This is a genomic window from Klebsiella sp. X13, assembly GCF_003323835.1.
Lineage (GTDB): Bacteria > Pseudomonadota > Gammaproteobacteria > Enterobacterales > Enterobacteriaceae > Klebsiella > Klebsiella ornithinolytica.
The window spans coordinates 3,380,638-3,611,323 of the sequence record NZ_CP030874.1; the positions used below are offsets into that span (position 1 = coordinate 3,380,638).

202 protein-coding genes, 2 tRNA genes and 6 pseudogenes (1 of these 210 cut by a window edge) are annotated in these 230,686 nt (G+C 55.6%); 95 read left to right on the top strand and 115 right to left on the bottom strand.

The window, feature by feature from the left end; all coding sequences use genetic code 11:
- Positions 1–374 carry the beginning of a sodium/proline symporter PutP gene (putP, locus tag DSD31_RS16070; RefSeq protein ID WP_015584668.1) on the bottom strand. Its footprint begins 1,135 nt before the window's first position, so 374 of the gene's 1,509 nt are visible here — the first part of the coding sequence; it begins with the start codon at positions 372–374; its stop codon lies beyond the left edge, outside the window.
- Positions 375–799: 425 nt separating this feature from the next.
- On the opposite strand from putP, the gene putA reads away from it, so the two are divergent.
- Positions 800–4,762 carry a trifunctional transcriptional regulator/proline dehydrogenase/L-glutamate gamma-semialdehyde dehydrogenase gene (gene putA / locus DSD31_RS16080; protein WP_113991181.1) on the top strand — a complete coding sequence of 1,321 codons (3,963 nt, stop codon included), beginning with the start codon at positions 800–802 and terminating at the stop codon, positions 4,760–4,762.
- Between the two features lie 101 nt (positions 4,763–4,863).
- Positions 4,864–5,259, top strand: coding sequence for a lysozyme inhibitor LprI family protein (locus tag DSD31_RS16085; RefSeq protein WP_004860430.1), 396 nt, complete (start codon positions 4,864–4,866; stop codon positions 5,257–5,259).
- On the opposite strand, the gene rutR is transcribed toward DSD31_RS16085, so the two are convergent.
- Positions 5,256–5,894 (bottom strand): HTH-type transcriptional regulator RutR, encoded by a 639-nt coding sequence (gene rutR / locus DSD31_RS16090; protein ID WP_004860428.1) that lies wholly within the window; start codon positions 5,892–5,894, stop codon positions 5,256–5,258. The genes DSD31_RS16085 and rutR overlap by 4 nt on opposite strands.
- Before the next feature lie 282 nt (positions 5,895–6,176).
- On the opposite strand from rutR, the gene rutA reads away from it, so the two are divergent.
- The 7 genes from rutA to rutG are packed head-to-tail and all read left to right on the top strand — an operon-like array spanning position 6,177 to position 11,598.
- A complete protein-coding gene (gene rutA, locus DSD31_RS16095; RefSeq protein WP_004860426.1) occupies positions 6,177–7,268 on the top strand; it encodes a pyrimidine utilization protein A in 1,092 nt (363 codons plus the stop codon).
- Positions 7,268–7,978 (top strand): pyrimidine utilization protein B, encoded by a 711-nt coding sequence (gene rutB, locus DSD31_RS16100; protein WP_004860425.1) that lies wholly within the window; start codon positions 7,268–7,270, stop codon positions 7,976–7,978. Before rutA ends, rutB begins: the two co-directional genes overlap by 1 nt.
- Entirely contained in the window at positions 7,971–8,366 is a 396-nt protein-coding gene (rutC, locus tag DSD31_RS16105) for a pyrimidine utilization protein C (RefSeq protein WP_004860423.1), read from the top strand. Before rutB ends, rutC begins: the two co-directional genes overlap by 8 nt.
- Entirely contained in the window at positions 8,360–9,145 is a 786-nt protein-coding gene (rutD, locus tag DSD31_RS16110; protein WP_032717671.1) for a pyrimidine utilization protein D, read from the top strand. Before rutC ends, rutD begins: the two co-directional genes overlap by 7 nt.
- A 14-nt stretch (positions 9,146–9,159) precedes the next feature.
- Positions 9,160–9,750 (top strand): malonic semialdehyde reductase, encoded by a 591-nt coding sequence (locus tag DSD31_RS16115; RefSeq protein WP_004860419.1) that lies wholly within the window; start codon positions 9,160–9,162, stop codon positions 9,748–9,750.
- A 9-nt stretch (positions 9,751–9,759) separates the two neighbouring features.
- The gene (gene rutF, locus DSD31_RS16120) at positions 9,760–10,254 is read left to right on the top strand and encodes an NADH-dependent FMN reductase RutF (RefSeq protein ID WP_004860416.1); all 495 of its coding nucleotides are present in this window, start codon (positions 9,760–9,762) and stop codon (positions 10,252–10,254) included.
- A 21-nt stretch (positions 10,255–10,275) separates the two neighbouring features.
- Entirely contained in the window at positions 10,276–11,598 is a 1,323-nt protein-coding gene (gene rutG / locus DSD31_RS16125) for a pyrimidine utilization transport protein G (RefSeq protein ID WP_032717670.1), read from the top strand.
- A gap of 167 nt (positions 11,599–11,765) precedes the next feature.
- On the opposite strand, the gene DSD31_RS16130 is transcribed toward rutG, so the two are convergent.
- Entirely contained in the window at positions 11,766–11,939 is a 174-nt protein-coding gene (locus DSD31_RS16130) for a con-10 family general stress protein (RefSeq protein WP_004860412.1), read from the bottom strand.
- Positions 11,940–12,321: 382 nt separating this feature from the next.
- Here DSD31_RS16130 and wrbA point away from each other — a divergent pair, with 382 nt between their 5' ends.
- Both wrbA and DSD31_RS16140 read left to right on the top strand, forming a co-directional pair.
- Positions 12,322–12,918 (top strand): NAD(P)H:quinone oxidoreductase, encoded by a 597-nt coding sequence (gene wrbA, locus DSD31_RS16135; protein ID WP_004860410.1) that lies wholly within the window; start codon positions 12,322–12,324, stop codon positions 12,916–12,918.
- A 20-nt stretch (positions 12,919–12,938) separates the two neighbouring features.
- Positions 12,939–13,166 (top strand): YccJ family protein, encoded by a 228-nt coding sequence (locus DSD31_RS16140; RefSeq protein WP_004860407.1) that lies wholly within the window; start codon positions 12,939–12,941, stop codon positions 13,164–13,166.
- Between the two features lie 74 nt (positions 13,167–13,240).
- Here DSD31_RS16140 and agp read toward each other — a convergent pair whose 3' ends face one another.
- Complete coding sequence (gene agp / locus DSD31_RS16145) at positions 13,241–14,488, bottom strand: bifunctional glucose-1-phosphatase/inositol phosphatase (protein WP_065906292.1); 1,248 nt, start codon at positions 14,486–14,488, stop codon at positions 13,241–13,243.
- 156 nt (positions 14,489–14,644) lie between these two features.
- On the opposite strand from agp, the gene DSD31_RS16150 reads away from it, so the two are divergent.
- Together DSD31_RS16150 and DSD31_RS16155 are read left to right on the top strand one after the other, a co-directional pair.
- Positions 14,645–15,094, top strand: coding sequence for a winged helix-turn-helix transcriptional regulator (locus tag DSD31_RS16150; RefSeq protein ID WP_004860404.1), 450 nt, complete (start codon positions 14,645–14,647; stop codon positions 15,092–15,094).
- Positions 15,095–15,224: 130 nt separating this feature from the next.
- Positions 15,225–16,019: an SDR family NAD(P)-dependent oxidoreductase gene (locus DSD31_RS16155; protein ID WP_088884073.1), complete on the top strand. Its 795-nt coding sequence runs from the start codon at positions 15,225–15,227 to the stop codon at positions 16,017–16,019.
- Here the strand turns inward: DSD31_RS16155 and DSD31_RS16160 are convergent.
- Positions 16,016–16,375 carry a winged helix-turn-helix transcriptional regulator gene (locus tag DSD31_RS16160; protein WP_004860400.1) on the bottom strand — a complete coding sequence of 120 codons (360 nt, stop codon included), beginning with the start codon at positions 16,373–16,375 and terminating at the stop codon, positions 16,016–16,018. The two genes, DSD31_RS16155 and DSD31_RS16160, sit on opposite strands and share 4 nt — an antisense overlap.
- A gap of 100 nt (positions 16,376–16,475) precedes the next feature.
- Between DSD31_RS16160 and DSD31_RS16165 the strand changes: the two genes are divergently transcribed.
- A complete protein-coding gene (locus DSD31_RS16165) occupies positions 16,476–17,225 on the top strand; it encodes an SDR family oxidoreductase (RefSeq protein WP_113991182.1) in 750 nt (249 codons plus the stop codon).
- Between the two features lie 17 nt (positions 17,226–17,242).
- Here the strand turns inward: DSD31_RS16165 and DSD31_RS16170 are convergent, their stop codons facing one another.
- On the bottom strand, positions 17,243–17,467 hold the full coding sequence (locus DSD31_RS16170) for a hypothetical protein (RefSeq protein WP_004860396.1): 225 nt from the start codon (positions 17,465–17,467) through the stop codon (positions 17,243–17,245).
- A 247-nt stretch (positions 17,468–17,714) separates the two neighbouring features.
- Here DSD31_RS16170 and DSD31_RS16175 point away from each other — a divergent pair, with 247 nt between their 5' ends.
- Positions 17,715–17,837 (top strand): small membrane protein, encoded by a 123-nt coding sequence (locus DSD31_RS16175; protein ID WP_004860391.1) that lies wholly within the window; start codon positions 17,715–17,717, stop codon positions 17,835–17,837.
- Between the two features lie 100 nt (positions 17,838–17,937).
- On the opposite strand, the gene DSD31_RS16180 is transcribed toward DSD31_RS16175, so the two are convergent.
- Together DSD31_RS16180 and DSD31_RS16190 are read right to left on the bottom strand one after the other, a co-directional pair.
- The gene (locus DSD31_RS16180) at positions 17,938–19,329 is read right to left on the bottom strand and encodes an APC family permease (protein ID WP_113991183.1); all 1,392 of its coding nucleotides are present in this window, start codon (positions 19,327–19,329) and stop codon (positions 17,938–17,940) included.
- A gap of 354 nt (positions 19,330–19,683) precedes the next feature.
- The gene (locus DSD31_RS16190; RefSeq protein ID WP_104897125.1) at positions 19,684–21,102 is read right to left on the bottom strand and encodes a glutamine synthetase family protein; all 1,419 of its coding nucleotides are present in this window, start codon (positions 21,100–21,102) and stop codon (positions 19,684–19,686) included.
- Positions 21,103–21,327: 225 nt separating this feature from the next.
- Between DSD31_RS16190 and puuD the strand changes: the two genes are divergently transcribed.
- The 4 genes from puuD to DSD31_RS16210 all read left to right on the top strand — a co-directional run bounded on the left by puuD (position 21,328) and on the right by DSD31_RS16210 (position 25,672).
- Positions 21,328–22,080 (top strand): gamma-glutamyl-gamma-aminobutyrate hydrolase, encoded by a 753-nt coding sequence (gene puuD, locus DSD31_RS16195; protein ID WP_204111794.1) that lies wholly within the window; start codon positions 21,328–21,330, stop codon positions 22,078–22,080.
- A 25-nt stretch (positions 22,081–22,105) separates the two neighbouring features.
- On the top strand, positions 22,106–22,663 hold the full coding sequence (gene puuR / locus DSD31_RS16200) for an HTH-type transcriptional regulator PuuR (protein ID WP_004860381.1): 558 nt from the start codon (positions 22,106–22,108) through the stop codon (positions 22,661–22,663).
- 238 nt (positions 22,664–22,901) lie between these two features.
- Complete coding sequence (puuC, locus tag DSD31_RS16205) at positions 22,902–24,389, top strand: aldehyde dehydrogenase PuuC (RefSeq protein WP_015584678.1); 1,488 nt, start codon at positions 22,902–22,904, stop codon at positions 24,387–24,389.
- 2 nt (positions 24,390–24,391) lie between these two features.
- On the top strand, positions 24,392–25,672 hold the full coding sequence (locus tag DSD31_RS16210; RefSeq protein WP_004860375.1) for an NAD(P)/FAD-dependent oxidoreductase: 1,281 nt from the start codon (positions 24,392–24,394) through the stop codon (positions 25,670–25,672).
- Between the two features lie 140 nt (positions 25,673–25,812).
- On the opposite strand, the gene DSD31_RS16215 is transcribed toward DSD31_RS16210, so the two are convergent.
- A complete protein-coding gene (locus tag DSD31_RS16215) occupies positions 25,813–26,763 on the bottom strand; it encodes a LysR substrate-binding domain-containing protein (protein ID WP_162786323.1) in 951 nt (316 codons plus the stop codon).
- An 82-nt stretch (positions 26,764–26,845) separates the two neighbouring features.
- Here DSD31_RS16215 and DSD31_RS16220 point away from each other — a divergent pair, with 82 nt between their 5' ends.
- Positions 26,846–27,931, top strand: a complete 1,086-nt coding sequence (locus tag DSD31_RS16220; RefSeq protein ID WP_004860370.1) for a tartrate dehydrogenase — start codon at positions 26,846–26,848, stop codon at positions 27,929–27,931.
- 35 nt (positions 27,932–27,966) lie between these two features.
- Here the strand turns inward: DSD31_RS16220 and ptsP are convergent, their stop codons facing one another.
- Positions 27,967–30,468 carry a phosphoenolpyruvate--protein phosphotransferase gene (ptsP, locus tag DSD31_RS16225; protein WP_064359822.1) on the bottom strand — a complete coding sequence of 834 codons (2,502 nt, stop codon included), beginning with the start codon at positions 30,466–30,468 and terminating at the stop codon, positions 27,967–27,969.
- A 308-nt stretch (positions 30,469–30,776) separates the two neighbouring features.
- Between ptsP and DSD31_RS16230 the strand changes: the two genes are divergently transcribed.
- The 5 genes from DSD31_RS16230 (at position 30,777) to DSD31_RS16250 (ending at position 35,829) form a co-directional block, all read left to right on the top strand.
- A complete protein-coding gene (locus tag DSD31_RS16230; protein WP_004860366.1) occupies positions 30,777–31,853 on the top strand; it encodes a PTS fructose transporter subunit EIIC in 1,077 nt (358 codons plus the stop codon).
- A gap of 20 nt (positions 31,854–31,873) precedes the next feature.
- Positions 31,874–32,194 carry a PTS fructose-like transporter subunit IIB gene (locus DSD31_RS16235; RefSeq protein ID WP_004860362.1) on the top strand — a complete coding sequence of 107 codons (321 nt, stop codon included), beginning with the start codon at positions 31,874–31,876 and terminating at the stop codon, positions 32,192–32,194.
- Between the two features lie 139 nt (positions 32,195–32,333).
- Positions 32,334–34,631 (top strand): formate C-acetyltransferase, encoded by a 2,298-nt coding sequence (locus DSD31_RS16240; RefSeq protein ID WP_113991186.1) that lies wholly within the window; start codon positions 32,334–32,336, stop codon positions 34,629–34,631.
- Positions 34,597–35,472 (top strand): [formate-C-acetyltransferase]-activating enzyme, encoded by an 876-nt coding sequence (locus tag DSD31_RS16245; RefSeq protein WP_004860358.1) that lies wholly within the window; start codon positions 34,597–34,599, stop codon positions 35,470–35,472. The genes DSD31_RS16240 and DSD31_RS16245 overlap by 35 nt, the downstream gene beginning before the upstream one ends.
- Positions 35,473–35,487: 15 nt before the next feature.
- Positions 35,488–35,829 (top strand): PTS fructose-like transporter subunit IIB, encoded by a 342-nt coding sequence (locus tag DSD31_RS16250; RefSeq protein ID WP_004860355.1) that lies wholly within the window; start codon positions 35,488–35,490, stop codon positions 35,827–35,829.
- Between the two features lie 478 nt (positions 35,830–36,307).
- Here the strand turns inward: DSD31_RS16250 and DSD31_RS16255 are convergent, their stop codons facing one another.
- Positions 36,308–37,075 carry a phytanoyl-CoA dioxygenase family protein gene (locus DSD31_RS16255; RefSeq protein WP_015584682.1) on the bottom strand — a complete coding sequence of 256 codons (768 nt, stop codon included), beginning with the start codon at positions 37,073–37,075 and terminating at the stop codon, positions 36,308–36,310.
- Between the two features lie 250 nt (positions 37,076–37,325).
- On the opposite strand from DSD31_RS16255, the gene DSD31_RS16260 reads away from it, so the two are divergent.
- On the top strand, positions 37,326–38,159 hold the full coding sequence (locus tag DSD31_RS16260; RefSeq protein WP_104896692.1) for an AraC family transcriptional regulator: 834 nt from the start codon (positions 37,326–37,328) through the stop codon (positions 38,157–38,159).
- Between the two features lie 5 nt (positions 38,160–38,164).
- Here DSD31_RS16260 and DSD31_RS16265 read toward each other — a convergent pair whose 3' ends face one another.
- The 8 genes from DSD31_RS16265 to hpxU form a co-directional block, all read right to left on the bottom strand.
- Positions 38,165–39,070: a GGDEF domain-containing protein gene (locus DSD31_RS16265; RefSeq protein WP_004860347.1), complete on the bottom strand. Its 906-nt coding sequence runs from the start codon at positions 39,068–39,070 to the stop codon at positions 38,165–38,167.
- Between the two features lie 338 nt (positions 39,071–39,408).
- A complete protein-coding gene (gene hpxK, locus DSD31_RS16270) occupies positions 39,409–40,671 on the bottom strand; it encodes an allantoate amidohydrolase (protein WP_064359823.1) in 1,263 nt (420 codons plus the stop codon).
- The gene (locus DSD31_RS16275) at positions 40,668–41,909 is read right to left on the bottom strand and encodes a pyridoxal-phosphate-dependent aminotransferase family protein (RefSeq protein WP_015584685.1); all 1,242 of its coding nucleotides are present in this window, start codon (positions 41,907–41,909) and stop codon (positions 40,668–40,670) included. The genes hpxK and DSD31_RS16275 overlap by 4 nt, the downstream gene beginning before the upstream one ends.
- Before the next feature lie 15 nt (positions 41,910–41,924).
- Positions 41,925–42,662, bottom strand: coding sequence for an amino acid ABC transporter ATP-binding protein (locus DSD31_RS16280; protein WP_113991187.1), 738 nt, complete (start codon positions 42,660–42,662; stop codon positions 41,925–41,927).
- Positions 42,643–43,299: an amino acid ABC transporter permease gene (locus DSD31_RS16285; protein WP_015584686.1), complete on the bottom strand. Its 657-nt coding sequence runs from the start codon at positions 43,297–43,299 to the stop codon at positions 42,643–42,645. The genes DSD31_RS16280 and DSD31_RS16285 overlap by 20 nt, the downstream gene beginning before the upstream one ends.
- A complete protein-coding gene (locus DSD31_RS16290; protein ID WP_004860336.1) occupies positions 43,299–43,964 on the bottom strand; it encodes an amino acid ABC transporter permease in 666 nt (221 codons plus the stop codon). The genes DSD31_RS16285 and DSD31_RS16290 overlap by 1 nt, the downstream gene beginning before the upstream one ends.
- A gap of 9 nt (positions 43,965–43,973) precedes the next feature.
- The gene (locus tag DSD31_RS16295; protein ID WP_004860334.1) at positions 43,974–44,759 is read right to left on the bottom strand and encodes a transporter substrate-binding domain-containing protein; all 786 of its coding nucleotides are present in this window, start codon (positions 44,757–44,759) and stop codon (positions 43,974–43,976) included.
- 213 nt (positions 44,760–44,972) lie between these two features.
- Positions 44,973–45,812, bottom strand: a complete 840-nt coding sequence (gene hpxU / locus DSD31_RS16300; protein ID WP_004860331.1) for a MurR/RpiR family transcriptional regulator HpxU — start codon at positions 45,810–45,812, stop codon at positions 44,973–44,975.
- Between the two features lie 165 nt (positions 45,813–45,977).
- Between hpxU and hpxW the strand changes: the two genes are divergently transcribed.
- Genes hpxW through hpxZ form a run of 4 tightly spaced genes read left to right on the top strand, consistent with a single transcriptional unit; the run spans position 45,978 to position 49,536 of the window.
- Positions 45,978–47,561 carry an oxamate amidohydrolase gene (gene hpxW / locus DSD31_RS16305; protein ID WP_004860329.1) on the top strand — a complete coding sequence of 528 codons (1,584 nt, stop codon included), beginning with the start codon at positions 45,978–45,980 and terminating at the stop codon, positions 47,559–47,561.
- Between the two features lie 9 nt (positions 47,562–47,570).
- Positions 47,571–47,759: an oxalurate catabolism protein HpxX gene (gene hpxX / locus DSD31_RS16310; RefSeq protein WP_004860327.1), complete on the top strand. Its 189-nt coding sequence runs from the start codon at positions 47,571–47,573 to the stop codon at positions 47,757–47,759.
- The gene (locus DSD31_RS16315) at positions 47,756–49,153 is read left to right on the top strand and encodes an AtzE family amidohydrolase (protein ID WP_032717658.1); all 1,398 of its coding nucleotides are present in this window, start codon (positions 47,756–47,758) and stop codon (positions 49,151–49,153) included. Before hpxX ends, DSD31_RS16315 begins: the two co-directional genes overlap by 4 nt.
- The gene (hpxZ, locus tag DSD31_RS16320; RefSeq protein ID WP_004860324.1) at positions 49,150–49,536 is read left to right on the top strand and encodes an oxalurate catabolism protein HpxZ; all 387 of its coding nucleotides are present in this window, start codon (positions 49,150–49,152) and stop codon (positions 49,534–49,536) included. Before DSD31_RS16315 ends, hpxZ begins: the two co-directional genes overlap by 4 nt.
- Before the next feature lie 34 nt (positions 49,537–49,570).
- On the opposite strand, the gene puuE is transcribed toward hpxZ, so the two are convergent.
- Genes puuE through DSD31_RS16335 form a run of 3 tightly spaced genes read right to left on the bottom strand, consistent with a single transcriptional unit; the run spans position 49,571 to position 51,979 of the window.
- Entirely contained in the window at positions 49,571–50,503 is a 933-nt protein-coding gene (gene puuE / locus DSD31_RS16325; protein WP_004860320.1) for an allantoinase PuuE, read from the bottom strand.
- A gap of 10 nt (positions 50,504–50,513) precedes the next feature.
- Positions 50,514–51,263 carry an allantoin racemase gene (hpxA, locus tag DSD31_RS16330; RefSeq protein WP_004860317.1) on the bottom strand — a complete coding sequence of 250 codons (750 nt, stop codon included), beginning with the start codon at positions 51,261–51,263 and terminating at the stop codon, positions 50,514–50,516.
- Positions 51,263–51,979: a GntR family transcriptional regulator gene (locus DSD31_RS16335; protein WP_015584690.1), complete on the bottom strand. Its 717-nt coding sequence runs from the start codon at positions 51,977–51,979 to the stop codon at positions 51,263–51,265. The genes hpxA and DSD31_RS16335 overlap by 1 nt, the downstream gene beginning before the upstream one ends.
- A gap of 145 nt (positions 51,980–52,124) precedes the next feature.
- Between DSD31_RS16335 and DSD31_RS16340 the strand changes: the two genes are divergently transcribed.
- On the top strand, positions 52,125–53,618 hold the full coding sequence (locus DSD31_RS16340) for an NCS1 family nucleobase:cation symporter-1 (protein WP_015584691.1): 1,494 nt from the start codon (positions 52,125–52,127) through the stop codon (positions 53,616–53,618).
- A gap of 109 nt (positions 53,619–53,727) precedes the next feature.
- The gene (gene guaD, locus DSD31_RS16345; protein ID WP_004860311.1) at positions 53,728–55,044 is read left to right on the top strand and encodes a guanine deaminase; all 1,317 of its coding nucleotides are present in this window, start codon (positions 53,728–53,730) and stop codon (positions 55,042–55,044) included.
- Between the two features lie 33 nt (positions 55,045–55,077).
- On the opposite strand, the gene uraH is transcribed toward guaD, so the two are convergent.
- Both uraH and uraD read right to left on the bottom strand, forming a co-directional pair.
- Complete coding sequence (uraH, locus tag DSD31_RS16350; protein ID WP_004860309.1) at positions 55,078–55,404, bottom strand: hydroxyisourate hydrolase; 327 nt, start codon at positions 55,402–55,404, stop codon at positions 55,078–55,080.
- A complete protein-coding gene (uraD, locus tag DSD31_RS16355) occupies positions 55,401–55,901 on the bottom strand; it encodes a 2-oxo-4-hydroxy-4-carboxy-5-ureidoimidazoline decarboxylase (protein WP_004860307.1) in 501 nt (166 codons plus the stop codon). The genes uraH and uraD overlap by 4 nt, the downstream gene beginning before the upstream one ends.
- Before the next feature lie 498 nt (positions 55,902–56,399).
- On the opposite strand from uraD, the gene hpxO reads away from it, so the two are divergent.
- Positions 56,400–57,554 (top strand): FAD-dependent urate hydroxylase HpxO, encoded by a 1,155-nt coding sequence (gene hpxO, locus DSD31_RS16360; protein ID WP_004860305.1) that lies wholly within the window; start codon positions 56,400–56,402, stop codon positions 57,552–57,554.
- On the opposite strand, the gene hpxR is transcribed toward hpxO, so the two are convergent.
- Positions 57,551–58,468, bottom strand: a complete 918-nt coding sequence (gene hpxR / locus DSD31_RS16365) for a LysR family hpxDE operon transcriptional regulator HpxR (RefSeq protein WP_004860304.1) — start codon at positions 58,466–58,468, stop codon at positions 57,551–57,553. The genes hpxO and hpxR overlap by 4 nt on opposite strands.
- Before the next feature lie 126 nt (positions 58,469–58,594).
- Here hpxR and hpxD point away from each other — a divergent pair, with 126 nt between their 5' ends.
- The 3 genes from hpxD (at position 58,595) to DSD31_RS16380 (ending at position 61,182) form a co-directional block, all read left to right on the top strand.
- On the top strand, positions 58,595–59,632 hold the full coding sequence (gene hpxD / locus DSD31_RS16370; RefSeq protein ID WP_032717653.1) for a molybdenum cofactor-independent xanthine hydroxylase subunit HpxD: 1,038 nt from the start codon (positions 58,595–58,597) through the stop codon (positions 59,630–59,632).
- Between the two features lie 13 nt (positions 59,633–59,645).
- Positions 59,646–60,620, top strand: coding sequence for a PDR/VanB family oxidoreductase (locus DSD31_RS16375; RefSeq protein WP_113991188.1), 975 nt, complete (start codon positions 59,646–59,648; stop codon positions 60,618–60,620).
- A 220-nt stretch (positions 60,621–60,840) separates the two neighbouring features.
- Entirely contained in the window at positions 60,841–61,182 is a 342-nt protein-coding gene (locus DSD31_RS16380) for a hypothetical protein (RefSeq protein ID WP_044023548.1), read from the top strand.
- 177 nt (positions 61,183–61,359) lie between these two features.
- Here the strand turns inward: DSD31_RS16380 and DSD31_RS16385 are convergent, their stop codons facing one another.
- The 7 genes from DSD31_RS16385 to DSD31_RS16415 all read right to left on the bottom strand — a co-directional run bounded on the left by DSD31_RS16385 (position 61,360) and on the right by DSD31_RS16415 (position 67,724).
- A complete protein-coding gene (locus tag DSD31_RS16385; protein WP_015584696.1) occupies positions 61,360–61,680 on the bottom strand; it encodes a hypothetical protein in 321 nt (106 codons plus the stop codon).
- Entirely contained in the window at positions 61,677–61,919 is a 243-nt protein-coding gene (locus DSD31_RS16390; RefSeq protein ID WP_015584697.1) for a hypothetical protein, read from the bottom strand. The genes DSD31_RS16385 and DSD31_RS16390 overlap by 4 nt, the downstream gene beginning before the upstream one ends.
- Positions 61,920–61,935: 16 nt before the next feature.
- Positions 61,936–62,661: a DarT1-associated NADAR antitoxin family protein gene (locus tag DSD31_RS16395; protein WP_004860292.1), complete on the bottom strand. Its 726-nt coding sequence runs from the start codon at positions 62,659–62,661 to the stop codon at positions 61,936–61,938.
- A gap of 4 nt (positions 62,662–62,665) precedes the next feature.
- Positions 62,666–63,721, bottom strand: a complete 1,056-nt coding sequence (locus tag DSD31_RS16400) for a DarT ssDNA thymidine ADP-ribosyltransferase family protein (protein ID WP_004860289.1) — start codon at positions 63,719–63,721, stop codon at positions 62,666–62,668.
- Positions 63,722–64,085: 364 nt separating this feature from the next.
- Positions 64,086–65,108 (bottom strand): ABC transporter ATP-binding protein, encoded by a 1,023-nt coding sequence (locus DSD31_RS16405; protein ID WP_069476100.1) that lies wholly within the window; start codon positions 65,106–65,108, stop codon positions 64,086–64,088.
- Positions 65,109–66,683: an ABC transporter permease gene (locus tag DSD31_RS16410; RefSeq protein ID WP_162786324.1), complete on the bottom strand. Its 1,575-nt coding sequence runs from the start codon at positions 66,681–66,683 to the stop codon at positions 65,109–65,111.
- A gap of 24 nt (positions 66,684–66,707) precedes the next feature.
- Entirely contained in the window at positions 66,708–67,724 is a 1,017-nt protein-coding gene (locus tag DSD31_RS16415; RefSeq protein ID WP_004860282.1) for an iron ABC transporter substrate-binding protein, read from the bottom strand.
- A 471-nt stretch (positions 67,725–68,195) separates the two neighbouring features.
- Here DSD31_RS16415 and DSD31_RS16420 point away from each other — a divergent pair, with 471 nt between their 5' ends.
- A complete protein-coding gene (locus DSD31_RS16420; RefSeq protein WP_032717645.1) occupies positions 68,196–68,642 on the top strand; it encodes a GNAT family N-acetyltransferase in 447 nt (148 codons plus the stop codon).
- Positions 68,643–68,895: 253 nt separating this feature from the next.
- Here the strand turns inward: DSD31_RS16420 and DSD31_RS16425 are convergent, their stop codons facing one another.
- The 8 genes and pseudogenes from DSD31_RS16425 to DSD31_RS16455 form a co-directional block, all read right to left on the bottom strand.
- Entirely contained in the window at positions 68,896–69,963 is a 1,068-nt protein-coding gene (locus DSD31_RS16425) for a hypothetical protein (protein WP_015584701.1), read from the bottom strand.
- A gap of 47 nt (positions 69,964–70,010) precedes the next feature.
- Positions 70,011–70,589 (bottom strand): hypothetical protein, encoded by a 579-nt coding sequence (locus tag DSD31_RS16430; protein ID WP_004860277.1) that lies wholly within the window; start codon positions 70,587–70,589, stop codon positions 70,011–70,013.
- Between the two features lie 414 nt (positions 70,590–71,003).
- Positions 71,004–71,915, bottom strand: coding sequence for a helix-turn-helix transcriptional regulator (locus DSD31_RS26645; RefSeq protein WP_369974016.1), 912 nt, complete (start codon positions 71,913–71,915; stop codon positions 71,004–71,006).
- 48 nt (positions 71,916–71,963) lie between these two features.
- Positions 71,964–72,077 (bottom strand): annotated as a pseudogene (locus DSD31_RS26495) (helix-turn-helix transcriptional regulator); the annotation flags it as partial.
- Between the two features lie 562 nt (positions 72,078–72,639).
- Positions 72,640–75,726: an efflux RND transporter permease subunit gene (locus DSD31_RS16440; RefSeq protein ID WP_032717642.1), complete on the bottom strand. Its 3,087-nt coding sequence runs from the start codon at positions 75,724–75,726 to the stop codon at positions 72,640–72,642.
- Entirely contained in the window at positions 75,723–76,832 is a 1,110-nt protein-coding gene (locus DSD31_RS16445; RefSeq protein ID WP_015584704.1) for an efflux RND transporter periplasmic adaptor subunit, read from the bottom strand. The genes DSD31_RS16440 and DSD31_RS16445 overlap by 4 nt, the downstream gene beginning before the upstream one ends.
- Positions 76,833–76,905: 73 nt before the next feature.
- Positions 76,906–77,520 (bottom strand): TetR/AcrR family transcriptional regulator, encoded by a 615-nt coding sequence (locus DSD31_RS16450; protein WP_004860265.1) that lies wholly within the window; start codon positions 77,518–77,520, stop codon positions 76,906–76,908.
- A gap of 607 nt (positions 77,521–78,127) precedes the next feature.
- A tRNA-Ser gene (locus DSD31_RS16455) sits at positions 78,128–78,215 on the bottom strand.
- A 146-nt stretch (positions 78,216–78,361) separates the two neighbouring features.
- Between DSD31_RS16455 and DSD31_RS16460 the strand changes: the two genes are divergently transcribed.
- The 3 genes and pseudogenes from DSD31_RS16460 to DSD31_RS26345 all read left to right on the top strand — a co-directional run.
- A complete protein-coding gene (locus DSD31_RS16460; protein WP_113991189.1) occupies positions 78,362–79,144 on the top strand; it encodes a hypothetical protein in 783 nt (260 codons plus the stop codon).
- Between the two features lie 263 nt (positions 79,145–79,407).
- Positions 79,408–79,584 (top strand): annotated as a pseudogene (locus DSD31_RS26500) (integrase); the annotation flags it as partial.
- Positions 79,581–79,852 (top strand): annotated as a pseudogene (locus DSD31_RS26345) (IS30 family transposase); the annotation flags it as partial. The pseudogenes DSD31_RS26500 and DSD31_RS26345, both read left to right, overlap by 4 nt.
- A gap of 92 nt (positions 79,853–79,944) precedes the next feature.
- Here DSD31_RS26345 and DSD31_RS16475 read toward each other — a convergent pair.
- On the bottom strand, positions 79,945–80,928 hold the full coding sequence (locus DSD31_RS16475) for an alpha/beta hydrolase (RefSeq protein WP_080694460.1): 984 nt from the start codon (positions 80,926–80,928) through the stop codon (positions 79,945–79,947).
- Between the two features lie 186 nt (positions 80,929–81,114).
- On the opposite strand from DSD31_RS16475, the pseudogene DSD31_RS16480 reads away from it, so the two are divergent.
- Positions 81,115–81,474 (top strand): annotated as a pseudogene (locus DSD31_RS16480) (DDE-type integrase/transposase/recombinase); the annotation flags it as partial.
- 106 nt (positions 81,475–81,580) lie between these two features.
- Here DSD31_RS16480 and DSD31_RS16485 read toward each other — a convergent pair.
- The 10 genes and pseudogenes from DSD31_RS16485 to DSD31_RS16535 all read right to left on the bottom strand — a co-directional run bounded on the left by DSD31_RS16485 (position 81,581) and on the right by DSD31_RS16535 (position 93,332).
- Complete coding sequence (locus DSD31_RS16485; protein ID WP_048023111.1) at positions 81,581–82,987, bottom strand: sodium:solute symporter family protein; 1,407 nt, start codon at positions 82,985–82,987, stop codon at positions 81,581–81,583.
- A gap of 193 nt (positions 82,988–83,180) precedes the next feature.
- Entirely contained in the window at positions 83,181–84,107 is a 927-nt protein-coding gene (gene arcC / locus DSD31_RS16490; RefSeq protein ID WP_032688479.1) for a carbamate kinase, read from the bottom strand.
- A 133-nt stretch (positions 84,108–84,240) separates the two neighbouring features.
- The gene (locus tag DSD31_RS16495) at positions 84,241–85,092 is read right to left on the bottom strand and encodes a dimethylarginine dimethylaminohydrolase family protein (protein WP_048023114.1); all 852 of its coding nucleotides are present in this window, start codon (positions 85,090–85,092) and stop codon (positions 84,241–84,243) included.
- A 33-nt stretch (positions 85,093–85,125) separates the two neighbouring features.
- A complete protein-coding gene (locus DSD31_RS16500) occupies positions 85,126–86,577 on the bottom strand; it encodes an APC family permease (RefSeq protein ID WP_032688480.1) in 1,452 nt (483 codons plus the stop codon).
- Between the two features lie 91 nt (positions 86,578–86,668).
- On the bottom strand, positions 86,669–87,607 hold the full coding sequence (argF, locus tag DSD31_RS16505; protein ID WP_032688622.1) for an ornithine carbamoyltransferase: 939 nt from the start codon (positions 87,605–87,607) through the stop codon (positions 86,669–86,671).
- 293 nt (positions 87,608–87,900) lie between these two features.
- Positions 87,901–88,812: a LysR family transcriptional regulator gene (locus DSD31_RS16510; protein WP_032688481.1), complete on the bottom strand. Its 912-nt coding sequence runs from the start codon at positions 88,810–88,812 to the stop codon at positions 87,901–87,903.
- 153 nt (positions 88,813–88,965) lie between these two features.
- Positions 88,966–89,670: pseudogene (locus tag DSD31_RS16515) on the bottom strand (IS6 family transposase).
- Positions 89,671–89,827: 157 nt separating this feature from the next.
- Positions 89,828–90,319 carry a hypothetical protein gene (locus tag DSD31_RS16520; RefSeq protein ID WP_113991190.1) on the bottom strand — a complete coding sequence of 164 codons (492 nt, stop codon included), beginning with the start codon at positions 90,317–90,319 and terminating at the stop codon, positions 89,828–89,830.
- Positions 90,312–91,085 carry a winged helix-turn-helix domain-containing protein gene (locus DSD31_RS16525; protein ID WP_048023121.1) on the bottom strand — a complete coding sequence of 258 codons (774 nt, stop codon included), beginning with the start codon at positions 91,083–91,085 and terminating at the stop codon, positions 90,312–90,314. The genes DSD31_RS16520 and DSD31_RS16525 overlap by 8 nt, the downstream gene beginning before the upstream one ends.
- Before the next feature lie 1,533 nt (positions 91,086–92,618).
- Positions 92,619–93,332 carry an alpha/beta hydrolase gene (locus DSD31_RS16535; RefSeq protein ID WP_048023123.1) on the bottom strand — a complete coding sequence of 238 codons (714 nt, stop codon included), beginning with the start codon at positions 93,330–93,332 and terminating at the stop codon, positions 92,619–92,621.
- Positions 93,333–93,715: 383 nt separating this feature from the next.
- On the opposite strand from DSD31_RS16535, the pseudogene DSD31_RS16545 reads away from it, so the two are divergent.
- Positions 93,716–94,075, top strand: a pseudogene (locus DSD31_RS16545) (integrase core domain-containing protein); the annotation flags it as partial.
- Between the two features lie 270 nt (positions 94,076–94,345).
- On the opposite strand, the gene DSD31_RS16550 reads toward DSD31_RS16545, so the two are convergent.
- Positions 94,346–94,433, bottom strand: a tRNA-Ser gene (locus tag DSD31_RS16550).
- A 145-nt stretch (positions 94,434–94,578) separates the two neighbouring features.
- A complete protein-coding gene (locus DSD31_RS16555) occupies positions 94,579–96,207 on the bottom strand; it encodes an ABC transporter substrate-binding protein (protein WP_064357204.1) in 1,629 nt (542 codons plus the stop codon).
- Between the two features lie 268 nt (positions 96,208–96,475).
- On the opposite strand from DSD31_RS16555, the gene yccA reads away from it, so the two are divergent.
- The gene (gene yccA, locus DSD31_RS16560) at positions 96,476–97,135 is read left to right on the top strand and encodes an FtsH protease modulator YccA (protein WP_004860189.1); all 660 of its coding nucleotides are present in this window, start codon (positions 96,476–96,478) and stop codon (positions 97,133–97,135) included.
- 88 nt (positions 97,136–97,223) lie between these two features.
- Entirely contained in the window at positions 97,224–97,553 is a 330-nt protein-coding gene (gene tusE / locus DSD31_RS16565) for a sulfurtransferase TusE (protein ID WP_004860187.1), read from the top strand.
- Here tusE and yccX read toward each other — a convergent pair.
- From yccX to DSD31_RS16580, 3 genes are read right to left on the bottom strand one after another with little or no spacing between them, the layout of a single operon-like run.
- Complete coding sequence (gene yccX, locus DSD31_RS16570) at positions 97,550–97,831, bottom strand: acylphosphatase (protein ID WP_015584708.1); 282 nt, start codon at positions 97,829–97,831, stop codon at positions 97,550–97,552. The two genes, tusE and yccX, sit on opposite strands and share 4 nt — an antisense overlap.
- Before the next feature lie 51 nt (positions 97,832–97,882).
- Entirely contained in the window at positions 97,883–98,671 is a 789-nt protein-coding gene (locus DSD31_RS16575) for a helix-turn-helix transcriptional regulator (protein WP_032717635.1), read from the bottom strand.
- Between the two features lie 20 nt (positions 98,672–98,691).
- Positions 98,692–99,246 carry a kinase inhibitor gene (locus DSD31_RS16580; protein ID WP_004860181.1) on the bottom strand — a complete coding sequence of 185 codons (555 nt, stop codon included), beginning with the start codon at positions 99,244–99,246 and terminating at the stop codon, positions 98,692–98,694.
- A 190-nt stretch (positions 99,247–99,436) separates the two neighbouring features.
- Here DSD31_RS16580 and rlmI point away from each other — a divergent pair, with 190 nt between their 5' ends.
- Both rlmI and hspQ read left to right on the top strand, forming a co-directional pair.
- Entirely contained in the window at positions 99,437–100,639 is a 1,203-nt protein-coding gene (gene rlmI / locus DSD31_RS16585) for a 23S rRNA (cytosine(1962)-C(5))-methyltransferase RlmI (protein ID WP_113991191.1), read from the top strand.
- A gap of 59 nt (positions 100,640–100,698) precedes the next feature.
- Positions 100,699–101,016 carry a heat shock protein HspQ gene (hspQ, locus tag DSD31_RS16590; protein WP_004860177.1) on the top strand — a complete coding sequence of 106 codons (318 nt, stop codon included), beginning with the start codon at positions 100,699–100,701 and terminating at the stop codon, positions 101,014–101,016.
- A 34-nt stretch (positions 101,017–101,050) separates the two neighbouring features.
- On the opposite strand, the gene DSD31_RS16595 is transcribed toward hspQ, so the two are convergent.
- Positions 101,051–101,464, bottom strand: coding sequence for a CoA-binding protein (locus DSD31_RS16595; protein WP_004860175.1), 414 nt, complete (start codon positions 101,462–101,464; stop codon positions 101,051–101,053).
- 153 nt (positions 101,465–101,617) lie between these two features.
- Here DSD31_RS16595 and mgsA point away from each other — a divergent pair, with 153 nt between their 5' ends.
- Positions 101,618–102,076: a methylglyoxal synthase gene (mgsA, locus tag DSD31_RS16600; RefSeq protein WP_015584710.1), complete on the top strand. Its 459-nt coding sequence runs from the start codon at positions 101,618–101,620 to the stop codon at positions 102,074–102,076.
- 28 nt (positions 102,077–102,104) lie between these two features.
- Here the strand turns inward: mgsA and helD are convergent, their stop codons facing one another.
- Positions 102,105–104,159 (bottom strand): DNA helicase IV, encoded by a 2,055-nt coding sequence (helD, locus tag DSD31_RS16605; RefSeq protein ID WP_032717632.1) that lies wholly within the window; start codon positions 104,157–104,159, stop codon positions 102,105–102,107.
- Between the two features lie 122 nt (positions 104,160–104,281).
- Here helD and DSD31_RS16610 point away from each other — a divergent pair, with 122 nt between their 5' ends.
- Both DSD31_RS16610 and yccS read left to right on the top strand, forming a co-directional pair.
- Positions 104,282–104,728 (top strand): YccF domain-containing protein, encoded by a 447-nt coding sequence (locus DSD31_RS16610; RefSeq protein ID WP_004860167.1) that lies wholly within the window; start codon positions 104,282–104,284, stop codon positions 104,726–104,728.
- A gap of 17 nt (positions 104,729–104,745) precedes the next feature.
- On the top strand, positions 104,746–106,881 hold the full coding sequence (gene yccS, locus DSD31_RS16615; protein ID WP_004860163.1) for a YccS family putative transporter: 2,136 nt from the start codon (positions 104,746–104,748) through the stop codon (positions 106,879–106,881).
- Here yccS and DSD31_RS16620 read toward each other — a convergent pair.
- Entirely contained in the window at positions 106,869–107,492 is a 624-nt protein-coding gene (locus tag DSD31_RS16620; RefSeq protein WP_004860161.1) for a TfoX/Sxy family DNA transformation protein, read from the bottom strand. The genes yccS and DSD31_RS16620 overlap by 13 nt on opposite strands.
- A gap of 461 nt (positions 107,493–107,953) precedes the next feature.
- Here DSD31_RS16620 and sulA point away from each other — a divergent pair, with 461 nt between their 5' ends.
- Positions 107,954–108,463: an SOS-induced cell division inhibitor SulA gene (gene sulA / locus DSD31_RS16625; RefSeq protein WP_004860159.1), complete on the top strand. Its 510-nt coding sequence runs from the start codon at positions 107,954–107,956 to the stop codon at positions 108,461–108,463.
- Between the two features lie 352 nt (positions 108,464–108,815).
- Positions 108,816–109,886, top strand: coding sequence for a porin OmpA (gene ompA, locus DSD31_RS16630; RefSeq protein WP_004860157.1), 1,071 nt, complete (start codon positions 108,816–108,818; stop codon positions 109,884–109,886).
- 108 nt (positions 109,887–109,994) lie between these two features.
- Here ompA and matP read toward each other — a convergent pair whose 3' ends face one another.
- Positions 109,995–110,447: a macrodomain Ter protein MatP gene (matP, locus tag DSD31_RS16635; protein ID WP_004860155.1), complete on the bottom strand. Its 453-nt coding sequence runs from the start codon at positions 110,445–110,447 to the stop codon at positions 109,995–109,997.
- A gap of 185 nt (positions 110,448–110,632) precedes the next feature.
- On the opposite strand from matP, the gene DSD31_RS16640 reads away from it, so the two are divergent.
- Positions 110,633–112,390, top strand: coding sequence for an AAA family ATPase (locus DSD31_RS16640; protein WP_004860153.1), 1,758 nt, complete (start codon positions 110,633–110,635; stop codon positions 112,388–112,390).
- Between the two features lie 69 nt (positions 112,391–112,459).
- Entirely contained in the window at positions 112,460–112,978 is a 519-nt protein-coding gene (gene fabA / locus DSD31_RS16645) for a bifunctional 3-hydroxydecanoyl-ACP dehydratase/trans-2-decenoyl-ACP isomerase (protein WP_004860150.1), read from the top strand.
- Positions 112,979–113,044: 66 nt separating this feature from the next.
- Here fabA and rmf read toward each other — a convergent pair whose 3' ends face one another.
- The 6 genes from rmf to rlmKL all read right to left on the bottom strand — a co-directional run bounded on the left by rmf (position 113,045) and on the right by rlmKL (position 120,963).
- A complete protein-coding gene (gene rmf, locus DSD31_RS16650; protein ID WP_004871568.1) occupies positions 113,045–113,212 on the bottom strand; it encodes a ribosome modulation factor in 168 nt (55 codons plus the stop codon).
- A 255-nt stretch (positions 113,213–113,467) separates the two neighbouring features.
- Positions 113,468–114,028 (bottom strand): membrane integrity-associated transporter subunit PqiC, encoded by a 561-nt coding sequence (gene pqiC, locus DSD31_RS16660; RefSeq protein WP_004860145.1) that lies wholly within the window; start codon positions 114,026–114,028, stop codon positions 113,468–113,470.
- Positions 114,028–115,665 carry an intermembrane transport protein PqiB gene (gene pqiB / locus DSD31_RS16665; protein ID WP_004860144.1) on the bottom strand — a complete coding sequence of 546 codons (1,638 nt, stop codon included), beginning with the start codon at positions 115,663–115,665 and terminating at the stop codon, positions 114,028–114,030. Before pqiB ends, pqiC begins: the two co-directional genes overlap by 1 nt.
- Complete coding sequence (gene pqiA, locus DSD31_RS16670; protein WP_044346494.1) at positions 115,655–116,923, bottom strand: membrane integrity-associated transporter subunit PqiA; 1,269 nt, start codon at positions 116,921–116,923, stop codon at positions 115,655–115,657. The genes pqiB and pqiA overlap by 11 nt, the downstream gene beginning before the upstream one ends.
- A gap of 14 nt (positions 116,924–116,937) precedes the next feature.
- Positions 116,938–118,845 carry an ABC transporter ATP-binding protein gene (locus DSD31_RS16675; RefSeq protein WP_004860139.1) on the bottom strand — a complete coding sequence of 636 codons (1,908 nt, stop codon included), beginning with the start codon at positions 118,843–118,845 and terminating at the stop codon, positions 116,938–116,940.
- A gap of 12 nt (positions 118,846–118,857) precedes the next feature.
- Positions 118,858–120,963, bottom strand: a complete 2,106-nt coding sequence (gene rlmKL / locus DSD31_RS16680; protein WP_015584713.1) for a bifunctional 23S rRNA (guanine(2069)-N(7))-methyltransferase RlmK/23S rRNA (guanine(2445)-N(2))-methyltransferase RlmL — start codon at positions 120,961–120,963, stop codon at positions 118,858–118,860.
- Between the two features lie 98 nt (positions 120,964–121,061).
- Here rlmKL and DSD31_RS16685 point away from each other — a divergent pair, with 98 nt between their 5' ends.
- Positions 121,062–122,171: a YcbX family protein gene (locus tag DSD31_RS16685; protein ID WP_004860135.1), complete on the top strand. Its 1,110-nt coding sequence runs from the start codon at positions 121,062–121,064 to the stop codon at positions 122,169–122,171.
- Between the two features lie 6 nt (positions 122,172–122,177).
- On the opposite strand, the gene zapC is transcribed toward DSD31_RS16685, so the two are convergent.
- Together zapC and pyrD are read right to left on the bottom strand one after the other, a co-directional pair.
- Positions 122,178–122,720 carry a cell division protein ZapC gene (gene zapC, locus DSD31_RS16690; protein WP_004860132.1) on the bottom strand — a complete coding sequence of 181 codons (543 nt, stop codon included), beginning with the start codon at positions 122,718–122,720 and terminating at the stop codon, positions 122,178–122,180.
- Between the two features lie 167 nt (positions 122,721–122,887).
- Positions 122,888–123,898: a quinone-dependent dihydroorotate dehydrogenase gene (gene pyrD / locus DSD31_RS16695; RefSeq protein ID WP_004860131.1), complete on the bottom strand. Its 1,011-nt coding sequence runs from the start codon at positions 123,896–123,898 to the stop codon at positions 122,888–122,890.
- 250 nt (positions 123,899–124,148) lie between these two features.
- On the opposite strand from pyrD, the gene ssuE reads away from it, so the two are divergent.
- From ssuE to ssuB, 5 genes are read left to right on the top strand one after another with little or no spacing between them, the layout of a single operon-like run.
- On the top strand, positions 124,149–124,724 hold the full coding sequence (gene ssuE / locus DSD31_RS16700) for an NADPH-dependent FMN reductase (protein ID WP_004860128.1): 576 nt from the start codon (positions 124,149–124,151) through the stop codon (positions 124,722–124,724).
- Positions 124,717–125,679 carry a sulfonate ABC transporter substrate-binding protein gene (locus tag DSD31_RS16705; protein WP_075808834.1) on the top strand — a complete coding sequence of 321 codons (963 nt, stop codon included), beginning with the start codon at positions 124,717–124,719 and terminating at the stop codon, positions 125,677–125,679. The genes ssuE and DSD31_RS16705 overlap by 8 nt, the downstream gene beginning before the upstream one ends.
- On the top strand, positions 125,676–126,821 hold the full coding sequence (ssuD, locus tag DSD31_RS16710) for an FMNH2-dependent alkanesulfonate monooxygenase (protein WP_113991192.1): 1,146 nt from the start codon (positions 125,676–125,678) through the stop codon (positions 126,819–126,821). The genes DSD31_RS16705 and ssuD overlap by 4 nt, the downstream gene beginning before the upstream one ends.
- A 10-nt stretch (positions 126,822–126,831) precedes the next feature.
- On the top strand, positions 126,832–127,623 hold the full coding sequence (gene ssuC, locus DSD31_RS16715; RefSeq protein ID WP_004860122.1) for an aliphatic sulfonate ABC transporter permease SsuC: 792 nt from the start codon (positions 126,832–126,834) through the stop codon (positions 127,621–127,623).
- Positions 127,620–128,393, top strand: coding sequence for an aliphatic sulfonates ABC transporter ATP-binding protein (gene ssuB / locus DSD31_RS16720; RefSeq protein WP_004860120.1), 774 nt, complete (start codon positions 127,620–127,622; stop codon positions 128,391–128,393). The genes ssuC and ssuB overlap by 4 nt, the downstream gene beginning before the upstream one ends.
- 110 nt (positions 128,394–128,503) lie before the next feature.
- Here ssuB and pepN read toward each other — a convergent pair whose 3' ends face one another.
- On the bottom strand, positions 128,504–131,119 hold the full coding sequence (gene pepN, locus DSD31_RS16725; protein ID WP_113991193.1) for an aminopeptidase N: 2,616 nt from the start codon (positions 131,117–131,119) through the stop codon (positions 128,504–128,506).
- Positions 131,120–131,449: 330 nt separating this feature from the next.
- Here pepN and pncB point away from each other — a divergent pair, with 330 nt between their 5' ends.
- The 4 genes from pncB to aspC all read left to right on the top strand — a co-directional run bounded on the left by pncB (position 131,450) and on the right by aspC (position 137,278).
- Positions 131,450–132,652, top strand: coding sequence for a nicotinate phosphoribosyltransferase (pncB, locus tag DSD31_RS16730; protein ID WP_004860115.1), 1,203 nt, complete (start codon positions 131,450–131,452; stop codon positions 132,650–132,652).
- A 177-nt stretch (positions 132,653–132,829) separates the two neighbouring features.
- Positions 132,830–134,230, top strand: coding sequence for an asparagine--tRNA ligase (gene asnS / locus DSD31_RS16735; protein WP_004860113.1), 1,401 nt, complete (start codon positions 132,830–132,832; stop codon positions 134,228–134,230).
- A 591-nt stretch (positions 134,231–134,821) separates the two neighbouring features.
- Positions 134,822–135,904, top strand: a complete 1,083-nt coding sequence (locus DSD31_RS16740; protein WP_004860110.1) for a porin — start codon at positions 134,822–134,824, stop codon at positions 135,902–135,904.
- A 183-nt stretch (positions 135,905–136,087) separates the two neighbouring features.
- Positions 136,088–137,278, top strand: a complete 1,191-nt coding sequence (gene aspC, locus DSD31_RS16745) for an aspartate transaminase (RefSeq protein ID WP_004860107.1) — start codon at positions 136,088–136,090, stop codon at positions 137,276–137,278.
- Between the two features lie 65 nt (positions 137,279–137,343).
- On the opposite strand, the gene DSD31_RS16750 is transcribed toward aspC, so the two are convergent.
- The 7 genes from DSD31_RS16750 to cmoM all read right to left on the bottom strand — a co-directional run bounded on the left by DSD31_RS16750 (position 137,344) and on the right by cmoM (position 147,950).
- Entirely contained in the window at positions 137,344–137,991 is a 648-nt protein-coding gene (locus tag DSD31_RS16750; protein WP_015584787.1) for an MBL fold metallo-hydrolase, read from the bottom strand.
- A gap of 13 nt (positions 137,992–138,004) precedes the next feature.
- Positions 138,005–138,556 carry a peptidoglycan L,D-endopeptidase MepK gene (locus DSD31_RS16755; protein ID WP_015584788.1) on the bottom strand — a complete coding sequence of 184 codons (552 nt, stop codon included), beginning with the start codon at positions 138,554–138,556 and terminating at the stop codon, positions 138,005–138,007.
- 180 nt (positions 138,557–138,736) lie between these two features.
- On the bottom strand, positions 138,737–140,527 hold the full coding sequence (gene ldtD, locus DSD31_RS16765) for a L,D-transpeptidase (protein WP_004860102.1): 1,791 nt from the start codon (positions 140,525–140,527) through the stop codon (positions 138,737–138,739).
- A gap of 184 nt (positions 140,528–140,711) precedes the next feature.
- Entirely contained in the window at positions 140,712–145,160 is a 4,449-nt protein-coding gene (mukB, locus tag DSD31_RS16770) for a chromosome partition protein MukB (RefSeq protein WP_113991194.1), read from the bottom strand.
- Positions 145,160–145,864 carry a chromosome partition protein MukE gene (gene mukE, locus DSD31_RS16775; RefSeq protein WP_113991195.1) on the bottom strand — a complete coding sequence of 235 codons (705 nt, stop codon included), beginning with the start codon at positions 145,862–145,864 and terminating at the stop codon, positions 145,160–145,162. The genes mukB and mukE overlap by 1 nt, the downstream gene beginning before the upstream one ends.
- Complete coding sequence (mukF, locus tag DSD31_RS16780; RefSeq protein ID WP_004860096.1) at positions 145,845–147,167, bottom strand: chromosome partition protein MukF; 1,323 nt, start codon at positions 147,165–147,167, stop codon at positions 145,845–145,847. Before mukF ends, mukE begins: the two co-directional genes overlap by 20 nt.
- Before the next feature lie 3 nt (positions 147,168–147,170).
- Positions 147,171–147,950, bottom strand: a complete 780-nt coding sequence (cmoM, locus tag DSD31_RS16785) for a tRNA uridine 5-oxyacetic acid(34) methyltransferase CmoM (RefSeq protein ID WP_015584790.1) — start codon at positions 147,948–147,950, stop codon at positions 147,171–147,173.
- 121 nt (positions 147,951–148,071) lie between these two features.
- Between cmoM and elyC the strand changes: the two genes are divergently transcribed.
- Complete coding sequence (elyC, locus tag DSD31_RS16790) at positions 148,072–148,851, top strand: envelope biogenesis factor ElyC (RefSeq protein WP_004860091.1); 780 nt, start codon at positions 148,072–148,074, stop codon at positions 148,849–148,851.
- Here elyC and DSD31_RS16795 read toward each other — a convergent pair.
- The 13 genes from DSD31_RS16795 to DSD31_RS16855 form a co-directional block, all read right to left on the bottom strand.
- Positions 148,828–149,721, bottom strand: a complete 894-nt coding sequence (locus DSD31_RS16795) for a YcbJ family phosphotransferase (RefSeq protein ID WP_015584791.1) — start codon at positions 149,719–149,721, stop codon at positions 148,828–148,830. The two genes, elyC and DSD31_RS16795, sit on opposite strands and share 24 nt — an antisense overlap.
- Positions 149,722–149,862: 141 nt before the next feature.
- A complete protein-coding gene (gene kdsB, locus DSD31_RS16800; protein ID WP_004860088.1) occupies positions 149,863–150,609 on the bottom strand; it encodes a 3-deoxy-manno-octulosonate cytidylyltransferase in 747 nt (248 codons plus the stop codon).
- A complete protein-coding gene (locus DSD31_RS16805) occupies positions 150,606–150,788 on the bottom strand; it encodes a Trm112 family protein (protein WP_004860086.1) in 183 nt (60 codons plus the stop codon). The genes kdsB and DSD31_RS16805 overlap by 4 nt, the downstream gene beginning before the upstream one ends.
- 101 nt (positions 150,789–150,889) lie before the next feature.
- Positions 150,890–152,119 (bottom strand): winged helix-turn-helix domain-containing protein, encoded by a 1,230-nt coding sequence (locus tag DSD31_RS16810; protein WP_064368002.1) that lies wholly within the window; start codon positions 152,117–152,119, stop codon positions 150,890–150,892.
- Positions 152,120–152,174: 55 nt separating this feature from the next.
- Positions 152,175–153,155 carry a tetraacyldisaccharide 4'-kinase gene (gene lpxK / locus DSD31_RS16815; RefSeq protein ID WP_113991196.1) on the bottom strand — a complete coding sequence of 327 codons (981 nt, stop codon included), beginning with the start codon at positions 153,153–153,155 and terminating at the stop codon, positions 152,175–152,177.
- Positions 153,152–154,900: a lipid A ABC transporter ATP-binding protein/permease MsbA gene (msbA, locus tag DSD31_RS16820; protein ID WP_004860079.1), complete on the bottom strand. Its 1,749-nt coding sequence runs from the start codon at positions 154,898–154,900 to the stop codon at positions 153,152–153,154. The genes lpxK and msbA overlap by 4 nt, the downstream gene beginning before the upstream one ends.
- Before the next feature lie 36 nt (positions 154,901–154,936).
- The gene (locus DSD31_RS16825; RefSeq protein WP_044349100.1) at positions 154,937–157,201 is read right to left on the bottom strand and encodes a ComEC family protein; all 2,265 of its coding nucleotides are present in this window, start codon (positions 157,199–157,201) and stop codon (positions 154,937–154,939) included.
- 209 nt (positions 157,202–157,410) lie between these two features.
- On the bottom strand, positions 157,411–157,698 hold the full coding sequence (ihfB, locus tag DSD31_RS16830) for an integration host factor subunit beta (RefSeq protein ID WP_004100704.1): 288 nt from the start codon (positions 157,696–157,698) through the stop codon (positions 157,411–157,413).
- Between the two features lie 151 nt (positions 157,699–157,849).
- Positions 157,850–159,523 (bottom strand): 30S ribosomal protein S1, encoded by a 1,674-nt coding sequence (gene rpsA / locus DSD31_RS16835; RefSeq protein WP_004860074.1) that lies wholly within the window; start codon positions 159,521–159,523, stop codon positions 157,850–157,852.
- A 136-nt stretch (positions 159,524–159,659) separates the two neighbouring features.
- On the bottom strand, positions 159,660–160,343 hold the full coding sequence (cmk, locus tag DSD31_RS16840) for a (d)CMP kinase (RefSeq protein WP_004860072.1): 684 nt from the start codon (positions 160,341–160,343) through the stop codon (positions 159,660–159,662).
- Positions 160,344–160,547: 204 nt separating this feature from the next.
- Positions 160,548–161,831 (bottom strand): 3-phosphoshikimate 1-carboxyvinyltransferase, encoded by a 1,284-nt coding sequence (gene aroA, locus DSD31_RS16845; protein WP_015584795.1) that lies wholly within the window; start codon positions 161,829–161,831, stop codon positions 160,548–160,550.
- Between the two features lie 72 nt (positions 161,832–161,903).
- The gene (gene serC, locus DSD31_RS16850) at positions 161,904–162,992 is read right to left on the bottom strand and encodes a 3-phosphoserine/phosphohydroxythreonine transaminase (protein ID WP_004860069.1); all 1,089 of its coding nucleotides are present in this window, start codon (positions 162,990–162,992) and stop codon (positions 161,904–161,906) included.
- A 187-nt stretch (positions 162,993–163,179) separates the two neighbouring features.
- Positions 163,180–163,872 (bottom strand): DUF421 domain-containing protein, encoded by a 693-nt coding sequence (locus DSD31_RS16855; protein WP_004860067.1) that lies wholly within the window; start codon positions 163,870–163,872, stop codon positions 163,180–163,182.
- Positions 163,873–163,987: 115 nt separating this feature from the next.
- On the opposite strand from DSD31_RS16855, the gene ycaO reads away from it, so the two are divergent.
- The 4 genes from ycaO to pflA all read left to right on the top strand — a co-directional run bounded on the left by ycaO (position 163,988) and on the right by pflA (position 170,265).
- Positions 163,988–165,748 (top strand): 30S ribosomal protein S12 methylthiotransferase accessory factor YcaO, encoded by a 1,761-nt coding sequence (gene ycaO / locus DSD31_RS16860; protein ID WP_004860065.1) that lies wholly within the window; start codon positions 163,988–163,990, stop codon positions 165,746–165,748.
- Between the two features lie 384 nt (positions 165,749–166,132).
- Positions 166,133–166,990, top strand: coding sequence for a formate transporter FocA (gene focA / locus DSD31_RS16865; protein WP_032716980.1), 858 nt, complete (start codon positions 166,133–166,135; stop codon positions 166,988–166,990).
- Positions 166,991–167,041: 51 nt separating this feature from the next.
- Complete coding sequence (pflB, locus tag DSD31_RS16870) at positions 167,042–169,324, top strand: formate C-acetyltransferase (protein ID WP_004860061.1); 2,283 nt, start codon at positions 167,042–167,044, stop codon at positions 169,322–169,324.
- A 200-nt stretch (positions 169,325–169,524) separates the two neighbouring features.
- Entirely contained in the window at positions 169,525–170,265 is a 741-nt protein-coding gene (pflA, locus tag DSD31_RS16875; protein WP_004860059.1) for a pyruvate formate lyase 1-activating protein, read from the top strand.
- A gap of 89 nt (positions 170,266–170,354) precedes the next feature.
- Here the strand turns inward: pflA and DSD31_RS16880 are convergent, their stop codons facing one another.
- A complete protein-coding gene (locus tag DSD31_RS16880; protein WP_015584797.1) occupies positions 170,355–171,203 on the bottom strand; it encodes a MurR/RpiR family transcriptional regulator in 849 nt (282 codons plus the stop codon).
- Positions 171,204–171,325: 122 nt separating this feature from the next.
- On the opposite strand from DSD31_RS16880, the gene DSD31_RS16885 reads away from it, so the two are divergent.
- Genes DSD31_RS16885 through DSD31_RS16905 form a run of 5 tightly spaced genes read left to right on the top strand, consistent with a single transcriptional unit; the run spans position 171,326 to position 175,098 of the window.
- The gene (locus DSD31_RS16885; RefSeq protein ID WP_015584798.1) at positions 171,326–171,601 is read left to right on the top strand and encodes a PTS sugar transporter subunit IIB; all 276 of its coding nucleotides are present in this window, start codon (positions 171,326–171,328) and stop codon (positions 171,599–171,601) included.
- Positions 171,602–171,618: 17 nt separating this feature from the next.
- Positions 171,619–172,884 (top strand): PTS ascorbate transporter subunit IIC, encoded by a 1,266-nt coding sequence (locus DSD31_RS16890; protein ID WP_015584799.1) that lies wholly within the window; start codon positions 171,619–171,621, stop codon positions 172,882–172,884.
- Between the two features lie 12 nt (positions 172,885–172,896).
- Entirely contained in the window at positions 172,897–173,694 is a 798-nt protein-coding gene (locus tag DSD31_RS16895) for a transketolase (RefSeq protein ID WP_004860052.1), read from the top strand.
- A complete protein-coding gene (locus tag DSD31_RS16900) occupies positions 173,694–174,605 on the top strand; it encodes a transketolase family protein (protein ID WP_032716977.1) in 912 nt (303 codons plus the stop codon). The genes DSD31_RS16895 and DSD31_RS16900 overlap by 1 nt, the downstream gene beginning before the upstream one ends.
- Positions 174,606–174,657: 52 nt before the next feature.
- Positions 174,658–175,098: a PTS sugar transporter subunit IIA gene (locus tag DSD31_RS16905; protein ID WP_032716976.1), complete on the top strand. Its 441-nt coding sequence runs from the start codon at positions 174,658–174,660 to the stop codon at positions 175,096–175,098.
- A 56-nt stretch (positions 175,099–175,154) separates the two neighbouring features.
- On the opposite strand, the gene DSD31_RS16910 is transcribed toward DSD31_RS16905, so the two are convergent.
- The 9 genes from DSD31_RS16910 to lrp all read right to left on the bottom strand — a co-directional run bounded on the left by DSD31_RS16910 (position 175,155) and on the right by lrp (position 188,965).
- Positions 175,155–176,303: an MFS transporter gene (locus DSD31_RS16910; protein ID WP_015584800.1), complete on the bottom strand. Its 1,149-nt coding sequence runs from the start codon at positions 176,301–176,303 to the stop codon at positions 175,155–175,157.
- A 271-nt stretch (positions 176,304–176,574) separates the two neighbouring features.
- Positions 176,575–177,438, bottom strand: a complete 864-nt coding sequence (locus DSD31_RS16915) for a dimethyl sulfoxide reductase anchor subunit family protein (RefSeq protein ID WP_064359839.1) — start codon at positions 177,436–177,438, stop codon at positions 176,575–176,577.
- A 1-nt stretch (position 177,439) separates the two neighbouring features.
- Positions 177,440–178,057 carry a DMSO/selenate family reductase complex B subunit gene (locus tag DSD31_RS16920; RefSeq protein ID WP_015584801.1) on the bottom strand — a complete coding sequence of 206 codons (618 nt, stop codon included), beginning with the start codon at positions 178,055–178,057 and terminating at the stop codon, positions 177,440–177,442.
- Positions 178,058–178,067: 10 nt separating this feature from the next.
- On the bottom strand, positions 178,068–180,506 hold the full coding sequence (gene dmsA / locus DSD31_RS16925) for a dimethylsulfoxide reductase subunit A (RefSeq protein WP_032716974.1): 2,439 nt from the start codon (positions 180,504–180,506) through the stop codon (positions 178,068–178,070).
- Positions 180,507–180,706: 200 nt separating this feature from the next.
- Positions 180,707–181,999 (bottom strand): serine--tRNA ligase, encoded by a 1,293-nt coding sequence (gene serS, locus DSD31_RS16930; RefSeq protein WP_004860040.1) that lies wholly within the window; start codon positions 181,997–181,999, stop codon positions 180,707–180,709.
- 91 nt (positions 182,000–182,090) lie between these two features.
- Positions 182,091–183,434, bottom strand: a complete 1,344-nt coding sequence (gene rarA / locus DSD31_RS16935) for a replication-associated recombination protein RarA (RefSeq protein WP_015584803.1) — start codon at positions 183,432–183,434, stop codon at positions 182,091–182,093.
- An 8-nt stretch (positions 183,435–183,442) separates the two neighbouring features.
- Positions 183,443–184,054, bottom strand: coding sequence for an outer membrane lipoprotein periplasmic chaperone LolA (gene lolA, locus DSD31_RS16940; protein WP_004860037.1), 612 nt, complete (start codon positions 184,052–184,054; stop codon positions 183,443–183,445).
- 123 nt (positions 184,055–184,177) lie between these two features.
- Entirely contained in the window at positions 184,178–188,335 is a 4,158-nt protein-coding gene (gene ftsK / locus DSD31_RS16945) for a DNA translocase FtsK (protein WP_113991197.1), read from the bottom strand.
- A gap of 135 nt (positions 188,336–188,470) precedes the next feature.
- Entirely contained in the window at positions 188,471–188,965 is a 495-nt protein-coding gene (gene lrp / locus DSD31_RS16950; protein WP_000228469.1) for a leucine-responsive transcriptional regulator Lrp, read from the bottom strand.
- A 535-nt stretch (positions 188,966–189,500) separates the two neighbouring features.
- On the opposite strand from lrp, the gene trxB reads away from it, so the two are divergent.
- The 5 genes from trxB to infA all read left to right on the top strand — a co-directional run bounded on the left by trxB (position 189,501) and on the right by infA (position 195,540).
- A complete protein-coding gene (trxB, locus tag DSD31_RS16960; protein ID WP_004860029.1) occupies positions 189,501–190,469 on the top strand; it encodes a thioredoxin-disulfide reductase in 969 nt (322 codons plus the stop codon).
- Between the two features lie 114 nt (positions 190,470–190,583).
- The gene (cydD, locus tag DSD31_RS16965; protein ID WP_004860027.1) at positions 190,584–192,350 is read left to right on the top strand and encodes a heme ABC transporter permease/ATP-binding protein CydD; all 1,767 of its coding nucleotides are present in this window, start codon (positions 190,584–190,586) and stop codon (positions 192,348–192,350) included.
- Positions 192,351–194,072, top strand: a complete 1,722-nt coding sequence (cydC, locus tag DSD31_RS16970) for a heme ABC transporter ATP-binding protein/permease CydC (RefSeq protein WP_113991198.1) — start codon at positions 192,351–192,353, stop codon at positions 194,070–194,072. It abuts the gene before it with no gap.
- A gap of 160 nt (positions 194,073–194,232) precedes the next feature.
- On the top strand, positions 194,233–194,937 hold the full coding sequence (gene aat, locus DSD31_RS16975; RefSeq protein WP_004860021.1) for a leucyl/phenylalanyl-tRNA--protein transferase: 705 nt from the start codon (positions 194,233–194,235) through the stop codon (positions 194,935–194,937).
- Positions 194,938–195,321: 384 nt separating this feature from the next.
- Entirely contained in the window at positions 195,322–195,540 is a 219-nt protein-coding gene (gene infA, locus DSD31_RS16980) for a translation initiation factor IF-1 (RefSeq protein ID WP_002211347.1), read from the top strand.
- 130 nt (positions 195,541–195,670) lie between these two features.
- On the opposite strand, the gene clpA is transcribed toward infA, so the two are convergent.
- Both clpA and clpS read right to left on the bottom strand, forming a co-directional pair.
- A complete protein-coding gene (clpA, locus tag DSD31_RS16985; protein WP_113991199.1) occupies positions 195,671–197,950 on the bottom strand; it encodes an ATP-dependent Clp protease ATP-binding subunit ClpA in 2,280 nt (759 codons plus the stop codon).
- A gap of 30 nt (positions 197,951–197,980) precedes the next feature.
- Positions 197,981–198,298 (bottom strand): ATP-dependent Clp protease adapter ClpS, encoded by a 318-nt coding sequence (clpS, locus tag DSD31_RS16990; RefSeq protein WP_004860017.1) that lies wholly within the window; start codon positions 198,296–198,298, stop codon positions 197,981–197,983.
- Between the two features lie 325 nt (positions 198,299–198,623).
- Here clpS and cspD point away from each other — a divergent pair, with 325 nt between their 5' ends.
- On the top strand, positions 198,624–198,845 hold the full coding sequence (cspD, locus tag DSD31_RS16995) for a cold shock-like protein CspD (protein WP_004860015.1): 222 nt from the start codon (positions 198,624–198,626) through the stop codon (positions 198,843–198,845).
- A 68-nt stretch (positions 198,846–198,913) separates the two neighbouring features.
- Here the strand turns inward: cspD and macB are convergent, their stop codons facing one another.
- The 3 genes from macB to DSD31_RS17010 form a co-directional block, all read right to left on the bottom strand.
- Complete coding sequence (gene macB, locus DSD31_RS17000) at positions 198,914–200,860, bottom strand: macrolide ABC transporter ATP-binding protein/permease MacB (RefSeq protein ID WP_015584805.1); 1,947 nt, start codon at positions 200,858–200,860, stop codon at positions 198,914–198,916.
- Positions 200,857–201,972 carry a macrolide transporter subunit MacA gene (gene macA / locus DSD31_RS17005; RefSeq protein WP_032716971.1) on the bottom strand — a complete coding sequence of 372 codons (1,116 nt, stop codon included), beginning with the start codon at positions 201,970–201,972 and terminating at the stop codon, positions 200,857–200,859. The genes macB and macA overlap by 4 nt, the downstream gene beginning before the upstream one ends.
- 101 nt (positions 201,973–202,073) lie before the next feature.
- The gene (locus DSD31_RS17010) at positions 202,074–203,732 is read right to left on the bottom strand and encodes an ATP-dependent endonuclease (RefSeq protein ID WP_044349967.1); all 1,659 of its coding nucleotides are present in this window, start codon (positions 203,730–203,732) and stop codon (positions 202,074–202,076) included.
- A gap of 395 nt (positions 203,733–204,127) precedes the next feature.
- On the opposite strand from DSD31_RS17010, the gene aqpZ reads away from it, so the two are divergent.
- The 4 genes from aqpZ to hcr all read left to right on the top strand — a co-directional run bounded on the left by aqpZ (position 204,128) and on the right by hcr (position 208,706).
- Complete coding sequence (aqpZ, locus tag DSD31_RS17015) at positions 204,128–204,823, top strand: aquaporin Z (RefSeq protein WP_004860006.1); 696 nt, start codon at positions 204,128–204,130, stop codon at positions 204,821–204,823.
- Between the two features lie 127 nt (positions 204,824–204,950).
- A complete protein-coding gene (locus DSD31_RS17020) occupies positions 204,951–205,850 on the top strand; it encodes a LysO family transporter (RefSeq protein ID WP_004860005.1) in 900 nt (299 codons plus the stop codon).
- Positions 205,851–206,073: 223 nt separating this feature from the next.
- Positions 206,074–207,726 (top strand): hydroxylamine reductase, encoded by a 1,653-nt coding sequence (gene hcp, locus DSD31_RS17025; protein WP_015584806.1) that lies wholly within the window; start codon positions 206,074–206,076, stop codon positions 207,724–207,726.
- An 11-nt stretch (positions 207,727–207,737) separates the two neighbouring features.
- Positions 207,738–208,706: an NADH oxidoreductase gene (gene hcr, locus DSD31_RS17030; RefSeq protein WP_004860001.1), complete on the top strand. Its 969-nt coding sequence runs from the start codon at positions 207,738–207,740 to the stop codon at positions 208,704–208,706.
- A 151-nt stretch (positions 208,707–208,857) separates the two neighbouring features.
- Here hcr and DSD31_RS17035 read toward each other — a convergent pair whose 3' ends face one another.
- On the bottom strand, positions 208,858–209,292 hold the full coding sequence (locus tag DSD31_RS17035; protein WP_004859999.1) for a DoxX family protein: 435 nt from the start codon (positions 209,290–209,292) through the stop codon (positions 208,858–208,860).
- A 151-nt stretch (positions 209,293–209,443) separates the two neighbouring features.
- On the opposite strand from DSD31_RS17035, the gene poxB reads away from it, so the two are divergent.
- The 4 genes from poxB to DSD31_RS17055 all read left to right on the top strand — a co-directional run bounded on the left by poxB (position 209,444) and on the right by DSD31_RS17055 (position 214,870).
- Positions 209,444–211,162, top strand: coding sequence for a ubiquinone-dependent pyruvate dehydrogenase (gene poxB / locus DSD31_RS17040; protein ID WP_004859997.1), 1,719 nt, complete (start codon positions 209,444–209,446; stop codon positions 211,160–211,162).
- A 152-nt stretch (positions 211,163–211,314) separates the two neighbouring features.
- A complete protein-coding gene (gene ltaE / locus DSD31_RS17045; protein ID WP_113991200.1) occupies positions 211,315–212,316 on the top strand; it encodes a low-specificity L-threonine aldolase in 1,002 nt (333 codons plus the stop codon).
- Between the two features lie 10 nt (positions 212,317–212,326).
- Positions 212,327–213,760: an SDR family oxidoreductase gene (locus DSD31_RS17050; RefSeq protein ID WP_015584809.1), complete on the top strand. Its 1,434-nt coding sequence runs from the start codon at positions 212,327–212,329 to the stop codon at positions 213,758–213,760.
- 96 nt (positions 213,761–213,856) lie between these two features.
- Positions 213,857–214,870, top strand: a complete 1,014-nt coding sequence (locus tag DSD31_RS17055) for an NAD-dependent epimerase/dehydratase family protein (protein ID WP_004859991.1) — start codon at positions 213,857–213,859, stop codon at positions 214,868–214,870.
- Positions 214,871–214,877: 7 nt separating this feature from the next.
- Here DSD31_RS17055 and DSD31_RS17060 read toward each other — a convergent pair whose 3' ends face one another.
- Entirely contained in the window at positions 214,878–215,705 is an 828-nt protein-coding gene (locus DSD31_RS17060) for an N-acetylmuramoyl-L-alanine amidase (RefSeq protein ID WP_071359265.1), read from the bottom strand.
- Between the two features lie 404 nt (positions 215,706–216,109).
- Here DSD31_RS17060 and yahO point away from each other — a divergent pair, with 404 nt between their 5' ends.
- Entirely contained in the window at positions 216,110–216,382 is a 273-nt protein-coding gene (yahO, locus tag DSD31_RS17065) for a DUF1471 family periplasmic protein YahO (protein ID WP_004859987.1), read from the top strand.
- A gap of 305 nt (positions 216,383–216,687) precedes the next feature.
- The gene (locus DSD31_RS17070) at positions 216,688–217,875 is read left to right on the top strand and encodes an OmpP1/FadL family transporter (protein WP_113991201.1); all 1,188 of its coding nucleotides are present in this window, start codon (positions 216,688–216,690) and stop codon (positions 217,873–217,875) included.
- Between the two features lie 50 nt (positions 217,876–217,925).
- Here DSD31_RS17070 and DSD31_RS26570 read toward each other — a convergent pair whose 3' ends face one another.
- Positions 217,926–218,060 (bottom strand): hypothetical protein, encoded by a 135-nt coding sequence (locus DSD31_RS26570; protein WP_255415984.1) that lies wholly within the window; start codon positions 218,058–218,060, stop codon positions 217,926–217,928.
- The gene (locus DSD31_RS17075) at positions 218,060–218,791 is read right to left on the bottom strand and encodes a hypothetical protein (RefSeq protein WP_227538644.1); all 732 of its coding nucleotides are present in this window, start codon (positions 218,789–218,791) and stop codon (positions 218,060–218,062) included. The genes DSD31_RS26570 and DSD31_RS17075 overlap by 1 nt, the downstream gene beginning before the upstream one ends.
- A gap of 301 nt (positions 218,792–219,092) precedes the next feature.
- Between DSD31_RS17075 and DSD31_RS17080 the strand changes: the two genes are divergently transcribed.
- From DSD31_RS17080 to artJ, 6 genes are all read left to right on the top strand, one after another.
- The gene (locus tag DSD31_RS17080) at positions 219,093–219,611 is read left to right on the top strand and encodes a lipoprotein (protein ID WP_004859979.1); all 519 of its coding nucleotides are present in this window, start codon (positions 219,093–219,095) and stop codon (positions 219,609–219,611) included.
- A gap of 223 nt (positions 219,612–219,834) precedes the next feature.
- Entirely contained in the window at positions 219,835–220,563 is a 729-nt protein-coding gene (gene artP / locus DSD31_RS17085) for an arginine ABC transporter ATP-binding protein ArtP (protein ID WP_004859977.1), read from the top strand.
- A 19-nt stretch (positions 220,564–220,582) separates the two neighbouring features.
- Positions 220,583–221,314: an arginine ABC transporter substrate-binding protein ArtI gene (artI, locus tag DSD31_RS17090; protein WP_004859975.1), complete on the top strand. Its 732-nt coding sequence runs from the start codon at positions 220,583–220,585 to the stop codon at positions 221,312–221,314.
- Positions 221,315–221,320: 6 nt separating this feature from the next.
- The gene (gene artQ, locus DSD31_RS17095; protein WP_004859972.1) at positions 221,321–222,037 is read left to right on the top strand and encodes an arginine ABC transporter permease ArtQ; all 717 of its coding nucleotides are present in this window, start codon (positions 221,321–221,323) and stop codon (positions 222,035–222,037) included.
- A complete protein-coding gene (artM, locus tag DSD31_RS17100; RefSeq protein WP_004859971.1) occupies positions 222,037–222,705 on the top strand; it encodes an arginine ABC transporter permease ArtM in 669 nt (222 codons plus the stop codon). Before artQ ends, artM begins: the two co-directional genes overlap by 1 nt.
- Positions 222,706–222,924: 219 nt before the next feature.
- Positions 222,925–223,656, top strand: a complete 732-nt coding sequence (gene artJ, locus DSD31_RS17105; protein ID WP_113991202.1) for an arginine ABC transporter substrate-binding protein ArtJ — start codon at positions 222,925–222,927, stop codon at positions 223,654–223,656.
- Between the two features lie 78 nt (positions 223,657–223,734).
- Here the strand turns inward: artJ and DSD31_RS17110 are convergent, their stop codons facing one another.
- From DSD31_RS17110 to potG, 7 genes are all read right to left on the bottom strand, one after another.
- Positions 223,735–225,213 (bottom strand): sensor histidine kinase, encoded by a 1,479-nt coding sequence (locus tag DSD31_RS17110; RefSeq protein ID WP_113991203.1) that lies wholly within the window; start codon positions 225,211–225,213, stop codon positions 223,735–223,737.
- Positions 225,210–225,926, bottom strand: a complete 717-nt coding sequence (locus DSD31_RS17115) for a response regulator transcription factor (RefSeq protein ID WP_004859966.1) — start codon at positions 225,924–225,926, stop codon at positions 225,210–225,212. The genes DSD31_RS17110 and DSD31_RS17115 overlap by 4 nt, the downstream gene beginning before the upstream one ends.
- Positions 225,927–226,004: 78 nt before the next feature.
- Positions 226,005–227,135: a 23S rRNA (uracil(747)-C(5))-methyltransferase RlmC gene (gene rlmC, locus DSD31_RS17120; protein ID WP_048025046.1), complete on the bottom strand. Its 1,131-nt coding sequence runs from the start codon at positions 227,133–227,135 to the stop codon at positions 226,005–226,007.
- A gap of 42 nt (positions 227,136–227,177) precedes the next feature.
- A complete protein-coding gene (locus DSD31_RS17125) occupies positions 227,178–227,651 on the bottom strand; it encodes a YbjO family protein (protein WP_004859962.1) in 474 nt (157 codons plus the stop codon).
- A 75-nt stretch (positions 227,652–227,726) separates the two neighbouring features.
- Complete coding sequence (potI, locus tag DSD31_RS17130; RefSeq protein WP_004859959.1) at positions 227,727–228,572, bottom strand: putrescine ABC transporter permease PotI; 846 nt, start codon at positions 228,570–228,572, stop codon at positions 227,727–227,729.
- Entirely contained in the window at positions 228,569–229,522 is a 954-nt protein-coding gene (potH, locus tag DSD31_RS17135) for a putrescine ABC transporter permease PotH (protein WP_004859957.1), read from the bottom strand. The genes potI and potH overlap by 4 nt, the downstream gene beginning before the upstream one ends.
- Before the next feature lie 10 nt (positions 229,523–229,532).
- Complete coding sequence (gene potG / locus DSD31_RS17140; RefSeq protein WP_004859956.1) at positions 229,533–230,666, bottom strand: putrescine ABC transporter ATP-binding subunit PotG; 1,134 nt, start codon at positions 230,664–230,666, stop codon at positions 229,533–229,535.
- Positions 230,667–230,686 lie beyond the last annotated feature (20 nt).

A 230,686-nucleotide genomic window follows, 5' to 3' on the forward strand; every position in this document is an offset into this window, starting at 1 on the left:
AGCACACGGCTTTTATCTTCAAAGCGGCCGGTAAAATAATCCGGCAAGGTCAGCGCATTATTATTTACCTCGGTATGAACGCGCAGACGACCGGCGACCAGTTTCCAGTTAATCCATGCGCCGAGCGTCAGACCAATGGCAATCCAGCTCTCAGAAATACCGGAGAGAAATATTGCGCCAGGTAATCCCATCAGCAGCCAGCCGCTCATATCGGAGGCGCCGGCGGAGAGCGCCGTCACAAATGGCCCGAGACTGCGGCCGCCGAGAATATAATCATCAAAGTTTTTCGTCGATCGCCAGGCAATAAAACCGATCAGTACCATGCCAAATATATAAATAGTAAAAGTCACCAACATGGGGGTGCTAATAGCCATGTAAAATCTCCAGATTCTTTTGTCGACAACATCCTGCTTTGTCATTTTATTCCACTACCGGAACGGGGTAATGGCACAATGGTTGTATTGGGCGACCGTATCCTGACGGAAGCGTCGGAATTTCACAAACGATTTAACACAGCATTTACACTACTTTTTGTCCGCACCAAACTTCATTTTGTTATAGGTTGCACTCTCTCACGTTTTTATTGGTTGCACCTTGTAAAACTGTTAACTGACGCATAAAAACACCCTGATGGAGAAAGGTTAATTTCCCGTTACATCCACCATCTCAATTAACAACTCACTCATTTCTCAGCTTGCTACACAGGTCACGATTAACAAGGTTGCACAAAGTTGCAACATAGTGGATATTTTCGCGTAACCGCAAAAAAGAACAACGATTCATAACAGGAGTGATAAGCATGGGCACCACTACCATGGGTGTTAAGCTTGACGACGCGACGCGTGAACGCATCAAGTTCGCCGCGAGCCGTATTGACCGCACGCCGCATTGGCTGATTAAACAGGCCATTTTCAACTATCTGGAAAAGCTGGAAAACGACGAGACGCTGCCCGAGCTGCCGGCCCTGCTTGCCGGCGCCGCCAATGAAAGCGATGACGTCAGCAGCCCGGTCGATGAACCGTGGCAGCCTTTCCTCGATTTTGCCGAGCAGATTCTGCCGCAGTCCGTCACCCGGGCCTCGATTACCGCCGCCTACCGCCGGGCAGAAACCGACGCCGTCCCGATGTTGCTGGAGCAGGCGCGCCTGCCGCAGCCGCTGGCAGACCAGGCGCATAAGCTGGCTTATCAGCTGGCGGAAAAACTGCGTAATCAAAAAACCGCCAGCGGTCGCGCCGGCATGGTGCAGAGTCTGCTGCAGGAGTTTTCGCTCTCTTCACAGGAAGGGGTGGCGCTGATGTGTCTGGCGGAGGCGCTGCTGCGTATTCCGGACAAAGCCACCCGCGATGCCCTTATCCGCGACAAAATCAGCAACGGTAACTGGCAGTCGCACATCGGTCGCAGCCCGTCGCTGTTCGTCAATGCGGCAACCTGGGGCCTGCTGTTTACCGGCAAACTGGTCTCAACCCACAACGAAACCAGCCTTTCGCGCTCGTTGAACCGGATTATCGGCAAAAGCGGCGAACCGCTGATTCGCAAAGGCGTCGACATGGCGATGCGTTTGATGGGCGAACAGTTCGTGACCGGCGAAACCATCGCCGAAGCGCTGGCCAACGCCCGCAAGCTGGAAGAGAAAGGGTTCCGTTACTCCTACGATATGCTGGGCGAAGCGGCGCTCACCGCCGCCGATGCTCAGGCCTATATGGTCTCCTACCAGCAGGCGATCCACGCGATCGGCAAAGCCTCTAATGGCCGCGGCATTTATGAAGGCCCGGGGATTTCGATCAAGCTCTCCGCGCTGCACCCGCGCTACAGCCGCGCGCAATACGATCGGGTGATGGATGAACTGTATCCGCGCCTGAAATCATTGACCCTGCTGGCGCGTCAGTACGATATCGGGATTAACATCGATGCCGAAGAGGCCGATCGCCTGGAGATCTCTCTCGACCTGCTGGAGAAGCTGTGCTTTGAACCGGAGCTGGCCGGCTGGAACGGGATCGGCTTCGTCATTCAGGCCTATCAGAAACGCTGCCCGTTCGTCATTGATTCCCTGATCGATCTTGCCACCCGCAGCCGCCGTCGCCTGATGATCCGCCTGGTAAAAGGGGCCTACTGGGATAGTGAAATCAAACGCGCGCAGATGGACGGCCTCGAAGGCTATCCGGTCTATACCCGCAAAGTGTATACCGACGTCTCCTACCTCGCCTGCGCGAAAAAGCTGCTGGCGGTGCCGAGCCTGATCTATCCGCAGTTCGCCACCCACAACGCCCACACCCTGGCAGCCATTTATCAGTTGGCCGGGCAGAACTACTATCCGGGCCAGTATGAATTCCAGTGCCTGCACGGCATGGGTGAACCGCTCTACGAACAGGTAGTCGGCAAGGTTGCCGACGGGAAACTGAACCGTCCATGCCGGATTTATGCGCCGGTCGGGACCCACGAAACGCTGCTGGCATACCTGGTACGCCGCCTGCTGGAAAACGGCGCCAACACCTCCTTTGTTAACCGTATCGCGGATACGACGCTACCGCTGGATGAGCTGGTTGCCGACCCGGTCAGCGCCGTGGAAAAACTGGCTCAGCAGGAGGGTCAGGCCGGTCTGCCCCATCCGAAGATCCCGCTGCCGCGCGATCTGTACGGCAAAGGCCGCAGCAACTCCGCGGGCCTGGATCTGGCCAACGAACATCGTCTGGCCTCCCTCTCCTCCTCTCTGCTGAACAGCGCATTGCACAAATGGCAGGCGCTGCCGGCGCTGGAACATCCGGTCATTGCCGGGGAACTGCAGACGGTAATTAACCCGGCCGAGCCGAAAGATATCGTCGGCCACGTGCGTGAAGCCCGCCCGGAAGAGATTGAACTGGCGCTGACCAGCGCAGTCAATAACGCGCCTATCTGGTTTGCCACCCCGCCGCAGGAGCGAGCGGCGATCCTTGAACGCGCGGCGGTGCTGATGGAAGATCAGATGCAGACGCTGATCGGCATTCTGGTCCGCGAAGCCGGTAAAACCTTCAGCAACGCCATCGCCGAAGTCCGCGAAGCCGTCGATTTCCTCCACTACTATGCCGGTCAGGTGCGCGACGATTTCGATAATGAAACCCACCGTCCGCTGGGACCGGTCGTTTGTATTAGTCCGTGGAACTTCCCGCTGGCGATTTTCACCGGTCAGATTGCCGCCGCGCTGGCCGCCGGTAACAGCGTACTGGCGAAACCCGCCGAACAGACGCCGCTGATTGCCGCTCAGGGCGTGGCAATTCTGCTGGAAGCCGGCGTTCCGCCGGGCGTAATTCAGCTGCTGCCGGGCCGCGGGGAAACCGTCGGCGCCGCGCTGACCACCGACGAACGCGTTCGCGGCGTGATGTTCACAGGCTCAACCGACGTCGCCACGTTGCTGCAACGCAATATCGCCAGCCGCCTGGATGCACAGGGTCGCCCGACGCCGCTTATCGCTGAAACCGGCGGGATGAACGCCATGATCGTCGACTCCTCCGCCCTCACCGAGCAAGTGGTGGTCGACGTGCTGGCCTCGGCGTTTGATAGCGCCGGGCAGCGCTGTTCCGCCCTGCGTATACTCTGCCTGCAGGAAGAGATCGCCGACCATACGCTGACCATGCTGCGCGGCGCGATGGGCGAATGCCGGATGGGCAACCCTGGCCGTCTGACCACCGACATTGGTCCGGTCATCGATGCCGAAGCGAAAGAGAATATTGAACGCCATATTCAGAGCCTGCGCGCCAAGGGCCGCACGGTGTTCCAGGCGGTACGGGAAAACAGCGAGGATGCGCGTGAGTGGCAAAGCGGGACCTTCATTCCGCCGACCCTGATCGAGCTCGAGAGCTTTGATGAGCTGAAAAAAGAGGTCTTTGGCCCGGTGCTGCACGTGGTTCGCTATAACCGTAACGCTCTGGATCAGCTGGTCGAGCAGATTAACGCCTCCGGCTACGGTCTGACCCTCGGCGTCCATACCCGCATCGATGAGACCATCGCTCAGGTCACCGGCAGCGCCAAAGTCGGCAACCTGTACGTTAACCGCAATATGGTTGGCGCCGTGGTCGGCGTGCAGCCGTTTGGCGGCGAAGGTCTGTCGGGGACCGGACCGAAAGCCGGCGGCCCGCTGTATCTGTATCGCCTGCTCTCCAGCCGTCCGCAAAATGCCGTGGGGACCACCCTTGCCCGCCAGGATGCGGAACGTCCGCTGGATGCGCAGCTGAAAACCCTGCTGGAAAAACCGCTGAACGCGCTGCAGCAGTGGGCCGCCGGTCGCCCTGAACTGCAGGCGCTGTGCCAGCAGTACCGTGACCTGGCGCAAGCCGGAACCCAACGTCTGCTGCCGGGCCCGACCGGCGAGCGCAATACCCTGACCTTTATCCCTCGCGACCGCGTACTGTGCGTAGCGGATAACGAGCAGGATGCGCTGATTCAGCTGGCGGCGGTCACCGCGGTCGGCTGTGAAATCCTGTGGCCGGAGAGCGCTCTGCATCGTGAGCTGGCGAAGAAGCTGCCGCGCGAGGTCAGCGAACGTCTCCACTTTGCCAAACCAGAGATGCTGACCGCTCAGGCTTTCGATGCGGTGATCTACCACGGCGACTCCGAGCAGCTGCGTGAATTGTGCGAACAGGTGGCGGCACGCGACGGCGCGATTATTTCGGTCCAGGGCTTCGCCCGCGGTGAAACCAACCTGCTGCTGGAACGCCTCTACATTGAACGCTCGCTGAGCGTCAATACCGCGGCGGCAGGCGGTAACGCCAGCCTGATGACCATCGGCTAAGGGTCTGTTCCGACCGGTATCCATGTCGGCTGATGACACCGGACGCCGGCTGTGGTTAATTAAAGCTCCCCGACGGGAGCTTTTTTTATGGGAGTGGACCAATGAAACGAACTTTAGTTGCCCTCGCAGCTCTGCTGGCAAGCGGACATGCGCTGGCGGACGAATGCGCCAACGCCGGCAATCAGGCTGAGATGAACCAGTGTACGGCCGCGCAATATCAGGCGGCCGATAGCAAGCTGAATCAGACTTATCAGGAAGCGTTGAAGCGCGCGGCGGGTAAACAGCAGGAACAGCTGAAAAAAGCGCAGCTGGCGTGGATAGCGCTGCGCGACGCCGACTGCACCTTCCTCGCTTCCGGCGCCGAAGGCGGCAGCGTCCAGCCGATGCTTATTAACCAGTGTATGGCAGACAAAACCGTTGAGCGCGAATCGTTCCTTGCTTCGCTGCTGCAGTGTGAAGATGGCGACCAGAGCTGCCCGCTTCCCCCCGCCAATTAACGTACCCGGATTCCTTCAATGATCATCCGCTGGACGTTGTCTACGGTTTGTTGAAAAAACGCCTCGTCGCGTAACGTTGCGCCGGTGACCGCCTCAATCTGCGTGGCAAAATCGGCGTAATGTTGAGTGGTGGCCCAGATCATGAAGATCAGATGCTGAGGGTCGACCGGCGCCAGTTTCCCGCTATCGACCCAGCCAGAGACAATCGCCGATTTCTCATCAACCAGCGCTTTCAGATCGCCGGTCAGCTCGCCCATCAGCAGCGGCGCGCCCTGTAGCATCTCCAGACAAAACAGCCGGGAGGCCTGCGGATAATCGCGCGACACCTCCAGCTTAAGGCGAATATATTCGCGGATAGCAACCAGCGGGCTGATATCCTCGCGAAACGCCCTCAGCGGCGCCAGCCAGATGGTGAGGATCTGCTGCAGTACGGCGACATACAGCGCCTCTTTCGACGGGTAGTAATAGAGTAGATTGGTTTTCGATACCCCGGCCAACTCTGCAACCTGCTCAAGCCGCGTACCGTGGATACCAAATTGGGAAAATGCGTCCAGCGCAGCGGCCAGGATAGCCTCTTTCTTTGCGCTCACCGCCTGCGAACGCTTCCCGGTTTTTTTCACAGCGCCCTCTGCCATCATCATCTCCTTCTTTCAACGCCATCAGCATAGCAAAAGCCCACCCCTGGCACGACCTTATGCACTCCAATTGCGCATGACTGCCGTTTTTTCGTGCACTCATTTTGACCATTCAGTCCACTTTTATCACGCTCACTTTCAGCAACCAATACGCAACACATTAATAACATTGGTTTTTGCAAAACTGGCATCGCCTTTGCTTTAGCTTTCTGGCGAGGTGACCCAGGAGATGCAGGATGCAGCACCGCGCGCCTTCTTCTTCACGATTGCAGAGAGGTACGTATGAAAATTGGTGTCTTCGTTCCGATTGGTAATAACGGCTGGCTGATTTCAACCCACGCTCCGCAGTACATGCCGACGTTCGAACTGAATAAAGCGATCGTCCAGAAAGCGGAGCATTACCACTTTGATTTTGCGCTGTCGATGATCAAACTGCGCGGTTTCGGCGGCAAAACCGAGTTCTGGGATCACAACCTCGAATCCTTCACCTTAATGGCCGGCCTGGCGGCGGTCACCTCGCGGATCCAGATCTACGCCACCGCCGCGACGCTCACGCTGCCGCCGGCCATTGTCGCTCGTATGGCCTCCACCATCGACGCTATCTCCGGCGGCCGCTTTGGCGTCAATCTGGTGACCGGCTGGCAAAAACCAGAATATGAGCAGATGGGCATCTGGCCCGGCGACGACTACTTCGCCCGTCGCTACGACTATCTCACCGAATATGTCCAGGTGCTGCGCGACCTGTGGGGCACCGGGCGCAGCGACTTTAAAGGCGACTACTTCACGATGAATGACTGCCGCGTCAGCCCGCAGCCGTCGCAGCCGATGAAAGTTATCTGCGCCGGACAGAGCGATGCGGGGATGGCCTTCTCCGCCCAGTATGCCGACTATAACTTCTGCTTCGGCAAAGGGGTCAATACGCCGACCGCCTTTGCGCCGACCGCCGCGCGCATGATGCAGGCGGCGGAAAAGACCGGTCGCGACGTGGGCTCCTATGTGCTGTTCATGGTTATCGCCGATGAAACCGACGAAGCGGCTCGTGCTAAATGGGAGCACTACAAGGCGGGAGCCGATGACGAAGCGCTGGCCTGGCTCACCGAACAAAGCCAGAAAGACACCCGTTCCGGGAGCGATACCAACGTGCGGCAAATGGCCGATCCGACCTCGGCGGTCAATATCAATATGGGCACGCTGGTTGGATCCTACGCCAGCGTCGCCCGTATGCTCGACGACGTCGCCTCCGTACCCGGCACCGACGGCGTACTGCTCACGTTTGATGATTTTCTTTCCGGCATCGATGCCTTTGGCGAGCGCATTCAGCCGCTGATGCGCTGCCGCGACCATATTGCCACCGTTACCCGCGAGGTTGCCTGATGATTACGCTTTCCGCCCGTCCGGAATCCCTGACCTTCCCGGCGCAAAACAGCGCGCTGATCGTCGTCGATATGCAAAACGCCTATGCCAGCCAGGGAGGGTATCTCGACCTCGCCGGATTTGACGTCTCCACCACCCGGCCGGTTATCGACAACATTAAAACCGCCGTCGCCGCGGCTCGCGCCGCCGGAATGGCGATCGTCTGGTTCCAGAACGGCTGGGACGAGGAGTATATGGAAGCCGGTGGCCCGGGGTCGCCGAACTACCACAAATCTAACGCCCTGAAGACCATGCGCCGTCGTCCTGAGCTGCAGGGCAAGCTGCTGGCTAAAGGCGGCTGGGATTATCAGCTGGTCGATGAGCTGCAGCCCCTGCCCGGTGATGTGGTGCTGCCGAAACCGCGCTACAGCGGCTTTTTCAACACGCAACTGGACAGTATTTTGCGCAGCCGCGGCATCCGTCACCTGATTTTTACCGGTATCGCCACCAACGTTTGCGTGGAGTCCACCCTGCGCGACGGCTTCTTCCTGGAGTATTTCGGCGTCGTGCTGGAAGACGCCACCCACCAGGCGGGCCCGGCCTTCGCCCAGCAGGCTGCGCTATTCAATATTGAGACCTTTTTTGGCTGGGTCAGCGATGTCGCCAGCTTCTGCGATGCGCTGGCCCCGGCCGCCGCGCACTCTCTCCCGGAGGAGAAACGTTATGCCTAAACAGGTCATTATTCCGCCCGGCACCACCACGCCGATCGCCCCTTTTGTCCCCGGTACGCTGGCCGATGGCGTGGTTTACGTCTCCGGTACGCTGCCGTTTGATAAACACAATAACGTGGTCTATCTCGATGACCCAAAGGCGCAAACCCGCCACGTTCTCGAAACGATCAAAACAGTGATCGAAACGGCGGGTGGCCGCATGGAGGATGTGACGTTCAACAGCATCTTTATCACCGACTGGAAAAACTACGCCGCGATTAACGAAGTCTATGCCGAGTTCTTCCCCGGGGATAAACCGGCGCGCTTCTGCATCCAGTGCGGACTGGTCAAGCCAGAGGCGCTGGTTGAGATTGCGACCGTCGCCCATATCGGAAAAACCGCATCATGAAACTGAATATCTCCCCGGCCCCCTTTGAGGGCGCACCGACGGTGGTGCTGAGCGCCGGTTTAGGCGGTGCGGGCAGCTACTGGCTCCCGCAGCGCGCGGCGCTGGAACAACGGTATCAGCTGGTGAGCTATGATCAGAACGGCACCGGTGAAAACGCCGGGCCGCTGCCCGCCGGCTACAGCATGGCGATCATGGCGCAGGAGCTCAATCAGGCGCTGCAGGCGGCGGGAATCTCCCGCTTTGCCCTGGTGGGGCACGCCCTCGGTGCGCTGATCGCCCTGCAGCTGGCGTTGGATTTTCCCGACGCGGTCAGCGGCCTGGTGTTGGTCAACGGCTGGCTAACCCTGTCTCCCCACACCCGTCGCTGTTTTCAGGTACGCGAGCGGCTGCTGCACGCCGGCGGTGCCCAGGCGTGGGTTGAGGCGCAGCCTTTGTTCCTCTACCCCGCGGAGTGGATGGCCGCCCGGATGCCAAGGCTGGAAGCGGAAGATGCGCTTGCGCTCAGCCATTTTCAGGGCAAGGAGAATCTGCTCAAGCGGCTGCAGGCGCTGAAGCAGGCCGACTTCACTCGCCGGGCCGCCGCCGTGGCATGCCCGACCCTGATCGTCAGCGCCCATGACGATCTGCTGGTTCCTGCTTCCTGCTCGCGCACGCTACAAGCGGCGATACCGGGTAGCCAGCGGGTCGAGATGGCCTGGGGCGGCCACGCCTGCAACGTGACCGATGCCGACACCTTCAACCCTATTTTATGCAACGGTCTGGCCGCCATGCTGGCCTGATATCAGGAGAATCTATGAGCGAAAGCATTAGCCAAAGCGCGCGCGACAGTCTGTTTACTCACGCCCGTACCCACAACGGCTGGCTGGATAAACCGGTCAGCGATAGCCTGCTGCACGAAATATACGATCTGATGAAAATGGGTCCGACCTCCGCCAACTGCTCCCCCGCGCGGATCCTTTTTGTCCGCACGCCGGAAGGAAAGGAGAAGCTGCGCCCGACGCTCTCCAGCGGCAACCTCGAAAAAACCCTGCGCGCGCCGGTGACCGCCATCGTGGCCTGGGATCGCGCCTTCTACGATCGTCTGCCGACGCTGTTTCCCCACGGCGATGCCCGCAGCTGGTTCACCTCCAGCCCACAGCTGGCGGAAGAGACCGCCTTTCGCAACAGCTCTCTGCAGGCGGCATATCTGATTTTCGCCTGCCGCGCCCTTGGCCTGGATACCGGCCCGATGTCGGGATTTGACCGCGACAAGGTCGATGCGGCGTTCTTTGCCGAAAACGGCTGGAAGAGCAATCTGTTGATCAATATCGGTTACGGCGACGAGACCCGGCTGTATGGTCGTCTGCCGCGCCTGCCCTTCGATGATGCCTGCCAGCTGGCGTAAGGAGCCACTATGTCCGTAGCGGATAAACAGAGTTTTCGTGACGCCATGGCCCAGGTCGGCGCGGCGGTCAACGTCATTACCACCGATGGCCCGGCGGGTCGGGCCGGATTTACCGCCAGCGCGGTCTGTAGCGTGACCGATACGCCCCCCACGCTGCTGGTCTGTCTCAACCGTTCCGCCTCGGTGTGGCCAACCTTCCGCCAGCACCAGGCGCTGTGCGTCAACACCCTGGCGGCTGGCCAGGAGTCGCTCTCCAACGTCTTTGGCGGTAAAACGCCGATGGCGGAGCGTTTCGCTGCCGCCGAATGGCAAACCGGTCTCACCGGCTGCCCGCGGCTGGTGGATGCGCTGGTCAGCTTCGATTGTCGTATCAACCAGATAGTCAGCGTCGGCACCCACGACATTTTGTTCTGTGAAGTGGCCGCCATCGTCAGACATCCAGAGCCGCGCGGGCTGATGTGGTTCGACCGCGGCTACCATACGCTTATGCGTCCAGCCTGTTAACTTCAAACCCGGGATATCATCATGGCACTTTTCGATTTTCCTCGCTGGCAGTTGACCTCCCCTTCCGCCGCGTCCGGCGTGGTGGCCCCCGATGAACGCCTCTCCGTCGGACAAACGATGGTCATGGGCGTCCAGCACGCGGTCGCCATGTTTGGCGCCACGGTGCTGATGCCCATCCTGATGGGGCTGGATCCTAACCTGGCGATTTTATTGTCCGGTATCGGCACGCTACTGTTTTTCCTCGTGACCGGCGGCCGGGTGCCAAGCTACCTGGGCTCCAGCGCCGCCTTCATCGGCGTGGTTATCGCCGTCACCGGCTTTAATGGGCAGGGACTCAATCCGCACCTTAGCGTTGCCCTCGGGGGGATTATCGCCTGCGGCCTGGTCTACACCCTGATTGGCGTTGTGGTGATGAAAATCGGTACCCGCTGGATTGAACGACTGATGCCGCCGGTAGTGACCGGCGCGGTGGTAATGGCCATTGGGCTCAATCTCGCCCCTATCGCCGTGCACAGCGTCTCCGCCTCCGCCTTCGATGGCTGGATGGCGGTGCTGACCGTACTCTGTATCGGACTGGTGGCGGTTTTTACCCGCGGGATGATCCAGCGGCTGCTGATTCTCGTTGGCCTGATCGTCGCCTGCGGGCTGTACGCGCTGCTGGCGAATATCCTCGGGCTGGGTAAACCGCTCGACTTTACCTTACTCCACCAGGCGGCGTGGTTCGGGCTGCCGCACTTTACCGCCCCGACCTTTGACGGCCAGGCAATGATGCTGATAGCCCCGGTGGCGGTGATTCTGGTGGCGGAAAACCTGGGGCATCTGAAAGCGGTCGCCGGAATGACCGGACGCAATATGGATCCTTATATGGGACGGGCGTTCGTCGGTGACGGGCTGGCGACGATGCTCTCCGGCGCGGTTGGCGGCAGCGGCGTGACCACCTATGCCGAAAATATCGGCGTGATGGCGGTGACCAAAGTCTATTCCACCCTGGTGTTCGTAGCCGCCGCGCTGATTGCCATTTTACTCGGCTTTTCACCGAAGTTTGGCGCGTTAATCCACACCATTCCCGGGCCGGTTATCGGCGGCGCGTCGATCGTGGTGTTTGGCTTAATTGCGGTCGCCGGCGCCCGTATCTGGGTGCAGAATCGGGTTGATCTGAGTCAGAACAGCAATCTGATCATGGTGGCGGTCACGCTGGTGCTCGGTGCCGGCGATTTTGCCCTGTCGCTGGGCGGGTTTACCCTTGGCGGGATCGGAACGGCCACCTTCGGCGCCATTTTACTTCACGCGCTGCTTAACCGCCGCGCACGTGAAGCAGAACAGCCCGGCGTCACCCCCGTTTAAATCGCAGCGCTTACGGGCGGCGAAGAGGGTGTCGCCCCACCCTCTAATGCGCTGCCAGCAGGCTCTCGCGATGGGCAATAAAAACCGCCGGCGAATGCCGGCGGCGAGGAGAATGTGGCTGGCGCCGAGGAGAGGATAGCCACATCGAACACAGTCAGCCGCGCCGATCAGCTATGACGATTGCCGTGACTGTTTTTCCCCCCTTTTTTGCCTGCTTCCGAGGCGCGCTGGGGATCGTTTTTGAAGTTCCCCCCGCTATGCTGGCCACCCTTACGACCTGCTTCTGATGCTCTTTCACGATCCTCAGCAAAATTGCCGGAACCGCCACGATGGTTTGCCATCACTGACCTCCACTTGGTTAGACATCATCTTGCATTGCGTACAATACGAGGCCGCGACTCAGCGGCATATGGCATGGCCATTTTTCGTATTGCGTGCTGTTAAGCGTAGTGAATGAAACTCATTCGCCAGGTAAATAGTAACATTCTGTAATAATTTGACGCCCGCAACGGATTTACCGCCGTCCGCGCCGCGCTAAGCGTCTCTTATGGCTGATGAAAAGCGGGCGGATAAAGATGTTTCTTTTTGCGACAAACGCGTTCTTTGCAATTTTGTTATAAATCAAATAAATGATTGTTAGATTTGCACTCTTAGCCAGAGGCCTTATCTTTAAAGGTAGCCAGTCGTTTGGCTGGTCTCAAACGCAACCGAGGAGTGATGCAAATGGCTAAAATTCTGGTGCTTTATTATTCAATGTATGGACACATCGAAACCATGGCTCATGCCGTCGCCGAAGGGGCGAACAAAGTAGACGGCGTTGAGGTGGTCGTGAAGCGCGTGCCGGAAACTATGCAAGCTGAGGCGTTCGCCAAAGCAGGCGGGAAAACGCAAAATGCGCCCGTCGCCACGCCGCAGGAACTGGCAGAGTATGATGCTATCATCTTTGGTACCCCCACCCGCTTCGGCAATATGTCCGGGCAAATGCGCACCTTCCTCGATCAGACCGGCGGCCTGTGGGCATCGGGCGCACTGTACGGCAAACTGGCCAGCGTCTTTAGCTCTACCGGTACCGGCGGCGGACAAGAGCAGACCATTACCTCTACCTGGACAACGCTTGCCCACCACGGGATGGTGATTGTCCCTATCGGCTACGGTGCCCAGGAGCTTTTTGATGTGTCGGCGGTGCGCGGCGGCACACCGTATGGCGCAACCACTATCGCCGGCGGCGATGGTTCCCGTCAGCCAAGTCAGGAAGAGCTGGCGATCGCCCGCTATCAGGGTGAACATGTCGCAGGACTGGCAGTTAAACTACACGGCTAACCTTCAGCAGGAGGATTTGCATGCCAACTCAAGAAGCGAAAGCCCACCACGTGGGTGAATGGGCAAGTTTACGAAATACCTCTTTAGAGATCGCCGAAGCGATTTTTGAATTAGCCAAATACGATGAGAAGTTAGCAGAAAAAATCTGGGAAGAAGGCAGCGATGAAGTGCTCTCTTTGGCCTTCGCGAAAACGGATAAAGACGCCCTTTTCTGGGGTGAGCAAACCATCGAGCGCAAAAACGTATAACCCGAAGCGCCCGGCGCACGATCGGGCCAACAAAACAAAACCCGGACCGACCAGCCATGGCCGGTCCGTTTTTTCTATTTCGCCGCGTCGTTCATCACCTGCTTAAAGGTCTCCATCGGACAGAAGCCGTTGGCATCCACCGGGCAGCCGTTCAGCGCCAGGGTCACGCGCTGCGGCGGGGATTGCAGGGTTAAGGTTTCGGTATTGCGCAGCTGCGCCGTGCTTTGATACACATACTCAATTTTCATCAGCTCGCGGTTAGCGCCGCTATCATGCCAGCGCTGGAAAACGATCTTCCCGCCGATCGGGGTGCGTTCATACTGGTCATGCAGCTGATAAGGTCTGAAGTCTAATGCCGTCAGCAGTGAGGCAATATTGGAATCGTGCCCCACCAGCAGCGTCACTTTCGCCGCCTGAGCGGGATCGCTGACCAGCGCTTTATCGATATATTTCACCAGCGGTTTAGCCACGTTGCGCGCCACTTCCGCCGAGGTGAACAGGCTATCCTGATAGCCGTTTTTCAGCTTCGATAACACCTGCCACTGTTTGTCGGTTTTTATCTCACCCCACGCCACCTGATCCAGCGGATACCCTTCGTAATACTGCAGCGTGAAGGCATCAACCAGCGAATTACCCACCTTTAACGGCCCGGAAACACCCGGTTCCTGCTGATATTTTGCGCTGAAGGTATCTTTGCCGTCGCTCAGCGAGCACTGCTGCTTCTCTTTACAGGAGGGTGAATTTTGATAGTCCGTCATCACTTCGAGTAGCTTGTAGCTGTCGGCCAGCTGCATTGTCTGCCGCTCTTTTTCCATCGCCTGTACGGCTTTTTCGCTAAAGGCGGCAGAATCGTCGGTAATCACCGGGTTAAACGTCGGGTCCATGGTGCCCATTTGCGGCTGGTGATGAACCGTGACTCCACAGCCGGGGAAGGCGCCGGTTATAAAGAACTGCGCGGTCGCCACGGTACGTTGCAGACTGTTGGCGTAAGCGTAAACGGTATTCTCCGGCGGACACTCACCGCGGGTGACCAGCCCCTGCTGCGCCAGCCATTCACGCATATAGTGCCCCATATAGACCTCAAGCACTCCGCCCTTCGTGGTCAGCTGACCGCCGGGCACATCCCACTCCGGCCATGATTTCGGCGTTGACTGCTCCAGCACGCTGCCGTTGTTGGCCAGCGGCGCGCGCAGGTTGTGGCGACTCATGATCAACACCTGCTGTAGCTGATAGCCCTGCGGTGCCGTCTGTTCCTCAGCCTGGGCAGCCGTCGATAACAATATGGCGCCGGCCACGACGCTGGCGAGTAGACTCTTTTGCATCCCTTAATCCTCAGTCAGTGATTATCATCGCTTACATTGTGACAAATTGATGACATTTTTCCGCACGACGGCTCGCAAACTGACGCAACGGGAGAAACTTTTCTCAGCCCGGGGAAATAGTTTTATAATAAAACAACTGAAGCCACAGGAGCTCTCGTGAAACGTACCCGTCTGGAAAACAGCAGTTGCCCTATTGCCCGCTCACTTGACGTCATTGGCGACTGGTGGTCGCTACTCATTGTCCGCGATGCCCTGGGGGGGACCCGGCGCTTCAGCGAATTTCAAAAGCACCTTGGCATTGCTAAGAACATGCTCGCCGGGCGGCTAAAAATGCTGGTGGATGAAGGTATTCTCACGATGCAGCCCGCTTCAGACGGTAGCGCATGGCAGGAGTACGTGCTTACCGAAAAGGGGCGTGGGCTGCAAACTGTGCTGGTGGCGCTGGCGCAATGGGCCGACGAGTATCTGTTGACGCCCGACGAACCCGCCACCGTATTGATTGATAATCTCACGCGCCAGCCGCTGCGCAAACTGGTGCTGCAGGCCGCCGATGGCCGGACGCTCCGACCCGATGACATCACCACCAGGCTACCTGTAACAGACTGATTTTAATTATTATTCTGTTTTAATCATTTCTCATAATAAAATAATCCTTACATATTGGTTGCATTATTAAACCATTTAACTCATGTTGAATTTGGTTTAATAATGCAACTATATTACTTGAGGTAACGCCATGACGACCCCTTCCCAAACCGCGTTAATTACCGGCGCATCTTCCGGCATCGGCGCCCTGTATGCCGTACGTCTCGCCGCGCGCGGCTATCACCTGATTCTGGTCGCACGCCGTGAAGAACGTTTGCAGGCCCTCGCCGAGGAGCTGCAACGCCAGTATGGCATTCGGGCCGACGTGCTAAAGGCAGACCTGAGCGAAGAAAGCGGTATCCGCGCCGTTGAAGCGCGCCTGCAGTCGGATCCGACGATTGCGCTGGTGATTAACAACGCCGGCACGGCGAAAATGGGAGGATTGCTGAGCGCGGATGTGCGCGAGCATCAGATGATTCATACCCTGAATACCACCGCTCTGCTGCGCCTGAGCTATGCTGCATTGGCCGCCTTCAGCCCCCGAGGTCAGGGGACGCTGATCAATATCGCCTCAATCCTTGCGCTGCATGCGCTACCGGGCAGCGCCGTCTACAGCGCCAGCAAAGCGTGGGTGCTGAGCTTTACCCGCGCGCTTCAGGAAGAGTTTGCCGACAGCGGTGTGCGTATTCAGGCGGTGCTTCCGGCGGCAACCGCGACGGATCTGTGGCCCACCTCCGGCGTCGCTCTTGACGCCCTGCCGGCAGGATCGGTGATGACGACGGAAGATCTGGTGGACGCGGCGCTGAGCGGCCTCGATCAGGGCGAGAATATCACCCTGCCGCCGGTTCACGATCTGGCGCTGTGGACCCATTTCGACCAGGCGAGACTCGCGCTGTTCGGCAGTGCACGCACCGGCCAACCGGCGCCGCGCTATCGCCGGGCTTAACGTTTGAGCAGGTGGCCGTGCTGACTCATCCACTCCGCCAGCGGCTGAAGCGCACTGCGCATCGACAGCCCCAGGGCAGTTATCTGATATTCAACGCGGGGGGGAATTTCGGGATAGACGCAGCGCGACACCAGCCCGCGCTGCTCGAACAGCCGCAGCTGGCGGGTCAGCTCTTTTTGCGTAATCGGCGCCGCCGCGCGCAGCAGCTCGCCGAAGCGCACCGGCGCATTTAGGACAATCAGCCGGTAGAGAATCGGGATCGCCCACTTCCCGGCAATCAGATTCACAAAATCGGTCATCGGGCACGCATGCTGCACAAAATTATTTTCCCCGACGCGCGCCGCTCTCTTCGCCATAGCACACCTTTCGCCTCATTAGTATCCAATTGGTACCTGGTATCCTTTGGATACTAAAGCTTTTATAGTCCCTTTTCCAGAGCACAGTCAGGAGAAGATAATGGGACGTTTAGCAGGAAAATATGCGCTGATCACCGGCGGCACCAGCGGGATTGGTCTCGCGACGGCGCAGACGTTTATCGCCGAAGGGGCGCAGGTGGCGGTGACCGGGCGTAATCCGCTCGCCCTTGAGCAGGCGCAGGCGCTATTGGGTGACAATGGCTGGGTCATCGCCGCCGATTCCGGCGACGCCGCCGGGCAGCGCCAGCTGGCCGCAACCCTCGCCGACCGCTGGCCGCAGCTGGATGTGGTGTTCGTCAACGCCGGTGATGTCACCCACGCCCCCTTCGGCGACTGGCGCGAAGCGGAGTGGGATCGATTGATGAATATCAACCTGAAAGGGCCGTTCTTCTTGCTGCAGGCGCTGCTGCCGCTGCTCGCCAACCCGGCGTCGGTCATTCTTTGCGGATCGGTCAGCGCCCACATCGGCCTGCCCACCAGCAGCGCCTATGCCGCCAGTAAAGCCGGGCTGCTGTCGCTGGCGCGCACCCTGTCGGCGGAGCTGCTGCCGCGCGGGATCCGGGTGAATGGCCTGAGTCCGGGACCGGTGCACACCCCGGCGCTGGATAAGCTGGGCCTCAGCGCCCAGGCCTTGAGCGACCTGCAGGAGGAGATCAAAAACCTGGTGCCGCTGGGACGGATGGGCACGCCGCAGGAACTGGCCAACGCCGCTCTGTATCTGGCATCGGATGAGTCCAGCTACGTCCTCGGCAGCGAACTGCGGGTGGATGGCGGCACGGGAAATCTCTGACCCGGCGGCGGCGTGGGTTACTCCGGTAGCGGTACCGCCGCCAGCGTGCAGATCGCCTGATGTTCGCCGCCGCGGCGATCGACCATCACTACTTTGTCCCCCGCTTTTTTGCCTTCACAGGGTTTTAGCACCTGATCCATGATGCGTTCGCGGGTTTGTTGGCGATCTGACTCCGCTGCGCCGGCAAATGAAGTCAGGATAAGAGTCAGCCCAACCAGGCCGACGATATGTTGATTACGCATGCATTACTCTCAGATAATTCTTACTCAAATGCAGGGTATCAGCCCGCGGGCTGTACGTCTGTAAAATCACTTAACGGAGTGTTACCCGACCGACGAAACGGCGCTTCAGACCGGTCAGCATGATTTTATCATCCTGATTTTTTTCGATTTTAACCGAAAAACGAGTCATATTTCGGACACATCCTGATGCTATCTTACACGTAACTTAATAGAGTTCATGGTTTTCAACTCAAGCCCAGGATCGCTTATGTCCGGTATTATTCTCATTGTTGTCGCGGTCATTTTGCTGGGAGTGGCGATTTACAGTCTGGTGTCATACGTCAAAGAACGCCGCGCCAGCCAGCTCCCGACCCATAAGAAGAAAAAATAGCCCCTCTCGATATACCACGTTGCGCCACGACGCATCATAGAAGAATAAAAGCAGGCGTTATGCCTGCTTTTATTCTTTACTTCCTGTTCAGTCTGAACGGTTACGACTCCCAGGCCTGCTCCGCTTTGCGGCCATCGAACTGCGGCGGAGGCTGACGGAAGCGACGGGTCAACCAGGTCAGATACAGCAGCCCTACCGCCGCCCACACCAGACCGAGGGTCAATGATGTTGCCTCCAGGTTAACCCACAGCACCGCCACCGTCGCCGCGCCAATCAGCGGTAGAATCAGGTAGTGCACACGATCCTTCCACGTTTTGTTATAGCCTTTACGCCGCCAGAAGTGGTTGAACACCGACAGGTTGACGAAGGTAAACGCCACCAGCGCGCCAAAGTTAATCAGCGCCGTCGCGGTCACCAGATCAAAGAACAGCGCCGACATCGCCACCACGCCCACCATCAGCACGTTGAGGGCCGGAGTCCGCCATTTCGGATGCACATAGCCAAAAATACGCTCCGGAAAGACGTTATCGCGCCCCATGACGTACAGCAGGCGGGAGACGCTGGCGTGTGAGGCCAGACCCGAGGCCAGCGTGTTGACGAAGGTGGTGCAGAGGAAAATCGACTGGAACAGTTTTCCGCCAACGTACAGCGCAATTTCCGGCAGCGCCGCATCCGGATCCTTAAAGCGGCTGATATCGGGGAAAAAGAGCTGCATAAAGAAGGAGGCGACGATAAAGATAATCCCGCCATAGACCGCCGTCAGGAAAATGGCTTTCGGAATGGTGCGCGCGGCATCCGGCGTCTCTTCCGATAGCGTGGTGACCGCATCAAAACCGAGGAACGAGAAACAGACAATCGTCGCCCCGGTGATAATCGGAATCAGATGGGCATTCTGGCTGATGAACGGTTGCAGCGACCAGACGGTCCCGACCCCTTCTCCCTTATGCAATCCCTGCACCACCAGGAAGATAAAGACCACCATGATCGCAATCTGCACCAGCACAAACAGCGTATTGAAGTTGGCCACCAGATTGACGCTTTTAAGATTCGCCGCGGTCAGAATCGTGACAAAACCTACCACCCAGATCCACGGCGGCACCTCCGGGAACAGCGCCGACAGATAAATCTTCGCCAGCAGCACGTTGATCATCGGTAAGAAAAGATAATCCAGCAGCGACGACCAGCCCACCATAAAACCCACGTGCGGACTGATCGACTTCTGCGCATAGGTATACGCCGACCCCGCTTCGGGGAACTGACGGACCAGCTTGCCATAGCTAATAGCGGTGAACAGCACCCCAGCCAACGCCAGAATATAGGAGGCCGGCACGTGGCCATTGCTGATACCCGACACAATACCAAACGTATCAAATACCGACATCGGCGTGAGATAGGCCAGCCCCATAACCACCACCTGCCAGAGCTTGAGCGACTTGCGCAGACGAGGTTTTCCCGCCTCGGATGAGATGTCGAGAGAAGCGTTAGCAGCCATAGTCATACCCCCCCATGTAAACGTGGGTTTGTAGGCGCAATGACCGGGTAACAAACCTGCTTAGCAAGGGGGTAAGGCATAAATAATCGGTTAAAACGTATCGACTTACGGCGGTTAATTCTGTGTTATTGCGGCCTTCATGGCCCCCTTCTCCCTGCGGATATTTGAACATCGGCGTCATCTCTTACCTCGTCACACACTGTGTCGTTAACTGAAGCCCCGTTATCGCCTGCGCTCCTTTACGCGACATCCGGGAAATGGCTGGACTCCCAGCAAAAACGTCCGACCAGGCTCCGCTCAGGCCGTATGATGCTACTTGTCGATCAAATCTACAGGCCCCTTGCGGGGCGACAATCAGGCGTTTTTCAACATCCACTCAATTTCTGTTTCTGTGATAAGACGCTCAAATTGCAGTAATTCGTCATGTTTACAGGCGTGGTAAACGTGGCAGAAACGTTCACCCAGGCGCTCGCGCAGGCTATCGTTTTGCATAAACTCCCACAGCGCATCGCTTTGACGGATCGGGAACGGCAGCCCTTCCTGCTCCAGGCCGTTGCCTTCCACCTCTTCCTGCAACGGCAGCGTATTGTCCAGACCGTGCAAAATGCCGGCAAAAATTGCCGCCATCACCAGATACGGGTTGGCGTCGGCCCCCGCCACGCGATACTCCACGCGGTGATTCTGGCGGTCGCCGCAGGGGATCCGCAGCGCCACCGTCCGGTTGTTATGCCCCCAGGAGGCCTGCGTCGGCACATACATACCCGGCTGGAAGCGGCGGTATGAGTTGACGTTTGGCGCCAGCAGCGCCATCGACGCCGGCATCAGGTCAATCATCCCGGCGAGCGCGCGTTTCAACAGCGCAGAATCTTCGCCATTGGCATCCGCGAGGACGTTTTCACCCTTGTTGTTTTGCATGCTGATATGGATATGCATCCCGCTACCGGCATGCTCTTCATAAGGCTTGGCCATAAAAGTGGCATGCATCTTATGCTTCTCGGCCATCAAACGCACGAGGCGTTTTAACGCCAGCGCATCATCGCAGGCATCCAGCACGTTATCGGTATGATGAAGGTTGATTTCGAACTGACCCGGCGACGCTTCCGCCACCGCGCCATCGGCCGGAATCAGCTGCAGCTGGGCCAGCTCATCAATATCGTTGAGCACGTCGGCGAAGTGGTTGAGGTTATCCACGGAATAGACCTGGCTTTGGGTGTTGCGATCGCCGGTACCCGGCGCGCAAGGCGGCTGGAGATAGCCTTCAGCATCGCGTTTACGATCGAGTAAATAGAACTCCAGCTCTACCGCTACCACGGGGAACAACCCACGCTGGCGCAGCTGCTGCCAGAGTCGATTGAGAACGTTCCGCGGCTCAACGTCAAAGGGAGCGCCATCTTCATCAACCATGGTCAGCTGCAGCTGCGCGATAAATGCCGGGTCGGCAGCAGAAGGCGTTAAGGTACCCGGTACCGGTACGCAGGTGCAGTCCGGTTCCCCCATGTCCTGGCCGAGACCGGCCTCTTCTACCACATTTCCCAGAATATCCATGGCAAAAACGGAGGCCGGGAAGTAGCACCCTTTTTCCAGTTTGCTCAGGCTGGAGACCGGGATGCGCTTCCCGCGGAAACAGCCGTTCAGATCGGTCAGCAGCACATCGACATACTGCGTATTCGGATACTGCTCAAGGTAGCGCTTCACTTCCCAGGTGAATGCGCTGCCCCGTCTCTCTTCTGACTGCTGAACAAAATTCTCAACTTCTACAATATTGGTTTCCATCATTCACCGCCGTTGTGTTGGTTTCGGAGCCGGGCTTTCTTGCCGTTAAATATAATGTCCACTCTTCGAATGTGTATGCAAACAAAATGTTTGTCAAATGTTAAATTAAGTTTGCAAACGGCAATTCTCACTGCTAGATTGAGAAAATATTGAACGATATGGCCATTTAAAGCGCTAAATGGTCATAATTTAGTCCACTTTGTGAGGGCGATCATGGAAAATATAATGTACAAGCCAGTTATTGGTGTCGTGATGTGCAGGAACAGGCTGAAGGGTCACCAGACCCAGACCCTGCAAGAAAAATACCTGAATGCAATAATTAACGCCGGTGGATTACCGATTGCCCTGCCGCATGCGCTGGCTGAACCGGAACTGCTTGCCGCGTTGTTACCTCAACTGGACGGAATTTACCTGCCGGGCAGCCCCAGCAATGTGCAGCCGCACCTTTATGGTGAAAACGGCGATGAGCCTGACGCCGATCCCGGGCGTGATCTTCTGAGCATGGCACTGATTAACGCCGCGCTCGAAAGGCGCATCCCCATTTTCGCCATCTGCCGTGGGTTACAGGAACTGGTTGTCGCCACCGGTGGGACTCTGTATCGTCGTCTTTTCGAGCAGCAGGAGCTCCTCGAACATCGCGAAGATCCGGAACTGCCGGTTGAGCAGCAATATGCGCCGTCTCACGAAGTACAGGTTCAGCAAGGAGGATTACTTTCTCAGTTAATACCGGGCTGCAACACGTTTTGGGTAAACTCGCTACATGGGCAGGGAGCAAAGACATTAAGCTCGCGTCTGCGCGTCGAAGCCCGTTCTTCCGATGGGCTGGCAGAAGCGGTCAGCGTTAATGACCACCCCTTTGCGCTGGGGGTACAGTGGCATCCGGAATGGAACAGTAGTGAATACGCCCTGTCGCGTTTGTTGTTTGAAGGTTTTATCACCGCCTGTCAGAAGCGCATGGCTGAAAAGCCGCGACTCTGACCATTACAGTTAAGGAAATGCAAATATGAGCGATGACGGACTGGCGCCAGGAAAACGTCTGTCAGAGATCCGCCAACAGCTGGGTCTCTCACAACGTCGTGCCGCCGAACTGTCTGGGTTAACACATAGTGCCATCAGTACCATAGAACAGGACAAAGTCAGTCCTGCCATCAGTACGCTGCAAAAGCTGCTGAAAGTTTATGGGCTGTCGCTCTCGGAATTCTTTTCTGAACCAGAAAAACCTGATGAACCGCAGGTGGTTATTAATCAGGATGACCTTATCGAAATCGGCAGTCAGGGGGTTTCGATGAAGCTGGTGCATAACGGAAATCCGAACCGTACGCTGGCGATGATTTTTGAAACTTACCAGCCTGGAACCACAACCGGGGAGAGGATCAAACATCAAGGTGAGGAAATTGGCACCATACTGGAAGGTGAAGTCGTACTGGTCATAAATGGTCAGTCGTATCATCTGGTGGCTGGGCAAAGCTATGCCATAAATACCGGCATACCGCACAGTTTCAGCAATACTTCGGCCGGCATTTGCCGAATTATCAGTGCCCATACTCCCACCACATTCTGATTTTTTAGCCTGAGCAGGTTTCAGGCTTTCTTCTGGCCTGCTCCGTCGGATGCCCTGTTTCCGGCGGAGCGAAGAACACGCAAATAATACGCAGCGTAGTGCGGAATCTTATTTCCTGCTGGCCTCAATAATACGCGCAAATAAAACGCGCGAAAGACGGTATCTGACTCCGGGGACGCCCTGCGCCCTGTGCTGTCTGAAATGCCCACTATTCGATTATGTGATTAAGGAGTCTTATATGGATTTCAAACATCTGGCCTGGTGGCAGGATAAAGCGAAAAGCATGGAGATTGAAACGCGGTTATTTATTAATGGCGAATACTGCTCTGCTGTCGATAATACCACGTTTGAAACCATCGACCCTGCCGCCCAGCAAACTCTGGCGCATGTCGCCCGCGGTAAAAAGGCCGACGTCGACCTCGCCGTTCAGGCCGCGCGCCGCGTTTTTGAACGCGGCGACTGGTCGCAGACCTCACCCGCGCAGCGTAAAGCGGTGCTCAATAAGCTGGCGGACCTGATGGAAAGCCACCGTGAAGAGCTGGCGCTGCTGGAGACGCTCGATACCGGAAAGCCGATCCGCCACAGCCTGCGCGACGATATCCCCGGCGCGGCGCGGGCGATCCGCTGGTATGCGGAAGCCATCGACAAAGTGTATGGCGAAGTCGCCCCTACCGGCGTCAATGAACTGGCGATGATCGTCCGTGAGCCGGTAGGCGTGATTGCCGCCGTGGTCCCGTGGAATTTCCCGCTGCTGCTGGCCTGCTGGAAACTCGGCCCGGCGCTGGCCACCGGCAATAGCATCGTGCTTAAACCATCTGAAAAATCACCGCTCACCGCCCTGCGTCTTGCTGGCCTGGCGAAAGAAGCCGGGCTGCCGGACGGCGTGCTGAACGTGATCAGCGGGTTTGGCCACGAGGCGGGCCAGGCCCTGTCGCTGCACCCGGACGTTGAGGTCATCACCTTTACCGGCTCTACCCGCACCGGCAAACAGCTGTTAAAAGATGCCGGCGACAGCAACATGAAGCGCGTCTGGCTGGAAGCGGGGGGGAAAAGCGCCAATATCGTCTTTGCCGACTGCCCGGATCTGCAAAAAGCGGTCAACGCCACCGCCGGCGGCATCTTTTACAACCAGGGCCAGGTGTGTATCGCCGGTACCCGCCTGCTGGTTGAAGAGAGCATTGCCGATGAGTTCCTCAGCCGGCTGCAGGAGCAGGCTCGCCTCTGGCAGCCGGGCAACCCGCTCGACCCCAACACCACCATGGGCATGTTGATTGATAACACCCATGCCGACAGCGTCCACAGTTTTATCCGCGTGGGAGAAAGTCACAGCACCTTACTGCTCGATGGCCGGAAAAATCCGTGGCCGGCCGCCGTCGGCCCGACCATTTTCGTTGATGTCGATCCGGCCTCTCCTCTGAGTCGGGAAGAGATTTTCGGCCCGGTACTGGTGGTCACCCGCTTCACCTCAGAAGCCGAGGCACTGCGGCTTGCCAACGACAGCCATTACGGCCTGGGCGCAGCGGTCTGGACCCGCGATCTTTCCCGCGCCCACCGCATGAGCCGCCGCCTGAAAGCGGGCTCCGTTTTTGTGAACAACTATAACGATGGTGATATGACCGTCCCGTTTGGCGGCTATAAACAAAGCGGCAACGGACGCGATAAATCTCTGCACGCGCTGGAAAAATTCACCGAACTGAAAACGATCTGGATGACTCTGGAGTCTTAATCATGACCGAACATACCACCAGTTATTACGCCGCCAGCGCCAACAAATACGCACCGTTTCCGACGCTGAGCGAATCCATCAGCTGCGACGTCTGCGTCGTCGGCGGCGGCTACACCGGCCTCTCTTCCGCCCTACATCTTGCCGAAATGGGCTACGACGTGGTGCTGCTGGAAAGCGCCCGAATTGGCTTTGGCGCCAGCGGACGCAACGGCGGCCAGTTGGTTAACTCCTATAGCCGCGATATTGACGTCATTGAAAAAACCTACGGACCGGACGCGGCAAGAATGCTCGGCAGCATGATGTTTGAAGGTGGCGAGATCATCCGCGAACGTATCCAGCGCTATCAGATTCAGTGCGACTATCGCCCCGGCGGCCTGTTTGTGGCGATGAACCACAAACAGCTGGAAACTCTGGAAGAGCAGAAAGCCAACTGGCAGCGCTACGGTAACAACCAGCTGGAGCTGCTGGATGCCAATGCCATCCGCCGTGAGGTCAACAGCGATCGTTATACCGGCGCCCTGCTCGATCATAGCGGTGGTCATATTCATCCCCTGAATCTGGCCATCGGCGAAGCGAATGCCATTCGTCTGAACGGCGGTCGGATTTATGAACAATCGCCGGTCATCCGTATCCAGCACACCAGCCCGGCGGTGGTGAGCACCGCCAAAGGCCAGGTGACCGCACGCTACGTGATCGTCGCCGGAAACGCCTACCTTGGCGACAAAGTGGAGCCGGAGCTGGCCAAACGCAGTATGCCGTGCGGTACCCAGGTCGTCACCACCGAGCCGCTGTCCGACGACGTCGCCCGTTCGCTGATCCCGAAAAATTACTGCGTGGAAGACTGCAACTACCTGCTGGACTACTACCGTCTGACCGGCGATAACCGCCTGTTGTACGGCGGCGGCGTCGTCTACGGCGCCCGCGATCCGGACGACGTTGAACGGCTGATCATGCCGAAACTGCTGAAGACTTTCCCGCAGCTGAAAGGGGTGAAAATCGATTATCGCTGGACCGGCAACTTCCTGCTGACGCTTTCGAGGATGCCGCAGTTCGGACGCCTGGACAACAACATCTACTATATGCAGGGTTACAGCGGCCACGGCGTCACCTGTACCCATCTCGCCGGGCGGCTGATCTCCGAGCTGCTGCGCGGGGATGCCGAGCGCTTCGACGCCTTTGCGAACCTGCCCCACTACCCGTTCCCGGGCGGGCGCAGCTTACGCATTCCGTTTACCGCAATGGGCGCGGCGTACTACAGCTTGCGCGACCGCCTCGGCGTGTGAGCCGCTACGCCGCCTGGAACAACAGCCGCCGGGTGCGTTGATCCGGCGCCCGGCGCGCCGCTGTTTGAGCCAACGCCCGGCGGCGTTAACGCCGTCCGCACCACCGGCAGCCAACGCCGGTGGTGTTCTCATCTTGCGCATCAGGTTTCGCGGTTCACAACGCATTGCTGCGGATAGTGCTGCTGAAAGTAGTGGCGTAAAAACTCCACCGTGGCCCGAATTTTCGCCGAAGTCGCCAGCCGCGACACATACACCGCCCAGATGTTAGCCGGCTGAGAGTATTCCGGCAGCAGATGCACCAGGTGACCGCTGGCGATATTGTCACTGACATCCCACCACGAGCGTAGCGAGATCCCCTGCCCGTCAAGACACCACTGATGCACGATCTCCCCGTGGTTAGAGGCGAGCGGGCCGGTCACCTTAATCGCCTGCTCCCCCTCTTTACCGTGGAGCTGCCAGACGCCAAACGGTCGATCGCGCTCTTTAATCACCAGACAGGGCAAGGTCGCCAGATCGCTGAGCTGCCTGGGCTGCGGATAGCGGGCCAGAAACGCCGGTGAAGCGCAGAGAATCCGCTGGTTGGTCGCCAGTTTGCGGGCAATCAGATTGGGGGCAATATCATCACCCACGCGAATATCGAGATCGACGCCTTCATTCACCAGGTCGACCAGCCGGTCTTCAACATCAAACCGCAGCTCCAGCTGCGGATACTGACGCGACAGCGCCGACAGCGCCGGCGCCACCACCCGGCGGCCAAAACCAAAGCTGCTGATAATCCGCAGCGTACCCTGCGGCACCTGACGCACATCGGACAGCTCATCCATCATTTGGTCGACGTCCTGCAAAATGCGCTGCGCCCATTCGTAGATGCGCTCGCCCTCTTCGGTTATCGTGACCCGACGGGTAGTGCGGTGCAGCAGCAGCACATTCAGCGTCTGCTCAAGCAAAGAAATGCGCTTGCTGACAAAGGCGGGCGAAACGCCGAGCTCTTCGGCGGCAGAGGCAAAACCGGCGCGGCGGGCTACCAGCATAAACACGCGTAAATCATTTAGCAGCGGCAGATTATTCATGAACTGTGTTTTATGTTTCACCAGTTAGCGTGATTAATTATGAACCAGTCAATTATAGGATAGAAAGGAAGTCAATTTTCATCGCTGATAAGTGAGAACCGGTATGAAGAAAAGCTGTCGTATTGCCGCCATCCCAGGAGACGGGATAGGTAAAGAAGTGCTGCCTGAAGGTATTCGCGTCTTACAAGCCGCGGCTGAACGCTGGGATTTGTCATTAAGCTTTGAACAGATTGAATGGGCCAGCTGCGACTATTATGTCCGCCACGGTAAAATGATGCCCGACGACTGGCATGAGCAGCTCAAAACCTTTGATGCTCTCTATTTTGGCGCCGTCGGCTGGCCCGACACCGTAGCGGATCACGTCTCACTGTGGGGCTCGCTGCTCAAGTTTCGCCGCGAGTTCGATCAGTACGTCAACCTGCGTCCGGTGCGCCTGTTCCCCGGCGTTCCCTGCCCGCTGGCGGGTAAAAAAGCCGGCGATATTGATTTCTACGTGGTGCGGGAGAATACCGAAGGGGAATACTCCTCGCTCGGCGGACGCGTGAACCCCGGGACCGAGTATGAGATGGTGATTCAGGAGTCGGTCTTCACCCGCCGCGGCGTAGACCGGATCCTGCGCTACGCGTTTGAACTGGCGCAAAGCCGCCCGCGTAAAACCCTGACCTCCGCCACCAAATCCAACGGGCTGGCCATCAGCATGCCTTACTGGGATGAGCGCGTAGAAGCCATGGCCCGGGAGTATCCTGAGATCCGCTGGGACAAACAGCATATCGATATTCTGTGCGCCCGCTTCGTCCTCCAGCCGGAACGCTTCGACGTGGTCGTCGGCTCAAATCTGTTCGGCGATATCCTCTCCGATCTTGGCCCGGCCTGTACCGGTACTATCGGCATCGCCCCGTCGGCGAACCTGAATCCGGAGCGTACCTTCCCGTCTCTGTTCGAGCCGGTCCACGGCTCAGCGCCGGATATTTACGGTCAGAACATCGCCAACCCGATAGCGACTATCTGGGCGGGCGCCATGATGCTGGATTTCCTCGGCGCCGGCGATGCGCGTTATCAGGCCGCCCATGACGGTATTTTACAGGCCATTGAGCAGGTTATCGCCAGCGGGCCGAAAACGCCGGATATGAAGGGGGATGCCTCGACCCGGCAGGTCAGCGAAGCCATCTGCCAGGCGATTTTGCGCTAACCCGCCTCTCCGGCGGCACCGTTCCGCCGGAGAAACTACAGCTCCAGCTCGCGCTGCAATAACCCGGCGATGGCCTCGCTGCTGTCGGCGGTGACCAGCGCGTGACGAAACGCCTCGTGCATAATGCGCCGCGCCAGACGAGAGAAGATGCGCATATGCTGATCCCCGGCGGCATGTTTGTTCAGCGTCAGCATAATCACAAATTGCGCTTCGTCCTCTCCCCACGCCACCGGCCGGGCCAGGCGAGCCACGCTGATGGTGGACTGCTCAATATGTTCCGACTTGCTGTGCGGAATGGCAAAGCTGAAGCCCAGCCCGGTGGAAAATACCGCTTCGCGCGCCCAGAGATCGGCCTCCAGCTTACGCGGGTAGCGGCAACGCCCCGCCAGCAGCAGATTGTCGGTCATGCCTTTCAGCACCTCTTCTTTACTGCGCCAGTCGCTGTTTAAGGTAATGCACTGCGTGGTAATCAGCGGCGCGTCCTGCTGGGCCATGCGGAACTGAGCTAATAAATGTTCTACCTCCAGCGAGGTGCGACACTGCATAGCCTGGTTCAGCAGCTGGCGACAGGCCCGACTATCCAGCCGGGCCAGACGCGCTTTCGTCGCCGGAATCGCCGGCGCGCTCATGCTCAGTTCATCCAGCCCTAGTCCCACCAGCAGCGGCAGCACCGAGCCTTTCGCCCCCAGTTCACCGCACAGACCAATCCATTTCCCCTGGCGATGTACCGCCTGCACGGCGTAGTCCAGCGCGCGCAAAAAAGCCGGGTTGAGGCTGTTGTAGTGGCGCGTGACTTTGCTGTTATCACGATCCACCGCCAGCAGATACTGCGTCAGGTCATTGCTGCCAATACTGAAAAAATCGATCTCTTCACAGCACTGGTCGATGATAAACATCACCGACGGCACTTCCAGCATGATGCCAAACGGGATCTTCTCATCGAACGGAATATGTTCATCGCGCAGGGATTGCCTGGCTTCGGCCAGCCTTTCTTTCACCCACAGAATCTCCTCCATCGAGGAGATCATCGGAATCATAATTTTCAACGAGCCGTGCGCCGAGGCGCGCAGAATCGCCCTGAGCTGCGTGCGGAACAGCGTCTGGTACTCTTCGTAAATTCGCACCGCGCGATAGCCGAGGAAGGGGTTGTTTTCCGCCGGGATATTGAGATAGGCCACCGGCTTATCGCCCCCGATATCCATGGTGCGAATAATAATGCTGCGGCCCTTCGCCGGTTCCAGCGCCTGGCAAAAAATATTATACAGTTCATCTTCGGACGGCGCGCCGGGCCGGTCCATATACAGCATTTCGGTACGGAACAGGCCCACCGCCTGCGCGCCGTTGCCAAACGCCGCGGCGGCTTCAACGGAGTGGGCAATATTGGCCGCCACCTCCAGACGCAGGCCATCTTTTGTGACCCCGTCTTTATCAAACCACGCCTGCTGCTGACGACGTAACTGCGCCGCGGCCCAGGCCTCCTGCTGGTAGTAGCGCGTCACCGCCTCATCCGGGTTAACCGCCACCAGCCCGGCATTGCCGTCGATATATACCGGTTGCCCCACCCACGGCTGCAGCGCCGCCATCTCCACGCCGACCAGAGTCGGAATATTAAACGAACGCGCCAGAATCACGGTATGCGAAGTGGTCCCGCCGCCGCTCAGCAGCAGGCCTTTCAGCAGCGTTTTATCCAGCTCAAGAAACTGGCTGGGCGTTAACTCATCGGCAAGACAAATCGCCGGGACGGTCAGCTTACCCGGAGCCGGGAAGCGGGACTCGCCGTAGATATGCTGCAGAAGCTGGAAGCAGACATCGCGGATGTCCAGCACCCGCTCCTGTAAATAGCGGTTGCCGGAGTCGTGGAACTGAGCGCAGAAGTGCTCGCCGCTGGCGACGATCGCCTGGGCGCAGCTCAGGCCGGTCAGCAGCCCGCCAAGCAGATGCTGGCGTAGAGAAGCATCCGTCGCCAGCGAACGATGCGCCTCCAGAATGGCGCCGGCGGTTCCGTCGTTATCCAGCAGCCGCAGCTCGATATTTTTAACCAGCAGCAGCAAACCTTGATCCAGCAGCGCCTGCTCGTGCTCAACATTCCCGGCAGCGGGCAGCGGGCCCGGGTCGCGCAGATCGAAAGATTTCAGCCGGGTGAGCGTGCCCCCGGCGCTCCCGGCACACACTGGCCGCCCGTGCAACAGGATGGGATTCAGCCGCGACAGCGATTCCGGAACCGGCTGTACCTCTGGACTTTCCGCCGCCGGCAACGGCGTATCGCAGTGCGGAAATTCATCCTGAATAAATGCCGACAGGGCAGCAAGCGCCCGCTGCTCATCCTCGCCGCGGATAATTAACTGGCACTCGTCGCCCTGTATTGTGTTGGTGGCAATAATAGCCAGCGCGCTTTTCGCATTGCCGCGCAGGTCGCTGCGCGTATTCCACCAGTCAACAGAAGACAAAAAGGTATTGCATAGCGTTTCTACCAGACTAGCCGGACGGGCGTGGACGCCATTTGGCAAATCACAACGGAATTTAATAACCTGGGCCATTGGCTTTCTCCTGAGCAAGACATCATTGCCTCAACGGTAAAGAAAGCGCGCCGCAGGAACTACGCGAGAAAAGAGTGAATTACTGGAAAATTGTACACAGAGATCTTTTTTCTGTTCCGGCTCACAATTCTCTCGTTTGCTCGCAACATTCCCCCATAACACCTAAGATTTGAGGTGGATCGCAATTTCACGCGCACCTTACAAATATCCAGTAAATGCACTTTTTCTCTACTGTTTTCTCCCCCGCCATTTTCCTACTGTTGAAGCAACAATACTGTCACGAGCGTTAGCGCGCTCAGGAGCAAGCAATGAACGAACTGGTGCAAATACTAAAAAATACACGCCAGCATCTCATGACCGGCGTCTCACATATGATCCCCTTTGTGGTCTCCGGCGGGATCCTCCTCGCCGTCTCGGTCATGCTATACGGCAAAGGCGCCGTGCCCGATGGCGCGACGGATCCCAACCTGAAAAAACTGTTTGATATTGGCGTCGCCGGACTGACCCTGATGGTGCCTTTTCTGGCGGCCTATATCGGCTACTCCATTTCTGACCGCGCGGCGCTGGCCCCGTGCGCCATTGGCGCGTGGGTCGGCAACAGTTTTGGCGCCGGTTTTTTCGGCGCACTGATCGCCGGGATGATCGGCGGCCTGGTGGTTTACTACCTGAAGAAAATCCCAGTCCACAAAGTGCTGCGCTCCGTGATGCCCATTTTTGTTATCCCCATTATCGGCACTTTTATTACGGCCGGGATCATGATGTGGGGGCTGGGTGAACCTATCGGCGCGCTCACCGCCGGTCTGACAACCTGGCTACAGGGCATGCGCGAGGGCAGCATCGTGCTTCTCGCCATCATCATGGGGCTGATGCTGGCCTTCGACATGGGGGGGCCGGTCAATAAAGTGGCCTACGCCTTCATGCTGATTTGCGTCTCCCAGGGGGTTTATAGCGTGGTGGCTATCGCCGCCGTCGGGATCGCCATTCCGCCGCTGGGCATGGGTCTGGCGACGCTGGTGGGTCGCAAATACTTCACGCCAGAGGAGCGAGAAGCGGGCAAAGCCGCGCTGGTCATGGGCTGCGTTGGCGTGTCGGAAGGCGCCATCCCCTTCGCGGCCGCCGACCCGCTGCGCGTCATCCCGTCGATCATGATTGGCGCCGCCAGCGGCTGCGCGACGACCGCCCTGCTCGGCGTTCAGTGCTACGCCGGCTGGGGCGGACTGATTGTCCTGCCGGTGGTTCAGGGTAAAGGCGGGTTCATCATCGGCCTGCTGGTCGGGGCATTGGTCAGCGCCGCCTGCGTCATCGTGCTTAAAGCCCTCACCAGGAAGAAAGCGTCAGAAGCCAAAGCCGATGACGAACTGGATCTTGATTTCGAAATTAACTGAAACCGCAGAAGGAATAGTTTATGACCAGGATTATCGCCGTTACCGCCTGCCCGTCCGGCGTCGCACACACCTACATGGCAGCGGAGTCGCTGGAGAGCGCCGCCACAGCCAAAGGCTGGCAGGTCAAGGTGGAGACCCAGGGCTCCATCGGTATTGAAAATGAGCTGTCGGCAGACGATGTCGCCAGCGCCGATATCGTGATTCTGACCAAAGATATCGGCATCAAGAGTGAAGAGCGGTTTGCCGGTAAAACCATCGTTCGCGTCAATATCAGCGATGCCGTGAAGCGGGCTGACGCCATTATGAACAAAATCGACAGCCATCTTTCGCAGAAAGCCTGAATACCGTCGCGCGCAGCGACGCTGCGCAAGACTCAGCGCCCCGCTCCACGAGCGTCATAGTGACCGGCAGTCCGTGCGCAACGCGCGTCGCGAATTGCCTCAATCCGCGCGTGGAGAGGGCGTTCACATGGAGTTTGTCATGACCAATCGTACCCAACGCTTAATAGCGGGCCTGTTCGCTCACCCGCGGGAAATCTCGCTCGAACGCGCCCTGCTCTATACCGAAAGCCACAAACGCACCGAGGGGGAGCCGACGATGATTCGTCGGGCGAAGGCCACCGCCTGGATCCTTGACCATGTACAGATTTCGATTCGTGATGATGAACTGATCGCCGGCAACCGGACAATCAAACCGCGCGCCGGCATCGTCTCGCCCGAGATGGACCCCTACTGGTTGCTTAACGAGCTGGATCGGTTCCCGGTTCGCCCGCAGGATCGCTTCGCCATCAGCGATGAAGACAAGCGCGTCTACCGTGAAGCGCTGTTCCCGTACTGGGAAAAACGCTCGATGAAAGATGTTATTAACGCCCAGATGACCGACGAGGTGAAAGCGGCGGTAGGCACGCAGATTTTCAGCATCAACCAGACCGACAAGGGCCAGGGGCACATCATTATCGATTATCCCCGCCTGCTGAATAAAGGACTGGCGGCGCTGGCGACGGAAATGAAAAGTCTGGCCCGACAGCATCCGGAGAACGATTTTTATCAGGCGGTGCTGATTTTACTGGCGGCCTCGCAGCGCCACATTTTGCGTTACGCCACCCTCGCCGCTGACATGGCCCGCCGCTGCGACGATCCGCAGCGACGCCAGGAGCTGGAGACGATTGCCGCTCATTCGCGCCATAACGCCGCGCATCGCCCGGAAGATTTCTGGCAGGCCTGCCAGCTGTTCTGGTACATGAACATCATTCTGCAGTACGAGTCCAACGCCAGTTCGATTTCGCTTGGCCGTTTTGACCAGTATATGCTGCCGTTTTATCAGGCGTCGTTAACCCGTGGCGAGGATCCCGCGTTGCTGAAAACGCTGCTGGAATCGCTGTGGGTCAAGTGCAACGATATTGTCCTGCTGCGCTCATCCAGCAGCGCCCGCTACTTTGCCGGCTTTCCGACGGGCTATACCGCCTTGCTCGGCGGCCTGAGTGAGACCGGACGCAGCGCGGTAAACGTGCTCTCCTTTCTCGCGCTGGATGCCTACCAGAACGTCCGTCTGCCGCAGCCCAATCTCGGCGTGCGCGTCAACGAACTGATCGACCGCCCGTTCCTGCACAAAACGGCGGAAACCATCCGCTTAGGCACCGGGATCCCACAAATTTTCAACGACGAAGTGGTGGTTCCGGCCTTTCTCAACCGCGGCGTCTCGCTGGAGGATGCGCGGGATTATGCCGTCGTCGGCTGCGTCGAACTCTCTATCCCCGGCCGCACCTATGGGCTGCACGATATTGCGATGTTCAACCTGCTGAAGGTCATGGAGATCGTGATGCTGGAGAACGAAGGTAACCCCGATATCAGCTGGGACGGGCTGATTCAGCAGATCCGCGAGAAAATCCGCTACTACATCAGGCTGATGGTCGAAGGCAGCAACATTTGCGACCTCGGCCACCGGGATCAGGCGCCGGTTCCCCTGCTCTCTTCGTTTATTCAGGATTGCGTGTTGCACGGAAAGGACATCACCGAAGGCGGCGCGCGCTACAACTTCTCCGGCGTTCAGGGAATTGGTATCGCCAATCTCAGCGACTCCCTGCATGCGCTCAAGGGGATGGTCTTCGAGCAGCAGCGCATGAGCTACGACGAGCTGATTCAGGTCCTCAAGGCCAATTTCCAGACGCCGGAAGGCGAGAAAATCCGCGCCCGACTGGTTCACCGCTTTGAAAAATATGGCAACGATATCGACGAGGTAGACAATATCAGCGCCGACCTGCTGCGCTTTTACTGTAAAGAGGTTGAGCAGTACCGCAACCCGCGCGGCGGGCACTTCACCCCCGGTTCCTATACCGTCTCGGCGCACGTTCCGCTCGGCTCGGTGGTCGGCGCAACGCCGGATGGCCGCCTGGCCGGCGAGCAGTTAGCCGATGGCGGTCTGTCGCCGATGGTCGGCCAGGATTCTCAGGGGCCAACGGCGGTCCTGAAATCGGTCAGCAAGCTGGATAACTACCTGCTCTCCAACGGCACGCTGCTGAACGTGAAGTTCACCCCGGCGACCCTGAGCGGAGAGAGCGGGCTCAACAAGCTGGCTGATTTCTTACAGGCTTTCACCAGCCTGAAGCTACAGCATATCCAGTTTAACGTGGTCAACGCACAGACGCTGCGCGAAGCGCAGCAGCGCCCTCAGGATTTCGCCGGCCTGGTGGTACGCGTCGCGGGCTACAGCGCCTTCTTTGTGGAGTTATCGAAGGAGATCCAGGATGACATTATCCACCGCACCACGCATCAACTGTGACGTTATCGAGACGCGCGCCGACCGGGCGCGCATTTTCAATCTCCAGCGCTACTCGCTGAACGATGGCCAGGGGATCAGAACCGTCGTCTTTTTTAAAGGTTGCCCGCATACCTGCCCGTGGTGTGCCAACCCGGAATCCCTCTCCCCCCAAATTGAAACCGTGCGCCGGGAAAGCCGGTGTCTCCACTGCGCTCGCTGCCAGCAGGACGTCGAAGAGTGCCCTTCCGGCGCATGGGAGCAGATTGGCCGTGATGTCACTCAGGAAGCGTTGCTCAAAGAGGTTCTGAAAGATGAGATCTTTTTTCGTGCCTCGGGCGGCGGCGTCACGCTATCGGGTGGAGAGGTGTTGATGCAGGCCGGGTTTGCCACCCGTTTCTTACGCGCGTTGCGCCAGTGGGGGATCCACACGGCGATAGAAACGGCGGGCGACGCCGCCTTCAGCCGCGTTTACCCTCTTGCCCAGGCATGCGACGAAGTGCTGTTTGATCTGAAAATGATGGATCCCGGGCAGGCCAGAGAACAGCTCGCCCTGAATCTCCCCCGGGTGCTGGAAAATTTCAGCCGGCTGGTGGAAAATGGCGTTCACGTCATTCCCAGAGTGCCGCTCATTCCCGGCTTTACCCTGTGTGAAAAGAACTTCAGCCAGATTCTCTCCTTCCTGGCGCCGTTTGCGCTGCCTGACATTCACCTGCTGCCGTTTCACCACTATGGCGAACCGAAATACTCGCTGTTGGGCAAGAGATGGGCGATGGCAAAGGTCGGAGCGCCATCGGCAGCAGAGATTAATCGATTCACTCTCATGGCTGAACAAGCTGGTTTTCGCGTAACTGTCGGTGGCTAATGCCCGGAGGATGCTATGGATCTCAAGATCGTTGCGGTCACGGCCTGCGTGAGCGGCGTGGCCCATACCTATATGGCGGCGGAGCGGTTACAAAAAGTCGGCCACCACGAAAAGTGGCAGATCAAAATCGAAACCCAGGGCGCGCTGGGGATTGAGAATAAAATTACCCCCGACGATATTGCCGGGGCCGATGTCGTCCTGCTGGTTACGGATATTGAAATCGACGACGCCAGGCGCTTTTGCGGCCAGCGCACGATTAAAACCAGCATCAAAACGTTTTTACTCCAGCCGCAGCAGATCGCGGAAGCGGTAAAAAGCATCATGAAAAAGCCGGTCGTCTATTTAGAGATCCCCTGAGAGCGGGCTGGCGCATTCCACTGCTTCTCAGGAACGACGAACCGCTATCGTCTGCCGGTTTGTCGCCCGGACAGCAGAGCCGCGCCGCCGGGACGACAAGGGATGCAGGGCCGTAGCCCGGGCAAACAATTTATCCCGCCGCCCGGGAACCTCTCCCCGGTGGCGCTGCGCTTACCGGGGCTACCTGATACCGAACCGACAAGGGATGCCGGGCCGTAGCCCGGGCAAATAATCTATCCCGCCGCCCGGGAACCTCTCCCCGGTGGCGCAGCGCTTACCGGGGCTACCTGATACCGAACCGACAAGGGATGCCGGGCCGTAGCCCGGGCAAATAATTTATCCCGCCGCCCGGGAGTCTCTCCCCGGTGGCGCTACGCTTACCGGGGCTACCTGATACCGAACCGGCAAGGGATGCCGGGCCGTAGCCCGGGCAAATAATCTATCCCGCCGCCATCTGGCAAAAAATGGACGCCCGGGCTTACTCCACATCCAGCAGCCATTTTTGCGCCGGCGTCAGGCGACTGGCGGTTTCCGGCTTTAGCCAGCGCCGCTGGTCCTGCTGCGCGCTGTCCTGGCGGTCAATGTATAAACCGTGCAGCACCCGTCTTCTGCTGCCGGTGGTATTACAGGTTCCGCCGTGCCAGGTATGTGCGTTATAAATCATTACGCTCCCCGCCGGGGCGGCAAACACCACCTCATCCGGGTGCGGCAGTTCAGGGTCGCTCAGGACCTCCTCGGGCAGCTCCGGGCGCAGATGCGTACCGGGAATAATTCGCGGGGCGCCATTCTCAGCACTCAAATCATCGATTGCCCAGATGGTATTCACCAGATGCACTTTGGGAAAATCGGGACGCGGTTTTTTCCAGTCGGCATGTAGCGGCTGGTGGCCGCCGTTAACCAGCGCCTCGCGCGCATTCAGGCTGGACACTTTAAAGTCGCCCTGAAAAATATAGCGGCAGGCCGACAGCACCAGCGGATGGGACCACACCTTCTCCCAAATCACCCCTTTATTCACCAGGTTGGCAATGCGCGTCGCGGTCGCCTCCTGATGGTGTTCCATGGCCAGGTTATCCCCCTCGCTCTCGACAAGCGTATCGATGAGCTCGCGCATCGCCGCCAGCCACGCCGGGTCGGCCAGATGATGCACCACGGTGTAGCCAAGCGTATCCAGCTCCTGTTTCATTTTGTCGGATAAGGCGATGTTGGCGCCGAGGGCATCCAGATAGACAGCAGATTGATGTTCCATATTTCCTTTCCTTAACCTTTCGATAACACGAAATAAACTCTAATCGTCGGCCAGGGGAAATACATGAGGCGATTGCTACGAAAAACTGGACATCCGTACGCGGGGAGGCAAAGTGTGATGATCGTCAAACTCTGAGACTCAGGCGGCCGCAGGCTGGCTCTGCGCGCTCAATCGGGCGAACTAAAAGAGATCTGCGGATATTAAATAGATTATATTCAACAGGATAATAGTTCGCTCTCGGGGTGAAGGGATGATTGAAGATCTGCCGGGTATTTTAAATCGTCTGGTCAATCAGAAGGACAGGCTGCTGGTCAGGTTCCCGGAACCGGATATTTCTGTCCCGGAACTGGCCTATCAGGTCGCGTTTCCGCGTCTGGAGATTGTGCTGGAGGGCGAGCTGCGGGAGAACGGTTTACCCTTGTCCGATATGGTGCTGTCAACATCGCAGGTGCTTTATGTCCAGGCGGGAAAGTGGACCTGCCCGCAGTGGACCGGTCAGGCATCGACCTTAAGTATTTTATTTGGCAGACAAAAGCTGGGGTTTTGCATCCAGCACTGGGACGGTAAACGGCTGCGAACGGAGAAACAAAGCGTCGCCCGCCTGGGGCCGCGCGTGGGCTCTTATCTGCTGCTGGCGCTGAACGAAATCTGTCTGCAGCCAGACCCGGTCACCGCCCGGCTTGTGGTGTCGGCGCTGCTGAGCCACTGCCTTGAACAGCTGGTCGGCCTGGAGATGCGGGTCAGCCGCAGCCGCGATCTGTTTATGGCGGTACAGGATTATCTGGAGGAGAATCTCAGCCAGCCGTTAACCCGCGAATCGGTGGCAAAACGTTTTCATATCACCCCAAACTACCTGTCGCACATTTTTCAGAAATCGGGTTCCGTCGGTTTTAACGAATACCTGACCCGCGTCCGACTGGAGCAGGCCAAAAAGCTGCTGCGGGGTTACGACTTAAAAGTCAAAGAGATTGCCCACAACTGCGGCTTTATCGACAGCAACTATTTTTGCCGGGTGTTTAAACGCTATACCGAACGTTCGCCTTCCGAATATCGCCGCCATTGTCGCAGCGCGCAGCAGGGGTAGCGGCCTCAGGATGCGGCCCACTCGACGCGTCCGCGGCCGTTATGTTTAGCCTGGTAGAGCGCTTCATCCACCTTCTTAATAAACGCATCCTGCGCTTCATCTTTTTCACGCATGCCGACGCCAATGCTGACCGACAGCGGATAATCATGATTAATCAGAATGGAGCGGACATTCTCCAGAATGGACTGCGCCAGGTTGCGCACCTCTTCGGCCGACATTCCGTCAACAATAATGGCAAACTCTTCGCCACCAATCCGGGCCGGCAGAATTTTATCGCTGGTTAATTTTGCCAGCTGTTTACCCAACGCGAATAGCACCTCATCGCCCACCAGATGGCCGTAGGTATCATTTATCTTCTTGAAAAAATCAATATCCAGAATCATCAGCGCCAGCTGATGGCCCTGTTTTTCCCGGATAGTATCAATGAAAAAGCGCCGGTTAGGCAGTTGAGTCAGCTCGTCTTTTAACGATTGAGAACGCGCGTCCACGTACAGCACGTTAATACGCTCGATAATTTTGTAGATGCCGATAGTCGTCAACAGCATGCCGGAAAGACGGAGCAGATCTTCGCAGTAATAGCCCATCCATTTCGGCTGGACAAATATCTCGTCCATTAAATCAAAGGTGCCGCCGGCTATCCAGAGTAACAGCCCGTAGCGCACCCAGTTTACCGCGACATAGCTCATTCTGACTTTTGCCGAAATCCATAACATAAACACCAGGAACAATAAGGCTAACAGATCAATATACAGCCCGGCGTTGGCGAAGATAACCTCCCAGGGACCTAATGGTTTCGATATCACGACACACAATGTGGAAACGGCGATAATCACCAGTAATGCGGGGAAAAGATTCATCCCGGAACGGGAGGACTGCGTCTGTATATTAATACTCTTATCTGAATTCAGCATCGGCATGTCTCTCGTCAGCAGCATATCTTTTCACAAGGTAGCATAACAGTCGGGGAATTTTCAGCGAATAAAAATGATGATTATCTGAGGGTTAAAGGCGTCATCGATGCTTGATAAGAAGAGCAGACTGACCCCGCGGAATTATTCCAACTGACTACCAATCCATGGCGACGAGGTCAGTGCCGCGGATGGTATAGAGTTCATCACCCGCACATTTAGCACTTTGTGCTACTTTCGCGTAAAAATAGCCCTTCACTGCGGTCAATCTGCCGCCGGTCAGCGGCCTCCAGCGCGGCGCCGGCGCAGAAGAAGCCGCGAGTGCGACCGCGCGGGACGACTTATGCGTTTTCGGCCAGCGCCCAGGTCGCGCGGCGAAACGCGGCAATAGCCAACGCCACATCCTGCCGGGTCACGGACTCCGCCGGGTGGTGGCTGACGCCGCCTTTGCAGCGCACAAACAGCATACCTACCGGCCAACGTTCGGCGATGGCGATCGCATCGTGCCCGGCGCCGCTCGGCAGGGACAGCGAGCGCCCCTGAACCTCGTTGACGGCTTGCGTCAACACCGCCTGTAGCCGCCGATCGCAGGCGGTCGCGGCGATGTGGTAGAACGCTTCGGCGGCAAAGTGCAGATGGCGACGAGCGGCTATCGCCTGCGCGGCATCCAGCAACGTGGCGAGCAGCGCGTCGAGCGGACCATCCTGCGGGCCGCGAATATCCAGCGTCAGCGCCACCTCGCCGGGAATGACGTTAACCGCACCCGGGGCGCAGCGCAGCGTCCCCACCGTAGCCACCAGGTTTCCCCCGTGCTGCCGGGTTGTCGTCTCAATGAGGACCATCCATTCGGCGGCGGCGGCCAGCGCATCCCGACGCTGACTCATCGGAACCGTTCCGGCATGGCCCGCTTCGCCGGTAAAACGGCAGTTCAGGCGGCGGGCACCGTTGATCGCCTCCACCACCCCGAGCGCCAGCCCCGCTTGCTCAAGGCACGGCCCCTGCTCAATGTGCAGCTCCAGATAACCAGCGATATCCGCCGTCGGACGCGCGGCCAGACTGACTCGCGCAGGATCAAGCCCGACCTGCACCATCGCCTGCGCCACGCTGATCCCCTGGGCATCGGTCTGCGTCAGCCAGCTCTCTGGCCAGGTTCCCGTCAGGCCGCGGCTGCCCAGCAACGTGATGCCAAAACGGGTCCCTTCTTCATCGCAGAAACCCACAATCTCTATCGCTTTCGCCAGGCGACGCCCCTGCTGATGCAGGTTTTCCACCACGTCAATCGCCGTGAGCACCCCCAGCATGCCGTCGTAGCGCCCGGCATTGCGTACCGTATCCAGATGCGACCCCAGCAGAATTGCCGGCGCCCCCTCCTGCTCGCCTTCATAGCGCCCGCAAATGTTCCCGACGCTATCCTGCCAGACGGTCATCCCCGCCTGCGTCATCCAGCGCGCCACCTGCTGATTGGCCTGCAAATGCTGCGGCGAGAGATACACCCGGGTCAGTCCTTCTGCCGTTTCGCTGATCGCGGCCAGCTCATCGGCGCGGGCCATCACCCGCTCCGCGGCCGCCATCATCTCCGCCTGCTGGCGTGTTGATTGATTCATCGCGCACTCTCGCTGCAATAGTGATCCCACGCCGCCTGCATCGCCGCGCCCTGGGTGGTAGAGAATTTCAGGTAATTCAGTACCGACTCCAGAGCGCTGAGCGTGGTCAGCACGCAATCTTTCCGCGCGTTATAGCCCATAGTGCCGATGCGCCACACTTTGCCATGCAGCGGGCCAAAGGAGGTGCCGATCTCAATGCCGAAATCTTCCAGCATCAGTTTCCGTACCTGGTCACCGTTGATGCCCTGCGGAATCATGACGCCGAGCACGTTGTTCATCTTATGTTGCAGGTCGCCAAAGGTCTCCAGCCCCATCGCCTGAATGCCTTTGAGCAGCGCATCGCCATGCAGCTTATGCCGGGCGATCCCCTGTTCCAGCCCCTCCTGCAGGATCAGGCGCGCGCATTCGCGGGCGCCAAACAGCGCCGATGTAGCTTCGGTGTGGTGATTCAGGCGCTCCGGCCCCCAGTAGTCCATCACCATGCCGAGGTCGAAGTAGTTGGAGTAAACCATCTCATCCACACCATCAAGGTGGGCGTCGGTACGAATGCCCTCCTCCACGCATTTGCGGCGGCGAATCACCTCCTCCATGCGCGCGCTGAGGGTAATCGGCGAGGTTCCGGACGGGCCGCCGAGGCATTTCTGCATGCCTGCCGACACCGCATCCAGCCCCCAGGCATCGGTCTCCAGGGCGTTGCCGGCCAGCGAGGCGGTCGCGTCGGTGTAAAACAGCACCTCGTGACGGCGACAGATATCGCCCAGCTCCGCCAGCGGCTGGAGCATGGTGGTCGAGGTGTCGCCCTGCACGGTCAGCAGCAGGCGCGGACGCACGCGTTTGATGGCGTCTTCAATCCGATCGGGAGTGAAGACTTCGCCCCACGGTACCTCGATGGTGTGAACCTCGGCACGACAGCGGCGGGCGATTTCGCACAGCAGATGGCCGAAGCGGCCAAATACCGGCACCAGCACCTTATCGCCAGGGCGAATAGCCGATACCAGAATCGCTTCGATTCCCGCGCGCGAGGTGCCGTCCACCAGCATCGTCCAACGGTTTTCGGTACGGAACACCCCGCGATACAGCGCCATGACCTCATTCATATAGTGGGTCATCGCCGGATCGTACTGACCAATCAGCTGACTCGACATGGCGCGCAGCACGCGCGGGTCGGCGTTAATCGGCCCCGGTCCCATCAGCAGGCGCGGCGGCGGGTTGAGTTGCGAAAATTGAGCGATATCCATTTTAGAGTCCTTTGATTAATTCAGGCCGCGAACGGAGGAGATAAACTGCTTCAGTTCATTGGTCTGCGGGTTGGCAAACAGCGTTTTACTGTCACCCTGTTCCCAGACCCGTCCCTGATGCATAAACACCACCCGATCGCCCACTTCACGGGCAAAATTCATTTCATGGGTGACGAGAATCAGCGTCATTCCCTCAGCAGCCAGCTGCTCAAGAACCTTGAGCACTTCACCCACCAGTTCAGGATCCAGCGCCGAGGTAATCTCGTCACACAGTAACACCTTTGGCGACATCGCCAGCGCGCGGGCAATCGCCACCCGCTGCTGCTGGCCGCCGGAGAGACTGGAAGGATAATAGTCCAGCCGATCGCCAAGACCGACCTTCTCCAGCATTCGCTGCGCCAGCTCACGACATTCGGCGGCGCTTTTTTGCAGCACCCGTCGCGGCGCCAGCATGACGTTTTCCAGCGCGGTCATGTGCGGAAACAGGTTAAAGTTCTGGAACACCATCCCGACGGAACGGCTGATCTCGCGGGCCTGCGAATCGCGGTCGGTGATGGTCATGCCGCCCAGTTTGATGCTGCCATCCTGATAACCTTCCAGCCCGTTGATGCAGCGCAGCAGCGTGCTTTTCCCCGAGCCGCTACGGCCAATAATGGAAATCACCTCGCCCATCTCGATGTCCAGATCGACACCTTTCAGCACGTGGTTGTCGCCGTAGTACTTCTGCATCTGATTAATGGTGATGAGAGGCATTGAATTTATTCTCCAGATAGCGGCTGTAGCGGGACAGCGGGTAGCACAGAATGAAGTAGCCCAGCGCCACCAGCGCAAAGACTTTAAACGGCTGATAGGTGACGTTGGTCAGCATCGTGCCGGCTTTGGTCAGCTCGACGAAGCCGATAATCGATGCCAGCGCGGTGCCTTTCACCACCTGCACCGCAAACCCCACGGTGGGCGCAATGGCGATACGCAGCGCCTGCGGCGCAATGACGCGAAACAGCGTCTGGGCGAAACTGAGGCCCAGACAGCGCGAAGCTTCCCACTGCCCTTTCGGCAACGCGCGGATGCTGCCAAACCAGATATCAAGTAAAAAGGCGCTGGTGTAGAAGGTCAGCGCCATCGACGCAGCGGTCCACGGCGAAACATCGATGCCGAACAGCGCCACGCCGAAAAAGGCCAGAAACAGCTGCATCAGCAGCGGCGTCCCCTGAAACAGTTCGATATAGCCGCGAATCAGACGTCTGACCTGGCGTCCGCCGGTCAGGCGCAGCAGTAGCAGCGGCAACGTCACCAGCGCGCCGCCGATAAAGGCCACCAGCGACAGCAGCACCGTCCAGCGGCCGGCCAGCAGCAGATTGCGAATAATGTCCCAGTCGGTAAAGGTGACCATCATGCCTGCACCCCCAGCCATTTTCGCCCTGCCGCCATCAGCAGCTGACGCAGCGTTATCGATAACACTAAGTAGATCCCCGTCGTCACCAGATAGACCTCGAAGCTCAGAAACGTCCGCGACTGGATCAGGTTGGCGGCAAAGGTCAGCTCTTCATAAGAGACCTGAGAAACCACCGACGATCCCAACATCACGATAATGCACTGACTGACCAGCGCCGGATAAATCCGCTGTAGCGCCGGCGGTAATACCACCCGGATAAAGGTCTGCGTGCGGCTCAGCCCCAGCACGCGCCCGGCCTCCCACTGCCCTTTTGGCGTCACCTGGATCCCGGCGCGGACAATCTCGGTACTGTAGGCGCCAAGGTTGACCACCATCGCCAGCAGCGCGGCTTCACCCGCCGTCATCTTGAGCCCGAGGTTAGGCAGCCCAAAGACGATAAAAAACAGCTGGACCACGAACGGCGTGTTGCGAATCAGCTCCACATAGCCGCCCCAAATCCGACTCAACCACGATGGCCGCCCGCTGCGAATGGCGGCCCCCAAAATGCCGATAGCCAGGCCGCCGATCGTGGCCATGACCGTCAGTTGAATAGTCACCCACAGCCCGGCCAGCAGCTCCGGCCAGTGCGGCCAGAGCGCAGAAAAATGAAGTTGTTCCGTCATTCACTGACCTTATGCGGAAAAGTCGGCGGGCAACGGCGCTTTCAGCCACTGCTGCGATAACGCGTTGAGGGTACCGTCTTTGATGCCTTGCTCAATCAGCGCATCCACTTTGGCTTTCAGCGCCGGTTCATTCTTTTTCAGACCAATCACGCACGGCGAATCTTTCAGCATAAAACTCGGTACCGGCGCTTTCGCCGGATTCTGGCGGGCGATCGCCGCTACCACCAGGTTCCCGGTCGCCACGTACTGTACCTGGCCGGAGAGATAAGCCGACAGCGTGGTGTTGTTGTCTTCGTAGCGTTTAATCTGCGCCTCTTTTGGCGCGATACCGGTCAGCACCATATCTTCCACCGCACCGCGGGTCACGCCGATAGTTTTCCCGCTCAGCGCCGCCGCCTCTTTGATCTCCGCCCCTTTCGGGCCAAACACGCCGAGGAAGAACGGCGCATAGGCGCGGCTGAAATCAATCACCTTCTCGCGCTCGGCATTCTTACCGAGGCTGGAGATCACCAGGTCAACTTTATCGGTTTGCAGATAAGGTACCCGGTTGGCGCTGGTGACCGGCACCAGCTGCAGCTTGAGCTTCATCTGACTGGCAAGGTAACGCGCCATATCGATGTCATAGCCCTGCGGCTGGAGATCGGTTCCCACCGAACCGAACGGCGGGAAATCCTGCGGTACCGCAATGCGAATCACGCCGCGCTTTTCAATATCCTGCAGCTGGTCGGCTTTTGCCGCTGTGATTTGCGTGAACAGACAAGCGGCCCCGGCCAGTGCGATCAGCAGTTTTTTCATGATGTTTACCCGTTACGTTAGTATGAAACAAAAGATTCTTTAAATAAACTTCTGCAACTAATGTGCCAGATGCAAAAAATGAGAGGGCCACGCCAGAAAGCGCAAAAAAAGAGAGGATAAACAGGATATAGCGGAAAGAAGTGGGAAAACGGAGCTCATTTCCCCACTATTTTATTGCACCACAAAAGAGCAAAGCACCAGCCTGAGGCCCCATTATCGTTGCTCAAGCTCGTCCAGCTGCTGATAGAGGGTGGCTATATCGTGGATGCGCGGACGGCCTTTATCGAGAATTTCATGTAAAAACGCATTCGCCAGCAGGTTGATCAAGCTGTTTACCGAGCTGTAGCTGTCATAGGCCGAGACGCTATCCAGGGGGGCGCACAGCTGCCAGCGGGACAGCGGAAACAGGCTGTATGCCTGCGGTTCGCAAATCAGCAGTACCGGAATACCGCGCAGCTGGAGCTGCTGCAACAGCGGGCGAATAATGCGCGGACGGCGGCGAAAAGCCATAACCACCACCAGATCGTCCGCCGTCAGATCCACCAGCTCTTCGCTTAAACTCTGCCCCGGCTGCGGCAGCACCTGTACCTGCCCGCGCGCCTGCAGCAGCTGCTGGCGCAGGTGCAGCGCCACCGGCCAGGAGTTGCGCATTCCGATGATCGCAATGCGCCGGGCATCGACCATCCCGCTAATCGCATCGGCAAACTGCTGCGCGTCGAGCGCATTGACCCACTGCGTCAGATTCGCCATTTCCTGTTTATAGTGCCGCGCCAGCAGCGTGTTCCCCTGCACCGCATCGCGATGATCGGTCAGCGGCATTCCGCTCTGGCGTAACGTGCGCAGCTCATCGCGCATATCCTTATATTTTTCGTAGCCCAGCCGCTTAAACAGACGGCTCACCGTGGCTTTTGACACCCCGCTCAGCTGCGCCAGCTCGGCGCTGTTATAGCTAATCAGGTCGTCGAAGTGATCGAAAATAAAATCCGCCACCCGCTGTTCCTGAGGCGACAATGAGGCATATTGCCCTTTCAAGCGTTCATCCAGTTGTTCCATACGGCCTCTGTAACTTTTGTTTCATCAAACTATACATGATGTGAGCCCTTTCATAATGCATGCCAGTTTAAGAAAAAGGTCCGTCCCCTGACGAATGAAACTTTACGCTCAAAGTGGAACAGCTTTTGCAGCGTTGGCATCACGTTTGGATCATGAGGACAACCCATGCAGAGTAATGTATCCGCCCACGGGATGGCGGTCGCCCCGCACCATCTGGCCAGCCAAAGCGCGGTTGCCGTGCTGCGCGAAGGCGGCAGCGCGATAGAAGCCATGGTCGCCGCGGCGGCCACCATTGCGGTGGTTTACCCACATATGAACGGCCTGGGCGGCGATGGCTTCTGGCTTATCGTCCCGCCGGAGGGCGAACCGATAGCCATTGACGCCAGCGGCGCGGCGGGGTCGCTGGCCACCCCGGAAGCCTACGCCGGGCTGGCGCAAATTCCGCACCGCGGGCCGCAAGCGGCGCTGACCGTCGCCGGGACCGTCAGCGGCTGGGATGAAGCGCTCAAGATCTCGCAGACGCTGACCGGAAAAGCGCTGCCGCTGGCGCGTCTGCTGGAGGATGCGATTCGCTATGCCGCTGACGGCACGCCGGTGACGGCGTCCCAGTCCAGCGCCAGCGCCGGAAAACTCGCCGAACTCCGCGACCTGCCGGGGTTCGCCGAGACCTTTCTGGTCAACGGCCAACCGCCGGTCGCCGGCAGTCGGTTTCGCCAGCCCGCGCTGGCATCAACGCTTAAGCAGCTGGTCGACGATGGCCTCGACAGTTTTTATCGCGGCCCGCTGGCCCGCCGTCTGGCTGCGGGGATGGCGGCCTGCGGCCTGCCCGTCACCCTTGCAGACCTCCAGCAGCATCGCGCCCGTCGCCCTGCGCCGCTGAAGCTTCAGCACCAGCACGGCGAATTGTGGAATCTGGCGCCGCCCACGCAGGGACTGGTCTCGCTGGCGATCCTCGGGATTACCGACCGGCTGGCGATGCACGATGCCGATGACGCGCAGACCGTGCACCGTATCGTCGAGGCCACCAAGCAGGCTTTTGGCCTGCGCGATGCCCACATTACCGACCCCCGTCATCTCGACGTGGATATTCAAAGCCTGCTCGACCCGCAGGCGCTCCAGCAGCTGGCCGAAAACATCGACGATCGGCAGGCCGCCCCCTGGGGAGCGGGAAAAGGCCCCGGCGACACCGTCTGGATGGGGGTGATAGACAGCAGCGGGCTGGCGGTATCCTTTATTCAAAGTCTTTATCATGAATTTGGCAGCGGTGTCGTCCTGCCGGATAGCGGGATCGTCTGGCAAAACCGCGGCGCCTCGTTCAGTCTCGACCCCGCGCATCTGCTGGCGCTGGCGCCAGGCAAACAGCCGTTTCATACCCTCAACCCCGCCGCCGCGCGCCTTAACGATGGCCGGGTCATGGTATATGGGTCAATGGGTGGGGATGGCCAACCGCAAACTCAGGCGGCCATTTTCACCCGCTACATTCTGCAGGGCATCCCGCTGCAGGAGAGTATTTCGCGCCCGCGCTGGCTGCTGGGCCGGACCTGGGGACAAACCTCAGATTCACTGAAACTGGAAGGTCGCTTCCCGCCGGATAGCATCGCCCGTCTACGGGCGCTGGGTCATGACGTGGAGGTGCTGGCCGATTATAGCGAAGCCATGGGCCACGCCGGCGCCATCGTCCGCCATCCCAACGGCCTGTTTGAAGGGGCCTCCGATCCACGCAGCAACGGCTCCGCCGCCGGTTATTAGGAGACCAACATGACGCATAGCGTAAACGACTGGCGCGCTTATCTGGCGCAAATGGAACACCTGCTGGCGCTGGAACTGGACGACACCCGCCGCGGCGAGCTTCAGCTACAGTTCGCCCGCATTGCCGCCATGGCTGAGCCGCTGATGGCCTTTCCCCTCGATGAACGCCTGGAGATTGCCGGAGTGTACAAAGCATGACGCTGACTGAGATGACGATTGCTGATATTCAGCGCGCGCTGGCCGAGGGTGAGCTGAGCGCCAGAGAAATTGCCCGCCGCACCCTGGACGACATGGCGCAGGTTAACCCGCAGATTAATGCCTGGACGCAGATCACCGAACGCCGGATGCTCGCCGAAGCCGACCAGATTGATGCGCTGCGTCGAACCCGTCAGCCGTTACCGGCGCTGGCGGGGGTCCCCTACGCGGTAAAAAATCTGTTCGACGTTGCCGGGGAAACCACCCTCGCCGGCGCACAGCTGTTCAGCGACCGCCCGCCTGCCGTCAATGACGGCTGGGCGGTACGGCAGATCTGCGCGGCTGGCGGCCTGCTTAGCGGAATGGTCAATATGGATGCCTACGCCTACGGGTTCACCACCGAAAACAGCCACTATGGCGCCACCCATAATCCGCACGATCTGCAGCGAATTGCCGGCGGCTCTTCCGGCGGTTCGGCAGCGGCAGTTGCCGCCGGGCTGGTTCACTTCTCTCTGGGAAGCGATACCAACGGCTCAATCCGCGTCCCGGCCTCCCTGTGCGGCATTTTTGGTCTGAAACCGACGTTTGGCCGCCTGTCGCGTGCGGGCAGCCATCCGTTCGTCGCCAGCCTCGATCACATTGGCCCGTTTGCCCGCTGCGTCGACGATCTGGCGGCGGTGTACGATGCCTTACAGGGGCACGACCCCGATGATGATGCCCAGGCGGACGAAGCCGTTGCCCCCACTCGCCAGCGGCTGGAACGCGGGGCGGAGGATCTGCGCTGCGGAGTGCTGGGCGGCTATTTCAGCGACTGGTGCGATAGCGACGCCCGTGCCGCCGTGGCACGCGTGGCGCAGGCCCTTGAGGCCCGCGAAGAGCATGTTTTCCCCGAGGCGGAGCTTGCCCGTTCGGCGGCGTTTATCATCAGCGCCTCCGAAGGGGGCAATCACTATCTGCCGGCGCTGCGGCGTGAACCGGCTCGCTTTGAACCGAACTCGCGGGAGCGTCTGCTGGCCGGGGCGATGATTCCTTCGGCCTGGTATCTTCAGGCGCAGCGTTTTCGGCGCCATGCCCGGGAGGCGATAAAATCGCTGTTTCACCACGTCGATGTACTCATCGCCCCGGCGACGCCGTGCAGCGCCACCCTTATCGGCCAACCGACGATGACGATCAACGGCGAGATGCTGCCCGTTCGCGCCAGTATGGGCATGCTCACTCAGCCCATCTCGTTCCTTGGCCTGCCGGTGGTGACGGTCCCGTTGCGCACCGCGTCCAACCGCCCCATTGGCGTGCAGCTGATTGCCGCGCCGTTTAATGAACTGGCCTGTCTGCGCGCCGCGCGCGCGCTGGAACACGCGGGCATCAGCGAGGCCCGCCCTGCGGAGAGAGCACGATGATCAATCAGGATAATATTAACCGGCCGCGCGTTCTGGCCGAGGTAACGGCCGCCTTTTACCGCTACGAAGAGGCGCTGGTCAGCAACGACATTGCGGTGCTGGATGAGCTCTTCTGGCACGATAAACGGACGGTGCGCCTGGGCGCCGGCGAGAACCTCTACGGTATCGATGAAATTCGCGCCTTTCGCGCCGCCCGTCCGGCGGCGGGATTACAGCGCGAATTACGCCACACCGAGATCGTCACCTTCGGCGAGGATTACGCGGTGTGCAGCACCGAGTTTACCCGCGCCGGCAGCGATCGCATCGGCCGCCAGCAGCAAACCTGGGTCCGCTTTCCTTTTGGCTGGCGGATTGTTGCCGCGCAGGTCAGCCTGATGAGCTAGCCCGGCGCTGAGCCGGGCTACCCGGGAATGACAGCTATTCCCGGTACGGATGGACTTCGCGCCAGTGCGTGGCGATCTGCTGGCGCGTACAGACCCACACCCGCTCGTGCTGCTGGACATAATCGAGGAAACGCTGCAGGGCGCGGAAGCGCCCCGGCCGGCCAAGCAGGCGACAGTGCATACCGATAGACATCATCTTCGGCGCATCTTCCCCTTCTTCATACAGCACATCAAAACTATCTTTCAGGTAGGTATAAAACTGCTCAGCGGTATTGAACCCCTGCGCGGTGGCAAAGCGCATGTCGTTGGCGTCGAGGGTATAGGGGACGATCAGATGCGGCTTGCGCGAACCGTCGCCGCACGGCACCTCGGTCCAGAAAGGTAAATCATCGCCATAGTAGTCGCTGTCATACTCGAAACCGCCGTGTTCCACCACCAGCCGCCGCGTATTGGGACTGTCCCGCCCGGTGTACCAGCCGGTTGGCGGCTTGCCGAACAGGTCGGTTAAGACGTGCACTGCCTTGTGCAGATGCTCGCGCTCCATGTCGCTATCCATATGCTGATAGTGGATCCAACGCCAGCCGTGGCTAACCACGTCGTAGTCGGCGGCTTTAATCGCCGCGACGATATCGGGGTGACGCGCGAGGGCCATCGCCACGCCGAACACCGTCAGCGGCAGCCCGCGCCGGCTGAACTCCTGATGAATGCGCCAGAACCCGGCGCGGCTGCCGTACTCATACAGCGAGTCCATCGACATGTGCCGGTCCGGGTAGCTGGCGGCGCCGATAATATCGGAGAGAAACTGCTCGGAACCGGCGTCGCCATGCAGAACATGGTTTTCCGCCCCCTCTTCATAATTGAGGACAAACTGCACGGCAATGCGCGCCTGGTTCGGCCACTGCGCGTGCGGCGGTTGACCGGCGTATCCTCGCAGGTCGCGAGGGTAATTCTGTGCTGCTGACGTCATCTCCCACCCCTTAAATTGAAAATGTATTGAATGCCTGAAATTTACCGCTCAGGGTTTTGGCTTCCGGGAACGCCAGGTCCCCGCGTTTGCTGGTCGACAGCCCCAGCGCCACCAGCGACTCCACCATTTTTACCGCTGCGCTGACGCCATCAATGACCGGCGCCTGCAGTTCGCGGGTCAGCTCCTGGGCCAGGGTCGCCATTCCGCCGCAGCCCAGCACGATGGCGCCACAGCCATCCTCTTTTAATGCCTGGATACAGCGCGCGCGCACCTTCTCCTGCGCCACGCCGCTGCCGTCTTCCAGCGCCAGCACCGGCAGATCGATGGCGTGTAGCCCGGAACAGTGGTCGTAAAATCCATACTGGTGCAGCAGATGGCGGGCGATGATCAGCGTACGCGGCAGCGTGGTCACAATGGAAAAGCGCGTGGCTACCAGCGTGGCCATATGCATCGCCGCTTCGGCAATGCCGATCACCGGCCCCTGCGCCAGTTCGCGGGCCGCCAGCAATCCCGGATCGCCGAAACAGGCGATGACGTGGCCCGAAACGCCCTGCTGGCGGCCGGCCTGAATCTGCTCCAGCACGCCGACGGCGGCGATGGCTTCATCAAAATGGCCTTCAATGGACGGCACCCCTTCCCGTGAAGAGACCGCCATAATCTCGGTCCCCGGCGCCGCCGCCATGCGGGCGGCGGTCGCGATGGTGTCGGTCATCCCGGCGTTGGTGTTGGGATTAATCACTTGTATACAAATAGCGGCCATCAGGACTCCTTGTCGCCGGCAAAGAGCCGGGCAAAATCAGGCAGGCATTCACCAGCCCGCTCAAAGCAGAGGCTGGCAACAATATGTTCAAAATGGTGCGTTAACGCCGCGCTGAGGGGCGGCAGCGCTTTTTGCCGCAGCAGCTGGACAAGCTGCTGGTGATCGTCGCAGCGACAGCCCTGACGCCACGGCGCCCCCCATGCCGCAATCACTAATGAAGAGCGCTGACTCAGGCGGGTCACCATTTCGGTGAGGACCTGATTGCCGGAAATGGCCTGCAGCTGAATATGAAATTCGGCGGAAAAGCGAATCGCCGCCGGGCCATCACCGGTTTCATGCGCCTGCTGCTCCTGGCGAATAATCGCCTCCAGCGCCGCCAGGTGCGGTGGCTGGCAGCGGGCGATGACATCGGGCAGGTTCGCCACCTCCAGCAGCGCGCGGGTGCGGAAGATCTCCCGCGCCTCTTCCACCGTCGGGCTGGCGACCTGTGCACCACGTTTGGGCGCTAATGTCACCATTTGCACAGCATTGAGTCGTTGCAGCACCTTGCGGATCCCGGTCCGACTCACGCCGAACACTTCGGCCAGCGCCTCCTCCGGCAACCTGCTGCCCGGCAGGAGCTGATGTTCGACGATGGCGGTCATCAGGGCCTGATAGATGGATTCATCCTTGTCATGCGGCGCTGCCGCGGCCTGCTGACGGTTTTCATTACGCATTCACCCACTCCGGATTTTACTTTTCGATAGCCAATCGTATACATAAAATAAATTTCTTGTATACAAGATTAACGATTCTGGCCTGAATCCTGCAACAGCCTCAACCAGTAACGTAAAAGGGTTTTCATTCAGAGGAGCAGGTTTCATGCCAAACAGACAACATACCCATCAGGTTAAGGCCGCTGACTCCACCGTCGGCTACAGCCCACGGCTGTGTAATGAGGATCTGGCGCCGACGCGCGACCAGAACTGGAGCTGGTACAACATCTTTTCTTTCTGGATGTCCGACGTCCATAGCATGGGAGGCTACGTGGTCGCGGCGAGCTTCTTCACGCTCGGGCTGGCCAGCTGGCAGGTCCTTCTCTGCCTGCTGGTGGGAATTTGTATCGTCCAGCTGTGCGCCAACCTGGTGGCGAAGCCGAGCCAGATGGCGGGGGTACCCTATGCGGTCATCTGTCGTCAGGCATTTGGCGTCTTTGGCGCCAATATCCCGGCGGTGATCCGCGGTCTTATCGCCTTCGCCTGGTACGGCATTCAGACCTATCTGGCGGCCAACGCGCTGATGCTGGTGCTGCTCAAGTTCTGGCCTTCGCTGGCGACATTAACCGCAGCCTCCTTTCTTGGCCTGTCGCACCTCGGATGGCTCTGTTTCGCCACCATGTGGCTGCTGCAGGCGATGGTTTTCTGGCACGGGATGAGCGCCATTAAGCGCTTTATTGATATTGCCGGGCCGGCGGTCTACGTGGTGATGCTGGCGCTGGCGGGCTGGATTGTATACAAAACCGGCTTTGACGGTATTTCCTTTACTCTGGCCAGCAAATCGCTGACCGCCGGCGAGCAGACCTGGCAGATGATCACCGCCACTGCGCTGGTGGTCTCCTACTTCTCCGGCCCGCTGCTGAACTTCGGCGACTTCTCGCGCTACGGCAAAAGCATGGGGGAAATCCGCCGCGGTAATCGCTGGGGTTTGCCGTTTAACTTCCTGCTGTTTTCGATCGTTACCGTGGTGATTGTCTCCGGCACCCAGTCGCTGTTCGGCCGGATGATCACCGACCCGATTGAAACCGTCAGCCGCGTGGGGAACGACCTGGCGGTCGCCATTGGTCTGCTGACGATGATTACGGCCACCATCGGTATCAATATTGTCGCCAACTTTGTCTCACCGGCGTTTGACTTCTCCAACTGCTCACCGCAGAAAATCAGCTTCCGTACCGGCGGCATGATCGCCGCGGTCGGCTCCATTGTGCTCACGCCGTGGAACCTGTTTAACTCACCGGAGCTGATTCACTATACGCTGGATGTTCTGGGCGCCTTTATCGGCCCGCTGTTTGGTATTCTGATTGTCGACTTCTACCTGATTAAGCGTGGCCAGGTGTCCGTCGACGACTTGTTTGATGCCACGCCGCAGGGTCAGTACTGGTATCGCAACGGCTTTAACCCGAAAGCCATTGCGGCGTTGATCCCATCGGTGGCGATCGGTCTGGTGATTAGCTTTATTCCGGCCCTGCATGAAGTGGCGAACTTTAGCTGGTTTATCGGCGTCTTCCTGAGCGGCGCGGCCTATCGCTGGATCGCCCGCGACGATCGCGCCCCCGCCGCATCGCGCTTGACCTCCCGCCCGCTTGCCCAGAAAGAGTAGCCCGCTCCCTTTTGCCGCGGCGCTGCGCCGCGGTATCTCCCGTCCGGCAAACTGGCATTAATTTTGCTCAATACCCCTGCCCCTGTCTGGAACAAAGAAGGTTGTCCTGATGATTGAATACCACACCGCCGTTCGCGGCGCTTTTTTCGATATCGCCCGCATCGCCGACAGCGCCGACGATATCGCTCGCCATGCGCGCTACCTTGATGATGGCGTGCTGTTTATCCAGCAGGGAAAAATTCAGGCGCTGCTGCCGTGGCAGGAGGGCGAACGGTACCTGCATCCGCAAACAGGCTATCTCGATCTGCGCGGGCAGCTGTTGCTCCCCGGTTTTGTCGATGCGCACGTGCATTATCCGCAAACTGAGATGATTGGCGCCTTCGGCGAGCAGCTGCTGGAGTGGCTGACCACCTACACCTTTCCGGTGGAGAGTCAGTTTTGTGATGAAGAGTATGCCGCAGAGATCGCGCAGTTCTTTATCAACCAGCTGCTGAGCCACGGCACCACCACCGCGCTGGTGTTTTGTACCCTGCATCCCGAATCGGTCGATGCGCTGTTTACCGAAGCCCTGCGGCTGAATATGCGCCTGCTCGCCGGTAAAGTGATGATGGACCGCCACACTCCGGACTATCTGAGTGAAACGGCGGAGCAGAGCTACCGGCAGACCCGGGAGCTCATTCAGCGCTGGCACCATCAGGGCCGCCTCGGCTACGCCATCACGCCGCGTTTTGCCCCTACGTCGACGCCAGAGCTGCTGACGGCGGTTCAACGCCTGCGGGAAGAGTTCCCGGATACCTGGCTGCATACCCATTTGAGCGAAAACCTCAATGAGATTGCGTGGGTGAAAAGCCTGTGGCCGGAGCATGAGCACTATCTTGATGTGTATCACCACTACCGCTTAACCGGCGAACGCAGCGTATTTGCCCACGGAATTCATCTCGCCGATGCGGAGTGGCGATGCCTGCACGAAACCGGCTCGGCGCTCGCCTTCTGCCCGACCTCAAACCTGTTTCTCGGCAGCGGTCTGTTCCGCTTGCCCACCAGCTGGCAGCAGAAGGTGCGTATTGGCATCGGCAGCGACGTCGGCGCGGGGACGACCTTCAGTATGCTACGCACTCTGGGTGAAGCCTATAAAGTGGCACAGCTGCAAAGCTATCGTCTGCGTGCCAGCGAAGCGTTTTACCATGCTACGCTGGGAGGAGCCCGCGCGCTGTGTCTCGATGAGAGGATTGGCAACTTCCAGCCGGGAAAAGAGGCCGACTTTGTCGCCATCACGCCAGGGGTGACGCCGCTGCAGCGGCTGCGCCTCTCCCGCTGTCAGGATATTTACGAACAGCTGTTTGTCCTGATGACGCTGGGCGACGAACGCAATATTCACCAGACCTGGGTCAACGGCGAGTGCGTCTGGCAGAGAGAGGCGGAATAAATAAGCCCGGCCAGCCGCCGGGCGTCGGTGCGCTCAGCTTCCGCGATAGGTTGACCAGCCCCCCGGGGCAATCAAGAACGGCAGATGGAAATGCTCATCCGCCTCCTCGGCAATCGCAAAATCAATCTGCGCGCACAGATACAGCGTCTCGAGGCCGCCGCGTGTGAACCAGTCGCCCGTCTCCGCCACCAGCCGGTAGCGACCGGCGGTTAGCTTGCCCGGCGCCAGCGACGCGATACGCCCCTTTTCATCCGTGATGCCGCTGGCGATAGATTGCCCTCCCCGCAGCAGATTGACCGCCACTCCCTGTGCAGGCTTACCGGTGGAAATATCCAGAATATGGGTACTTAACGTATTCATTCGCCAATGACTCCCGTTAGTCGTAATAAGGTAATTTCACGGAGCTGTGCCAGCGCGGACGCAACCTCTTGCGCCGCGTTGTGGGTCAGTCGTTGCCCCAGCGCCTGCAGTATCTCCTCCCCGCTGCGGCCCGTGGCGCGAATCAGGAATACCCGGCCAAAGCGCGCTTCGTAGCGGGCGTTCCCCTCCGTTAACGCCTGGATGAGCGACGCGTCACGATCGTTGACCGCCGCCTGTTCCTGCCGCGACAGCGCGGCATGCCCGTGCCGGGCGGCGGGTTTTTCGCCAATGCGCGGATGCGCGCTCAGCGCCAGATCCAGTTCCGGTTCGCCCCACGCCAGCGACGTCTGCCGCGCCACGGCATGCAGCGTCGCAAGGTCCGGATATGGCCGGGCCTGCACCAGCGCCGTCACCCAGCTATCAATCGCCACGCACGGTTCCAGCAGACGCGCGGCCTCGTCGGGAGGAAGTTGGTTAAAGTGAGTCAGCGGGATCATTGTCGCTCCTTGCCGCCGCCCCGCGTTGTCCGCGTGATATCGCCCGGCGCAGGGTCGTCGCCAGCCGTTGACCGCGCCGACATGATCCAGCGCCATTGCCCATTGTCCCGGCCGTAAACTGACCGCGGTTCTTGTTTTGCAACATTATCATTCCCCTGTTTCACATCAACGTTGTCTGCACAGTGCACAAAGCAGGCCAGAGTGGCACCGCGGATCTCTCATCAGTTGCAGAGTTCAATAACCGATTGTTTATTAATGATAATTATCCTATGACACCGTTGCTTGTCCGCTCATCAGGGGGGCGCCATTCATGAAACTTTCGATTCCGTCATCACCATTAAGAAATTTTTAGTTCATAAAATGGCAGTTGCCACCCTCCAACGCACCAGATGAGTGCGAAACCTTGCCGTGCTGTCGCCGCAAGGCCGATTTTGGTGCTTTGCGCAAGCTGGTACGCAAATTGCTCACCTCCTGATGACGCAATATAAGGAGAACAGCATGAAAGCATTAGTGATTGGTGCCGGCATCGGCGGTCTGAGCGCGGCGGTGGCCTTGAAGAATGCGGGAATCACCTGCGAGGTGTTTGAGGCGGTGAAAGAGATAAAACCGGTCGGCGCGGCGATCTCCATCTGGCCAAACGGCGTGAAGTGCATGAAAAACCTCGGCATGGGCGAGATCATCGAAACCTACGGCGGCCCGATGCACTTTTTAGCCTATAAAGAGTATCAGGGCGGAGAAACCTTGACCCGGTTTAGCCTTGCCCCGCTGGTTGAACGCACCGGCGGCCGCCCCTGCCCCGTGTCACGTAGCGAACTGCAAAGGGAGATGCTCGACTTTTGGGGACGCGAGGCGGTGCAGTTTGGTAAACGGGTGACCCGTGCGGAAGAAAACGCCGACGGCGTGACCGTCTGGTTTAGCGACGGGACCACGGCCCACGGTGATTTTCTGATCGCCGCCGACGGCAGCCACTCGGCGCTGCGCCCCTATGTACTTGGTCATAAGCCCGAGCGCCGCTATGCGGGTTACGTCAACTGGAATGGACTGGTGGATATCGATGAGAGCATTGCGCCGGCGGATCAGTGGACCACCTTCGTTGGTGAAGGCAAGCGCGTCTCGCTGATGCCGGTGGCGCATGGCCGTTTCTATTTCTTCTTTGATGTTCCGCTGCCCGCCGGTCTGGCCGAAGATCGGCACACTTTGCGCGACGATCTCAGCCGCTACTTCAGCGGCTGGGCGCCAGCGGTACAAAAACTGATTGCCGCTCTGGATCCACAGACGACCAACCGCGTTGAAATCCATGACATTGAGCCCTTCGATACCCTGGTGCGCGGCAAGGTCGCGCTGCTCGGCGACGCCGGACACAGCACGACCCCGGACATCGGACAGGGCGGCTGCGCGGCAATGGAGGATGCGGTGGTGCTGGGCAATATTTTCCTGGAAAATCGCGAGATTGTTTCCGCGCTGCGGCAGTACGAAGCGCTGCGCTGCGCGCGCGTGCGCGACCTGATACTCAAGGCGCGCAAGCGCTGCGACATCACGCACGGGAAAGATATGGCTCTGACCCAGGCGTGGTATCAGGAGCTCAAGGAGGAGACCGGGGAGCGAATTATCAATGGCCTGTGTGAAACCATCCAGGGCGGCCCGCTGGGCTAACCTCCGCCAACGGTTTGCATCTCCTCCATCACCGCCGTCAATTTTTGAATCGCCATTTGCGCCGGGCGAGATAGCTGGCGCGATGGCGCCGTACACAGCGCCAGCGTAAGCGGCCGCAGCAGCTTATTGCGCAGCGGAACAAACGCCAGCTGGCCGCTTTTCACGTCATCCAGAACATCCAGCAGGCTCAGAACGGTCACGCCGCTGCCCTTCAGCACCAGCGATTTAATCAGCCGGATATCGTTGCAGCTGATGCTATTGGCCGGGCTAAAATCATAATGGCGATAGAGCATGCCGACACGGTCGTGCACAATCAGCGGAGCGCCAGGGACGATATGGCGCTGCTGGCTGAGCTCCCCCAGCGAGAGCGTAGCCGCATCCGCCAGGGGATTATCCGGACGCATGACCACCCCCATTTCCAGTTCAACAAACGCCAGTACGCTCAGCCCCGCCTGGCCTTCCGGATCAAGAATCAGGCCGAAATCAAGATCGGCCTGACGGACTTTTTCACTGACCGTATGGCTGTCGGCCACCTGCAAAACCAGCTCCAGCCAGTCCCAGGTGCCGATGATATCGGCCAGCGCCGCGGCAAAGCTCCCCTCCGCCAGCGCCTGCACCATCCCCACGCTGACCGTTCCACGCTTCAGCCCCTGCAGCTCATCAAACTTTTGCCGGGTCAGGCGAAACTCTTTTTGCCAGCGCAGCAGATTGTCATACAGCAGCTCGCCGGCGGCCGTCATCCGCAGACCTTCCGGTAGACGTTCGAACAGCGGCGTACCAAATGCCTCTTCGGCCTGCAGGATCTGGCGATTGATCGCCGAAGCCGAAATATGCAGCTTTTCAGCGGCGCGACGCAGGCTGCCGCTGCGGGCGACTTCAGCAAAATAGAGCGCAAAACGCGAAAACGGACTCATGCCTACCCTGTCCTCTTTTTTGCAACGGGTGAGTGAAATAATGCTGATGGATGTCAACACCCTAATATGACAACAATAAACTCACAACAATTAAACAAATGTATTCTGTGAGCAGGAAGGAAAATCATGAACAGAGCCGCGCCAACGCCCCCCGCCCATTGCACTTTCGATCCTGAAGACTGGCTACGCCTGGCCCGCTGCTGGCATCCGGTCGCCCGCGCCGAAGATATTGGCGCCGCGCCGGTGAAAGCAGTGTTGCTGGATGAACAGCTGGTTATCTATCGCGTTAAGGGGCAGGTCGTGGTTGCGCGCGACGTCTGCCCGCACCGCGGCGTGCCGCTGACGCTGGGCTTCCATGATGGAGAAGGGATCGTTTGTCCCTATCACGGCCTGCGCTTCGGGGAGGATGGCCTCTGCAACCGCATTCCCTCAAGCCCCGATCGTCCGGTGCCGGCGAAGCTTAATCTTACCTGCTACGCGGTCGAAGAGCGCTACGGGCTGATCTGGACCTGCCTGGCTTTCGACGCGGAAAACCCAATGCCGTTGCCCACCCTTCCCCACTGGGACGATGAGGGCTTCCAGCAGATTAACTGCCCCGGATTTGAGGTCAATGGCTTTGCCGGCCGCCAGGTCGAGGGATTTCTCGATGTTGCCCACTTCGCCTGGATCCATACCGACACCTTTGCGGATCCCGATAATCAGCTGGTTCCCGACTATATCCCGCAGGAGACCCCCTTTGGCTTCACCGCCGACTACTGGAGTTCGGTCGGCAATTACCCGGCCAGCTCTGAATTTCGGGCCCCGGACGGCTTCCAGTGGCTGCGCCATTTTGAGTTGCACCTGCCCTTCACGGCGACCCTGACCATCCATTTCCCCGGCGAGGCCCGACTGGTGATCATGAATGCCGCCTCACCGGTCTCATCGCGGATGACCCGAATGTTTGCCCCCATTGCGCGCAATTTTGATCTGCATGTGCCGGTCGAAGAGGTACATGCCTTCAACCTGCGCGTGTTCGAGGAAGACCGTCTGATGGTGGAGACCCAGCGTCCGGAACGACTGCCGCTGGACTTAACGCTTGAGGCGCATATTCCCGCCGATCGCAGTTCAATCGCCTATCGTCGTAGCCTGAAGAAAATGGGCTTTGGTGAGTTTTTCCTGGTGTAAAGGGAGAAGAGTGATGAGTGACGTACTGAAGGTGGTTGTTGATGGCCTGTGGCGCGAGGGGGACAAAAGCCTCGCTATCAAATTGTTAGCCCAGGATAGCAGACCGCTTCCCGGCTGGCTGCCGGGGGCGCATATTGATGTTCACCTGCCCTGCGGGATAATTCGCCAGTATTCGCTTACCGGTCCCCACGCCGAAGCGGGTGCCGACGCTTATCTGATCTGCGTTAGCCGGGAGGAGGCCTCCCGCGGCGGGTCACGTTATATTCATGAGACGCTGCGCCCGGGCCAGACGCTGCTTATCTCTCCGCCGCGCAATCTGTTTGCGCTGCAGCCTGCGCGACAGGTAACGCTGCTGGCCGCCGGCATTGGCATCACGCCGCTGTATACCATGGCGCTGTATCTCGACGCGGTGGGCACGCCGTTTGAGCTGCATTATTACGTTAAACGTCGGGAAAATGCGGCTTTTGTCGGCGAAATGGCAAAAATCATCAGCCACGGCACCTGCGTGGTCCATTGTTCAGATGAAGGGCAAAGTCCACGCGCATCGTTGGCTGATACGCTGGGCGATGCGCGCGCCGACCACCATCTGTATCTCTGCGGCCCGTCGGGTTTTATGGCTACCGCCCGGCGGATTGCGGCGGAAAAAAACTGGCCCGAGGCGCAGGTTCACAGCGAAGCCTTCCAGCCGCTGAAGGTCGCCGCGGCGACCAATGGTCAGGATACGTTTACCGTCACCCTGGCGTCGTCGGGCGAGACGTGGCCGGTCCCGGGCGATAAAACCATTGCCCAGGTGCTGCAGGAACATGGCGTTGCCGTGGCGCTCTCCTGCGAAATGGGGATGTGTGGCGCCTGCCTGACCCCGCTGATGGCCGGCGAGGCCGATCATCGTGATACGGTACAGTCAGAGGCCGAGAAAGCCGCCGCCGCGCAGCAGATAGCCCTGTGCTGCTCCCGCAGCCGCTCGGCCAACTTGCTGATTGATTTGTAATTTTTATCTTTCCGGGGTCTGATGATAGCGCACACCAGCCTCTCAGACGCCGGACCTGCCCTCTCCCGCGCATCACAATAAAATTTATTATAATCAGCAAGATATAAAATCATGCCATTCATTCATAATTAAGATAAAAATTATTCATTTTCTTTCTGAATCAATCATCGCCATATTTGTATGACAAATAACCCCACAGCGAACGGGCCGTGCCGATATCATGGTAACAACACTGCAAGAGAAACAGATTCAGGCGCAAAGTCTGCAGGAGCGGGGATTATTGCGGCGCGCCTTAGCGATCTGGAACGAAATAGCGCGACACGACGACAGCGAGCTGGCGCCGATAGCCCGCCAAAAGCAGCAGGAGATCGCCGCCCTGCTGGCGCAGCAAAAAGTAGAGAAAGAGGCAGCGAAATACCACTGCCGCTCCCATGTCGACGCCGATCGGCAATGGATTATGACCCATCTGCGTAACGGCATGAAGCCGAGGGAGATTGAAGGGTTAACCCGGCGTTCCAGCGCGTTTATCTACAGTTGCAAAAAGCTGCTGGCCGGAGAATAACCCCGCGAGGCGACGATAGCTGGCCAGCTTTCTGGGTATTGCAGCGTCTACCGCCGTGTCCAGACAGGTGTTCAGGTTCCCCCGAAACACCAATCATAATATGGAGTTGTATCCGAAACTTTGCCAGCCAGTTCCTGGCTGGCTTTTTTTTCGCCGCCGGAATACAGCGATGGCGGCTTACTTTCCGGGGTGTTTTTCATTCAGCAGCCGGGCGTATCTGGCCCTGTTTTCTTCGTACAGCGCGTTAAACGCCTCCCGATTTTGGGGATCCATTTCCGCCAGCATCGCCTCATGTTTTTCCTGGCGCTTGATACGCTCCTGCACCGATTTCAAGGCCGCTTCCATCGCAATCAGCTCGCCGGAGAGCGCGCTCTCCAGCATTGAGCGATACAAATACTCGCGTGCCAGCGTCCCGAGCGCATTATTGGCCTGGTTGATGGCGTCGTGGGTTTTACTAAGAGATTCAGCAACGGCGGCCAGGATTTTATTCTCATTCATTTTTTCGTCTCCCCGACCGACAGCAATGCCAGCGTCTCCGTCAGACTACGGTGAAACATTTCGCGCTGGGTAATGGTCATCGCATCCACCTCTTTTTTCACAGCCTGGAGGCGCGCGTAATAGTCGTCCATCACCTCTTCCCGAATCGCCTGCTTACGCGCCTGCGGAATATCGTCAAAGGTATCTGCCGCAGAAGCGGTCGGCACAGGGATATCGCCATTGAGTCGTTGCCTTGCCATTATCGCTCCTGATTAGTTAGAAAAGAGACATATTGCGGAGATCGCCATCGCTGGTGTTGTAAATGGTGAAGCGTTCGATCAGTGCGATGAACGCATCTCGCGGGGGAATAGCCGCTGTTAACAATTGCCGCTGGCGTAGCGCGCACCACAGCGCCACGGAGTAGGCCTGGCAGTTGACCGATTTCGCCGGATTAAATTCGATATCGGTAAAGGCCGAATAGTTCAGCACCTGCTCTTTACAAGGCGAGTGGTACAGCGCGTTGAGATACAGCCAGTCATAGAACGCGCTTTTCGGCTCCAGCGGCCAGATAACCGGTTCACGCGCCTCGTTGGGCTGAAAGGAAAAGTGGGTTAAGCGCCCCGAAGTTTTGAGCACCTCCGCGCGCCGGGCCTCTTTTGGCGCCTTTCGCATCAGCTCGCGAAAGGGCCCGCGTACCGTTCCGCTATCGGTAAACACTTTCGAAGACTGGAACAGCGATTCCACGCTGATAAATTGTCCGCCGAGGCTACCGACGCCCATGTTAAAGGCGCTGAGCTGAACGCCCAGTGCATCCGGAGATTTACTGGATACTTCAAGAATCTTTGCTCCCGGCGACATCCGGGCGTAACCGTCATGCAGCGCGGCAATAGACTTTTGTTTCTGGCTGACCGCCAGACCCGGTGACCAGCTGAAATCCACGTTAACGATGTCAACCAGCGCCTCCCCTTCTCGGGTCGGGATAAAGACGGGACGAACGGCCATAAACTCACCTGAAAGAAAAATGTGAAGGGTCAACCACGATGTTCACCGTATAGTCGCGTAACCACGGCGGGATCTTATCCGCGGAATAAAAAATAACGTCACTAATAAACCAGACTGGGATCTCGCCAGAATATAAAATTTCGGCCTGGATATCATACGGGCGATCGCCGGAATCTTGATGATTATCACCGCAAAACATCGCCTGGAAAGCCTGATGTTTTTGCCGCTGCTCCACGCTGATGGCTCTGACAGCGGAAGACGCCGCGTTGTGGTGGCAAAAAATGGCTCGTTTGAGCAAAGCCCGATGATCGAATGAAGGTTGGGTGGGTCCGCTAATTAGCTCTTTTTTAATTTTGAAGATCACCCAGTCACGATCGCGCAGCCCCTGGGAATATTTGTAGAGCATTTTTTTATTCACCTCGCCTAACGACAGGGAAATCGCATCCCTTACCCCCTCCAGCCTCAGTTCATCATTATAGTGAAAACGGTGCCCACCCTCTTCGAGTCGTTGGCGGCTAATAATCCCAGATTTAAATATGCTTCTCAGATTTGACAGGTGGCTAAAGTGATATAACGAAGAAATATTTCTCCGCGGGGTAGAAGAAAAATCAATGACTCGTGCCCAGTTAAATTGCTGAATAGCATAGAAGGGTTTATTCACAATTAAACGCATGAAATTATCATGGACATCGGACATATAAGCCGGTGCCAGGTGAGTTAATCCCGTTATTGCATAGCGCGTTAACATATACTCTTTAAACCCGTCGATATGCATAATAAGATTTAGCGCTTCCGCTATCGTAATACCGGGCGCAGCCTTATTTACATCGACCATTAACGAGCGCGGCGCCTTGTCATCCGTCGCTATATCACCCAAAAGCATCCGCGGCTTCGTCACCGGCTTTACCGGGTCAACCTGCAGGGTATATGCTTTTCGTTTTTCAACGTCAACCAACGGCTCGGCCACCCGACTACCTGTTTTAGTAGGGGGCGTTTCTTTTTTCTTTATTACATTGCCGATAAAAACCAGAACTAAAAAAATGCCAATCACAGTCCACATATGAACTCCAGCACTATCATTATTCTCTTATTGTGCATTACCGCGCACGCCGTTACGCTTCACCGATAGCAAAGAGGAAGTGAGTGTTATCTTATTCGTATTTTTAGTTGTTCAGAGGCCCCACGGAACGTGCAAAGGATGGGTGAACGACGACTCACATTAATCGATTCATTCAGTTAACTCAAGGGCTAACACTAGCCTGTACGCCGGCATGACGGGCGCGAAAATGCGGCGCGATTAGCCGACAGGGATCCGCAATCAGCATTTTTAGCCGCCAGACCGTGCGTGCCGATATTATTCATCCACGTCACGGTCGCCGGTAGAATAAATGACGCCAGAAATACCCTGGCGCGATTTTCATTTATTAAGGAATAAACACCCGCCCTTTACCGCTGACCTCAATATGTACCCGGCGGCCCGGCACCCAGTCCGCCCGGCTGACGGTTTTCAGGGTCAGCGTCTGCTGCGCGATCGCCAGCGTTAAAGTCGACAAATGGCCGGAAAAATCCACGTCGAGGATGGTGACGGCACTCTCCTCATTCTGGCAAGGCGTGATCATCAGCTGTTCCGGACGCAGCATAACCCGCCCCTGCCCGGTGATATCGTCATTATCGGTCAGCAGCGCGCCAATCGCGCACTGCGCCCGTCCGCCTTGAAGCTCGGCAGGAAGCACCAGCGCATCGCCCAGAAACAGCGCCGTGGCTTCATCGGCGGGCCGCGAATAGACCTCAAACGGGGTGCCCACCTGGGTAAAGCGCCCCTGACGCATCACCGCAACCTGGCTGGCAAACGACAGCGCTTCATTCTGATCGTGGGTCACCAGAATCGCGGCGACGCCGGCCTGGGCAAGCAGGTCTGCCGTCGCCTTTCGCGTAGTGGCACGAAGCCCGGTATCGAGGGCGGAAAAAGGTTCATCCAGCAGCATCAGCGATGGCCGCTGCGCCAGCGCCCGGGCGAGGGCCACGCGCTGCTGCTGGCCGCCGGATATTTCATGCGGCCAGTGCGTGGCCAGCTGCCCATCCAGCGACACCATCTCCATCAATGCCGCGACCCGACGGCGCTTCTCCTGCCGGGAGCAATCTAAGCCCCAGGCAATATTGTCGGCGACGTTAAGGTGCGGGAACAAGGCTCCCTCCTGCGGGACGAAACCGATGCCGCGCTGATGGGCGGGAATAAACACCCCCTCATCAAACAGCGTTCTGCCCTGCATCACGATGCGCCCGGCATCCGGCGTTTCAAACCCGGCGAGAATACGCAGCAGCGTTGTTTTTCCGGAGCCAGACGGCCCGACGATGGCCGTGCGGCTGCCGGGGGCCACCGACAGAAAAAGGTTATCCAGCACCTGAACATCGGCAAAAGATTTTGAGATCGAGGTTAATTCCAGCATTTACAGACCTGCAATTTTTTTCGACTGGTGATAGAGCACACCGGTCAACGGTAGAGAAATCGCGATCATCAGCATCGCGTAGGGCGCCGCAGCGACATAATCTATCTCGCTGGTTAGTGCCCAAAAGCCGGTGGCCAGCGTACGGGTTCCCAGCGGTGAAAGCAGCAGCGTCGCGGTCAGTTCGTTGCTGACGCCGAGAAAGACCAGAGCGGCCCCGGCCGTCGCGCCCGGCGCGGCGAGACGCAGCGTGATGCTCCACAGCGCCCGCCCCGGGCTTCTTCCCAGACTCCGCGCGACGTTTTCCAGCTCCACCGGCGCCTGGGCGATTCCCGCGCGAAGATTGATCAGCGCACGAGGCATAAACATCAGCAGGTAGGCCAGAAACAGCGTCACTTCAGTCTGATAGATGGGCCGGGCATAGTGGATGGTCACCGTAACCAGCGCCAGCGCGGTCACAATACCCGGCAGCGAACTGGTCATGTAATTGCACCCTTCAAGCAGGCGAAACAGACGATGCGGGTAGCGAATCCCCAGCCAGGCGATGGGGATACCGCAGGCGGTCGTCAGCAGCGCACCGCTGGCCCCCAGCACCAGCGTCTGGCGAAGAGAGTGCCACAGGTCGGCGTTCATCCAGTTCTCGAGGCCCCCCAACCACAGCCAGCGACACAGCACCAGCAGCGGTACCCCTAGCGCCAGCAGCACCAGCGCACCCAGCAGCGACTGTGCGGCGAGAGTCGCCATCACATTCATGCGTTTGCGTTTCTGCTCCCGCGCGGCCCCGGCGCCAATACGGGCATAGCGCGCTTTCCCCCGGGTGGCGCTCTCCAGCAGCAGGAACGCCAGGCAGCACAGCGCCAGCACGCCGGCCAGCATATTGGCCGCCGGACCGCTGAACGTGGACTGGAACTGGTCATAGATCGCGGTCGTAAAGGTATCGAAACGGATCATCGCATACAGGCCGTATTCCGCCAGCAGGTGCAGCGCCACCAGCAGCGCGCCGCCGCAAATGGCCAGCTTCAGCTGCGGTAACACCACGCGGAAAAAAACCTTCCACGGCGGCGTGCCCAGCGAAGCGGCAACGTCTTCCAGCGTCGGATCCAGGCGGCGAAGCACCGCCGCGACCGGCATATAGATGAAGGGATAGTAGGCAAGCACCGAGAGGAACACGCCGGAGGAGAGGCCGTGCATCGATGGCACCGCGCTGACCCAGGCATAGCTCTGAACAAACGCCGGAATCGCCAGCGGGGCAACCGCCAGCGCCGACCAGACCTGCCGCCCTGCCAGGGTCGTGCGTTCAGTCAGCCACGCGACCGTCACGCCGAGCGCAATGCACGCCGGGACGGTCAGGGCACTGAGCCACAGCGTATTGCTGAGCAACTCCCCGACGCGCGGACGGAACACCAGCGCCTTAATGGTCTCCCATCCGGTATCAATCCCCACGGCAACGACAAAACCCGGCGGGAGGAGTGCTAATAATGAAAACAGTACCGCTAATGCAACCATCGGAAATGCAGGACGCCTGGGCTCAGGCAGGCGTCGTACTTTTTTTCCGAGTGTAATACTCAGACCAGACATAAGGTATTCACTTCACCGGAGGGATCACAGCAGGCCAGCTTGCGTCATCAGTTCGATAACTTTTTTGCTGTTCAGCGAAGAAGGCTCTACTTTCGGCGCATCCAGTTCTTTCAGCGGCGTCAGTTTCGGGTTAGAGGCGGCATCGACACCTACGGCATATTCAAAGGCATTATTGGTTCTCAGCTCATCCTGACCCTGCTTACCGGTGATCCACTTGATGAAGGCCTGCGCCTGCTCTTTATGTTTGCTGGAGGCCAGCACGCCGCCGCCGGAGATACTCACGAAAGCACCCGGATCCTGATGTTTGAAGTAATACAGTTTGGTGTTTTTGCTGTTTTCACCGGTTTTGGCCTGATCGACAAAGCGGTAGTAGTGGTAAATCACCCCGCCATCAATTTGCCCGGCATTGACGGCCTTCATCACGGTGCTGTTGCCTTTATAGGCCACGAAGTTGGTTTTCATCGCTTTGAGCCAGTCCAGCGTCGCTTGCTCGCCCTTCAGTGCCAGCATCGCGCTGACAATGGCCTGGAAATCAGCACCCGATGGCGATGCCGCCCAGCGCCCTTTCCATTCCGGTTTCGCCAGATCCATCAGAGAATGCGGCAGCTGAGCTTCGCTGATTTTTTCCGGGTTATAGACAAAAACGGTGCTACGCGCCGCGATGCCGATCCAGCGGCCGTGCTCAGGGCGAAATTCCGGCGCCACCTGACTTAAGGTGTCGGCGTTCAGCGGCGCGAATAATTTTGCATTGTCGACCAGGACCATTGACGGGGAGTTTTCCGTCAGGAAAACGTCAGCCGGCGAAGCCGCGCCTTCCTGCACCAGCTGATTTCCCAGCTCGCTATCACCGCCGTTACGCAGAGTCACTTTAATACCGGTTTCTTTGGTAAAGCCATCCACCCACGACTTGACCAGATTTTCATGCTGCGCGTTATAGACAACAATGCCTTCACCGCTTTCGGCCGCCAGGACCTGAGGAGCAAGAAACACAGAAGCAGCGACGAGCGCGGCGGAGCAATAAGACGACAGGCGAAAATTCATGTGCTAATCCTTAGTATTAATGGATAAATGGCCGCCGATAGCCTGGCCGGAAAGGATTAAAACACAGAGAAATGGGAATGATAATGAAAACAATTCCCATAAAATAAAAACAGTTAAAAATATTGCCCCGCATCGCTTTCTTATCTGAAAATGCTTTATTTAAAACAAGATAAAATAAAAGATTAAAACAACCTTAAGATGCGATCGTTTTTCGCGGAAAATATTAAAAATATGATCCAGATTGCATTTATGCCGCGAACAAAAATCCTACACCATCAGCTCACCGGACGCCAGCGAGCGCGAATATGCGCCACAATAGCAGCGGGTCTGCCCGCTGACGGCACGTTCAATCCTCCGCACACCCACCGCGCGCTGTGGGTGAAATGGTCAGTATTTTGTTCCCCCACAAGGTTGGTATTTACAGTGGGATAATTCGGCCTACAATAATGGGTCTTTGCCACGAGGTTTAAGATGAATATTTATCAGGCGCAACCCAAGGATGTGGATAAAATCCTGCCGCTGTTTCTTGCATATCGCGAATTTTATGATGTCGGGACCCAGCGTGAGCAGGCGCGTGATTTTATTCTGCAACGCTTACAGCTTAATGAATCGACTATTTTCTTTGCTCAAATTGCCGACAAAGTCGTGGGATTTACGCAACTGTATCCGCTGTTCTGCTCATTAGAAATGAAGCGTATCTGGTTACTGTATGACTTGTTTGTTGATCCTTCGTCCCGTAAACAGGGGGTTGCTGAAGCGCTTATCGCCCGCGCCGGGCAGTTAGCCAAAGAGTCCGACTCGGCTTTTATTATGCTCAGTACCGCAACGGATAATACGCGAGCACAAGCGCTGTATGAGAAAAATGGCTTCGTACGCGACACGGATTTCTACGTCTATAATAAGCTGCTAAATAAATAACCGCTCTCGCCGCCGCGATAATAGATCGGGATTGCGCGCCCTGCACGCTGCCAGCGAGGAATGCAGAGCAGATGCTTTGGAGGCTTAGCGCCGAATGAGCGTAGAGGGCCAGCCGCCAAATATCGCGTGGGTCCTGCGCGGCAACTGCTGAAATAACGCAGTTGCCGACTTGTGCTTCAGCTCGCGTTGACGGTTCCCCGGCCGCAGCGGGAGAGACGCTACGCGCTAACCAGGCCGATCTTTGTTGGTTGCTTCAGACCGGGCGCAAAAAGAATTTCGTCGGTGTTTTACCCTTTCCGCTGGCGAGTCGTTCATGAGGTAGGGGTTGTTGATTATCGACAATCACCATTTTGTCGCTGTCCTGGCGTTCCAGCACCAGATAAATATGATCATAACCATGGTGGGCCGTCGGGCCGCAGGTAGAACCAACATCTCCAGGTTGCTGTTGTCCAACAGGAATTTTTTGCCATTTTCTTTCATCGTGAAGATAGTTGCCCAAAGCTAATGCTTGCGTAATATCGGGAACGGCAATGCCACCTTCCTGCAAGAGATTAGCCAGATTTAACGCACAGCCGTCATGTGGCCAGCTCTCATGGGTTAGCTTAAAGAGCTCACTCGCGGCAATCTCCTGTACTTTTTCATAACGGGCTGGCGTTCTGGCAATATTTATCACCTCAATCATTTTATCTTTGTCGCTGAGCGGCCCGATACCTGCCGCGGAGAGCGTTTGGGACGATATTCGGGGCGAGAGGAATGTCTGAAATTCCTCTACGGCATCGCGCCGCACGTGGGAGATAACCTTAGTCGGGTCTTTTATCGTACCGCACCAGGCGGTGCTGATCCGCAATAATCGGGCACAATATTCCACGGCCAGGCCGTGGTCCGTTTTCATTTTAGTAATGAACGTTTCTGCCGTGTCTATGCCATGCTGTTTCGCAAAACCCAGCAGTGCCGATTGTCTGGTGCCAATACTGTCAAATGATACCTGGAAGGCTCCGGTCTCTTCGCTTTCAATGTGAGTCCGGGAACGATGATTTCCCGAATCGACGCCAGCATCCCAGCGCCAGTCCGATTCAAACCCCGCCTGCACGCGAAGCACTTCACACATCACTGCTTTTCGGTGTTTAAGGCTGGTGTAAGGCCCAAGCACACCTTTCATGACGGCATAGATATCATGAAGCTCATTTTCAGCAAAAACATCATCGGGTAACCCATCCAGAGTCTCCACCAGTTGTTGCAGAAACGCGATGGGCGGGCGACCATGTTGCGCGCTGACGGGATAGCGGGTCGTGATGAATATACGTTTGTTGATCGTCTCCATAATATTCTCCTTCATGGGTTTATTACTGCAGAGACGCGATTTCGTCTCTATTTATTTGAGGACAGGCTCTGAAACAAAGAAGAGAACTTATTCACCAGGTATGGTGCAAATAATGTCATCCCGGCAGACAGGAATTTAATAATCTCGCCAACGGATTCAGGACTTGATATTTTACCAGTCATGCCATAATCAAGTAATATTAAGGACCCAAAACCAATAAACATAAATAAAATGACCAGCATTCCTGTCAGTGCAATGAGTCGACTCGAGCTGGCTTTCATTACGGTTTCCAGAACAGGTTTGCCTGCCGGGTCATAAAGCGGTGTTTTGGTCACTGTATCAATACCATCTTTTGTTTCCTTAACTTCAGTGACGGCAGATAACTCCACATCTTCAGAAAGCGCATCCGCCAAAGACCACGTTTCAGGAAGAGAGCGGCGGATAACTAAAATAGAAACCAGCGTACCGCAGATGACAATAAAAAGTATGACAGGTAAGAAAATACATCTGTAATTTTCCTCACACAGATACTGCCCCTGTGCTGATGGTTCCCCGGCCAGGACTGAAGCAGAAAAAAAGAGCAGGCATATTGCATGTGCTGACCAGTATGTTTTGCGAGAAAACATAAATACACTCCTCATCAATATAACTTTCATTTATTATTGACATGTGAAGATAGCGTCATTCATATAATGACATCCGTTACACAGGATGCGATCTCGCTTCTTTTCGCCATTCCGGGGTTCCGTGCTTCGCGCCTGTTCAGAACCACACGCCGATAGCAGTGATGTCAGAATGATGAACGAAAGACGTTTCAGGTTATTTCTCATCAAATTCCACACACCAAACACAACCCGGCGCGCTAAAAACAGTAAGACGGTCAGATAAAGATAAAACATCATTCCCGCATCCCGTAAACAGACACGGATATACTGCCGGCATGAATGACGGTAGTGAAAATCCGGTCAGCCGTATAAGCATGAGTATAATGGCGGGAATGCAACTCTCACTCATTCATATGAAGGAGTGCGTGAAATAAATCAGCCGTGAATGGCCCGGATAATGAGCAGCAATTCGGACTGATTTCGGGTATGTGTTTTCCGGTACAGCGCACTGAGATGGCTTCTGATGGTGGTGATGGATACGCCCAGATGTAGGGCGCATTCATCCGGGGTCATCCCCCTGACCAGCAGTTCTGCCACCGCATTCTCGGCGGGTTTAACATCAAACACCTCCATTAAGGCGCTGCCGCTGAGGAAAGGCTCGGGGATGATAATGCAGGCGACTCCGGGAATACGGGAGGCCGGAAGCACCAGGATCGGTTTTGCAGGGCGTCTGGTGGTGTAGCACAATCCCGCCCGGGGGGGCGCCCCGGTTCGCGTGGCCTGTTCGATGGCATGTTTCAGTTTTTTGCTGTCAGTATCCAGACTGAGTGTATCCGCGCCGGCAGACCAGACCAACCGGACGCTCGCACGCTGGTAACTTTCGGCATGGGCACTGGCGTAAAGAATTTTCCCGCTACGATCCACCAGCCAGACCGGGTAAATACCGTTATCCATAATCGCAGTTTGATACTCAATCGTGTCACGAAGTTGCTCAAATCTGGCGTGAAGCTGACTGGCGGTAATTAACGCCGGGATGAGCCGCCGAAATACGTCAAATTGTGCAGACTGCGGATAGGCGGCATCGTTGGCTGTCATCAGCGATAAATAGGTGGAATAACCGTTGACGGTACACAGCTTGACACTGGTCAGATAATTCAGGTCATTCGGGTGATGAAATTCATTGTAATAAATGCTGTTAGCAATAAATTTATCGCCTAAAAACTCCCTGTCCCTGTACATCTGCCCGACAGGCAGCCCCGTCAGTATTTTTTCAGCAGGGTCAATGGCCAGAAATACATCCCGGTAGGCCGTAAATACCTTTTCTTCAAAGAGGAAGGAATCGGTCATCAGATGCGCATTACCTTTATCATAAAAAAGTAATGCCGCGTACTGATGACCTGTCAGGAACGACAGCTTCTGCAGCGCGAGTTTCCACAGCTGGGGATCCAGCGTGGCCATCAGGATAGTTTCCAGGATCTCAAGATAAATCAGTTCCGGATCAGTGGCCATAACAACACCTGTTAATCAGTGTTTAACCTGCCTGGACGGCACATGATGCCTGCTCATTCAGCATAGACCCGGAAGATAAATCATGGCAATCCTGACAGGGAAATACAGCAACAACGCCGATCCCGTGAGTTTTACGACGTCAGGCATGGCGCAAGACTCGTGGCGATAGCATTATCTGGCGGGCATCATCTGGAAAAGCGCAAATAGCCTGCGCCAGACAGATGTTCTCGCTCAGCGGCCTATAGCCCAGCGATGGATGAGTGAATCCCTGGCGCAAGGTCAAGAACGCGTTGGCTGGAATGTGTTGGATTCGGTGCTGGTTTCGGCCATTGAATCCGCCTGACGTGCAGCCGATCGCCGGTCAGCACTCGCGGGAAGAAAAAAAAAACCCGCAGAGATAGAGCGGGTCGATTCAAATTCAAATCCATTGCATGCAAGTAACATCACAATAACCGGGGGTTATTTTATGACTTGCATCACAAAAATACCCCTCCCCGTTCGGGGGGGAGCCTGAGGTCTCCTCCCCTCCTGGTCGGTCGCGCGCGATGAGAAGAAATACCGTTTACGCCTGTGGTCGTATCGAATGGAACGGAACCTCAGGACGGATCCGGAACCAGATCGCATACATCGCCGGCAAGAAGACCAGCGTCATGATGGTGCCCCCTAACGTTCCGCCAATCAGCGTATAAGCGAGGGTCCCCCAGAACACCGAATGGGTCAGGGGAATAAACGCCAGCACAGCGGCCATTGCCGTCAGGAGTACGGGTCTTGCCCGCTGTACCGTAGCTTCTATCACCGCATGGTACGGGTCGAGGCCTTGCCTCTCGTTATGATGGATTTGGCCGATAAGAATCAGCGTATTACGCATAAGGATCCCCGAAAGCGCGATCAACCCGACAAGAGCATTGATGCCAAACGGTTGATTGAAAAGCAGCAGCGCAGGAACCACGCCGATCAGCCCCAGCGGAGCGGTAAGAAACACCATCACCATGGCTGACATTGAACGTACCTGCAGAATGATGATCAGCAGCGTCAGGGCAATCATGATGGGGAACAACGGCGCCATCGCCTGAGTGGCTTTGCCCGATTCCTCAATCGAGCCCGCCATGTCGATACGGTATCCGGGCGGGAGCGAATCAATAATTGGCTGTAGCTGCTTCATGAGGGCGGCAGAAACGTCCGGAGGCTGAAGATTATCGGCAATGTCCCCCCGCACGGTAATGGTGGGCGTTCGATCGCGACGACGCAGTAGCGGGTCTTCCATTCTCACCTCCACCTCGCCGATTTGCGCCAGAGGAATGCGCTGTCCCGCCTTGCCCACCAGGGTAAGCCCCTCAATTTTCGCCGGATCCAGACGTATATCACCGGCGGCGCGCCCCGTTACCTGCACCGAGCGAATATCTTCCCGTACCGAGGTAATGGGAATACCCGATAACAGGAACTGGAGCTGTTGGGCCACGGCATTCGACGTTAAACCGGTTGCCTGCAGACGGTCCTGATCGAGGATGAAATGTAAGGCTGGTACCTTTGTCCCCCAGTCGGTATTGACGGTCCTCATCATCGGGCTTGCCTGCAGCACAGCCTTAACCTTATCGGCGATGTCGCGCAATTTATCGCTATCTGGCCCCATCACCCGCCATGCCACCGGGAAAGGTGAATACGGGCCAAACACCAGTTGCGTTACGCGAACGCGCGCTTCTGGCGCCAGTCCGCTGGCGACGGCTTCCCGCAGTCGAAGTTTGAGCGCATCGCGTGATTGCTGGCTGTCCGTCAACACCACTATTTTGGCAAACGACGGGTCGGGTAGCTCGGGGGCCATCGCCAGATAAAAGCGCGGTGAGCCCTGGCCGATGTAGGCGGTAACAATTTTCGCTTCCGGCTGTTTTTGCAACCACGCCTCTATTTTGGCCGCCGCTGCGCTGGTCTGCCCAATCGAGGTGCCATAGGGCATCTGCACTTCGACCAGAACTTCCGGCCGGTCAGAGGTGGGGAAAAATTGTTTTTTCACCAGCCCCATTCCGAGAACGGCCAGAACGAAAATAGCGACGACGGAACCGGCCACTCCCCATTTGCTTGCGATAACGCGGGCCAGCATACGGCGGAAGCGGTTATAGCGCGGCGTGTTATAGATCGCGGCATGGCCGCCTTCCACTTTTACAATATCCGGCAGCATCTTCACGCCCAGATACGGCGTGAAAACAACGGCAACCAGCCACGAGGCGATCAGGGCGAGGCCGACAATCCAGAACATATTGCTGGTGTATTCTCCGGCCGTAGACTGCGCAAAACCATTTGGCATAAAGCCAATGGCTGTCACCAGCGTTCCTGCCAGCATTGGCGCGGCGGTATGGCTCCAGGCGTAGGCCGAAGCTTTAATTCTGTCGTAGCCCTCCTCCATTTTCACCACCATCATTTCGATGGCGATAATGGCATCATCGACCAGCAGGCCGAGAGCAAGAATAAGCGAGCCGAGGGTGACGCGGTCAAAGTTGATACCGGAGGCTTCCATCACCACAAAAACAATCGCCAGCGTCAGGGGGACCGCCGCCGCGACCACAACGCCCACGCGCCACCCCATGCTGACAAAACAGACCATCATAACGACCAGCAGGGCGGCGAAGAATTTGATCATGAACTCGTCGACCGACGCGCCGATATTCACCGACTGATCGGTGACTTTCGTCAGGGTCAGCCCCAGCGGCATAGCCGCATTGATTTTTGCCGCTTCGGCATCCAGCGCTTTACCTAACGCCAGACCATTCCAGCCTTCGCGCATGACAATACCGAGCAGCAGCGCTGGTTCAGACTGGTTACGAATCTGCAGCGTGGGAGGATCTTCATAACCTCGTTCCACCGTTGCCACGTCGGATAGCTTGAGCGTTTTACCCTGAGCGATAAATGGCGTATCGCGGATCTTCTGCAATTCGTCGAAAGCGCCATCGAGGCGAATAAAGATCTGCGCGCCGCGAGTCTCGATGGAGCCCGCCGGGGTTAAGGCGTTCTGGCTGTTAAGCGCATTGAAAATATCCTGCGGAGAGAGTCCCATCGTAGCCAGACGCTCATGCGAGAAAGAGATATAAATCCGTTCAGCCTGCTCGCCGATAATATTGACTTTCTTCACGCCAGGGACGTGCAGGAGCTGCTGGCGTAATGTTTCGGCATCACGAACCAACAGGCGCTGCGGCTCCCCTTTCGCTTTCAGCGCAAAGAGCGCGAAAGTCACGTCGGCGAATTCATCATTGATCATCGGCCCGGTCACGCCAGCGGGGAGATTTTTGGCCTCATCCCCAAGCTTTTTTCGCGCCTGATAGAACTCTTCCTGCACCTGAGATGGCGGCGTGCTGTCCTGCAATGAGAGCGTGATAAATGCCATGCCGGGGCGGGTATAGGTTTCCGTACGGTCATACCATTTGAGCTCCTGCAGACGTTTTTCCAGCGGCTCGGCAACCTGATCCTGAATTTCCTGCGCGGTCGCCCCTGGCCAGACGCTGATAATGGTCATCTGTTTGACCGTAAAGGGCGGATCTTCCGCTCGCCCAAGGCCAAAAAACGAATAAATACCGGCTATCGTAATCAGAATAATCAAAAACAGCGTGATCGAGCGCTCGCGCACCGCAAGCGCTGACAGATTGAAGCGTTTTGCGCTCATGGTTTGCTCCCCGCATGGGCAGCATCGCGTGGTTCAGCAAGTCGGACAGACTCGCCTTCATGCAGAAGATGCGCCCCTAGCGCCACAATCTTCTCGCCCGGCCGCAGATCGCCAGTCACCTGCACCGCTTCCGCACCTACGCTAAGCACCTTCACCGGCTGCCAGACGACCTTTGTCGGCCGCGCGGAAATGCGCCAGATACCGGGCCCTTTGCCCGCATCGTACAGAGCAGCCAGCGGAACCTGCATCACCGGGCGCTCCCCGCTATTTTTTTGGATTTGCAGCGTCACGGTCGACCCCAGCGGGGCGTTCGCCAGCGGCCCTTCCAGCACGTACCGCGCCTCGAATGTGCGGGTCGTCGCATCGGCCGAATCCGAAAGCAGCCGCAGTCTGGCAACGACAGGCTCTGTTTCGTTGCCATAGCGCGTAGCCTGAGCTTCGCTGCCGATGGCGGGACGCAACGTCTCCGGTAGCTGCACCAGCGCCTCGCGCTGCCCCGCTCTCGCCAACCGGATCACCGCCTGTCCGGCGCTGACGACCTGACCGGGTTCGCCGAGGGTCTCCATCACCACGCCGTCGGAATCGGCCAGCAGCACGGCATAGCCCGTCGCGTTTTGCGCCACGTTTGCCTGAGCCTGGGCGGCGCTGAGCTCCGCTTTAGCCGAATCGGCCGCCGCTTTAATCTGGTCATACTCTGACGCGGATACGGCGCCAGAGGCAACGAGGCCACGATAGCGCGCCTCATCACTGATTGCTTTTCTTGCGCGTGCCCTGGCGGCATCAACGGCCTGTTGCTGCGCCAGCGCCTGCAGCTTCAGGTCAACAGGGTCCAGTCGCATCAATGGCTGACCACGTTTAACGCTCTGGCCAGTATCCACAAAACGTTCGAGGATCTTACCCTGCACCCTGAAACCAAGATCGCTTTGCGTTCGTGCTACCACCACGCCGGTAAAGCTCCGGGAAGTGGTGTTCGCGAGTTCAACGGACCCGGCTCTGACGAGCGGCGGCCGCGTGCGCGGATCGTCATTAGCGGAATTGTCGCCGCAGGCCCCCAGGATGAACGGCAGGAGGCAGACGGCAAGGCGGGCTGAATTAAGCCTGAGCATGGGAACCTTATTGCATTAGCAGAATGGTATCCGCATTCTCAGACTAGTGACCAATAAAGTCAATGGTCACAAATCAGGGGGCCAGGCTTCTTAAAATCAGTGAAGAAAGCAGTACCGCTGCTTTGGGAGCCGCTTCGAGATTAAACTGCAGCTGGACGGGGTTAACGAAAGGACACATCACCAGATATACCGCGTGCGTGGCTTCATCCAGCGGCGTTTTTCTTTCAAACTCCCCGTTCTTCCTGCCTTCAAGCAGAATGCCCTCAATCAGCTTCATCAGATGTTCTGTATACTTTTCCGTCGCAGGCCACCGGTCCCTTGCGGCTACGGCGGCAATGTCGTAAAGCTTACGATCGTGGAAAAACAGCTCGCTCCCCGCTTCGGTGAGCGCCCCGAAGAGACGACGGAGTTTCTCGCTGGCTGACGGCGCATCGGCTATTGCCGAATGCACGGCCTCCATGATCAACGACAGACGGTTAGCGCAGATCACCTCGCCGATAGCCTGTTTAGAATCAAAAAATTTATAGATGTAAGATTTTGAAAAACCTATAGATTTAGCAAGCTCTGCCACGGTGGTTTTTTCGTAGCCGTAGTGGCCGAAATGCTCAAAAGCAGCTTCGACAATTTGCTCTCGGACGCTGTGATCAAGTGGACCACGTGATGATGGGACGTTCATATTCTTAGTCATTTTTTCAGCTTAGCGTGATAGCCATTGATTGAAATTTGTGACCACATTGGAATTTAGTCACCTTTCCGGCTAGTTTCAAGGTCGCGCAATGTTATCCTCGCCGGCGACGCTACCTGCGCAGCGCATCTGTTCGCTGCGGGATATGCTGGCGGATCGGTTCGAATGCTCCAGTACCGAAATTGTACCAGACAAATACCTTTGCCAATAAAAGTGCCGAATCCCTATATGAAAGCTTATCTCAATGACAGAAGTGAATGCCCCCGCAGGAATGGTCTCTGCTTTTCATCAATGCGAGCAAGCAGTAAGGCGATGCGTTGCAATCTATCCATAACAGATAAGTTCCCTGGGAGGGGTTATTCCGGGCCAGGCAAGATAGTCACTATCGCTGAGCAGGATGCTCTACTTTTGGCGCCTGATAGCAGACTTGATGAACGGGTGATGCCGGGAAACGGCGAATAGACAACGGCCCGGAACTCAGTTCGCGGCCCCGGCGCAGCAGGGTCAAGAGCGTGGCGTCCTGAGCGCCTCACAATGGAGGCGATGTTACTGATGGGGAAACGACCCCAAAGCAAAAAGGGGTTACCTTTCGGTAACCCCTTTTTTTATTTGGCGGAAGCGTAGAGATTCGAACTCTAGAACCCTTTCGGGTCGCCGGTTTTCAAGACCGGTGCCTTCAACCGCTCGGCCACGCTTCCAGAATGACGCGCACTATAAACACCTCTTAGCGCCATGTAAAGCAGGAATTTATCGAACGCGGAGGTTTCTCTCGCAATGGCGCAAAAAACGAGCAATGCGCTAACATCGTTATTTACAACGGCGCCCATAGAGAAGGTTCGCCGATATGAAAAGGGTCAACGCCTTAGCTATTTTGGCGTTTATTTTATTGCTCCCCTCTGAAGCATCGGCTCAATATCCTGCATTTGCGGCATTCACCCCACCGTCGAAAGAATATGTGGTGCAAAGCGATCTGAGTGAAGTCACTAACTTACCCAACGTGCATGCACAGGGTGGCCGGGGGATCTGTTACGCCGCCTCTGCGGCAGTCATGCTTACTGCAGAAAACGGCCTCAAATTACCTGAGGATTGTACTCGCTATACGCCAGACAAGATTTTTTCACCTTACGGGCTGGTAAAACCTTTTGGTGAAGAGGATTCAGGAAGTCATGAGCCTCTTGCAGATGAAGGCGGGAGTGCAATAAATGCCTTAAATTATGCCGCATATGTCGCGTTCGGTAACCCATCACTGGAGTGCTCGTCAAAAGATAAAACGATGCCTGATTTCGCCGATAACGATGATGGTGGTATTCGGGAATATACAATGTGGAATCAGGTTTATAATATTTACGAAAACCTCACAAACACAGTTCAAAAAATAAACTTTAATTGTCAGGCATGCATTGAGAATTTTTTTCATACTCACAAAACAGCATTCTCAACCTTAAAGAAAATATTTCCCAATATAAAACAGGAGTCGGTCAGTTTTCTCAGGCTCATGCGGGAACCTACTTATCGCGACTTCGTGGTTAAACTTACCGTGCCGATGAAATGCCAGCGGAAATCCGTGCATAGAGGTTCTGAAGGTTATAAACAGCTGGGGAGAATCCTGGCAAAAAGAAGTCAATGATGGCTGGGTGCAAGCAAAGCCTCTGCTGGATAGCACACGTTACGCTGAGTCTATGATGGGCTGGCGCAGTGACAAGACCAGGCCCTGACAGCAAGATTCCGCCATCCTCAAATCCATGGCAATCCAATACAAACTATAACTATATTGATTTATAGATATTTTTTTCAATTCGGTCCAATTCATTCCAACCCAAACCTGGAGTATCTCAGTATAAATGGCACAACGCTTTTGTTGTGCCAGCAGATAATGAAATGAGACTCCACATGGCAATTCTGACCGACACCAAACCCCGGCATATCAAGCCCGGCGACAAAGCCCTGCCTCACGGTGGTGTAATTGGGCTTACACTTAACCCAACAAGGGCAACCAAAGGCCGGGGTTATTGGATCTTTCGTTACGTTAGCCCTGTGACGCAAAAACGGCGCCAGGCCAGCATCGGGGAGCGGAAATGACCAGCCATACCCGGTTACTGTAGCCACAGATATTCAGGTTTACTTCTGTGATCCTCAATCCCCCTGGTAACGTGGCTCAAATGAAAATGACAACAGATTACTCAGGCAGTATTTCCCCAAAGGAACTGACTTATCGGTTCACAGCCAGCAGAAGCTTAACAATGTTGCCAGGCAGCTCAACGAGAGGCCGAGAAAAACGCTAGACTCTGAATCACCTGCAGAACAGTTCAATAAGTATGTTGCATCCATCGGTTGAACTCACAGCGAAAAGCAGACGAATGCTTCAAGGCATGCGAATTTTTAAAAAGTAAATATTTTTTTGGCAGGACACCAGGATCGGAGCAACTGTTATTTTTCGGTGAAATGTGAGCTGTGGTTCAGAAAATGTTCAATCGAGTCGATTAAACCGGGAGCTAAGGGGAGCGCTGGTTCAACGTATGAAGCGATATTCGCCTTGCGATCGTCCGAAGTCACCTCTTTCATAATATGGTTCATATTAGGCAGTATTACCAGGGACGCTTGAGGATTGGCGGCCTTAAGCCGTCTTGCATCAGTTTCTTCCACCTGAAGATCGCGTTGCCCTTGTAGCACTAACACGGGTTTAGAAATGGTCGAAATGAGATGACCTGGATTATATGAAAACGCATTGATCAAAAATCCCTGAACCGCAGGATTAAAGAGATTTTGCAGTGTTGGATGCATATTCGTAATATCGACCCGCCGCCGATGCTCCAGAGCATCAATTATCGGCAGTGCCTGCTTTAATAACATTTCGTTTTCCGGATTAGCGTTAAGTTGCCCCCTCAACACCTCGCCCATCGGCCTCCCGGGCGTTGCGATAAGAACCACGCCGCACACATCCTCTTCATGAGCCGAGGCAAGTGCGACTACGCCTCCTTCGCTGTGTCCTAAAACCCAAACACAGGGAGTGTGCATCTGACGTCTAAGCACTTTTACCCAGGATCGAACGTCGTCAACATAGTCAGCAATCGTCACCGCATTAGCATCCTCGACGGCCATTGCGCTAGCGAACATTCCACGTTTGTCGATACGAAGCGTTGCAAAGCCTTTTGCAGCCAGGCCTTCAGCAAGAAGTCGGTAAGGAGATGCATTCACACCAAGTGGATTGTTTCCATCCCGATCCGTCGGCCCGGAGCCTGGAACGATAAGAACAACGTCGGTTGGTTTTGAATTTGGGGTGAGTAACGTACCTTTCAAAGGACCTTTTGGCCCAGCGGCATCCAGGAGAGTTTCGGAAAAGGTCACCGGCACTGCCGCCAGACTTACAAATGGGCAAGCGCTCAAAAGGGCAATGGAGGCGGTAATATTCATCGGTGATGTTCCTGTAAAACTCAGCGTACCTGTCAATTTATATTATAAATATGGTCTGCTCTCCATTGATTAATACATCAGCGGCGTTAGAAAAGTCCGCTGTTGGTACGGAGTGGACAAATTAGCAGGCCTGGGTCAGGGAACTAACCTTGACCACCCTGTTCAGGTGGCCAAATTCAGCGTGCCGCTACATACCGATTCCTGGGTAAAACCCTCAACAACGTGAAGAGGTGGCAGATCCCGCGATTCATCAACACGGATAAAGCTCCGACATACGGCCGTGCGCTCGCGCTGTTCAAACGCGAAGGCCGGTGTCCGCCTGACGTTAAACACCGTCATATTAAGTACCGGAATAACGTCCCTGAATGCGACCACGGTAAGCTGAAAAGGATAATCACTGTCACACAGGGGTTTATGAAGACGGCCTGCGCCACAATCAAAGGGAGTGAAGTGATGCGTGCACTACGAAAAGGTCAGGCCGAATCATTTTATTTTGGGTATCCCCTGGACGAGATGCGCCTGGTGAGCAGAGTCTTTGAAAGATAAACTTTTCAATACCACCAAAGGCTACCTCATCACGAACTTTGCAACATTGCCCAAAAATTTCGTTTTCCAAACTGACCCCTGGAGTCACGCAACACCCAGTTATCAACTAATGGTCACCACTTCCGCGATGTAATCGCGAAAGTGGTGGTCGGGTTTCAGGATCAGGCCGTATCAGGCTGCCAGTAATAAACGCAATGACATTGATAATCAGCCCATAATATATAGGGGTGTTTGCCGATAAACCATCCTGAATGATAAAGACAATCACCGTTATGCCACCTAAGATAATTGCGGAAATAGCTCCGGCAGAAGATGCTTTCCCCCAGAAGACAGCACCTATTAAGGGGATAAGTAACGCGCCAACCAGAATATTATAAGCCAGGGTTAATGCGGCAATAACACTCCCAATCATACTGGCAACCAGTAACATGATAAAACCAACAATGAATGTGGAGAAACGATCTATACTGATGGTGCACTTTTCATTACCCGCAACAGCAGCGTATAAATCATAAACAGCGATAGTTGATGTTGCCATCATACAAGCACTTGTGGTGGACATGAGTGCGGCCAGTGCTGCTGCGATGACCAGACCTTTAATACCTACAGGAAGTACAATCTGTATTACTTCAACAAATGCTGACTCAGGGTTCTCAAGGGCGGGTAAATAGACACGCGCTGACATTCCAATGACTCCGCCCATCACTCCCCAAACTATGCAGTATATTCCAGCGCACACTCCGCCCCATTTCGCCACTCTCTCATCACGTGCAGTAAATACTCTCTGCCAGATATCCTGACCAATCAGAATACCAAGAGAATAAATAACAAAATACGTTGCAATAGTAGGCCACCCAATTGCTGTCAGGCTGGAGTAACTGTCAGGCAGTACATCTACGATATATCTCCATCCTCCGGCATGCATAATGCTGGCCGGCATCAGGATAAAAAGTAAACCAACAGTTTTCAGTACAAATTGCAAAATATCCGTTCGGGTTAAAGACCACATTCCTCCCAGAACTGCATATGATACGACAACAGAACCACCTGACCATATGCTGCACTTCATTGATATATTGAAAAGAACACTGAGAATACTACCAATAGCAATCATGGACGTCACTGCAACCATAAAATCATAGATCATCATAACAGTACTGCCGACGATTTTTACCGAAGGGCTATAGCGTAGATCGAATACCTGGGTGACTGTGTGCAGCTTCAGACGGATTAATGGTGAAACCATTAACAGGCTGAGACCTATCAGGCCAACGCCTAAACTTGTTGGTAGCCAGAACGCGGAAATACCATAACGATAACCTAAGCCAATAGTTCCAACCGTGGATGCGCCTCCGATGACCATTGCAGCCATAGTACTGGTAAACAATACAGGTCCTAGCCGACGCCCGGCTACCGCATAATCATCCCTGGTTTTTGCCCTGAACCAACCCAACCAGCCGACACCGAGTATAACTAACAGATAGATTGCGATAATAATGATGTCAATTGCCATAATACCTCCCTCTTACGATTCGGGAATGCATCCAGGCCATCAGCAGAAATCAACCTTACTCTTCAGGGGTACTCCATTGCGTTGTCAGCAAACCTGGCTGTTGCTCTAAGGTCATCAATCTCTAATACAGGAGTATCGTTCTATTTATTTACTCCGACAGGAAGACCTGGTAACTCTATGTATTATCAAAAATTCAGTAAAAAATAATCCCGTCAACATCATTGCTGATTGTTGTTCCTGCATACCCTGCGACCATGCGTTCAATATCATCCAAAGCACCAATCATTGCCCTGTTACCCGTTTTCAATGCAAATTCACACGTTGCCTCTATTTTCGGCCCCATTGAACCTGCAGAAAAGCTCAGTGCAGCGAGTGCCTTGGGGTTAGCTGCCTGAATAGCTTTGGCTTCCGGTTTTCCAAAATCGATGAACACGCATTTCACATCAGTAGCAAGAATTAAAAGATCGGCGTCCAGCTCATCAGCCAGCAGGCCACAACAAAGATCTTTATCAATGACGGCTTCAAGCCCTTTTCCCATGCTATCTTTAATCGTTACTGGGATCCCCCCACCGCCACATGCAACAACGACCGTACCTGTATCAACAAGTGCACGAATAGAAGCGATTTCAAGAATAGATTTCGGTCGCGGGCTGGGTACTACCCGTCGGTAATACTGCCCATCGGGCTTTATCGTCCATCCTTTCTCTTGAGCTATAATTTCTGCTACTTCTCTTGTATATACAGGGCCAATGAATTTAGTGGGGTTTTTAAGAGCAGGATCGTTTTCATCCACCTCAACCTGTGTCAGAACAGCAGCTATTTCGCTTGATGGCATCGCGTTTCGTAGCTCTTGTGCGAACAGATAACCAATCATGCCCTGAGTTTCAGCTCCGAGAATATCAAATGGATAAGGGGCCAACTTATCTGCATAGGCATCTGCCTGCAAAGATAGAAGCCCAATCTGAGGGCCATTGCCATGACTCAATATTAGCTGATGCCTTTCTCCTAGACGGGCAATGGCTCTGCAGGCAAGTTCAATATTGCTCCTTTGGTTCTCTGCAGTCATAGATTCATTACGACGTAATAATGCGTTACCGCCTAGAGCAATCGCGATCTTCATTCTTTACTCCATTTAAAAAGTATAGTGATATACAGGTTAACCTCTACTGATTTCAAATATAGTGGTGAGCGAGACAATACGTTCCCAGTGCCGCTCACCAGTTATGTTTATCCAGAGGTTTTATTTAATTCAGCTATTCTCTTTCAAGTGGAAAAGTCATACAATGCGGACCACCACCACCTTTTAGAATCTGTTCAAGGTTGATTTCAATTGTATTTATACCAAGTGAACGCATTTTTTTATTAACTTCCCGGTTATTTTCAAATGTCAGAACTCTGCCATCACCCAGTGCCTGGAGATTACAGTGATGTCTGAAAACACCTTCCTGAGGAACATTAATGAGTGTAAAGCCTCGTCGTTCCAGAAGATTAATAAACTCGTAAGGCAAGGCTTCTTTACATACGACCGCAATTTTTTCAGCGACAATATTAAAGCACATATCCAGATGCAGGTTCTCACGTTTGCAAAACACAGGTAGCATGGTATAACCAAGCTCCCACATCTGACGTTCTATATTTTTATATCCATCAAAGTCAGTTCTTGCGACGACACCCTGCGCGATTGTGTGTTCGTCAATCATCCAGAAATCTCCGCCTTCGAAAGCACCTGCAGTACAACGAGCAATACAGGGTACTCCAAGCTCTTTCATTTTTGCTTCATACTGTTCTGTTTCACCTGTACGACAGGGTTCACGAAATTTCCCCATGATAAAGCCTTCTTTAACACAGGCACCAAAATCACGAGCATAGACTTCGTAAGGCAGGCTTGAATGAGGATTCATCAATTCTACCTCTACCCCATTTTCACGGTAGGCTTGCACAAACTCAGCATGCTCGCGTTTAAATGCTTTAAGATCGGCTTGTTCCCCTTTTTCCAGCCAGTCTTCTGTAATGACATTAATAGGCTGGAAAGAAAAATATTCTGGAGGGCAAAGCAATACTTTTTTTAAACGGTTGGTCGCATTTTTCACATAATTCTTTTTCATTTCTGACTCCTTAGTCGAGGCGATATTACTCTCTCAGCTTTTATCCTTTTTTCTTTCTGAAATATTTTCCAGAATACGCCGGGCCTGTTCTTCATCAGAGATAGACTTATCCCGGAGCATATAAAGGACGATACCGATAATCAGGAAGAAACCCAGTAATAAATATTCATACGGCCACTTCAGCGCAGCAGGGCTGCCTGGAACTAACATTGCACAAGCCATCAATAAGGTCATCACTACGCCAATGGCCATGACAGGCTTCCCGCCAGGCATCGGTAATGGGCGAGGTAAATCAGGACGGGTTTTACGTAATCGAATGATCGAGAAGAGGGTTGATCCCCACAGAACAATGTAGGAAAACGCAGCGACGGTCACAAGTGGAATAAATACGGCTTTGCCCAGAAAACATGCCGCTCCCGCAATAGAAGAGACAAAGATAATCGCCGTCGTTGGTGTTTTATATACAGGATGCAGTCGGGAAAATGCAGCGGGGATCAATCCGACCTGGCTCAAGTACATCAGCAAGCGTGTAGCACCATAGAAACAGGCATTATAAACACCTACGACACCACAGCATGCAGCTGCCGTCAGTAATATACCCCACACAGATGTCCCAGTGACATTTGCTGACGCATGGGCAAAAGGTATATCCATGCTGATCAGAGATTGCCATGGCACGATTGCAGCTGGCATTAACATCGTAATCAGGTACATAAAGGTTGCAAATACCACGGAGATAATCAGAGCCAGTGCCGTTCGTTTGCGACTCAATGTAGCAGAGGCTTCTTCTGCTCCTTTTGCAATGGTTTCCCAACCCGCAATAGAGAAAGGTAGTAATGCCAGTAGTGCGATAACGCCCGTTACTGTAGGCCGACTCTGTACTGGCGCCAGGTTTTTCACATCAATATAGAATGAACAAACCACCAGGGAGACAATAACTAGTGTCAGCACTGTTGCAGTAATACCCGTTTGCAACGTCGAGGACATTTTCACACCACGGTGTTGCATGAGACCGATTACTACAACTAAAGTGAGTCCTATCAGTAAGAATGGGCCGGTAACCACACTTGAACCGACGGTATACAAAGGAAACAGTGTTTTTAATGAAGGGGCCAGATAACCCAACATCGTTGTAATAGCGATTGCTTCCCAGGCACACAGAATAATATTGACCAGCACACCAAACCAGCCGGCAAGCATTGCAGCAAAACTACCAAAAGCAAGATACGAGTAGGCAGCTTCTCCTCCAGCCAAAGGGACTGTAGAAATTGCCTCCAGATAGGCGAGTGCCAGGGGGAGCTCTATAAGCAGACACAGCAAAATCGCGATAGCGACATTTGCTGGCCCCCCAGCTGTTTCTAACCATACACCAGTCAGAACCAGCCATGATGCACCAAATACACACCCGATGCCCATACCGAGGAATCCCCGGAAAGTAATTACTTTATTCAGATTGCTTTTTGCAGGTTCCGCAGATTGACTCATATCAGACTCCTGTCTAAAGACATGCCGTCCCTCCCCACATACCTGCCTGTCGTCATGCAGCAGTTCTACGGGTTTGCAGGGAGGGATTACTTTAATATGAAGTAGCAACCAGTACCGCTTTCACGGTGTGCATCCGGTTTTCACCTTGATCCCAGACAACAGATTGCGCGCCTTCGATGACTTCATCCGTCATGTCTTCTCCGCGATACCCAGGCAGGCAATGCATAAAAATTGCATTCTTATTGGCTTTCGCCATTGCTTGCGCATTGATCTGGTACGGCATAAAGTCCTGAATACGCTTCTCTTTTTGTGCTTCATTCTCTCCCATGCTGTGCCAGGTGTTGCCATAAACCACATCAGCATCCCTCAGCGCATCGTCAAAGTCTTCAGTGACAATTACCCTGGAACCACTGGCAGCCGCGTGTTTTTGTGCGCATTCAAGAATTTCGGCGGCAGGGGCATAGCCTTTTGGTGCTGCGACATAAATGTCCATCCCGAACATTGCAGATCCGATCATGAGAGAGTGGCAGACGTTGTAAACATCGCCTGCATAGCAAACTTTAACCCCTTTCCAGTCCCCTTTTTTCTCCTTGATTGTTAGCAGATCTGCCAGCCCCTGACATGGATGCTCAAGTGCCGTCAGAGCGTTAATAACAGGATTTTTCATATATTTAGAAAACTCTTCAACAATCTCCTGGCCGAAAGTGCGGATATATAAGCCATCAAAATAGCGATCAATAATTCGGGCTGTATCTTTAATGGGTTCTCCTCGGCTTAATTGCATTTCATCAGGGCGTAGATACACAGACTGAGCGCCTAATGCAGTTGCCGCAGCATGAAACGAGTTGCGGGTACGGGTAGATTTTTTTTCAAAAATCATTCCATAGGTTTTCCCACGCAAGTATTCATGTGGCTCGCGCATTGTCCATTTCCGCTTAAGATCCGCTGCGAGGTCTACCAGATATCTGATCTCCTCCGCTGTAAAATCTTTCATTGCCAGATAATGTGTGCCCCGGAATTTATCTCTCATTTTCTGCATCTCCTTACGTGAACGTAACGGTAATCCAGTTATCAAACGTCAAGTCATCTCGCATTGGATTGAGCGTAGAAGATAAAAACTATGGGGTAAATAAATATTCCAGCAACTAAACATTGATTATTACTTATGTATAGCCACCTATGTACTCATTAAACTGATTGTTTACATATAGTGCTGCTATGATAACATGAGGGATAAGGCAGAAGACTGAAATGTAAATTAAACCTGATGAAGGGAGAAATTGCCGCATAAAAATTAAATAATTTATTTAAACAAGAAAAATATTATCTTTTATTTAGCAAGTGTTCATTTAGAACATCAGAAATAAAAGCTTCAAGAGCTTCATTGTGTGGCTTTGTGCGATGAAAAATAAGATAGTGCGGGGCCTCGTAGCTAAGCGTTTTGGCATTAAGTATGCGCATTTCCCCCCTGTCAGTCCATGTCTTCGCATAGTGCTGTGGCAGGTATCCCAAATGTGTTCCAGCCAGGATCATCAATGCCACGCCCTCCATTTGGTGAGCAATGGCAGTCATTTTATCATCGTCTGGAACCAGTGGTACGAGATGCTGAGGCATCAGGTAACCTCGTTTAACCCATTTTGCCTGTCTGATATCGCCAACCATTACATCTGTTTTCGTAAATAAAGGATGCCCTCTTCCACAATAAATTGATATTTTTTCAGAAAATAGTTTAACGTATTGCAGGTTTGTGACCCGGTGACCCGTGTATGAAATAGCGGCATCTATCTGACCATCCAATATTGCTTGCTCAAGTTCTGTGGGCGACTTTATGTAAAGCTGTATGTTTACATCCTGATTTCGACTATAAAAACGTGATATTGCCTGATAAATGTAGGCATCCTTCAATGTTAGTGTACTGTCCAGCAAACCTATTGATAATTGCCCAAATAAGCGCCCGGAAAGTCCCCTGACCCGGCTGACGAAATGCTCAAGTGATGAAAATAAATCCTGAGCAGACTCTAGAATGCGTTTGCCTTCCTCGGTGAGATGAAAACCCCTTCGTCCTCGTTCACACAGACGATAACCCAGACGTGTTTCAAGTGCGGCCATACTTGCGCTAATTGCTGACTGGCTCATATTAAGATGAGCCTGGGCTGCTGAAAAGCCTTTGCATTGTGCAATCGTGACAAAAATATGCAGCAGCCGTAGATCGATTCCCTGGACACTGGTGTACATAATCTTTCTCCTGTAAAGCCCATGTACGTGTTCAGGTATTTTATAGAACTATTGTTCTCTTTTTTTAGTGGGCTGTTAGATTTCGCGATATTATTCCAGAGGGCACTGTTGCAAAGTTCGTGATGAGGTAACCTTTAGTATTATTGAAAGGACTTACATTTCAAAGACTTTTCTCATCAGACGCATCTCGCCCAGAGAATGGCCCAAAATAAAATGCTTCGGCCGGACCTTTTTGGAGCTCACGCATCACTTCACTCCCTTTGATTGTGAGGCAGGCTGTCTTCATCGATTTAAATCCCGGCGTGGCACCGATTATCCTTTTCAGCTTGCCATGGTCGCATTCAATGACGTTTTTCCGGTATTTAATCTGACGGTGTTTAACGTCAGGCGGACACCGGCATTCGCGTTTGAACAGCGCGAACGCACGGCCGTATGTCGGAGCTTTATCCGCGTTGATGAGGTGGGGATTTGCCAGCCTTTCACGTTATTTAAAATCTTCCCGAGAAAACAATATGCCGCTTTGCTGTAACGATGCGGGGAAGAGATAAAAATCTATGGTACACCCTCTGTTGTCAACGGCACGGGACAGGTAAGCCCATCGGCCATTAACTTTGATCTACGTTTCATCAAGATGCCATGAGCAGAAGCCGGAAGGGGTTCGCCAGTACCAGCGCAGCCGTTTTTCCATTTCGGGTACATAACGCTGAACCCAGCGATAAAGGATGGTGTGGTCGACATTCACGCCGCGTTCGGCCAGCATCTCCTGCAGCTCACGATAGCTGATGCCATATTTGCAGTGCCAGCGTACTGCCATAGAATGATCTCTCGCTGAAAATGCCGGCCTTTAAATACGGTCATGGGGAGCGCCTCTGGTGAAAATGGGACAAAGTTTATCACCGTCGACTATTTGCAACAGTGCTACTTATCCTTGAGGGCGCAGCGAAGTCATGTCGTTCCCGGCGGCGTAAGTCGTCGGGCTTTATTTGCGATTCTGGCCTCGATAGATATCTGCCACTCAGCGGTCCAAAGTAAAAACGCAGGTCATAACCGGCGCATTAAGCGTTCCCCAGACTATATAATCCCGATTTTTAGCAAAGATAAAGATGGGTGATTTCCCGGATAATCCCATGATATCATAAATAGGTATTACAAGTTCATCAGGAACATCTCCATATCTATTCTTGCTTTGCCCACCAGGTGATAATTTATATCGACTCTCACCTATCGCCACGTAATCAAAGTTGATATCCTGCGACAGATAGTAAGTCTCATCGCCATCGACTATTTTCCCTGATAAGGAAACATAGCCACTGTTTTTATTCATATCAAACAGAACATGACCATCAAAGGTATATGAATCATTCAAAGACGATATAGTATAGTAAACATTAGCCTCACATGTTTTTATTTTATTTTTCTTACTTAGCAAACACAGCAAGTAAATAACCAAAGCAATGATGGCACAACCTAATAAACCGAAAGAACGGTAGAGCATGTTGTTAGTCATGCTGCCTCCATTGACTTACATATACGTTATCACAATAAATGGTTTTTCTACTTCTACTATCTATTGGGCAAAAAGATGAAAATATACCACCAGATTTACCCTGCAAAAAGTTTCTTTGAGCATATATTATCAACCTGGCCGGACTGCTTTGGCAATGTTCAAGTAAGTCAGGATGGTGCATAAATACAACATTAAGTATTTTTTCCTGCATAATTTCAGGAATCTGAACATAAGATGTTATTTTACACTTACCGATTTGTTCCAAACTATTTGATCCCTTGGCCAGAATCGATGTCGCAACCACTTCATACCTGGCATTGAAAATAATAACCAAACCAGCTATCAAGGCCACAATGCCCCCGTGTTTTAGATAACGAAATCGTTGCTGACGTAATTTCCCTGCCGGTGTTCCTTCTTTACACGAACTATCATACCGTTTAATCTTAATATCTTCCGAGAGATAAAAACCAACACCAGGGCTTGTCAATATAATATTATCTTTTCTTGTCAGGGATGATAACTTTTTCCTGAGAATGCTAATGTATTGGTTTAAAGATGAATTTGACGCCTCGTGCCCCCTTGATTCCCAGACTTGCTCTAATAGGCTTTGTCGCGAAACAACCTTCCCATGCGACGCCATCAGTACAGCCAGAATATGGTTGGCCGTTTTGGTTAACTGGTGTTTTTCCGTTACACCGATATCAATATAAATAAGTTCACCAGACTCAGCGTTATAAAACACTTTGCTTTCAATTAAGTACTTCATAAGTCATCTGCATCCTGAGAATAGCGGGGTATGCTGGTACAGGGCGAGGAGGTATTAAGCCCTGCTGCATCCCGGAAAAAGTGAAGTAGTGTAAACAGATTGTGCCAGCTTTAAATGGGCTTATGGCTCATCAGTGGTGCCTTGATGTTCGCTCTTAGACACCCGCTCCTCCCTGCTAATGGTGCATGCATCACCAAAGTATTCTTTAGCAGCAAACCAATAGTATCAACAAAAAGATAACAAATGTTATCACGATGTTTTCTTTAATTTGATTATGTGTGCCGCCTCAAATTATTTGCACAAAATGATACAAATCTCAATGTATTTGAATCGATTGGATATAACTAATAACAAAAAAGCATATCGCGTATTAATCAATAATATTTTACACTAATTAAATTCTTTTAAAAAAATTTTAAATTTTGCACAAAAAAATCTTTAAAGTTAAAATAATAATTATAAAAGAATGATAATTAATTTATTATACGATATATGTTTATAATTATTGATTGATAAATTCCCCATTGCAACAACCTTTGCCTGCTTATATATTTTAAAAAGTACTCCCCGTCACTCAAAATAGATAATACGTGAATTTTAACTTAATGATTAAACAATAAGTAACAAGAGGTATATCATGTACGGCTATCGATGGGCCAAATTCCTAATTGCTGGTGCAAGATATAATGACAGCCATTTTCTCCTGGTGGAGTTTTATGTTCATCACGAGCTCGATGACGTTATTAAACCAGTGATTTGCAGAAACAGACAATGGGTATTAAGCCATTTAGTTAATGGTTCAACTTTGTTTACTTTAAATCAAAGCAATAATAAGTGGCAAAAGAAGGATAGAATAATACTAAATCATGTTGCTGGTAGATATTATATCAGGACACATCCCTCTCCTTATCCCGGAGATGATATAGGCTATCACTTTACTTAGGGCTGTATGATATAAATGAAAAACTAGTTTTATCAACTACAGGTATAATGACAATGTGGAAAATATGTTCAATTCTGGATATTATTAGCAGTAGTAGTGATAAACCTTTGATAATAATTGTTAACGAAAAAATGCATCTCCGGCTTGTCAGACCATCTCTTTCATGTGAGCAAATTAGAAAAATAAGCATTGAACAACTTGAGGAGATCGTCATCAGAGAATTGTAAAAACTGGTACAGCTGGTGCAGACGCTAAAATATATCGTTAATCATTTTAACTTTTCATTTTCACTATCATTGTGCTTACCCATATACCTGATGTCGGGTATATGGGTACAGCCGCCATAACAAGAAAAGAAGCGGACACGTAATCCAGTTTGTACTAATCCATGTTCAGGGGGGTAAGTTTGGATATATCCAGGTTGTGGAGCATATAGGTTACATACGCGAGGGATTCGACCTTTACACTTCTACGCAATGAACGGTACGATCGTAATTGCCGCCGCCGCGCAGGGATTTACCGAAGCACCGTTTATAAACCTGACTTTCTGGCGAGGAGCCCCTCGTCAGGACTAAACCCATGTGAAAAAGTCAGGTTGAGAGCAGTGAGCTGCGAATCCACAGGCGAAATCTCTGTAACTCATCAGGTTTATGAAAGTAGTGTTCTGCCCCCTCAACCACTTCCAGAATTCCACCTTGCTGACGGGAAAACATCCGTACCGCGGCATAATCGGCCATGCTATCCTCACTACCAATGAGGACACACAGTTCTCCTTCCCATATAGCGGGCGAATGCTGTCTGAGATAATCAAAATAATCAGCACGAAAACTCAGCCCACCGGTAACAGCAATCACCTTTTCCCGGGCCAACTGCTCTTCATCTATACCAGCGCTGGCCATCATTTTCCTGGTCAGATCCAGTAGATCGACCACCGGTGAAAGAAACAAGCCTTGGCTGAAATTGCCAGACTGGAGGGCTATCATGCTAAAACTTGCACCCATACTACAGGCAAAGAGCGCGATTTTACTGAACCGTTCCTGCACATAAGCATCAATGCACTGAATGTCACTCACCGCCTGAATGATATGGCACTCTTTTTCATCGTGGATACGATCACCATGCGCGGGAAGATCGAAACTCAATACCTGATAGCCTTTTTTTATGGCCTCTTCAGCAAGAATCTCAATGCATACATCTTCTTTGTGAGAATAATTACCATGCACAGCGAAGACTACTTTCCCCCCCGATTGCTCTCCCCAGAGAGTGCAAGGAATTCCGTCAACGGCGAAGTGGGTTTTGAACATAAAGTCAGATCCTTATTAATAAATTCACCGCGCTGGTACTAAGAAGCGCCTGGCTTTACCAGAATGACGGCTTGTTACGCTCCCAGTCTCTACTGAGCCCAGTGGGCTTCTCATCTTTCATACAACAACAGCGCCAAAATATCAGTTATGTGCATTCAGCCACGAAATTAGTCGAGCATCGCTACGGGAAAGCCCCTCCTTAAGTTGTTTTTCAATGGCCGTCACCACCTTCTTCTCTGTGATTCCATAAAGGGGGTTTAATTCCCTAAAAACCGACTCAGTTGTGAACTGGCACCTGGTAAACCCTTCCTCGGCAGTACTGACGGTGGGGGGGATCACGACAATATGAAACAACGCGCTAATGGTTGCCCGCAGGTCGTGTGGATGTGGTCAGCATAATGGAAGCATTACGGGTGCTGGACAAGCGCCTGCCGGTACGTATCCAGACGGATAACGGCAGCGAGTTTATCTCGAAAAGTCTGGATAAATGGGCGTATGAGCATGGTATCACGATGGACTTCTCCCTCCCCAGAAAGCCGAGAGATAACCCGTTTATTGAGTCGTTTAACGGTAGTCTGCGGGATGAATGCCTGAACATTCACTGGTACCTGTCGCTGAAAGATGCGCAGGACAAACTCGACAAGTGGCGCAGGGAATATAATCATGAGAGGACGCATTCGTCACTAAATGACATAACTCCGGCTGAATTCATCCGAAGTCTCCGGCAAGACGAAGATCTCTGATTTAGCACTGTACTGAATTTGGGCCAGGGTCACCTGAAAATGCTGAGGATTACATGATCCCGCATAATAACTTCAGTTAATCAGGGTTCGTTGAAAGGATAGACATAATCATCGCCGGAGCCTGCCCGAAGATGCTTCACACGTAGCTAAAAACTCATTCTTCATCCAATACAAGCTAGCCTGGAACACTCCAGGGTAAAGTGAAATGGCACAACAGAAACTGTATAAAACGAAAAACCCCAAGCTATTAAATAGCTTGGGGTTTATATTTGGCGGAAGCGTAGAGATTCGAACTCTAGAACCCTTTCGGGTCGCCGGTTTTCAAGACCGGTGCCTTCAACCACTCGGCCACACTTCCGTAATGAGGCGCACTATAAACAGCTACTTGCGTCGTGTAAAGCCAGCAACCGTTCACTTGCTTCAAAAATAACCAAAATGCTGTTAATCGGTTGAATCAACAACAGATTGACCGTTTTTTCAGCACAAAATCTTACCCCTGAGCGTTAGTGCTTTTTGATGTACATATCTTTGGTGAAGTAGTATCCCAGCTTATCCGGCGTAAATCCCCCCACCCACGGTTTTACCAGGTGGGTACGAACATAGTGATAAACCGGAACCGCCGGCACATCTTTCGCCAGCAGATCCTCTGCCTGCTGGTAGTACTTACCGCGCGTCACCCCATCTGACGCTTTGGCGGCGTTCTTTAAGGCTTCATCATAGGCAGGATTGCTGTACTGGCTGGTATTCTCACTGTCGCCGGTGCGGAAGTTATTCAGGAAAGTGGCGGCATCGTCATAATCGGCAATCCACGCATAGCGCACCGCATCAAAATTGTGCGTGTGCATGGTGTCGAGCATCGTCTTCCACTCCTGGTTTTGCAGCTTCGCCTCCACGCCGAGATTTTTCTTCCACATCGAACTGGCGGCAATCGCCACGCGCTGGTGTGATTCCGATGTGTTGTACAGCAGATTAAACACCAGCGGGTGACTATCTGAGTATCCCGCTTCGCTCAGCAGTTTTTTGGCTTCGGCAATGCGTTTCTCGCGCGGCCAGCTGGCGTATTCCGGATTTTGCAGTTTTACGCCGCCGATATCAGGCTGGCTAATCAGCCAGGCCGGGCGTTGTCCCTGCCCCAGTACTTTTTCCGCAATGATGTCTTTATCCAGCGCCATGTTCAGCGCCAGCCGGACACGCGGATCGTTAAATGGCGGCCTGGTGGTGTTGAACTCGTAATAATAGGTCGCCAGCTGCGGCGACACATTCAGCTGATCGCCCATGGTCTTTTTAAGCTGCGCGAACTGGTTAATCGGTACCGTATAAACAATATCGATTTCACCCGCTTTATAACGGTTAACGTCCGCCGCTTCTGAATGAATCGGCAGCCAGGTCACTTTATTGATTACCGTATGCTCATTGTCCCAATAACGCGGGTTACGTTCGGCCACGATGCGCTCGTTAACGACCCACGCAGACAGCTTATACGGACCGCTGGTCACGATATGCTCCGGTTTGGTCCACTGTTCGCCAAAGCGGTTTACCAGCACTTTATCAATCGGAACCAGCGAAGGGTGCGCCAGCATCGCTAAAAACGCCGCGTTCGGCTGGGTTAATGTAACTTCCAGCGTCGCATCATCCACCGCCTTCACCCCCAGCGTCTCCGGCGCTTTTTTCCCTTCGGCAATCTCCTTCGCGTTCACAATATGCATATTGCCCGGGTAGCTGGAATAAGGTGATGCCGTCAGAGGAGAGACCAGTCGCTGCCAGCTCCAGACAATATCCTGAGCGGTAATGGCGGTCCCGTCCGACCAAGTAATGCCCGGACGTAAATGGAAGGTCCAGACGGTGTTCTCTTTATTTTCCCACTTTTCCGCCAGCCGCGGCTGTATTTCACCAGCCGGTGAGACGCTGACCAGCCCCTCGAAAAGATCGCTGATAATATTAAACTCAACGTCACTCTCGACCTTATGCGGATCCAGTGATGCCGGCTCGCTGCCGTTATTTCTTACCAGTTCCTGCTTCTCTGCCAGCACCGTCCCGGGGGGAACCTGAGCGGCAAATACCGTGGCCGTCGTGCAGAGTAAACCGAGAGCCAGCACTGCTTGCGTGATGTGATTGTATTTTTGTGATTTCATATCCCTTGCCTTTATTACGCTTCGTTTGTACCCTCTCCACACTTAGCCACAGAACGGCAATAACGCAATATTTTTCAGTAACCTATCAGATTCCGATCTGGTTCCTGAAGCCAAACACACAAACTCACCACCTTTCCATTATTTATTAGCATAATATGCTGCGTGATTGCCTCGGGGGTCTAAGTAAAGATGGGTAAAAGCACTATGGCTTCCGTCGTGGTTTTTTTATGCTTCATTATTAATTACATCTGTCATAAGAGAGTGACTCATGGATCGTATTATTACGTCGTCGCGTGACCGTTCATCGCTGCTCAGTACGCATAAAGTTCTGCGGAACACCTATTTCCTCCTCAGTCTGACGCTGGCATTTTCCGCCATTACGGCAACGGCCAGCACGGTGCTGATGCTGCCTTCTCCAGGGCTGATTCTGACGCTGGTGGGTATGTATGGTCTGATGTTCCTGACCTATAAACTGGCCAATAAGCCGACAGGTATTCTGGCGGCCTTCGCTTTCACCGGCTTCCTGGGTTATATCCTTGGGCCAATGCTCAACGCCTATCTGTCTGCGGGCATGGGTGACCTGATTGGTCTGGCGCTGGGCGGTACCGCTCTGGTGTTCTTCTGCTGCTCGGCCTATGTGTTGACCACTCGTAAAGACATGTCCTTCCTCGGCGGAATGCTGATGGCAGGCGTAGTGGTGGTGCTGATCGGTATGGTTGCTAACATCTTCCTGCAGCTGCCGGCTCTGCACTTGGCCATCAGCGCGGTGTTTATCCTGATTTCTTCAGGCGCAATCCTGTTTGAAACCAGCAATATCATCCGCGGCGGTGAGACCAACTATATCCGCGCTACCGTCAGCCTGTACGTGTCGCTGTACAACATCTTCGTCAGCCTGCTGAGCATCCTTGGCTTCGCAAGCCGGGACTAACCTCTGCCGACGCTGTGCTCAGGCCCCGCTTATGCGGGGCCTTATTTTTTGCTACACTGCGGCCAGTCTGAACGGTATGTGAAGAATTATGTTTATCTTTGAAGGCAACGAAATTGAGACCGATAGCGAAGGCTATCTGAAAGAGACGACACAGTGGAACGAAGCCATGGCGGAAGTTATCGCCGGGCAGGAGGGCATTACGCTTTCCGTTGAACACTGGGAAGTGGTGCGTTTTGTGCGCGAATTTTATCTGGAATTCAACACATCGCCCGCCATTCGCATGTTAGTAAAGGCGATGGCGAATAAGTTTGGCGAAGAGAAAGGCAACAGCCGCTATCTCTATCGCCTGTTCCCGAAAGGACCGGCTAAACAGGCCACCAAAATTGCCGGCCTGCCTAAACCGGTGAAATGCATCTAATAGAGGATGGCAAATTTTTGCCACTCTCTGGTGGGTTGATGAGGCTCAGTATTGACCCTGTCAACCCGCGCACTGCGCGGCCCGCCGGCGTTTAGCCAGGCGATAAGTGCCGCAACCTGGTCTTCTTCCCCGCAGGCCAGCACCTCCACGCTGCCATCATCAAGATTACGTGCATAGCCCGTCAGCCCAAGGCGTAGCGCCTCCCGCTGCGTCGAGTAGCGAAACCCCACGCCCTGAACCGAGCCATATACCCATGCCATTGTGCAGATTGTCGCCATCGTTACACTCCTTTTTTGGCCTGCCCTGATGCACAGAATAGCAAATTCTCGTCAGCGCACATGCTTCGGCAACAGGCCATAGTGTTGACGAAAACGCGCGGTAAAGCGTGACCCGGACTGATAGCCGCTGTTGAGTGCGATCTCACCTATAGGCAGCGACGTTGACTGCAGCTGGCCTAAGGCGTACGCCATACGAACCTCTTCAACGATCAGGCGAAAACTTTGCGATTCCTGCTGTAAACGGCGGCGCAGAGTCGACTCCCCCAGAAACAACATCCTGGCCACCCGAGGAACGCTCCACGCTTCCGCCGGCGACAGCATGATAATTTGCCGTACCTGGCCGGTCAGATCCTGCTGTCTTTCGTTTAATAGCGGTCCGGCATATCCCGCCTGCTGCAATGCCAGCAGCAGCCCCATCGCCTGATGATGCTGCAGCTCCGTCGAGAGTCCCCCTCTCACCGCTTGCAACACGTTCTGCCACATAAACGACAGCTCCGGGGTCATCGGCGCGCATAGTGATGTCAGCCGGCCGGGCGGCGACTCGCTCATGTAACGTGCTTTAAAATCCGCGAGCAGGTCTGCGGTCAACGAGAGCAGGTCGGAACAAAATAGCCCATTGTCCGGCTGATTAATGACCTCAAGCTCAAGGTCGGCGGGCAAAATAATCAGCTGCTGCGGGGTGACCTGCATCTGACTGGCCCCCTGCACGATGATTTTACTTCCACGATTGACCCGACACAGCGCAGGCGAAAAAAGCCTGACGCGGTGCAGTTTATATAATCGCCGGGAGGTGATTTCTGCCGCCGATAACGCGTTATGCTGAAAGTGAATATTCCGCATTTGAGCTCTCTGTCTGTCGTTTAGCGTCCTGACATGGCCGTCAGCCGGGCGCTGGCGATAGCATGGCTGCGCAGCATAAAGCCCACCAACGCGCCGCTGGCCTGTGCATCAATCGGTAAAGTCGGCGTATTCAGCGCCCATACCGTAAAGTGGTAATGATGAGGCTTATCCCCGGGCGGAGGACACGCTCCGCCAAAGCCCGCATAGCCGAAGTCATTTCGCCCCTGCACGGCACCTGCAGGCAGTTTAGCGTTGTTTTTATCTCCGGCACCAGTCGCCAGGCTGGAAACCGTCGACGGTATGTTCACAACCGTCCAGTGCCACCACCCGCTTCCGCTGGGGGCATCCGGGTCGTAGGCGGTCACCGCAAAACTGCGGGTGCCCGTCGGCGCATGTTCCCAGACCAGCTGGGGCGAGATATTCCCCCCGCGACAGCCAAAACCATTAAACTGTTGGGATGCCGCCAGGCTATCCCCTTCGCGCATGTCGCTGCTGGTGACGCGAAATGGCGCCGCTGCCGCGCTGGTACTGATAACCGCAATTAAGATTGCCGCTAACCGGGATCCTGTTTTCATCGTATTTTCCTCCGTTGGGTGAGGAATCACTGTAAGATCGCGGGAAGGTTTTTATTGTGCCAAAGCGCCTGCGTTTTGTGCCGAAACGCTCACCTGTCGGCGCGGGTGGAATGATGCTTGCGCCGGTCACTTGTGCTAACCTACGCGCCATTTTTCGGTGCCGACATTCCCGTTGCTTAAAGGTAGCTCCATGACAGATTCCATTTTCCCCCGCTTAGTGTTAACCAAAGGACGCGAGAAATCCCTGCTGCGTCGCCATCCGTGGATTTTCTCCGGCGCCGTCGCCCGGATGGAAGGTAAAGCTCGCTCCGGTGAGACCATCGATATCGTTGATTCGCAAGGGAAATGGCTGGCCCGCGGCGCGTATTCGCCCTCTTCGCAGATCCGCGCTCGCGTCTGGAGCTTCGATCGCAATGAAGCTATCGATAACGCCTTTTTCGAGCGTCGCCTGCAGCAGGCGCAGACCTGGCGCGAATGGCTGGCGGCTCGCGATGGCCTTGACAGCTATCGTCTGATCGCCGGTGAATCCGACGGTCTGCCGGGCGTGACCATCGATCGCTTTGGTCACTTCTTCGTCCTGCAGCTGCTGAGCGCCGGTGCTGAATACCAGCGTGCCGCCATCGTCAGCGCGTTGCAAACGCTGTTCCCGAACTGCTCTATCTACGATCGCAGCGACGTCGCGGTGCGTAAAAAAGAGGGGCTGGAGCTGGCGCAAGGTCCGGTTGTCGGCGAACTGCCGCCGGCCCTGCTGCCGATTATCGAGCACGGTATGCAGCTGCTGGTCGACATTCAGGGCGGCCACAAAACCGGTTACTACCTCGACCAGCGCGATAGCCGTCTGGCGACCCGCCGCTATGTCGCCGACAAGCGCGTTCTTAACTGTTTCTCCTATACCGGTGGTTTCGCTGTTTCCGCCCTGATGGGCGGCTGCCGCCAGGTTATTAGCGTCGATACCTCCCAGGAGGCGCTGGACGTTGCGAAACAAAACGTAGAGCTGAACAAGCTGGATCTTTCCAGAGCGGAATTTGTTCGCGACGACGTCTTTAAACTGCTGCGTAAATATCGCGATCAGGGGGAGACGTTTGACGTTATCGTCATGGATCCGCCGAAGTTCGTCGAGAATAAAAACCAGCTGATGGGCGCCTGCCGTGGTTATAAAGATATCAATATGTTGGCGATTCAGCTCTTGAATCCCGGCGGCATCCTGCTGACCTTCTCCTGCTCGGGTCTGATGGCGACCGATTTATTTCAGAAAATCATTGCCGATGCCGCAATTGATGCCGGACGTGATGTACAATTTATAGAACAGTTCCGTCAGGCTGCCGATCACCCGGTGATTGCAACCTACCCGGAAGGGCTGTATCTGAAAGGGTTTGCCTGTCGCATCATGTAACTTGAAAAGCGGAACATTGCCCGCATATAGCAGGTAATAACGTTTCCCAGGAGGTGCCTATGATTGCCAGCAAATTCGGTATCGGCCAGCAGGTTCGCCATACGCTATTAGGCTACCTCGGCGTGGTTGTTGATATCGATCCGGTATACTCGCTCGCCGAGCCGGAAGAGGATGAAATTGCAGCCAATGACGAACTGCGCGCCTCGCCCTGGTATCATGTGGTCATGGAAGATGAGGACGGCCAGCCGATCCACACTTATCTTGCGGAAGCGCAGCTGAGCGGTGAAGCCAGCGATGAACATCCGGAACAGCCGTCGATGGACGAGCTGGCCAGAACGATTCGCCGACAGCTGCAGGCCCCGCGGCTACGTAACTGATGTAAAAAAACCCCGCTATTGCGGGGTTTTTTATTTACTTCGCCAGCCCTAAGCGCGGTATTTCAATCGCCGGGCAGCGATCCATCACCACATTCAGCCCAGCCTCGCGCGCCAGTACCGCCGCCTGTTCGTTAATCACTCCCAGCTGCAGCCACAGCGTTTTCGCACCAATTGCGATGGCCTCCTGAGCAACGGCCAGCGCCGCATCGGAGTTGCGGAAGACATCGACCATATCCACTTTTTCCGGTACATCGCCAAGGGTGGCGTAACCTTTCTGCCCCATCAGCGTGGTACCAGCAACTTTCGGCGAAACAGGGATAACGTGATAGCCCTGTTCAAGAAGGTATTTCATCACCCGATAACTTGGGCGATCCGGTTTGTCACTCGCCCCCACCAGCGCAATCGTCTGGGTTGAGGTGAGAATGCCTGCGATATCGTTCTCTTTCATTTTATCCTCCACTCTTTAGCCCAAGTGTATGCTAATCCGACTGAACGAGCCATTCATCCTAACTTACGGATGCGTCAAAAATTTTCACCCGGACACTTGCAGCAGCAGTCACTTCCAGTAATCTGTCTGCAGGTCAAAATGTGGAATGAAAATATGGAACTGACGACACGTACGTTACCCGCACGCAAACATATCGCGCTGGTTGCTCACGATCACTGTAAAGATATGCTGATGAAATGGGTTGCGCGCCACCAGCCGCTGCTGGCCCAGCACGAACTCTATGCAACCGGCACCACCGGTAACCTTATCTCCCGCGCAACCGGGCTGGAGGTTAACGCGATGCTGAGCGGACCGATGGGTGGCGATCAGCAGGTCGGCGCGCTGATCTCGGAAGGTAAAATCGATGTGCTGATTTTCTTCTGGGATCCGCTCAACGCCGTGCCGCACGACCCGGACGTCAAGGCACTGCTGCGCCTGGCTACGGTGTGGAACATCCCTGTAGCCACCAATGCCTCAACAGCCGACTTTATTATTCTGTCGCCGAATTTCGCCGAACCTCTCGATATTCTGATCCCGGATTATCAACGTTACCTCGCCGATCGTCTGAAGTAATCCCGGCCGGCGGCCCGCCCGCCGGCACTTACGGTTTTCTCGCCACCGGCACATCCAGATCTTCTAACATTTCGACAAACGGCGAAGGCCGCGCTTTGTTGAACAACAGCCAGACGCGAAGCCGCGCACGCGTAATAGCGACATAGAGCAAGCGCCGCTCTTCCGCATCCGGAAAATCCTCCGGCTGCGGCAGTAGCGCCTGCTCCATAATGGATTCGCGCGCCGGGGCCGGAAACGCATCGTCCCCCTCCTGCAGCCCCAACACAATGACATAATCCGCCTGCTGGCCTTTACTGGCATGAATGGTCATAAAATCGAGCTGCAGATGCGGCCAGCGCGTCGCCGCTTTTTCCAGCGCCTCGGGTTTCAAATGATGATAGCGCGCCAGCAATAAAATCCGCTGGTCCGGTTTCGCATAGCCGCTGAGTTTATCGAGGAGATCGTCGAGCTTATCGTCCGCCAGCAGCGTCACGGCTTTCTTGTCTCCGGTCGTCAGGCTGTTCAATGGTTTACTCAACTGATGCGGGTTTTGTTGTATAAAACCGTTCGCCACCTCCCCAATACGCCCGTTAAACCGGTAGGTGGTATCCAGCGCACAGCAATCGCCTTCGCCAAAATAGTGATTGAATGCGGTGGTCAAAGAGAGTTGAGCCCCGCTGAAGCGATAGATAGCCTGCCAGTCATCGCCAACGGCAAATAACGTCGCCTGCGTGTTCTGCCGACGCAGCGCAGCAAGCAAGGCGGCGCGCTGCGGCGAGATATCCTGAAACTCGTCGACCAGAATATGTTTCCACGGGCTGACGAAGCGCCCTTTATCCAGAATATTAATCGCCTGATGTATCAGCCCGGAAAAATCGACCGCGCCTTCGTCTTTCAGCGCCGTTTTCCACGCTTTTAACAGCGGCGCCATCAGCTTAACGCGCTTGCCGAACAGGTCGCGCACCTCTTCCGGCGCGCCGGCGATCATCTCCGCCTGCGATCCCCCGTGCATGCGCATCAGGCTAACCCAGCGATCGAGGCGACTGGCCATTCGCCGCTGGATTTTTTTATCCTGCCAGAATTCGCCGTCCGGCACCTGCCAGCCCATCTCTTCCTCCAGCCACTGCCGCCACCCCTTGGCCTGCGCTTTTTTCTCCTGGCACTGCTGGCGCCAGTTTTTCAGCAGCAAGGTCTGGCGGGCCGTGCTGTCGCTCTCCAGCTTGCTGATGGTCGGCACTTTTTTGCTGCCCTGCTGAATAATATGTAATGCCAGAGAGTGAAAGGTACGAGCCGCGATCTCTTCTGAACCCAGACGTTCACGAATACGCTCATCCATTTCCTGCGCCGCCTGGCGGCCAAATGCCAGCAGCAGAATCTGATCGGCGGCGGCTTCTCCCCGCGTTAATAACCACCCGGCTCGCGCCACCAGCACGGAGGTTTTGCCGCTTCCGGCCCCGGCAAGCACCAACAAAGCGCGCTCGCCGTTGACCACCGCCCGCGCCTGCGCGGGATTCAGCGGAGAAGTTTCGACGCTGGCAAAAAATCCGTGATACTGCTCGAGCATCGATTCGGTAAAAGCCTGATTATGAGCCAGCCGGGCCTCTTCGGTATCAGCCAGCCAGCTTTGGCACTGCCGCCACAGCTCACGACAGTTCTCGAAAGCGTCAAGACGGCTGGTCGGCATCGGCAGACCGGTCAACGCACGACGAATCTTCACCTGAATATCAGTAACCTGCTGACGGGTTAGCCACTTGCCTTCGGCGCTGGCGCGGGCAACCTCCTCCAGCTGCTGCTGGAGAACACCGGCGGCAATACCGCTCATTTCCGCGCTCCACTGCTGCCAGAGGGTATTCAGATGATGATAAAAACGCTGCGTTTCATTCCACTCGGTGCCGTGTAAACGCACGACTTTGCTGTCCGGTAAAACGAACTCCAGTTCTCCCCAGACCAGGCCGCGCTTACATTGAACTGACAATAACTGATTGAAAGGGATAAGATACTCATGGTTATCACCCGAGACTTTTACTCCCGCGTTAAGCAGTTGCACCCGGTCGTAGGGATGCTGTGCCATACGTTTGCCCAATGTTGTCGCTTTAAGTTCCATATCATGCCGAATTTCAATCAGGTTGGATGTTTTTAAGTTTAACCGCCAGCGACCAGGTGCTCCAGCGTAAAAAACGTTACAATGGTCAGGTCTTATTATCTCCAGGACTGAACTGAGGGTTTATGCGTACCATTCTGAATATTTTGAACTTTATCCTTGGCGGTTTCGCCACCACGCTGGGCTGGCTGCTGGCAACCCTGGTCAGCATCATCCTGATCTTCACCTTGCCATTAACCCGCTCATGCTGGGAAATTACCCGACTCTCCCTGCTGCCTTACGGGAATGAAGCCATTCATGTCGATGAACTTGAACCGCAAGGCAAAAATAGCCTGCTGAATGCCGGTGGTACGATTCTGAATATTTTGTGGTTTATCTTTTTTGGCTGGTGGCTGTGCCTGATGCATATTTTCAGCGGTATCGCCCAATGCCTGACCATCATTGGCATCCCGGTCGGTATTGCTAATTTTAAAATTGCCGCCATTGCATTATGGCCGGTGGGACGTAGAGTGGTTTCCGTCGAAACGGCTCGTGCCGCGCGTGAAGCAAATGCGCGTCGTCGCTTTCAGTAACCGGACGGAACACGACCATGCTTAGCCCCTTGCTACGCCGTTATACATGGAACAGTGCCTGGCTGTATAACGCCAGGATTTTTATCGCACTCTGCGGCACAACCGCCGTTCCATGGTGGCTTGGCGAAGTCAAACTGACCATTCCCCTGACGCTGGGCGTGGTGGCCGCGGCATTGACCGACCTCGACGATCGTCTGGCCGGCCGGTTGCGCAATCTGGCCATCACGCTGGTGTGTTTTTTTATTGCTTCCGCCTCGGTGGAGCTACTGTTCCCCTGGCCCTGGCTGTTTGCGCTTGGGTTAACCGTATCGACCACCGGATTTATTTTGCTCGGCGGTCTGGGACAGCGTTATGCCACTATCGCATTTGGCGCCTTGCTGATCGCCATTTATACCATGCTGGGCGTAACGCTCTACGATCGCTGGTATCTGCAGCCGTGCTTTCTGCTGACCGGTGCGGTCTGGTACAACCTGCTGACCCTCTGCGGACACCTGATTTTCCCGATTCGCCCCCTGCAGGATAATCTTGCGCGCAGCTATGAACAGCTGGCGCATTACCTTGAGCTCAAATCCCGTCTGTTTGACCCGGATATTGAGGATGAGAGCCAGGCGCCGCTGTATGATTTAGCCATTGCCAATGGTCAACTGGTGACGACGCTCAATCAGACCAAGGCCTCTCTGCTGACGCGTCTGCGCGGCGACCGTGGCCAGCGCGGCACCCGCCGCACGTTACAATACTACTTTGTTGCTCAGGATATTCACGAGCGCGCCAGTTCATCACACATTCAGTACCAAACGCTACGCGATCATTTTCGCTATAGCGATGTAATGTTCCGCTTCCAGCGCATGCTGTCGATGCAGGCGCAGGCATGCCAGAAATTATCCCGCGCGATTCTTTTACGCGAACCTTACCAGCACGATGCCCATTTCGAGCGGGCATTTATGCACCTTGATGCCGCCCTCGACCGCGTACACGCCAGCGGCGCTCCGGCTGAACAGATGAAAGCGCTGGGCTTTCTGCTTAACAATCTCCGTGCGATCGATGCTCAGCTGGCAACAATTGAGTCGGCGCAAACCAGTGCCCCGGCAAACAGCGCGACCGAAAACCTGCTCGCGGACGATGGACTTAACAGTTTCAGCGATATTTGGCTGCGGCTGCGCCGCAACATGTCGCCAGAATCGGCGCTGTTCCGTCATGCGGTCAGGATGTCACTGGTCCTCTGTACCGGCTATGCGTTTATCCAGTTCACCGGCTTAGACCACGGATACTGGATACTCCTGACCAGCCTGTTTGTCTGCCAGCCGAACTATAACGCCACCCGTCATCGGCTCGCGCTGAGGATTATCGGTACCCTGGTTGGGGTGGCCATAGGCCTGCCGATATTACTGCTCGTGCCATCTGTTGAAGGCCAGCTGCTGCTCATTGTCCTGACCGGCGTGCTGTTTTTTGCTTTTCGCAACGTACAGTATGCCCACGCGACAATGTTCATCACCCTGCTGGTTCTGCTGTGTTTTAACCTGCTAGGTGAAGGTTTCGAGGTCGCGCTACCGCGTATTTTCGACACGCTGATTGGCTGTGCGATCGCCTGGGCGGCCGTGAGCTTTATCTGGCCAGACTGGAAGTTCCGCAATTTGCCGCGGGTGCTGGACCAGGCTATCAACGCCAACTGCCGATACCTCGATGCCATTCTCGAGCAATATCACCAGGGACGCGATAACCGCCTGGCCTATCGCGTTGCCCGCCGCGATGCCCATAGCCGGGATGGCGAACTGGCATCTGTGGTATCAAACCTGTCGACGGAACCGCGGGCAAACTCAGCCATGCGCGAAACGGCATTCCGTTTACTTTGCCTGAACCATACCTTTACCAGCTATATTTCCGCACTCGGCGCGCACCGGGAAAAACTCACGACGGCGGAAATTCTCGCCCTGCTTGATGATGCCGTCTGCTACGTGGATGATGCGCTGCACCACACGCCTGCCGACGAGCAGCGGGTGCAGCAGGCGCTTAATAGTCTGCAGACCCGGATCCAACATCTTGAGCCCCGGGCTGACAGCAAAGAGCCGCTGGTGCTTCAGCAAATTGGTCTGCTGCTGGCGCTGTTACCGGAAATCTGCAGGTTGCAAAAACAGGTTGCGGTTCAACCCGAGTAAGCATCGATACTCTTGTGCTGGCTGTCGGCCCAAACCTTAAGCTCCTGACGCCGCTGCGTCGGGAGCGCTGCGGAATGCACGCCGGCAATCGCGCCTTCCAGCGCATAGAGAACATTCAGGGTGAGGGCTTTATTTGACTCGCGCAATTTCAGCCAGACTTTCTCTGCACCAAACTGACGAAGCATGTTTTCATCGCTCACGCCCGCGTTAATCAACAGCAGCTCCATGTGAAAACTGATGTTCGGGAGATCTTTTAATCTTCCGGACGCGCGCTGTCGGTGCTTTTCATTACGTGCACTTTGTAATGAGGACGCCGATAGATTGAAAAGCGTTTTGCTATCCCCCCAGAGAGTCTCGTCAACCTGATAATATTTCAGTAATACCGGGCGACCATTTTTCCGCATCGTCAAAAGAGGGGTAGCATGCACAACGCGATATTCCGCGCTCTGCTCACAAATTTTAAGATAGATTTCGCCCTCGGCAACCATGGCAAAAACGGTATCGTCTATGGCAAGGCTATAGCCCCCAAAGAGCGGGCGACAGCTTATTTTGCCGAGTGGAGATAAACATTCCTGGAGTTGATGGAACCGTAAAGATGAAATTTTCTTCATGATTATTCCTTTGTTAATCATGTAAATAGAATATTATTTGTGAACGGATCCGTTAATATAGAAAGTAAGTGACTTCGTATATTGCAGCAAGATGATTTTTACACTGTTCAACATTTAATCATCATTTTGCGAGGTGCTTTCAGAAAACTGTCTGCCGGGAATACCCGATATATAAGGAATAAATACGCAAGCCCCGCGCACTGAAATACAAGTGAATAGTTTGGCGAGCAGGGTGAAAAATTTGAGAGATATGAATATAGCGATGGACCAGACGATCTGGTCTCTGCCATAACCATTGCCGAGAAGTATCGATCTCTCCACTCTCCCCACCAGGAAGGTCTGACGCGGAAGCGACAAAAATCATGTACAATTTTCAACCAATGAAGTGATAAATGAGGTTGATCTTTTCCCCTGCTGGATATACTGTATATTCATACAGTAACCCACAGGCGGGATAGACTATGTTTACTTCAGCTTACGCAAATCGTTCATCACTGACTTCTGCTTCAGTACGTCGCCCTTCACATGACGTCGTCGAACAACCGGCCAGCGGGCTGATCAGTGAAATTGTCTACCGTGAAGATCAACCTATGATGACGCAATTACTCCTGCTACCTTTATTACAGCAGCTTGGCCAGCAGTCTCGCTGGCAGCTCTGGCTCACGCCGAAGCAGAAATTGAGTCGCGAATGGGTTCAGTCTTCCGGATTACCGCTGTCGAAGGTTATGCAGATTAATCAGCTCTCCCCTTTCAACACCGTCGATTCGATGATCCGCGCGCTGCGCACAGGGAATTACAGTGTGGTGATTGGCTGGCTGACAGATGAACTGACGGCAGAAGAGCACGAACGTCTGGTCATCGCCGCACAAGAAGGACATGCAATGGGGTTTATCATGCGGCCGGTTGGAAATACGAACCCGGCTGGGAGACAACTCAGCGGGCTAAAAATTCACTCGAATTTGTACCATTAAGCCAAATTAGGATTAATCCTAGAATTTTTTTTGCTTACAACAATACCATTTTCTGAACAGGGTGATTTGTACCGGAATGCCTGTCTGATGCGGTTTCGCGGCTTTATTTGGCGAACAAAAATTAACCATATTTGTTAAATCTTGTGTACACAACCCTTTTTTTTCATATGCCTGACGGAGTTCACACTTGTAAGTTTCGAACTAAGTTGTAGACTTTACATCGCCAGGGGTGATCGGCTTACGCTGCATGTATCAGCATAGTTAACAACAAGTCACGCCCCGGGTGAAGGATTTAACCGTGAGGTCTTTTGTAACTTCATGGCGAATTTTGGATGATAATGAGGCGCAAAAAATGAAAAAGACAGCTATCGCGATTGCAGTGGCACTGGCTGGCTTCGCTACCGTAGCGCAGGCCGCACCGAAAGATAACACCTGGTATGCAGGTGGTAAACTGGGCTGGTCCCAGTTTCACGATACCGGTTTCTACGGTAACGGTTTCCAGAACAACAATGGCCCAACCCACAACAGCCAGCTCGGTGCTGGTGCGTTCGGTGGTTATCAGGTAAACCCGTACCTGGGTTTTGAAATGGGTTACGATTGGCTGGGTCGCGTTGCATATAAAGGCAGCGTAGACAACGGCGCTTTCAAAGCTCAGGGCGTTCAGCTGACTGCTAAACTGGGTTACCCGATCACTGACGATCTGGATATCTATACCCGTCTGGGTGGTATGGTCTGGCGTGCAGATGCTGACGGCAACTACGGTTCTACCGGCGTTTCCCGCAGCGAACACGACACTGGCGTATCCCCGGTATTTGCTGGTGGTTTAGAGTGGGCTGTTACTCGTGACATCGCTACTCGTCTGGAATACCAGTGGGTTAACAACATCGGTGACGCAGGTACCGTTGGCGCGCGTCCTGACAACGGCATGCTGAGCCTGGGTGTTTCTTACCGTTTCGGTCAGGAAGAAGCAGCTCCGGTTGTTGCTCCGGCACCGGCACCGGCTCCGGAAGTGACTACTAAGCACTTCACTCTGAAGTCTGACGTTCTGTTCAACTTCAACAAATCTACCCTGAAACCGGAAGGTCAGCAGGCACTGGATCAGCTGTACACTCAGCTGAGCAACATGGATCCGAAAGACGGTTCTGCAGTGGTTCTGGGCTACACCGATCGTATCGGTTCTGACGCTTACAACCAGCAGCTGTCTGAGAAACGTGCTCAGTCCGTTGTTGATTACCTGGTGTCTAAAGGTATCCCGGCTGGCAAAATCTCCGCACGTGGCATGGGTGAATCCAACCCGGTTACCGGCAATACCTGTGACAACGTGAAAGCTCGCGCTGCACTGATCGACTGCCTGGGCCCAGATCGTCGCGTAGAGATCGAAGTTAAAGGTTACAAAGACGTAGTAACTCAGCCGCAGGCTTAAGTTTAACTACCGATAAAAAACCCCGCTTTGGCGGGGTTTTTTTTGGGCTAAATTCTGGTATCAACACACAGTCTGCCCGGTACTGTCGTCCTGCCCTGTCCTTTGCAGCTACTCTTTCCCCAACAGCACCTGTAGATCGTGCTTCAGGCTGGACATTTTACTGGCGTACTTCTCTTTATGCTCGGCGTCTTCAATCAACTGTACGATGGTTTCAGACAGGGTTTTTCCACGCCGCTGCGCGAGCCCCGCCAGTCTCTGCCAGACGATAAACTCCAGATCGATCGACTTTTTGCGCGTGTGCAGATGCTCAGCGTTGAAGTGCCGTTTCCGACGCGCGCGGATTGTCTGCTTCATCCGGTTCATTAACTCCGGATTCATATGCTGCTCAATCCAGGTATGCACCAGAACAGGTTCATTTTCGAGCGTCAGTAAGACATCGACCGCGGCTTTCGCTGCGCTGGCTTCAATGTAGCGGGTAATCAGCTCACCTTCCCGGTGCTTTTTTACCAGATATTTCCATTTCCAGCCGCTTTCAAGGTTTTCCAGTTGTTGATATTTCATTGCGATCTCAATGTGACCGTGTAACTCATTTCAGGATATCAGTTTTTTCCCAATGTGCTGAGAATAAATCATCATTCGTGATGCAGGTAGCCCGGTAATCATCGCGGCAAACGCAATCCCCCGTGTGCTCAGACGCAGCATAAGGTATAATCGCGCGTTTTACATCTGACTAAAAAACAGCGACTTTGACCATTACGAAACTTACCCGAAACGACCTCGCTCCTGATACGGAAAGTTATCAGGCGCTGTTTGCACAAGCCGATTTAGCCCAGGCGGAAGATGGCCTCTCCGGCGAACTGCAGCCCCGTTTATTCTATGGTCTGGAGCAACTTCTGGTGACTCCGACCATCTCGCCATTCATGCTGGTGAAAGCCCCGGAAGAGCCGGAGTACCTGCAGTGGCTGGCGACGGAAACGCGAACCTTACATGAGCCTGCCGCACCGCTCTACGGTGTGCGCTATCAGGTCAATGGCGGCAACGTCACCCTCACCCCGGCTAAAGATGCCGACGATAATTTTGCCAGCTCCGCGCCGGTTGAAACTGCCGACTGGGTAGAAGCGGAGCAGCTCTTTGGCTGCGTGCGCCAATTTAACGGCGAAATCACTCTCCAGCCGGGACTGGTACACCGGGCCAACGGCGGCGTACTGATTATTTCTCTGCGCGCGTTACTCGCTCAGCCGCTGCTCTGGATGCGTCTGAAAAGCATGGTCACCCGCCAGCGCTTTGACTGGCTGTCCATTGACGAGTCTCGTCCTCTGCCGGTCGCGATTCCCTCTATGGCGCTCAGCCTGAAAGTGATTCTGGTTGGGGAACGTGATTCATTGGCCGATTTCCAGGAGATGGAGCCCGAACTCTCCGCTCAGGCGATTTACAGCGAATACGAAGAGAATATACAGATTGCCGATGCGGATACGCTCAAACTGTGGTGTCAGTGGGTAGGGAAAAACGCGCAGCAGCTCGGACTACCGGGAGTGGCCGCTGACGCCTGGCCCCTGCTGATTCAGGAAGCCGCGCGTTATACCGGCGATCAGGAGACATTACCGCTGTGCCCGCTCTGGATAGCCCGCCAGCTACGCGAAGCGGCGGCGTTCTGCGAAGGTGGGCAGATCACCGCGGAAGAGATGCAAACCATGCTGGCCCGCCGCGAGTGGCGTGAAGGCTATCTCGCCGAGCGGATTCAGGACGAAATCCTGCAAGAACAGATAATGATTGAAACCGAAGGCGAATGCATCGGCCAGATTAACGCCTTGTCGGTCATCGAATTCCCCGGACATCCGCGTCCGTTTGGCGAACCGTCTCGCATCAGCTGCGTGGTACACATCGGCGACGGTGAGTTCATTGACGTTGAACGTAAGGCGGAACTGGGCGGCAACATCCATGCCAAAGGCATGATGATCATGCAGGCGTTCCTGATGTCCGAGCTGGAACTCGAACAGCAGCTCCCCTTCACGGCTTCGCTGACCTTCGAACAATCCTACAGTGAAGTCGACGGCGACAGCGCCTCGATGGCCGAGCTATGTGCGCTAATCAGCGCTCTCGCTGGCGTACCGATTAATCAGAGCATCGCCATTACCGGTTCCGTCGATCAGTTTGGTCGCGTGCAGCCGGTAGGCGGCCTTAATGAGAAAATCGAAGGCTTTTTCACCATTTGCCAGCAGCGCGGATTAACCGGTAAGCAAGGGGTCATTATTCCCGCGGCAAATATCCGCCACCTGAGTCTGGCAGCAGAACTCCGGCAGGCCGTTGCTGACGAGCAGTTTTTCATCTGGGCGGTGGAAGATGTCACGGAAGCGCTGCCTGTTCTGACCCAGCTGCTCTGGGACGGTGAAGGGCAAACTTTACGGCAAACCATCCAGGAACGGATCGCGCAGGCGACGCAGCAAGAGAGTCGTCATCGTTTTCCGTGGCCGCTACGCTGGTTAGGTGGTTCAGGTTCGAACTGATCGGACTTGTTCAGCTTACACGTGTTAGCTATCCTGCGTCCCGAACTCAAAATAAGGCTTACTGAAAACATGGTAGATAAACGCGAATCCTATACGAAAGAAGACCTTCTTGCCTCTGGCCGTGGTGAACTGTTTGGCGCAAAAGGCCCACAGTTACCCGCGCCGAATATGCTGATGATGGACCGCGTCATCAAAATGACTGAGACGGGTGGTAACTACGATAAAGGTTATGTTGAAGCAGAACTCGATATTAACCCGGACCTGTGGTTCTTCGGTTGCCACTTTATCGGCGATCCGGTTATGCCTGGCTGTCTGGGACTGGATGCCATGTGGCAGCTGGTTGGTTTCTATCTGGGCTGGCTCGGCGGCGAAGGCAAAGGCCGCGCGCTGGGCGTTGGCGAGGTAAAATTCACCGGCCAGGTCCTGCCGACTGCGAAGAAAGTCACTTACCGTATTCACTTCAAACGCGTTGTTAACCGTCGTCTGATTATGGGCCTGGCGGATGGTGAAGTGCTGGTTGACGATCGTCTGATCTACACCGCAAACGATCTGAAAGTCGGTCTGTTCCAGGATACGTCTGCATTCTGATAAGCAGCGATGCTTAAAAAAGGCGAAGCCCCCGCTCTGCGGAGGCTTCTTTTTTTAAAGAGACAGTCAGGCAGTTTGTACCCTGTCCTCCATGGCTTCTCGCCAGCCTCCTAGCCAGTAGGACCTTTGGTTCAAGGTCTGGTAGGGACACATTTCTTTCGATCTTCCGGTTATCCCGGCCTGGTATCCACGTTGATGTGCCCGTTCCAGGCGATCTCGTTTTTGTCTCTTCATGCCTCGTTTCCCTCATTATTTGATCTGGTGGAAAAGAAAACAGTGGTCACTAAACGTGCAACCACGGTTAACGAATACCGCGAATCAGAGGCAACGTCAATGCGCAAAATTCACGCCATTGTCATAATTGTGAGCTACATGAAAATTCATTTGTACAAAAAATGTGAACCGGCACAAGTAACGATCTGACGAGACAAATAAAAAAACCGCGGGGTTTTTCAGACCACCGCGGCGCTTCATTTTCATTCATTTTGCTTATGGCAGGCGATTCAATTCGCTGGCAATTGCCGTGGCTTCCTGAGACCAGGCCTGAGCCAGGGTCTTCACCATCGCATCATAGCCATCCTGCTGCTGCTTAAGCTCAATATTGAACGGACGCTTAATCAGCTGCCCTTGATGCTTGAGCAACCACTCACCGCTGACAATGACCCGGCCATCGTAACGGCCATGGAAACCATTAACCGCCACGTTGAGCGTATCCTGTTCGCTGCCCAGAGGCTGTGAAGCAACCACCCAGCCCGGAAGTTGAGCACTCAGATTCGCCACCAGCGTCGTACGCAGCTGCTGATCGAGCGGGCTGGCCCACAGATTGTTATTGGCAATGACATACTGCACGTCACTGGTCTGATAGACCACCCCGTTGCCCGCCAGATAATCCGGGATACTGACCTGTTCAACCCACAGCAGATTTCTGCTCTGGTGGGCGGCGCTTTGCGCGCCGCTTTGTACAACCGGAAGCTGATAGTAGGTTTTATTTTCCCCACTGCTGCAGGCCGCCAACGCGCAGGCCGCAGCCACAATTAGCCATTTTTTCATTATTTCGCTCCCTTCGGCTGAGGATCTTTCTTATCCTTGGCCTCGAATACCAGCGCATTGCTCTTATCATTGAGCGTTTTCAGTACCGGCTGCAGTTCGCGAAGAACCTGATCCAGTCGCTGCATATCGGCCACCATTTTATTGTATGCCGCCGAGCCTGGCTGGAAGCCCTGCATACTGCGGTTCAGTTCGCGCAGCGTATTCTGCATATCGCCAGGAAGCTGCTGCATTGACGGGCTTGCCGCTATCTTGTTCAGGCTATCCAGCGTGGTCTGAACATGCTGCATCGTTTTTTCACTTTGCGCCAGCGTGGTGGTCGCTTGTTCCAACAGCGGATTTATCGGCAGGTTGTTAATCTTATCCAGCGCTTCCATCAGGCGCTGCTGGATCTGCGCCAGACCACCGCTGATTGTTGGAATGATCGGATAGGATCCAAACTCCTGAATCTTGCCGCGCGGAGGCGCCTTCGGATAGAAGTCGAGATCGATATACAGCGCACCGGTCACCAGGTTCCCTGTTTTCAGCGATCCCCGCAGGCCACGATTAATCAGATCATCAATATGCGTACGGATATTTGGATCGCCGCCGAGCTGACTGATCAGCCGTTCTGGTTCAATACGAACCTCTACCGGGATACGATAGTCTTCATTCAGGTGCTGATACAGTCCTGGAATAAAGAACGGCACTTTACCGACGGTACCCAGGCGGATTCCACGGAACTCGACCGGAGCCCCCGGCTGCAGTCCGCGCACCGAGTCTTTAAAGAACATGACGTAATCAATATGCTGGGTAAAGACGGAATCCTGAATGCTCTTCTGATCGTCAAACAGATGGTAACCCGTTTTGTTCGCCACCGGCTCGCCCATATCCAGACCTTCCGGGATATCAAAGCTGACGCCGCCGCCGAACAGGGTCGCCAGCGATCCCATCTCCACGCGCATCCCGGATGAGGAGAGATCGACCGCAATACCGCTGTCTTTCCAGAAGCGGACGTTGGTTGTTACCAGACGATCGTTGGGCGCATTGATAAACAGCTGATAGGTGATGCTGCGCTTTTGGGCATCAAAGGAGCTGGTTTCCACCGATCCAACGCGATAGCCACGGAAGAGTACCGGATCGCCAGGCGACAGCTGACCCGCTTTATTACTCTCCAGCAGAATACGGATCCCTTTTGCATCCGGCGAAGCCAGCGGCGGAGAGTCCAGCAGCGGGAAACGGGCGGGCTCCCCGCCTTTCGTCCCCGGCTGCAGTTCAATATATGCTCCGGACAACAGCGTACCGAGTCCGCTGATCCCTTCACGTCCTACCTGCGGTTTGACGACCCAAAAAACGGAATCTTCATGCAACAGTTTCTTCATGCCGGCGTTCAGCCGGGCTTTAATCTCTACGTGGGTCAGATCGTCGGTCAACGTGGCGCTCTCGACGACCCCCACATCCACGCTGCGGCTTTTAATCCGGGTTTTCCCGCCTTCAATCCCTTCAGCGTTGGTGGTGATCAGCGTCACTTCCGGCCCTTGATGGCTGTAGTGATAAAAAAGAATCCACGCGCCGATTAGCACAGTGACGATGGGGAAGATCCACACGGGTGACCAGTTCTTCACCTTTTGCACTTTCGCTTCTCCGCTCTTATTTTCCATGCTGCTGCATTTCCTCATGGCTTGAATCTGGTTCACGGTCCCACAACAAACGAGGGTCAAAGGTCATGGCTGAGAACATTGTCATGACAACAACGAGCGCAAACATCACCGCCCCTATCGCAGGATAGATACTCATCAACCCTCCCATGCGCACCAGCGCCGAGAGCACAGCGATGACAAAAACATCAATCATTGACCAGCGGCCAACAAACTCCACAATTTCGTAAATCAGGTGCATGCGCTCCGAGTCGCGCTGTCCGTTACCGTTAGCGTTCCAGCACAGCCAGGCAATGGCGAGCATTTTCAGCGTCGGCACCATAATACTGGCGATAAATATCACCAGCGCCACCGGGTACGAGCCTTCACTCCACAGCAGGATCACCCCCGCCATGATCGTTGACGGCAATTTATCGCCCAGTAAATCGGTAATCATGATCGGCATGATATTGGCGGGCAGATAAAGGACGCATGAGGTCAGCAGCAGGGCCAGCGTCCACTGCAGGCTATGCTTGCGTCGCGCGGTACCTTTTGTCTGACAGCGGGGACAAACGGCTTCATCAGCGGGCAAAACCGCGGTACAGCACGAACATGAACGTAGCCCCTGGCGGATCCCCGTCACGCCGATCTTCAGCGGCTGCGTCACCGCCGGCATCGGGGCAATATCGTCCCACAACCAGCGCCGGTCTACGCACTGCAGCGCACGCAGCTGCAGCATGCAGAACAAACACCATGGAACGAAGCTTAAGCCGACGCCGATATCACCGTATGCCATCAGCTTGACGAAGCTCACCAGCACCCCGGCGAGGAAAATCTCCGCCATTCCCCAGGTTTTAAGGTGAAACAGAATGCGCGCCAGAAACGCCTTTAGCGCGCGCGGCATATGAATGCGGTTGACCAGCAGCAGAATGGTGACCAGACAAAAAGCGGGCACCAGCTGTACGAAGAGTAAAAAGAAGGTGCCGAGGCTGGCGTAATCTTCGCTAAACAGCACGCCGGGGATTTCCAGCAGCTTGATTTCGCTGCTGAGACCGCTCACCTTCATATCCACAAAGGGAAACAGATTGGCCAACAGCAGCATAAACAACGCCACCAGCGCATAGGCTGTAGGACGCTGCCGGGGCGCGTCCCACGAAGTTGTCAGCGTCGTGCCGCAGCGCGGACACACGGCTTTCTGGCGATGCTCCAGCTGCGGCAAAGCCACCAGCAAATCACATTGTGGGCACAGGATATGCCGCGCAGCATGATGATGATCGCACATGAAAACTCCTCAGCTTATGCGCCGTTTTTTAATCCTTCGAGATATTCCCAGCGTTCAAAGGCAGTTTCCAGCGCCTGTTCCGCCTCGGCCAGCTGCGCCAGCACCTGCTGCGTATGATCATGGGACTGGCCAAAGAAAGAAGGATCGGCAACCTGTTCCTGCAGGGTTTGCAGTTGGGTTTCCAGTTCTTCGAGCCGTTGTGGCAACTGTTCCAGTTCGCGCTGCAGGTTATAGCTTAGTTTGCCTGATGCTCGTTTGACACTTTCTGCTTTCGGTTGAGCAACCTCTACCGCTTTTTTGCTAATCTGCTGCTTTTGCGCCAGATACTGCGCTTGCTGGCCGCGGGCGTCGTGATAGCCGCCGACATATTGCCCGATGCGCCCTTCCCCTTCGAAGATCCAGCACTCGGTAACGGTATTATCGACGAATTGACGGTCGTGGCTGACCAGCATCACGGTGCCCTGATAACCGTCCACCAGCTCTTCCAGCAGTTCGAGGGTTTCGACATCCAGATCGTTGGTCGGTTCATCGAGGATCAGCAGGTTGCTGGGCTTGAGGAACAGACGCGCCAGCAGCAGGCGGTTACGCTCACCGCCGGAGAGCGCGCGCACCGGTGTCATCGCGCGCTTCGGATGGAACATGAAGTCCTGCAGGTAGCCCAGAACGTGGCGCGGCTTACCGTTGACCATCACTTCCTGCTTGCCTTCCGCAAGGTTGTCCATCACCGTTTTATCCGGGTCAAGCTCCGCGCGGTGCTGGTCGAAGTAGGCCACTTCCAGCTTGGTCCCGACGTGAATACGTCCACTATCCGCTTTCAGCTGACCAAGCATCAATTTCAGCAGCGTGGTTTTCCCACAGCCGTTCGGGCCAATCAGGGCAATTTTGTCACCGCGCTGGATCTGGGCGCTGAAATCCTTAATCAGGACCTTGCCATCAACCTGGTAGTTGACGTTCTCCATTTCGAAGACAATCTTACCCGAGCGAGCAGCCTCTTCGACCTGCATCTTCGCGCTACCCATCACTTCACGGCGCTCGCCACGTTCGCGGCGCATGGCTTTCAGTGCCCGCACACGCCCTTCGTTACGGGTACGACGCGCTTTGATCCCCTGACGGATCCACACCTCTTCCTGCGCCAGCTTACGATCGAATTCCGCATTCTGGAGCTCTTCCACGCGCAGCGCTTCTTCTTTATCCAGCAGATACTGATCGTAGTTCCCCGGGTAGGTCACCAGCTTGCCGCGATCGAGATCGACAATCCGCGTCGCCATGTTGCGAATAAAGGAACGGTCGTGCGAGATGAAAATAATGGTCCCTTTGAAGGTCTTGAGGAAACCTTCCAGCCAGTCAATGGTTTCAATATCCAGGTGGTTGGTCGGTTCATCGAGCAGCAGCACGCGCGGCCCGCTGACCAGGGCGCGGCCGAGAGCCGCTTTACGCAGCCAGCCGCCGGAGAGTGAGGAGAGCTCGGCGTTGGCATCGAGATTAAGCTGCTCCAGCACTTCGTTAATACGGCTGTCGAGCTGCCACAGCCCTAAATTGTCCAGCTGCTCCTGCAGACGCGCCAGTTCATTCAGGTTCTTGTCGCTCGGGTCGGTCATCACCAACTGCGAAACATCGTGATAGCCTTTGAGATAGGCCGCCTGCTCGGCGATGCCTTCGGCAACGAAATCATAGACGGTTCCGCTCACATTACGCGGCGGATCCTGCTGCAGTCGCGCGACCACCAGATCCAGCTCATAAATAATGCGCCCGTCATCCAGCCCCTGCTCCCGGTTAAGGATTTTCATCAGGGTGGATTTGCCCGCGCCGTTGCGCCCGACCAGACAGACGCGTTCGTTATCTTCGATATGCAACTCGGCATTATCCAGCAGCGGAGAGTCGCTGAAGGAGAGCCAGGCACCATGCATACTAATTAATGACATTCTTTATTCCTTTCAGGCTGCAGTAATCAGCCAGCAGTTGTGGATCTGACGGTTACGGGCGAAATCCTGAGACAGCGTTTTTTGGGTAATTTCTTGCGCTTTCAGCCCCAGCTGCGCCAGCCCGTCATGATCCATACGGAAACCGCGTTTGTTATTCGAGAACATAATCGTGCCGCCTTTACGCAGCAGACGTTTGAGATCCGTCATCAGACGCAGGTGGTCGCGCTGCACGTCGAAGGCATCTTCCATGCGTTTTGAGTTAGAGAACGTCGGCGGATCGATAAAGATCAGATCGAACTGCTCATCGCTCTCGCGCAGCCAGCCCAGCACGTCAGCCTGCATCAGGCGATGCGCGCGCCCGGTTAAGCCGTTGAGGCGCAGGTTACGTTCGGCCCATTCGAGATAAGTTCGCGACATATCGACGGTGGTCGTTGAACGCGCCCCGCCGAGGCCGGCATGAACGCTGGCGCTGCCGGTGTAGGCGAAAAGGTTGAGGAAGTCTTTCCCTTTGCTCATCTGGCCCAGCATGCGACGCGCAATACGGTGGTCAAGGAACAGACCGGTATCCAGATAGTCGGTCAGGTTGACCCACAGACGCGCGTTATACTCCTGAACCTCGAGGAAATCGCCCTTCTCGGCCATTTTCTGATACTGGTTTTTCCCTTTCTGCCGCTCGCGGGTTTTCAACACCAGCTTATTCGGCGCAATGCCAAGCACGGAGATCGTTGCGGCGATAATATCGAACAGACGCTGACGCGCTTTATGCGCATCAACCGTTTTCGGCGGCGCATACTCCTGTACCACAACCCACTCGCCGTAGCGGTCGATCGCGACGTTATACTCCGGCAGATCGGCATCATACAGCCGGTAACACTCGATCCCTTCCTGACGCGCCCATTTCTCGTATTTCTTCAGATTTTTGCGCAGGCGGTTAGCGAAATCTTCCGCCAGGGAGACCGCGCCGCTGCCGTCGTTTTCCGCCAGATGGTAATTCTTCTGTACGCAGTCCAGCGGGCCGTTCTTGGCTTTAAACTGCTTGTCCGCACGCAATTGCAGGCAGCTCAGAAGCTCCGGCGATGCGCTGAACAGCGACAGATTCCAGCCGCCAAACTGGGTTTTCATCGTCCGACCAAGCAGGCTATGCAGGGCAATCAGCGCCGGCTCGCTTTCAAGACGTTCGCCGTACGGCGGGTTGCTGATAACGGTCCCGTACGGGCCTTTTGGCAGCGGATTGCTGAGTTGGGCAACATCTTTCGCTTCAAATGTAATCAGTTCGCCGACGCCCGCGCGACGGGCGTTGCTGCGCGCGCGTTCAATGACGCGGGCATCGACATCAGAGCCATAGAAACGCGACTCATAGGCCGCCAGCCCTTTACGTGCGCGGGTCTGTGCTTCGGCCTTCACCTCTTTCCAGACCGCGTCATCGTGCTGCAGCCAGCCGTTGAAGCCCCAGTGACCGCGATGCAGACCCGGTGCGCGGTCGGTCGCCAGCATAGCGGCTTCAATCAGCAGCGTACCGGAGCCGCACATAGGATCGAGCAGCGGCGTTCCCGGAACCCAGCCAGAGCGCATGACGATCGCCGAAGCTAGCGTCTCTTTGATCGGCGCCATGCCGGTGCCGTCGCGGTAGCCGCGCAGGTGCAGACCTTCGCCGCTGAGATCGAGTGAAATGTGCGCCGTCTCTTTATTCAGCCAGACATTAATCCGCAGATCGGGGTTTTCACGATCGACGTTTGGCCGCGGTAGATTTTTACGCGTGAAGCTATCGACGATCGCATCTTTAACCTTTAACGCCCCGTACTGACTGTTGCGAATCTCATCGTTCAGCCCGCTAAAATGGACGGCGAAGGTGGCGTCAGGGGTGAAAATCTCCGTCCATGGAATGGCCTGCACACCGAGGTACAGATCCAGGTCGCTATACACGCTACACTGGCCCAGCGGCAGCATGATGCGCGAAGCCAGTCGGCTCCACATCAGGCTTTGATACAACAGGCGCGTATCCCCCTGAAAATGGACCCCGCCCTGGACAACCTGGCAGTCCACCGCGCCAAGTGCTTCCAGTTCAGTTTTTAACAGCTCTTCAAGGCCACGAGCCGTACTGGCAAACAGAGAATTCATATCGTCACTTTTACTAAAAGAAAATTGTTGCGCATTATAGCCAATATGCGCCCCATGTCATAAAGTTAAAGGCTTATTTTTAAGCCCAGAGGCAGCGCATGATAACGCTATCGCGACTTTTTATTCATCCCGTCAAATCCATGCGTGGAATTGGTCTGACGCACGCGTTTGCCGATATCAGCGGCCTGGCCTTCGATCGCGCCTTTATGGTGACGGAAACCGATGGCACCTTTATTACTGCCCGCCAGTTTCCGCAGATGGTGAAGTTTACGCCATCCCCGCTGCACGACGGTATTCATCTGACGGCGGTAGACGGCAGCAGCGCGATAGTGCGCTTCAGCGATTTTTCAGCGCAGGGTGCGCCTACCGAGGTATGGGGGAATCACTTCACCGCGCTGATTGCTCCGCCATCGGTCAACCAGTGGCTCAGCGGTTTCTTTAACCGCGATGTTCAGCTCCGCTGGTTAGGCCCTCACCTCACCCGGCGGGTGAAGCGCCATGATGCCGTCCCACTCACCTTCGCCGATGGTTTCCCCTATCTGCTGGCTAACGAAGCCTCACTGCGCGATCTGCAACAACGCTGTCGGGCCAGCGTGCGAATGGAGCAGTTTCGCCCTAATCTGGTGGTGACCGGCGCGGCGGCCTGGGAAGAGGATACCTGGAAAGTGATTCGCATTGGTGACGTGGTTTTTGATGTCGCCAAACCATGTAGCCGCTGCGTGCTGACGACCGTCAGTCCGGAACGGGGGCAAAAGCATCCCTCCGGTGAACCGCTGGCCACGCTGCAGCAGTTCCGCACCGCGCTGGATAACGGCGATGTCGATTTTGGGCAAAACCTGATTGCCCGCAACAGCGGCGTCGTGCGCGTGGGCGATGAAGTGGAAGTGCTGACTCGCGGCCCGGCAAAAGCCTACGGCGCAGGCGAGAGCGACGATACGCCGGCGGTTGTCGCACAGCCGGATGCGGTCATTGAAATTGAATGGCAGGGGCAGCGGTTTAGCGGCAATAATCAGCAGGTATTGCTGGAGCAGCTGGAGCAAAAAGGCATTCGCATCCCCTACTCTTGTCGGGCTGGGATTTGCGGCAGCTGCCGCATCAGACTGGAAGAAGGCGAGGTCAGCCCGTTGAAGAAAAACGCGGTCGCTGGCGATGGTACGATTCTGTGCTGTAGCTGTATACCGAAAACGGCCTTACGGCTGGCGCCTTAGCGCGTTTTAGACCGCCTGACCCAGGCTGTAGCTGGTCATACCCTGCGCCGGTTGCAGCCTGTCATTCATGATTTTAATCACATCCCCCAGCTGCATGACTCGCCCGGCGACCGTCACGCCCGGCTGCGCCAACAGACAGAGCGCGGCATTTTCACCCGGTTCAACCACCAGCAGATTAACCTGCTGTCCGCTATCGCTGAGCCAGGCGCTGGCGGCATCGCCGGTGGCGGGCTGCCAGGAGACCTCATGCGTTGTGAAGTGCCAGCTTTTTGGCATCTGCGGTTTCAGGAAGCGAATGGCGACCAGCGCGTTGAGAACTAATTCCGCGCGCTGCTCTTTAGATAACTCGATATCGCGACATTTTTCTTCAAAAGAGAAATACAGCGCGGCATCGTCAACACAGAATCCGGAAGGTGAGAAGGCGTCGGGCGTCAACATTCGACGCGCAAACCGCGAACGGAACAACATACCATTGGCCAAATCGAGCATCATACGATCGTGCTCTTCATCGTAATACCAACGCCAGTTATCGTCAGGTTTAATTCGCATCGTTCCCCCGTCCTCTTTCCCGTGCATCTCTTATGCAATAGCATCCTGCAGCAGAATAATTTCCAAAATTAAGAAAAGACTAAAATGTCTAAATAAGCAACAATGAAGGAATATAAAACAACCAGGGCCGGAAATAAAGCCCTGGGGGGGATCAGAGGGGGAAAAGATTAGATATGGGTAACAATTTCTTTAATCAGCGGAGGGCCTTTAAAAATAAATCCGGAATAAATCTGGACAAGGCTGGCACCGGCGGCGATTTTTTCCCGTGCCGCGATCACCGAGTCAATCCCTCCGACTCCGATAATGGGCAAACGACCATTTAATTCTGTCGCCAGCATACGGATAATTTCCGTACTCTTTAATTGCAACGGACGACCGCTGAGACCACCGGTTTCATCACAGAATTTCATTCCCTGGACCAGCGAACGATCGAGGGTAGTATTGGTGGCAATGACGCCATCAATATTATGACGAACTAAACTATCGGCCACCTGGATCAATTCCTCAAGAGAAAGATCCGGCGCGATCTTCACAGCGACTGGAACATATTTCTGATGCTTTTGCTGCAGCTCAAGCTGCTTATTTTTAATACCAGAGAGTAAATCATCCAGGGCATCGCCGTATTGTAAGGTGCGCAGGCCCGGGGTATTCGGTGAAGAGATATTAATGGCGATATACCCGGCATACGGATAGACTTTTTCCATACAAATCAGATAATCATCTTTACCCTGCTCAACCGGCGTATCTTTATTCTTACCGATATTAATACCGAGAATACCGTCAAAATGCGCCTTTTTAACGTTCTCAACCAGGTTATCAACACCGTGGTTATTAAAGCCCATGCGGTTGATCAAACCTTCGGCATCCACCAGACGGAAGATCCTCGGCTTATCGTTCCCCGGCTGCGGACGCGGCGTTACGGTACCAATTTCAATGGAGCCAAAACCCATGGCGCCGAGCGCATCAATGCACTCGCCGTTCTTGTCCAGCCCAGCGGCCAGACCCAGCGGATTTTTAAACGTGAGACCCATGCAGGTGACCGGTTTGGACGGTACCTTCTGACGGACCAGCATTTCCAGCGGCGTACCTGATACACGGCGTAATTGTTGAAAAGTAACTTCATGAGCGCGCTCAGGATCGAGCTGAAAAAGGGCTTTACGAACGAAGGGGTAGTACATGAACTCTCCTGGATTCCCGGTGTGCAAACCGGGGGCGTATTATGTTCGATCGACGCCTGAAAGGGAATTGACCTACGACAAAAAATCTCGCATCCAACGCAAACGTTTACTTTTCTCCCCGGCGTTATGCAATTTCTGACAAAACTAGGGTGGAAAAATCATTTAGGGAAATAAATCGGCTCTGTCACACTGCCATTAAATGTTATCAATTATAGATAAATGCAAACATTTGGTTATAAGGAGAGAGAAGATGCGTGTCATTACACTTGCGGGCAGTCCGCGTTACCCTTCCCGTTCCAGCGCGCTTCTGGAATATGCCAGAGAGACGCTCTCCGCGGCAGATGTTGAAGTCTGCCACTGGCATCTGCAAAATTTTGCTCCGGAAGACCTGCTGTATGCTCGCTTCGATAACCCGGCATTACATACGCTGAATGAACAGCTGGCAGGCGCCGACGGGCTTATCATCGCAACCCCGGTCTATAAAGCCTCTTTTTCCGGCGCGCTGAAGACGCTGCTCGACCTGCTCCCGGAACGGGCGCTGGAGGGAAAAATCGTCCTGCCTCTGGCGACCGGCGGCACGATCGCCCACATGCTGGCGGTGGATTATGCGCTGAAGCCGGTGCTCAACGCCCTGAAAGCGCAGGAGATTCTGCACGGAGTGTTTGCCGACGATAGCCAGGTCACCGACTATCAACATAAACCGCAGTTTACCCCTAATCTGCAGGGGCGGCTCGATCTGGCGCTGGAGACCTTCTGGCAGGCGCTGCATCGCCCGACCAGCCGCGCTCCCGCGCTCAAGACCCTCCGCGGGGTGGAACATGCATAACCTTTTCAGAACTCTCGCGCTGGGCGGGTTGCTGACGCTATCGGCCCTGAGCCATGCCGCACAATCCGCGCCGGACGCGCTGCGCATCGGCTACCAAAAAGGCAGCGTCAGTATGGTGCTGGCTAAAAGCCATCAGCTGCTGGAAAAGCGCTACCCGAACACCAACATCTCCTGGGTAGAATTTCCCGCCGGTCCGCAAATGCTTGAAGCGCTAAACGTCGGCAGTATCGATCTGGGGAGTACCGGCGATATCCCACCGATTTTCGCCCAGGCCGCCGGAGCCGATCTGGTTTACGTCGGCTCGGAACCGCCGAAGCCAAAAGCGGAAGTGATTCTGGTTGCGGAAAATAGCCCAATCAAAACCGTCGCTGAACTGAAGGGTCGCAAAGTCGCGTTTCAGAAAGGCTCCAGCTCCCACAACCTGCTGCTAAGGGCATTGCAGCAGGCGGGACTGAAATTCAGCGATATTCAGCCCGTTTATCTTGCCCCCGCGGACGCCCGCGCGGCGTTTCAACAGGGCAATGTTGATGCCTGGGCTATCTGGGATCCCTACTATTCAGCCGCTCTGCAACAAGCGAGCGCCCGGGTGCTTAAAGACGGAACCGATCTGAAACAAACCGGCTCTTTCTATCTGGCTTCGCGCCCCTATGCAGAAAAGAACGGCGCCTTTATTAGCGGCGTGCTCGATACATTCAGCCAGGCGGATGCCCTGACGCTGAGCCAACGCCCGCAGAGCATTACCCTGCTGGCAAAAACGATGGGACTCCCTGAAACGGTGATCGCCAGCTATCTGGATCATCGGCCGCCGACCACCATCACTCCGGTCAGTAGCGAAACCGCCGCCCGGCAGCAGCAAACCGCCGATCTGTTCTACGAGAACAAGCTGGTGCCGAAAAAAGTCGACATCCGTACCCGCATCTGGCTGCCCGCAACCGCACAAGGAGCAAAATCATGAGTCTGAATATGTTCTGGTTTTTACCGACCCACGGTGATGGTCGCTACCTGGGGACTGAAGAGGGCGCCCGCCCGGTTGATTACGGCTACCTGCAGCAAATTGCGCAAACCGCGGATCGCCTCGGTTTTACCGGCGTCCTGATCCCGACCGGACGTTCCTGTGAAGATGCGTGGCTGGTTGCTGCTTCGATGATTCCCGTCACCCAGCGTCTGAAATTTCTTGTCGCCCTGCGCCCGAGCGTGACCTCCCCGACTGTCGCCGCCCGCCAGGCCGCGACGCTCGACCGCCTGTCTAACGGCCGGGCGTTGTTTAACCTGGTGACCGGCAGCGATCCGCAGGAGCTCGCCGGCGACGGGGTTTTCCTCGACCATACCGAACGTTACGAAGCCTCTGCTGAATTTACTCATATCTGGCGCCGCCTGATGGAAGGTGAAACCGTGACCTTCAATGGAAAACATCAGCGGGTACGCGGCGCGAAGCTGCTATTCCCTCCCCTGCAGCAGCCGCGCCCGCCGCTCTACTTTGGCGGGTCGTCCGACGTGGCGCAGGATCTCGCCGCCGAGCAGGTCGATCTCTATCTCACCTGGGGAGAGCCCCCGGAGCAGGTTGCGGAAAAAATCGCCCTGGTGCGTGAAAAAGCCGCCCGCCACGGTCGCACGGTCCGTTTCGGTATTCGTCTGCATGTGATTGTCCGGGAAACCAATGAAGAGGCCTGGGAAGCGGCCGAAAGCCTCATCTCGCATCTTGATGACGATACCATTGCCCGGGCGCAGGCCGCCTTTGCCAAAACCGACTCCGTCGGACAGCAGCGGATGGCCGCGTTGCACAACGGTCGGCGCGACAAGCTTGAAATCAGCCCTAACCTGTGGGCCGGCGTCGGGCTGGCACGCGGAGGGGCGGGAACCGCTCTGGTCGGCGATGCGGCTACCGTGGCTGAACGAATCAATGAATATGCGGCGCTGGGTATCGATAGCTTCATCTTCTCCGGCTATCCGCATCTTGAAGAGGCTTATCGCGTCGGCGAACTGCTGTTCCCGCTGCTGGATGTCACTATCCCGTCGATTCCGCAACCGCAACCTCTGGGTCTGCAGGGCGAGGCGGTGGCAAACGAGTTTATTCCGCGCAAAGTCGCACAAAGCTAAGGAGCACGCCATGGCTACGTCTGCGCAAAAGCTGCTGCTGCGGGTTGCCCCCTGGCTTCTGCCGGTGGGGACCGTCATCATCTGGCAGCTCGCCTCTTCCGTGGGCTGGTTATCCACCCGCATCCTTCCCTCTCCGGAGGGGGTGCTCAAGGCCTTCTGGACGCTTTCCGCCAGCGGCGAACTGTGGCAACACCTGGCCATCAGTTCGTGGCGTGCTCTGCTGGGCTTCGCCATCGGCGGTTCCATCGGGCTGGTGCTGGGCCTGATCAGCGGTCTGTCGCGTTGGGGGGAGCGTCTGCTGGATACCTCGATTCAGATGCTGCGTAACGTCCCGCATCTGGCGTTGATTCCGCTGGTTATTTTATGGTTCGGCATTGATGAAAGCGCCAAAATCTTCCTCGTCGCGCTGGGGACCATGTTCCCGATCTACATCAATACCTGGCACGGCATCCGCAATATCGATCGCGGGCTGGTGGAAATGGCGCGTAGCTATGGCCTGTCCGGCTTCGCCCTGTTCCGCCATGTGATTCTGCCGGGAGCCCTGCCCTCAATAATGGTCGGCATCCGCTTCGCCCTCGGGCTGATGTGGTTAACGCTGATTGTCGCCGAAACCATCTCCGCTAACGCCGGCATCGGCTATCTGGCGATGAATGCGCGGGAGTTTTTACAAACGGATGTGGTGGTCGTCGCCATTATTCTTTACGCCATTCTTGGCAAACTGGCCGACTTCAGCGCGCAGCTGCTGGAACGCGTCTGGCTACGCTGGAACCCGGCTTATCATCTTCAGGAGGCCAACGCATGACCACTGCCCGTCTGAACCCAGGGATCCCGCTGTTGCTTAACGGCGTGACCAAACGCTACGGCGAAAATACCATTCTTAACGCACTGGATTTACATATTCCGACCGGGCAGTTTGTCGCAGTGGTCGGGCGCAGCGGCGGCGGCAAAAGTACCCTGCTGCGTCTGCTGGCCGGGCTCGAAAAACCCAATGGTGGCGAGCTGCTGGCCGGCTCAACGCCGCTGGCGCAGGTCCAGGAAGACAGTCGCATGATGTTCCAGGACTCGCGGCTGCTGCCGTGGAAAACGGTGATAGACAACGTCGGTCTTGGGCTGAAGGGGCAATGGCGTGATGCCGCCCTGCAGGCGCTGGCCAGCGTTGGCCTGGAAAACCGCGCCGGCGACTGGCCAGCAGCCCTCTCCGGCGGACAAAAACAGCGCGTTGCGCTGGCCCGCGCGCTGATTCATCGTCCTCGCCTGCTGCTTCTCGATGAACCGCTGGGCGCGCTGGATGCGTTAACCCGGCTGGAGATGCAGGATCTGATCGTCTCGCTGTGGGAAGAATACGGTTTTACCGTACTGCTGGTCACACACGATGTGAGTGAGGCGGTGGCCATGGCGGACCGGGTGCTGTTGATTGAAGAAGGGAAAATTGGCCTCGATGTCGCCGTCGATATTCCGCGGCCGCGGCGGACCGGATCGGCCAGGCTGGCTGAACTGGAAGCCGAGGTACTGAACCGAGTCATGAAACGTGGCAAGAGCGAATCGGCGCCGCGCTTATTGAGCCACGGTTAATCCCGCCCGAAGATCGCCCCGGCGACGCTGCAGCTGTCGGGGCGACGGTCTGAGGTTGTGAATAGCCCGGATAAGGCGCATCCGCGCCGTTATCCGGGAGTCCTGCCCCGTTACGCCAGCGCCTTACTGATTTTTTCGAACAGATCCCCGGAGAGATTCTCCAGACCTTTCAGCTGTTCCAGCGCCGCGCGCATCAGCGCCTGGCGTTTAGCATCGTAGCGTTTCAGCCGAATCAACGGCTCAATCAACCGGGACGCCACCTGCGGGTTGCGGCTGTTGAGCTCGGTCAGCATCTCCACCATGAACTGATAGCCACTGCCATCTTCGGCGTGGAATGCCGCCGGGTTACTGCCGGCAAACGCGCCAATCAGCGAGCGTACGCGGTTCGGGTTGCTCATACTAAACGAGCGGTGATTCAGCAGACCGCGTACCGTCTCCAGAACATTGTCCGCCGGGCTGGTGGACTGCAGGATAAACCATTTATCCATTACCAGGCCGTCCTGGTGCCATTTGTCATCATACTCCTGCATCAGCGCATCACGGCAAGGCAGCTGCGCGGCAACCGCGGCCGACAGGGCAGCCAGCGCATCGGTCATGTTGTCGGCCTGATGATACTGGGCGACGACCAGCTTATCCGCCAGCTCAACGTCGCCAAACGCCAGATAGCGCAGGCAGGTATTGCGCAGTGAACGCTTGCCGATATCGGCGTGTTCCACGCGATAGCTCGTCAGCTTGTTGACGTTGTAAACCGCGAGGAACTCGTCCGCCAGCTCTTTTGCAAGCGTGCGGGTCAACGCTTCACGGACCGCCGCAATGGCGATCGGATCGATGATCGCAAACAGCTCAGCGATTTCATTGGCGGAAGGCAACGTCAGAATTTCAGCCGCCAGCGCCGGATCGATCTTCTCATCCAGCAAAATCGCGCGGAACGCGTCGGCAACGTGAACCGGCAGCGACAGCGGCTGGCCCTGCTGATGGCGGTTGACGTTCAGCTTGATGTAGGTTGCCAGCAGGCTCTGCGCAGCATCCCAGCGGGAGAAGTCGTTGCGCGCGTGGCGCATCAGGAAGGTGAGCTGCTGGTCGCTCCATTTATATTCCAGCTTCACCGGGGCGGAAAACTCGCACAGCAGCGCCGGTACCGGCTGGAAGTAGACGTTGTCGAAGACAAAAGTCTGCTCGGCCTGGGTCACATTGAGCACGTGATGCACCGGATGGCCCCCTTTCTGCAGCGGGATCACCTTCCCTTCGTTATCATACAGTTCGATATCAAACGGAATATGCAGCGGCTGTTTCTCCGGCTGTTCCGCGGTCGGCGGCGTACGCTGGCTGATGGTTAAGGTGTACTGTTCGGTTTCCGGGTTGTAGTCATCATGGACGCTCACCACCGGCGTGCCGGACTGGCTGTACCAGCGACGGAAATGCGACAGGTCGACGTTAGAGGCATCCTCCATCGCCTGGACAAAATCGTCGCAGGTGGCGGCGCTGCCGTCGTGGCGTTCGAAGTACAGCTGCATCCCTTTCTGGAAATTCTCTTCGCCCAGCAGCGTATGGAGCATGCGGATCACTTCCGCCCCCTTCTCATACACCGTCAGGGTATAGAAGTTATTCATCTCGATGACGCTATCCGGGCGAATCGGATGGGCCATCGGGCTGGCATCCTCAGCGAACTGCAGACCGCGCATGGTACGCACGTTGTTAATCCGGTTCACCGCGCGCGAACCGAGATCGGAGCTGAACTCCTGATCGCGGAACACGGTCAGCCCTTCTTTCAGGCTCAGCTGGAACCAGTCGCGGCAGGTCACGCGGTTGCCGGTCCAGTTATGGAAGTATTCGTGGCCGATGACGCGTTCAATATCGAGATAATCTTTATCGGTGGCGGTATCGGTGCGGGCCAGTACGTATTTGGAGTTAAAGACGTTCAGCCCTTTGTTCTCCATCGCTCCCATATTAAAGAAGTCGACGGCGACAATCATATAGATGTCGAGATCGTACTCGAGACCAAAACGGGTTTCGTCCCATTTCATCGAGTTCTTCAGCGAGGTCATCGCCCACGGCGCGCGGTCGAGATTGCCGCGGTCAACGAACAGCTCCAGCGCAACTTCTCGCCCGGAACGGGTTTTAAAGGTATCGCGCAATACGTCGAAGTCGCCGGCCACCAGCGCAAAGAGATAGCACGGTTTCGGGAACGGGTCCTGCCACTGGATCCAGTGACGACCATTTTCCAGCTCGCCCTGCGCCACGCGGTTGCCGTTGGAGAGCAGGTACGGATATTTCGTTTTGTCGGCGATAATTTTGGTGGTGAAGCGGGCCAGCACATCCGGACGATCCAGATACCAGGTAATGTGACGGAAACCTTCCGCCTCGCACTGGGTGCACAGGGCTTCGCCAGACTGATAGAGACCTTCCAGGGCAGTATTCGCCGCCGGGCTGATTTCATTGACGATGGTCAGGGTGAAATGTTCCGGCAATCCGCCAATCACCAGCTGGTTATTTTCTTCTTTATAGTTGCTCCACGGCTGGCCATCCACCAGCAGGGAGACCAACGTCAGGTCTTCACCATCCAGACGCAACGGCACATCGGACGCCGCCGCGTGACGGGAGACTTTGCTCTCAGCCGTAACCACGGTTTTCTCGGCATCCAGGTCAAAGGTCAAATCGATATCGCTAATGAGATAATCCGGCGCACGGTAGTCGTGGCGGTATTTGGCTTGGGGCTGTTGTGTCATAAAAAACCTTTAGCATGTTCCATAAAGTGTCAAACCCAGTCTATTCCTGTTGTGTAGATCGCGCTATGCAGAATCTTCATCTTTTCAACGCTAAACACGAAAATTGCTACATATTGATAACACAAGAGGCACGAAATGCGCTCGACCGGGTGCAAAGCTTGTGGTGTGATCCCTGTTCAATATATTAAACTAGGCCTCGCAAATGACCGCCAGCGTCGCCATCGACCGTCACTGCGGGACAGAGTCGGGTAATAAAGGTATACTCCGCCTCCTTTTTTCTGCTTCGGTTTTTGATGGAAACGCTCCAGTGAGAGGACGCTACTGCGCACCATGACACAATTCACTTCTCCTGTACTGCACTCGCTGCTCGATACGGACGCCTACAAGCTGCACATGCAGCAGGCTGTCTTCCACCGCTACGGCGATGTACACGTTGCGGCGGAGTTCCGCTGCCGCGGGGACGATCTGCTCGGTATCTACGCCGACGCAATTCGCGAGCAGGTTGAAACCATGCGCGACCTGAAGCTGCAGGACGATGAATATCACTGGTTGTCTACCCTGCCGTTCTTTTCTCAGGATTATCTCGACTGGCTACGCGACTTCCGTTACGACCCGGGCCAGGTCACCGTCAACAATGAAAACGGCAAGTTAAATATTCGCCTGTCCGGCCCGTGGCGTGAAGTCATCATGTGGGAAGTTCCGCTGCTGGCGGTGATTAGCGAGCTGGTCCATCATTACCGCTCGCCGGAAATCAGCGTCGATTTAGCGCTGGAAACCCTCGAACACAAGCTGGCTGATTTTGCACAAATCACCGCCGGCCTCGATCTCAGCCACTTCCGTCTGATGGACTTCGGCACCCGTCGTCGCTTCTCGCGTGAAGTACAGCAGGCCATCGTCGAACGCCTGCAGCAGGAGCCGTGGTTTATCGGTACCAGCAACTACGATCTGGCTCGCCGGCTTCATCTGACGCCAATGGGCACCCAGGCGCATGAATGGTTCCAGGCGCATCAGCAAATCAGCCCCAGTTTAGCCAACAGCCAGCGCGCGGCGCTGGCAGCCTGGCTGGAAGAGTATCCTGACAAACTCGGTATCGCTCTCACCGACTGCATTACCATGGATGCTTTCCTGCGCGATTTCGGCCCGGAATTTGCCAGCCGCTACCAGGGGCTGCGCCACGATTCCGGCGACCCTGTCGAGTGGGGCGAAAAAGCCATCGCCCATTACCAGAAGCTGGGGATCGACCCCATGAGTAAAGTGCTGGTCTTTTCCGATAACCTCGATCTGGCAAAAGCCGTCGATCTCTATCGCCACTTCTCTTCGCGGGTCAATCTGAGCTTCGGCATTGGCACGCGTTTAACCTGCGACATCCCACAGGTTAAACCGCTAAACATCGTGATAAAGCTGGTGGAATGTAACGGTAAACCGGTCGCGAAACTCTCCGACAGCCCGGGGAAAACCATCTGTCACGACAAGGCTTTTGTCCGGGCACTGCGTAAAGCCTTTGACCTTCCGCCGGTGAAAAAGGCCAGTTAATCACCACATTAATCATCGCAAGGAGCCGTTCTGGCTCCTTGTTCTTTATTTATTTCCGAAAACTCCCCTTGATGGTGCGAAATCTGCTTGTCTGATGGAAGATGACAGGTAACATAGATATCCCCCATTATCGGGGGATACAGATTTTTTTATTGGACTACGAATAGAGAGACTATTATGAGCGTTGTGCCTGTAGCCGACGTACTCCAGGGCCGTGTTGCCGTTGACAGCGAAGTCACCGTGCGCGGATGGGTACGTACCCGCCGAGATTCAAAAGCTGGCTTTTCCTTCCTGGCCGTCTATGACGGTTCCTGCTTTGATCCTGTACAGGCCGTTATTAATAATTCTCTGCCCAATTACAATCAGGAAGTGCTGCGCCTGACCACCGGCTGCTCGGTCGTCATTACGGGTAAAATCGTGGCATCTCAGGGCCAGGGTCAAAGTTTTGAAATCCAGGCCAGCCACGTTGAAGTGACAGGTTGGGTAGAAGATCCGGATACCTATCCGATGGCCGCTAAGCGTCACAGCATCGAGTATCTGCGTGAAGTTGCGCACCTGCGTCCACGTACCAACCTGATTGGCGCGGTCGCTCGCGTACGTCATACCCTGGCACAAGCGCTGCATCGCTTCTTTGACGAGCAGGGCTTCTTCTGGGTTTCCACGCCGCTGATTACCGCTTCCGATACCGAGGGCGCGGGTGAAATGTTCCGTGTCTCCACGCTGGATCTGGAAAACCTGCCGCGTAACGATCAGGGCAAAGTAGATTTCGATAAAGACTTCTTCGGTAAAGAGTCGTTCCTGACCGTATCCGGCCAGTTGAACGGTGAGACCTATGCCTGCGCGCTGTCTAAAATCTACACCTTTGGCCCAACCTTCCGTGCCGAAAACTCCAACACCAGCCGCCACCTTGCGGAATTCTGGATGCTGGAACCGGAGGTCGCGTTTGCCAACCTGAACGACGTTGCAGGCCTGGCGGAAGCCATGCTGAAATACGTCTTTAAGGCGGTACTGGAAGAACGAGCGGACGATATGAAGTTCTTCGCCGAGCGCGTGGATAAAGAAGCCGTTTCCCGTCTGGAGCGCTTTATTGATGCCGACTTCGCTCAGGTCGATTACACCGACGCCGTCACCATTCTGGAAAACTGCGGTAAGCAGTTTGAAAACCCGGTTTACTGGGGCGTGGACCTCTCTTCCGAGCACGAGCGCTACCTGGCTGAAGAACACTTCAAAGCGCCGGTGGTCGTGAAAAACTATCCGAAAGACATTAAGGCGTTCTATATGCGCCTTAATGAAGACGGTAAAACCGTCGCCGCCATGGACGTTCTGGCGCCTGGCATCGGTGAAATCATCGGGGGTTCCCAGCGTGAAGAGCGCCTGGATGTGCTTGACGCGCGTATGGCGGAGATGGGTCTTAATAAAGAAGACTACTGGTGGTACCGCGACCTGCGTCGTTACGGCACCGTACCGCACTCCGGCTTCGGCCTGGGCTTTGAGCGCCTGATCGCCTATGTCACCGGCGTACAAAACGTGCGTGATGTGATCCCGTTCCCGCGGACTCCGCGCAACGCCACATTCTGATTAATTTTTCTTATCATTGCCGAAGGCCAGCGTAAGCTGGCCTTTTTTTATGTCAGGCTCTGTTAATGAATATCAAGAAATTTAAACATCAACCCTTCCAGTTCACATTTATGTTACTCACTATTACGACTTGTTCCTGCACGCCAAACCGCACCTTATGTTCATTCATCGACGAAATGCCTGATAATTTTGTTCATTTTTTAACCTCACGCAGCACAAGATGTAAAGACAAATGCTGAGCGAAAAAAAAGCGAAATGCAGACATAAAATGCACAAACGGGCCTTTATCTAAATTAATCATAATTAATTCATATAGATATATATGGTCTGTCTGTTTTGCGAGCAAAGTGGAACGGAATTTTGATTGAGTTCACAAAGTTCCAAAAAATACACATTTAGTTACACACTCTTTCGTATTGTTACTCATATGCGACATTGGTAGCATTTTCCGGCTAGCGAAACGCTGGCGCGGATGGAAAGATGCCTTCAGACACCAAACTATCATCAATAGTTCTGTAAATTTTTATTGACGGAATTTATTGGCGGCAGTGGCAAGTGTTCATATAAAAATATTAATGAGGGTAATAAATAATGATGAAGCGCAATATTCTGGCAGTGGTAATCCCTGCCCTGCTGGTAGCCGGCGCAGCTAACGCTGCAGAAATCTATAACAAAAACGGCAACAAACTGGACTTCTACGGGAAAATGGTTGGTGAGCACGTCTGGACCACCAATGGTGACACCAACAGCAGCGACACCACCTATGCACGTATCGGCCTGAAAGGCGAAACCCAGATCAACGATCAGCTGACCGGTTACGGCCAGTGGGAATACAACATGGATGCGTCCAACGTTGAAGGTTCCCAGGGTACCAAAACTCGTCTGGCCTTCGCGGGTCTGAAAGCGGGTGAATACGGTTCATTCGACTACGGCCGTAACTACGGTGCTATCTACGACGTTGAATCCGCAACCGATATGCTGGTTGAGTGGGGCGGCGACGGTTGGAACTACACCGACAACTTCATGACCGGCCGTACCAACGGCGTAGCAACCTACCGTAACTCTGACTTCTTCGGTCTGGTTGACGGTCTGAGCTTCGCGCTGCAGTACCAGGGTAAAAACGACAGCAGCCGTGCTATCCAGAAACAAAACGGCGACGGCGTCAGCACCTCTGCAACCTATGCATTTGACAACGGTATCGCGCTGTCTGCTGGTTACGCCTCTTCTAACCGTAGCGTCGCGCAGAAAGCTGACGGTAACGGCGACAAAGCTGAAGCGTGGGCAACCTCCGCTAAGTACGACGCAAACAACATCTACGCAGCAGTCATGTACTCTCAGACCTACAACATGACCCCGGAAAACCAGGCGAACTACTTCGCTGGCAAAACTCAGAACTTCGAAGCCGTTGCTCAGTATCAGTTCGACTTCGGTCTGCGTCCGTCCATCGGCTATGTTCAGACTAAAGGTAAAAACCTGCAGGGTCGTACCGGTTTCTCCGGCGGCGATGCTGACCTGGTTAAATACATCGAAGTGGGTACCTGGTACTACTTCAACAAGAACATGAACGTCTACGCAGCATACAAATTCAACCTGCTGGACGACAACAGCTATACCGAAACGGCTAAAGTGTCCACCGATGACCAGGCTGCAGTAGGTATCGTTTACCAGTTCTAATCAGTACACCCCTTCGTGATATGCCTAAAAAGCAGGACTTCGGTCCTGCTTTTCTACATTACTAAGATAAAGATCGTAACTTTCGAAAACCTTCTCGCTTTTTGTCGCAAACGGTTGGCAATTTGTAAATCTCCCGTTACCCTGATAGCGAAATTCCCTCAGTAATCACAATGGAACCTCGTCATGTTTGAGAACATTACTGCCGCCCCTGCCGACCCCATTTTAGGCCTGGCCGATCTGTTTCGTGCCGATGACCGCCCGACTAAAATTAACCTCGGGATTGGTGTTTACAAAGATGAAACGGGTAAAACCCCGGTCCTGACCAGCGTTAAAAAAGCAGAACAGTATCTGCTGGAAAATGAAACCACAAAAAACTATCTGGGTATCGACGGTATTGCGGAATTTGGTCGCTGCACCCAGGAACTGCTGTTCGGTAAAGGAAGCGCAATCATCAGCGATAAGCGCGCACGTACCGCCCAAACCCCAGGCGGCACCGGCGCTCTGCGCGTTGCCGCTGACTTCCTGGCGAAGAACACCGCTGTAAAACGCGTCTGGGTAAGCAACCCGAGCTGGCCGAACCACAAAAGCGTATTTAATTCCGCAGGCCTGGAAGTGCGCGAATACGCCTATTACGATGCGGCCAACCATACCCTCGACTTCGACGGTATGCTGGCAAGCCTCAATGAAGCACAGGCGGGCGACGTGGTTCTGTTCCATGGCTGCTGCCATAACCCAACCGGTATCGATCCTACGCTGGAGCAGTGGCAGCAGCTGGCACAGCTGTCCGTTGAGAAAGGCTGGCTGCCGCTGTTCGACTTCGCCTACCAGGGCTTTGCCCGTGGTCTGGAAGAAGATGCCGAAGGTCTGCGCGCGTTCGTTGCGCTGCATAAAGAGCTGCTGGTTGCGAGCTCCTACTCGAAGAACTTTGGTCTGTACAACGAACGCGTGGGTGCCTGCACGCTGGTTGCGGCGGATGCCGAAACCGTTGACCGCGCTTTCACGCAGATGAAGTCGGCGATTCGTGCGAACTACTCCAACCCGCCTGCGCACGGCGCGTCGGTGGTAGCGACGATCCTCAGCAACGATGCACTGCGTGCTATCTGGGAACAAGAGCTGACCGATATGCGCCAGCGTATTCAGCGTATGCGTCTGCTGTTCGTCAATACCCTGCAGGAAAAAGGGGCCAGCCGCGACTTCTCTTTCATCATCAAGCAAAACGGGATGTTCTCGTTCAGCGGCCTGACCAAAGAGCAGGTGCTGCGTCTGCGTGAAGAGTTCGGGGTCTACGCCGTAGCTTCCGGGCGTATCAACGTCGCCGGTATGACGCCAGACAACATGGCGCCGCTGTGTGAAGCGATTGTCGCCGTGCTGTAATAGCATCGCTGGCAAAAAATAAAGGCCGCTTGCGCGGCCTTTTTTATATTTTCCGTCGGGAAGTATTACCAGACGGGCATTTCATCCTGCAGGAAAGGGTTGTGCTGACGCTCATAGCCCAGCGTCGACATCGGCCCGTGACCGGGAATAAACGTCACATCATCACCCAAAGGCAGTAATTTACGTTTAATCGCATCAATCAGCTGACCGTGGTCGCCGCGCGGGAAGTCGCTGCGCCCAACGCCACCTTTGAAAATGACATCGCCGGAAATCAGCAGCCGGGAAGCCTCATCAAAAAAGACCACGTGCCCTGGCGTATGCCCGGGACAGTGCAGCACCTGCAGAGAAATATTCCCCACGCTGACGACGTCGCCTTCATTGAGCCAGCGGTCCGGCTGCAGGGGCTGGCAATCCTCCAGACCAAACATCCGGCTCTGCGCCGGCAGACCTTCCAGCCAGAACTCATCTTCTTTTTCCGGTCCGATAATCGGCACGCCATAGTGCTGTGCCAGTTCGGCCGCCGCACCAACGTGATCGAGATGGCCGTGGGTGAGCAAAATCTGCATCAGGCTGACGCCTGCTGCCGAGACTTCCTGTTTGATTCGCTCAGCGTCACCGCCGGGATCGACCAGCGCAGCGAGCCGGGTTTGCTCACACCAGATTAAAGAACAGTTCTGAGCGAACGCGGTAACCGGAATAATACGATAGTTCATGATGCTCCTTTCGTTACCAGTGCCTGACCGGACCGGTATCAATATGCACAAAGTTGCTACGTGGATAGTATCCTACACCACCTGCGCCCATAGATAACGCCGCTTTGCGAACATTGCTTAACGAAATGCCTTCTATGTGGAAATCCATTGCCTGTCCCTTGGTGTGATAGCTATGTTTCGCCACACCACGGCTTCGTGCACGGAGCTCATCATTGGTATCAAGGGAACGATAGCCGGAGATAAGCTGAACAGGTTTATTGGTACCAAGTAATCCCTGCAGACGATAGAGTTGATCAAACAAACTCGGATCGATTGGCTTAATTTTATTCGCGCGAAAATCACGGAAAAAATGGTTAAGCCTTGCTAATTCATCCTGAATATAGCCTCTGCCATCGAAAAACTCCGCCTTGAGTGATTCACCAGTATGCAGGTTATTCAACGTCAGAATACGCGGTCGGGGGGTCGAGAGGGTGGCAAATGCCGGCGCAGGCAGAATGGCGGCAGCACCGAGCGCAGCCCCACCTAACGCCAGCAATTTGCGGCGATTAGCGTCAAATTTGTCCATGATAATCAGGTCTACAAGTAAATGAATCGAATATATGCACTTCTGGCGCACGAAAGGCACCTTACCGGGCATTATTGCCAACGTCAAGGTAGCCTAACCCCAGTAAATACGGGCCCTGTAGAGGAACAGGGCCTGTTTTCACTGAGAGTTAGGACAACGAAATTCGTTGAACTACTTCATTTACCTGATTAATTGTTCTGCTTTCGCCAGAATTTGTGCGCCAGATCGCGCGGTGAGATCGTAATTGTAAATATCTGTGCGATATTGCATGCGGCCATCCGCATCGACGAAGGCGGTCAGATAATAGAGATTGACCGGGATGTTCTGGCGGATATTAACATAGCGGGTATCGCCCTGCTTGAGCGCATCAGAAATCCGCGTGTCATTCCAGCCGGCATCCTGCAGCAGCATATTCGCCAGCTCCGAAGCTTTGTTGACCCGCACGCAGCCGGAACTTAAGGCCCGCACGTCTTTCTGGAACAGATTGTGGTTCGGCGTATCGTGCAGATAGATAGCATCGGAGCTGGGCATATTAAACTTGTAGCGCCCCAATGAGTTACGCGCGCCAGGCGCCTGCTGAAAACGGAACGGCAGATTGTTTTCAGTGATCGTCGACCAGTCAACGCGATACGGGTCGATAGCCTCTTTGCTGTTCCAGCCGCGCATCACGGTGTAACCATGCTGCTCAAGATAGCCCGGATCGTTACGCACCTTCGGCAGGATATCTTTGCGCGCCAGCGTCGGCGGTACGTTCCACGGCGGGTTAACCACCACGTTGTTTAGCGCGCTGCTCATCATCGGCGTTTTACGGTCCGGCCGCCCCACAATCACTCGCGATGCCAGCACCTGACTGCCATCCTGGTAATAGACCAGAGAAAAGGCCGGAATATTGACCATAATGCCGGTAGAGAGTTTGCCCGGCAGCAGACGCAGGCGCTGAATGTTCAACGCCAGCACGCCCGCACGCTGAGCCGCTGAGACGTTGAGCCAGTCGCGGGTGGATTGACCAATCACGCCATCGGCGCCCAGCCCCTGCCAGGCCTGGAAGCGCTTAACGCCCTCAACAAGCTGGCGATCGTAGACGCCGCGCGCCGCGGGTTTACTCTTCTTCCCGGCAGACGGACTCACGACATCCCCCGGCAGCGCAATTTTCGCGGAATCATCGAGCATACCGTTGCGCTGTAAAATTTCGCGCAGCGCGCCAATATCGTTACTCCACTCCCCCGGACGCAGCGACGCGTTGCTGGTCAGCTGCGGCCACGGACGGGAGTCGGCCACCAGCGCCAGCAGCGCCCGGTGCATCGCCTCATACTGCGGATGCTTCGGCGCCAGTCCGGCAATAAACGGCACCAGAGAGCCATTATCCAGCGCCAGCTGCCACTGATTAATCACCGACAGCGGCGGGGTCGCCATGGCGTACGGCTTCGTTCCGTACAGCCAGCGGTTCCCCTGCACCGGAATACCGCTGATAAAATGCAGGTATCCCATCATGGCGTCGGAGAGCACGATGTCGCGAGCCATGCCGTTCACCGCCGGATCGGTCAGCAGGCTGACCCAGGTAGTAAATTGCGGCTGAAAACCGGCGATGGCGACCTCAGCCAGCTGCTGCTGGAAAGCCTGAACCGCACCGCGGTTCTCCCACATCGGCTTCATCTCTCTGGCCGCATAGAGCGACACCAGCGGGTTCATAAACACGGGCTGATAGCCGGCCGGCAGCAGCGCCGTTATCGCGGCGCGGCTTTTTTCTGCGGCACCGGCAGCCAGCGGCTGTTCGCCGGCCATTTTCGCCACCGCCGCGGATTGACCATCGCTCTGGATAAGCGCAGACGACAGCTCTCCCAGCGTCGCAGAACTGTCCGTGGGTACAATTTCAGGCTCTTCGGCCTGGGCATTAAACAGTGGAGCAAATGCAAATGCCAGGCTCAAACTCAGCGCTGACAATTGACGACCATACCGTTTTTTTAGCAACATCCCTTGCCCCCTGTTGTCACATTGCCGCCCGTAAAACCGGGTTTTACTCTCAGTATATAGAGGCGCAAAAGCTTTTGCCTCCCCAAATGTAAAGAAGTTTAAAGATTATAAAGCGTTAACTTAGCGAATCCGATAACAAAAAGGGCGACATCAAGTCGCCCTTTTATCTATCGATCGATGACCGCTAAGAGGCATCCGCCGTTCCAGGCAGCGTTTCCGGCAGCTGGGCGGCAAAACCGCGCAGCCCGACAACGTGGACGTGTTCGTGGTTATTAAACACTTTACGCACTAGCTTGTAGGTGGTGCCTTTTTCCGGGCTGATGTTTTCCGGCGCCGCGATAATCAGCTGCATCTCCAGACGCTCGCACAGCTCGAACAGCGTGGCGATAGAGCGGGCATCGAGACGCGCCGCTTCATCGAGGAACAGCAGACGGCACGGTGACAGGTCTTTGCCGCGCAGGCGACGAGACTCATCTTCCCAGCTCTGCACCACCATCACCAGAATCGACATCCCGGTACCGATAGCTTCCCCGGTGGACAGCGCGCCGGATTCTGCACGCAGCCAGCCGTCGGAGCCGCGGTTAACTTCCACTTCCATCTCCAGATAGTTGCGGTAGTCGAGCAGCTCTTCGCCGATGGTCTGCGGCGTACGTTGTCCCATATCGATCTGCGGGTTCAGGCGCTGATACAGCTTCGCCAGCGCTTCCGAGAAGCTCAGGCGGTTGCTGTTAAACAGATCCTGATGCTGCTCGTGCTGTTCGGACAGCACATCAAGCAGCGTCGAGTGGGTTTCCCGCACGTTGACATTCAAGCGCACGCTGTTGACCTGGCCGAAGGAGACGCTTTGCAGCCCCTGGTTGAGCATACGGATGCGGTTCTGCTCGCGCTGAATCGTTTTGCGAATAATATTGGCCACGCTGCGGGAGCTGATGGCCAGTTTCTGCTCACGGTTGGTCAACTCTTCCGTCAGACGGCTCAGCTCGATTTCCATCTGTTCAATCGCTTCTACCGGGTCGTCGGTGCGGATAATATCCTGACGGATACGCTCGCGCAGATGCTGGTAGACCGCGACAAAGAACTGAATTTTACGTTCAGGACGTTTCGGATCCTCGGAGACACGCAGCACATCGCGCAGATGTTCGTTATCCGCTACGGCCAGACGCAGCGCACCCAGCGCTTTATCCGACATCGAGCGTAGTTCGTCAGCGGAGAGGTAGGCCAGCTCGCGGCGATGCAGACGACGTTCGACCCCGTTATCTTTCACCAGCCGCATAACCGCACACCAGCCCGCCTTGGCGCTCACCACCTGCTCACGCATTTCACAGTAGTCGCGCTCAAGTTTACGCAGCCTGCGGGTCAGGTTGTCCATTTCGGCTTCACAGAAGGTCAGCGCTTTTTCCAGCTGATTCCGGCGTGAGCGGTTGTTGCTTAACTGCGTATGCAGCTGATCGCGGCGCGCACGCGCACGCTCTTCCGCGCCGCTATCGGCACGTACGCCGATATCCTGCAGCTCTTTGTACAGATCGCTGAGCAGCTCTTTTTTGGTATCAAAGGAGCTTTTCAGCGACGCCAGCACCTGATTGTACTGGTTCAGCTGCGCAGAATGGGTACGCATCGCGTCGCGGGCGCGGCTACGTTCAGCCTCCGCCTGCTCCAGGCGCTGGCGCAGTTTTTCATTGAGGTCGCTGTTGCCGTTCAGCATTTCCGCCGAATCGGAATAGCTGAAGTGGGCACGACGCTGAACCACTTCACTCAGCGCAAACGCCTGTTGACGCGCGTCGCGCTGCATCTGCTGCGCATAGGCATAGTCTTCTTTCAGCTGTTCAAACTGTTCCGGGTCGCTCTGCAGGACTGAAACGATCGGCTCCAGTTTTGCCAGCTGATTGCCGTACTGTTGAATAAAGCGCGCCGCTTCCTGGGCCTCATCCAGCCGTTCCTGGATTTCGTCAACGCGGTCGGCCAGCGTATCGTCCGCCAGCAGGTTAAGGCGCGGCAGCAGGCGGTTGAGGGCGGAAACCCCCTCTTTCGCCTGCTCAAACTGCACCCGGTTCTGCTGGTTGTCGCTTTCATGCGCGTTGAGCGCGCGCTCCAGCTCGCCGCGGCGGCTGTTGAGCTTACGGATCTCTTCTTCCGGATCGTCTTCAAACGCGACGGCCAGATGGCTACCGATAAAGCGACTGAAGGCCTGGTGCTGACGCTGCGTTTTCTGCACGTCGAATGAGAGGGTCGCAAAACGCTCTGACAGATCCTCACGCTCGGCATGCAGACTCTCAATACGGCTTTCACGCGCGGCGCGGCCAAACAGCGGCAGCGTCGGGAAGCGCGAGTAGCGCCACTGGCGATCGGCCACCTTAACGACAACCGCTTTTTCCAGCTCATCGACGCTGAATACGCTGTCATCGAAGGATTGCGGATCGCCCTCGATCAGATAGAGATCTTCCGGACAATCTTCCAGCCCTTCCAGCTGTTCGGCGATCTGCGCCAGATTGGGTACCACGATCGCGTGACGCGACGGGCCATACAGCGCGGAGAAGTACGGGGCGTCTTCAAAGCTGACATCGTCATAAATTTCCGACAGCAGTACGCCACCAAAACGTTCCGCCAGCGCGTTAAGACGAGGATCTTCAGACCCTCCCGGTTGGCTGAGGCGTTCGATCTCTTCGTCGATAGCGCGTTTACGGGCGCCCACTTCGTCGCGTTCGACGATGGCTTCGCGCTCGCGCTCCAGCAGCTGCTGGAGATATTCAGTGACATCCTGGCTTGATTCAAACTGCTCACCGCTCTGTTCGCAGAGCTGGTTGAGACTGTTTTGCGCGGCCAGCCAGATCGGCGCCCGACGCAGCAGAGACTGAGTGCGCGACTGCAGCTGCTCCAGCTCCTGACGCAGGTTCATGCGCTGTTCGCTGGCAGAAGAGACGCTATCGGATAAGGAGGCGATGCGCGCTTCCAGCTCCTGATGCAGCGCTTCCAGATCGTCAATATCGTAGCGTTTTCCTTGACGCTTACAGAATTCGCTCAGCTGGCGTTCAGCGTCCTGCTGCTCGCGCAGACGTTGTTCCAGCTCGGTCAGACGGCTGCGCAGCCCTTGTGCCTGCTCGGCGAGGTGACGCTGGTTGACGCCATCGCGCAGCAGCTCGCGCGCTACGTCCCAGGCCTCATTACGCGCCAGCGGGCCGTTGATGGCCACCACCAGCTGGTAAGCTTGCTCAAACTGGCCGTGGGCGGTCTGCGCCACGCTCATTTTTTGTTCCAGCGACAGCATTTTTTCCGTCGCTTCTTGCTCTTTGGCCTGGAATGTTTCCAGCCATTGGTCGGCGCTTTCCGGCGTTAAATCCGGCAAATGACACAGCGCCTTCGCACGTTCCAGCGCCTGCAGCGCCTGGTTGTACTGAATCGCGCGGGTCTGCTGCACGTCCAGCGCCTGCTGATAGTCGGCGAGCTGGCTTTTCAGCTCATCCACTTCCAGTTCAGCGGCCTCTGCGCGAGCTTCGTTCTCTTCCTGCAAATCGGTCGCTTCGGCGACGACTTCATTCTGCTCTTCAAGACGAATCTGCAGTTCATCGAGATCCGCTTCATAACGCTCGATTTTTTCCTGCTGGCGCAGCGCGGTTTGTACCAGATTCAGGTGGTCGCTGGCAGCCTGATAATCGGCTTCCAGATCGCCTTCTGCGCCGTTATGTTCCTGCAGTTCACGAGCCATATCGACGTGCTTATACTGCTCTGCCGCCAGCTGCGCCCGCGAGGTAAAGAGATCGCGACGATACTCCAGCGCTTTATCCAGATGCACGCGACGTTCATTGGCGTGACGCATATAGTCCGCCGCTACATAGTTCGTCGCTTCGCTGATCAGATGTTTAAACAGGTCGCGATCGGACTGGGTGACGCGAATGGCTTCGAGCGTCATGCGGTTTTCGCGCAGCGCGGCTTCCATATCCTGGAATGCTTTACGTACGCCGCTGTTTTCCGGCAGCAGGTAGTCGCGCAGCGAGCGGGTAATAGTGTTGGAGATCCCGCCATACAGCGAGGCTTCAATCAGGCGATAGTATTTGCTGCGATCGGAAGCCGAACGCAGACGACGCGCGACAACGCCCAGATCGAACATCAGCGAGTGATAATCGGTTATCGAGTTAAACTGCTTGAACTGCACCCCTTCCATCTCTTCAAGCTTATCTTTCAGCTCGTTGAGGCTCAGCACGCGCGCCTGGCGCTCGTTAAGGGTTTCCGTCAACAGCTGGGTCGGCTGAATGGACATCGGCAGCCCCTGGATAGCAAACGGCTTGATATCCACTTTACGATCGCGACCGGCGATCTGCTGCAGGCGCACGCCCACGACCACGCGCTGGTGGTGCGAGTTGACCACGTCCAGTACCGAATAACACACTCCGGCCCGCAGCTTCCCGTGCAGACCTTTATCGCGCGAACCGCTGGTGGCCCCCGCTTCGGTGGTGTTGCGGAAGTGCAGCAGGGTCAGGTCCGGAATCAGTGCCGTGACGAAAGCCGCCATGGTGGTCGATTTCCCGGCGCCGTTGCCGCCGGAGAGGGTGGTGACCAGCTCATCCAGATCAAAGGTGCGGGCAAAAAAACCGTTCCAGTTAACCAGCGTCAGCGAGCGAAATTTACCGCGTTCAATCATTACTCTTCCTCCCCGCTATCCGGCTGATTCTCTTCATTCTCGTCATGGAGCCGCAGATGGTTTTCCAGCGCCATCGCTTCGCCGTCGCGAATCATGCGCAGCTGCGCCTCACGCGGATCGTCGCCGACGCGAACGTCAGCCCCAAAGCGGAAGACCGACTCGGTGATGCGAAATTTGTTGCTGTCATGGCCCATAAACCAGACCATGCCCAGGCGGCGCAGACGGTTGAGCGACGCGCGCATTTTTTCCTGTAGCTTCTGGCGGTCGAGATCGGATCCGGTAGAGCGGTTGTTCACCAGCTTCAGCAGTTTAGCCTCGTCCGCCAGGGTCAGAAGCTCGTCGTAGAGCTCCTGCTGGGTAAAGATCCCTTCGTTGGCCAGCCGTTCCGGGCTGAGATAGAGGTAGCAAAGAATTTTGCCGACCATCATATCCAGCTCGGAGAGCACCGAGCGCGGGATCAGCGTCGTGGAGCGCGGGCGCAGATAGAAAAACCCTTCCGGCGCGCGAATCAGCTCAACGTTATAACGAGCGTAAAACTCTTCCAGGTAATCCTGGAAATCCATCAAAAAAGCGTGATTATCCAGTTCGTCCAGGCCGATATGACGGCCTGCTCGCAGGGCGCTATCCAGCGCCGGAAATAACGGATTGCCCAACGCCAGCGCCAGTTTAACTGGCATCACTTGTTCAATATTTGTCGATGACATGCGCCTGTACCTTGGCTCCGTAATCATTAATCGGCTGCCATTTTGCCGGCAGTCCGGTGAAATCTGCTTGTGCGACGCCCAGGCGTACCGCCTGATCGACGACGATTCGCGCCACATCAAAATGGCGAGCTCGCGGATACTGCGCCAGATATTCGCGCACCACCAGACCGAGGTCCAGCGGGACGCCTTTGTCTTTGTAAACCACCAGCTGCGCTTCAATCAGCGCGGCGAGCTGCTCGCGAATTTCGTTAAACTCTTCGTATTCCAGATCCGCCGGGAGCTCCCCGGTAACCTCTTCGTCACGCAGCGCCATCTCTTCATCGCGCATATCCAGCAGACGATCGGCGCTGGCGTGAGTCAACGCCCACGGGGCGTCAAAGTAGGTCTGGATCGACTGACGCAGACGCTGGGCGAAGACGCGGTTTTTATCCATATCGATAGCGGTACGGATAAATTTGTGCACGTGGCGATCGTAGCCGATCCACAGGTCAATCGCCTGCTGGCCCCAGCTGACGATACGGTCCAGTTTACTTTGCAGATCGAAGACTAAGCGGTCGACAAAATGCAGGTCGTCGCGTGAAATTGTCGCATCCTGAATTCTCAGCAGGTTAGCCTGCAGCTTATCGCCTGCGGCATCCAGCGTATCCTGCAGCTCGCGCAGGGTGCCGGACGTTTCTGACAGCAGCAGCTCACAGCTGGAGATCGCCGCGCGCCAGTCTTTGTTTAACAGCTGAGCGATATCATCTTTGACCAGCTGCTGCTGTTCATCCATGATGCGCTGCGTCAGATCGATACTGTCGAAAATCTCAGCAACCGAATATTTCAGCGGCGCAAAGACGTTGCGATGCCAGTGAAACTCATCGCCGCCCTCTTCTGCCGAGTCGGCTGCGCGCTTGAGCTCACCGGCGACGATCGACAGCTGCATCGACAGACGCAGAGTGGAAAATTCGCGTTGGCGAATATAGTAGTCGGTAATCCCGATGCCCAACGGCGTCAGGCGATAAATTGCATTGCCTTCCGTGATTTCGCTGGTAAAGCGGTTCAGCAGACGTTGGCGCACCATATCGTTGATCGCATTATTGGCGCGCTGGCTGATGGTTTCGCTGGTCTGCTCAAACGCATCACTGACGTGGCGGAACGCATCCACCAGTTCTCCCTCGGTCATTTCCCCTTCGAGCCGCTCGCCGTTCAGCGTAGCAACCGCCAGCAGAAACGAGAGTCTGTCTACCGGCAGCGAAATAGAAAAATCATTTTTTCTGGCCCAGGCAACCAGTTCGGGGACTGTCTGGGAAAATTCACTCATAGTTTATCCTTGCATCTGCGGCTTAAGCGCTGTGACATGAATGTAGCGACCCAGGCTGATATACGGCTCCTGGCGACAGTAGCGCGTCTCCAGCTCCAGCAGCGCCGCAAAATTGTCGCGCTGTTTGCGTTTTTCACGCAGATAATCATGAAACACCCGCACGCCGGTTTTACCGGTAATGTGCCAGCCCTGCTCTTCCAGCCAGCCATAAACCTGCTGCGGGGAACGCGGATAGTCCGGCGACAGCGTGCGTTTTTTCTTTTTCGGCATGCCGAGTTGTACGTAGTCGAAGTTCCCGACGACCATGTTATGCATCAACAGACCGTTAGCATTGTAGAACATTAACGATAACGCACCGCCGGGCCGTAAAACCGACCACAGCGTTCGCAGCATCTCCTGCGGCTTGGCCACCCACTCCAGCACCGCATGAAACAGTATCAGATCGACCGGGCTTTCCAAATGCTGCGCAATATCCTGAGCGGCGCATTGTACAAAATGCATGTTGTCGATCACACCTTTATCGGCAGCAGCCTGCCGGGCGCGCGCGACCATTTCAGCCGAAAGATCGCATAACGTCACATGGTGGCCCATTTCCGCGACTTTTACCGCCGTTTGCCCTTCGCCACCGCCGGCGTCAAGAACCCGAAGCGGCCCTGGCCCCAGCTGGCTTAACAGCGGTTGCAGATCCTGCCACAGAATGGCCTGACGCAGTTCGCCCTTGGTGGTGCCGTAAATATTGCGCGAAAACTTTTCAGCCATGTCATCGAAATTACGATCTTTCACGGACGGTTCCACCTGCCAACACAAAGCCGCTATTTTGTCATACCCACGCTGAGAATGAAGCGATCTGTTATAAGATCCGGACATAACTTTGGTTATATGGTTAAAAAAGGACCCATCTGGCATGCTTTTTACACTGAAAAAGTATTTAGGCGGCATGATGCTGCCGCTTCCCCTGCTGCTGCTGCTGATGGCGGTCGGAATCGCGTTACTGTGGTTTAGCCGTTTCCAGCGCACCGGCAAGCTCTGCGTCAGCCTCGGCTGGCTGCTGTTGCTATTGTTGAGCCTGCAACCGGTAGCCGATAGTTTGCTCAAACCAATCGAGGATAAATACCCGACGTGGCGCGATGCCGGACGCGTGCAGTACGTCGTCGTACTTGGCGGGGGCTACACCTGGAATCCGGACTGGGCGCCCAGTTCAAATCTCATCAACAACAGCCTGCCGCGGCTGACGGAGGGAATCCGCCTGTGGTATGAGAACCCGGGCGCAAAACTCATCTTTACCGGCGCAGCGGCGAAAACAAATCCCGTCAGCACGGCAGAAGCCGGCGCCAGAGTTGCGGAGAGTCTGGGGATACCGCGCAGCGAAATTATCGTTCTGGATAAACCCAAAGATACCGAAGAAGAAGCCGAAGCGGTGAAACAGGCCATCGGCGATGCGCCGTTCCTGCTGGTGACTTCCGCATCGCATTTACCCCGGGCGATGATTTTCTTCCAGCATGTCGGGCTAAACCCGCTGCCGGCACCCGCCAATCAGCTGGCGATCGCGTCACCGCTCAATCCGTGGGAACAGGCGATCCCTTCCCCCGTCTGGCTGATGCACAGCGATCGCGTCGGCTACGAAACGCTGGGGCGCATCTGGCAATGGTTAAAAGGCGCCTCAGGCGAGCCAGGGGAGAATTGATTTAGCGGCCAGGTCAAACCGGGCGCGGTCAAAACGCCCGGTATTGACCAGATTATCCACCTCATCCCACAGCAGATAGAGCCAGCGTCGCCACAGGAAAGATTCGGCCACCGGCGCACGGCGCAAATAGTGCCACAGCAGTTGCTCCGCCTGTCCTCCGTCGGACAGGCGAAACAGTTCATATTCTCGCGGCGCCCACAACATCATCCCCGGCCCGACCATCGCCAGCAGCTGATCGCTACGCGCATCCTTCAGCATGCTGCGCAGCGTGAAGCTGCCGTGCACCAGCACGCAGTTATCATTAAAATCTTTCAATAAATCCGGAAGGCACGCGCGGGCGCGGAACAGAATTCGTTTATCCTGCATCGTCAGGCCGGTATCCTGATACAAATTAAGGGTACTCCACAACATCTCAACCCGCTGGCGATACCAGTGCGGCCACAGGTTTTCCTGGGTGCTGTCCACCATGCCGACGCAGCCGCCGCTATCGTGCCGGTGCCATGCCAGAAGAGCTTCCACGATCTGCTCCTGCAGCTGTTCCCAGCGCGCCGGCGTACGGGCCGGCGCTTCCGCAGAGACTCCGCGCAGCCGCTCAATCAGCAACACGTCCGGGCCAGGATGTTCTTCATGCGTCAACACCCCATAGACCACCGGCATGCGCACGGTACCGCTGCGCGCCAGCATTGAGATTTTCCACGCCAGCTGGCGGGCAATCCCTGGCGTGGTAAAACTTCTCGCCAACAGCGGCAGCGGGTTTCCCTGCGCGTCATAAAGCGACCACAGTGCCGAGGAGGGTTTCTCGCTGATACACTCCACGCGGCTCAGTTTCTCTCCCAGCAGGTGGCTAAGTTCGGTTCGCAGCTGTTCCATCTCTGATTACCCCTGTGAATACTACTGGTTTTATAATGAGCGCCAGCCGCAGGGATGTCATCAGGTGAGATCAAAAATTGAGGGAAAAAGTATGGAAAAATAGCGTGAAGATATCCCCTCACGACGGAGGGGATGAACGGATTAACGCAGCTCTGCGCGCACGCGCTCCAGATCTTCCGGTGTATCGACACCGGTTCCAGGCACAACTTCGGCCACCGCGACATGGATTTTTTCGCCATACCACAGCACCCGCAGCTGCTCCAGCATTTCGATCTGTTCCAGCGGGCTCGGCGACCAGCTGACGTAGCGACGGATAAAGCCGGCACGATAACCGTAAATACCGATATGACGTAGCAGCGTATCGCCGATAGTTTCGCGTGATTGCGCAAAGCGATCGCGATCCCATGGAATGGTGGCGCGGGAGAAGTAGAGCGCATAGCCCTGCGCATCCATCACCACTTTCACGGCATTCGGATTAAATGCTTCCTCAGCGTCGTGAATCGGAACGGCGAGCGTGGCCATACCGCAGGCATTGGCCGCCAGATTGTCCGCCACCTGGCGGACGATCGCCGGCGGGATCATCGGCTCATCGCCCTGGATATTGACGATGATCGTGTCATCACTGAAGCCACACTTTTCAACAACTTCGGCCAGACGCTCGGTGCCGGATTGATGGTCCGCACGCGTCATGCACACTTCGCCGCCGGCAGCTTCGACCGCACGCGCAACATCGTCATGATCCGTCGCGACGATAATGCGATCGGCCCCGGATTCGCGCGCGCGCTCGAGAACATGAACGATCATCGGCTTACCGTTGATATCCTGTAGGGGCTTGCCCGGCAGACGCGTGGAGGCAAAACGTGCAGGAATGATGACCACGAAACTCATGAATGGCTCTCTCCCACGGCTAATGCGCGGGCTTCGGTTTCCAGCAAGACGGGAATGCCTTCACGGAAAGGAAAGGCCAGGCTGTCAATTTTGCAGATCAGCTCTTGCTTATCCTGGCTGTAGTACAGTTTGCCGTTGCAGACAGGACAGGCGATGATTTCTAGTAAACGGTGATCCATGATTCCTCCTGATGGACCGAATAGATTCCGCAGCAGCATATCACATGATGGCAAACTCAGGGATCCGTTTGCGGCAAAGGCTGAGCGGGGTGTGGTCTTGTTCAGACCGGGGAAATCTCCCAGCCCTGCTGACGGTCGGAGAAAAGCCCCGGCGGCAGACGACCGAAGGTGATACGTTGAGCCGACTGCCAGATGGCAAACTCTTCAATCGCCCGGAGCAACCCTTTCTCCAGCCCCGAGGTGACCCTGATCCCCTCTTCCAGCCACAGCGAAAAAACCTCCAGAACCCCGTTTTTACGATGCACCTTGCTGTCCATTCTGCCCACCAGTTTTCCCTGGTGCAGCAGCGGCAGAACAAAGTAGCCATACTGACGCTTCGGCGCCGGCGTGTAGCACTCGAGGCGATAGCTGAAATTGAAGAGTTGCTCAGCGCGTTTACGGTCCCAGACTACCGGGTCAAATGGCGAGAGTACCGCGCTATGGCTGGCGGCGAGTTTACCGCCGGGCGCCGATTCCAGCTGCCCGAGCGCTTCGTGGTGGAGCCACATGTCGCCCAGTTCCTCGACCTTCACCGGAACCACCGTGCCCTCCTCCTGCCAGCTCGCCAGCAGCGTCGGCAAAGCGGGCTGGCGGAGACGATAGTAATCAGCCAGCCACTGGGGGCGAAAAATGCCGAGGCTCCGGGCACTGTTGCGCAGCATTAACGCCTCCGCCTGCGGCTGCGTCAGCGCATCGCGCTCATCGTCCCAGTGCGGCATGACGCGATGCGTCAGGTCGTACACCCGCTGGAAGTTACGCCGCTCCACCACCATCACTTTACCTGCGGTAAACAGGCCTTCCAGATGGCGCTTGTGCGGTTTCCACTCCCACCAGCCGCTGGCGCCTTTGCGCGGATGTTCAAAGTCGGCCGAACGAACCGGACCATTCTGCGCGATATGCTCCAGCAGCAGCCGAATATCGTCAGCATGTTCCGTCATCCACGCCTTGTGATACTTCCAGCCCATATTATCGGGCGTCAGCATACGGTGGCGCACCAGAGCAAAGTCGCTACGGGGCAGGAAACAGGCTTCATGAGCCCAGTATTCCATCAGCTCCCCGCTGCGCAGGGCGTCCTCCAGCCAGCTTTGCGGATAGCTGCCAAGACGGCTAAAAAGCACAAGATAAGGGCTGCGGGCAACGACGTTGATGGTATCGATTTGCAGCAATGACATCTGCTGAATAGTTGACAGAATATCGCTGGCGCGGGCACGTCGCCGGGGCTTCTTCAGCAATCCCTGCGCCGCAAGATGGAGATGACGGGCTTCTTTAAGCGACAGTTGTAGTACCGACATGCAGGTTCTCCGTAAAGGACTCCGGCACAGCGTTATTGAAGCGAACGTGGCAGAACTAACGTTGCGCCAGCGTCACCAGTTCCGTCAGCAGCTGCTGTGCGCGTTCATCCGTCATTATGGCGTCGACAGGTAAATACCACCAGTTTGCTTCGGCAAACCCACGGCATTTCACCGCATCTTTCTCGGTCATCAGCAGCGTTTGCTGTGGATTCACAAGGGCGGAAACGCTCGCCTGAGTCAATGCCTGGTGATCGGCAAGCGCGACGGTTTTTACCGGCACGACGCCGCAGCTTTCCAGCGTGGCGAAAAAGCGCGGCGGATGACCGATCCCGGCCATGGCAACGACATTATCGAAAGAAGCCACGTCACGCCGTTCGCCGCTGCGTAAATTTACCGCAAGTCCGGGTCGCAGCTGCATGGGAATTTCCCCCGCCTGCGCGATGCCGCCGTTAACAATGATGGCGTCGACGCTGCGTAAACGTGACGCGCGTTCACGCATCGGCCCGGCCGGTAGCCACCAGCCATTGCCAAAACGGCGCTCGCCATCAATTACCACAATTTCTTTGTCCCGCGCCAGCTTGTAGTGCTGCAGGCCATCATCGGTGATAATGAGCTGCAAATCATGTGCATGAAGCAGCACCTGCACCGCCTCACGACGCGCTGGCGAGACCGCAACCGGCGCGCCGGTGCGTTGAAAAATGAGTACCGGTTCATCGCCGGCTTCCGCGGTACTGGTGTCATTGCTGAGCAGTAACGGATAGCTCGCCGCTTTCCCGCCATAACCGCGGGAAACGACGCCAACGCGGATACCGCGCTGCTGGAGCTGTTCCACCAGCCAGATGACCACCGGCGTTTTGCCGTTGCCTCCGGCGGTGAGATTCCCCACCACCGCCACCGGAACCGGCGCTCGCCAGGCTTTCTTCAGCCCCAGCCGATAGCTGAGGCGGATCAGCCCGCTCACCAGGCCATAGAGCCAGGAGAGCGGCAGCAAGAGTCGCCATACGGGCGACTCACCGGACCAGATACGCGCAATCATTGGCCAAACTGCATCTTATGTAGCTGGGCGTACACGCCGCGGTGTTCCAGCAGATCGGCATGGCTACCGCGCTCGACAATGCGGCCATCTTCCACCACCACAATTTCATCGGCTTGTTCGATGGTGGAAAGACGGTGGGCAATCACCAGCGAAGTGCGGTTTTTCTGCAGTTCGTCGAGGGCGGCCTGGATCGCGCGTTCAGACTCGGTATCCAGCGCCGATGTCGCTTCGTCCAGAATCAGAATCGGGCTGTTACGCAGCAGCGCACGCGCGATGGCAATACGCTGACGCTGACCGCCGGAGAGCAGTACGCCGTTCTCACCGATAACGGTATCGAGGCCATTATCCATTTTGCTGATAAAGTCCATCGCGTAGGCCATACGCGCCGCTTCTTCGATCTGCTCACGGCTGTACTCTTCCGTGCGCGCATAGGCAATGTTGTTGGCCACGGTATCGTTGAACAGATGAACGTTTTGCGACACCAGCGCCACCTGATCGCGCAGGGATGCCAGAGTGTATTCACGCAGATCGTGGCCATCCAGCAAAATCTGGCCGTTATCGATATCGTAAAAGCGCGTAATCAGGCTGGCGATGGTCGATTTACCCGACCCCGAACGCCCGACCAGGGCGACCGTTTTACCTTCCTGGATGTTGAGGTTGATATTTCGCAGCGCCGGCGTTTCACGGCCCGGATAGGTAAAGGTGACGTCTTTGAATTCCAGGTTGCCCTTCGCCCGCTCGATAACCAGCTTGCCTTCGTCTTTTTCCTGTTCGGAATCAAGAATCGCAAACAGCGTCTGGCAGGCGGCCATCCCGCGCTGGAACTGAGCATTGACGTTAGTCAGCGACTTCAGCGGGCGCATCAACGCGATCATCGAGGAGAAGACGACGGTGATGGTACCGGCAGTTAACGTTTCCATGACGCTCGGGAAGCTGGCGGCATAGAGAACAAATGCCAGCGCCAGTGACGCAATCAGCTGAATAACCGGGTCAGAAATAGACGACGCAGAGACCATTTTCATCCCCTGCAAGCGCATTTTGTTGCTGACCTTATCAAAACGTTTGGTTTCTACCGCCTGACCGCCAAACATCAGCACTTCTTTATGCCCTTTCAGCATCTGCTCTGCGCTGGTGGTCACCTGCCCCATGGTGTTTTGCATATTCTTGCTGATATTACGAAAACGCTTCGATACCACGCGAATCGCCATCGAGACGATGGGGGCCAGGACGATCAGAATCAGCGACAGCTGCCAGCTGTAATAGAACATCATCACAAACAGACCGATGATCGAGGCGCCTTCGCGCACGACGGTAATCAAGGCGCTGGAAGAGGATGACGCCACCTGTTCGGAATCATAGGTAATGCGTGACAGCAAGGTACCCGTGGACTGTTTATCAAAGAAGGAGACGGGCATCCCCATCATATGGCTGAACAGACGGCGGCGCATTGTCATGACGACTTTGCCTGAAACCCACGAGATACAGTAGCTCGAAATATAGCTGGTGACGCCACGCAGTAACATCAACCCAATCACGACCAGCGGCATCCATAGCAGCACTGAGCGATCCGTTTTACCAAAACCATCATCCAGTAACGGTTTAAGAAGCGATAGCATGAAGGTATCACTAGCGGCGTTAAAGACTAACGCAACTGCCGCGACGATCAGTCCGGTTTTAAATGGCGCAATAAGCGGCCAGAGGCGGCGGAAGGTCTGCCACGTGGAGAGATCTTTATCATTCTGCATTCAATAAACCAGCTTATGTTGAAATAGCCGCATATTCTACCCGTTATCCACGGTCTCGCCAAACCACTGATGATACCAACGCGGTAAAAGTTGATCTCGTAAGCTTTGGATTTGCCAACCTTCTGGAGAAAAAATAACCGTAATTTGTCCCTGATGCGGCGTATCGAGCCATCGATAGCCCTGCTGACGGTAGCGCTGCACCACTTTAGCCGCAGGCATACGCCAGGCATTATATCGCGAGGCCGAAGCCAGCGCCGCCGCGCCACCGACCCGCTGCAATAAGGCAAGCGCAGAAGAGGTATGACTCCCGTGGTGCGGAACCTGGATAAGTGTAGACGCAAGATGTTGCCAGTAGTGGCTCAGCATGGCCCGTTCTGCCGGAATTTCAATATCTCCGGTCAGTAGAATGCTCTGCTTGCCGTCATCAATACGGACCACGCAGGAGCGGTTATTGCCCGTCAGGCTGGAATCCGGCAACGGCCACAGCACGCGAAAAGTTAATCCACGCCATCGCCAGCTTTCGCCTCGTCGACAGGGAAGATGCCCCCGCCAGCCCAGCGGACTGCGGATCCAGAGCTCGGGCCAGGCCTTCAGCAGCGAATTGAGACCGCCGCGGTGGTCAAGGTGTTCATGGCTCAACACAACGCCCTCCGGGCGCAGGTGATGCCAGCGTAGCCAGGGAATAATAATCTGCTGACCGCTATCACCATCGGGCCAGGCCAGTCCGGTATCATAGAGGATTGCCGCCCCCTCGCGCTCAATGACCATAGCCAGCCCCTGCCCGACGTCCAGCATCGTGACCCGCCATTCATCTTTCGCTCCATGGCGCCAGAAGGGCCAGCTCAGCAGCAGCGTGCTGCTAAGACAAAGCGCCGGTAGCGAACGCCAGGCATGAAAACGCCACACCAGCAGTATCAGCCAGGGCAACGCGCTGAGCCCCGCCCAGCGAAAATCCAGACTGAGCCAGCCCTGCGGCAGCAGATGCAAAAACCAGAATAGTGCTGCCAGCAGGCGGTCGGCCAGCCACCACACCGCCATTTCAACCACGACAGGTCCGCTGAGATGCAGCAGCATCGCCAGCAGAATCGTGGGAACAACCGCAAAGGTGACCAACGGTACGGCTATCAGATTTGCTACCCAGGCGGTCAGGCTGATGCCGTGGAAAAGGAGAATCTGAATTGGCAATAGCAGAAACATCAGCCCAAGCTGCAGATGGCCTAAAGCAAGCCCTTCGCGCCACGGCCAGCGCCACGTATGCCGCTGCAGCGGCACCAGCTGATACCAGAAAATCAGCGTTGCGACGGCGAAGATGGACAGCCACAGACTATCAGACAACACCGCCAGCGGATCGGCGAATAAGATAGCGCCAATACAACAGAGCCAGATTTGCCAGGACGACCAGCGTCTGGCAGATAGCCGTAGGCCCACCACGCAGCTCAGGGCTACGCAGGTCCGCAGCGCAGGCGGCTGCATACCGGTCAGCCAGGCATAAAATAGCGCGCAGCCCAGACCGATAAGTAACGGCATTCTCCAGCCAATCCATCGGCACGGGAAAAAGAATTGCAGCCCCCGAACCACCAGTCCACCGAGTATGGCGCCTAACGCAATATGCAACCCCGAAATCGCCATCAGGTGTGAGGTACCGGTCTCCTGCATCAGACGTTTGATATCCCGCGGTACAACCAGTCTCTCGCCCATCCCGAGCCCGAGTATCACCGACTGCCAGGGAAAAGCGTCGAGAGTACGTTCCAGCGATGCCAGATAGCGAGCGCGGTAGCTGCACGTCGGGTCTGATGCTTCGGCCGACGTAAAGCGCCCGGTTAGCGAACGATGTTGCGCCAGGGCAAAACGCTGGCCGTCAAAGCCCCCTACGTTGAGCTGACTATGGACCGGGCGAAGACGGACGGTCATCTTCCAGCGCTGCCCGGCACACGGCAGGTCGGGCAGCGCATTACCATAAAGAGTTACCCCTGGCGCCGGCCATAGCCTCTGCCCGTTGAAACGGAGAATATTTCCCTGGTAGGTGGTCTCACCTTCGACGGCCGTTAGCTTAATTTCAACCTGCCGGTTGCCACCGGGTAGCACCTGCATCGGCCACAGCACCTGACGCGCGCTCAGCACACCCCAGGCAAAAAACAGCATGGTCAACGCCAGGTAACGCAATGGCCTCCAGCGGTAAAGCGACATCAGGATCGCGCCGCCGATAATGACCTGAACGGCGAGCGGTGTGGGCAGTTCTGGCAAGAACAGCAGTGGGCAGATCCCGACAACCACGCACCCGGCAAGCTGTGATAAACGCATGTCCCCTCCCTGTTGACGGAGAGTATCGCGTGAAAGCTAAAGGTCGTCAGCGGTCGGCGGCCGGGTATGGATTTCGGCTTCCGCAAAACCTACGGGGTTGCAGCAAAACGAAGATGTTGCTGTGAGGCGGGGCAAACCGGAGGCATAAAAAAAGCACCGCAAAGGTGCTTTTTTTATCATCGGAGTACGTTGTCGCGGCTGTGCGAAACTTACTCTTCGTAAATATTGGCGCGGTCGCGTAATTCTTTCCCAGGCTTAAAGTGCGGAACGTACTTACCTTCCAGTTCGACTTTATCGCCAGTCTTCGGGTTACGCCCGGTGCGAGGTGCTCGATAATGCAAAGAGAAGCTGCCGAAACCGCGGATTTCAATGCGCTCACCTTGAGCAAGCGTTGAGGCCATATGTTCCAGCATTTCTTTAACAGCATCTTCGACCGCTTTCGCAGGAATGTGAGATTGCTGGCTGGCAAGTCTTTCTATCAATTCTGACTTGGTCATTATTCCTCCGGTTTCCTTCAAGGCAAAATTAGCTAACTGCTTTAAACAAGGGCGGCCGTAGCCGCCCTTTGTGCTTGATTACAGGACGAATCCTGCAATCTGTCAAGTAAACTCGTCGTAATTCAGGTTGTTGTAACCTGAATGACTAAGATTACTCGCCTTTAGCTGCTTTGAAAGCTTCAGCCATTGCGTTGTTAGAGAAGTTTGCATCTTCCTGTTTGTTAACAGTTGCGATTGCATCTTTCTCATCAGCTTCGTCTTTAGCACGAACAGACAGGCTGATTGCACGGTTTTTACGATCAACGCCGGTGAATTTAGCTTCAACGTCGTCGCCAACGCTCAGAACCAGAGTTGCATCTTCAACGCGGTCACGGGAAGCTTCAGAAGCGCGCAGGTAACCTTCAACGCCGTCAGCCAGTTCTACGGTTGCGCCTTTAGCGTCAACTGCAGTGACTTTACCGTTTACGATTGCGCCTTTCTTGTTCAGTGCAACCCAGTTGTTGAACGGATCTTCTGCGAGCTGTTTAACGCCCAGAGAGATACGCTCACGCTCTGCGTCAACCTGCAGAACAACTGCTGCGATTTCGTCGCCTTTTTTGTATTCACGAACTGCTTCTTCGCCTGCAACGTTCCAGGAGATGTCAGACAGGTGAACCAGGCCGTCGATGCCGCCGTCCAGGCCGATGAAGATACCGAAGTCAGTGATAGACTTGATTTTACCTTCAACACGGTCGCCCTTGTTGTGGGTTTCCGCAAACTGCTGCCACGGGTTGTTTTTGCACTGCTTCAGACCCAGGGAGATACGACGACGTTCTTCGTCGATATCCAGAACCATAACTTCCACTACGTCGCCAACGTTAACAACTTTGGACGGGTGGATGTTTTTGTTGGTCCAATCCATTTCGGAAACGTGAACCAGGCCTTCAACGCCTTCTTCGATTTCAACGAAGCAGCCGTAGTCGGTCAGGTTGGTCACGCGACCGGTCAGTTTGGTACCTTCCGGATAACGCTTAGCGATAGCTACCCACGGATCTTCGCCCAGCTGTTTCAGGCCCAGAGATACACGAGTACGCTCGCGGTCGAACTTCAGCACTTTAACAGTGATTTCGTCGCCAACGTTTACGATTTCGCTCGGGTGCTTAACGCGTTTCCACGCCATGTCGGTGATGTGCAGCAGGCCGTCAACGCCGCCCAGATCAACGAATGCGCCGTAGTCAGTGAGGTTCTTAACGATACCTTTGACTTCCATGCCTTCCTGCAGGTTTTCCAGCAGCTGATCGCGTTCTGCGCTGTTTTCGGATTCGATAACGGCACGACGGGATACAACAACGTTGTTACGCTTCTGGTCCAGCTTGATTACTTTGAACTCAAGCTCTTTGCCTTCCAGGTGCAGAGTGTCGCGAACCGGACGAACGTCAACCAGGGAACCCGGCAGGAACGCGCGAATACCATTCAGCTCAACAGTGAAGCCACCTTTAACTTTGCCGTTGATAACACCGACTACAGTTTCAGCTTCTTCGTAAGCTTTTTCCAGCGTGATCCAAGCTTCGTGACGTTTAGCTTTTTCACGGGACAGCAGGGTTTCACCGAAGCCGTCTTCTACTGCATCCAGAGCAACGTCAACTTCGTCACCGACCTGGATTTCCAGCTCGCCCTGGGCGTTTTTGAACTGCTCTGCCGGAATGGCAGACTCAGATTTCAGACCAGCGTCAACCAGTACGATATCTTTGTCGATAGCAACAACAACACCACGAACGATGGAACCCGGACGGGTTTCGATTGTTTTTAAGGATTCTTCAAATAGTTGAGCAAAAGATTCAGTCATGTTTAATCTTCAGGTTTCATATTTAACGTCCACCTGGCTCCGTGCCGGATGGGGTTGTTTAACATACCCGCTAACACTCCATTGCTGCGGGGGTACTGCTATAATTCTGAGGCCGTTTCGCTTCACCGCTTCGCGGTCAGGCGACTGCCAGTTTTTCGCGCGCATAGTGTAGCGCTTTTTCAATAACTTGCTCAATGTTTAGTTCAGTAGAATCGAGAACTAAAGCATCGGCGGCCGGGACAAGCGGCGCGACGCTGCGATTACGGTCGCGATCGTCACGTTCTTTTATCTCGGACAAAAGACGTTCAAAGTTAACACTAAAGCCCTTTTCCTGCAACTGCAGCATACGGCGATGGGCGCGCTCTTGTGCCGAAGCATCAAGGAAAATCTTCACTGGCGCATCGGGAAACACGACGGTTCCCATATCGCGTCCGTCGGCAATCAGGCCAGGCAGTTCACGAAATGCGCGCTGACGACGAAGCAATGCTTCACGCACGCGGGGAAACGCGGCAACTTTCGATGCGGTATTAGCCACTTCCTGAGTACGAATGGCGGCGCTGACGTCTTCGCCTTCAAGAATCACTTCCAGAGTGCCGTCGGTGGAGATAAAACGCACGTCCAGGTGCGCCGCCAACGGTACCAGCGCCTCTTCAGATTCGACATCAACATGGTGATGCAGCGCCGCGAGGGCCAGAACACGATAGATGGCCCCGGAATCCAGCAGATGCCAGCCCAGCGCTTCCGCCATTGCCTTGCACAATGTGCCTTTACCCGCACCGCCAGGCCCATCAATGGTGATTACCGGAATATTTGCCGTCATCTTTTTCTCCTTCAGCAAGGCGCATAGAATATAAACGCCGCGCATTATACGCATCTCTACGCCGGAAAGTGAGCATTGCTTGCAAATTACGGACTACCAGAAATGAAACGCAGAAGAATTGCGCAATTATAGCGGGCTGACGGAACGTCAGCCCGGAAGATGACAATATTTTACCTTTTCGGTTTGCTTTTTGCGCAGCGAACGTTACGCCAGCGTGCTGATTCGCGCCAGCTGCTCGAAGTAATCCGGGAAGGTTTTCGCCGTACATTTCGGGTCAAGAATAGTCACCGGCGTATCAGACAACGCCACCAGCGAGAAACACATTGCCATACGGTGATCGTTATAGGTGCCAATCTCGGCAAACTGCAGCGTCAGCGGAGGCGTAATGCGAATGTAATCCTCCCCCTCTTCCACTTCAGCGCCCACTTTACGCAGTTCGGTGGCCATCGCAAACAGACGGTCGGTCTCTTTGACGCGCCAGTTATAGATGTTGCGTAGCGTGGTCGTTCCCCTGGCAAACAGCGCCGCAGTGGCGATAGTCATCGCCGCATCCGGAATATGGTTCATATCCATATCGATAGCATTCAGCTCGCCGCGGGTACAGGCAATATAATCCTCGCCCCAGGTGACGGTCGCCCCCATTTTTTCCAGCACGTCGGCAAAACGAATATCGCCCTGTACGCTGTTGCGGCCGATACCGGTGACTTTTACCGTCCCACCTTTGATGGCGCCGGCAGCGAGGAAATAAGAGGCCGAAGAGGCATCCCCCTCCACCAGGTAATCACCCGGCGACTGGTACTGCTGATTGCCGCTGACAATAAAGCGCTGATAGGCCTGATTCTCGACCTCAACGCCGAATGTTTTCATCAGATGCAGCGTGATGTCGATATATGGGCGGGAAACCAGCTCGCCTTTAATCGCGATGACGGTATCCTGCGGCGCCAGTGGCGCAGCCATCAGCAGCGCGGTGAGGAACTGGCTGGATACGCTGCCGTCCACTTCAACTTCGCCGCCGGTAAAGCCGCCGCGCAGGCGCAGAGGCGGATAGTTTTCCTGCTCCAGATAATCAATCTGCGCGCCGCCCTGGCGCAGCGCGTCGACCAGATGGCCAATCGGGCGCTCTTTCATGCGCGGTTCGCCGGTCAACACGATATCGTTGCCGCCCAGACACAGCGCGGCCGCCAGCGGACGCATGGCGGTCCCTGCGTTACCGAGGAACAGCTCCAGCGCACTACCAGCCTGCAGCGGCCCAGCGTTGCCGGTCACTTCACAGCGGGTGCGGTCAGCAGACAGAACGTAATGAACTCCCAGGGCGCTCAGGGCATTCAGCATATGGCGTACATCGTCGCTGTCCAGCAGGTTGGTCAGCACCGTGGTGCCACGGGCCAAAGCCGCCAGCAGCAAAGCACGGTTAGAGACACTTTTTGACCCAGGCAGGTTCACGGTGCCATCTACTCGCGCAATGGGTTGTAACGTCAGGGATTCCATCAAACTTAACTCTCAAACAAACAGAATAAAAACCCCGCAGACCAGCCGCGGGGATGAAAAACAGGAGGGTGATTAGCCGTGGCGGCGTTCAAAATCCTGCATAAAGTCGGTCAGTGCCTTCACGCCCGCCAGCGGCATCGCGTTATAGATAGAGGCACGCATGCCGCCCACTACGCGGTGGCCTTTCAGTGCATGCAGACCTGCGGCAAAGGACTCTTCAAGGAACAGTTTATCCAGCGCACTGTCGGCCAGCTGGAACGGGACGTTCATACGGGAACGGTTAGCCGCTGCCACATCGTTACGATAGAAGCTGCTGCGGTCGATCGCACCATACAGCAAATCGGCTTTTTGCTGATTGATTTTGTCCATTGCCGCGACGCCGCCCTGCTCTTTCAGCCACTTGAACACCAGACCGGCCAGGTACCAGGCGAACGTCGGCGGGGTGTTAAACATGGAGTCGTTAGCATCCAGTACGGTGTAGTCGAGAATTGACGGGCAGGCGATACTGGCTTTACCCAGCAGGTCTTCACGTACAATCACCAGCGTCAGGCCCGCCGGGCCGATATTTTTCTGTGCGCCCGCATAGATAACGCCGTAACGGCTGACATCAATCGGGGCAGAGAGAATGGTGGAGGAAAAATCCGCCGCAACCACGACGTCGTCCGCAAAATTCGGCGTTTCATCAATCGCAATGCCGTCGATGGTTTCATTCGGACAGTAGTGCAGATAGGCCGCGCCTGGCGTCAACTGCCATTCGCTCATCGGCTTAACTCCGCGCAGGCCGTCAACCGTGATTTTCGCGTCAATGGCGTTCGGCGAACAATATTTTTTCGCTTCTTTAATCGCGCTTGCCGCCCAGTAGCCGGCATCGACATAGTCAGCGGTGGTTTTATCACCCAGCAGGTTCAGCGGAACGCCCGCGAACTGACCGCGACCACCGCCGTGGCAGAATAAAACTTTGTAGTTGGAGGGGATATTGAGCAGATCGCGAAAATCCTGTTCAGCCGCCTCAGCCACCTGGATAAACTCTTTACCACGGTGACTGATTTCCATGACCGACGTACCCAGGCCATGCCAGTCACACAGCTCCTGCTGTGCCAGTTTGAGAACTTCCGCCGGCAGCATTGCCGGGCCCGAACTAAAGTTATAGACCTGAGCCATTTCCCCTCACCACGTTGCTATGTTGTCTGCCCGCGAACCATCGCGGGCATAAGTTATTCCTGTGGCTATCGGTTTTATCATTCAGTGACACGCACCGCAACGAGTAAAACTAAGCAGCCACGAAATGTGGCTGTCGTCACACAAAAGAATCTGCCGGCTTGACGTCATAAAACCGACATAATTGCTGTCAGGTGACTCTTTTCGCCCTGCTGGCCTGCGACCATTCTGCATTTGCGCAGCGGGGACATAATTGTTTATCCCCGGCGCGGAGCTTAAGAACTGCGCTACACCGTACGCAGGCATATTCATCGTCGCGCGGAATGGTAGCGAAGCTTGCGTTATGGGGAGGAGGTAAAATAGACAGACCGGCTTTGACGTCTCGATCCGCATAGTAGTAGAGACTAATTTGCCCGTTGGTTTCCAGAATAGCCAACCGGACCTGTCCCAGCTGTTCGACGCCGTTGATCCGCAGCTCCATAAAAAACTCGAATTCGGTCATGTTTTCCGCCTGTAAATTTTTCCAGGCCAGTTCCCCCTGTTCGATGACCGGGATCGGTTTGCCCTCAAGCAGGTTCTCCAGCTTCTCGCTTTTGCCCATCAGCCACATGATCAGCCGGTAGAGCAACGCCAGGGTGACAAAGACCACCAGCACCGGCAGCATCGGGACATCGTCATAGAAAGCGACATCCCCTGCCGCGGATCCAAGGGTCAGGATAATGAGGACTTCGAACAGCGACATCTGCCGCACGCCGCGTCGGCCGGTGATTTTGAGAAAGATAAATACCAGGACAAAGGTGTACACGCTCCTCAGCGCCACCTCAGCCAAAAAGTCCACTGGCACTTTATCCAGCGCCATACGATGCCAATCAAATGCCTTCATGGTTAACGCCTGCACAGTTATCGGGTGTCAGTAAGGATAGCCAGACGATGGAGATAGCGCCGGTCATCTAAAAGCCGTATCATTGCGCGCTTTACGTACGATAAAAGTGATCGCCATGACTCAAACGTTTATTCCCGGCAAAGATGCCGCCCTGGAAGATTCCATCGCCCGCTTCCAGCAGAAATTGCTCGACCTCGGATTTGATATTGAAGAGGCCTCATGGCTGAATCCCGTACCGCACGTGTGGTCAGTACATATCCGTGATAAAGAGTGCTCGCTGTGTTTCACCAACGGCAAAGGGGCAACCAAAAAAGCGGCGCTGGCCTCGGCTCTTGGTGAATATTTCGAGCGTCTGTCCACCAACTACTTTTTTGCTGACTTTTGGCTGGGCGAAACCATCGCTAACGGACCATTCGTCCACTATCCAAATGAGAAATGGTTCCCGCTGACCGAAGACGATGAAGTGCCGGAAGGTCTGCTGGATCCTCGTCTGCGCGCATTTTACGATCCTGACGATCAGTTGACCGCCAGCATGCTGGTCGATCTGCAGTCGGGCAACGACGAACGCGGCGTTTGCGGCCTGCCGTTCACCCGCCAGTCCGATGGCGAAACCGTCTATATCCCGATGAATATCGTCGGCAACCTGTATGTCTCTAACGGGATGTCCGCAGGCAACACGGCGAACGAAGCGCGCGTTCAGGCACTGTCGGAAGTCTTCGAGCGTCACATTAAAAACCGCATCATCGCTGAGAGCATCAGCCTGCCAGAAATTCCGGCAGAGGTCATGGCGCGTTATCCAGGTGTGGTGGAGTCCATCAATAAGCTGGAAGCCGAAGGTTTCCCGATCTTTGCTTACGATGGCTCGCTGGGCGGCAAATACCCGGTTATCTGCGTGGTGTTGTTTAACCCGACCAACGGAACCTGCTTCGCCTCTTTCGGCGCGCATCCGGACTTCGGCGTCGCTCTCGAACGTACCGTCACCGAGCTGCTGCAAGGCCGTAGCCTGAAAGATCTCGATGTCTTTACGCCACCAACCTTCGATGACGAAGAAGTCGCTGAACACGCCAATCTTGAAACCCACTTTATTGATTCCAGCGGTCTGATCTCCTGGGATATGTTCAAACAGGATGCTGACTATCCGTTCGTCGACTGGAGCTTCTCCGGCACCACGGAAGAAGAGTTCGCCACCCTGATGGCCATCTTTAAAGAAGAAGATAAAGAAGTTTACATCGCCGATTATGAGCACCTGAGCGTCTACGCCTGCCGCATCATCGTTCCGGGAATGTCAGACATTTACCCGGCGGAAGATCTGTGGCTGGCCAATAACAGCATGGGCAGCCATCTGCGCGAAACCCTTCTCTCCCTGCCGGGCAGTGAATGGGAAAAAGAAGATTATCTGGCGCTGATCGAACAACTGGATGATGAAGGGAATGACGACTTCACCCGCGTACGCGAGCTGCTGGGCCTGGCGACGGGCAAAGACAACGGCTGGTATACGCTGCGTATTGGCGAACTGAAAGCGATGCTGGCGCTGGCCGGTGGCGATCTGGAGCAGGCCTTGATCTGGACGGAATGGACCATTGAATTCAATGCGTCTATCTTCAGTGCGGAACGCGCAAATTACTACCGCTGCCTGCAGACGCTGCTGCTGCTCAGTCAGGAAGAAGAACGCCAGCCTCTGCAGTACCTGAATGCCTTTATCCGTATGTACGGCGCCGATGCGGTAGAAGCTGCCAGCGCGGCGATGAGCGGTGAAGCGCCGTTCTATGGCCTGCAGGCCGTAGATAGCGATCTCCAGGCTTTCCCGGCCCATCAGTCTTTACTGAAAGCCTATGAAAAACTGCAGCGGGCAAAAGCGGCATTCTGGGCTAAATAAGGCTTCATTTTACTGCAGCCGCATTATTTACGGGGTCGATAAAGACCCCGTTTTTCATCGCTAAGTAGACCCGCGGCTAATTTGTAGTTGCAACGTTAATTTACAGTAAACTTTTTTTACGCATCACTTTAGGATTGTTAATTTTAATAAAAAATACCCCATTTTAATTAACCGTCCACAGCGGCCCAAAATGAAAAAAATCAACATAAGTTGTAAATTTTAAAATTTATTTTTTTCATTTAAAACAATCATTTATTCCCATAATAAGTCAAAACCACACATATCCAGGGCTTATAGTTCCGGTGGGATATGATCTACATCAATTTCCCTTCTATAATGCTTTGTTAGTATCTCACCGCCAACTTTTATAAAGAGAGAGTTAGTGTGAAAGCTGACAACCCTTTTGATCTTTTACTCCCTGCAGCCATGGCGAAAGTCGCCGAAGAAGCAGGTGTCTACAAAGCGACAAAGCACCCGATGAAGACGTTTTATCTGGCGATTACCGCTGGTGTTTTCATTTCCATTGCTTTTGTCTTCTATATTACGGCGACAACCGGCACTGCCGCGATGCCTTTCGGAATTGCTAAACTGATCGGGGGGATCTGCTTTTCACTCGGCCTGATTCTTTGCGTCATCTGCGGTGCCGACCTGTTTACCTCCACCGTACTTATCGTCGTGGCGAAAGCCAGCGGACGAATTACCTGGGGTCAACTGGCAAGAAACTGGCTCAACGTCTATGTTGGTAACCTGATAGGTGCACTGCTGTTTGTATTGCTGATGTGGTTATCTGGCGAGTATATGACCGCCAACGGTGCATGGGGCCTGAACGTCCTGCAAACCGCCGACCACAAAATGCACCATACATTTATTGAAGCCGTGTGTCTGGGTATCCTGGCTAACCTGATGGTCTGTCTGGCGGTGTGGATGAGCTACTCCGGCCGCAGCCTGATGGATAAAGCCATGATTATGGTTTTACCGGTGGCGATGTTTGTTGCCAGCGGCTTTGAGCACAGTATCGCTAACATGTTTATGATCCCGCTGGGTATCGTAATTCGCGACTTTGCAACCCCGGAATTCTGGACCGCGATTGGTTCTGCTCCGGATAATTTCTCTCACCTGACCGTGATGAACTTCATTACTGATAACCTGATTCCGGTAACTATCGGGAACATTATCGGCGGTGGTCTGCTGGTTGGGTTGACATACTGGGTCATTTACCTGCGTGGCGACGACCATCACTAAGGGCCGTTTCAGGCAGTAAATAAAAAATCCACTTAAGAAGGTAGGTGTTACATGTCCGAGCTTAATGAAAAGTTAGCCACAGCCTGGGAAGGTTTCGCGAAAGGTGACTGGCAGAAAGAAGTCAACGTACGTGACTTTATCCAGAAAAACTATACCCCGTATGAAGGCGACGAGTCCTTCCTGGCTGGCGCAACTGAAGCGACAACCAAGCTGTGGGACAACGTTATGGAAGGTGTTAAACAGGAAAACCGCACTCACGCGCCTGTTGACTTCGACACTTCCCTTGCATCCACCATCACGTCTCATGACGCGGGCTACATCAACAAAGCTCTTGAGAAAATCGTTGGTCTGCAGACTGAAAAGCCTCTGAAACGTGCGATTATCCCGTTCGGCGGCATCAAAATGGTTGAAGGTTCCTGCAAAGCGTACGATCGCGAACTGGACCCGATGCTGAAAAAAATCTTCACCGAATACCGTAAAACCCATAACCAGGGTGTATTCGATGTGTACACCAAAGACATTCTGAACTGCCGTAAGTCTGGCGTTCTGACTGGTCTGCCGGATGCGTATGGCCGTGGCCGTATCATCGGTGACTACCGTCGCGTTGCGCTGTACGGTATCGACTTCCTGATGAAAGACAAATACGCACAGTTCCTGTCTCTGCAGTCTGACCTGGAAAACGGCGTAAACCTGGAAGCGACTATCCGTCTGCGTGAAGAGATCTCTGAACAGCACCGCGCTCTGGGTCAGATCAAAGAAATGGCAGCGAAATACGGCTGCGATATCTCAGGTCCGGCAACCAACGCGCAGGAAGCTATCCAGTGGACCTACTTCGGCTACCTGGCCGCAGTTAAGTCTCAGAACGGTGCAGCAATGTCCTTCGGTCGCGTATCCACCTTCCTGGATGCTTACATCGAACGTGACCTGAAAGCAGGCAAAATCACTGAACAAGACGCTCAGGAAATGATTGACCACCTGGTCATGAAACTGCGTATGGTTCGCTTCCTGCGTACTCCGGAATATGATGAACTGTTCTCCGGCGACCCGATTTGGGCAACTGAATCCATCGGTGGTATGGGCGTTGACGGCCGTACCCTGGTCACCAAAAACAGCTTCCGCTTCCTGAACACCCTGTACACCATGGGTCCTTCTCCGGAGCCGAACATCACCGTTCTGTGGTCTGAAAAACTGCCGCTGAACTTCAAGAAATTCGCCGCTAAAGTGTCTATCGATACCTCTTCTCTGCAGTACGAGAACGATGACCTGATGCGTCCGGACTTCAACAACGACGACTACGCTATCGCATGCTGCGTAAGCCCGATGGTTGTTGGTAAGCAAATGCAGTTCTTCGGTGCTCGTGCTAACCTCGCGAAAACTATGCTGTACGCTATCAACGGCGGCGTTGATGAAAAACTGAAAATGCAGGTTGGTCCGAAATCTGAACCAATCAAAGGCGACGTTCTGAACTTCGACGAAGTGATGGAGCGTATGGATCACTTCATGGACTGGCTGGCTAAGCAGTATGTCACCGCCCTGAACATTATCCATTACATGCACGACAAGTACAGCTACGAAGCCTCTCTGATGGCGCTGCACGACCGTGACGTCATTCGTACCATGGCATGCGGTATTGCTGGCCTGTCCGTTGCGGCTGACTCCCTGTCTGCTATCAAATATGCGAAAGTTAAACCGATTCGTGACGAAGACGGCCTGGCCGTTGACTTCGAAATCGAAGGTGAATACCCGCAGTTCGGTAACAACGATTCTCGCGTTGATGACATGGCGGTTGACCTGGTAGAACGTTTCATGAAGAAAATTCAGAAACTCACTACCTATCGTAACGCTATCCCGACTCAGTCCGTTCTGACCATCACCTCTAACGTGGTTTATGGTAAGAAAACAGGTAATACCCCTGACGGTCGTCGTGCTGGCGCGCCGTTCGGACCAGGTGCTAACCCAATGCACGGCCGTGACCAGAAAGGTGCTGTTGCCTCTCTGACCTCCGTTGCTAAACTGCCGTTTGCTTACGCGAAAGATGGTATTTCTTACACCTTCTCTATCGTGCCGAACGCGCTGGGTAAAGACGACGAAGTGCGTAAAACCAACCTTGCAGGCCTGATGGATGGTTACTTCCACCACGAAGCGTCAATCGAGGGCGGTCAGCACCTGAACGTCAACGTCATGAACCGCGAAATGCTGCTCGACGCGATGGAAAACCCGGAAAAATATCCGCAGCTGACCATCCGTGTATCTGGCTATGCAGTACGTTTTAACTCCCTGACTAAAGAACAGCAGCAGGACGTTATCACTCGTACCTTCACTCAGACCATGTAATGGTTGTGACTGAAATCGCGATTTAAAAAGCGTACAATAAAGGCTCCACGTAAGTGGGGCCTTTTTAGCACCTCCCGTACTACAGTCTCTTTTGCCCGCTATCTATACTGCATGGATAACAGCCAAAACAGACTTAACACAGCCGGTTTGAGCTGTGCATCACAGGCCCCGGACGGGCCGAATCTGGAGATATCACCGCAATGTCAACTATTGGTCGTATTCACTCCTTTGAATCCTGCGGCACCGTCGATGGCCCCGGGATCCGCTTTATCACCTTCTTCCAGGGCTGCCTGATGCGCTGCCTGTATTGCCACAACCGTGACACCTGGGATACCCACGGCGGCACCGAAGTCACCGTCGAAAGCCTGATGAAAGAGGTTGTAACCTATCGCCACTTTATGAACGCTTCCGGCGGCGGCGTGACCGCGTCCGGCGGTGAGGCCATTTTGCAGGCCGAGTTCGTGCGCGACTGGTTCCGCGCCTGCCGCAAAGAAGGCATTCATACCTGCCTCGATACCAACGGCTTCGTTCGTCGCTACGACCCGGTTATTGACGAGCTGCTTGAAGTGACCGATCTGGTCATGCTCGACCTCAAACAGATGAATGATGAGATCCATCAGAATCTGGTTGGCGTGTCTAACCACCGTACGCTGGAGTTTGCCCGCTACTTATCGAATAAAAACATCAAAGTCTGGATTCGTTACGTGGTGGTTCCCGGCTGGTCTGACGATGATGATTCCGCGCACCGCCTCGGCGAGTTTACCCGCGATATGGGCAATGTCGAAAAAATCGAACTGCTGCCCTATCACGAGTTAGGCAAGCACAAATGGGTAGCGATGGGTGAAGAGTACAAGCTGGATGGCGTACATCCGCCTAAGAAAGAGACCATGGATCGGGTCAAAGGCATTCTCGAGCAGTATGGCCATAAGGTCATGTACTAAGCCGACGGACGGCGTGGCCGGCTAAGCAGAATTTTCCCCGGATAGCGACGCAGAACGTCTTATCCGGGTGGAAAACGCTTCGGCAAGCATTACGACATAAAGTATTGCGACAGCTTATTCGCCACGCTTTCAATCGAGAAAATGCGTTTCTGATGCGCCTTACGATATTCCGCATAGCGCTCATCCTGCTCCTCCAGCGCGCGAAGCATTCGATCGGCAACCATCATTGCCCCCGCAATTTCGGCAAATCCTGATTCACCTTCTCCCTGTAAAGCCACCGCGGCCTGCAGGTTCCAGTCCGATAAACGGGCCAGCGGCGTAAACGTGCCGCGGGTCAGCGACAATATTTTCACCCCCTGCTGCTTCGCCAGCGTCAAAGCCTGGATCATATCCGCCGAGGCCTGTTCGGTATGCACGACGATAATTCCCGTCTTTTGCCGATCGGTTGCTATCGGGATCGCCGCCGGATAAGAGCGATCGACGAAGCTGGCAACTTTGCCCATGTTGATTAAATTCATTTGCAGAAACAGGGCAACGGGCACCGCCGTACCCACCGCATAAATAGCGATGTTATTCAGCGCATTCAGCCACACCGCTGCGCTTTGCAGCTCCTGAGCATCGATAATGGTATTGCTATCGCGAATGCTCGCCAGCACCGGCGCAATATCGTCGTCATCGCCGGCTTCCGGGCGGGCAGCCCCCTGCTCAACCGCCAGCGCCGTTCTGAAATCGGAGAAACCTTTAAATCCAAACGCCCGACAAAAACGGGTGATGCTGCCCTCGCTGGTGTCAACAGAGTCGGCCAGTTCTGAAATCGTATGCCGCATCACAAAATCAGGATTTTCCGCAATAAAACGGCCCACTTTCTCCAGTATCGGGCTGAGTTCTGAAGACCCATTTCGTATGTTTATCAACAGGTTGTTATCTATCTGGCTCATTTTTTGCCTTTCTTGCTCAAAATGCAAACACAGTCACATCTTTCGTTTCGCGCTAAAGATAATAATTATTATCTCACACAAACAAATAAAAATAATTATTTTTACAAACAGGAGAACATCTCATGAAAGGTCTCATCGTCTGTCGCACCGGTATGGGCAGTTCCTTAATGCTCAAAATAAAAGCACAAAAAATCATCGATAAACACGGCTGGGATATCGAGCTGGAACACGACGTCCTCTCCGGGTTACGAACCTGGCGAGATATTGATTTCGTGATCACGATGCGCGATCTCACCGAGGAAGTCGAAGCTGCCGGATTTAACGCTATCGGTATCACCGACCTGATGAACAGTGAAGAAATGGAATCAGCGCTTATCCGCGTAATCCAGCACAACTAACCTCTCCCGGAGGCAATATGGATTTCCTCAGATTTATTGTATTCGACATTCTGGGCGTCACCCCACTTTTAGTTGGTTTTATCGCATTAATTGGCTTATTGATCCAACGAAAGCCCATTGAAAAAGTGCTCTCCGGGACTTTCAAAACCATTGTCGGCTTTCTGGTTTTTGCCGGCGGGGCCGGGCTGGCCGTGACCTCTCTCGGCAATTTTCAGACATTATTTAGCGATGGCTTTGGTCTGAAAGGCGTGATGCCGCTGGCGGAAGCGCTGACCGGGCTGGCGCAAACTAAATTCGCGATGTGCGTCTCGCTGATTATGGTGATTGGTTTTGGCTGGAACCTGTTCTTTGCCCGCGTGACCCCTTTCAAATACATCTTTCTCACCGGACAGCATAATCTCTATCTCTCGGCCCTGCTGACCGTCACCTTGAAAGCGCTCGGCTATAGCGACATGACCACCATTATTGTCGGTTCAATCCTGCTGGGGCTGGCCGCCTGTCTGTACCCGGCAATTGCCCAGCCGTGGATGAGAAAAATCACCGGTAATGATGAAATTGCGATGGGGCACTATGTGACGCTGGCCTACGCGGCATCCGGATGGATCGGTTCAAAGGTGGGCGATCCTAAACAGTCGACCGAAAAGCTGAACCTGCCCGGCTGGCTGGGGATCTTTAAAGATTACATCGTCTCCGTATCAATCTCGGTCAGTATTTTCTATTACATTGCGGCGCTCGCCGCCGGGAAAGCGGCGGTCACGGCGGCGGCTGGCGGAATGCACTGGCTGGTTTACCCTCTGTTCCAGTCGCTCACTTTCACCGCGTCTCTGTACATCATCATTACCGGGGTACGCCTGCTGCTGTCTGAAATTGTCCCGGCCTTCCTCGGCATTTCGGAGAAATTCATTCCCAACGCCAAACCCGCCCTCGATTGCCCGGTCGTTTTCCCGTATGCGCCAACCGCCACGGTACTGGGATTTATCTCTTCATTTGTTGGCGGGCTGGTGGTGATGGGCTTTCTGGCGATCCTCGGGCAAACCGTCATTATTCCGGTGGCGATCCCCTACTTCTTTATCGGCGCCACCGCAGCGGTATTTGGTAATGCCTCCGGCGGCTGGAAAGGGGCCATCGCCGGCAGCTTCGTCACCGGGATCCTGATCGGCATCGGTCCTGCGTTGATCTACCCCATCATGGAGTCCGTCGGCCTGTCGGGAACCAGTTTCCCGGAAACCGACTTTGTCGCCCTGGGCCTGGTTGTGTACTACATCGGCAAAATGCTGCCATAAGAAGGAAACCACATGAACATTGATGAACTGAAGTCCCATGCGCTCGCCGCTCGCCGCGATATTGTCACGATGATTTATGAGTCCGGCATTGGCCACCCGGGCGGCGCCTTATCGATAATCGATATCCTCACCTGGATCTATTATCAGGAGGTTGACCTGGCGGCCTCGCCCCGCGCGCGCGTCGTTATGAGCAAAGGGCACGCCGTTGCCGCGCAGTACGCCATGCTTTACCAAAAAGGGAAAATCGATCGCAGCGAGTTCAATACCTTCCGCCAGATCAATTCGCGCCTGCAGGGACACCCCAGCATAAAATCGCTGCCGGATGTCGATGCGACGACCGGTTTGCTCGGCCAGGGGCTATCCGTCGCCTTCGGTATGGCGGCCGCTAAAAAGCGCCGCGACGAGCCTCATCGGGTATTTGCCATCATCGGCGATGGCGAAATGCACGAAGGGCAAATCTGGGAAACTTTACAGCAGGCCGGGCATATGAAAATGGATAATCTGGTCGCGATTATCGATTACAACGGCTTCTCTTCCCACGATCCGGTCAATGAGGTGGTTAATCTCGAGCCGCTGGCGGATAAGATCCGCAGCTTCGGCTGGCACGTGCTGGAGCTGCATAACGGTAATGATATGCACCAGGTGGCCGACACCCTGATGCTCTCCCGCCATCTGAAAGGCAAGCCGGTAGCCATCGTTGCCCATACCACCAAGGGCTCCGGCGTCAGCTATATGGAAAATAACGGCGACTGGCACTCAAAAACCCCGACCACAGAACAATACCAGCAGGCAATGGAGGAGTTACAGTGATGAAAGCACCGCGTGATGAGATCGGTAATGCACTGATTGCCCTGAAAGAAAAAGGCTACCCCATCGTCGCTATCGATAGTGACTTAGCCAGTTCAACCCGCACCGACCAGTTTCAGGCGCGCTACCCGGAGGCCTTCTTCGAAATGGGGATCGCGGAAGGTTCAGCGATGAGTTTTGCCGTGGGTCAGGCGCTTGAGGGCTATATCCCCTTCTATGTCAATTTTGCGATGTTTGTGACGGGGACGGCATGGACCCAGCTGCGACAGGCCTGCTACGCCAAAGCCAACGTCAAGCTGGTGGGTAGCCATCCGGGGATGGATGACGGCCCGGACGGCGCCTCGCACCACGCGCTGGAGGATCTTGCCCTGACCCGCGTGCTGCCGGGCCTGACGATCCTGACGCCGGCCGATGCCGAAGAAATAGCCGACGCCTTTGAGCAGGCGGCAAAAATCAAAGGCCCGGTTTATATCCGCGTGGCGCGTGAACCGATGCCGGTGCGCGATAAGAGCGTGATACCCCGGGTCACCGATATCGCGGCTATCGCCAGCAGCGGCAACGAGTTCGCCATTCTCTTTGAGGGCACGGTGCTGGAACAGGCCAGCGAAGGCTATGAAAAGCTGGTTGCCAGCGGCAAGAAAGGCAAGCTCATCCACGTGGCGACGCTCAAACCGTTTAACCAGCAGGAGTTTTATGCGCTGGTAGCAGACTGTCCGCAGATCGCCACGCTGGAGAATCACACGGTAAACGGCGGCCTTGGCGGCCAGGTAGCCGAAGCGATGGCCCAGGCGGCCCATCCGGCGCGCCTGACGCGCCTGGGAACGCAGGATACCTTCACCGAGTCGGGCAACAGCCGGCAGCTCAAGGCAAAATACGGCATCTCCGGCGAGGCGCTGTATAACGCGCTTCGCTGACCGTCGCACGAGCCGGTCGCCCACTGACCGGCTCGCTATTTGAGGAGCCGACATGGATGAAAAATTATTTGCCGCTTGTCAGTACACCGAGCGTGGTCTGGACTGGCGCGGCGCGATTAAGCTGGCCTGCCGTCCGCTGGCGCAGCAGGGGAAAATCAGCGCCGGCTATGCGGATGCCATCATCAGCGCCACCGAGAAAAATGGCCCCTGGTACATACTCACTGCGGAATTTGCCCTCCCGCACGCCCGCCCGGATGAAGGGGTTCTGAGCCCGCACAGCGTGCTCTCACTGGTTTGCTGCGCCGAAGCCGTGGCGTTTCCCGATCACCCCGATGTACGGCTGATTATCGTCCTGGCCGCGGCCGATAGCGAACAGCATATTCAGACGATCCAGCGATTAGTCTGCTGGCTGGATGAGGGGGATCGGCTGCATCGGCTCACCAGGGTGGAGCATCAGAGCCAACTTGATGCGCTCGTCGCTGGCGGTAAATAAATCAAAGGGGACAACGTCCCCTTTGATTATCACCGTAGCGAAGGCCGGAAGAAAAATTACGCGTGCGCCACCGGCGTCGGATGATGACCGGCTTTGCGCAGCAGCGTCAGCAGATAAATAAACGACACGCTGGCAATCATGATAAATAGCAGGTTGTCGGAAAAGTTCTGCATCAGCATGGCGGTGAAGGTTGGCCCGAGCAGGCTGCCGACGGTATAGCTCATCAACAGTGCCTGGTTCATGGCGACCAGCTGATGGCGCTCGACTTTCTCACAGGCCCAGGCCATTGCTACCGGGTACAGCGTGAAGCCCGATGCGCCAAGGATAAACAGCGCCGGAGCCATTGCCGCGCCGCTAAGCATTGCCAGGCAGCCTAAAATCACCACAAAAACCTGAACGCGCAACACCAGCAAGCGACCATAGCGGTCGGCCATACGGCCGATCGGCCACTGGCCCAAAATACCTGCGCTGACCATAACCGCCATCCAGAAACCAATGCCGGAGTCACTGACGCCCTGATGGTTCAACCACAGCGGCATCAATCCATACAGCGACCCAAGAACAATCCCGGAGATAATGCAGCCGTTCACGCCATGGCGGGCCTGACGCAGCCTGAGCATTGGCCAGATCCGCGCCGGCTCATGCTGTTCATCACTTTGATTCACGACGCGGGTAAACAGCAGCGGCAGAATCGCCGCCAGCGTCAGCGCGGTCACCCACGGCAGCACGCTCATTAGATCCGTCGGCAGTTTGCTGACCATCAGCTGACCCAGCACGGTTCCCACATAGTAAACCATCATATAGGCGGCCAGCAGACGACCGCGGCTACGCGACGTTCCGCTGCAAACCAGCGCGCTTTCGACCACTACCCAAATCATCGCGCAGCCGACGCCGGCGAGAAAGCGCCAGCTGAACCAGGTCCAGAAACCGAGGGTAATACCAAGTCCGACGCAGCCCACCGCAAAGATCAGTGACGCAAGATAATAGCTACGGTTAAATCCCAGACGCTTAATCACCCATCCGGCCAGCAGCGTCCCGACCAGGTTACCGGTGAAATAGGACGAGCCCACCATTCCAACCTGCCAGGTTGGCATATTTTCATGGGCGAGCCAAAGCGGGACGAGGGTATTTAAAACCGCAATCGCCAGCGTCAACAGAAGCAGGCCGCAGAGCAACATTTGCACCGGCCGGGTGTAGATGGACATGGATATAACCGTGAGGAAGTTTAGATTTCGTGCGCATCATGCCACCGCTAAAAACATTGTCAATCCACCAGAAATCAGGCGGGACGCGGTTTCACGGGCAACGATAGAAGTTTTTCATCCAGCGGAGCGACAACAGAATTATTCTTTATATTATTCCATTGTTTTTATTAATTTATTGAAAATAAACGGCGGGAATATCAGTAGAAAAATTTCATGAATCAACAGCACTTTTTTGTTGCGCCAGAACCGGGGGTTCTGGCGCAACAGCTTATCAGCTGGCGATAGCCATGCCGACCGTCATATGCAGACCGTAGAAGATGCCACGCCCTACCATCTCGCCGACCAGTACCAGCACCAATGCCAGGCTTAACAGCGGCACAGCGGGCTGATAGCCTTTGAGCAGCGGAACAACCCAGCATGCCAGAGCCAGCACCAGCGCAACCACACGCCAGGCCATCAGTGAGCCATAATCCGGCACCAACGCGGAGGCCTGCTGAATAGAGCTGTGGATCATCGGCAGCTCGCTGCCTTGCATCAGGGCCACAATAACGCTGGCCACCAGCGCCAGCAGCGTGACCACCGGCAACAGACGCATCGCCCAACCGTCAACGCCCGCCACGCGCAGCAGTAGACAGCCCAGCAGCGGGCCGCCGAGAAACAGCGTCAGGAAGAAGCTCAGCGGCGTCCAGACGGTATACCAGGTCGGTACGGTATCAATGGTGTTATACACCCGCACCATCATCCAGACGAAGAGAATACCCAGCACCATCGTCGCGACCAGCCAGAGGCTGCGCAGCCCGGCCGGCAGCTTCTTCACCACCGCCAGCAGCCAGCCAATTCCGCCGACGGCGAAAAAGAGGGCTCCGCTGGCAATTTCGTTACTTAACGACGACGCACCAATCCGGTTAAGCGAGTTAAAAGCCCGCATCGGCGATCCCAGGTGCATCGTTGAGGCGATAAACCCAATCCCCATCAGCACCCACAAGCCAAACATGCTCAGCACTACGCGCTGCTGCTGCTCATTCGACAAACCGCCTTTCATCAGCGCCAGTGCCAGGACGATAAAACCGCCCGCCACACATTGTCCAAAGACCGTGAAGATCATCAGCGGCCATTCATGCCATCCACTTCCCATCTCACACCTCCTTCGGGTTGGCCAGATAGCCGGTTGTATCACCGCACGGACGACTATTGGCGTTCGGTTTGATGACAATACTGGGTTTGGTAAAGTGCGCGGATGGCAGCGGCGCAACCGCAGCCAGTTCGCCGTGTTTCTTACGCAGTTCTTCGATCGGGCCAAAGTCCAGCGCGCGCAGCGGGCAGGATTCGACGCAAATCGGTTTTTTACCCTCGGCAACGCGCTGGTAGCAGCCATCACACTTGGTCATATGCCCTTTCGCCGCATTATACTGCGGCGCACCGTACGGGCAGGCCATATGGCAATAGCGACAGCCGATGCACACATCTTCATCAACCACGACAAAACCGTCATCGCGTTTATGCATAGCGCCGCTCGGGCACACTTTGGTACAGGCCGGGTCTTCGCAATGGTTACAGGCGATGGATAAGTAATAGGCAAAGACGTTCTGATGCCAGACGCCGTTATCCTCCTGCCAGTCACCGCCCGCATATTCATAAATGCGGCGGAAGCTAACGTCCGGCGTTAAGTTCTTGAAGTCTTTACAGGCCAGCTCGCAGGTTTTACAACCGGTACAACGAGCAGAATCGATAAAAAATCCGTATTGAGTTGTCATCGGTTATTCCTTACAGCTTTTCAACCTGGACCAGGTTCGTGTGCGATGGGTTACCTTTCGCCAAAGGCGACGGGCGTTGGGTGGTGAGCACGTTGATGCTCCCCGCCTGATCCACGCGTCCTGCGTCCGGGTTATACCAGGCGCCCTCACCCAGCGCGACAACGCCAGGCATCATTCGCGGCGTCACTTTGGCTTCGATATGCACTTCACCGCGATCGTTGTAAATACGGATGCGATCGCCGTTGGCAATGCCGCGTTGTTTCGCATCGAGTGGGTTAATCCACATCTCCTGACGACAGGCGGCCTTCAGCACATCGACGTTGCCGTAGGTGGAGTGAACGCGCGACTTGTAGTGAAAACCGGTCAGCTGCAGCGGGAATTTCGCCGTCAGCGGATCGTTATAGTTTTCAAAACCTGGCGTATAAATCGGCAGCGGATCGATCACATCGCCTTCGGGGAGTTCCCAGGTGGCGGCAATTTGCGCCAGCGCCTGGGAATAGATCTCAATTTTGCCCGACGGGGTCTCCAGCGGATTTGCCTGCGGATTGTCACGGAATGCCTTATAGGCAACATGATGCCCTTCCGGGTCGCGCTGCTTGTAAATCCCCTGCTGACGGAAGGTATCGAAGTCCGGCAAATCCGGGATAGCCTTGCGGGAAAGTTCGTGCAGATAACGCATCCAGCCTTCCTGGGTACGGCCTTCGGTAAACTTCTGCTCCACGCCCATGCGTTTTGCCAGTTCCGTCGTCATGTCATAAATCGTTTTGCACTCAAAACGCGGTTTAATCACCTGGTCGGTGAAGATGACGTAGGACATGTTGCCGCATGAAGCATCCAGCGCGAAGTCCATCTGCTCGGATGCAGTGCAGTCCGGCAGCAGAATATCGGCATATTTTGCCGACGAGGTCATGTGGCAGTCGATCACCACGATCATCTCGCACTTCTTATCATCCTGCAGGATTTCATGGGTGCGGTTGATATCAGAGTGCTGGTTAATCAGACAGTTACCGGCATAGTTCCAGATCATTTTGATCGGGACGTCCAGTTTATCTTTACCGCGCACGCCGTCACGCAGCGCCGTCATCTCCGGGCCACGTTCAATCGCATCGGTCCACATAAACATGGAGATACTGGTCTCAACGGGGTTCTCCAGCGTCGGCATACGTTCAAAAGGCAGGTCGTAAGAACCTTCACGCGCGCCGGTATTCCCTCCGTTGATGCCAACGTTTCCGGTCAGAATCGACAGCATCGAGATAGCCCGGGTGGCGATTTCACCATTCGCGTGGCGCTGCGGCCCCCAGCCCTGGCTGATAAAGGCAGGTTTGGCTGTCGCAATTTCGCGTGCCAGCTGCACAATACGCTCGACCGGAATCCCGGTGATAGTCGATGCCCACTGCGGCGTTTTGGCAGTGCCGTCCCTACCCTGACCGAGGATGTAAGCCTTGTAGTGACCGTTGGCCGGCGCATCGGCAGGCAACGTTTTCTCGTCATAGCCGACGCAGTATTTATCGAGGAACGGCTGATCGACCAGGTTTTCGGTGATCATCACCCAGGCGAGCGCGGAAACCAGCGCGGCGTCGGTACCGGGGCGAATCGGTATCCACTCATCTTCACGGCCGGCGCCGGTATCGGTGTAACGCGGATCGACAATGATCATCCGGGCGTTGGATTTTTGCCGCGCTTGTTCCAGGTAGTACGTTACCCCGCCGCCGCTCATCCGCGTTTCGCCGGGGTTGTTACCGAACAGCACCACCAGTTGACTGTTTTCGATATCCGACGGGCTGTTACCGTCGGCCCAGCCGCCGTAGGTGTAATTCAGACCCGCGGCTATTTGCGCCGATGAATAATCACCATAGTGGTTAAGGTAACCGCCGCAGCAGTTCATCAGACGCGCAATGAGCGTTTTCCCCGGTGGCCAGGAGCGGGTCATGGTGCCGCCAAGAGTTCCGGTCCCGTAGTTCAGATAGATCGATTCGTTACCGTAATCTTTAATCAGGCGCTGCATATTGCTGGCGATAGTATCGAATGCTTCTTCCCAGCTGATGCGCTCAAATTTTCCTTCCCCGCGCTTGCCAACGCGCTTCATGGGATACTTCAGACGATCGGGGTTGTAGACACGGCGACGCATGGAACGCCCGCGCAGACAGGCGCGTACCTGATGCAGGCCATCATAGTTGTCATCGCCGGTATTATCCGTTTCAACGTATTTAATTTCACCATCAACCACATGCATCCGCAGCGGACAGCGGCTGCCGCAGTTCACGGTACAGGCACTCCAGGTGACGGTTTCATTCACCGGCGCCAGAGCGTCGGCAGCATGGGCAATGCGTGTAAACGGTAGGGTAAATGCGCTGCTGGCCATCGCCAGACCGCCAATTGCCGTGGTTTTCATTAAACCACGCCGGCTTACTTCGGCAGCCAGTAAAGCATCGGGGGCTTTAATTTTCATGGATACTCGCTTTGGTTGCTCACAATTCACTGACAATCGTTATATAGATACATATATAACGAATTTAATCTTTTATAGTTTTTTATGCTGCGTTAACACCAAGGGAGTATGGGGGGAATCACCGGGGGGATTATTGCCCGGCATCAATAAGGGGATAAAAAAAAGCGCCCGGAGGCGCTTTTGAGAAACAGGTAAAAAAATCAGCCGATAAATTCGAGGCCACGCATATAGGGGCGCAGAATTTCCGGGATTTCGATACGGCCATCCGCCTGCTGATAGTTTTCCATCAGCGCAACCAGGGTACGACCTACCGCCAGCCCGGAGCCGTTCAGCGTATGCACCAGACGGGTTTTCTTGTCGGACTTGCTGCGGCAGCGTGCCTGCATACGACGCGCCTGGAAGTCCCAGACGTTAGAGCAGGAGGAGATTTCACGATAGGTGTTCTGTGCCGGAACCCAGACTTCCAGATCATACGTTTTGCATGCGCTGAAGCCCATATCGCCGGTGCAGAGCGCCACTTTGCGGTATGGCAGACCCAGCAACTGCAGAACTTTTTCCGCATGGCCGGTCATCTCTTCCAGCGCCGCCATCGAATCTTCCGGACGCACGATCTGCACCATTTCCACTTTGTCGAACTGATGCATACGAATCAGACCACGGGTATCACGACCATAGGAGCCCGCTTCAGAACGGAAACACGGCGTGTGAGCGGTCATTTTGATCGGCAGATCGTCTTCGTCAATGATCTCATCGCGAACGAGGTTGGTCAGCGGTACTTCCGCAGTTGGAATCAACGCATAGTTGCTGCTGTCGGCTTCTTCTTCCAGCGGACGCGTATGGAACAGATCGCCGGCAAATTTCGGCAGCTGACCGGTACCGTAAAGCGTATCCTGGTTGACCAGGTACGGTACATAGTTTTCACTGTAGCCGTGCTGTTCGGTATGCAGATCCAGCATGAACTGCGCCAGCGCACGGTGCAGACGGGCCAGTTGCCCTTTCATCACCACAAAACGGGAACCGGTCAGCTTAACGGCTGCGGCAAAGTCCAGCCCACCGTGCATTTCGCCCAGCGTAACGTGATCGCGGACGTCAAAATCGAACTCGCGCGGCGTACCCCAGCGGCTGACTTCAACGTTGTCGTTTTCGTCGCGACCGGCCGGAACGTCGTCGTGCGGAATATTAGGGATAGTCAGCGCGATATCGCGGATCTCTGCCAGTAACACGTCCAGCTCGGCTTTCGCCGCATCCAGCTGTTCGCCCAGTTTGTTGACTTCCAGGCGTAATGGCTCGATATCTTCCCCGCGCGCTTTCGCCTGGCCAATGGATTTCGATCGGGAGTTACGCTCCGCCTGCAGGTTTTCTGTTTCAACCTGCAGAACTTTACGACGCTCTTCCAGAGCGCGCAGTTTATCTACATCCAGCTTAAAGCCCCGGCGTGCCAGTTTTTCAGCGACTGCGTCTGGCTCGGTACGCAGCAGATTGGGATCGAGCATGCTTATCCTGTGCTTATCGAATAAATAAAAGAAAAGTGGCCGCAGACTACGACCACCGGGATATCTTGATAACCTTACCGCAACGTCTCTGTTAGCGGTAGCGTTTTATGGGGCTATTTTGATCCTGTTCGGTAAGCCAGGCGAGCTTTTCGCCAATTTTCCCCTCCAGCCCCCGATTTGTAGGCCGATAATAACGAGTTTGGGCCATTTCCTGCGGGAAATAGGCTTCCCCGGCAGCATAGGCGTTTGGCTCATCATGGGCATAGCGATACTCCTGCCCATAGCCCATCTCTTTCATCAGGCGGGTTGGCGCGTTGCGCAGGTGCACCGGCACATCGTAATCAGGACGCTCGCGGGCATCGGCCATGGCGGCTTTAAATGCGGTGTAGACCGCGTTGCTTTTCGGCGCGCAGGCGAGATAAACGATGGCCTGCGCAATAGCACGCTCGCCCTCCGCTGGCCCTACGCGGGTAAAACAGTCCCAGGCAGAGAGCGCGACCTGCATGGCTCGCGGGTCAGCATTTCCGACATCTTCGGAAGCGATCGCCAGGCAGCGTCGGGCCACATACAGCGGGTCGCCGCCGGCGGTGATGATTCGTGCGTACCAGTACAGCGCCGCATCCGGCGCGCTGCCGCGAACGGACTTGTGCAGCGCGGAAATCAAATCGTAGAAACGATCGCCTTTATTATCAAACCGCGCGCTGCGTTCACCGGCAATTTCGGTCAGCAGTTCCGCTTTCAGCACCCGGTTGCCGGAGGCATCCGTCTCTGCCATATCGGCCATCATTTCCAGCGTATTAAGCGCCCGGCGCGCATCGCCGTTAACCAGCCCGGCGATAGCCTGGCGGGTATCATCCGGCAGCACGATATTTTGCCCGCCATAGCCACGATCTTTATCGTTCATCGCCTGCGTGAGCACATGCTCAATATCCTCGCTGGACAACGATTTCAGCAGATATACTCGCGCCCGGGATAGCAATGCGGAATTGAGTTCAAAAGAGGGGTTTTCCGTCGTCGCGCCGATGAAGGTGATGGTGCCGTCTTCAATATGCGGTAAAAACGCATCCTGCTGGCTTTTATTGAAACGATGGACTTCGTCAACGAACAGAATCGTGCGGCGTCCGGCATTGCGGTTCTGCCTCGCGCGCTCGATCGCTTCGCGGATCTCTTTTACGCCGGAGGTCACCGCCGAGATCCGTTCAACATCGGCGCTGGCATAGCGAGCAATCACTTCAGCCAGCGTAGTTTTGCCGGTGCCAGGCGGCCCCCACAAGATCATCGAATGCAGATGCCCGGCCTCAATCGCCCGCGGCAAAGGTTTCCCCGGCGCCAGCAGATGCTGCTGGCCTATGTACTGCGCTAAATTTTCTGGCCGCATGCGGGCGGCCAGAGGTTGAAACGCATTGTCGGAAAAATCGAGCGACAGATTGCTCACATTCGCCTCTACTTACGTTGATCGTCCACCGTCACCCCTTTCGGCGGTGTAAAGGTGAACTTAGATGCATCGACCGCACCGTTTTGCTGAGACTTCAGCTGGTAGCTGCTGCGCTGGTCATCCTGCTCTACCGCGCTGAACTGATGGATGGTCCCGTCGCGGCCAACGTTAATCGTAAACTGCTTCAGGTTGCCGCCGCCGCTTTTCGGCGTAAGAACAAAATCATCGCCGTTCTGCTTGATGTTGTACTGCTGCCAGTCGTTGGACTGGTTGCGGGCAATCAGCATAAACGGCGTGTTGCTGGTAGCGTCTTTCAGCCAGGTGACGGTTGCCTGCTCGACAAACGGGTTGTAGAACCACAGGGTTTTCCCGTCAGAGACCAGAATGCTTTCATCCGGCTGGGTCATATGCCAGTTAAACAGATTCGGACGTTTAACCCACAGGTCGCCCTGCCCGTCCTGTACGGCGTTACCGCTGCCATCGGTCACTTTTTGGGTGAAACTGGCATGGAAGCTGCTCACTTTATCGAGGCGGCTTTTCAAATCACTGGCGGCATCCGCCCAAACCTGGCTCACGACAAATCCAGACAGTAATGCACAGGTGATTGCGAGTTTTTTCATTGTTATTCCTTAATGTGCGTCACTCCCGACGCGGGAGCCTCTTCTGCCTCCTAATGTAGGACCGCCTGGCACGACGGAACAGCAGAACAGGCTGATTTTGCGCTTATTTACCCAACTTTGCACTTACTCGAAGGGAGGCGGCGCCAGCACTTCGCGGTTACCATTATGGCCCTGCTCGCTGACAATACCCTGCGCTTCCATCTGTTCGATAATACGTGCCGCACGGTTATATCCGATGCGGAACTGACGCTGAACGCCGGAAATAGAGGCTTTACGTTTTTCAGTGACGAAGTTCACCGCCTGATCGAACAACGGATCCAGCTCTTCACCACCGTCAAAGCCGCCGCTGCCGCCTTCGCTTTCGCTATCTGATGTAATGCCGTCAACATACTGCGGACGCCCGCGCGCTTTCCAGTCCTGAACCACAGCGTGGACTTCCTGGTCGCGAACAAACGCGCCGTGTACACGAACCGGCATGGTCGAGTTCGGCCCGGAGTAAAGCATATCCCCCATCCCCAGCAGTGATTCCGCGCCGCCCTGATCGAGGATGGTACGCGAGTCAATTTTGCTCGAGACGGTGAACGCGATACGCGTCGGAATGTTCGCTTTAATAAGACCGGTAATCACGTCAACCGACGGACGCTGCGTTGCCAGCACAAGGTGAATACCCGCCGCACGCGCTTTCTGCGCCAGACGCGCAATCAGCTCTTCGACCTTTTTGCCGACAGTCATCATCAGGTCGGCGAATTCATCTACCAGAACAACGATATACGGCAGTTTTTCCAGCACCGGATGCACGGCGTCCATGCTGTCGCCCGGTTTCCAGTACGGATCCGGAATCGGACGGCCCATCCGCGCCGCTTCGGCGATTTTCTCGTTGTAACCCGCGAGGTTACGCACGCCCAGCGCCGACATCAGCTTATAACGACGCTCCATTTCATTCACGCTCCAGCGCAGTGCGTTAGCGGCGTCTTTCATATCGGTAACGACTTCGGTCAGCAGATGCGGGATCCCTTCATAGACCGACAGTTCAAGCATTTTCGGGTCGATCATAATGAAGCGCACATCTTCCGGCTGCGCTTTATAAAGCATGCTGAGGATCATGGCATTCACCCCAACCGATTTACCGGAACCAGTGGTACCGGCAACCAGCAGGTGCGGCATTTTTGCCAGATCGGCAACGACCGGATCGCCGGCGATGTCTTTCCCCAGCACCACGGTAAGCGGCGACGGGTTATCGCGGAATTTCATGTTATCCAGCACTTCTCGCAGATAAACGGTCTGGCGTTTTTTATTCGGCAGTTCCAGACCCACGTACGGTTTACCCGGAATGACTTCCACGACGCGCACCGCAATGGTGGACAAGGAGCGGGCCAGGTCACGCGAAAGGTTTGAAATCCGCGCGGCCTTCACGCCTGGCGCCAGATTCAGTTCGAAGCGGGTGATAACCGGGCCTGGCGAGTAGTTCACCACATCGGCTTTAATGCGGAAGTCAGCCAGACGAGCCTCAACCAGGCGCGCCATTTGCTCCAGCGCGAAGGTATCCACCGGCTCGACCTCGCTCGGCGGCGGGGTCAGCAGATCCAACGACGGCAGCGGCGTTGTCGGCCGTTGCATCGGCTGGCTGTTGCCGTTACGCATCAGCAGCGGATGAATCAGGCTATCCTGCGACGGCACCGGGGCTGTCTGCTGCGGCATGTGGCCCTGATGGGCTTGCTGCGGCTGATAGCTCTGTGCGGCAGGCTGAGGCTGCTGCGCCATCTGCGGAGGTTGAGCCGGCTGCACAGGTTGCTGATACGGTTGTTGTACCGGCGACGACGGCACCGGCTGTTGATACTGTTGAACCGGTTGCTGCTGTGCCGGCTGCTGGTACTGCTGCACCGGCGGCGGTGTCTCCGGCAGCGGTGTGAACAGCGGTTCGCTCGGACCGTCATCGACCAGCGCTTTCATCGGCGAGAAATCATAATCCGCAGGAGAGAACGGCGTTGCGCCCTGCGGCTGTTCGCTGCTGTAGCGCTGCTGCTGCGACGCCGCAAACTGACGGGCCAGTTCAGCTTCAGCTGCGGAGTCATCCTCTTCATCCTGCGCGTAGACTTCGCCGTAACGCTGCTGCTGGGTGGCGGCAAACTGGCGAGCCAGTTCGTCCTGTTCCAGCGCATCCGCTTCTTCATCTGTTAACGGCTCGTCGTCATAGGCCTGATTGAGTTCAGCTTTACGCGCCCGTTCTTCAGCCATACGTTGTGACGGCAGTTTAATACCATACGATGCCAGCTCACGGCGCGTAGGGACGCGGACATGATTAGGACGCGGCAGTTTTGGACCAATCCCCTCTTTCACCTGCGCACGCGGGCCACCGGATGCCGGACTGAACAGCGGTGCAGCGGATGACGCGGTGGAAGCGACCGTCGCCGCGGTTGCACCCGCGCTCGTCGCCTGGTGTACGCCGGCGGCGAGGGTGGTCACCGCTGCGGCTTCGACCGGAGAGACCGGTGGCGGTGTAACAGGACGCGTGGCGACCGGGCTTGCTGGTTCAGGGATCGGCTGATACCAGGCGGCCAGCTGCTCGCGCTCGCGCGCGCGCTTCTCTTCGACCTCTTCAAAATAATACATTGGCGGACGCTGTGGCTTCACCTCTTCCTGCGGAGCCTCAGGCGTTACGGCAGGAGCCGGTGGCTCCGGCTGGTAAACCGGCTGCTGCACCGGTGCCTGCTCGGGCTGGTACGCCTGATGCTGCGGGTAGGACGGCTCCGGCTGGTAAACCGGCTGCTGCACCGGCACCTGCTCGGGCTGGTACGCCTGATGCTGCGGGTAGGACGGCTCCGGCTGGTAAACCGGCTGCTGCACCGGCGCCTGCTCGGGCTGGTACGCCTGATGCTGCGGGTAGGACGGCTCCGGCTGGTAAACCGGCTGCTGTACCGGCGCCTGCTCAGGCTGGTACGCCTGATGCTGCGGGTAGGACGGCTCCGGCTGGTAAACCGGCTGCTGTACCGGCGCCTGCTCAGGCTGGTACGCCTGATGCTGCGGGTAGGACGGCTCCGGCTGGTAAACCGGCTGCTGCACCGGCGCCTGCTCAGGCTGATACGCCTGATGCTGCGGATAAGACGGCTCCGGCTGGTAAACCGGCTGCTGCACCGGCGCCTGCTCAGGCTGATATGCCTGATGCTGCGGATAAGACGGCTCCGGCTGGTAAACCGGCTGCGGCACGTGCTCAGCTACCGGTTCAGCCCATGCCTGTGGCGCTGCGGTGGCAGCAGCTGCTGCAGCCAGCGGGTCGGCAATGCTGTGACCATTTAATAGCGGATCGTAAGGGTCAAAATCTCCCGGCCGCGCCGCGCTGGCGCCAGAGAACAGCACATCGTCAGCATCGCCCGGACGTGCGGCGCTGGAACCCGAAAAGAGTACATCGTCCGCCGCTACGGGCGCCCCGTTGGCGCTGAACTGCACATCCTCTTCGGCATCATCCATACGTTTGCCAGAGAACAGCGCGGCATCGGTTTTACGCCCCATCGGATTGGAGAATTTCTCCGCCAGACGCTGACGGCGCGCGAGCGCGCTGCGTAAAATGCGCGCACGACGAGATTCCTGCGGCTTCACGGCGTCGTCGTAGTCGTAGTCGTCTTCATCGTCTTCGTATTCGTCCTCATCCACCCAGGTATCGTCCCGACGGGTACGGTTACTGGCGAATGTCAGAACAGACAAAATCGCACCGCCGAGTTTTTCGGCAATGCTGACCCATGACCAACCGGTAAACAGCGTTAAACCTGCCGCCCAGATGCACAGCAGCGCAATAGTGCCGCCGCTGCTGTGCAGCAACGGTTGCAGAGTGGTGCTCAGCAAACTGCCGATCACGCCGCCGGAGGCAAAATACCAGATATCATCGGCGTTAATCGCGGCCAGGCCGCAGGAGGTCAGAATCAGCGCCAGTGCGCCAATTAAGCGTAGCGATACGGCGAAGTAGTCGATGTACTCGTCGCTGGCCTGATTACGCCAGGCGAACCAGCAGCCGCCGATAATAATTACGGGAATGGTGTAAGCCATTACGCCAAAAATGAAAAATAGCGTATCGGCAAGCCAGGCTCCCGGAATGCCACCTATGTTATGAATAGGTTCGTGCCAGGCCGTTTGCGACCAGCTAGGATCCGAGGGATTAAAGCTCAGTAATGCCGCCATCAGCCAGATGGCAAACAGGGAGCAAAGGATGAGTAACGCCTCAAGGAGTCGGCGCCCGCTGCTTAACTTGGTCAGTTTGACTTCTTTGTCTTCGGTGTATTCCTGGCTCAAAAAAGGCTCTCCAGGTATCAGGCTGTTTCCTGCCTGCTGCTAAAACGGACAACAGTGCCGGGTCACCCCGGCACTGTTGCTGTATGGATTAACAGGAGTGTAATCAAACTACGTCGATTTTGCACCTGTTCCGTGTTAGCGCGTCTTAATTACCAGACGATTACTTTGCTTGACTTCTTCCATTACCACGTAGGTACGGGTGTCGTTCACGCCCGGCAGACGTAGCAGGGTCTCGCCCAGTAATTTGCGATACGCTGACATATCCGGCACGCGGGTTTTCAACAGATAGTCGAAATCACCGGATACCAGATGACACTCTTGAATTTCTTCAAGTTTTTGCACAGCGGCGTTAAATTGCTCAAACACATCCGGCGCGCCACGATTCAGAGTAATCTCAACAAATACCAGAAGTGATGCATCCAGATAGTGCGGGTTGAGCAGCGCCGTATAGCCCTGAATAAAACCCTGTCTTTCCAGTCGACGCACGCGCTCAAGGCAAGGCGTCGGGGAAAGTCCCACCCGTTTAGAAAGTTCGACGTTTGAAATACGCCCGTCTTTTTGAAGCTCATTCAAAATATTACGATCGATGCGGTCGAGATCTTTGCCAGGGCGCTTCTTGCTATCTACCATTATTATTGTCTCTCTGTATTCCTTCCCTACTCCTGTTCCGACTCAGAGCCTTCACTGCCCGAGTCCATCCTGTTCTTACCCGTATACGACATCGAGTAACCCCAGGGGTACGTGAGAAGCCCGTTGCCTGACGGCAGCCACCGACATCACGCATGGCGTCTGTCCACACCATGCGTAGATTTCGCTAACCCGGATAAAAATGGCATTTGCGTGCATGAAAATTCGCCGCACGCGAAACACTGCTTTTTGTCTTCCATGAATGTTTTCGCAAAAGCACAGGGGATTGTCAAAGCAAAACATCGATTTTTAGTACAAGATGCCAGATATTCATTATCCACCCCCGGTGATTCTCATGTTTTCCTCTTATAATTGTCCTGCCGACAGTAGAATTAGTTATATTCTTCGCACGTAAAATCGCCAGTTCATTGGCGGCCTCTATTGCACATATCGTTAACAAAACTGCTGCGCTCTTTTTTTACGACAACAAATTCCCTACAATCCAGCCCAATGTATGCCAATAAATTATGGGGATCTCATGGGCACGACCAAACACAGTAAACTGCTTATTCTTGGTTCTGGACCTGCGGGATATACCGCTGCAGTCTACGCCGCGCGCGCAAACCTGCAGCCGGTACTGATTACCGGCATGGAAAAAGGCGGTCAGCTGACCACCACCACGGAAGTGGAAAACTGGCCGGGCGATCCCAACGATCTGACCGGGCCGCTGCTGATGGAACGTATGCACGAACATGCGACGAAATTTGATACCGAAATTATTTTCGACCATATCAATAGCGTCGATCTGCAAAACCGTCCTTTCCGCCTGGTCGGCGACAGCGGCGAGTACACCTGTGACGCGCTGATTATCGCCACCGGCGCTTCAGCACGCTATCTGGGGCTACCGTCAGAAGAAGCGTTCAAAGGACGCGGCGTATCCGCCTGCGCAACCTGTGACGGATTCTTCTATCGCAACCAGAAAGTGGCCGTCATTGGCGGCGGCAATACCGCGGTGGAAGAAGCCCTGTACCTCTCTAACATCGCGTCCGAAGTCCACCTGATTCACCGCCGTGATACCTTCCGCGCGGAAAAAATCCTGATTAATCGTCTGATGGATAAAGTGGCCAACGGTAATATCGTGCTGCATACCCATCGCACGCTGGAAGAAGTGACGGGCGACCAGATGGGCGTCAGCGGTCTGCGTCTGCGTGATACGCAGAATGCCGACAATGTCGAGTCTCTGGAGGTCGCTGGTCTGTTTGTCGCGATTGGCCACAGCCCCAACACGGCCATTTTCGAAGGCCAGCTGGCGCTGGAAAACGGCTATATCAAAGTGCAGTCCGGGATCCACGGCAATGCCACCCAGACCAGCATTCCGGGCGTATTCGCCGCGGGTGATGTGATGGACCATATCTATCGCCAGGCCATCACCTCTGCCGGTACCGGCTGTATGGCGGCGCTGGATGCTGAACGTTATCTTGATGGTTTAGCTGACGCGTGCAAATAATCTTTACAAGTCAGTAACAAAGGTAAAGAAGGCGACGAAAAGTCGCCTTTATTTTTTCCTCGTTGTAACATTGCGTGGCCTAAAAACCTCATAACTACACCTGCTAAGTGCGCAATGAATAAAACCCGTCAACAAGAGTTAACACGCTGGTTAAAAGAGCAAAGCATTCTCTCCCGTCGCTGGTTGATGATTTCCCGCGCGCTGGGCGTCATTAGCGGCCTGCTGATCGTCGGTCAGGCCTGGCTGCTGGCGCGGATCCTTCATCGCATGATTATGGAGAGTATTCCGGCGACGGCGCTGGTATTGCCGTTTATCGTCCTGGTGCTGATTTTTGTTCTGCGTGCCTGGGTGGTATGGCTACGCGAGCGGGTAGGTTTCTATGCCGGGCAGCATATTCGCTATGAAATCCGCCGCCAGGTGCTCGATCGCCTGCAGCAGGCCGGCCCTGCGTGGATTCAGGGGAAACCCGCCGGAAGCTGGGCGACGCTGGTACTTGAACAAATTGACGATATGCACGACTACTACGCGCGTTATCTCCCGCAGATGACCCTCGCCGCCAGCGTCCCGCTGCTGATTGTGATCACCATTTTCCCGATAAACTGGGCGGCGGCGCTGATTCTTCTCGGCACTGCCCCGCTGATCCCGCTGTTTATGGCGCTGGTCGGCATGGGCGCGGCGGAGGCCAATCGCCGCAACTTCCTGGCGCTCGCTCGCCTGAGCGGCCACTTTCTCGACCGCCTGCGCGGGATGGAAACGCTGCGCCTCTTTCACCGTGGCGAAGCGGAAACGGACAATATTCGCCATGCTTCCCAGGATTTCCGCCAGCGGACGATGGAAGTGTTGCGCCTCGCCTTTCTCTCCTCCGGCGTACTGGAGTTTTTCACCTCGCTCTCCATTGCTCTGGTCGCGGTTTACTTCGGTTTCTCCTATCTCGGCGAGCTCAACTTTGGCCACTATGGCGTGGGCGTCACCCTGATGTCAGGTTTCCTGGCCCTGATCCTGGCGCCGGAATTTTTCCAGCCGCTGCGTGATTTAGGCACCTTTTACCATGCCAAAGCTCAGGCCATCGGTGCTGCGGATAGTCTGAAAACGTTTATGGAAAAGCCGCTGGCGCAGGAAACTCGCGGCGAGAAGATCCTCAGCGACAACGAATTGATTAGTCTCGAAGCGCGCGATGCGGTTATCAAATCGCCGGAAGGCAAAGTCCTGGCGGGGCCGCTGAACTTTACGCTCCCGGCCGGTAAACGCGTCGTGCTGGTCGGGCAGAGCGGCTCCGGCAAAAGTTCGCTTTTGAATGCATTGACCGGTTTTCTCCCCTACGACGGCTCGCTGTTGGTCAACGGCGTTGAACTGCGCGATCTTGACGTCAGCCGCTGGCATCGTCTGCTCAGCTGGGTGGGGCAGAACCCGCAGCTACCGGCCGCCACGCTACGCGAAAACGTTCTGCTGGCCTGGCCGGAAGCCAGCGAAGCACAGCTTCAGCTCGCGCTGGATAAGGCCTGGGTGAGCGAATTCATCTCCCAACTGCCGCAAGGGATTAATACGCCGGTCGGCGATCAGGCGGGTCGCCTGTCCGTCGGGCAGGCGCAGCGTATCGCCGTGGCGCGGGCGCTACTGGTACCGTGCCGGCTGTTGTTGTTGGATGAGCCGGCCGCCAGCCTTGATGCGCATAGCGAACAGCGGGTCATGCAGGCGCTCTTTAATGCCTCTTCGCAGCAAACAACGCTGATGGTGACCCACCAGCTGGAAGGTATCGCCGACTGGGATGCCATCTGGGTGATGCAGGATGGTCAGATCGTCGAACAAGGGACCTATAGCCAGTTGGCTATGGCAAACGGGCCTTTTGCCGCCCTGTTGGCCCACCGGCAGGAGGAGATTTAAATGCGCGCACTATTACCTTATCTGGCGTTGTACAAACGGCATATCTGGCTGCTGACTCTCGGCGTGGTACTGGCTATCGTCACCCTGCTGGCCAGTATCGGCCTGCTGACGCTATCAGGCTGGTTTTTATCCGCTTCTGCCGTCGTTGGCGTCGCCGGTATTTACAGTTTCAACTATATGCTGCCGGCAGCCGGCGTTCGCGGGGCGGCGATTATCCGTACCGCCGGTCGCTATTTCGAACGTCTGGTCAGCCATGACGCCACTTTCCGCGTGTTACAGCATCTGCGGGTGTTTACCTTCAGTAAGCTGCTCCCCCTCTCCCCTGCCGGGCTGGCGCGTTTTCGTCAAGGTGAACTCCTCAACCGGGTGGTCGCCGACGTCGACACCCTGGATCATCTCTACCTGCGGGTCATCTCGCCGCTGATCGGCGCACTGGTTGTCATTGTGGTGGTCACCGCAGGCTTAAGCATTCTCGATGTCACGCTGGCGCTGACGCTAGGCGGTATAATGCTGGTGACCCTGCTGGTCCTGCCGCCGCTGTTTTATCGCGCCGGGAAACCCGCCGGTGAGAGCATCACGCAAATGCGCGGGCAGTACCGGCAACAGCTAACCGCCTGGCTGCAAGGACAGGCTGAACTGATGCTGTTCAGCGCCAGCGACCGCTACCGCAAGCAGCTGGAGAAAACCGAGCAGCGCTGGCAGGATGCCCAGCGTCGTCAGGCAGAGCTGACTGCGCTGTCGCAGGCGCTGATGCTGCTGATTAGTGGTGTTGCCGTGGTTGCTATGCTGTGGCTCACCTCTGCTGGCGTAGGCGGCAACAGCCAGCCCGGCGCGCTGATCGCTCTTTTTGTCTTCTGCGCGCTGGCGGCATTTGAAGCGCTGGCGCCGGTTACCGGCGCCTTTCAGCATCTCGGACAGGTCATTGCTTCCGCCCGCCGAATTACGCAGATTACCGGGCAACAGCCGGAGGTCACTTTCGCCGCCGGCGAGGGGCAGGCGTTCGGGCAGGTCTCATTGACGTTGAACCAGGTCACCTTCAGCTATCCGCAGCAGCCTTCTCCGGCGCTGGAAAATATCTCATTGCAGGTCGGCGCAGGAGAGCATATTGCCATTCTTGGCCGCACCGGCTGCGGTAAATCTACGCTGCTGCAGCTTCTGACCCGCGCCTGGGATCCGGCGAATGGCGAGATTTTACTCAACGACCAGCCGTTAACCCGGCTCAACGAAGCCACTTTGCGTCAGGCGATGAGCGTCGTCCCCCAACGTGTGCATCTGTTCAGCGCCACGCTGCGCGATAACCTGTCGCTGGCCGCCCCCGGCGCCAGCGATATCCAGCTGATGAAAGCCCTGGAACGTGTCGGGCTGGAAAAATTACTGGAAGATAGCGGTCTCAACGCCTGGCTGGGCGAAGGCGGCCGCCAGCTTTCCGGCGGTGAACTGCGCAGACTGGCCATTGCCCGTGCGCTGCTGCACGATGCGCCGCTGATGTTACTCGATGAGCCGACCGAAGGCCTTGATGCGACGACAGAGAGCCAGATCCTCGATTTACTGGCTGAAGTGATGCGCGAAAAAACCGTGCTGATGGTGACTCACCGCCTGCGCGGACTGGCGCGGTTTAATCGGATAATTGTCATGGACAACGGCAAGATTATTGAGCAAGGTAGTCACGCGGAACTGCTGGCTGAACAGGGGCGTTACTACCAGTTTAAGCAGCGTCTGTAGTCCGGCTGTTTCACGCCGTTTTGCGTATATACTCAATGAGTTTCAGGCGTGCTGAAAAGAGCGGTCCGCTGCGTCCTGGCTTTGCCAGCATGGCGACGGACCGTCCGCTTGAATAACAGCGAATATATTGAACAATTGCCTGGTGCGTATTGAGGTTAAAATGCGTCTGGTTCAGCTCTCCCGTCAGTCCATTGCCTTCCCTTCCCCGGAGGGAGCGTTACGCGAACCCAATGGCCTGCTGGCGCTCGGCGGCGATCTCAGTCCGTCGCGTCTGCTTATGGCCTATCAGCACGGAATTTTTCCCTGGTTTTCTCCTGGCGATCCGATTTTATGGTGGTCCCCCGATCCGCGGGCGGTGTTGTGGCCCGGGCAGTTCCATCTCAGCCGCAGCATGAAGCGTTTTCATCAGCGATCGCCCTATCGCGTCACGCTGAACCACGCGTTTGGTCAGGTGATTGAAGGTTGTGCCGACAATCGCGATGAAGGGACATGGATCACCTCCAGCATCGTCAAGGCCTATCACCAGCTGCATGAGCTTGGCCATGCGCACTCGATTGAAGTGTGGCAAGGCGAGACGCTGGTGGGAGGAATGTATGGCGTAGCGCAAGGCGCGCTGTTTTGCGGCGAGTCCATGTTCAGCCGCGCGGAAAACGCGTCGAAAACGGCCTTGCTGATATTCTGCCAGGCGTTTATCCGCGACGGCGGGAAATTAATAGATTGCCAGGTTCTGAATAAGCACACGGCATCGCTGGGCGCCGTCGAAATCCCCCGCCGAGATTATCTTGATGCGCTGTCGGTATTGCGCACCCGTCGCCTGCCGGAAAGATTCTGGGTGCCCAGGGTGCTATTTACCGGCAATGTGTAAATGTTTTCAGCACATTTTTTACCGTGATGGTATAATTGCGCAGTAGAGTAGCTTCTGCCTGTTGCCCCGCCGCCGTTTGGGAATAATAAGAGTCAGATAACGCCCATCGTTCTGTCGCTCCCCTTTACGTTTGCGCCTGTCATGCGGCTTATCCGTGTGAATTCCGGGCAATGCGCCAAAACTACTTCAATGATTTTACCCTTAATAATTTTGGATGCGTCAGGTAGCACCGCAAAGCGCCTGGCTGCGTCAATAACTATGTAACCGAGTGAGCGAAGGCAGCCTGAAAGATAAAGTGCACAAACGTAAACCTTTACTTACTCGCTGAACTTCGGCATTATCTTGCCGGTTCAAAACTACGGTAGTGATACCCCAGAGGACTAGATGGCCAAAGAAGACAATATTGAAATGCAGGGCACCGTACTTGACACGTTGCCTAACACAATGTTCCGCGTAGAACTGGAAAACGGTCACGTGGTAACTGCGCATATTTCCGGTAAAATGCGTAAAAACTACATCCGCATTCTGACGGGCGACAAAGTGACTGTTGAGCTGACCCCGTACGACCTGAGCAAAGGCCGCATTGTCTTCCGTAGTCGCTGATAGTTTTCCGCCCTCGTGGCGTCAGATGCTGAAGGCCGGGATAATTCCCGGTCTTTTCATATCTGCAGCCGGCTAAAAGCGGCATAAAAAAACCGGCCCGCAGGCCGGTTTTTGCTATCACAGAGCGGCATTAATGTGCCGTTTCTGGTTTGTGCTTCTGCGCGCTCTGGAAGTCATAGGTCAACGTGCCCTTCTCTTTATCCAGCGCAACGGTGACCTGTCCGCCGTCCACCAGTGAACCAAACAGCAGTTCGTTAGCCAGCGGTTTCTTCAGGTTATCCTGAATCACGCGCGCCATCGGACGTGCGCCCATTGCCCGGTCGTAGCCTTTTTCTGCCAGCCAGTCACGCGCTTCCTGGCTCACTTCCAGCGAGACGCCTTTCTGATCCAGCTGAACCTGCAGCTCGACGATAAACTTATCCACCACCTGATGGATCACCGTCGTGGACAGATGATCGAACCAGATAATGTTGTCGAGACGGTTGCGGAATTCCGGGGTAAAGATCTTCTTGATCTCATCCATCGCATCCGGGCTGTTATCCTGCTGGATAAGACCAATCGATTTACGCTCGGTCTCACGCACGCCGGCGTTGGTCGTCATCACCAGCACCACATTGCGGAAGTCCGCCTTGCGGCCGTTATTGTCGGTCAGCGTACCGTTATCCATCACCTGCAGCAGCAGGTTAAAGACGTCCGGATGCGCTTTTTCGATCTCATCAAGCAGCAGTACCGCATGCGGATGTTTAATCACCGCATCGGTCAGCAGCCCGCCCTGATCGAAACCGACGTATCCCGGAGGCGCACCAATTAAGCGGCTGACGGTATGACGTTCCATATATTCGGACATATCAAAACGCAGCAGCTCAATGCCCAGCGCTTTCGCCAGCTGCACGGTGACCTCGGTTTTCCCGACTCCGGTCGGCCCGGCGAAGAGGAAAGACCCGACAGGCTTGTGCTCGTGACCGAGGCCCGCGCGCGCCATCTTGATCGCTTCGGTTAACGCTTCGATCGCTTTGCCCTGGCCAAAGACCAGCATTTTCAGGCGGTCGCCGAGATTTTTCAGCGTATCGCGATCGCTCTGCGAGACGCTCTTCTCAGGAATACGGGCGATACGCGCCACCACGGACTCGATATCGGCGACATTGACGGTTTTCTTCCGTTTGCTGGCCGGCATTAACCGCGCCCGCGCCCCGGCTTCATCAATGACGTCAATGGCCTTATCCGGCAGATGGCGATCGTTAATGTATTTCACCGCCAGCTCCACCGCCGCACGCACAGCTTTCGCGGTATAGCGCACATCGTGGTGCGCTTCGTACTTCGGCTTCAGGCCGTTGATAATCTGCACCGTCTCTTCCACGGAAGGTTCGGTAATATCTATCTTCTGGAAGCGACGAGCCAGCGCCCGGTCTTTTTCGAAGATATTGCTGAATTCCTGGTAGGTTGTGGAACCCATCACCCGAATCTTACCGCTGGAGAGCAGCGGTTTAATCAGATTAGCGGCATCGACCTGACCGCCTGACGCCGCGCCCGCACCGATAATGGTGTGGATTTCATCAATAAACAGAATACTGTTGGTATCCTGCTCAAGCTGTTTAAGCAGCGCTTTGAAGCGTTTTTCAAAATCACCGCGATATTTTGTGCCCGCCAGCAGGGAGCCAATATCCAGCGAGTAGATGGTGCAATCGGCCATGATTTCCGGCACGTCGCCCTGAACGATCCGCCAGGCCAGGCCCTCGGCGATCGCGGTCTTACCCACGCCGGACTCCCCCACCAGCAGCGGGTTATTTTTACGGCGGCGGCACAGCACCTGAATCGCGCGCTCCAGCTCTTTGTCGCGGCCGATCAGCGGATCGATCCCGCCGACGCGAGCAAGCTGATTAAGATTGGTGGTGAAGTTTTCCATACGATCCTCCCCGCCTGCTTGCTCTTCATTGCTGGGCTGGCTTCCGCTGTTATCGGAAGACTGGCTCGGCTCGTCTTTGCGTGTACCGTGAGAGATGAAGTTGACGACGTCAAGACGGCTCACTTCATGTTTACGCAGCAGATAGGCCGCCTGTGACTCCTGCTCGCTGAAAATCGCGACCAGAACGTTAGCGCCGGTTACTTCGCTGCGGCCAGAGGATTGTACATGGAAGACGGCACGCTGCAGCACGCGCTGAAAACTCAGCGTAGGCTGGGTGTCACGCTCTTCTTCCGTGGCGGGCAGAACGGGTGTGGTCTGTTCGATGAAGGCTTCAAGTTCCTGACGCAGCGCCACCAGGTCCACGGAACACGCTTCAAGCGCCTCGCGGGCCGAGGGGTTGCTGAGCAGCGCCAGCAGCAAGTGCTCGACGGTCATGAACTCATGACGGTGCTCGCGCGCTCTGGCGAAAGCCATGTTTAAACTGAGTTCCAGTTCTTGATTGAGCATAGGCACCTCCCCCAATTTTCACGCCTGTCTTCAGGCTTTCTCTAGCGTACACAGCAATGGATGCTCGTTCTCCTTCGCGTATTCATTCACCATCGCGACTTTGGTCTCCGCCACTTCTGCGGTAAATACACCACAAATCGCTTTACCTTGATAGTGAACCGTCAGCATCAGTTGCGTTGCACGTTCTACATCATAAGAAAAGAATTTTTGTAACACGTCAATAACAAACTCCATTGGAGTGTAGTCATCATTGAGCAATATCACTTTATACATAGATGGTGGTTTAAGCTCATTACGAACTTCGTCTTCTACCAGCTGATCGAAGTCCAGCCAATCTCTCTTACTCATCGTCAGTATTCATCATCGGTTGCTGTTGCCAACAGGCGGCGGCCTGTCGATGACCAGAGGCTATGCACATCGCAAATCTACAATAGATCATAGATAACTATCATCTATTACTTCCATCCGCGATGTCTGTCACATTCCCCGGCAATAGCGTTAACTGCTTCAAATTTTGACGCATTTTTCGCCTCCCACTACCGTCAATTGCTTGACGCATTTCCTTATTTCTCTAAATTGTACTAGCGAGAGTTGGCGAGCATTTGAACAACTCGTCACTCCACCACCGGTTCATTCCATCTTACTAATAAAGATTTACGAAGGATGTCGAAGTATGGAAATGGGTACTGTTAAGTGGTTCAACAATGCCAAAGGGTTCGGCTTTATTTGCCCTGAGGGCGGCGGCGAAGACATTTTCGCCCATTACTCCACCATCCAGATGGATGGTTACAGAACGCTAAAAGCCGGACAAGCCGTTCGGTTTGATGTTCACCAGGGGCCGAAAGGCAATCACGCCAGTGTGATTGTTCCTGTGGAAGCAGAAGCGGCTGCATAACTCTTTTGCTTCATTGTGTACATCCTGCCAGTAAAATGCCAGTCCTTCTGACTGGCATTTTTTTGTTTCTACTCGCGGGCCAGCGCATCCACCGGATCGAGGCGCGCGGCATTTCGCGCCGGCAGCCACCCGAACAGCACGCCGGTTAGCGTCGAGCACAAAAACGCCGTCAGCAGCGCCAGCGGAGAAAAACCGATCTCCCAGCCGGGTAAAAACAGCTGCAGAACCACCGCGATCATCAGCGATAACGTCACGCCCAGCGCGCCGCCGACCAGACAGACTAAAACAGCCTCAATCAGAAACTGCTGCAGTACATCGCTGGCCCGCGCCCCGACCGCCATCCGAATCCCGATTTCACGCGTTCGTTCGGTCACCGACACCAGCATGATATTCATGACGCCGATACCGCCCACCACCAGCGCAATCACCGCGACCAGAGTCAGAAACAGCTGTAATGTATGTGTGGTCCGTTCCGCCGTTTTCAAGATGCTGTCCATATTCCAGGTAAAAACATCTTTTTTGCCATGGCGCAGCTCAAGTAAACGCAACAGCTGCTGTTCGGCGGCGGCGCTGTCATACCCTTCCCTTACGCGAACGGTAATCGAATTGAGCCACGATTGCCCCATCACTCTCCCGGCCATAGTGGTGTACGGCAGCCAGACGCGCAGGATTTTACTGCTGCCGAACATCGACTGTTTCTCATCCGCGACGCCGACGATGGTCGCCGGCATATTGCCGACGAGGATTATCTCCCCGACAACCCGCGTTTTGTGCGGAAACAGCTGGCGACGCGTATTGCTATCCAGCACCACCACCTGCGCCCGACTGTTGAGCTGCAGCTCGTTAAACGTATTGCCTTCGCTAAAGGTCATGCCGTAGACATTAAAATACTGTGGCCCGACCCCTTCCGCGCTGGCGGCAACATCGATGTTGTCGGCACGCAGACGCAGGCTTTTTGACACCGCGGGCGTCGCCGAACTCACCCAGGGCTGCTTCTGAATGGCCAGCAGATCGTCATATTTCAGCGCCTGCTGATAGCGGGGGTCGTCATCGCCAAAATCTTTACCGGGATAAACATCGATGGTGTTGGTGCCAATTGCGCGAATATCCGCCAGCACCATCTGTTTGGCCGCATCGCCCACTACCACGATCGACACCACCGATGCGATACCAATAATGATGCCGAGCATGGTCAACAGGGTGCGCATTTTATTGGCCGCCATCGCCCGCCAGGCCATGACCAGCGCTTCACGAAAGCCGCTGGTAAACTGGCGCCATGCGGAAGGCTCTTCACCGCCCAACGGCCGGGCTACCCCGCCGCCGGTCAGACTTTTCGCCGGCGGGTTACGCACAATTTCCCCATCGTGGATCTCAATGATCCGCTCGGCCTGTGCCGCCACCTGCGGATCATGAGTGACGATAATCACCGTATGCCCCTGCGATTTCAGCTGATGCAGGATAGCCATGACCTCTTCACCCGAGCGGCTGTCCAGGGCGCCGGTCGGCTCATCGGCCAGAATCACCTCCCCGCCGTTCATCAGCGCGCGGGCGATACTGACCCGCTGCTGCTGGCCGCCGGAGAGCTGCGAAGGCTGATATTCCGCCCGCTCTCCCAGACCAAGCCGTACCAGCAAATCATGCGCCCGGGCCAGGCGTTCTCGTCGCTCGGCCCCGGCATACACCGCCGGGACTTCAACGTTCTGCGCTGCCGTCAGGTGCGAAAGCAGATGGTAACGCTGGAAAATAAAACCAAAATGTTCCCGTCGCAGGCGGGCCAGCGCATCACCGCTGAGTGAGGAGACATCGGTTCCGGCAACGCGGTAGCTGCCGCTGGTCGGTTTATCGAGACAGCCGAGAATATTCATCAGCGTCGATTTTCCTGAACCCGATGCCCCGACAATCGCCACCATTTCACCAGCGGCAATGCTCAGCGTCACGCCCTTGAGCACCTCAACACTGCCGTCACCGGAGAGGTAGCTGCGGCGGATATCACGCAGTTCGAGCAACGCCGTCATTTTGTCGTCCCGGAACGACTTTCGCCGACGATCACCTCATCGCCTTCTTCCAGCCCTTTCACCACCGCCACATCGGTATCGTTGCGCGCGCCGATAGTCACTTCGCGCTCTTTCACCTCGCCGGTGCGCAGCAGACGAACGTGGTAACGGTTATCGCCGATGGCATCGCCCAGCGCGCTGAGCGGGATGGTGATGACATTTTTTACTTCCGCCATCTGGATATGCACCTGGGCCGTCATCTCCAGGCGCAGGATCCCCTGCGGATTCGGCACTTCAAAGCGGGCATAATAGAAAATGGCGTCGTTGACTTTTTCCGGGGTGGGTAAAATATCCTTCAGGCTCCCCTCGTAGCGGGTCAGTGGGTCGCCGAGTACGGTAAACCAGGCTTTTTGCCCCGGACGAAGGTGAATCACGTCCGCCTCAGATACCTGAGCTTTGACCAGCATCGTACTGAGATCGGCCAGGGTCAGAATATTGGGTGCCTGCTGGGCGGCAATCACCGTTTGCCCCTGCAGGGTGGTAATTTGCGTCACTTCACCGGACATCGGTGCCAGAATCCGCGTGTAGTCGAGGTTGGTTTTTGCGGTATCCAGCGTCGCCTGATTACGCTTTATCTGCGCCTCGATGGTGCCGATCTGCGCCTCTTTCACCGCCAAATCCGTAGCCGCCGTATCCAGCTCCTGGCGGGAAACCAGCTGACGTTGGGCCAGCTGCTGCTGGCGAGCCAGGGTGACCGCGGCAAGCTGGCGTTCAGCGCGAGCCTGATTCAGCTGGGCGCGCAGTTCCATCAGCGTCGCGTCGACTTCTTTGATCTGGTTTTGCGCCTGCTCGGGGTCAATCACCCCCAGCAGCTGATCTTTCTGAACCTTGTCGCCAATATTCACGCGCAGCGTTTTTAACTGGCCGCTCACCTGCGCCCCGACATCGACTTTGCGCAGCGCGTCCAGTTTGCCGGTGGCCAGCACGCTCTGCTGTAAATCGCCTTTACGCACCACTAATGTCTGATACTGCGGCAGCGGCGCATTGAGTATCCGCCATCCCCAGAAGGCCAGCGCCAGCACGACAACGACCAGCAGCCACCAGACTTTCCTGCGTTTTCCATTGAGCTTCATAAAAATTCCTGATGTTTTAACTCGCAGAGCCAGGGGGTGATTCTATCCGCAGCGGGTAAAAACATAACGCTAAATTTGAATCATTCTTATTGTCACCACACTTAGTCCGCGCGACCGCGCGCCAGCCACAGCACGCGGGAGAACATTTTCTTCAACAGCGTCGGCACCGACTCCACGCCGCGGCGCCCGGCCTCCATCGCCACCTCAATGGCCAGATCCGGTTTTGACGAGCGGTGAATCGCCTTGGTAATCACCCGTCGCATATTCATCGGCACATTCGCCGGTAGCTGCGCCACCCGATGATAAACATCGTTAAAGCCCTGGCGATACATAAAGTGTTCCATGTCCAGCGCCGGAAGCGTGGTCAGGTGATCGCGTTCAAGATCGCGGTCATCATTGAGCAGGCTACGAACCGTCGCCGCATATTTTTTCCCCGCCTCATCACCGTCGACCAGCACGTGCCATTGAATCCCCATCCGACGGGCAAACTTGATCAGCGGCTTCAGGCCCGACTGAGCAAATTCAATGACCTTGACCCCTTCAGCATCAAAATGATGCCCACACTGCCGGGCTAGTTCGTTTATCACCCAGGTCTCAGTCTCCCCTTCAACCAGCAGCCAGCAGCGGGCAAACAGTGAGGAGGAGCGGTTAAACCGAATGTGAAAAGCGATGCGCCGGCTGTCTTCTGCATTCATTCCCCCAGGACCAAGCCGCCAGGCCGACACGCGCGAGGATTCGCGTACCAGCCGGCAGACCTGTTCCACCGGCGTCAACGACAGGAGCTCGCCGGAATTGGTGGTTGTGACGCGCTGCAGCGGCAGCAAATTGAGTAAATGCCAGGCGACCGACAGCATAATTGGATGCAGACGTGTTTCCGGGTCTTCAATCAGCAGCAGAGGCCGCGCATCGCGGTCGAGCCTCACCGTCCCTTTTGCCTGTAGCAGGGTTGAAAACAGACCAAGCAGGATCACCCGATGGCTGCGGCCGCCGGGCTTATCAATCATCCGGTTGATAATATCCAGGTAGCGCCAGCTGCGCTGTTCGTCATGCGAGTGGCGACGCATCAGGCGGTGACGAGATTGCGCGCTACTCTGCTCGGCAAAATAGTGTTCCAGCAGCTGCACCATAGCCGATAGCCCCTGGCGTATCTGACTATCGGTTAAATTTTGCGGGTGACTCACCAGCTCGCGGGAGAGAAAATCCAGCTGGCGAGCGGTTATCTCAATCTGCGGCGAGTGCGGAACAGCATCATTATGAATGCGCCGCATAAAGCGCGCATCGCGCAGACGCAGAACCGGCATCAGCCGCACCAGGTGGCGCACCATTTCGTCAATATCGTCCAGCGTCAGCGCCTCGCCTCTACTGTTGATAAAGCTGCGCAGCGTCATGACGCTGTTATCATCGGTCAGTTCGCCTTCCAGGCGATAAAAAATGCGCTGATAGCCATCCTCGCAGGGTACCCAGCAATCGCTCAGCGGACGGAAACGGCGCACCCGATGATGGCCGGGCTCATTCTCGCGGAAGGTCAAGATGATATGCAGATGATGTTCACGTCCCTGGACATCGCCCGGCGGAAACCAGAAATCATCGCGCACGAAGTGATAGAGCTCAAATTCAGGCGAAAGCAGTAGCGTCAGCGCATCCAGCAGACTGGATTTACCCCATGCATTCTCGCCGATCAGAACGTTATTTTGCTCCAGCATCAGCGATAAACGATTGATGCCGCGAAAACCGACGATTTCTACCCGCTCAAGATGCATATCTCCTCCGCTCAGTAACCACTTTCTCCTTCAATAATCAGCAGTATAGCGATACATGCGTAAACATGACACTACCGGCCTAAACGCGGCCCCGCGCCGATGAATGATAATGTCCAGGTTATGATTATTAACCGTGCTATTTATTTTGGAAATAATTCATCCGCTAAAGTGGTTATTTTTATTATTTTTGTTCTACACTTTTGTGCAATCACCAATGGTGCAAGGATTAAGATCACATTGCCCTAAATCAAATTAGATCTAGTTATTTAGCTAGCCGCAGGATGACGATCGTCCATAAAATAGCGTCGCTTTATTTTTATCGTTATCCTTTACGTCGATAAATAAAGATCGGCACAAAAGTCTGTGCCCGTTAACATTATTCTTTTGAGGTGGTTATGTTCAGAAAATTAGCAGCGGAATGCTTTGGTACATTCTGGCTCGTGTTTGGTGGCTGCGGTAGCGCAGTACTTGCCGCAGCCTTCCCGGAACTGGGAATTGGGTTTGCCGGGGTGGCTTTAGCCTTCGGTTTAACTGTATTAACCATGGCATTTGCCGTCGGTCATATTTCCGGCGGGCACTTCAACCCGGCGGTGACTTTAGGTCTGTGGGCCGGCGGTCGTTTCCCGGCGAAGGACGTTATTGGCTATATTATCGCCCAGGTTGTTGGCGGTATTATTGCCGCTGCCGTTCTGTATGTGGTTGCCAGCGGTAAAGCCGGCTTTGATGCCGCAGCCAGCGGCTTTGCTTCCAACGGCTTCGGGGAACACTCGCCGGGCGGCTACTCCATGCTCTCCGCCATTGTGATTGAAATTGTCCTGACCTGCGGCTTCCTGCTGGTGATTCATGGCGCAACGGATAAAAACGCACCGGCCGGTTTTGCGCCGATTGCGATTGGCCTGGCGCTGACCTTAATTCACCTGATCAGCATCCCGGTCACCAATACCTCTGTTAACCCGGCACGAAGCACCGCCGTGGCGATTTTCCAGGGGGGTTGGGCGCTGCAGCAGCTGTGGTTATTCTGGGTGATGCCTGTTATCGGCGGTATCCTCGGCGGCGTGCTGTATCGTACTCTGCTGGAAAAACGCGATTAATCGTTTATCTGGTTTCACGCAAGGCCTGGCAATGCCGGGCCTTTCTTTTCAGGCACAGCTTTACTCGGTTCTCTGATTTGGGTAGTGTCAGTGGCGCTCACCTCATTCTGCAAGGACCAGATCGTTCATGTTTTCGGGATTATTAATCATTCTGCTGCCATTGGTTGCCGGCTACCTTATTCCTCTGCGTCACCCTTCAGCACTAAAACTTATTGCGCGACTGTTGAGCTGGATTGTCTACGTGATCCTCTTTTTCATGGGGATTAGTCTCGCCTTCCTCGACAATCTCTCCAGCAACCTGCTGTCCATTCTTCATTATGCTGTGGTCAGCGTGATTGTTATTCTGCTGTGTAATATTGGCGCATTAATGTGGCTCGAGCAGAAAATGCCGTGGCGCCACCAGCACCGGCAGGAGAAATTACCTTCGCGCGTCGCAATGGCCATGGAATCCCTGCAGCTGTGCGGCGTGGTGCTTATTGGTTTCCTGATTGGTCTGAGCGGTTTGTCATTTTTACAGCATGCCACCGAGGCGAGCGAATATACGCTGATCTTCCTGCTGTTCCTGATTGGTATTCAGCTGCGGAATAACGGAATGACCTTACGGCAAATAGTCCTTAATCGTCGCGGCATGATTGTGGCGGTGGTCGTCACGGCGAGTTCATTAGTCGGCGGCGTGATTAACGCCTTTATTCTCGACCTGCCGCTGAAGACCGGTCTGGCCATGGCCTCCGGGTTCGGCTGGTATTCGCTCTCCGGGATCCTGATGACGGAATCCTTTGGGCCGGTCATCGGCAGCGCCGCATTCTTCAACGACCTTTCCCGCGAGCTGCTGGCCATCATGTTGATCCCGGGCCTGGTTCGCCGCAGTCGTTCCACGGCATTAGGGCTATGCGGCGCCACCTCAATGGACTTTACTCTGCCGGTTTTACAGCGTTCCGGCGGCGTCGAGATTGTCCCTGCCGCTATCGTCCACGGTTTTGTTCTGAGCCTGCTGGTGCCCGTGCTGATCGCCCTCTTCTCGGCCTGAGGCACTTAGCGCCCGCACTCTGCCTCCGGCGACGATATTCGCCGCGTCCCGGGGGCGCATCGTCCTGGTCTCGATCTATACCTCCGTGGCGGTAGCCCGCCGCGGCCAAATTTGCGCTAAATCAATCTCCCTTTAAATTGTATCAGAAATACCTTTTCTCCCTTCTTTTACCGGCATAACCTTAAACATGTATATCAAATATAACTTTAAAAAAGGTGTGACCATGTTTTGTGTGCAATGTGAACAAACCATCCGTACCCCGGCAGGGAACGGCTGCTCTTACGCGCAGGGTATGTGCGGTAAAACGGCCGAAACGTCCGATCTCCAGGATCTGCTGATTGCTTCCCTACAAGGTCTGTCTGCATGGGCGGTAAAGGCCCGTGAATATGGCATCATCAATCATGATGTTGATAATTTTGCCCCGCGCGCATTTTTCTCCACGTTGACCAACGTTAACTTCGACTCCCCGCGGATTGTTGGCTACGCGCGTGAAGCGATTGCTATGCGCGACGCGCTGAAAGCGCAGTGCCTGAGCGTTGATGCGACCGCCAGCGTCGATAACCCGATGGCCAATCTGCAGCTGGTGAGCGACGATCTCGGCGACCTGCAGCGCCAGGCGGCGGACTTTACCCCCAACAAAGACAAAGCGGCTATTGGCGAGAACATTCTCGGCCTGCGTCTGCTCTGTCTGTACGGCCTGAAAGGTGCAGCAGCCTATATGGAGCACGCGCACGTTCTCGGTCAGTATGACAATGACATCTATGCGCAGTACCACAAAATCATGGCCTGGTTAGGCACCTGGCCCGCCGATCTGAACGCGCTGCTGGAGTGCTCGATGGAAATCGGCCAGATGAACTTCAAAGTGATGAGCATTCTGGATGCCGGTGAAACCACTAAATATGGCCACCCGACCCCGACTCAGGTCAACGTCAAAGCGACCGAAGGCAAGTGCATCCTGATCTCCGGCCACGACCTGAAAGATCTCTACAATCTGCTGCAACAAACCGAAGGCACCGGCGTCAACGTCTATACCCACGGTGAAATGCTGCCGGCGCACGGCTATCCGGAACTGCGTAAATTCAAACATCTGATCGGTAACTACGGCAGCGGCTGGCAAAATCAGCAGGTAGAGTTTGCCCGCTTCCCAGGTCCTATCGTGATGACCTCGAACTGCATTATCGACCCGACCGTTGGCGCCTATGATGACCGTATCTGGACCCGCAGCATTGTCGGCTGGCCGGGCGTCAATCACCTCGAGGGGGATGATTTTGCTCCGGTTATCGCTCAGGCACAGCAGATGGCGGGCTTCCCGTACAGCGAAATTCCGCACCTGATCACCGTCGGCTTCGGTCGCCAGACGCTGTTGGGCGCCGCGGATACCCTTATCGACCTGGTCAGCCGTGAAAAACTGCGCCATATCTTCCTGGTCGGCGGCTGCGACGGTGCGCGCGGCGAACGTAACTACTTCACCGATTTCGCCACCAGCGTCCCGGATGATTGCCTGATCCTGACCCTGGCCTGCGGTAAATACCGCTTTAACAAACTGGACTTCGGCGATATCGAAGGCCTGCCGCGTCTGGTCGATGCCGGTCAGTGCAACGACGCCTACTCGGCGATTATTCTGGCGGTCACCCTGGCGGAGAAACTGGGCTGCGGCGTCAACGATCTCCCGCTCTCTCTGGTGCTCTCCTGGTTTGAGCAAAAAGCGATTGTTATTCTGCTGACCCTGCTTTCGCTGGGGGTGAAGAACATCGTGACCGGCCCGACCGCGCCAGGCTTCTTCACGCCGGACCTGCTGGCAATTCTCAATGAGAAGTTCGGTCTGCGTTCAGTGACCACCGTCGAAGAAGATATGCAGCAGCTGCTGAGCGCGTAAGGAGTAAGAGAATGACCATGCCAACCCATCAGTGCCCGTGGCGGATGCAGGTTCATCACATCCATCAGGAAACGCCGGATGTCTGGACGATTTCGTTGCTCTGCCACGACTATTATCCGTACCGTGCCGGGCAGTACGCGCTAGTAAGCGTACGCAATTCGGCAGAGACGCTGCGCGCTTACACCCTTTCGTCGACGCCGGGGGTCAGCGAATATATTACGCTGACCGTTCGCCGGATTGACGAGGGAGCCGGCTCACAGTGGCTGACCCGTGAGCTCAAACGCGGGGATTATCTCTGGCTGTCCGACGCGATGGGTGAGTTCACCTGTGAAGATAAGGCGGAAGACAAGTTTCTGATGCTGGCCGCCGGCTGCGGCGTTACGCCGATTATGTCGATGCGCCGCTGGTTGGCAAAATATCGTCCGCAGGCCGATGTGCAGGTGATTTACAATATTCGCTCGCCTCAGGATGTGATTTTCGCCGATGAGTGGCGGCAGTACCCGGTGACGCTGGTGGCGGAAAATAACGCCACTCACGGTTTTGTCGCCGGGCGTCTGACCACGGAGTTACTGAAAAGCGTGCCGGACCTCGCAACCCGTACGGTAATGACCTGCGGACCTGCGCCCTATATGGATTGGGTGGAGCAGGAAGTGACCGCCCTTGGCGTGACGCGCTTCTTTAAAGAGAAGTTCTTTACGCCAGTTGCGCAAGCGGCCACCGACGGACTGAAGTTCACCAAACTGCAGCCGGCGAAGGCGTTTTATGCGCCGGTCGGTACTACGCTGCTGGAGGCGCTGGAAAGCAACCAGGTGCCGGTGACCGTCGCCTGTCGCGCGGGTGTATGCGGCTGCTGCAAGACCAAAGTGGTTTCCGGCGATTACACGGTCAGCAGCACCATGACGCTGACCGATGCAGAAATCGCTGACGGCTACGTACTGGCCTGCTCCTGCCATCCGCAGGGGGATCTGGTTCTCGCCTGATCGTAGAGGTACCCGACCTACGAGAGCAGCGGTCGTTTTGTAGGTCGGGTAAACATCGAGCCCCCGACAAAAATGCCCGGTGGCGCTAACGCTGACCGGGCCTGTGAGAGTCGCGGTAGGCCGGATAAGCGCAGCGCCATCCGGCCGTTCTTCACCGCCAGACCGAATTTCCCGCCACCGAGAAACGCCCCGCCCCAAGACAGGCAATCGCCAGCGCGCCAATAAAGAAATAGACCAGGCTCTCAATTGCCCAGGCCCCGGTTTTATCCAGCGACCCGGTTTCGCCCATTCCCACCATCAGCCACGCCACGATCATCGTAAACGCCAGCACCAGCGCCGCCGGGCGGGTAAGGATCCCCAGAATCAGCAGACAAGGCGCAACCACCTCCCCCACCAGCACGCCATACGCGATAAAACCGGGCAATCCTTTGGCCACCAGCATGCCGCTAATGCCGTCCACGCCGGCAAAAAGCTTATGCAACCCGTGAAACAGCATCAGCCCACCCACCGCAAGTCGTAACAAGAGTTTGCCGACATCATCATGCGATAACATTTTATTAACAGCACTTAACAGCGATTTAACCATTTGAAATGATTCCTGTTTACCGTCTGGTGTGTCGACAGAATATGCGGGATTTGCGAACAATAAACCAGCGGAAAATGAGGGGAACGGGCGGGCGGAACGGTCAGTTTCATCTAAGCTTGTAAGCGTTATCACAAAAAGGAGATGGAAAACCATGAAGCAAACTGTGGCGGCATACATAGCAAAAACTCTTGAACAGGCCGGCGTAAAACGCATTTGGGGCGTCACCGGCGATTCCCTCAACGGACTGAGCGATAGCCTGAACCGGATGGGCACCATTGCCTGGATGCCCACCCGACATGAAGAGGTCGCCGCCTTTGCGGCAGGCGCCGAAGCGCAGTTAACCGGTGAACTGGCGGTTTGCGCAGGTTCGTGCGGCCCGGGTAACCTCCATCTGATCAACGGCCTTTTTGACTGCCATCGCAACCACGTTCCGGTGGTGGCTATCGCCGCCCATATTCCCTCCAGTGAAATCGGCAGCGGCTATTTCCAGGAAACCCATCCGCAGGAGCTGTTCCGCGAATGCAGCCACTATTGCGAGCTGGTCTCCACGCCAGAGCAAATCCCGCAGGTGCTGGCAATAGCGATGCGCAAAGCGGTGATTAACCGTGGCGTATCGGTGGTGGTGCTGCCCGGCGACGTGGCGCTGAAAGCCGCGCCGGAGAACGCCAGCACGCACTGGTACGCTGCGCCGCTGCCGACGGTTACGCCGCCGGAAGAAGAGATCAAAAAGCTGGCGCAGGTCCTGCGCTATTCCAGTAATATCGCCCTGCTGTGCGGCAGCGGCTGCGCCGGCGCGCACGCCGAGCTGGTCCAGTTTGCCGCCAAATTAAAGGCCCCTGTCGTCCATGCCCTGCGTGGCAAAGAGCACGTTGAGTATGATAATCCCTATGATGTCGGGATGACCGGACTGATTGGTTTCTCCTCGGGTTTCCATACCATGATGAATGCCGATACCCTGGTGCTTCTTGGCACCCAGTTCCCCTACCGGGCCTTCTACCCCACCGACGCCAAAATTATCCAGATTGATATCAACCCCGGCAGCATCGGCGCCCACAGCAAAGTCGATATGGCGCTGGTCGGCGATATTAAATCCACGCTCGCTGCGCTGCTGCCGCATCTGGAAGAGAAAACCGACCGCGCGTTTCTGGATAAAGCCCTTGAGCACTACCGCGAAGCGCGTAAAGGGCTCGATGATCTGGCGAAACCAAGCGACAAAGCCATTCATCCGCAGTATCTGGCGCAACAGATCGGCCAATTTGCCGCCGACGACGCGATTTTCACCTGCGACGTCGGGACGCCAACCGTCTGGGCCGCCCGCTATCTGAAAATGAACGGCAGACGCCGCCTGATCGGGTCGTTTAACCACGGTTCGATGGCTAACGCCATGCCGCAGGCGATTGGCGCCAAGGCGACAGCGCCGGATCGCCAGGTGGTGGCGATGTGCGGCGACGGCGGTTTCAGCATGTTGATGGGCGACTTCCTTTCGCTGGCGCAGATGAAGCTGCCGGTGAAAATTATCATTTTTAACAATAGCGTCCTCGGCTTCGTGGCAATGGAAATGAAAGCCGGAGGCTATCTGACCGACGGCACCGAATTGCACGACACGAATTTCGCCCGCATTGCTGAAGCCTGCGGGATCACCGGGATCCGCGTCGAAAAAGCCAGCGAGGTCGATAGCGCGTTACAGACCGCGTTTAGTACCGATGGCCCGGTACTGGTGGATGTTGTCGTCGCCAAAGAGGAGCTGGCCATTCCGCCGCAGATCAAACTGGAGCAGGCCAAAGGATTTAGTCTGTACATGCTGCGTGCCATTATCAGCGGACGCGGCGATGAGGTAATCGAACTGGCGAAAACCAACTGGCTCAGGTAAAACATTCTTTTAGTTAATACCTGAAATCATGCCTGATGCCGTGATGCGGCGCGCCCGAACATCCCCGACGACAGCACCACGCCTGTCGCCGGGGTCAGAAAAGTCGCGCCCCAGCAACCGCCTGCGGGATGAGCTACCCAGAAGGAAATGCCGTGATAGATTTACGCAGTGATACCGTAACCCGCCCATCACCCGCCATGCTGGAGGCGATGATGGCCGCCCCGGTCGGAGACGACGTGTATGGTGACGACCCGACGGTAAATGAACTTCAGCGCTACGCCGCACAGCTGGCCGGTAAAGAAGCCGCGCTGTTCCTGCCCACCGGTACCCAGGCTAATCTGGTCGGCCTGCTGAGCCACTGCCAACGCGGCGAAGAGTATATCGTCGGCCAGGGCGCGCATAACTATCTGTATGAAGCGGGCGGAGCGGCAGTGCTGGGTAGCATTCAGCCGCAGCCGATAGACGCCGCCGCCGACGGCACCCTGCCGCTGGATAAAGTTGCCGCGAAGATTAAACCTGACGATATCCACTTTGCCCCAACTCGCCTGCTGAGCCTTGAAAACACCCATAATGGTAAGGTTCTGCCGCGCGACTATCTCAAAGAGGCCTGGCAATTTACCCGCGAGCGCAATCTGGCGCTGCACGTTGACGGCGCGCGTATCTTCAATGCGGTCGTGGAATACGATTGTGAGCTGCGGGATATCGCCCGGTATTGCGATTCTTTTACTATCTGTCTTTCTAAAGGATTGGGCACGCCGGTCGGCTCGCTGCTGGTCGGTAGCCACGAGTACATTCGCCGCGCCACCCGCTGGCGGAAAATGGTCGGCGGCGGCATGCGCCAGGCCGGTATTCTGGCGGCGGCAGGCCTTTATGCCCTGCAAAACAACGTCCAACGGTTAAAAGAGGACCACGACAATGCGGTGTGGATGGCCGGGCAGCTCAGCGCAATTGGCGCCGACGTGACCCGACATGATACCAACATGTTGTTTGTCCGCGTGGGGGAAGAACACGCCGAAGCGCTGGGCGCATTTATGCAGCAGCGCGGCGTGCTGATCAATGCCTCGCCGATCGTGCGCCTGGTGACCCATCTGGATGTCAGCCGCCAGCAGCTTACGGACGTCGTCGGCCACTGGCAGGCATTTTTGCAACGCTAAGGAGAGCGGCGTGGCGCAACGAATTCTGGTGCTCGGCGCCAGCGGCTATATCGGCCAGCATCTGGTGCAGGCATTAAGCGAGCAGGGTTACCCGGTGCTGGCGGCGGCACGCCATGTCGACAGGCTGCAGAAGCTCAATCTCCCGGGCGTAAGCTGCCATCCGCTCGATCTTAACCAGCCGCAGGGGCTTTCCGCCCTGCTGGCGCAGGTGGATACCGTTTATTATCTGGTGCACGGGATGGGTGAAGGCGGCGATTTTATTGCGCACGAACGCCGGGTCGCGGTCAACGTTCGCGATGCCCTGCGCGCTACGCCGGTCCGGCAGCTGATTTTTCTCAGCTCCCTGCAGGCGCCGGAAGCTGAACAATCGGATCATCTGCGCGCCAGGCAAATCACCGCCGACATTCTGCGGGAATCCGCCGTCCCGGTCACCGAACTGCGGGCGGGAATTATCATCGGCGCCGGTTCCGCCGCTTTCGAAGTGATGCGCGATATGGTCTACAACCTGCCGGTCCTGACGCCACCGCGCTGGGTTCGCTCGCGAACGACGCCTGTCGCTCTGGAAAACCTGCTCTATTATCTGGTGCAACTCCTTCACCATCCGACCCGCGTTCATCGCGTACTGGAAGCCGCCGGACCAGAAGTCTTAAGCTACCAGCAGCAGTTCACTCGCTTTATGGCGGTTAGCGGCAAACATCGCCTGTTAATCCCGATCCCCTTTCCCACCCGCTGGATTTCGGTGTGGTTTCTTAACGTGATTACGTCGGTGCCTCCCACTATCGCTCGGGCATTGATTCAGGGATTAAAACACGATCTGATCGCCGACGATCGCGCCCTGCGAGCGCTGATCCCCCAGACGCTGATCTCCTTTGATGAAGCGGTGCGCCGCACGCTAAAAGAGGAAGAGCAGCTCGCCAACTCCAGCGACTGGGGCTATGACGCCCAGGCGTTTGCCCGCTGGCGGCCGGAGTATGGCTACTACCCTAAACAGGCCGGTTGTACGGTCAGCACCCATGCCAGCGCGGCGGCGCTGTGGCAGGTGGTCAATCAAATCGGCGGCAAAGAGGGTTACTTCTTTGGCAATATTCTGTGGCAGATCCGCGGGGCGATGGACCTGCTGGTCGGCCACCGGCTGGCGAAAGGTCGTCCCGATCGCGCCAGCCTACAGACCGGGGATACGGTGGACAGCTGGAAGGTCATTATCGTCGAACCGGAAAAGCAGCTAACCTTATTATTCGGCATGAAAGCGCCGGGTCTTGGGCGCCTGAGTTTTACGCTGAGAGATAAAGGCGATCGCCGCGAGCTGGATGTCCGCGCCTGGTGGCATCCTCACGGCATGCCCGGGCTGTTCTATTGGCTGCTGATGATCCCGGCGCATCTGTTTATCTTTCGCGGCATGGCGCGACGCATTGCCCGGCTGGCCGAACAAATCACAGGCAAATAGGCAGTATGTGTGGCATTCTTTCATCATTCTCATTGCATCATGAGGAGAATCACGGAAAAATGCGCACGAAATTCTTTTCTGGGACAGTAGGTTGATATGAAGGTACTGGTTACCGGTGCGACCAGCGGATTAGGCCGCAACGCGGTGGAATATCTGCGCCATCAAGGCATCAGCGTCAGAGCCACCGGGCGTAATGAAGCGATGGGCAAGCTTCTGAGCAAAATGGGCGCCGAGTTTGTGCCTGCTGATTTAACCGAACTGGTTTCTTCGCAGGCCAAAGTGATGCTCGCCGGTATCGATACCCTGTGGCACTGTTCAAGCTTTACCTCTCCCTGGGGTACACAGCAGGCTTTTGATCTCGCTAACGTGCGGGCTACCCGCCGTCTCGGAGAGTGGGCCGTTGCCTGGGGCGTGCGTAATTTCGTTCATATCTCCTCCCCGTCGCTCTATTTCGATTATCACCATCATCGCGATGTGCAGGAAGATTTCCGCCCGCAGCGTTTCGCCAATGAATTTGCCCGCAGCAAGGCGGCCAGCGAAGAGGTCATTCATCTGCTGGCCCAGGCGAACCCCAATACCCGCTTTACCATTCTGCGTCCGCAAAGCCTGTTCGGCGCCCATGACAAAGTGTTTATTCCTCGCCTGGCGCAAATGATGCAGCACTACGGTAGCGTTCTGCTGCCGCGCGGCGGCAGCGCGCTGGTTGATATGACCTATTATGAAAATGCGGTACATGCGATGTGGCTCGCCAGCCAGCCACAGTGCGATCATCTGCCCTCCGGCCGCGCCTGGAATATCACCAACGGCGAACCGCGTACGCTGAACAGCATCGTGCAGAAGCTGATTGATGAACTGGGCATTAAATGCCGGATCCGCTCAGTGCCCTACCCGATGCTGGATATTATCGCCCGCAGTATGGAGCATTTTGGCAATAAGTCCGCCAGGGAACCCGCCTTTACCCACTACGGCGTCTCCAAGCTGAACTTTGATTTTACCCTCGATATCTCCCGCGCTCAGCAAGAGCTGGGTTATCAGCCCGTGGTCACGCTGGATGACGGCATTATTCGCACCGCCGCCTGGCTGAAAGACCACGGCAAATTACACCGCTAGCCTCAGGTTATCCCTGGCCATACTTTTCCAGCAGCGCATCGGCGATGGCCTGGGTTTCAGCATCGGCGACGCCATCCCAGCGCGCCGGGCGGAAGTGCATCTGAAAGACCATAATGACCCGTTTCTGTTGCGCGGGAGTCATCTCCGGGGTGACCTGATAGCCATAGCGAGAGAGCGTATCCAGCAGTTCAGCGCTATCAACCGGTTGATACGATGGCCGACCGTTGAGATAAAACGCCACCCGGCTGGCATCCGGCCACGCGCCAATACCTTGCCCGGCCAGCTGCCGCCATGGGAATAACGGCCCGGGGTCGTCCTTACGCTGCGGGGCAATATCGGCGTGGGCAACCACGTTTTGCGGCGCAATGTGGTAGCGGGCAATAATATCTTTTGCCAACGGAATCAGCGCATTAATCTGCGCCGGACTAAACGGTGTAAAGCTTTTAACCCCCGCGCTCTTCTGCCAGCCGCGGTTCTCCAGTTCAATGCCGATCGAGGTATCGTTAATACGCGTACTGCCGCGCCAGAAGCTAATTCCGGCATGCCAGGCCAAATCGTGTTCCGGCACCAGCTGCCAAATCCGCGGTTTGCCCTGATACAGCGGCGGCTGCTGGGGGATCAGGTAGTGGGAGCTGACCTGATTGTCCGTCAGGGTCGCCAGGGAGACGTCAAAGTCATCGGCGGTATAGTGAATGACTAATACTTTCACTCTCGGGTAGGCTGCCTGCGCCGGATGGCGAGTATCGAGCTGGTAACCGTCGCGGTCAATAATCCCTTTTTCTGCGCTACAACCGGCCAGCAGCAGTAAGAGCGCGATAAGTCCAGAACGTTTCATCGGGAGGCAATCCCCCAACCTACGGTGAGTCGGGCCATCAGTCAGATCCTTATATAAACCACCTTCCGCCAGTGTCGATAGCGGCTTGACTCATGATAAACCATCAACTCAACGCTGTCTGCCGGTACCATTTTTCACATTTCACCGCAGCAATACATAAGGTAAATTTATACTAACCACTGTTTAAAATGAGATTAAGTAAAGTCTTAACGGCCCTTTTGAAAAATGACGACACAAATCATAACCCTGGAGTCATCTTTTCCTTATGAGTTCACAAGTTAAGGATCATAGTTTTGTAGTATTTAGCTTGAAAAAAAAATTCACTTGATTCAATCTGGTGCCGCTCATTGGTTAGTTAAAACAAGGGCATGATGATAGCAAGTTAAACAATGGAGATTAAAAATATGAAATATGCAGCTTTAGTGGCAGGTGCAGCATTGTTTTTAACCGCAAACGCATTCTCTGCGGAAATTTTGTCCAAAGAAGATTTCGCAAAAGTGCAGACCCAGTATCAAAAAGTGGGTACCATTTCCTCTACAGGCCAGACCGCTCCTAGCGATGCGCGTGCAGAGCTGCTGAAAAAAGCTGAAGAAAAAGGTGCTGATGTTGTCGTTCTGTCTTCTGGCAACACCGACAAGAAACTTCATGTTTCTGCCAATATTTATAAGAAAAAATAATTAATCTTTCTTTCTGAAGGGGTAATATCGCCAAATGGCGATATTACCCCTTTTGTATTTATGACAAGGTTTATTTTTAGATAGCATTTATATTTACAGCCCCTACATATCATTATTAAATAGCGCCCCGCGCACGGCCAGCACACTCAAATTCAGATCTACATATTTTAAATCCCGGCGAAATTCTTCTGACACCATGCAGCGAAATGATATTTAAAAACAGAAATTCATTCTGCCGCAGGCGGGTTGGCGATACTTATCGGGCATAAAAACAAGACTAAAATTTACAGCATTGCAGGTGGCAAATGAAAAAGGTCGTATTGATCCTCTCTGGGTTGGTCTGTTCCAGTTTTTCACACGCGAGTGCGCTCTATTTTTATGAAATCGGTACGGAAGATGTCGGTCTGGCGGGAGCCGGTCAGGCGGCGCGGGCGCAGGATGCCTCCACTATCGTCACCAACCCTGCGGGAATGACCCGCCTGCCGGATCACATGTTTACCGGGGGAATGCAGGTCATGGGCGGCGATATCTCTTATCAGTTAAACGATGAAAACGGTCGAAGCAGTCCGGGAAACGTGATGAATTTGTTTCCTGGCGCCAGCGGTTTCTATGCGCAAAAAATCGATGATGATCTCTATGCCGGCCTGGGTTTATACGGTAATTACGGCTCAGGCATCGATTTTGGCAACTGGGCCGGAGATCGTCTGATTAAGAAAAGCACCATGGTCGCCATGACCCTGAGCCCGTCCCTGGCATACAAGCTTAACGATCGCCTCTCAATCGGCGCCTCCGCCAACCTGAATTACGGCTATCTGAGCCTGACGCGCGACGTCGAAGGCAGCGATCAAAAAGATAAAGACAACGATTGGGCGATGAGCTATCGACTGGGGCTGCTGATGCAGTTGACCGAGCAAACTCGCGCCGGCATCACCTGGAACAGTAAGACCGACTACGACTTTAAAATCGATGGCAAAGCCCGCCTCTCGAGGCCGGAAAATACCACCTATAACCTACCCATTTCGGCACAGGTACGCGCCCCTCAACAAATTATGTTTAGCCTTGTGCATGACATCAATAAGCAGTGGTCGGTGATGGGTGACCTCGGCTGGCAGGACTGGAGCCAGTTTGGCAGCCCGCAAGTGACCGTCGCAGGGCGGCAAAGTGATAAACAGAATCGCCTGAAAGACGCCTGGCACACCGCGTCTGGCGTTCAGTATCGCCCAACCGAACAGTGGCGCCTGAACGCCGGGGTGGGCTTCGACAGTACGGTTTATGATTCACAAAGCGATATTGCTCTGTCGATGCCGACAGGCGACGAGTGGCGCTTTGCCGCCGGCGCGCAATATCAGATAACGCCAGCCAGCAATATTGGCATCGCGGTCTCCTGTTTGCATATGCAGTCCGGGCAGGTGAAAACACCGGCTGTTGTCGCCGGTGATTACGATCATCCCTACCTGTGGTTTGCCAGCATGAACTACAGCTACCGGTTCTGACGCAAAATATCGCCCGCGGCAACTGCGCATCGGGCGATATTCTCCGGTCGTTAAATCAGCTTGAATAAGAAACGTACCGGCTTAATCTGCAAAATATCCTGCCATATTTTATGTAAATCGATAACGCCAGCCAGCCCGAGTAATGCCAGGGTAATCAATACCGTCGCGGCGGTAATAATCAGCATCAGGCGGACCATATTTCGCTGAATTTTTTCCTGCTGCCGGGCGTGCGCTGTTCTTTTTCATACTCGACCAGCGTGGTAATCGCCTTGCCCTGCACAATATAGCGGCCACGCTCTTCGGCCAGCTCACCTGAAAGGGCAAGCGATTCCATCAGCAGCGTGACTTTATATTGGAATGACTCATTGCGGATATGTTTATACCACAGCCTGCCGTAAAGAAGTTCAATCACCTCATCCACAGTGAGACCTGCCGCGGGGTCTGACGGGCGCCGCCTCACGAACTCATTCACGATTAAACGCAATAAAAATATACGTTCCTGACTTTTGAGTTCACGCTCCCGGAAGAATGTGGAAACAACAGCCCCCTTCCCTTTGAAAAGAAAAATTTTGCTATCGACGATATGCAGGTAATAGTTAATGGCGTAATAAAATATAGATACCGATATAATCTTGCCATATTTTTTATAGTGAACAATTTCGCTTCCCATCCCGAGAATACGGGAAACGGGTAACTTTTCCGTTTGCACATCATCAGATGCCGACAGGGCTAAACGCTCAACGTGGACGTCGCAACCATTGAATCCAATCAGCCGATAGCGCTGCCTGCCGGCATCGGCAAAATGTACCGCATAATAGTCATACGGTTCCCCCAGCCGGTCGTTTTTTGCCACAAAGCGAGGTAAAAACTTCGCCCATAATCGGGCCTTAACATTTGCTATAAAGTTATTTAACACGAATAATCCCGTTGTGCTGACAGCCTCTTTTAATCTAAATATAAACACTATCCCTACTGCTTATTTAGCATTTAACCAGATATGTAAATTTACTTTTACGTAAAAAACAGATTGTATTGGCGAGAATAAATAGCGTGCCATCGATGATAAGAAATAGCATTATCGCGGACAACGCATGGGCACAAATAGACCGTGGGGAAAAAATGTATTGCCTGAGCTCTAAGAGTCAAGCGCATTCCGGAACCAGTACGCTATGCTTGAACAGAAACTAATAACGTAGTGAGCTTATAAGGAAATCATCATGCGCTACAAACTCGTTGCTTTTATTATCCCGTGCGCGCTCGCGCTGAGTGCCTGTACCACCGTCACGCCCGCCTATAAAGATAATGGCACCCGCAGCGGGGCCTGCATCGAAGGTGGGCCGGATGAGGTAGCACAGAAATTCTACGATTATCAGATCCAGCATCGGAACAACGACCTGGCGGCCCTGCGACCTTATCTCAGCGACGATCTGGCCAGGCTGTTAAACGATGCCCGCCAGGATCCCTCGCGCAGCTCGCTGCTGCAATCGAACCTCTTCTCCAGCTCGACGACCCCGGCCGATAGCGCCAGCGTAGCCAGCGCCTCAACTATCCCAAACCGCGATGCCCGCAATATTCCTCTGCGCGTCGATTTAAAACAGGGCAGTCAAAGCTGGCAGGATGAAGTGCTGATGATTCAGGAAGGTCAGTGCTGGGCCGTCGACGACGTGCGTTATCTTGGCATTAACTCCCATGCCCCGGCCGGTTCCCTGCAACAGAGTCTTGAAAAACGCGGATAAGGGCGTGGAACCCACGCCACTTAAACGATAACCCCGGTAAAATGTCGGTATTTCTCCAGGTTATGCCGACATTTGTGCCTCCCCACCCCGCGAACCCATATTTTGTGCTAAGTTTAGAGGTAAATGTGGTTTACATTTAACTTTTAACGCATAAATATTGCATAACTATTCTGTCAAAGGTAGTATTTGCGGCCTCAATAGCTATTCGTATCAGACAGCCCAGATGAGTATTAAACTAAACGGCATTAACTGCTTCTACGGCGCGCATCAGGCGCTGTTCGACATCACGCTGGATTGCCCGCAGGGGGAAACGCTGGTGCTGCTCGGCCCCAGTGGCGCCGGGAAAAGCTCGCTGCTTCGCGTACTCAACCTGCTGGAAATGCCGCGTTCCGGGACATTACATATCGCCGGTAACCACTTCGACTTTACCAAAGCACCTTCTGACAAAGCCATTCGTGAGCTGCGCCAGAACGTGGGTATGGTTTTCCAACAGTATAATCTGTGGCCGCACCTGACGGTGCAGCAAAACCTGATTGAAGCCCCCTGCCGCGTGCTGGGGTTAAGTAAAGACATGGCGCTCGCTCGCGCCGAAAAACTGCTGGAACGTCTTCGTCTCAAGCCCTACAGCGATCGCTATCCGCTGCATCTTTCCGGGGGCCAGCAGCAGCGCGTCGCCATTGCGCGGGCGCTGATGATGGAACCTCAGGTCCTGCTGTTTGATGAACCTACCGCAGCACTCGATCCGGAAATCACCGCTCAGATCGTCAGCATTATCCGCGAACTGGCCGGCACCGGCATTACGCAGGTTATCGTCACCCACGAAGTGGAAGTGGCGCGTAAAACGGCAAGCCGCGTAGTGTATATGGAAAATGGTCACATCATTGAACAAGGGGATGCCAGCTGCTTTACGCATCCGCAGACCGACGCGTTTAAAAACTATCTTTCACATTGATGTTTTCGGGGAAATGACGATGAAAAAAGTACTGATTGCCGCGATCCTGGCCAGCATGAGCCTGTCAGCTACTGCCGCCCAGACCATTCGTTTCGCCACTGAGGCCTCCTACCCTCCGTTTGAATCGATTGATGCCAACAATAAAATTGTCGGTTTTGATGTCGATCTGGCCAACGCGCTGTGTAAAGAAATTGATGCTACCTGCACCTTTACCAACCAGGCCTTCGACAGCCTGATCCCCAGCCTCAAATTCCGCCGCGTCGATGCGGTGATGGCCGGGATGGATATCACGCCTGAGCGTGAAAAACAGGTGCTGTTCACGACGCCTTACTACGAAAACTCGGCGCTGTTTGTCGGCCAGCAGGGTAAATTCACCAGCCTCGAACAGCTGAAAGGCAAAAAGGTCGGCGTCCAGAACGGGACCACGCACCAGAAATTTATTAACGACAAACACCCTGAAATCACCACCGTGCCATACGACAGCTACCAGAATGCGAAGCTGGATCTGCAAAACGGCCGTATTGATGCCGTGTTTGGTGATAATGCCGTCGTCACCGAGTGGCTGAAGAGCAATCCGAAGCTGGCCGCGGTGGGCGATAAAGTCACCGATAAAGACTACTTCGGTACCGGTCTGGGCATTGCGCTTCGTCAGGGCAATACCGAACTGCAGCAGAAATTTAATGCTGCGCTGGAAAAAGTGAAAAAAGATGGGACTTACCAGACCATCTATAGCAAATGGTTTCAGAAGTAACGCTAAATGAATGAAATTTTTCCCTTAGCAAGTGCCGCCGGGATGACCGTCGGCCTTGCCGTTTGCGCGCTCATCATCGGCCTTGTGCTGGCGATGCTGTTTGCCGTGCTGGAGTCAGTAAAATGGCGCCCGCTGGCATGGTTCGCAACCGGCGTGGTCACGGTTCTGCGTGGACTACCGGAGATTCTGGTGGTCCTGTTTATCTATTTCGGCTCCTCTCAGCTGCTGCTTACGCTCTCTGACGGTTTTACGATCAATCTTGGCTTTGTGCAGATTCCGGTACAGATGCAGATTGAAAACTTCGACGTCAGTCCGTTCCTCTGCGGCGCCATCGCGCTGTCCCTGCTCTACGCCGCTTACGCCTCGCAAACTCTGCGCGGGGCGCTCAAGGCGGTACCTCAGGGGCAGTGGGAGTCCGGCCAGGCGCTGGGGCTATCGAAAGGGGCGATCTTCTTCCGTCTGGTGATGCCGCAAATGTGGCGTCATGCGCTGCCGGGCCTCGGCAACCAGTGGCTGGTTCTGCTGAAAGATACCGCGCTGGTCAGTTTAATCAGCGTCAACGATCTGATGCTGCAAACCAAGAGCATCGCCACCCGCACTCAGGAACCGTTTAACTGGTACATCATCGCGGCGGCGATCTATCTGGTCATCACCCTGCTCAGTCAGTACATCCTCAAACGTATTGACCAACGTGCGACGCGCTTCGAACGGAGACCAGGCTGATGCTCGATTATTTACCTGAACTGCTGAAAGGGCTGCATACCAGCCTGACGCTGACCGCGGCGTCGATCGTCGTGGCGCTGATTCTGTCGCTGGTTTTCACCATCGTCCTGACGCTGAAAACGCCGGTACTGGTGTGGATTGTTCGCGCTTACATCACCTTATTTACCGGTACGCCGCTGCTGGTACAGATCTTCCTGATTTACTATGGCCCGGGTCAGTTCCCCTCTTTGCAGAACTACCCGGTACTGTGGCATCTGATTTCTGAACCCTGGCTGTGCGCCATGATAGCCCTGTCCCTGAACAGCGCAGCTTACACCACCCAGCTGTTTTATGGTGCGATCCGCGCCATCCCTGACGGCCAGTGGCAATCCTGCAGCGCGCTGGGAATGAGCAAGAAAGACACGCTGGCGATTCTGCTGCCGTACGCCTTTAAACGCGCCCTCTCTTCGTATTCCAACGAGGTTGTGCTGGTGTTCAAAAGCACCTCCCTGGCTTACACCATTACGTTGATGGAAGTCATGGGGCACGGCCAGCTGCTGTACGGACGTACCTATGACGTTATGGTGTTTGGGGCGGCCGGTATTGTCTATCTCATCGTCAACGGTCTGCTGACGCTGCTGATGCGGTTAGTGGAGCGTAAAGCGCTGGCGTTTGAACGACGGAATTAGCGTTGACCGACGCAGCAGCTCACATCACGAGTGAGTTGCATGAGATGAATGCATAAGTAGCAAACATAAAGACGGGCATGTCTATAGAATGCCCGTCTTTTTTATTTCCACAAAAAATAATTATACGTAATTATTGAATACAAATTCATTTAGTGGCATTGTGAAAATCAGCCGCAGACACGGCACAACATCATAAGATTGACCGACGGGAGTTCCACGATGAAAAAGTTAGTTCTGGCTGCACTGCTTTCCTCTTTCGCCTTTGGCGCCGCTGCCGCAGAAAAAATCAGCTTCGGCGTTTCTGCAACCTACCCCCCTTTTGAATCCATGGATGCGAACAATCAGATCGTCGGTTTCGATCTGGATCTGGCAAAAGCGCTGTGCAAACAGATGCAGGCTGACTGTACCTTTACCAACCACGCTTTCGATAGCCTGATCCCGGCACTGAAATTTAAAAAATATGACGCGGTGATCTCCGGTATGGACATTACCCCGGAGCGCAGCAAGCAGGTCGCATTTACCGATCCGTACTACGCCAACTCGGCGCTAGTTATTGCTAAAAAAGACGCCTTCCACTCCTTTGCCGACCTAAAAGGCAAACGTATTGGCATGGAAAACGGCACCACCCACCAGAAATACCTGCAGGATAAACATCCGGAAGTGAAAACTGTCGCCTATGACAGCTATCAGAATGCGATTATCGACCTGAAAAACGGCCGTATTGACGGGGTGTTTGGCGATACCGCCGTGGTGAATGAGTGGCTGAAAACCAACCCGCAGCTGGGCGTCGCCACTCCGAAAGCGACCGATCCGCAATACTTCGGCACCGGCCTCGGTATCGCAGTACGTCCGGACAACAAGGCGCTGCTGGAAAAACTCAATGGTGCGCTGAAGGCGATTAAAGCGGACGGCACGTATCAGAAAATCAGCAACCAGTGGTTCCCGGAATAATTTTCTGCTGACCCGCGGTGCGGAAATACCTTGCCCGGGCGGCTTCCCGGCCAGCACAGCCTGACCGGGGAACTATCGCTACGAACGCAACGGCAGGGTAAAGCGGAAGCTGGCCCCTGCCGGCACATCGACCAGGTGAATATCACCGCCGTGCAGCTGCAGCATTCGCCGCACAATCATCAGCCCCAACCCGCCCCGTGATTCCGGGCTCTGACCGGGTTCAAGCACTGAAGGCCGTTCAAACAATGTCGCCCGCAGCTCGCCGGCAACTCCGGGACCGCTATCGGCTACCTCAACCACCATCTCCGCCCCCTGCTGACGGGCCGTCAGGCTGATACTGCCGCCATCCGGCGTGTGGCGAATCGCGTTATCCAGTAAATTGGTCAACACCCGCTCCATCATCGATAAATCCGCCACCACCGGCGGCAATCCCCCGGCCAGCGAGAGCTGTAATCGGATGTGGCGGGTGGCAATCGCCAGATCGAACTTCTGCGCCACGTCCTGGACCAGCTCCGCCAGCACAAATTTCTCCGGCTGCAGCTTGATCCCGCCATGTTCGAGGCGCGCCAGCTCAAACAGCTGCTGAGAAAGAGAGCGGACTTTATTCCCCTGGCGCAGCGCAATATTGAGGTAGCGCTTGCTCTCTTCCGCGCTCAGCCGATCGGCTTTCAACGTCAGCGTCTCCAGATAACCCAGCAGCGAAGTCAGCGGAGTCCGCAGATCGTGAGAAATATTGGCGATAAATTCACGCCGCTGACGATCGCTGTCGGCCAGTCGATCCCACTGTCCGGCGATCTGCCGGGCCAGGTCGATAAACCGGTTATGCAGGATCGCCACTTCATTACCGGGATGCGGCTCCGGCGCTTGCGCCGCCAGCAGTTTAATCGCCCCGATGCTGTCTTCTCCGGGGATCCCCACCTGTGCGGTCAGCTGACGTACCGGGCGCGTCACCCAATACCAGGCAAGGCCGCCGGCGAGCAGACCAAACAGGGCCACCAGCAGCAGCGTCCAGATCAGCAGACTACCCAGCGTCTTCTGCCAGGCGCTGGCCGCCAGCTCATTAAAGGTTTCCCCTTGCAGGATAATATAGAGATAGCCGCGCAGCTGGCCGTCGACATTCAACGGCGCCACGCTGAAGACCTTGCGCTGATCCTGGCTACGCGGATCGTCACCGTACACCGGCCAGGTGCCGCCGGAGAGAAACATCTGTATCGGCACGATGTCAACGCGCTGGCGTTTGATATGGCCCGGCGGCGCAGCATCGGCCAGCAGCTCGCCGTCAGGAGAGACCAGATAGAGTTCGACGCTGGGGTTGAAGACCATCAGCCGATCGAAAAGCGGTTTCAGCGCCTCGCGATTGACCTGGCCCTGCGCATCGAGCAGCGGTTCACGGGCAACAATCTGCTGCGCCAGCCCGACCGAAAGACGTTGGACCATCGCATTACCGTATTGCGCGCTGCTGTACAGCTGAACCGCACAGACCGCCGCCGCGCAAAGCAGCAGCAGCGAAGTAAACACCAGCGCCAGGCGCTGGCTCAGGCTTAACCGGCGCATCATTGCCCCGCTCCTTGACGCGCAGGCGCGAATTTATAGCCCTTGCCCCAGACCGTCAGAATGATTTCCGGCTCCGCCGGGTCGCGTTCGATTTTACTGCGCAGACGGTTGATATGCGTATTGACCGTATGCTCATAGCCTTCATGCTGGTAGCCCCAGACGCGGTCAAGCAGAGCCAGACGAGAAAAGACCTCGCCGGGATGGCGGGCAAAGTAGTACAGCAGATCAAATTCGCGCGGCGTTAAATCCACCGGCTCACCGTGCAGTCTGATTTCGCGCGAAAGCGGGTCGATGCTCAGGCCGTGGCAATCGATACGCCCGGAATCCATCAGCAAATTAAGCCCCATCGCCTCCTGGCGACGAAACAGCGCTTTGACTCGCGCAACCAGTTCAATAACCGAAAACGGTTTGGCCAGGTAGTCGTCCGCCCCCATCTCCAGTCCCAGCACGCGGTGCGTCTCGCTGGAACGGGCGCTGATAATAATCACCGGCAGATAGCGGGTCATCTGGCGAATGCGCCGGCAAATCTCCAGCCCATCGACGTTAGGCAGCATCAGGTCAAGAATCGCCGCATCCCAGCCGCCCTTTTCCAGCTGCACCAGCGCCTGGGCGCCGTCCGCTTCATGCACAATCTGATATCCCTCATCCTGCAGATTTAAACGCAGCAACGCGGCAATATCGTCGTCATCTTCGACCAACAGGATTTTCTTTGCCATGGGTAGTGCTCCGCTCATTTCACGCCGTTATTAGCCAAGCTTACCCGATTTACGCCGGCAGAAGAGTTCACATTTTGTTTAAACTTCGCGAACCAGCAGCGTCAGCACTTCGTAGTGGGCGGTGTGGGGGAACATATCAAACAGCTGCACCCGCTCAACCCGATAGCCCGGCAGCCGCGCGATATCTTTCGCCATCGTCTGCGCGTTACAGCTGGAGTAGATAATAAAGGGCGGCGCCATACGGCATAAATAGTCGCACAGCTCGCGGCCGATCCCGCGGCGCGGCGGGTTGACCAGCACCAGGTCAGGAATCTCGCCCTCAGCGGTGGCAAACTGCGTCGAGTCCAGCGCCTGAAAATGAAGGTTGGTCAGGCCCAGTTCGGCGGCAGACTGCTTCGCGCTGGCGATCGCCTCCGGCGCAATCTCAATCCCGGTCAGGCGCATTTCCGGCGTGGCGCAGTGCAGGCCAAAGCCCCCCACTCCGCAGAACAGGTCCCACATATGATTGACCGGCAGCTGGCGTACCCAATCGCGGGCGGTCGCATACAGCTGGCTGGCAACGGCAGGATTCGTTTGAAAGAAGCTCTGCGGGCGGATCCACAGCGGTACGCCGTTAAAGTTTTCCGCCAGCGCCGCCTGCTCGCTGAGGAGAATCTCCTCTTCGCCTTCCATAATGGCCATATGCACCGGCTGAATATTGGCGGTAATCACCTTCAACTGCGGCAGCTGCGCCTGCAGCCACGGCAGCGCGGCGCGGAGCTGCGCAAGTTTCGTCGGGGAACGCAGCACAAAACGCAGCATCATGCCGCCATCCAGCTGGCTTTCCGTTAACAGCAGATACTTCAGCTCGCCGCGCCTGCGGGCAACGTTATAGGGCGTTAATCCGGCGCGGGCGATAAACGGTTTCAGCACGGCAAATACCGCTGCAAAACTGGCCGGATAGAGCGGACAGTCGGTCAGGTCTTCCGGGCTGCCATCGCGGTGCAGCATCCCCAGCAGCGGACGTTCAACGCTGCCGCTGACCACCATTTTAGCTTTGTTGCGAAAACCGGCTTCCGGGCCGGAAACCGGCTCAAACCATGTCGCCACCGGGCTGTCCGCCAACAGCGTTCTGAGATCGGCCATTTTACTGGCGAGCTGTTGTGTTAACGGCCGTTCCAGCCACTGACAGGAGCGACAGCGGCCCGCGTCATAGAGTGCGCAGTGCATAAAAAGACCTTCCAGAAATCAGGGGCGGGGATTGTATCACCGTTATTGCAGTCGGAAAAACCGTCGACACGACGCCGGAACAAACAGCAGCGCCAGCACCAGCAAATCGGGCAGTTTTTGCATCACCAGAGAACGCAGAATTTCACGTTTTGACTCGCCGGCAATACTGAACAGCTCCGGGTAGCCGTACCCCAGCGAGGCCGCCCAGAGATAAGCGGTGACGGTAATTTGCGTCAGGAGAAAGATCCAGCGCGCCAGATTACGCCCTTTTACCAGTGAAAATGCGCACCAGATCTCAATAAAGACCAGCAACAGGCTGGAGAGAAACACCAGCGTCAAGGTCCATGTCTGCACGCTACGCTGAATAAACGCCTCTATCCCACCGATACCCAGCTGATTCAGGATCATCAGCAGATCCACGGCACGAATCAAAATAATGGCGAACGCCGCCACCTGCACCAGTGCAGGGACGTTAAGACGCGCATGAGATGAACGAGTTTTTGTAAACAGTCCCAACGGAAACGTCTTCCATGAAAACGGCGTCGCACTATCGCGACGCCGATACCAGTTTTACCGTAGATTTTAGGGGCTTCAGCTCCGTCTTGCACGCTGGATATCGCGCACCCGCTGCTTTTCTGCGCGCGCCATCAAATACCAGGCGATAAAACCAACAATGCCGACTACGCCGAGGATTAAGGTTGCCAGGGCGTTGATTTCCGGGTTCACCCCCATACGCACGCTGGAGAAGACCAGCATCGGCAAGGTGGTGGCGCCCGGGCCGGAAACAAAGCTGGCGATGACCAGATCGTCCAGCGATAAGGTAAACGCCAGCAGCCAGCCGGAGATAACCGCCGGCATGATCATCGGCAGCGTAATGATGAAAAAGACCTTCAGCGGCGGTGCGCCTAAATCCATCGCCGCCTCCTCAATCGAGTGGTCCAGTTCACGCAGCCGCGACGAGATCACCACCGCCACGTAGGCGGTACAGAAGGTCACGTGCGCCAGCCAGATGGTCAACATGCCGCGATCCGACGGCCAGCCGATGGCATGCCCGAGCGCCACAAACAGCAGCAGCAGCGACAGCCCGGTAATGACATCCGGCATCACCAGCGGCGCCGTAATCATAAAGGCAAAGCCGTTTGATCCCCGAAAGCGACCAAAGCGCACCATCACGACCGCGGCAATCGTCCCCAGAATCGCCGCCGCCGTCGCCGCACAGGTCGCGATGGTCAGACTCAGCCCGACGGCGCTCATCATCGCATCATCATGGAACAATTCGCTGTACCAGCGCGTCGACCACCCCGCCCACACCGTCACCAGCTTCGAGCTGTTGAATGAGTAAATCACCAGCATTAGCATCGGTGCATATAAAAAGGTAAAGCCGAGTACGAGGATTAAAATTCGCCACGGCGAACGGACTACCGGCAAATCGTTCATCCATGATCCCCCATCTGTTTTTGCTGATGTTTGTGGAACCACATAATCGGCACGATCAGCAGGAGCAGCATCACGATGGCCACCGCCGAGGCGACCGGCCAGTCGCGGTTATTAAAGAACTCCTGCCACAGGACCCGCCCGATCATAATACTGTCCGGACCGCCCAGCAGTTCCGGGATCACGAACTCCCCAACCGCCGGGATAAAAACCAGCATCGAACCGGCGATAATCCCGCCTTTGGTCAACGGGACGATCACCTGGAAGAAGGTTTTCAGCGGCCGGGCGCCCAGATCCAGCGACGCTTCCACCAGCGAGTAGTCGATCCGCGTCAGCGCAGTATAAATGGGCAGCACCATAAACGGCAGATAGGCGTAAACAATGCCGATATAGACCGCCAGGTTGGTATGCAGGATCTCCAGCGGCTGGTCGATGACCCCCAGCCACAGCAGGAAGTTATTCAACACGCCGTTGCTTTTCAGCAGCCCCATCCACGCATAAACGCGGATCAGGAATGAGGTCCACGATGGCAGGATCACCAGCAGCAGCAGAATATTTCGCGTGGACGGTTTGCTGTGCGCCACCGCCCATGCCAGCGGATAGCCCAGCAGCAGGCAGCAGAACGTCGAAATCCCCGCCACCTGCAGCGACTGCAGATAGGCTTCGAAATAGAGCGGATCGTCGGTCAGCTGCAGGAAGTTGCCGAGGTTCAGCGTCAGCGTGAGCTGGCCGTCCGCCCACTCCCACAGATCGGTGTAGGGCGGGATCGCCCTCGCCATCTCCGCCAGGCTGATTTTAAAGACGATCAGGAACGGCAGCAGAAACAGCAGGATCAGCCACAGATAGGGCAGCGCAATCACCAGCTTGCGCCCATGCGCCATCTGCAACCGCGTGAGCCATTGGGCAAAACCGCCCGTTTTCTTCACCCCGGCCGGTGGTTGTAATACACTCATCGCCCTCTCCTTACACCGTCAGAACAACGCAGCTGTCGGCATCCCAGCACAAACGCACTTCATCACCCCAGGTTGGCGTACCTTTACGATGACGATGTTCGTTCTGCAGCTGGGCGCTGATCATCTGCCCGCTTTTGAGGCGTACGTGGTAGATAGACAGATCGCCGAGATAGGCGATATAGATCACCTCTCCTACCGCAAAGTTGTAGCCATCCGCCGGCGGCTCATCGCAGAGCATGATTTTTTCCGGGCGCAGAGCGACCCACACCGGCACATTATCGATAACGGACGCATCAGGATCGACTTTCAGCGGGTGCGTCAGCCCCGGCGAGCTCAGCACCAGACCATCTTCCAGACGATCTTTTACCACCCCTTCAAACACGTTGACCGAGCCGATAAATTCCGCACTGTAGCGGGTTGTCGGATGCTCGTAGATCTCCTCCGGCTCGCCGATTTGCACGAACTTCCCGCGGTTCATAATGGCGATACGTCCCGCCATGGTCATCGCCTCTTCCTGATCGTGGGTCACCATGACGCAGGTGGCCCCCACGCGTTCGAGGATATCCACCACTTCCAGCTGCATGCGGTCACGGAGCTTTTTATCCAGCGCGCCCATCGGCTCATCCAACAGCAGCAGTTTTGGTCGTTTCGCCAGGCTACGGGCCAGCGCCACGCGCTGACGCTGACCGCCGGAAAGCTGATGCGGTTTACGTTTGGCGAACTCCTGCATATGCACCAGCGCCAGCATCTCCTGCACCCGGCTGGCGATTTCGGCTTTCGGCAGCTTGTCCTGCTTCAGCCCAAAGGCAATGTTCTGCTCCACCGTCATATGGGGGAACAGCGCGTAGGACTGGAACATCATATTGATCGGCCGCTGATAGGGCGGTACGCGCGACAGGTCAACGCCATCGAGCATAATTTGCCCGGCCGTCGGCTCCTCAAAGCCGGCCAGCATACGCAGCAGCGTCGATTTGCCGCAGCCGGATGCGCCCAGCAGTGCGAAGATTTCACCTTTATAAATCGTGAGGTTGACGTCATCGACGGCGTGCTGCCCGTCGAAAGACTTCGTCAGATTACGGATTTCCAGCAGCGGGGTCAGCGCTTTGGGGGTTTTCGCTTGTGGGCGGGGAATTGCGTCGTTCACTCAGGTGCTCTCCGGCAAAA

Excerpts from the sequence above, each read along its gene's own strand:
- putA (WP_113991181.1), top strand. The coding sequence starts at position 800 with ATGGGCACCACTACCATGGGTGTTAAGCTTGACGACGCGACGCGTGAA.
- DSD31_RS16085 (WP_004860430.1), top strand. The coding sequence starts at position 4,864 with ATGAAACGAACTTTAGTTGCCCTCGCAGCTCTGCTGGCAAGCGGACAT.
- rutR (WP_004860428.1), bottom strand. The coding sequence starts at position 5,894 with ATGGCAGAGGGCGCTGTGAAAAAAACCGGGAAGCGTTCGCAGGCGGTG.
- rutA (WP_004860426.1), top strand. The coding sequence starts at position 6,177 with ATGAAAATTGGTGTCTTCGTTCCGATTGGTAATAACGGCTGGCTGATT.
- rutB (WP_004860425.1), top strand. The coding sequence starts at position 7,268 with ATGATTACGCTTTCCGCCCGTCCGGAATCCCTGACCTTCCCGGCGCAA.
- rutC (WP_004860423.1), top strand. The coding sequence starts at position 7,971 with ATGCCTAAACAGGTCATTATTCCGCCCGGCACCACCACGCCGATCGCC.
- DSD31_RS16115 (WP_004860419.1), top strand. The coding sequence starts at position 9,160 with ATGAGCGAAAGCATTAGCCAAAGCGCGCGCGACAGTCTGTTTACTCAC.
- rutF (WP_004860416.1), top strand. The coding sequence starts at position 9,760 with ATGTCCGTAGCGGATAAACAGAGTTTTCGTGACGCCATGGCCCAGGTC.
- rutG (WP_032717670.1), top strand. The coding sequence starts at position 10,276 with ATGGCACTTTTCGATTTTCCTCGCTGGCAGTTGACCTCCCCTTCCGCC.
- DSD31_RS16130 (WP_004860412.1), bottom strand. The coding sequence starts at position 11,939 with ATGGCAAACCATCGTGGCGGTTCCGGCAATTTTGCTGAGGATCGTGAA.
- wrbA (WP_004860410.1), top strand. The coding sequence starts at position 12,322 with ATGGCTAAAATTCTGGTGCTTTATTATTCAATGTATGGACACATCGAA.
- DSD31_RS16140 (WP_004860407.1), top strand. The coding sequence starts at position 12,939 with ATGCCAACTCAAGAAGCGAAAGCCCACCACGTGGGTGAATGGGCAAGT.
- agp (WP_065906292.1), bottom strand. The coding sequence starts at position 14,488 with ATGCAAAAGAGTCTACTCGCCAGCGTCGTGGCCGGCGCCATATTGTTA.
- DSD31_RS16155 (WP_088884073.1), top strand. The coding sequence starts at position 15,225 with ATGACGACCCCTTCCCAAACCGCGTTAATTACCGGCGCATCTTCCGGC.
- DSD31_RS16160 (WP_004860400.1), bottom strand. The coding sequence starts at position 16,375 with ATGGCGAAGAGAGCGGCGCGCGTCGGGGAAAATAATTTTGTGCAGCAT.
- DSD31_RS16165 (WP_113991182.1), top strand. The coding sequence starts at position 16,476 with ATGGGACGTTTAGCAGGAAAATATGCGCTGATCACCGGCGGCACCAGC.
- DSD31_RS16170 (WP_004860396.1), bottom strand. The coding sequence starts at position 17,467 with ATGCGTAATCAACATATCGTCGGCCTGGTTGGGCTGACTCTTATCCTG.
- DSD31_RS16175 (WP_004860391.1), top strand. The coding sequence starts at position 17,715 with ATGTCCGGTATTATTCTCATTGTTGTCGCGGTCATTTTGCTGGGAGTG.
- DSD31_RS16180 (WP_113991183.1), bottom strand. The coding sequence starts at position 19,329 with ATGGCTGCTAACGCTTCTCTCGACATCTCATCCGAGGCGGGAAAACCT.
- DSD31_RS16190 (WP_104897125.1), bottom strand. The coding sequence starts at position 21,102 with ATGGAAACCAATATTGTAGAAGTTGAGAATTTTGTTCAGCAGTCAGAA.
- puuD (WP_204111794.1), top strand. The coding sequence starts at position 21,328 with ATGTACAAGCCAGTTATTGGTGTCGTGATGTGCAGGAACAGGCTGAAG.
- puuR (WP_004860381.1), top strand. The coding sequence starts at position 22,106 with ATGAGCGATGACGGACTGGCGCCAGGAAAACGTCTGTCAGAGATCCGC.
- puuC (WP_015584678.1), top strand. The coding sequence starts at position 22,902 with ATGGATTTCAAACATCTGGCCTGGTGGCAGGATAAAGCGAAAAGCATG.
- DSD31_RS16210 (WP_004860375.1), top strand. The coding sequence starts at position 24,392 with ATGACCGAACATACCACCAGTTATTACGCCGCCAGCGCCAACAAATAC.
- DSD31_RS16220 (WP_004860370.1), top strand. The coding sequence starts at position 26,846 with ATGAAGAAAAGCTGTCGTATTGCCGCCATCCCAGGAGACGGGATAGGT.
- ptsP (WP_064359822.1), bottom strand. The coding sequence starts at position 30,468 with ATGGCCCAGGTTATTAAATTCCGTTGTGATTTGCCAAATGGCGTCCAC.
- DSD31_RS16230 (WP_004860366.1), top strand. The coding sequence starts at position 30,777 with ATGAACGAACTGGTGCAAATACTAAAAAATACACGCCAGCATCTCATG.
- DSD31_RS16235 (WP_004860362.1), top strand. The coding sequence starts at position 31,874 with ATGACCAGGATTATCGCCGTTACCGCCTGCCCGTCCGGCGTCGCACAC.
- DSD31_RS16240 (WP_113991186.1), top strand. The coding sequence starts at position 32,334 with ATGACCAATCGTACCCAACGCTTAATAGCGGGCCTGTTCGCTCACCCG.
- DSD31_RS16245 (WP_004860358.1), top strand. The coding sequence starts at position 34,597 with ATGACATTATCCACCGCACCACGCATCAACTGTGACGTTATCGAGACG.
- DSD31_RS16250 (WP_004860355.1), top strand. The coding sequence starts at position 35,488 with ATGGATCTCAAGATCGTTGCGGTCACGGCCTGCGTGAGCGGCGTGGCC.
- DSD31_RS16255 (WP_015584682.1), bottom strand. The coding sequence starts at position 37,075 with ATGGAACATCAATCTGCTGTCTATCTGGATGCCCTCGGCGCCAACATC.
- DSD31_RS16260 (WP_104896692.1), top strand. The coding sequence starts at position 37,326 with ATGATTGAAGATCTGCCGGGTATTTTAAATCGTCTGGTCAATCAGAAG.
- DSD31_RS16265 (WP_004860347.1), bottom strand. The coding sequence starts at position 39,070 with ATGCTGAATTCAGATAAGAGTATTAATATACAGACGCAGTCCTCCCGT.
- hpxK (WP_064359823.1), bottom strand. The coding sequence starts at position 40,671 with ATGAATCAATCAACACGCCAGCAGGCGGAGATGATGGCGGCCGCGGAG.
- DSD31_RS16275 (WP_015584685.1), bottom strand. The coding sequence starts at position 41,909 with ATGGATATCGCTCAATTTTCGCAACTCAACCCGCCGCCGCGCCTGCTG.
- DSD31_RS16280 (WP_113991187.1), bottom strand. The coding sequence starts at position 42,662 with ATGCCTCTCATCACCATTAATCAGATGCAGAAGTACTACGGCGACAAC.
- DSD31_RS16285 (WP_015584686.1), bottom strand. The coding sequence starts at position 43,299 with ATGGTCACCTTTACCGACTGGGACATTATTCGCAATCTGCTGCTGGCC.
- DSD31_RS16290 (WP_004860336.1), bottom strand. The coding sequence starts at position 43,964 with ATGACGGAACAACTTCATTTTTCTGCGCTCTGGCCGCACTGGCCGGAG.
- DSD31_RS16295 (WP_004860334.1), bottom strand. The coding sequence starts at position 44,759 with ATGAAAAAACTGCTGATCGCACTGGCCGGGGCCGCTTGTCTGTTCACG.
- hpxU (WP_004860331.1), bottom strand. The coding sequence starts at position 45,812 with ATGGAACAACTGGATGAACGCTTGAAAGGGCAATATGCCTCATTGTCG.
- hpxW (WP_004860329.1), top strand. The coding sequence starts at position 45,978 with ATGCAGAGTAATGTATCCGCCCACGGGATGGCGGTCGCCCCGCACCAT.
- hpxX (WP_004860327.1), top strand. The coding sequence starts at position 47,571 with ATGACGCATAGCGTAAACGACTGGCGCGCTTATCTGGCGCAAATGGAA.
- DSD31_RS16315 (WP_032717658.1), top strand. The coding sequence starts at position 47,756 with ATGACGCTGACTGAGATGACGATTGCTGATATTCAGCGCGCGCTGGCC.
- hpxZ (WP_004860324.1), top strand. The coding sequence starts at position 49,150 with ATGATCAATCAGGATAATATTAACCGGCCGCGCGTTCTGGCCGAGGTA.
- puuE (WP_004860320.1), bottom strand. The coding sequence starts at position 50,503 with ATGACGTCAGCAGCACAGAATTACCCTCGCGACCTGCGAGGATACGCC.
- hpxA (WP_004860317.1), bottom strand. The coding sequence starts at position 51,263 with ATGGCCGCTATTTGTATACAAGTGATTAATCCCAACACCAACGCCGGG.
- DSD31_RS16335 (WP_015584690.1), bottom strand. The coding sequence starts at position 51,979 with ATGCGTAATGAAAACCGTCAGCAGGCCGCGGCAGCGCCGCATGACAAG.
- DSD31_RS16340 (WP_015584691.1), top strand. The coding sequence starts at position 52,125 with ATGCCAAACAGACAACATACCCATCAGGTTAAGGCCGCTGACTCCACC.
- guaD (WP_004860311.1), top strand. The coding sequence starts at position 53,728 with ATGATTGAATACCACACCGCCGTTCGCGGCGCTTTTTTCGATATCGCC.
- uraH (WP_004860309.1), bottom strand. The coding sequence starts at position 55,404 with ATGAATACGTTAAGTACCCATATTCTGGATATTTCCACCGGTAAGCCT.
- uraD (WP_004860307.1), bottom strand. The coding sequence starts at position 55,901 with ATGATCCCGCTGACTCACTTTAACCAACTTCCTCCCGACGAGGCCGCG.
- hpxO (WP_004860305.1), top strand. The coding sequence starts at position 56,400 with ATGAAAGCATTAGTGATTGGTGCCGGCATCGGCGGTCTGAGCGCGGCG.
- hpxR (WP_004860304.1), bottom strand. The coding sequence starts at position 58,468 with ATGAGTCCGTTTTCGCGTTTTGCGCTCTATTTTGCTGAAGTCGCCCGC.
- hpxD (WP_032717653.1), top strand. The coding sequence starts at position 58,595 with ATGAACAGAGCCGCGCCAACGCCCCCCGCCCATTGCACTTTCGATCCT.
- DSD31_RS16375 (WP_113991188.1), top strand. The coding sequence starts at position 59,646 with ATGAGTGACGTACTGAAGGTGGTTGTTGATGGCCTGTGGCGCGAGGGG.
- DSD31_RS16380 (WP_044023548.1), top strand. The coding sequence starts at position 60,841 with ATGGTAACAACACTGCAAGAGAAACAGATTCAGGCGCAAAGTCTGCAG.
- DSD31_RS16385 (WP_015584696.1), bottom strand. The coding sequence starts at position 61,680 with ATGAATGAGAATAAAATCCTGGCCGCCGTTGCTGAATCTCTTAGTAAA.
- DSD31_RS16390 (WP_015584697.1), bottom strand. The coding sequence starts at position 61,919 with ATGGCAAGGCAACGACTCAATGGCGATATCCCTGTGCCGACCGCTTCT.
- DSD31_RS16395 (WP_004860292.1), bottom strand. The coding sequence starts at position 62,661 with ATGGCCGTTCGTCCCGTCTTTATCCCGACCCGAGAAGGGGAGGCGCTG.
- DSD31_RS16400 (WP_004860289.1), bottom strand. The coding sequence starts at position 63,721 with ATGTGGACTGTGATTGGCATTTTTTTAGTTCTGGTTTTTATCGGCAAT.
- DSD31_RS16405 (WP_069476100.1), bottom strand. The coding sequence starts at position 65,108 with ATGCTGGAATTAACCTCGATCTCAAAATCTTTTGCCGATGTTCAGGTG.
- DSD31_RS16410 (WP_162786324.1), bottom strand. The coding sequence starts at position 66,683 with ATGTCTGGTCTGAGTATTACACTCGGAAAAAAAGTACGACGCCTGCCT.
- DSD31_RS16415 (WP_004860282.1), bottom strand. The coding sequence starts at position 67,724 with ATGAATTTTCGCCTGTCGTCTTATTGCTCCGCCGCGCTCGTCGCTGCT.
- DSD31_RS16420 (WP_032717645.1), top strand. The coding sequence starts at position 68,196 with ATGAATATTTATCAGGCGCAACCCAAGGATGTGGATAAAATCCTGCCG.
- DSD31_RS16425 (WP_015584701.1), bottom strand. The coding sequence starts at position 69,963 with ATGGAGACGATCAACAAACGTATATTCATCACGACCCGCTATCCCGTC.
- DSD31_RS16430 (WP_004860277.1), bottom strand. The coding sequence starts at position 70,589 with ATGTTTTCTCGCAAAACATACTGGTCAGCACATGCAATATGCCTGCTC.
- DSD31_RS26645 (WP_369974016.1), bottom strand. The coding sequence starts at position 71,915 with ATGACCGATTCCTTCCTCTTTGAAGAAAAGGTATTTACGGCCTACCGG.
- DSD31_RS16440 (WP_032717642.1), bottom strand. The coding sequence starts at position 75,726 with ATGAGCGCAAAACGCTTCAATCTGTCAGCGCTTGCGGTGCGCGAGCGC.
- DSD31_RS16445 (WP_015584704.1), bottom strand. The coding sequence starts at position 76,832 with ATGCTCAGGCTTAATTCAGCCCGCCTTGCCGTCTGCCTCCTGCCGTTC.
- DSD31_RS16450 (WP_004860265.1), bottom strand. The coding sequence starts at position 77,520 with ATGACTAAGAATATGAACGTCCCATCATCACGTGGTCCACTTGATCAC.
- DSD31_RS16460 (WP_113991189.1), top strand. The coding sequence starts at position 78,362 with ATGAAAAGGGTCAACGCCTTAGCTATTTTGGCGTTTATTTTATTGCTC.
- DSD31_RS16475 (WP_080694460.1), bottom strand. The coding sequence starts at position 80,928 with ATGAATATTACCGCCTCCATTGCCCTTTTGAGCGCTTGCCCATTTGTA.
- DSD31_RS16485 (WP_048023111.1), bottom strand. The coding sequence starts at position 82,987 with ATGGCAATTGACATCATTATTATCGCAATCTATCTGTTAGTTATACTC.
- arcC (WP_032688479.1), bottom strand. The coding sequence starts at position 84,107 with ATGAAGATCGCGATTGCTCTAGGCGGTAACGCATTATTACGTCGTAAT.
- DSD31_RS16495 (WP_048023114.1), bottom strand. The coding sequence starts at position 85,092 with ATGAAAAAGAATTATGTGAAAAATGCGACCAACCGTTTAAAAAAAGTA.
- DSD31_RS16500 (WP_032688480.1), bottom strand. The coding sequence starts at position 86,577 with ATGAGTCAATCTGCGGAACCTGCAAAAAGCAATCTGAATAAAGTAATT.
- argF (WP_032688622.1), bottom strand. The coding sequence starts at position 87,607 with ATGAGAGATAAATTCCGGGGCACACATTATCTGGCAATGAAAGATTTT.
- DSD31_RS16510 (WP_032688481.1), bottom strand. The coding sequence starts at position 88,812 with ATGTACACCAGTGTCCAGGGAATCGATCTACGGCTGCTGCATATTTTT.
- DSD31_RS16520 (WP_113991190.1), bottom strand. The coding sequence starts at position 90,319 with ATGACTAACAACATGCTCTACCGTTCTTTCGGTTTATTAGGTTGTGCC.
- DSD31_RS16525 (WP_048023121.1), bottom strand. The coding sequence starts at position 91,085 with ATGAAGTACTTAATTGAAAGCAAAGTGTTTTATAACGCTGAGTCTGGT.
- DSD31_RS16535 (WP_048023123.1), bottom strand. The coding sequence starts at position 93,332 with ATGTTCAAAACCCACTTCGCCGTTGACGGAATTCCTTGCACTCTCTGG.
- DSD31_RS16555 (WP_064357204.1), bottom strand. The coding sequence starts at position 96,207 with ATGAAATCACAAAAATACAATCACATCACGCAAGCAGTGCTGGCTCTC.
- yccA (WP_004860189.1), top strand. The coding sequence starts at position 96,476 with ATGGATCGTATTATTACGTCGTCGCGTGACCGTTCATCGCTGCTCAGT.
- tusE (WP_004860187.1), top strand. The coding sequence starts at position 97,224 with ATGTTTATCTTTGAAGGCAACGAAATTGAGACCGATAGCGAAGGCTAT.
- yccX (WP_015584708.1), bottom strand. The coding sequence starts at position 97,831 with ATGGCGACAATCTGCACAATGGCATGGGTATATGGCTCGGTTCAGGGC.
- DSD31_RS16575 (WP_032717635.1), bottom strand. The coding sequence starts at position 98,671 with ATGCGGAATATTCACTTTCAGCATAACGCGTTATCGGCGGCAGAAATC.
- DSD31_RS16580 (WP_004860181.1), bottom strand. The coding sequence starts at position 99,246 with ATGAAAACAGGATCCCGGTTAGCGGCAATCTTAATTGCGGTTATCAGT.
- rlmI (WP_113991191.1), top strand. The coding sequence starts at position 99,437 with ATGACAGATTCCATTTTCCCCCGCTTAGTGTTAACCAAAGGACGCGAG.
- hspQ (WP_004860177.1), top strand. The coding sequence starts at position 100,699 with ATGATTGCCAGCAAATTCGGTATCGGCCAGCAGGTTCGCCATACGCTA.
- DSD31_RS16595 (WP_004860175.1), bottom strand. The coding sequence starts at position 101,464 with ATGAAAGAGAACGATATCGCAGGCATTCTCACCTCAACCCAGACGATT.
- mgsA (WP_015584710.1), top strand. The coding sequence starts at position 101,618 with ATGGAACTGACGACACGTACGTTACCCGCACGCAAACATATCGCGCTG.
- helD (WP_032717632.1), bottom strand. The coding sequence starts at position 104,159 with ATGGAACTTAAAGCGACAACATTGGGCAAACGTATGGCACAGCATCCC.
- DSD31_RS16610 (WP_004860167.1), top strand. The coding sequence starts at position 104,282 with ATGCGTACCATTCTGAATATTTTGAACTTTATCCTTGGCGGTTTCGCC.
- yccS (WP_004860163.1), top strand. The coding sequence starts at position 104,746 with ATGCTTAGCCCCTTGCTACGCCGTTATACATGGAACAGTGCCTGGCTG.
- DSD31_RS16620 (WP_004860161.1), bottom strand. The coding sequence starts at position 107,492 with ATGAAGAAAATTTCATCTTTACGGTTCCATCAACTCCAGGAATGTTTA.
- sulA (WP_004860159.1), top strand. The coding sequence starts at position 107,954 with ATGTTTACTTCAGCTTACGCAAATCGTTCATCACTGACTTCTGCTTCA.
- ompA (WP_004860157.1), top strand. The coding sequence starts at position 108,816 with ATGAAAAAGACAGCTATCGCGATTGCAGTGGCACTGGCTGGCTTCGCT.
- matP (WP_004860155.1), bottom strand. The coding sequence starts at position 110,447 with ATGAAATATCAACAACTGGAAAACCTTGAAAGCGGCTGGAAATGGAAA.
- fabA (WP_004860150.1), top strand. The coding sequence starts at position 112,460 with ATGGTAGATAAACGCGAATCCTATACGAAAGAAGACCTTCTTGCCTCT.
- rmf (WP_004871568.1), bottom strand. The coding sequence starts at position 113,212 with ATGAAGAGACAAAAACGAGATCGCCTGGAACGGGCACATCAACGTGGA.
- pqiC (WP_004860145.1), bottom strand. The coding sequence starts at position 114,028 with ATGAAAAAATGGCTAATTGTGGCTGCGGCCTGCGCGTTGGCGGCCTGC.
- pqiB (WP_004860144.1), bottom strand. The coding sequence starts at position 115,665 with ATGGAAAATAAGAGCGGAGAAGCGAAAGTGCAAAAGGTGAAGAACTGG.
- pqiA (WP_044346494.1), bottom strand. The coding sequence starts at position 116,923 with ATGTGCGATCATCATCATGCTGCGCGGCATATCCTGTGCCCACAATGT.
- DSD31_RS16675 (WP_004860139.1), bottom strand. The coding sequence starts at position 118,845 with ATGTCATTAATTAGTATGCATGGTGCCTGGCTCTCCTTCAGCGACTCT.
- rlmKL (WP_015584713.1), bottom strand. The coding sequence starts at position 120,963 with ATGAATTCTCTGTTTGCCAGTACGGCTCGTGGCCTTGAAGAGCTGTTA.
- DSD31_RS16685 (WP_004860135.1), top strand. The coding sequence starts at position 121,062 with ATGATAACGCTATCGCGACTTTTTATTCATCCCGTCAAATCCATGCGT.
- zapC (WP_004860132.1), bottom strand. The coding sequence starts at position 122,720 with ATGCGAATTAAACCTGACGATAACTGGCGTTGGTATTACGATGAAGAG.
- pyrD (WP_004860131.1), bottom strand. The coding sequence starts at position 123,898 with ATGTACTACCCCTTCGTTCGTAAAGCCCTTTTTCAGCTCGATCCTGAG.
- ssuE (WP_004860128.1), top strand. The coding sequence starts at position 124,149 with ATGCGTGTCATTACACTTGCGGGCAGTCCGCGTTACCCTTCCCGTTCC.
- DSD31_RS16705 (WP_075808834.1), top strand. The coding sequence starts at position 124,717 with ATGCATAACCTTTTCAGAACTCTCGCGCTGGGCGGGTTGCTGACGCTA.
- ssuD (WP_113991192.1), top strand. The coding sequence starts at position 125,676 with ATGAGTCTGAATATGTTCTGGTTTTTACCGACCCACGGTGATGGTCGC.
- ssuC (WP_004860122.1), top strand. The coding sequence starts at position 126,832 with ATGGCTACGTCTGCGCAAAAGCTGCTGCTGCGGGTTGCCCCCTGGCTT.
- ssuB (WP_004860120.1), top strand. The coding sequence starts at position 127,620 with ATGACCACTGCCCGTCTGAACCCAGGGATCCCGCTGTTGCTTAACGGC.
- pepN (WP_113991193.1), bottom strand. The coding sequence starts at position 131,119 with ATGACACAACAGCCCCAAGCCAAATACCGCCACGACTACCGTGCGCCG.
- pncB (WP_004860115.1), top strand. The coding sequence starts at position 131,450 with ATGACACAATTCACTTCTCCTGTACTGCACTCGCTGCTCGATACGGAC.
- asnS (WP_004860113.1), top strand. The coding sequence starts at position 132,830 with ATGAGCGTTGTGCCTGTAGCCGACGTACTCCAGGGCCGTGTTGCCGTT.
- DSD31_RS16740 (WP_004860110.1), top strand. The coding sequence starts at position 134,822 with ATGATGAAGCGCAATATTCTGGCAGTGGTAATCCCTGCCCTGCTGGTA.
- aspC (WP_004860107.1), top strand. The coding sequence starts at position 136,088 with ATGTTTGAGAACATTACTGCCGCCCCTGCCGACCCCATTTTAGGCCTG.
- DSD31_RS16750 (WP_015584787.1), bottom strand. The coding sequence starts at position 137,991 with ATGAACTATCGTATTATTCCGGTTACCGCGTTCGCTCAGAACTGTTCT.
- DSD31_RS16755 (WP_015584788.1), bottom strand. The coding sequence starts at position 138,556 with ATGGACAAATTTGACGCTAATCGCCGCAAATTGCTGGCGTTAGGTGGG.
- ldtD (WP_004860102.1), bottom strand. The coding sequence starts at position 140,527 with ATGTTGCTAAAAAAACGGTATGGTCGTCAATTGTCAGCGCTGAGTTTG.
- mukB (WP_113991194.1), bottom strand. The coding sequence starts at position 145,160 with ATGATTGAACGCGGTAAATTTCGCTCGCTGACGCTGGTTAACTGGAAC.
- mukE (WP_113991195.1), bottom strand. The coding sequence starts at position 145,864 with ATGTCATCGACAAATATTGAACAAGTGATGCCAGTTAAACTGGCGCTG.
- mukF (WP_004860096.1), bottom strand. The coding sequence starts at position 147,167 with ATGAGTGAATTTTCCCAGACAGTCCCCGAACTGGTTGCCTGGGCCAGA.
- elyC (WP_004860091.1), top strand. The coding sequence starts at position 148,072 with ATGCTTTTTACACTGAAAAAGTATTTAGGCGGCATGATGCTGCCGCTT.
- DSD31_RS16795 (WP_015584791.1), bottom strand. The coding sequence starts at position 149,721 with ATGGAACAGCTGCGAACCGAACTTAGCCACCTGCTGGGAGAGAAACTG.
- kdsB (WP_004860088.1), bottom strand. The coding sequence starts at position 150,609 with ATGAGTTTCGTGGTCATCATTCCTGCACGTTTTGCCTCCACGCGTCTG.
- DSD31_RS16805 (WP_004860086.1), bottom strand. The coding sequence starts at position 150,788 with ATGGATCACCGTTTACTAGAAATCATCGCCTGTCCTGTCTGCAACGGC.
- DSD31_RS16810 (WP_064368002.1), bottom strand. The coding sequence starts at position 152,119 with ATGTCGGTACTACAACTGTCGCTTAAAGAAGCCCGTCATCTCCATCTT.
- lpxK (WP_113991196.1), bottom strand. The coding sequence starts at position 153,155 with ATGATTGCGCGTATCTGGTCCGGTGAGTCGCCCGTATGGCGACTCTTG.
- msbA (WP_004860079.1), bottom strand. The coding sequence starts at position 154,900 with ATGCAGAATGATAAAGATCTCTCCACGTGGCAGACCTTCCGCCGCCTC.
- DSD31_RS16825 (WP_044349100.1), bottom strand. The coding sequence starts at position 157,201 with ATGCGTTTATCACAGCTTGCCGGGTGCGTGGTTGTCGGGATCTGCCCA.
- ihfB (WP_004100704.1), bottom strand. The coding sequence starts at position 157,698 with ATGACCAAGTCAGAATTGATAGAAAGACTTGCCAGCCAGCAATCTCAC.
- rpsA (WP_004860074.1), bottom strand. The coding sequence starts at position 159,523 with ATGACTGAATCTTTTGCTCAACTATTTGAAGAATCCTTAAAAACAATC.
- cmk (WP_004860072.1), bottom strand. The coding sequence starts at position 160,343 with ATGACGGCAAATATTCCGGTAATCACCATTGATGGGCCTGGCGGTGCG.
- aroA (WP_015584795.1), bottom strand. The coding sequence starts at position 161,831 with ATGGAATCCCTGACGTTACAACCCATTGCGCGAGTAGATGGCACCGTG.
- serC (WP_004860069.1), bottom strand. The coding sequence starts at position 162,992 with ATGGCTCAGGTCTATAACTTTAGTTCGGGCCCGGCAATGCTGCCGGCG.
- DSD31_RS16855 (WP_004860067.1), bottom strand. The coding sequence starts at position 163,872 with ATGAAGGCATTTGATTGGCATCGTATGGCGCTGGATAAAGTGCCAGTG.
- ycaO (WP_004860065.1), top strand. The coding sequence starts at position 163,988 with ATGACTCAAACGTTTATTCCCGGCAAAGATGCCGCCCTGGAAGATTCC.
- pflB (WP_004860061.1), top strand. The coding sequence starts at position 167,042 with ATGTCCGAGCTTAATGAAAAGTTAGCCACAGCCTGGGAAGGTTTCGCG.
- pflA (WP_004860059.1), top strand. The coding sequence starts at position 169,525 with ATGTCAACTATTGGTCGTATTCACTCCTTTGAATCCTGCGGCACCGTC.
- DSD31_RS16880 (WP_015584797.1), bottom strand. The coding sequence starts at position 171,203 with ATGAGCCAGATAGATAACAACCTGTTGATAAACATACGAAATGGGTCT.
- DSD31_RS16885 (WP_015584798.1), top strand. The coding sequence starts at position 171,326 with ATGAAAGGTCTCATCGTCTGTCGCACCGGTATGGGCAGTTCCTTAATG.
- DSD31_RS16890 (WP_015584799.1), top strand. The coding sequence starts at position 171,619 with ATGGATTTCCTCAGATTTATTGTATTCGACATTCTGGGCGTCACCCCA.
- DSD31_RS16895 (WP_004860052.1), top strand. The coding sequence starts at position 172,897 with ATGAACATTGATGAACTGAAGTCCCATGCGCTCGCCGCTCGCCGCGAT.
- DSD31_RS16900 (WP_032716977.1), top strand. The coding sequence starts at position 173,694 with ATGAAAGCACCGCGTGATGAGATCGGTAATGCACTGATTGCCCTGAAA.
- DSD31_RS16905 (WP_032716976.1), top strand. The coding sequence starts at position 174,658 with ATGGATGAAAAATTATTTGCCGCTTGTCAGTACACCGAGCGTGGTCTG.
- DSD31_RS16910 (WP_015584800.1), bottom strand. The coding sequence starts at position 176,303 with ATGTCCATCTACACCCGGCCGGTGCAAATGTTGCTCTGCGGCCTGCTT.
- DSD31_RS16915 (WP_064359839.1), bottom strand. The coding sequence starts at position 177,438 with ATGGGAAGTGGATGGCATGAATGGCCGCTGATGATCTTCACGGTCTTT.
- DSD31_RS16920 (WP_015584801.1), bottom strand. The coding sequence starts at position 178,057 with ATGACAACTCAATACGGATTTTTTATCGATTCTGCTCGTTGTACCGGT.
- dmsA (WP_032716974.1), bottom strand. The coding sequence starts at position 180,506 with ATGAAAATTAAAGCCCCCGATGCTTTACTGGCTGCCGAAGTAAGCCGG.
- serS (WP_004860040.1), bottom strand. The coding sequence starts at position 181,999 with ATGCTCGATCCCAATCTGCTGCGTACCGAGCCAGACGCAGTCGCTGAA.
- lolA (WP_004860037.1), bottom strand. The coding sequence starts at position 184,054 with ATGAAAAAACTCGCAATCACCTGTGCATTACTGTCTGGATTTGTCGTG.
- lrp (WP_000228469.1), bottom strand. The coding sequence starts at position 188,965 with ATGGTAGATAGCAAGAAGCGCCCTGGCAAAGATCTCGACCGCATCGAT.
- trxB (WP_004860029.1), top strand. The coding sequence starts at position 189,501 with ATGGGCACGACCAAACACAGTAAACTGCTTATTCTTGGTTCTGGACCT.
- cydD (WP_004860027.1), top strand. The coding sequence starts at position 190,584 with ATGAATAAAACCCGTCAACAAGAGTTAACACGCTGGTTAAAAGAGCAA.
- cydC (WP_113991198.1), top strand. The coding sequence starts at position 192,351 with ATGCGCGCACTATTACCTTATCTGGCGTTGTACAAACGGCATATCTGG.
- aat (WP_004860021.1), top strand. The coding sequence starts at position 194,233 with ATGCGTCTGGTTCAGCTCTCCCGTCAGTCCATTGCCTTCCCTTCCCCG.
- infA (WP_002211347.1), top strand. The coding sequence starts at position 195,322 with ATGGCCAAAGAAGACAATATTGAAATGCAGGGCACCGTACTTGACACG.
- clpA (WP_113991199.1), bottom strand. The coding sequence starts at position 197,950 with ATGCTCAATCAAGAACTGGAACTCAGTTTAAACATGGCTTTCGCCAGA.
- clpS (WP_004860017.1), bottom strand. The coding sequence starts at position 198,298 with ATGAGTAAGAGAGATTGGCTGGACTTCGATCAGCTGGTAGAAGACGAA.
- cspD (WP_004860015.1), top strand. The coding sequence starts at position 198,624 with ATGGAAATGGGTACTGTTAAGTGGTTCAACAATGCCAAAGGGTTCGGC.
- macB (WP_015584805.1), bottom strand. The coding sequence starts at position 200,860 with ATGACGGCGTTGCTCGAACTGCGTGATATCCGCCGCAGCTACCTCTCC.
- macA (WP_032716971.1), bottom strand. The coding sequence starts at position 201,972 with ATGAAGCTCAATGGAAAACGCAGGAAAGTCTGGTGGCTGCTGGTCGTT.
- DSD31_RS17010 (WP_044349967.1), bottom strand. The coding sequence starts at position 203,732 with ATGCATCTTGAGCGGGTAGAAATCGTCGGTTTTCGCGGCATCAATCGT.
- aqpZ (WP_004860006.1), top strand. The coding sequence starts at position 204,128 with ATGTTCAGAAAATTAGCAGCGGAATGCTTTGGTACATTCTGGCTCGTG.
- DSD31_RS17020 (WP_004860005.1), top strand. The coding sequence starts at position 204,951 with ATGTTTTCGGGATTATTAATCATTCTGCTGCCATTGGTTGCCGGCTAC.
- hcp (WP_015584806.1), top strand. The coding sequence starts at position 206,074 with ATGTTTTGTGTGCAATGTGAACAAACCATCCGTACCCCGGCAGGGAAC.
- hcr (WP_004860001.1), top strand. The coding sequence starts at position 207,738 with ATGACCATGCCAACCCATCAGTGCCCGTGGCGGATGCAGGTTCATCAC.
- DSD31_RS17035 (WP_004859999.1), bottom strand. The coding sequence starts at position 209,292 with ATGGTTAAATCGCTGTTAAGTGCTGTTAATAAAATGTTATCGCATGAT.
- poxB (WP_004859997.1), top strand. The coding sequence starts at position 209,444 with ATGAAGCAAACTGTGGCGGCATACATAGCAAAAACTCTTGAACAGGCC.
- DSD31_RS17055 (WP_004859991.1), top strand. The coding sequence starts at position 213,857 with ATGAAGGTACTGGTTACCGGTGCGACCAGCGGATTAGGCCGCAACGCG.
- DSD31_RS17060 (WP_071359265.1), bottom strand. The coding sequence starts at position 215,705 with ATGAAACGTTCTGGACTTATCGCGCTCTTACTGCTGCTGGCCGGTTGT.
- yahO (WP_004859987.1), top strand. The coding sequence starts at position 216,110 with ATGAAATATGCAGCTTTAGTGGCAGGTGCAGCATTGTTTTTAACCGCA.
- DSD31_RS17070 (WP_113991201.1), top strand. The coding sequence starts at position 216,688 with ATGAAAAAGGTCGTATTGATCCTCTCTGGGTTGGTCTGTTCCAGTTTT.
- DSD31_RS26570 (WP_255415984.1), bottom strand. The coding sequence starts at position 218,060 with ATGCTGATTATTACCGCCGCGACGGTATTGATTACCCTGGCATTACTC.
- DSD31_RS17080 (WP_004859979.1), top strand. The coding sequence starts at position 219,093 with ATGCGCTACAAACTCGTTGCTTTTATTATCCCGTGCGCGCTCGCGCTG.
- artP (WP_004859977.1), top strand. The coding sequence starts at position 219,835 with ATGAGTATTAAACTAAACGGCATTAACTGCTTCTACGGCGCGCATCAG.
- artI (WP_004859975.1), top strand. The coding sequence starts at position 220,583 with ATGAAAAAAGTACTGATTGCCGCGATCCTGGCCAGCATGAGCCTGTCA.
- artQ (WP_004859972.1), top strand. The coding sequence starts at position 221,321 with ATGAATGAAATTTTTCCCTTAGCAAGTGCCGCCGGGATGACCGTCGGC.
- artM (WP_004859971.1), top strand. The coding sequence starts at position 222,037 with ATGCTCGATTATTTACCTGAACTGCTGAAAGGGCTGCATACCAGCCTG.
- artJ (WP_113991202.1), top strand. The coding sequence starts at position 222,925 with ATGAAAAAGTTAGTTCTGGCTGCACTGCTTTCCTCTTTCGCCTTTGGC.
- DSD31_RS17110 (WP_113991203.1), bottom strand. The coding sequence starts at position 225,213 with ATGATGCGCCGGTTAAGCCTGAGCCAGCGCCTGGCGCTGGTGTTTACT.
- DSD31_RS17115 (WP_004859966.1), bottom strand. The coding sequence starts at position 225,926 with ATGGCAAAGAAAATCCTGTTGGTCGAAGATGACGACGATATTGCCGCG.
- rlmC (WP_048025046.1), bottom strand. The coding sequence starts at position 227,135 with ATGCACTGCGCACTCTATGACGCGGGCCGCTGTCGCTCCTGTCAGTGG.
- potI (WP_004859959.1), bottom strand. The coding sequence starts at position 228,572 with ATGAACGATTTGCCGGTAGTCCGTTCGCCGTGGCGAATTTTAATCCTC.
- potH (WP_004859957.1), bottom strand. The coding sequence starts at position 229,522 with ATGAGTGTATTACAACCACCGGCCGGGGTGAAGAAAACGGGCGGTTTT.